This is a genomic window from Shewanella sp. cp20, from assembly GCF_000832025.1.
Lineage (GTDB): Bacteria > Pseudomonadota > Gammaproteobacteria > Enterobacterales > Shewanellaceae > Shewanella.
Genome location: NZ_JPII01000049.1, coordinates 1 through 230,686, shown reverse-complemented (window position 1 = coordinate 230,686; position 230,686 = coordinate 1). Strand labels below are relative to the sequence as shown.

Genomic DNA, 230,686 nt, shown 5'->3' with positions numbered 1-230,686 from the left:
GGCCATGGCGCCGGTTGCGCCGGAGATCATGCCTGGACGACCTCCGATAAGGGCGGTGACCAATCCCATGATGAAGGCGGCGTATAGGCCAACCATGGGCTCGACACCGGCGACGAAAGCAAAAGCAACGGCTTCGGGCACCAATGCCAGTGCAACCGTGAGTCCCGACAACAGGTCGGCTCTATGGCTGCTGGTTTTGTGACGAATAAGATCGAACATTTAGCCTCTGTTATTAATATGTTGGTTGATTGATTTTCGGCCGCGCATACTAGCAAAATAGCGGCGCTAATAAAATAAAAAGCCATGCATTGTTGCATGGCTTTTTTGACTTAAGGCTTAGTATACCTTAGGGACGGGCCATTTCCGAGTTTGCGCTGTTGGCGCGTTTCGCCGGCTCGGCCGAGGCTTCTTTTGCCGTAGGCTCATATTGACGTCCCGATGGGGTATCGACTAGCGCCCTGGCTTCTACCTCAGGCTTGGTCATGGTCGAGCTCACCATGGAACCAAAGCGGCTGGTAGCCTTAGCTGCAGGCTTGTCGGCCTTAATGCTAGCCGCCTCTTCTGACGACTCGGTCTCTACAGGCTTTTCCTGTACCTTAGCGGCAGGTTTTACCTGAGTGCTAGGTGCCTGTATGGCTGCTGGCTTTGCCATTGGCGCAGAGGCAGCGCTGCTCTCTTTCGCTGCAGGCTCCTGAGCCGCTGGCGCCTGTGTTTCAGCCTTGGCTTCTTGCGCTTCGACTTCAGAGGTTTCGACCTGTGCAGCCTCCACCACTTCGGCAGCGACAACTGACTCTTGCGCCTGCGCTGCATCGTCATTCGCCTGTGGCGCAGCTTCCTGGCTAGCCTTTACCTCTTCAGGTGTGCTGGTTAGATCCAGTTCCGCCTGAACTTCCTCTTTCAGACTGGCCTCTGCTTCACCCGCCAGTGGCAGACTTTGCTGAGTGTCTTCTACAGAGGTTTCCTCTTCAGCTACGACTTTGGCCTTCGGCGCACGACGCTTTGGCTTAGGCTTGCTCTCTTCTTGAGCGGCTTCTTCAGCCACTTCTTTAACAGGTGCTTCTTCTGCAGCGACACTGGCCGCTTCATTAGCTTCTGCCGAGGTCGTTTCAGCTTTGCTTTGGTCAGCGGCTTCTTGTTGACTAGCCGCTTGTTGAGTTGCTTCCGCCTGGGCTTCGCTAACCACTTCAGCACCGCTGTCGGTTTGCAGCTGCTCGTTTAGCAGAGGAGCGGTTTCCACCTCATTTGGGATAAAGGCGGGTTCGCCATTGCTCGCTTCGCCATTGCTTTCCTCATCGCGACGACGACGCTGACCGGCGGCGCGCAGATGACGTGGGCTACGACGACTACGACGCTGACCTTCTCTTGGCTCGCGCTGCCTTCTGTCTCACCTTCCTGGGCCTGAGCAGCTGTATCGTCGACTTGCGCTTCGTCTTGAGTCGCCTTGTCGGCATCAACTGGGGCCTGAGGCTCGCTCTTGGCCTGAGTCTCTGTCGCTGGTTGCTCGGCGGCCGTTTCTTCGGTGGCGCTTTGTGCGACTTGCTCGGCTTGAGTCTCTTCCTCTACCTTGTCGACTTTTTCCTGCTTAGGCTTGCTCTTACGAGGCTGACGCTTCTGGCGCTGCGGCTTGTCTTCTGCTTTGGCTTCAGCGGCGGGCACTTGTACCTGCTCGTCGTTGGCCTTTTCGGCAACGTCGACGGCCAGTGCAGCTTCATCGGCTAACTGCTGCTCAGACTGTACGCGCACCTTGCGGCGCATGTTACGGCGTTGACGACGCTCGCGTGCGGCCTCTTGCTTTGGCTGCTGTGCCTTGCTCTCAGTGTCTTTACTCTGGCTCTGAGGCTTGTCGTCACGGTCGCGCTTTTGGCGTTTCTCGTTACGGCTCTTAGCATTGCGGTTGTCCGTGTCGTCAGACTTGGCACTACGGCTGCGTTTGTTGTCAGTCTCTTTACCTTCTTCGCGACTCTTACGTGTATCGTTGCGACGATTGTTGCGACGGCTGTTACGGTTTTGCGCGTTGCGACGAGGCTGCTCTTTCTTAACCTCTTCCTTTGGCTGCTCTGGCTCACCGCCAAATAGCTTACCGATAGCGGCAAATAGCTTAGCAATCAGGCCTGGCTCTTGCGGCTTTTCGGCCTGCTTGGGCGCTGCGGGTGCCTTCTGGGTTGGGGCATCCTTAACCGGCGTCGAGAAACCTTTGAGGGCTGGCTCTGGTGCGGCGGCACGCTCTAGCTTGCGTGGCTCATAGAGTTTAGATTCAGGCTGCTCGAGCAACTTGTAGCTCGACTCGCTGATCTGGTCGTCTTTGCGATGGCGGGTCACGCGGTAGTCCGGTGTCGTCATGTTAGGATCTGGGATCACATAGACTTCTACGCCATGACGCTGCTCCGTGATACGAATGGCTTTACGCTTCTCGTTCAGTAGGAAGGCGGCGACATCGACCGGTACGACGGCCTCAATTTGAGAGGTGTTCTCTTTAATCGCTTCCTCTTCCATCAGACGCAGAATCGAGAGGGCCAGCGACTCAGTACCACGAATAGTGCCTTGACCATGACAGCGTGGACACAGGTGCGCGGCAGACTCTTCCAGAGACGGACGTAGACGCTGACGTGACATCTCCATCAGACCGAAACGCGAGATGCGTCCCAGTTGGACACGGGCTCTGTCGTGATGCACGGCGTCGCGCATTCTGTTTTCGACTTCGCGTTGGTGTCTGACCGGTGTCATGTCGATGAAATCGATAACAACCAGGCCGCCCAAGTCGCGCAGACGTAGCTGACGGGCAATCTCGTCGGCCGCTTCAAGGTTCGTATTGAGTGCGGTTTCTTCGATATCGCCGCCCTTAGTCGCACGGGCCGAGTTGATATCGATAGAGGTCAGGGCCTCGGTTGGATCGATAACGATAGAACCGCCAGAAGGCAGGCGTACTTCGCGTTGGAAGGCCGATTCGATCTGGGTTTCAATCTGGAAATGGGTAAACAGCGGGACTTCTGCTTCGTAGCGCTTGATGCGATCGACGAAGTCAGGACGAACCAGGGCCACGTGCTGTTTGGCTTGTTCATAGATACGCTGATGGTCGATAAGTACCTCGCCCACATCGCGGCGTAGGTAGTCACGAATGGCGCGTACGATAACGTTACTCTCCTGATGGATCAGGAAAGGTGCAGGGCGGTTTTGCGCCGCTTCTTCGATGGCTGCCCAGTGATGCTGGAGTACCTTAAGGTCCCATTTCAGCTCGGCAGCGTCTTTACCAACACCAGCGGTGCGTACGATAAGGCCCATGCCTTGCGGTACTTCCAGCTCAGACATGGCCGCTTTTAGCTCGGTACGCTCATCGCCTTCGATTCGGCGAGAGATACCACCGGCACGAGGGTTATTTGGCATGAGTACCAGGTAAGAGCCCGCCAGACTGATGAAGGTGGTCAGGGCCGCGCCCTTGTTGCCACGCTCTTCTTTGTCAATCTGTACTATGACTTCCTGACCCTCTTTAACCACCTCTTTGATGTTAGGTCGGCCCTGGAAAGAGTAACCTTTAGGGAAGTATTCGCGTGCAATTTCTTTGAGTGGGAGGAAGCCATGACGCTCGGCGCCATAGTCGACGAAAGCCGCTTCGAGAGAGGGTTCTACGCGGGTGATTTTACCCTTGTAGATGTTGGCTTTCTTCTGCTCGTGACCAGGGCTCTCGATATCGAGATCGTACAGTTGTTGCCCATCAACGAGGGCAACGCGCAACTCTTCAGACTGAGTCGCATTAATTAACATCCGTTTCATGATGACGTATTTCTTCTTAAAATAAGGTCATCAAACGACGCTTTTTCGATGCATTACGGGCCCAGAATTGGTAAGTGGAGCCTCACGGCTTGGGTCTGGGCTAGGGTGCGCAATCTCTGTAAGACGCAATCGCTGCGTGTCGCATCCTATTTATGGCTTATTTTTTAAAATCGCTAAAAACAAGGAATTCGTTGTTAAACGTCAACCAACCCCATAAATTCTAATGTACTTTCCGGTAATGCCAAAATCGATAAGTGCTCGTCTGACGACAAGTTAATAGTAAACTTCGAAATTGGGGGCGCTATTCTTAGAGAAACCACGTTGAAATGTGGCATTGATACTGTGTTTAGTCGTTTAAACTCGTTTTCTCGGTTTATTTTTATCCAACGACTTGTAAGTCAATGACTTACTACTCAGTAAAAATGGCTTTTAGTCTCCGCTCTTCGCGCCTGCATTGGGGGATTTGTGAACACTTTATTCAGTATTTATCCCCATTGGCGTGGCAAATATAGCAACAATCCTGAAAATCAGCAAATGGAAAGGCACAAAACTTGTTATCTGATGTACAATGTGCAGCTTGAAAGAGACAAGGCGTAGCATGAACAATCAACAAGCATTAAATAAAGTCGAACTGGTGACGATCGACGAAGATCACCTCGGCCAGCGAATCGATAACTTTCTGGTGACTAAATTGAAAGGTGTTCCCAAGAGTATGATCTATCGTATCGTGCGCAAGGGAGAGGTGCGGGTCAATAAGAAGCGGATCAAGCCCGAATATAAGCTGCAAGACGGTGACGTGGTGCGTATTCCGCCTGTTCGTGTCTCCAGCAATGACGATAAGCCAGGACCGAGTGCCAAGTTGACTAAGGTTTCCCAACTCGAGGGACGCATCCTGTTTGAAGACAAGGCCATCATAGTGCTCAACAAGCCGGCAGGCATCGCGGTGCACGGCGGCAGTGGCGTCGATTTTGGCGTGATCGAGGCGATGCGTTCACTCAGGCCGCAGCAAAAATTTCTCGAACTGGTTCACCGATTGGACAAGGAGACCTCGGGGGTCTTGTTGATTGCCAAGAAGCGTAGCGCCCTTAAACATCTCCACGATCAACTGCGTTACAAGAAGATGCAGAAGGATTATCTCGCTCTGGTACGCGGTGAATGGCAGCGTCATGACAAGGTGGTCAATGCACCGCTATTGAAACTCACCCTTAAATCGGGCGAGCGCATCGTGCGGGTCAACCAAGAGGGCAAGCCCTCGGAAACTCGTTTTAAGATTATGCAGCGCTACCAGGGGGCCACGCTGGTGCAGGCCAGTCCTGTTACCGGACGCACCCATCAGATCCGTGTGCATTGCCAGTATGCCGGTCACCCCATAGCTTGCGATGAGAAATACAGCGAGCAGAAGTTCGATGACTCCATGCGCGCATTGGGGCTTAACCGTCTCTTTCTCCATGCGGCCCAACTGAAATTTACCCATCCGGTCACCGAAGAGGTGATGCAGGTTAAGGCGCCACTGGATGCAGCACTACAAGACTTGTTGAATAAATTGGATAAGGCATGAAACGATACGATTTAGTGATCTTCGATTGGGATGGCACCCTGATGGACTCGGTCAGCAAGATAGTGGCCTGCATGCAGCAGACCGCCAGAGAGCTGAGTATGATGGTGCCGAGTGAGCAGGCGATACGTGACATCATAGGCCTGTCGATGGACGAGGCACTAAATGTCCTGCACCCCAGTGCCTGTGAGCAGACTCGCCAGAATATGGTTAATGTGTATCGCAAGCAGTATCTGCAGCTCAATCAAACGCCGAGCCCTCTGTTTGATGGCGCCGAGCAGTTACTCTTGTCCCTTAAGGCATCTGGGCATCAACTGGCGGTAGCTACCGGCAAGGCCCGCGCCGGGCTTGACAGAGTGCTCAATGAGACAGGTTTTCATCAGCATTTTGTGGCCAGTCGCTGCGCCGATGAGGCCATGAGTAAGCCTCACCCGCAGATGCTACACGAGCTGTTATCACTGCTCGACGTCGCGCCAGAGAAGGCGGTGATGATTGGCGATTCTGTGCACGATCTGAACATGGCGAGCAATGCGGGCATAGATGGCATTGGCGTGAGTTATGGCGCGCATTCGGCCGTTAAGCTTCAAGAGGCTAATCCTGTCGCCATCGCAGCGCATCCGTTGGCGCTGCTCCCCCTCATTACTGGGCAGGCCGGTTAAGCTGTTTCCGGCGCTTGATGCGGTACATGGCTTTGTCGGCCAGGCAGATCAGCGCCGAGACATCTTTTTGAGCAGGCTCGACCCAATGGTAACCGATACTGGCGGCGAGTCGCAGATGCTTCCCTTCGTGCCTAATGCCTTCATCGAGCATCTGATCTAGGTTGAGGCAGAGTCTGGTGAGCGCCCGTCGCTTGTCATCCTCATCTTGTGCGTCGAATCTATGCAGTATGATAAATTCGTCGCCGCCTATGCGCGCTACCATCTCCGCCTCGGCGCATGCCTCTCGTAAGATCTGCGCCACTCTTTGTAAAACCTGGTCGCCCACCAGATGGTTGTAGTTGTCGTTGATCTTCTTGAAATCATCTAGATCCAAATAGAGTACCGCCAGCTCAGCTTGGGTGTCAGACAAGTTAGGCAGTAAGTCGGCGAAGTGATTAAACAGGGCGAGTCTGTTAGGCAACTGAGTCAGAGAGTCATGAAATGCCAGATATTCGCTCTTCTCTTTTGCCTTGTGCAGCTCGGTGATGTTATGGGCCGAGACGATGACACCATTGATTCGACCATTCTCATCCTGGTGGGGATTGTGATGGACGTTGAGAAATTGCGGCTCATCCAGCGAAGGAGGGTGGATACGGGTCTGAGTGTTGACTGATTCCCCGGCAAAGGATTTGTCTAGCAGCGGCTTTAGATAGTTATCGAAAACCGCTTTCCCGTGGATTTCGCTGGCATGCTTGCCAACAATCTCACTTGCGTTGCAGTTGAGTAGGTGTTCGTAGCCTTTAGATACCACGTGGTAGCGATAGTCCAGATCGACGAAGGACATCATATGATGGGTCGATGCGATCATCTGCTTGTGCACTGATAGCTCCCTCGACAGCAACAGGCGCTTATATTCTACGCCGATTCGCTGAGCTAATAGGCGGAAAAACTCCCGTGACTTGGTGTTCTCCCTCTGGGGCAGGGGATCCATGACTAAGATGTGCCCAATTGGGTCGCCCTCATCGTCCAGGATCAACTCTCCCTGATAACTGACCGCCCCCAGATCTTTAATCAGCTTAAAGTCGGGGAAGCGTTGTTGTAGATCGCTTGCGTACAAGAGATGGGTATTGGGGTAACGCATCTGATAGATGGCTTCACAGGGGGAGCCTTTGAGATCAAACTCAAATCCGGGAATGGTTTGTTTCACATCGCAAAAAGCAACAACTTCTATCTTGCCCTCATGCTTAGCGGGTCTAGCGAAAGCCGCCCAGCGACACTGAGTGACAAGTGCTAGCGCCTTCAGTGCCCGCTGAAAAAAGCGCTCATCAATACAGGGCGCGGCAAGCAAGGCAAGGGCTTCTTCAAGATCGGTCATAGTATAACCACCCCAAGTAAACTGACCTCCTTGTCGCTAACATTGTTATTGGCATGTAACAACCAGTCATTTCAACATAGCGAGTTTTTGCTCGGTTGTGAAGTGGTTGTCTAGTGATTAGTCCTGAATTGGATTCATGTGGTGGTATTAACTGCTAGGCCTTTGGTGGCAGTTTTTAACTCGCTGCCGGGGCAAGGATGTCGACGCCTTGCTTGAGTAGCATCTCAGTGAGCGCGATCAGGGGTAAACCTACTAGTGTGTTAGGATCTCGTCCCTCCAGACGCTCGAACAGGGCGATGCCGAGACCTTCAGACTTAAAGCTACCGGCGCAGTAGAGCGGCTGCTCAGTATCAACATAGTATTGGATCTGCTTACTGGTCAGCGTCTTGAAGTGCACGACGAAGGGCTCGCAGATTACTTCATGGGTTTCGTCGGCCGCATTAAAGAGTGCGAGTCCGGTATAGAAGGTGATCGATTTGCCAGAGACACGCTCAAGCTGTGCGATGGCGTTGGCTCGCGTCAGCGGCTTACCTATGATGTCGCCATCGACCACCGCCACTTGATCTGAGCCGATAATCAGCCCGCTCTGGCGACCTTGGGTGCCCGCCCTGGCTTTGGCGAGTGCCAGACGTGTGACCAGTTCCTGAGCCGGTTCTCCGGCAATGGGCGTCTCGTCGACCTTTGGGGCGCAGGTATCAAACTTGATGGCCAGCTTCTGCAGTAATGACTGACGAAAGACCGAGGTGGAGGCGAGTATGATGCTTGGGGTCATGGTTTAACCTTGTTGTTTCTCTGGTATCCGTTGCGCCTGAAGCAATAGCCGATTCTTCTGCCTGTATATGCCTCTATGACATTTATGGCATCTACATCCATGGCATCTAGATTGAGGCGCGTCGTAAACGAGGGTCTGTGTGGTGACCATCATAATTGATCTGGCTTCAAAAGACAGAGCTAACCCTAGAGCATCTAAAGCGGCGCGTGAACATTAGCCGTGTGCGTTGAGAAAGAGGCAGAGTCGTTGCCTATGGCCGTTGTATTAGGGCGGTTTTATGAGAACTGTTATCTCGGGCTGTTTTCTTAGCGCAGTGGGCCGGGCGTGGTGAGCTAGGTGTTTTGCGTCATGACTCATTAGTTAAGATAGTTGGCTATGGGGTCAATAGTGGCTGAGGTTAGACAAAAATGAGGTTATAAATAAACCCTCAAATGCCCCAAGAAAGAGACCGATATACTTGCCGCGGGCTATATTTAGACAAGGGTAATGAAAAGAGCAGGCTAACCCCGTGCGAATGCTTTTATTTTAAGCGTGCGGGGCTTGAGTATCCATTGGCCCTTGGGTAAAATTTTCGCTCCAACAATTTTTGAATTATTGATGGGTTTTATCGCTTTCGTTAACGGGATCGATAAAGGAGATAAATTTTCCTTTGACTCAAGGTAATTCAAACTATAATATGCGCGCCTTATGCAAACAGTAAAGATACCGGTTTCAATTGATCCTATACGCGCAGCGGCCAGCAAGCTTTCTTATGAAGGCGTTGTGCCCGGTGTGCAGTTAAAGCGATTAAATGAGTTATGTGCCGGCGACTGTTCCGATGTGGCAGTGTCGATTGAATGTGGTGTAGATATACAGGGGATAGTCTACCTGAAAGGGAAGGCTGTGACGGAGCTCACTCTGATATGTCAACGTTGCATGACGCTATTTACCACTGAGGTTACGGTCGACTTTTGTTTTAGCCCTTGCGGGTCTGAGGCAGAAATCGATGAGCTCCCGGATGCGTATGACCCTATTGAGTGCAATGAGATAGGTGAGATTCGTCTGCATCAATTGATTGAAGATGAATTGATAGTAGCTATGCCTTTGATTCCGATGCATGCAGAAGAAAGCTGCAGCAAAGGCGATCAGGATGTAGTAGTAGGCGAGATTGAACCCGCTCAAGAGGAGCGTCCAAATCCGTTTGCAGTGTTAGAAAAACTGAAGAGCAAGTAATCTAGGAGACAGGTCAAATGGCTGTACAACAGAATAAAAAATCTCGTTCAAAGCGCGGTATGCGCCGTTCACACGACGCGTTGAGCACTGCTCAACTGTCAGTTGATGCAACGAGTGGTGAACTACACCGTCGTCACAACGTGACTGCAGACGGTTACTACCGTGGTCAAAAGGTTATCAACAAGTAATCTGTTGATTGCCGATGACTAATCTGACGCTTGCGTTAGATGCGATGGGGGGCGATTTTGGTCCCCGCATCACAGTGCCTGCAACCCTGCAGGCACTTCGCTTATATCCCTTCTTACACGTCATCATGGTGGGTGACAGGTCGCAAATCGAACCTCTGCTAAGGCACCTTGAGTCAGACATACTCTCGCGTATCGAACTCGTGCATACCACAGAAGTGGTGAAGATGTGCGACAGACCCGTGCATGCGCTGCGTAACTGCAAACAAAGCTCAATGCGTCTGGCAATCGAACTGGTACGGGATAAGAAGGCGCAGGCCTGTTTGAGCGCGGGTAATACCGGGGCCTTGATGGCCATCTCCAAGGTGTTACTCAAGACTCTGCCGGGCATAGACAGACCCGCCCTGGTCAGTTGCCTGCCGGCGGTCAATCATAAACCCGTGTATCTGCTGGATCTCGGTGCTAACGTCTCCTGCTGCAGTGAAACCCTGTTTCAGTTTGCGGTGATGGGTTCAGTGTTATGTGAGGCCGTGGATAAGAATCCTACCCCTAAGGTAGCTCTGCTCAATGTGGGCATCGAAGAGATAAAGGGCAACGATCAGGTACAACAGGCGGGGCAGTTACTGCAACAGAGCCCACAACTCAATTACGCCGGCTTTATCGAAGGCGATGCTATCTATTCGGGTAACGTCGATGTTATCGTCTGTGATGGTTTCGTCGGTAACATTACCCTGAAAACCTCAGAGGGGATCGCAAGGCTCCTCGTCCATCAGTTGAAGAAAGGCTTAACTCAAGGCTTTTTTGTACGATTACTGGCCAAGTTAATCGCACCGCGCATTAATAGTGTTTTAAATCAGATGAACCCCGACCACTATAACGGAGCAAGTCTGATAGGATTGCGCGGAATTGTAGTAAAAAGTCATGGAAGTGCGGATGAATCTGCCTATTTACAAGCAATTAGTTTGGCAGTGACCGAAGCACAACGTCGACTCCCCAAGATGATCGAAGAGCGTCTTGAGTCGATCCTTTTAGACATAAATAACTGATATCTCCTTATGCATACAAAAATTCTCGGAACTGGTAGTTATTTGCCAGCGCAAGTCCGTAGCAATCAAGATCTGGAAAAGATGGTGGACACCAGTGACCAGTGGATTGTTGAACGTACCGGTATTTCAGAGCGCAGAATAGCCGCCGAAGACGAATCAGTATCGACCATGGGTTATGCCGCCGCCGTACGCGCCCTGGAAATGGCAGGGGTAGACCCTAGCGAGCTGGATATGATCGTATGTGGCACCACCAGTGCCAATAACGCCTTTCCTGCTGCTGCCTGTGAAATTCAGGCGATGCTGGGCGTGCACACCATTCCGGCCTTCGATGTCGCCGCTGCCTGCTCAGGCTTTGTCTATGCCTTATCGGTTGCCGATCAGTTTGTGAAGACGGGCGCGGCCAAGAAAGTCTTGGTGATTGGCGCCGATGTCTTGTCGCGTCTGTGTGAGCCAGAAGATCGCACTACCATTATCTTATTTGGTGATGGCGCCGGCGCCGCCGTTGTTGGCGCTTCAGAAGAGCCTGGCATCATCTCGACCCATATTTACGCCGATGGCCGTCAAGGCGATCTGCTTAAGTGTTCCTTCCCGCCAAGGGCCGGTGAGTCGTCTCAAGCCGTTGGCTATATGACGATGAAGGGCAACGATGTCTTCAAGGTCGCCGTGACTCAGCTTTCCCATGTGGTCACTGAGACGCTACGCATCAACCAGATCGATAAATCAGAGATCGACTGGCTGGTGCCCCATCAGGCCAACTTCCGCATCATTAAGGCGACCGCCAAGAAACTCGACATGAGTCTGGATAAGGTGGTCTTGACCCTGGCCAAACATGGTAATACCTCGGCAGCCTCTGTGCCGATCGCCCTGGATGAGGCGGTGCGTGACGGACGTATTCAGCGTGGTCAACTCTTGCTCCTCGAGGCCTTTGGTGCCGGATTTGCCTGGGGCAGCGCGCTGGTTCGTTTTTAGTCGATTTTAGTACTAGAATACATTGATTTAGTAAAGGTATATAAAAATGGAAAAGATTGCTTATGTCTTCCCTGGGCAGGGTTCTCAGGCCGTAGGCATGTTGGCCGAATTGGCGGCGGAACATGAGGTCGTCGGACAAACCTTCGCTGAGGCCAGCGAGGTATTAGGCTATGACTTGTGGCAACTGGTACAAGAGGGACCTGCGGAGTCGTTGAATCAGACCGACAAGACCCAGCCAGCTTTACTTACTGCAAGTGTCGCCATTTGGCGTGCTATTCAGGCTACATCAGCGCCTCAGCCAGCCTTGCTTGCAGGCCACAGCCTGGGTGAATACTCGGCATTGGTATGCGCAGGCGTGATCGATTTTAAAGACGCGGTGAAATTGGTTGAGCTACGTGGCCAACTGATGCAGCAGGCTGTGCCTGCCGGCACTGGCGCCATGTTTGCGATTATCGGTCTGGACAACGATGGTATCGCTAAGGCTTGTGAAGAGGCGGCGCAAGGTGAAGTCGTCGCTCCGGTTAACTATAACAGCCCTGGCCAAGTGGTTATCGCCGGTGAGAAGGCGGCGGTAGAGCGTGCGGCAGATGCCTGTAAGGCGGCCGGTGCCAAGATGGCCGTTGCCTTGCCTGTGAGTGTGCCATCTCACTGCCAGTTGATGAAGCCTGCCGCGGATGAGTTGGCAAAGGCGTTGGACGCATTGAGCTTTAATGCTCCTAGCATTCCTGTGATTAACAACGTCGATGTGGCTATGCCTGAGGCGGTTGATGTCATTAAAGATGCGCTAGTACGTCAGCTTTACTGCCCTGTTAGATGGTCTGAGACCGTTGAGAAGATGGCCGCAGAGGGCATCAGTCAGCTGGTTGAAGTGGGCCCAGGCAAGGTGCTAACCGGGTTAGCGAAAAGAATCAATAAATCACTGAGTGCGAAAGTGGCGAATGATAGCGCCTCTGTTGCAGCGCTCGGTGAATAAGGAGTAATAGATGAGTTTCAATCTCGATTTAACAGGCAAGGTTGCCTTGGTCACCGGTGCTAGCCGTGGTATCGGCCGCGCGGTCGCTGAAACATTGGTTGAGGCCGGTGCCTTAGTGATCGGCACCGCGACCAGTGAGCGTGGCGCAGCCGCTATCCAGGAATACCTGGGTGATAAGGGTCATGGATTAGTATTAAATGTCACCGATGGCGAATCAGTTGACCAATTATTTGCCTCGATCAAAGAAAAAGTCGGTGAAGTTGATATTCTGGTAAACAATGCGGGTATCACGCGCGATAATCTCTTGATGCGTATGAAGGAAGATGAGTGGACGGATATCATAGATACCAACCTGAGCTCTCTCTATCGCACCTCTAAGCCGGTGTTACGTTCAATGATGAAGAAGCGCAGTGGCCGTATTATTAATATTGGCTCTGTTGTAGGCACAATGGGCAATGCAGGTCAGACAAACTATTGCGCAGCTAAAGCTGGTTTGATTGGATTTACAAAATCTCTTGCAAGAGAGGTTGCATCTCGTCAAATAACAGTGAATGCTATTGCTCCTGGGTTTATCCAGACCGATATGACGGATGAGCTGACGGAAGAGCAGCAAAAAGGTATTATGTCACAAGTTCCTATGGAAAGACTGGGACAGCCGCAAGAGATTGCAAATGCTGTACTGTTTTTAGCATCGGATTCAGCGGCTTACATCACAGGGGAAACTCTGCATGTAAACGGCGGCATGTACATGGTTTAAACGTCGGTTATAACAACTGACTGATTTTGATTGATTTTTGGCGTAGACTTACGTAGGTTTTGTGGTTAGACCACAAAAGTTAAGCTTGCATTGTGTGCCAAATTGAATAAACTACTCGCAATCTTACGCAAGTGCGTAATTTGAATAGGAAAGAAAACTAATGAGCAACATCGAAGAACGTGTAAAGAAAATCATTATCGAGCAACTGGGCGTTAAAGAAGAAGACGTAAAACCAGCAGCATCTTTCGTTGACGACCTAGGTGCAGATTCTCTGGACACCGTTGAGTTGGTAATGGCTCTAGAAGAAGAGTTTGACACTGAGATCCCTGATGAAGAAGCTGAAAAGATCACTACTGTTCAGGCAGCGATCGATTACGTTTCTAAGAATCAGTAATACTGAATTCTCTAAAACAGGCGGCAATTATGCCGCCTGTTTTTGTTTGAGGGCTAGGCGCAGGTGAGGGCGGATGCCCGTCTGAGTTTCCTGTGCTATAACCTAATAAGCCTTGTTTTCCGGCCTCCTTCGAGGCCTCCCATCTCATTCTAGTGAAAGGTGAAAACGTGTCTAAACGTCGTGTAGTCATCACAGGTATTGGTCTTGTCACACCAGTAGGCAATACCGTAGAGACCTCCTGGAAAGCCCTGCTTGCGGGACAGAGCGGTATTGCACCGATAACCAAATTTGATGCCAGCGAGTTCTCAACTCGTTTTAGCGGCTCGGTCAAAGATTTTGACGTAGAGCAGTACCTGCCTAAGAAAGAAGCCCGTAAGATGGATCTCTTTATCCAATACGGTATGGCGGCGGGTATCCAGGCGATTGAAGACGCCGGTTTGAATATGGAAGTGGAAGATCCCACTCGTGTCGGTACCGCCATCGGCGCCGGTATGGGCGGTATGCCGCTGATCGAGGCGGCACATTCGGCCCTGTTAAAGGGCGGTCCACGTAAGATCTCGCCATTTTTCGTACCCAGCACCATCATCAACATGATCGCCGGTCATCTGTCGATCAAGTATGGCATGACAGGTCCTAACTTTGCGGTCACCACCGCCTGTACCACAGGCGTGCACAACATCGGCTTTGCTGCACGCACCATCGCCTATGGCGATGCCGATGTGATGATTGCCGGCGGCGCAGAGGATGTGACCTGTCCGCTAGCCGTTGGCGGCTTCGGTTCGGCCAAGGCGCTCTCGACCCGCAATGACGATCCCGTTGCGGCCAGCCGTCCCTGGGATAAGGACAGAGATGGTTTCGTCATCGGTGACGGTGCCGGCATCATGGTGATGGAAGAGTATGAGCACGCTAAGGCGCGCGGTGCGACCATCTATGGTGAGCTGGTAGGCTTTGGTATGAGCGGTGATGCCTTCCATATGACCTCGCCACCGGCGGATGGTGCAGGCGCTGCATTGGCAATGGAAAATGCCATCAAGGATGCCGCTATCGACAAGCAACTAGTGGGTTACATTAATGCTCACGGCACCTCAACACCTGCAGGCGATAAGGCCGAGGCCTCTGCGGTGAAGAATGTGTTTGGCGATCATGCCTATAACTTGTTGGTGAGCTCGACTAAATCGATGACGGGCCATCTGCTTGGTGCGGCCGGTGCAGTCGAAGCCATTATTACCCTGCTGGCGCTGCGCGACCAGATGATCCCACCGACCATTAATCTGGATAATCCAGACGAAGGCTGCGATCTTGATTTCGTGCCGCACACGGCGCGTGCTCACGCGTTTGATTATGCTCTGTGTAACTCCTTCGGTTTCGGCGGTACTAACGGGTCATTGTTGTTTAAACGTGGCGAATAAGTATCAGTTTTAAAGCGAAAAAAGCACCTTAATGGTGCTTTTTTTATGTTTGAATTAAGGTGAAATGGCGCCTGAATTAAGCTTAGTTCATCTCTATTGGCAGCGACTAAAAGCAGGCAGATAATCTGGCTCTGTTAACTTCACTCTGATGGTGTCATCGTGTTAAATCCAGTCGTTGTTCCGTTAATGCCCATGGTTGGTCTGCTCACCGCTAACCTCAATGGACTCATTCGTGGTGAGCATTCTTTTCGTCTGCCTGTGGGGCTAAAGACCTTCATTCTCGCCTCGGCCGCGTTTGCCACCGTTTGGTTTGCCTTATTGGTCACCGCCATCTATAGCGGTGGTGATACCAATCTGGCGGCCGGTGTCGAGGTGCTCGTGCTCTTCCTGCTGGGGATTGGCCTCTCTCGATTTATCAAGATCCCGGCTATCTTGGGCCAACGCGCCCAGCTTTGGGTGTTTCGCCTGAGTCTGCCATTGATCCTCGCGGCCTGTCTTGCGGTAGTCCGCTGGGGATAACTGCGCTAAAAGCATGATTCTTAGTTACTATCTCGGACTTATTTGCAGTACACTTTAGTTTTATTATCTCTGATGAGGTGGCTGTGATGGCGGGACAAGATAGAGAAAGCACCCTGCGATTTTTGGCCGAGCCGGCCGATGTTAACTTTGGCGGTAAGGTGCATGGTGGTGCGGTCATGAAGTGGATCGATTTAGCCGCCTACGCCTGTGCGGCGGGGTGGAGCGGAAAGTACTGCATCACCGCCTATGCCGGGGGCATACGTTTCGTTAAACCCATTCATGTAGGCAATATAGTCGAGGTCGGGGCAAAGGTTATCTACACCGGCCGGACCTCGATGCATATCGGGATAGACGTGAAAGCGGGCGATCCTAAACATCCTGAGCGGCACCTTACCACGCATTGTATCGTGATCATGGTGGCCGTGGATGATTCCGGTCAGCCGTCATCCGTGCCTGAGTGGGTGCCTGTTACAGAGTCTGATAAGCTGATGCGTGACTCTGCCATTCGCCTGATGGAGATGCGTAAGAAGATTGGCGCCGAGATGGAAGCACACCTTAAACCTTAACTCCTAACTCTTAAATTTTAGGGCTTGGCTGCTCATTATCGTCTATGACTCTAACTTCAGTTGAATCTAGCGCCCGAGCCAGTGCCGCGGGCGATAATCCTTATTTCCTCGCCCTGGACTATGGAACCCAGAGCGTTAGAGCCTTAGTGTTCGACCGCCAGGGGCAGCTCATCGCAAAACGGCAGCACGCAGTGCAGCCCTATCGTGATGGTGCGCCCGGCGTGAGTGAGCAGTCGGCCGACTATTGTTATCGCCAGTTGGTGGATGTGGTGCGCGGCCTCTTCGAGCACACCCAGGTGTTACCTGGTCAGATCAAGGGAATGGCGCTGACGACCCAGAGAGCCTGCACTGTGCTGCTCGACCATGCAGGGGAGGCGATATCGCCTGTCTACATGTGGTCCGATAGACGGTTGGCGAGCAACGAGTTGCCACCTATGGCCTGGTACTACCGGCTGGGCTTTCTCTGCATCGGCCTTAGGCGGCGAATTCAATACCTGCGACGCGCTGCTAAGGTGAACTATCTGTTTGAGCATCATAAAGACAAGCTGGTTGCCGCCGACAAGGTGGCGCTGCTCAGCGGCTATCTCACCGGAAAGATCACCGGACGTCTCATCGACAGTGAGGCATCTCAGGTGGCTTATCTGCCCTTCGATTACCGCCGCAAAACCTGGGCGAATAGCCGCAGCTGGCGTTGGCAGGCGCTGGCATGCAGTCCATCACAGATGGTGCCTTTGGCCGCGCCGACTCAGGCCATGGGGAAGGTGAGTGAGCATTTTGCCAAGGATACCGGGTTAGCAACTGGCCTTGCCGTTTATGGCGCCGGAGCCGATAAGGCCTGTGAGGTGTACGCGGCCGGCTGCGGCGAGCAGGATATTGCCTGTATCAGTCTGGGCAGCGCGGCCATACTCGCCTGGGGCGGTCACAGATACCGCGAGGCCTATCGTTATCTTCCTGCCTTTCCTTCGATTGAGGCGACAGATTATATTACCGAGATCCAGCTAGAGAGAGGCTTTTGGCTGCTCAGTTGGCTCATCGAGCAGTTTGGCGCGCAGGAGGTTAAAGACTCCACGGCGCTCGGCATTAGCCCAGAGCAATATATCACCCAGGCCATCGCCAAGGTGCCCATAGGCGCGGAAGGTCTCCTGCTGAGCCCGCTGTGGGCGCAAGGCGTCATCTACCCAGGGCCAGAGGCGAGAGGCAGCATTATCGGTTTTACGCCAGAGCATGGCCGGCTGCACCTGTACCGCGCCGCCATCGAGGGGGTCTTGATGACCCTCAAGCAGGGTTTGCTTCGTTTGGAGCGGCTCAAGGGATCACCCTTTAAGCTGGTTCGGGTAACAGGCGGTGGCGCACAAAGCGATCTGGTGATGCAGATGTGCGCCGACATTTTTAACCGTCCGGTGGAGCGTTTATTATTGCATGAAGCCTCGGGGCTGGGCGCCGCCATGTGCTGCGCCGTAGGTGCGGGGATCTATCCTGATCTCGCCAGCGCCAGACGCCAGATGCGCCGTCTGGGTGAAAAGTTCGAACCCCAGGGCGAGCATGTGGCACAATATGCCAGCGTGTTTAAAGCCTATGAGGCCTTGTACCCCCAAATAAAACCTTTCTTTAAGAAGGTGAATAAGCAGTATTAATCAATAAAGAGATAGGACAGAAGATGGCAAAGGTAGCATTTTTAGGATTAGGCGTGATGGGATACCCAATGGCGGGGCATCTGGTGAAGCATGGTCATGAGGTAACTGTCTATAACCGTACGCAGGCCAAGGCACAGGCCTGGTGTGATGCCTATGGCGGGAACTGGTGTGCGACGCCTTTCGAGGCGGCTAAAGGACAAGATTTTGTGTTTGTCTGTGTCGGCAACGATGACGACTTGCGCTCTGTTGTGCTGGGAGATACCGGCGCGCTAGCCGCCATGGCTGAGGGCAGCATATTGGTTGACCACACTACGGCATCTGCGGATGTGGCGCGTGAGCTTGGCGGTGCGGCAAAAGCGAAAGGCATTGGCTTTATCGATGCGCCTGTCTCCGGCGGACAAGCCGGCGCCGAGAATGGCGTGCTGACCGTTATGGTGGGTGGCGAAGCCGCCGACTTTGAGGCTGCCAAGCCTGTGATGCAGGCTTATGCTCGCTGCTCAGAGCTGCTCGGTGAGGTGGGCAGTGGTCAACTTACTAAGATGGTAAACCAGATCTGTATCGCAGGTGTGGTGCAGGGCTTGGCCGAGGGCTTACACTTTGCCCGTAGCGCCGGACTCGATGGTGAGAGAGTGGTCGAGGTGATCAGTAAAGGCGCCGCGCAATCTTGGCAGATGGAGAACCGTTATCAGACCATGTGGCAGGGACAATATGACTTTGGTTTTGCCGTCGACTGGATGCGTAAAGATCTAGGCATCGCCCTGGATGAAGCGCGCCGTAATGGCTCGCACCTGCCGTTGACGGCATTGGTCGATCAATTCTATAGCGAGGTTCAGGCTCAGGGCGGTCAGCGCTGGGATACCTCAAGCCTGTTAGCGCGTCTGGAGAAGAGCCGCGGCTAATATCACATACCCTGGTTACTGCTAAAACCGCGGTTGCCAAATATTAAAAAAGGACTGCCAAGCAGTCCTTTTTTGATCCTTAATGCTATTACAAGTGTCTTTACACCGGATCGACCATGATGTGCTCAAGTTCGACCGCCGCTACCGCGTGTAGGGCATCCATGGTGGCTCCCACTAGTGAGATCTTACCCTGGCTCGACTCGATCAACACGGCGCGGTTGATCTCGCTAAAATCGCGATTATGTCTGGCCATTGCCGACAAGGCCATTTGCATTGGCAGCATGGACGGGTTAAACGCTGCATTTTCCGCATAGCGGCCGCAGAAGGTCGCGCCATCGCGTGTCTCTAACACCACGGCGGCATAGCCTTCACTGTATGGCGCGTAGCTCAGGCTCAGGTGATCAAGAGCTTCGATGATCATGGGATCGGCGCTTTCCAGGGCAAACTCGTGCTGCTGTTTGGACAGCAGTGGCGTCTTGATATTCAGATCGGCCGGACCGAAGGCGTAGGGCAGATAGTGAGACAAGGGCTGAGTCGCCTGCTCAGGCAGGTGGATGCGGATGGCTTGCCCCTCGACCAATTCATTCATAAATTGACGGCAGTGACCACAGGGAGAGGCGTTGACTATGATATCTTCGATGCCTGTCTCGCCGCTTAACCAGGCGTGGCTGATGGCGCTCTGCTCGGCGTGCACGCTATGGAAAAGTGCCTCGCCGTCGAGTTCCAGGTTGGCCCCCATGTAGATGTCGCCGCTGGCGCCCTTGGCAATAGCGCCTACATAAAACTCACTAATGGGAGGCTTGGCGAGTGCCGCAGCTATCGGCAGCATGGCGAGCAGTAACTCATCCTGGCTCATCTGGGTAGCCTGGGCGAGGTCGGCCACCTGCTGGGCGTCCATATGCCCGACAAAGTCCTGGTTCAATAAAGGGACTAATTGATCTGCCAAAGGTTGTGGCAGTTGAGCTATGCAGTGAACAAATCTATCTTGCATGAGCTTGATCCTTAATTGTTAAGCTATTGGAAAATCATTTTAGTAACTAAGTTACCATGAAAACGGGATCTGACGCCCATTTTGATGGCTGTTTCGACTAAATTACCGCTTTTCGGCTACAGGTTGCTAAGATAATGACACAATGCCGTCAATAACTTCTGCTTTTCTTCGTCTGCCTCGGTGTCATTGACCAAGGTTTCGAGCTTGATCATATAGTCTGGATCATTCAGACGAGCCTGGCAGAAGGTGCGCCAACGTTGCTGTTCTGTGTCATCCAGTGTCTCAGGATAGTTACGGGCGCGGTAGCGAAACAGCATCTCGGGTAGACGCTCGTCATCAAAGTCTAGCTCCAGTGCGGCCAAGTGCTGCGGCGCCGTATGACGTATGATCTCCATCTTGCTCTTGTCGGCGTGACTGAAGAAGCCGCCGCTGTAGAGTTGCAGATCCGGATCGCTCATCTCATTGCCATGCTCGGTATCGAATACCGCGACCAGCTTCTCTCTGATCTCCGGATGTTGCCGCAGGCGCTTGTATTGGGCGCGGGCAAACTCCTTGTCTATGTCTAAACGCTGGGCATTACCGTCGGTGAGTGTCTTGGCGGTCGCAATGAAGGGACACTTGTTGATGTGGAGCTGTTTTAGGCCGATAGGCAGTTCATCGCTGGCGAGATCAGCCCTTGGGGTATACATGCGCTCGCGGATCTCATCGCTACTCAGTTCAATCAGCGGGGTGACATCCATGGCCAGGTTGACACAGATGATGGCATTCTTATTGGTGCTATGGTGAGCCACAGGAGCGATCAGCGTGGTACAGCCATTAAGGGCGCTGATCTTAGAGCTGACATGCACCAGAGGTTGCATATTCAGCACATCTATTTGCTTGCTCACTTCGTTTTTCTTTCTCAGATTGAAGTAGTATTCGAACAGCTTAGGCTGGCGCTGTTTGATCAATTTGGCCATGGCGATGGTGGCGTACACGTCCGACATGGCATCGTGGGCCTTGTCATGGCTCAGGTTGTTGGCTTGAGTGAGGTGTTCGAGTTTAAAGCTGGGGCTGCCATCTTCTTTCTCGGGCCAGTTTATTCCCTCTGGTCTCAGGGCGTAACAGGCGCGCACCAGATCGATAATGTCCCAGCGGCTGTTACCGTTCTGCCATTCCCGTGCGTAGGGATCAAAGAAGTTGCGGTAGAAACCGTAACGGGTGACCTCATCGTCGAAGCGTAGCGAGTTATAGCCCGCCACACAGGTGTTGGGCTGAGAAAACTCGGAGTTGATCTTGGCCATGAATTCCGCTTCCGGCATGCCTTTGAGATTGGCGAGCTGCGGCGTGATCCCGGTAATGAGGATCGCCTCCGGTGAGGGCAGATAGTCGCTGGCCAATTTGCAGTAGAAGGTGACTGGCTCTGAGATGATGTTGAGATCCATGTCGGTTCGAATGCCGGCAAACTGAGACGGCCTGTCTTTGGCCGGGTTTGCACCGAAGGTCTCGTAGTCGTGCCAAAAAATGCTGGGAAGATTATTTGCAGCCATAGCGTAAGTTAGCCTGTGAATAGTGGCAGTTATCATAGCACCCTAGATTGCGCCTGCACTAATTTAACGGTTTATTTTCCCTATTTGATTGAAATCGCGCCATTTTGAAGTTGGCAGCCCCGCTATTGGCCAGTTACAATGTTCGGCTAACGAGGAATAGCTCTATGTTCGAACCTTTACTGACTCAACCACAATTTATCGAACTGACCCAAAGGTGTCAGTTGCATCTGCGTTTGCGTGAGTCGGTAAGTGATTTTAGCCTGCTGCAGACCATGGGCGGACACCTGCTCGAATGTGTGGTGACCCAGGCATCGAGTGACAATGGCTTGATCTTAAGACTCCATCCATATCTCATCTGTGAGTTGGTGCCTATAGCAGTGTCCAGTATCGATGCCAAAAGCTCCCAAACAGAGGTCTTACATCGCTCCCACGGTCAGGGGTGGCGGCTGTTTAGTGCGCTTGGGATCTCACCTGTGATGTGCGCCGAGCACTTACGAAAAGGCCTGGTGATTGACCTTGAGGTGCAGGGCAGTACTGTGAGTTTTACGCCACAGTTTGATCAGAAATGGTTGCTGGTGACTCTAGAGCGAGATCTGCGGCTCTTCGGCGGCCCCTTGGAGCTGCGCAGGGCCAAGGCGGTGCTGGCTCGGGCAGAAGATCTTAGCCAGAATGCCGAGGCGCTGCTACTTGAAATCGGTGAGATAGAGCTGGTCCGTCAAGAGTTGGCCCATTTTGCCAACCATGGCGATGTGAAGCAGCATGGGCTTATCTTAAGTGAGGTGACCAAGGTGGATGAGCAACTGTTGCGCAAGAAGCAGCTGTTGTCACATCATTATTATCAGCGAGTACAGCGACCTAACTGGCAGCATGCTGCCAATCAACATGAAGAACTCGAGGCACTGCAGCGTAAGCTGGAGTCCTATCAACTCCTGGCACCACCCGAACTTAACCTCATGGTTGAGCAGATGTTTTTAGACGACTAGTCGGGTCATAGCCCGACTGGGATTGGAATGTAGCAATGAATTACCTTTGTCCTATCTGTCAGCGCGCGCTGTCACTCATAGATCGTACCTGGTGCTGCGAGGCGAATCACAGGTTCGACTGCGCCAAAGAGGGTTACGTTAACCTGCTGCCGGTGCAGAAGAAACGCTCTAAAGATCCCGGCGATAATAAAGAGATGATGTTTGCCCGGCGGGAGTTTCTCAACAAGGGCTACTATGAGGTGATGAGTGATAGGGTGAACGCACTGGCATTGGAATATGCCAGTGAGGCTCGCAATGGGCTCGATATAGGCTGCGGCGAGGGGTATTACACCCATAGACTACAACAGGCGATGAACAAGGCGGAGGCCTTTAGCCTCAGTGGGCTGGATATCTCAAAATCGGCGCTGAAATATGCGGCGAAGCGTTATCCTGATATTCGATTTTGTGTGGCGAGCAGTTTCGAGATGCCTTTTGCCGAGCAGAGTTTCGATTTCATGTTGCGTATTTATGCGCCGTCACAAGATGCTGAGCTAAGACGTGTCGCTAAACCGGGCGCGATTCTGATCACCGTCTCGGCTGGCCCACAACATCACTTCGCGCTGAAGCAGGTGATCTATGACCAGCCGAGGCCTAATCCTGAGGTCGATAGTAAAATTGAAGGCTTCGAGCGCCTGCATAGCGAGCGACTGATGCAGACCATGACGATCAAAGATAGCGGGGATATCGCCCATTTTCTGGCGATGACACCCTATAACTGGAAATTTACCGATGCCCAGCGTCAAACGTTAACCTCCGCGCCCCTGACCTGTGAGCTGGATTTCAAGTTAGAGGTGTTTCGCGCCAGCTAGATGGTTAACCCTTGTTTAATTAGTGTTTTTTATTCGCTTAGAAAAATTTAGTGTTTTTATACGAGTTTTTAGAAGATATTTTTGTAACAACTGACAGAAATGTAAGTGAAAAATAGGATTTGCACCATTTAATGTTTGTTGACATACGGTCAGAATGATTTATAGTGAAGACAGCTTGAAGGTTGGGCTTAACTTTATGTGTTCAATACGACCAGTTCGTCCTGTTAACATAAGTAAAACCGGCATTTTCCAGCTCTACTGCCGTTTAAGGCTTTATTTTATTTAGTTACAGGATTTATATCATGTCTCAAGTTACTGGCGTTGTTAAGTGGTTCAACTCTGACAAAGGTTTTGGTTTTATCGAGCAAGAGTCTGGCCCAGACGTTTTCGTACACTTCCGTGCGATCAACGCTGATGGTTTCAAAACTCTAGACGAAGGCCAAAAAGTACAGTTCACTGTGACTCAAGGTCAAAAAGGTCCACAAGCTGAGAACGTAACTGTTCTTTAAGCTGACCTTTAGGTAACAGTCCGTTACCTAAAAAACAGAATTCCAAGAGCCGTGATGAGTATCACGGCTCTTTTTTTATCTGTAATTTCCCTTCAAGCCCCATCAGAGTTCTCTGTAAAATCGATCTATGCAGAGTTGCTTTATGCCACATCGCTTTATCCCACATCATGCTATGCCAAATTGTATTTGCTGAGTCGGCTCTTAAAAGGGCTTAGTAGAGGTTTTGTACATAGAAGAGGCTAAGCCTCTCTCCTTGATTTGTCGCTAGCCACAGGGCCGAGATGACGAGGTGCGAGGCATAGGAGTAGAAGACTAAAGAGAGTGTGGAGAGGGAAGCTTAAGGAAAGAGGCCAACAGATAAATTTGCGGGCACGGCGTAAGCGCCTTGCCCGCAATGGTATCTAATACCAATCACAGTAAGTATTTGAACAGAAATCGTGCAGGAGCAACGCTCGAGAACAAAGCAGGATTTTTAGATAAGTAGTTATTCTACATTTAAAAATAATATGGCCTGTTATCGAGCGTTTGAACAAGCTGGCATGAGCAATTATTAATTACGATTGTCATTAGGCTTAAGCCTGTGAAAACAGCTTGTCTTCCAAGGTGCGGCCTCGTTGAATCGCCTTGTAGCGCCAATTCTGGCGATTGAAGAGGGCAAACAGCTCGGTTTCCAGCCCAAAGCCAGCGGTGAGCTGATATTGGATCACAAACTCCTTGCTCTGACTGGATTTCACCGAAAGCACCTGAGGCAGTGCCTCAAGCTCAGCCATCAGCGCCTCATCGTCGCAAGCTTGCATGGTAAGGGTGAGATACTCATCGGCGAGATCGTCCTGAATCGAGATAGATTGATTCAACACGCCCTTGTCGAGGTAAAGTACCTTGTCACACAGCTTCTCAAGCTCGGCCAGGTTGTGTGAGCTGATGACGAAGGTGGTCTTACCCACCTGAGCGCGCACCAATTCGCGTATCGCCTTGGCATTGGCCGGATCCAGTCCCGCGGTCGGCTCATCTAATAATACCAGCTCGGGGGAGCCGATCAGGGCCTGAGCAATCGAGACGCGCTTGCTCATACCATGGCTCAGGGAAGAGGGCTTTTGCGGGGCGACATCGGCCAAATCCACTAAGGCCAATACCCGCAAGCATTCCTGACGCGCAGCGGCAGCGTTAAAGCCCTGCAGCTGGGCAAATAGCTCCAATTGGGCGGCAATGGTGAGGTTAGGATCGAGCCGTGCATCCTGGGGCAGGGCGGCCACCTTGCCTAACAGCGCCGAGCTGCCAGGCGCATGCCCTAAGATTTCGACTGCGCCCTGTGTCGGGCGAATATAGCCACACAGGAGTGAAAACAGCGTGGTCTTGCCCGCGCCGTTGGGGCCAACCAGGGCGATAGGCTGGCCAGCATCGAGTTCCAGGTTGATATCCGTGAGTGCATGTTTACTGCCGAACTGCTTGCTCAGCGACTTGCAGGTGATTAGCTTCATAGTGCGATCCTCGCCATATAACTTCTTCCTAATAGCAGGAGTACACCGGCCTGAAGCAGAGGAATCGCTGCCACGGCGAGGCTGCTCAGGCCTTTGGTATTAATCATCATATCGAGCTGGGCACCGGGCACTAGCCACTGCAAGATATTGCTGAGCCCAGGCAGGTAATAGGAGATGATGCCGTTGACTATGGTGCTGCCGGCTAAAATCAACACGGCATAGATGCTGGCCTGTCTGGCCGAATTGGCGTGCAGTGACAGGATAGCCATCATGGCGGTAAAGGGCGCCAGCACTATCATGATATTGATAAACACTAAGGCGCCTGAACCCATGGCGGTCCACACTAAAGCCGTGTCGCGATAGGCCACCAGAAGTATGGTCGCCATCAGGGTGAGGATGAGCAGTATCGCCTGGATCAACAGGTAACCCGTTACCCGACCGAAGAACAGGGTGTCGCGGCTGACTCTTAGGGTGAGGAAGCGGAAGCTGCCCCTGGCCTTGTCGGAGGCAAACTGATCGGCTCCGACAAACAGGCTAAAGATGGGGAACAAGTAAAGGGCGGCGACCCATAAAATGGCCATCTCGGCCACGTCCCATGAGAGCAACTCGCCCACATTGGCGGCACCAAATACGCCCTCGAGTAAGTTTTTAAAGTCTGGTGAAAACAGATAGATAGAAGCCTGCCTGATGGGGTACCAGAGGATGAGGAACCAGGTTAGCGCGAAGGTGGCCAGGCCTATCATGCCTCGGGTGCTAAAGAGAATTTTTTTCAGTTCGAACCTGGCCAATACCGAGGCTGCGTTCCATGAACTGCGTGGAGTAAGATTATCCAAAGATGATTCCTTTATCATATGGTTGAAGGCTCAGCCTAACACTCATCTGTTTGTCTAAATGTTTCAGATTGTTGTTAAATTTTACCTAAGAGTTCGGCAACTTGTTGTTTTAGCTCGGCGACTTCCTGCTCGAGTTGCGCGACGCGACCGACAAGCTCATCGTTTGGCGGCGGCATAATCCCTTGCCCTGGCGAGACTTGAGGCACAACTTGAGGGGCTGACTGAGTCGCTAGCTGCTCATCGACTTCGCTGAAGAGTTCGATGAAGCGTGATTCCCGCTTGCCCGGCTCTCTGGCGAGCTGGCGCACCAAGGGGGGCTCCATCTGAGACAGGCTAGTGAGGGCTTGCTCGACCTGACTGACATCACTAAAGGCGTGCAGCCGGTTGCTACGAGTTCTTAGCTCACCTGCGGTCTGCGGTCCTCTTAACAGGAGCAGACAGATTATCGCGACCTTATCTTCGCTGAGTTGGAGATCGCTAAACTCGGTATTGCAGAATCTATGCTTGTATTTGACGACTCGAGAGCCGAAACCACTCTGCTCGGCCACCAGGCGTTTCTTCGCCAATGAATCCAGTGCGGCCTGGGTATCAGACTCCGACAAATTCATCACAGGCTCACGGCTCGATTTCTGATTACAGGCCAGGGTGAGTCCGTTCAGGGAGAGGGGATATTGCTCTGGCGTGGTTTTTTCTTTTTCCAGCAGACAACCGATCACACGTGCTTCATGGGAGGTGAGTTTCATGATTTAGGTACTCGGATAAAAAAAAGCATAGCCCTGTTATAACAGAGCCATGCTTTTATGCAAAGACAATCAGAGGCTTGGTAACCTTTGCTGCTTAACTTCTATTCAGTCAGGCGGATACCGTCGGCTTCGATGGCGATCTGTTGGCGCTTGTAGAGGCCGCCGATACTCTTCTTGAAGGCCTTCTTGCTCATGGCGAGCTCGGCGTAGATCACCTCTGCATCCGTCTTGTCGGTTAGGGGCAGGAAGCCGCCGGCCTGGTTGAGTTTCATCAAGATAGCGGTGGCGTGCTTGTCCAACTCTTCTTTGGCGCCGCGCTGTAAAATCAGATCTATCTTGTCGTCACTTCTGACTCGCTTGATGAAGCCTTTGATACGCTGGCCAAATCTGAGAGGCTGATACACCTCATTCTTATAGAGCACGCCCCAGTGGGCGTTATCCACAATGGCCTTGTAGCCAAGATCTGTCGTGCCGGCGATGATGAGGCTCACCTCTTGGCCGTTCTTGTATGGTGGCGGCGTTTTATCGAGGAACTTGTCTATCTTGGATGAGGCGACGATACGGTCGTCGGCGCTGTTGACATAGACATAGACCAGATAGGAGCGTCCCACCTCTATCTCCCTGTGCTGCTCACCAAAGGGTAACATCAGATCTTTATCCAGGCCCCAGTCTAGGAAGGCACCGTAAGGACCGGTCGCGACCGCCTTAAGGTAGGCAAACTGGCCTACCTGCGCCTTGGGGCGTTTGGTGGTGGCGATCACCATATCTTCAGAGTCCAGATAGAGAAAAACCTCGACGCTGTCGCCTATCTCGCAGCCTTGTGGGGCAACCTTATTAGGCAGTAATACCTGGCCGAATTCATGGGCATTTAAGTACACACCAAAATCGACGCGTTTGACGATCTCTAAGGTGCAGCGTTTTCCTATCTCTATCATCTGGTTCTCTATAGCTAATGGCTTAGACGTTAAATGTGGCGATTATAGTGGAAATCTTGCCAAGATGCTTTAGCCTAAGTTGTTTATTCTGGCGTAAATGGCATTAATTTCGGCCAAGCGGTGGATGAAGACATTCGACTCGAATACCGGGCCGAGTGGATTCTCGTTAGGTGGTCCAGTCGATAAGCTGCATGTTAGAGGGCTGAAGACGGCATTTACTGTAAAAAACGCTGAACACCCGTAAGGGATAAAAGGCAGTCTGGCCGCGTGCTTGAATGCAAAAAACCTTGTAATAAATTAATGTGATAATGATACTTGCATTTAGTTAAATTCAGGGGTTTAATTGCGCGCCTTTTTTTACTTTAGACAAGTATAAATTGAGTTAACTAATATGGCGGGGACTCGAAGGATAACTTCGATATCTGACACCCAAAAACGGTGTTGATGTTGCGGCTTATTTACCTGATAGGTGCGATAGTAAGTAACATTAATGTGTTGGCAGACAAAGCAGCTGCCGAATATGAATGTAAATAGACAGGTTGAGAGAATATGAGTAATTGGTCTATTAAAGATGCTTATGTTGGTTATAACGTTAATTACTGGAGCTCTGGGCTCTACGGCATAAGCGAGGCCGGTGAGGTGACGGTGTCCCCGGATCCTAATCATCCTGAGCACACTATAGGGTTAAATGAACTCGCTAAGGATATGGTGAAATCCGGCGTGGCCTTGCCTGTATTGGTGCGCTTCCCGCAGATTCTGCATCACAGAGTCAATAGCCTGTGTAACGCCTTCAATCAGGCGATCACCCGTTATGACTATCAGTCAGATTATCTGCTTGTCTATCCCATCAAGGTGAACCAACAGCAAACTGTGGTCGAAGAGATCCTGGCGAGTCAGGTGTCTAAAGAGGTGCCACAGTTGGGTCTTGAGGCCGGCAGTAAGCCTGAGCTGATGGCGGTACTCGCCATGGCGCAGAAGGCCAGCTCGGTGATCATCTGTAACGGCTACAAAGATGTGGAATATATTCGCCTGGCGTTGATCGGCGAAAAGCTGGGTCATCAGGTCTATATCGTGCTGGAGAAGCTCTCAGAGCTAAAGGTCGTCCTCGAAGAAGCCAAGAAGCTGGGCGTGACTCCGCGTCTTGGTCTGCGTGTGCGTCTGGCCTTCCAGGGCAAGGGCAAGTGGCAAGCCAGCGGCGGCGAAAAGTCTAAATTTGGTCTGTCTGCGGCTCAGGTGCTGAACGTTATCGACTCGCTCAAAGCGCAGGACATGCTCGACAGCCTGCAGCTGCTGCACTTCCACCTGGGCTCGCAAATCGCCAACATTCGCGATATCCGTAGCGGTGTGAGTGAGGCGGGACGTTTCTACTGTGAACTGCAGAAGATGGGCGCTAACGTTAAGTGCTTCGACGTGGGCGGCGGCTTGGCGGTGGACTATGACGGTACCCGTAGCCAGAGCAGCAACTCGATGAACTATGGCCTGACCGAATACGCCAATAACATCGTCAGCGTGCTGAACGATATGTGCCGCGAGTACGATCAGCCTATGCCGCGTCTTATCTCTGAGTCTGGTCGCTATCTCACGGCGCACCACGCCGTGTTGATCACCGATGTGATTGGCACCGAGGCCTATAAGCCTGAAGAGCTGCAGGCGCCGGATGAAGAGGCGCCGCAGCAACTGAAGAACATGTGGGATTCATGGGGGGAGGTGAGTGGCCGCGCCGATCAACGCGCCCTGATCGAGATCTACCATGACGTACAGAGCGATCTGGCCGAGGTGCACTCACTGTTTGCGCTAGGACAGATGAGCCTGTCCGACAGGGCCTGGGCGGAGCAGATGAACCTGCGCGTCTGTTACGAGCTTAAGGGCGTGATGAGCGGCAAGTACCGTTTCCACCGTCCGGTGATCGATGAGCTCAACGAGAAGCTGGCGGACAAGTTCTTCGTGAACTTCTCACTGTTCCAGTCGCTGCCCGATGCCTGGGGTATCGATCAGGTGTTCCCTGTGATGCCACTAAGCGGTCTGGATAAGGCGCCCGAGCGCCGCGCCGTGATGCTGGACATCACCTGTGACTCAGACGGTACTGTGGACCAGTACGTCGATGGTCAGGGTATCGAAACCACGCTGCCGGTTCCGGCCTGGAGCGCAGAGAGCCCATACCTTATCGGTTTCTTCCTGGTGGGTGCCTACCAGGAGATCCTTGGGGATATGCACAACCTGTTCGGCGACACTAACTCGGCCGTGGTCAGGTTAGACGATGATGGCCTGGTGAATATCGAGTCGGTACTGGCCGGTGATACGGTTGCCGACGTGCTGCGCTACGTTAACCTGGACGCCGTCTCTTTCATGCGTACCTATGAGGAGTTGGTGAACCTGCACATTCAGGAAGATGAGCGGGCCAACATTCTTGAAGAGCTGCAGATTGGACTGAAGGGCTACACCTATCTGGAAGATTTTTCCTGATTGGCAGGCTAGCCTGTTTCGCCTGGGATCTCGCCTAGTTTATGCCGGGATCTTTTAAGACGAAGAGGAGCGGGTAGATGTATTTTGAAGGGGCGGAGAAGCGCTTATCGCTGACGCTGGCGCCGGGTTGTCCGTCGCTCAGGGCCTTGGGCGATGCCTATTGGCGCCGCGCCCTTTTAAAGAGTGATACAGAGATCCTCTCTAAGCTAAGCAGTGAGCAATGCGACGCATACCTGCTGAGTGAGTCCAGCCTGTTCGTCTGGCACGATAGCCTGGTGCTCATCACCTGTGGCAACACCCGGCTTATCGAGACGGTACTGTTTCTGGTCGATTCATTAGGTGGCAAGCAACTTGCCAGCCTGAGTTACCAGCGTAAGAGCGAGATCTTACCCGCCTTGCAGAGCAGTCGCTTCGAGGAAGATATCGCTAGGCTGAGTGACATGCTAAGCGGCAATGCCTATCGTATCGGCCATTTGGATGGTCATTATCATCAACTCTTCTTTTCGGGAAAAATTGCGCGGCTCAAACCTGCGCAAGTGGTGCAGATGTACCATATTCGCGGCGATGTGGCCGATTTTCTGCTGAGCGATAAGCAATCGACTCAAGCGATCGCCAGCAGACTGAATTTATCCCGGCTCTTGTCTGGGTTTGAATTAGATGCGCACCTGTTTTCGCCCCTTGGCTATTCGCTCAATGCCCTGCGCGGTGAGGACTATTTCACCCTGCACATTACCCCCCAAGAGACGAGCTCCTATGTGAGTCTTGAAACGAATTTGTCGCTCGGCGCCGGTCTTGACGGTATAGTAGCTGAGTTACTCAAATGCTTGAATCCGCTCAGCTGGGACATTGCAGGATTTGAGGCCGAGGAGCCAGGATATGGCCCCGAGCAGTATAGCCTGCAGGCTCGCGGCGAACTTGCCTTGGCAGATGGCCAAGGCTTATATATAAAACACTATAAACAGCGTGATTGTGAGCAGTTGTTGCCCGTTACGTTGTGATCTTTACTTCTATGATTTGGAGCATATATGACCACTATTGCAGATAAGCCTGATTACTCGCTTTACTCAAATGCATTTGGTTATTTAAGACAGCCACTAGACTTTAAACCGCTCGAGAGCGATGCCGATGTAGTGGTACTGGGCTTGCCGTTTGATATGGCGACTACGGGCCGATCCGGTGGTCGTATGGGCCCTGGCGCCATACGTCAGGCCTCGGTAAACCTGGCCTGGGAAGAGTGCCGTTGGCCTTGGGATTTTAAGTTGTCCGATCACCTTAAAATGGTCGATGCGGGGGATCTGGTATTCGATTGTGGTGATGCTGCCGATTTTACTCAGCGTGTCGAAGACTTTGCGACGGCCATTCTCGACTCTGGTAAGGCGCTACTCAGCTTCGGCGGTGATCACTTTGTGACCCTGCCGCTACTACGTGCCCACTACAAGAAGCATGGCAAGATGGCGCTGCTGCATTTCGATGCCCACACAGACACCTATAGCCAGGGTAGTAAGTACGACCATGGCACCATGTTCTTCCACGCGCCAAATGAAGGGATCATCGATGCCTCTCATTCTGTGCAGGTGGGGATCCGTACCGAGTATGATAAGCCAAGCCACCTGTTTAAGGTGATCGACGCCTCCGCGGCCAACGAGCTAAGCGCCGATGAGATTGTCGCCCAGATCAAAGATCGTGTCGGCGACATGCCTTTGTACGTCACCTTCGACATCGACTGTCTGGATCCAGCCTTCGCGCCGGGTACGGGCACGCCTGTATGTGGTGGCCTCACCAGCGACAAGGCGATGAAGATCATTCGCGGTCTGCGCGGCATGAACGTGGTGGGCATGGATGTGGTAGAGGTGGCGCCAGCCTATGACAGCGCCGAGATCACCGCATTGGCCGGCGCGACGTTAGGCCTGGAGATGCTACACGTTTGGGCTTGTGCCCATAAGAAGTAAACCAAACGGGACAGGGTAAGGAAGCAGATGTCGAACTTAAGTGATATTAGACGAGAATACACCCTGGGCGGGCTGCACCGAGAGGAGCTGCCCGACAATCCCATGGTGTTGTTTGAGAAGTGGATTGAGCAGATCCGAGATGCGGAGATCCTGCCGGATCCCACCGCGATGTCGGTGGCGACCGTCGATGCCGAAGGTCAGCCGTTCCAGCGCATCGTGCTGCTAAAACGCTTCGATGACGATGGCTTTGTGTTTTTCACTAACCTGGCCAGTCGCAAGGCGGAGCAGATAGCGCAAAACAACAAGGTGAGCCTGCTGTTTCCTTGGCATGCCCTAGAGCGTCAGGTGGCGGTAACGGGCGTGGCGGAGCAGCTCTCCACCACCGAGGTGCTTAAGTACTTCGTTACGCGTCCCAAGGAGAGTCAGATCGCAGCCTGGGTGTCCAAGCAATCCAGTAAGATCTCTGCGCGCCAGGCGCTTGAGAGCAAGTTTGCCGAGATGAAGGCCAAGTTCAGCCAGGGTGAGGTGCCACTGCCTAAGTTCTGGGGGGGGTATCGTGTGCGGCCCAGCAGCATAGAGTTTTGGCAGGGCGGCGAATACCGACTGCATGATCGCTTCCTCTATACGCGTCATGATGCTAGCCGCCTGGATAGTGGCTGGAATATCGACCGTCTGGCGCCTTAAGTGTTTCCGTTAAAGAGATGCTTCAATAACAAAAAACCACCGCTTGCGGTGGTTTTTTGTTTTAAGTGATGCCTGTGGTTACCATTTCTTCTTCGGCTGGAACAGCACATCGATATCGTCTTCTTCGCTCTTCTGCTGTGGGGCATTGGGCTGGGCCATCTTCTGCGCTCCCATGATCTCATCGAGGAGCAACTTGGCTTCATCCACCTTCTTGGTGATAAAAGGATCGTTTGGCGTCAGCGCCTTAATGGTGTGCAGAGTCGCCAATGCCTTGGTCACCATCTGCTTGGAGGAACCATATTGCTTCATGAAGCAGGCAGTGCGGGCGCGTGACAGCATAGAGTCAACATTGATCCTCAGCTGCAGGCTGTCTACACGAGCCTCTTCCTGGGCGAAGACGTTAGGGTCGACCTTGCCCTTGTTGTGTTCGGCGCGCAAGATGGCCTTGAGTTTCTTTAACACCTTAACCAGATCCAGGATCTGTTTGTCTGTGTCCGGCAGGCGAAAGCTCTCTATGGCTGGGGTCTGTTTCTGGGCATTGTGCAGGTTCTCTATCTGGCCAGTAAGATCGGTGAGGCGACGCTGGTAGTCGGCCGCCTGAGGGCCGCCTAAGGTGACAGACTGGCTTAAGGCATCTTGTACTCGCTTATAGAGGATGAGCACCAGATTGGTAGAGCAGGGAAACATTCCTGTGCATGAAAGCACGTTTTCGGTTTCATCGATGATGGCTCTTTGTCTGGCTAATTCTGTTCTTCGCTCGGCCTCGGCACGTTCTTTTTGTTGTTGGATGACATTGATGCCAATAACCAATAGCAACAATGCACCGATGAGGATCAGAACCAAAGTAAAAATCATAGATCTACCAATTTTTATGCAATTCCATTAATGCTACTATAAATCAACACGCTAGCATAGTTATCTTAGACTAGCTTTATCGTTATGTCGTGTGATTCATCTCACCTCTATGCTATATTCCCCTTTGATTTAATTTTTCGCCTGTACTATAACTAATTCTTATAGTAACTCTTATGATTAGGGTACCGATTTCAGGCCGTGGCGCTCACTAAGAGACCGACCTTTGCAAAGGAAAGACGATGAAGCTGCAACAACTCAGATACATTGCCGAAGTGGTGAATCACAACCTTAATGTGTCGGCGACCGCTGAGAACCTTTACACCTCACAGCCTGGGATCAGTAAACAGGTGCGAATGCTCGAAGATGAGCTGGGCATCCAGATCTTTGGCCGTAGCGGTAAGCATCTAACCCATGTGACACCGGCCGGTCAGCAGGTGATTAATATTGCCAACGACATACTGGGCAAGGTGGAGAGCATCAAGAAGGTTGCCGAAGAATATACCAAGCCGGATCAGGGTGAGCTTAACATAGCCACCACGGATACTCAGGCGCGATATGCCTTGCCGGGGATCATCCGCGCCTTTATCGACCGCTATCCCAAGGTGAACCTGCATATGCATCAGGGGACGCCTTCGCAGATAAGCGAGCTGGCGGCGCGGGGGATGCTGACTTTGCCATCGCAACAGAAGGGATGCATCTGTATACGGATCTCATCATGTTGCCATGTTACCACTGGAATCGCTCTATAGTGGTGACCAAAGATCATCCTCTGGCCTCACGCACTCAGATCAGCATCGAAGACTTGGGCCGCTTCCCGCTAGTCACCTATGTGTTTGGCTTCGATAGAGAATCAGAAATCGAGAAGGCCTTCAACCGCGCCGGTATCGACCCTAGGGTGGTGTTTACTGCCACCAGTGCCGATGTGCTCAAGACCTATGTCAGGTTGGGCTTAGGGGTTGGGGTGATCGCCTCTATGGCGATCGATCCTGTGATAGACAAAGATCTGGTGGCCATAGATGCCAGCCATCTGTTTGCCCACAGCACCACTAAGATTGGCTTTAGAAAGGGTAACTTCCTGCGTAATTATATGTATGAGTTTATCGAGCATTTCGCGCCGCATCTGACCAAGGATATTGTGGAGAAGGCGGTGGCGTTAAGAGACCCTCAGCTTATCGAGAATCTGTTTGCGGATGTGGAGCTGCCGATCCGTTAACGCCTCAGCGTGCTAGCGTGGCTTTTCAATCAAGCCGATTTAGGCATAAAAAAACTCGCCATAGGGCGAGTTTTTTTATGCTTCATACCTTGCCGATTAACATTCGACGATGTTAACGGCCAGGCCGCCCTTAGCGGTTTCCTTGTACTTGCTGCGCATATCTTTGCCGGTATCCATCATGGTCTTGATCACCTTATCCAGGGAGACCTTGTGGTTGCCGTCTCCGCGCATCGCCAGGCGTGAGGCGTTGATTGCCTTTACCGCGCCCATGGCATTACGCTCGATGCAAGGCACCTGTACCAGGCCGCCAACAGGGTCGCAGGTGAGGCCCAGGTTGTGCTCCATGCCGATCTCGGCGGCGTTTTCCACATGTTCTACCGTCCCACCCATGATCTCAGTGAGTGCGGCGGCGGCCATGGAGCAAGCCACGCCCACTTCGCCCTGGCAACCCACTTCGGCACCCGAGATGGAGGCGTTCTTCTTATAGAGGATGCCAATGGCGGCTGCGGTCAGCAGGTATTGGCAACAGATATCCAGATCCACCTCTTGAACGAAGGTATCGTAATAGCAGAGCACGGCCGGAATGATGCCCGCGGCGCCGTTGGTCGGTGCCGTCACCACGCGATCGCCGGCGGCGTTTTGTTCGTTAACCGCCAGGGCAAACAGATCGACCCAATCCATGGCGGTCAGCGGATCAACCACTGTCTTGCTCTCGGCCTTAAGGCGTCGATACAGGGCCGGTGCCCGGCGTCTGAGTTTCAGGCCGCCAGGGAGTATGCCCTCCTTCTGATAGCCTCGCTCGACACAGGTCTTCATGGTCTGCCAGATGGTCCACAGGCGCTCCTTGATGTCCTTCTCGCTGGCGATAGACAGCTCGTTCTCCATCATCAGCGCAGAGATGCTCAGGCCGTTCTCGACGCACATGTCCAGCAGCTCGGCCGCGCTGTTAAAGTCATAGGGCGCCGCTTCGATAGGAGAGGCTGGCGAGGCGTCCTGAGCCTGGATCTCATCCTCATCTAAGATGAAGCCACCACCAACTGAGTAGTAGGTGCGCTGGTAGATGCAGTTTCCCTTGGCATAGGCGTAAAGGGTCATGGCGTTGGCGTGGGCCGGCAGACTCTTGCGTCTGTGGTAGGTGATGCCATCTTCACGGCTGAAGCGCACCACCTTGTTGTTGGGCATGGTTAAGGTTTGTGTGTCGTGTACCTGCGCCAGGGTGGCGTCGATTTTGTCGGTATCCACGGTTTCAGGGGCTTCGCCCATCAGGCCTAAGATCACCGCCTTGCCTGTGCCGTGGCCCTTACCGGTTTGGCCGAGTGAGCCAAACAGCTCTGATCTCAGCTCATCTGTGTCTGCTAGATGACCATGTTTTTCTAAATCTTGAATGAAGACATTACCCGCTTTCATCGGGCCAACGGTATGGGAGCTTGAGGGCCCGATACCAATTTTAAACATGTCAAAAACGCTAATCATTATAAAACCCTGTTGTAATCATTATTTTCGTTATGCAATCTCAGTGATTTTAGGCCAATTTATTTATTCATGCCTGAGGGGGCGTTAATGTGGCCCCGTTGTGCTAATCTTGCGAGCACATTAAGATCGTCAATTATTAAGTATCCCATACTTTAGTCGCAGCTTTCGCATTAGTTTTTTTCAAGAAAAAGTTTCGCATTAGGCATACTATTGCTAACCGCGGAGACTTGAGGAAAGCTGCTCGATGATTTGTGGTTTTATCAATTGTATACAAAAACTTAGGTGACTTTGCCTTTCCGAGTGTTTGTTTAGCGTTAGCGTCAATTAAACTGATTTAACAGTTTTTCTAGGGGGAGTTGTGAGTTATTTAATGATGGATTTGTTATCCACCGAGATGAATGCGCAGGAGCAAGCGCAGTTGATGCATCCCATGGTCGGTGGGCTGATATTGTTTTCCCGCAACTACCAAGATCGCGACCAGCTCTGCGCCTTGGTGGCCTCAGTGCGTGCCCTAAGACCCGAACTGCTTATCGCAGTAGACCATGAGGGAGGCCGGGTACAAAGATTTATCGACGGTTTTAGTAAGATCCCCGCGATGGGCGACATATTGCCGGCGGCTAAGCAAGATCTTCCATTGGCCAAGCAGTGGGCGACCGAGCTTGGCTTCCTCATGGCCATCGAGCTACTGAGTTGTGATATCGATTTAAGTTTTGCGCCTGTGCTGGATCTGAACGGCATCAGTCAGGTGATTGGCACCCGGGCCTTTAGCGATAAGCCTGATGAGGTGATCGCCTTGGCCGACGCCTTCATTCAAGGGATGCAGGACGCCGGGATGGCGGCGGTGGGCAAACACTTCCCCGGCCATGGCAGCGTGGCGGCAGATTCCCACATCGCCAAGCCGGTCGATGAGCGCAGCGAAGCCGAGATCCGCGCCCTGGATATGGTGCCGTTTCAACATCTCATGGGGGCTAAGCGACTGCAGGGGGTGATGCCGGCTCACGTGATCTACCCTAAGGTGGATGCTAATCCGGCGGGCTTCTCATCCTATTGGCTCAAGCAGGTGCTGCGCGAAGAGTTGAAATTCGATGGGGTGATCTTCTCAGACGACCTTGGCATGAAGGGCGCTGGCGTGGTGGGCGGCTATCCCGAGCGGGCAAAGGCGGCCATAGAGGCTGGTTGTGACATGATATTGCTATGTAACGACAGCCAGGGAGTCAGCGAACTATTAACCTCGTTCGAGTGGCCTGAGCAGGGCCCACAGGTGCCGGCGCGCAAACTACTGGCTAACAGGCCTCAGGTCGCCAAGGCGCTAGAGGATGAATCTCGTTATTTGGCGGCAAGAAGCATAGCAGAGCAGATCTGTATGGGCTAAATTTGATATAGCGCAACAACAGGCAATGATGAGTTAGCTAAAGTTAATATTCACTTACAGTTAGCAGGTAACAGGATGATCCTCTATTTCCACGGTTTTGACGCCACCAGTCCGGGTAATCATGAAAAAATGCGCCAGCTGCAGTTTGTCGATCCTGACGTGCGTCTGGTGAGCTACAGCACGCTCCACCCCAAATATGATATGCAGTATCTATTGAACGAGGTGAGTCGTCAGCTGAACCAGAGTGATGATCCCGCGCCCCTGGCGATAGGCGTCGGTCTCGGTGGCTATTGGGCCGAGCGCATCGGTTTTCTCAATGGGCTTAAAACTGTGATGATCAATCCCAACCTGCATCCGGAAGACAATATGCTTGGCAAGATAGACAGGCCCGAGGAGTATGCCGATATCGCCAACAAGTGCGTCAGTCAGTTTAGGGAGAAACATAAGGGCCGTGGTATGTGTATCTTGTCCCGCCAGGATGAGGTGCATGATAACCAAACGGTGGCCAGTACCTTAGCGCCTTTCTATCCCATCGTTTGGGATGAGGAGCAGCGTCACAAGTTTCCATCGCTGGCGGCGCACCTTGGCGAGATAAAGGCCTTTAAAGAGCGGCAGTAACAATGTTTAATCCAAAAAGGAGCCTGCAGGCTCCTTTTTTTATGGGCGAACCTTACTGACAACTCAGAGGCAGGCGGAGTGATTAGGCGTCAAGCCGGTTATCTGTTGATGCTGGCTGAATCGGCTGAATCGGCTGAATCGGCTGAATCAGCTTATTTGGGCAAGTGAGCTTTGAGCGAGTGGCTTTGGGTTAAGTCGCCTTCCCTAAGCCTTGTCGGTATAAGAGGGAAAATACCGGTATTTTTCGAGTCACAGAGACAACCATTTTTCAGGGGCTTATGGCGATTAAATGATGAAAAATGGTTGAATATCCTGAATTTAACCCATTGCTGAGCGTAAGTGGTCAACAAATTTTGTTATTCAAATCTAGCATAGCTTATCCATTTTATGATACAAAGTGATACATATTGCTACATGATGGTCTTAACGACCTTTTCCCAGTTTGCGTATGTCGCCCGATGCAGCTAACCACTTTATTAGTTAGCTGTTTTTTTTGTCTATTTTTTGCCCATCCACCAAGTTTAGGTTATCTTCAAAGGGTTAGATCGATAAGAAGAACGAGGCGCAGATGAAGCGGGTATTATTGACAATATCGGGAAAGGTTCAGGGCGTATGTTTCAGGCGATACAGTCAGCTGAAGGCCAATGAATTGGGGCTGACGGGATATGCCAAAAACCTGGAAGATGGCAGGGTACTGATTTTATTGCAGGGAGGCGGCTTAGCTGTCGATCGTTTTATCGCCTGGAGTGAGCAGGGATCCCCCCAGTCTGTGGTGGACAATGTGCTGGTGGAGGAAGACGAGGCAGATGAGATCTACCTCGATTTTTCTGTCTATTGAGGTGAGTCGCCGCTGCGCTTGTCGTCTTGCCCACTCGGTGACTAATAGACCTAGGTAGAGGATGGGGTAGATGAGAGCTACTTCTTTCGCTCTACCTCTTCTCTAAAAAGTTAGTTTCTACTATTAGCTTATATCTGTTCGCTTCTGGGCTATTAAGCTAGTTTTGCGGAATGACGCTCGGTTGGCTCACTTCTGTGGGACGCTCACCTGGCTGTTCCATCTTTCTGATCTGTAAAATCATGCCCATGTTAGGGTGATCGAAATAATGGATTTCATCGCTCTTCACTCGCTTATTCTGCGTCATATAGATGTTGTGCAGATAAGGTATCTGGCTCACAAGGGTTTCATCCTCAGGTTGAGGCTGTATTTTACTGCCTGCTCTATGCAGGGTTAACGCCGTTTCCACATAGAGGTAGTGATTCAGGTAGATGTTGAGCGTGCCATCGAGTGCCCAGATAGGCTCCGCCTGCTTTTCCTCGAAATTCAAATCGAAATTAAACTGGGGAATGTCGCTGTTATCAAGCTGGGGCGCAGCATTCACCGCGTAGCCATCCTCATTGAAGCGGTCTGAATAATCTTCGCCGCCATAGAGGCGCACAGGCTTGGCCTGATGACGAGGTAGCATAGACTGTTGCCAGGTCATGTGTAGCAGACTCTTGTGTCCTGCCTCGCGCTTTAAGGTGTCGATCATCGCACCAAACTGCGACTGAGAGTCGGCCAATAAGACTGTTCCCGCGCCCAGGGGGGCGTATTGCGGCGTCGGCGCGCCTATGGTTGCCGGGATCTGGCTTGGGTGAGTCACCTGTGCCTGTTGAAGCTGCTTGTCGCATTCCTCGGGCGTTTCCAGCCACTGCTGGGCGTTGCAGCCCTCAAGGCCAAGGCTGGCGCCGGTAATATCTGTGGCAAATAGCGGCGAGATCATGTCTATCGGTTGACGCGTGTGGCGATTGCCTGGGCTTGCCAAGGTTTCTTCTAATTGACTTCCCTGACGCTCAAACAGGTAAACTTCCACCTCAAACCAGCGCTCATTATCTGCCCAAGCGGCGCCGGATAGTGAGGCGAGGGTGGTCACCAATAAAAGACTCTTTTTAAGCACGGGGTTCTCCAAGGCGATTTTGCATGAGTTGAGAGATGATCAGGGATAACAGGGCTAACCTATCCTTGTCTGTCTCTGTTGGCATCAAGAATTTTAACTTACTTGGGCCGTCCATACGATAATTTTGTGGCTGACTCTGTAATAGCCCTATGATAAAGCCAGGATCGACACAGTGATCGTTATTAAATTCCAGGCTGCCGCCCTTGGCATGCATCTCTATCTTGGCGATGCCGAGTGCCGTGGCCTGGTGTTTGAACAGGGAGACTTCCATCAGGTTCTTGGTTGCCTGTGGCAAGAGGCCGAAGCGGTCGATAAGCTCGACCTTTAATTCGTCCAGCGCCTGCGCCGTGGCGCAGTTGGCGATGCGCTTATAGAGTGACAGGCGGATGTTGACGTCGCCCACATAGTCTTCTGGCAGCAGGGCAGGGATGCGCAGGTCAATCTCGCACTGTCCTCTGAGCATCTGATCAAGTGACGGCTCCTTGCCCTCCTTGAGGGATTTCACCGCATCTTCGAGCATCTCCATGTAGAGGGTAAATCCTATCTTGGAGATGTGGCCGCTCTGTTCATCACCTAAGAGTTCCCCGGCGCCGCGGATCTCAAGATCTTGGGTCGCCAGCATGAAGCCTGCGCCGAGATCTTCCAGTACGCCGATAGCCTCCAGACGTTTAACGGCATCCTTGGTCATGCGCTTAGGATGGGGCGTCATCAAGTAGGCATAGGCCTGGTGATGGGAGCGTCCTACTCGGCCCCTCAGCTGATGTAGCTGCGCCAGGCCGAAGTTATCTGCCCGCTCTATGATGATGGTGTTGGCACTCGGTACGTCGATGCCGGTCTCTATGATGGTGGTACACACCAACACATTGTATTTCTGGTGATAGAAGTCCGACATCACCTTTTCCAGCTCGCGCTCGCGCATCTGGCCATGGGCAGTGACAACTCTCGCCTCGGGCAGCAGCGCCTCGATTTCACGGGCGCGCTTCTCTATGGTTTCGACGCTGTTGTGCAGAAAATAGACCTGGCCGCCCCTTAAGATCTCACGCAGCAGCGCCTCGCGTACCGTGGCATCGTCATATTCACGTACAAAGGTCTTCACCGCCAGGCGCTTGGCCGGCGGTGTGGCGATGATGGAGAGATCCCGCATGCCGGACATCGCCATGTTGAGGGTACGTGGAATCGGGGTCGCCGTCAGGGTGAGGATGTCGATATTGGCACGCAGCGCCTTGATCTTCTCCTTCTGACGCACGCCGAACCTGTGTTCCTCGTCGATAATGAGCAGGCCGAGGTTTTCAAATTTAGCCTCGGACTGGAGCAGCTTGTGGGTACCTATGACGATATCCACCTGGCCGAGTTCCAGCTGCTTGAGGACCGCCTGTTGTTCCTTGGCGGTCTTAAAGCGAGACATCACCTCTATCTTGATTGGCCAGTCGGCAAATCTGTCTTTGAAGTTTTCATAGTGCTGCTGGGCCAGCAGGGTGGTGGGTACCAAAATGGCCACCTGTTTGCCGTCGTTGACCGCCACGAAGGCGGCGCGCATGGCCACCTCGGTCTTACCAAAGCCCACATCGCCACACACTAGTCTGTCCATCGAGATGGGGCTGCACATGTCGGTGAGCACGGCATCGATGGCGGTTTCCTGATCTACGGTTTCTTCGAAGGGGAAGCTGCCGGCAAACTGGGCGTACTCTTCTCTATCAAGCTTGCAGGCCTCACCGGGACGAGCCTGACGGCGGGCGTAAACGTCTAACAGCTCGGCGGCCACATCGCGGATCTTCTCAATGGCCTTACGCTTGGCCTTGGTCCAATTCTCGTTGCCCAGCTTATTGAGCTGTGGCGAATCATCGGCGCCGACGCTGTATTGGCTGATGAGGTTGAGGGAGGCGACAGGCACATAGAGCTTGTCGCCGCCGGCGTATTCCAGTTTGAGATACTCCGCCACCAGGCCGCCGGTGTCTAGGGTCTCCAGACCCTGGTAGAGGGCGACGCCGTGATCAAGATGGACTATGGGCTGGCCAACCTTGAGTTCCGCCAGATCTTTAATCAGGGCATCCTGGCTGACCTGACGCTGTTTATCGCGCCTGCGTTGCTGGGCGATGCGCTGACCAAACAGCTCGGTTTCACACACCAGGGCCCAGCTTGGACCCTTCTTAGGGTGATAGATGGCGCCCTGAGCCAGCGGCGCGACAATCAAGCCAAAGGGTTGAGGCTTTTGGCTGAAGCTGTCCAGATGGTCCACCAGTGCTGGTTTTATCTCTATCTTGGCCAGCAGTTCTAGCAGCGCCTCGCGCCGGCCCTCTGATTCGACGCAGAACAGGATTGGCATGCCGCCATCGGCAAATGCTTTAAGGCTAATGAGCGGTTGCTTTAGCTTGTGGTTGGCGGTGATGTCAGGTAATGGCTCGACCTGTGCGGCGATGCTGGTGCCCGTAGCCTCATTGCCCTTGACTAGGAAGCGTGTCATCTGCTTAAAGGCTTCGAAGACTTGCTCGGTCAGCAGGTAGAGGTCTTTTGGCGGCAGCAGTGGCCTGAGGGGATCGACCCGGCGATTATCATAACGCTGGTGGATCTCCTGCAGGTGGTGCCTGGCCGCGCCCTCAAGATCGCCTACCTGTACCAGTTGACACTCACCCGGTAGATAGTCGAACAGGCTGGCCGTCTCATCGAAGAACAGCGGCAGGTAGCTCTCGATCCCGGCGGGCATCACCTTGCGGCTCACCATCTGATAGATGGACTCGGGCTCCTTGACCACAACCTCGAATTGGCGGCGGTAGCGCTGCCTAAAACCCTCGATGGCGGCGTCATGGGTGGGAAATTCTTTGGCCGGTAACAGGCGAATCGATTGGATCTCGCCGCTGGAGCGCTGAGTCTCAGGGTCAAATTCGCGGATGGATTCGACCTCATCATCGAACAGTTCTATGCGGTATGGACTCTGAGCCCCCATGGGAAAGAGATCTATGATAGAGCCGCGCACGGCAAACTCGCCATGCTCGTAAACCTGTTCCACATGATGATAGCCGGTGTTGACCAACTGGCTGCGCACCGCCTCTAATGGATAGTTGTCGCCCTTGCTGAGAAGCAGAACATTGCCGGTTAAGAAAGACTGTGGCGGCAACTTCACCATCAGGGTGCTCATGGGCACGATCACCAGGCTATGGCCTGCACTCGGGATCCGCGATAAAGTCTCTAGCCTCTGGGAAACCAAGTCCTGGTGAGGCGAGAAGCTGTCATAGGGCAAGGTCTCCCGGTCGGGGAAGAGCATGACAGGCACGTCTTGTGGCGCTAACAGGTAGCCTAGCTCGGCCTCTAGCCTGAGCGCGCTGGGCGTATCTGGCGTCACCACTAAGGTCAGGCCACTGTGCTGCTCGCACAATTTAGCCAGGCTAATCGCCTGGGCGGCACCCGTTAATTGGCTCAGGGTTTGCGGGGATTTGACCCCTTTGACTTTAGGTGGTGTGAGGATGGAGAAAGCATTCATGAAAACAGACTAAGGCCAACAATCGACAATGATGCGGTCATTGTAGAGACTTAGCCCCGTCAGTGCCAGTGAAAACTACCTTGGGGTTTGTTGCTGCTTTTTACGTTGTTGTAATTGTTTTTGTTGAATATTTAGGCTAGCTTTCACCAGTTGCTCGACGTCCTCATCGAGAATTTCGATAAAGCTGAGCTCACAATCGAAACCGCCCTCAGATGCTTCCTCTTCGCAGCGGGTACACTCACCAATACAGAGAATGGCGATAAGCGCCTCCCTGATATGCAGGGTGATGCGATAGGCCTCGCCGGGCACAAGCTTTGTCGGGCTTAAGATATGTATACCGCTGCCGCCAAAGTGCAGCCCACTGCACTTTTCACCCTCGTGGGTCTGTTGCTCCAGCACATGCTGCAGCACAAGATCGATTTTGCGCGACTGTAGCTTGAGGTAGTCGACGACGGTGCGCGCCTCATCATCCAGGTTTCGAAGTTGCAGCAGACAATCGGCTTCCATCGCCTTCACTTGGCTGATGAGTTGCATGCCGAGCGGCAGCATGGCTCTTAGCTCATAGTCGTTGGGCAGCGGCTGCTCCTTAGGCCAGGGCGATAGGTAAGCGGCGAACCCATGCGCGACGCTAAAATAGGAGTTTGATTGGCTGTTCAACGGATTGCCTCTTGTTTTTAGGGGGCTATTCCCCCTATTATCGTGCCCATCTTAATGATTTATCAAGGCTCTGATATAAAGAGACCCTGCCAAACATGAATTTAGCGTTATCTTGGACCATAGGTTACCGGTACTGGCGAGCACGTAAGGCCAATCCATTTGCCTCATTTATTACCCTGTTTGCCGTATCGGGGATCTTGCTTGGGGTGGCGGCGCTGATCATCGTCAGTTCTGTGATGAATGGCCTGGAGGGACAGCTCAAGCAGCGCATTTTGGGCGCGGTACCGCAACTGACGGTGCACAGTGAGCAGCATCTTGGTGACTGGCAGTCTGTCGCGTCCAGCCTTGTCGATAGCAAGCAGATCTTGGCCATGAGCCCGAGCGTGGCTACTCAGGCCATGTTGCAGGCACCGGGTAGTATCAGCGCGGTGAAGGTCTATGGCATCTATCCCGAACTTGAGCAAGACAATCTCGCGCGTCTCAATCGCCATTTCAATGGCTCCCTCGATAGTCTCGAGGCGGGTAAATACCGCATCATCATAGGCGCCGAGCTGGCGCGCCGCCTGGATGTGAAACCCGGCGACAGGCTTCGTGTGTTGAGCGGCGATGGCGTGGTCTATTCACCGCTGGGGCCGGTACCGAGTCAGCGTAAGTTTACCGTGGCTGGCGTCTTCGAGATGGGCTCCCAGGTCGATGCAAGCCTTGCCTATATACACCATGAAGATGCGCTGCGCCTGATGCGCAAATCCCCTAATGAGATCAAGTCGCTGCGTCTCTATCTGGCAGACCCCTTCAAGGCAAGTAAACTGGCGCCTAAGGTCAAGGCCGCGTTTGAGGCCGCGGGTGATAGCGTCACCACCAGCGATTGGCGTGAGAGCTATGGGCATCTGTTTTCGGCGGTGAAGATGGAGAAGAACATGATGTCGCTGATGCTGAGTCTCATCATCGCCGTGGCCGCCTTCAATATCGTCTCGGCCCTGGTGATGATGGTGGTGGATAAGACCACAGATGTTGCCGTGCTGAAAACTCAGGGCCTGACCACAGGAAGCATCATGGGGATCTTCATGATCCAGGGATCGCTCAACGCCGTCTTAGGCTTGGTGGGCGGCCTGGTTATTGGCGTGCTGGCAACTTTGAATATTAACACCCTCTTTTCGGCGCTCGGCATTCATGTGCTTGGGGCTGGTCAACGCCTGCCGGTGCAACTCGAGTGGGGGCAGTTGTCCCTTATCGTGGTCGGCACCCTGGCTATCACATTTTTGGCGACCGTTTATCCCGCGCTGCGGGCGGCAAGCGTGCAACCAGCCACAGCTTTAAGGTACGAATGATCTATGACCCAACAGGAAAAACCTTTGTTACTTCAAGTCAATAACGTTAGCAAGCGCTATCACGAAGGCAGCATAGATACCCAGGTGCTCAGTGGCGTTAACCTCAGTATCACCAAGGGCGAACAGGTGGCTATCGTTGGCAGTTCGGGATCGGGTAAGAGTACCTTGCTGCATATCATGGGTACCTTAGATAAACCGAGCAGTGGTGAGGTGATGTTTGATGGCGAAGATCTCTATCGACTGTCACCAGCACGTCAGGCGGCTATCCGCAATCAGGAGCTGGGGTTTATCTACCAGTTCCACCACCTTTTACCCGAGTTTACCGCGCTTGAAAATGTGGCCATGCCTGGACTTATCCAGAAGCGGCCGCGCCAAGAGGTTGAGCAGGAGGCGACAGAGCTGCTTAATCGCGTGGGCCTTGGGCACAGGCTGCATCATACACCGGCCGAGATGTCGGGTGGTGAACGCCAGCGTACGGCGATAGCCAGGGCGCTGATCAATCGTCCGAAACTGGTGTTGGCCGACGAGCCTACCGGAAACCTGGACGCCGCGAGCGGCGATACCGTCTATGAGCTTATCCGTGAGCTGGGCAGCCAGCTGGGTACCGCCTTTGTGGTGGTGACCCATGATCCTAAGCTGGCCGCGCGCATGGACAGACAACTTAAGATGCAAGATGGACAGTTAAGCGCCTGGGAGATGGCATGAGAGAGAGACTCGCCTTCTGGGTAGGCTGGCGCTTCTACATGGCGCGTCAGTCCAATCGTTTCATCAGTTTCATCTCCTTTGCCTCGACGGCGGGGATCGCCCTTGGGGTGGCAGTGCTGATCACTGTGCTGTCGGCCATGAACGGCTTCGAGCAGGAGCTTGAGCAGCGTCTGCTGGGGGTCGTGCCCCATGGTGAGCTGACCGGGGTGAATGAGCCGCTTCATGACTGGCCGCAGATAGCCGAGGATGCCAAGAAGATCCCTGGTATTTTGGCCAGTGCGCCCTTTGTACGCATTCAGGGGCTGATTCAGAAGCCCGGCGGCTTTCAAGGGCTTACGGTGATCGGCATCACGCCAGCGCTAGAAGCCAAGGTGTCAAACATCGACGACTTTATGCCAGAAGCTGCCTGGCAGGCTCTGGCCACTAAAGAGAACAACATAGTACTGGGTAAGGGGCTCGCCGATGCCCTGGGACTATCGCTTGGCAACACTCTGAGTCTCTACACGCCGAACCTCGCGGGCAAGTCTGCGGGTCGAGGTCTGGGCTCGGCCAAGAGTCATCAATTTAAGGTGGCGGGTGTCTTTGAGCTCGGCGGTGAGCTGGATCTGACGACGGCCTATATCTCGCTGGATTATGGCGCCGAATTATTGGGGCTGGGTGAGGGCGTGAGTGGGATCCGCATCAAGGTCGACGATGTCTTCGCCGCGCCGCAGCTGATCCGCACCTTGGGCTATAGTCAGTCGCAGTATATGTATCTGTCGGACTGGACACGCACCCAGGGGCATCTCTATCAGGATATTCAGTTGGTGCGCGCCGTGATGTACCTAGTGCTGGCGCTGGTGATTGCCGTGGCATGTTTCAATATCGTTTCTACCTTAGTGATGGCGGTGCGTGACAAGCAGTCTGAGATAGCAATCTTGCTGACCATGGGGATGGCCAAAGCCACTATCATGGGGATCTTTGTGGTGCAGGGGGCCTTGAATGGTTTGTTAGGCTGTTTAATCGGTGGGGCATTGGGGATCACCCTGGCCTTGAATCTTAGTGCCATTGCCAGCGGGATTGAGCAGCTATTTAGTGTGCAGCTATTGTCGGCCGACGTCTATTTCATCGATTTCTTGCCATCACAGCTGCATCTGTTGGATGTGGTGCTGGTGGTATCACTTGCTTTGGTGATGAGCCTGCTGGCTACCCTCTATCCGGCCTGGAAGGCGAGCCGCATCCATCCCGCTGAGGCACTGGCTGGACGCTAGCTCTCGCTGATACCCGGGAAGGCTGTTAACGACTTTCTCGGTAGGCGCGTTTTTGCAGATACATCCGCCTGTCGGCATCGGAGAGTAACTCTTTGATGTCGGCATTTTGCCCATCAAAAGTGGCGTAGCCTATGCTGAGCGAAGGCGTCAGTTGCTGTGATTGCCAGCAGAAAGGCTGGGATTCTATCGCCTGGGTGATGTGAGCCATGATGGCTTCAATCTCCTGACCGTCAATCACGTCATAGAGCAAGATCAGAAACTCATCGCCGCCAAATCGCGCGACCGACCCCTTAATCCCCACCTCTGTCACCAGACGATTGGCGACATATTTTAGCAACTCGTCGCCCGCTTCATGTCCCAGCTCGTCATTTACCCTTTTAAAGTCGTTCAGATCTATGTTGAGTAAGGTAAAAGATGGCTGATTATGCTTGTTCATCACGCGGTCGAGCTCATTGATGATGAAGCGTCGGTTGGGGAGATGGGTTAATTCATCGTGCAGGGCCGCCCTGTGGGTGTGCTGATAGTTACGAAATAGCAGCAGCATCAGCATATACAGAGTAAAGGCTGCGACCGTGCCCGTGCCAACTATGCCTAGGCGCAGGTGATTGATGCGGGCGAGATTTTCAACATGAAATTTGGCGGCCAGGTTCCAGGTCCCACTGGGCAACTTGATGGGATAGATCACATCGGCATCTTTAAAGACACTGGGGTCGCCATAGAAAACCTGTTCCGCTTCGTTAGCGTTTAGCTGTTTCTTGATGGCGATATCACCGCCCTTAAATTGCGTGATCCCGGTATCATGCAGTAACTGGTTATAGTTCATCACCACGCTCACCCCGCCCCAATATTGGGTGTTTTTGGGATAGTCTTTGAAGATAGGGTAGCGGGCGATAAGGCCCAGCCCGCCTTGCACCAGATTCACCGGCCCGGCAATAAACACCGACTGCTGCTCCTTTGCCAGTAGCACTGTCTTTAGCTGATTTGGCTGAGTGCGATAATCGAAGCCCACCGCCTTCTCGTTGCCCTTGAGGGGATAGACTAAGGAGATGATATTGTTTGGTGCGATGGCGACGTTGCGTACGTACTGCGCCTTGTCGAGCAGTTTGGCGGCGATCACATGCCAGTTCTTCATGGCAAAATCGGGATCTATGGTTACCACAGTGGCCAGACTATCGGCCAGATAGGTGTCTTTATAGATGGTGGCCTCAAAGTTGAAGCGAAGCAGCGCCAGGTTTTTGCGCAGGTTTTCCTCTTCTTGCTGGATCTCATTGTTAACAAAGTACTTTGTTAGCGCACTTATGGTGATCACGGCTGCGAGCAGAAACAAGCAGGAGAGCAATGCGAAGATCGCGACATGTTTTCTATTTGAATTTAAGTGCATGGCCTTCCTGCATTTATTGTGATTATTCTAACGGGCGACTTCATCTAGGGCATGTCATTCAGATAGATACAAAGCGTTAACCTTGTAATCAATTTGTTTATTCTATCTTAAGTTTCTATGAGATGCGAAGGGACAATTTCAGCAGCTTATGCTGTAGGTGATGGTTAACCCAGTGTGATCGTCGATATCGGCGGAATGATTTAGTTAAGTGAATGCTTAAGTGACTAACTGCATTCGTGGCTAGCTGCTTACCAGGCTACCTGCTTGTGTGATTAAGCGAGCTAAGCCCGAGTCACAGCCAAATGCAGTAGGTCGCGAGATTTAGGGGGGGCATAGGTATAGGTGCACTGTCCGGTGACTAATGCCCGGTGAGCAATGCAGTGTGAAACATCACTATTTGGCGCGATTCTTCCACTTAAATAAGATCGAGTACTTCCACAGGTTATGAACGACAAAGTAACCCGAGGCCGCAAAGATGATCCCAAACACGAGACAACCCAGTAGGAATGGTGGGCCTATGGTGAAGAGTGAGGCCTCTATCCATTGCCAGCTGGCTTCGAAGGCAAATTCTTGGGGAGGGTGGCCGAGTAGTTTGGCGCCAAAGAGGTAGGCGGCGTAGAACATAAAGGGCATGGTGACCGGATTGGTGACCCACACCAGCGCGACGGCGACAGGTAAGTTACAGTTAAACAGTATGGCTAACGCCGCGGCTAATACCATCTGAAACGGCATAGGGATCCAAGCGACAAACAGGCCGACCGCAAAGGCGAGGGGAGCGGAGCGTCGATTCAGTGCCCAGAGGTTAGGTTTGTGGAGCAACTTACCGAACATCTGCAGGTGTTTATGATTCTGCAGCGTCTCGGGTTTGGGCATATATCGTTGAATGAATTTTTTTGGCATAGCTTAGTGTTGCAGTCTTAAATTATTCATTATGAATCGATTCATGTTTGGCTATTGTGCCACCCTCATCTCCGCGCTGCTCTGGCCCGCCTTGCCGACCCTTTCACTTGCATGTGTGGTGTTAGTCATTGCCGTCATCATGCTGAAATGGTCAAAATTATTGGCTGGTTGCCTTCTGGCTATAGCTTGGATGAGTCTATTTTGCCACCAACTTTTGGTTTTTACGCCTGAAAATTCCAGCGAGTCGCCAACAGTAAGGGGCGAAATCATATCACTAGTTTATCGAAACGGCGACTGGATAAATGCCGATATTCGCATTTTGACCGACCACCCTCTTCAATTTCCTGATAAATATTTGCGCTTGCGCTGGCAAAGCGAACAAAAAGTCGCCATAGGTGAGGTGTGGCAATTCACGCTTGCCCCTAAGCCGATCACCAGTGTGCTTAATCAAGGGGGATTTAATCAGCAGGCCTATCTGTTGTCTAAGCACATCATAGGCAAGGGCAGGGTGATTGCGGCCAAGCGTCTATCGCCGCCGCGAGGGATGCGGGCTGGGCTGCTGGCACCATTGCGGCAGGCCGTGGCCATATTTTCCAATGGCGATCTGATGCTGGCGCTCATGCTGGGGGATAAGCAGCAGATAAGCGAGGCGCATTGGGAGGGGCTAAGGCAGAGTGGAACCGGCCATCTGGTGACCATCTCCGGGCTACATCTGTCGGTACTGGCGCTCTGGGTCATGGGGCTGGGAGGCTATCTTTTAGGGCGCTTGCGTCCTCGCTTGGGACTTGGCAATCGCCAAGCCATCGCCTTAGTGGCCTTGGTTTGCTGCGGGCTCTATGCCTTCCTTGCCGGACTGGGGTTGCCGACCCAACGAGCACTCATCATGTTGGTTATGGTAATTTGGCTTGGGCTTATCAGGCGCTACGCCTCGCCATTTGAGCGGCTGCTATGGGCGCTTTTCATCGTCTTGTTGCTGGACCCTTTAAGTATTCTCGGTGCCGGGCTCTGGCTCTCCTTCGGCGCGCTGGCGATCATTCTCTGGTTCGGCCAATCAGCGCCCGCGCCAGATGAGCACTTATCGTCTTGGCAGAGGCTGACATACCGCCTTGGCCAGTTGTGGCAGATTCAGTGGCGGCTAAGTTTATCCCTGGGCTTGTTGCAGGGGTTGCTGTTTGGCGGCTTTGCGCCCTACGCCCTGATATTTAACCTGATCTTCGTACCCTGGTTTAGTCTGGTGGTGATTCCGCTAAGCTTCTTGGCCTTGATAACATGGGCACCTAGCATCTATATGGCCATGCCCGTGAGCTTACCCCTCTATCTGCTAGATCTTGCCATTTCCCCCATGACCTTAGCTTTCGACTGGTTAGGCAAACTTCCTGTTCACTGGTTGCCTGCCTCGATGCAGCTTGTTTCGGCCCTACTGTTTAGCCTGCTTGCCGTTATCAGTTGGCGACTGGCCTCAGGCGCCTGGCGATGGATGCCCTTGGTGCTTCTCGTGCCGCTCTGTCTGTGGTGTTTACCTCAAGGGGTGACAGATCCTCGCCGTTGGCAGGTCCACCTGCTAGATGTGGGGCAGGGGCTGAGCCTGGTGGTCGAGAAGCAGGGGCATGGATTAATCTATGATACCGGCGCCGCCTTCGGTGAGCACTTTAGCTACGCAGAAAGGGTGATCCAGCCTTTCTTGCATTATCGTGGCATAGGCAAGCTCGACTATCTGGTGCTGAGCCACGGGGATAACGACCACGCCGGCGGCGCCGACTATTTGTTGTCCCAGCATCCCGAGGTCAAGCTTGTGACTGACCTCGACTATCCTGGTGCCATGAACTGTCGCCCCAAGAGCATGCACTGGCGGGGACTTACCCTAGAGCTACTGGGGCCGCGAGAGGCTGGCGTTGGCAACAATGCTTCCTGCATAGTTCGGATAAGTGACGGCAGTCGAAGCCTGCTTATCCCCGGGGATATCGAGCGTGAGGGTGAGCAGTCACTCCTGACGCAGACGCCAGAGGTGACCAGTACCGTGTTGATCGCGGCGCATCACGGCAGCAATACCTCGTCGAGCAGCGCCTTTATTCAGGCAAGTGCGCCGGATATCGTGCTCTACGCGGCCGGGTTTAACAATCGTTATGGCTTTCCCAAGGCCGAAGTGGTTAGGCGCTTCAACGAGACAAGGGCGCGCCAGTACAGCACGGGGGACAATGGTCAGCTCAGTTTAACATTGGACGAAGGGGGCGTTTTAGTCTCGGGTTATCGCCGGGATTTGGCGCCATTTTGGTATAATCAACGCTTTGAATTTGGTGAGTTTGGCAATCCAGAGTAGAATACGCTTTTTTGCATCTATTGATAGAATCCCGAATGACAAATGCTTCGAAAAGTGAAGTTAGCAGCGTATTTCTCAGACTGCTGACCTATCTTGTCCCGCTTAAAGGGGTGTTATTTCTGTCTGTGTTCGGCCTAGTGCTTTATGGCTTGGTGGACGCAACCTTTATTTATTCAATTAAACCCTTTATCGATCAGGGCTTTGCCAGCAATGTGCCGACCACCCCCGGTTTGGTGGAAGGCGTCGATCTCGGCATGAGTGGCGGCTTTAACTCCGACAGTGATGTGTTAAAAACCGCGCCCTTTGTGGTGATTGGTTTGTTTACCCTCAGGGGCCTGGCTAACTTTTTATCTACCTACGGCATCTCTTACATCAGCGCGCGTATGATCATGGATATGCGTCAGCAGGTGTTTGAACATTACCTTAAGCTGCCCGTGAGCTATATCGATGCCGAGAGCAGTGGTAATTTGATCTCCCGGGTCACCTTCGATACTGAGCAGATCGCCAGAGCGTCCGGCAGTGCGCTGATCACCATAGTGCGTGACGGTATTACTGTGATCGGCATGCTGGGGGTGATGTTTTACAACTCCTGGAAACTCTCGCTCTGTATCCTCATCGTCGGGCCCTTGATTGGCCTGGTGATTGCCGTGGTCAGCCGTAAATTCCGTAAGGTTTCTAAACAGATCCAGACCGCCATGGGTGGGGTGACCTCGGTCACCGAGCAGATGATTAAAGGCCATAAGAATGTGTTGGTCTTCGGTGGTCAGCAGGCCGAATCCCAGCGTTTTGCCAAGGTGAACGACGATAACCGCTCGCGCACCATGAAACTGGCCCTGGCCCAGGCAATCAGCCAGCCTTTGGTGATGGTGATTGGCTCCCTGGCGCTGGCCTTCGTGCTCTATGCGTCAAGCCTTGAGAGCATGCGTGCAGATCTTACCGCAGGTACCTTTGCGACCATCTTGGCGGCCATGCTCGCCATGTTGCAGCCAATTAAGAGCCTGACCCGTGTCAACGCCGAGTTTCAGCGGGGTATCGCCGCCTGTAGTACCATCTTTGCGGTGTTAGACACGCCGGCCGAGGTGGACAATGGCACCTACGAGACGCAAAGAGTGGCGGGACGCCTGAGCTTCGACAAGGTTAACTTCCGCTATGACAATCAGGAAGGCTTGGCATTGACAGATGTCGATTTTCAGGTCAATCCTGGCGAGACCCTGGCTCTGGTGGGGCGCAGCGGTTCTGGTAAGTCGACCATAGCCAGCCTCATCACCCGCTTCTACTCGGATCTTGAAAGCGGTGATATTCGCCTGGATGATGTGAGCCTGAGAGACTATAAGCTGGCGTCATTGCGTCGTCAGGTGGCCCTGGTGTCACAGCAAGTCACCCTGATCAACGATACCATTGCTGCTAACATCGCCTATGCCTACCCGGGTGAGGTGAGTGAGGAGCAGATCATAGATGCCGCCAAGCTCGCTAATGCCTGGGAGTTTATCAGTAACATGCCCGAGGGGATCTATACCCAGGTAGGGGAGAACGGCGTCATGCTCTCAGGCGGTCAGCGTCAGCGTATCGCCATTGCCAGGGCGATACTGCGCGATGCGCCCCTGTTGATACTCGATGAAGCGACCTCGGCGCTGGACACCGAATCGGAGAAGGCGATTCAGACGGGGCTGGATAACCTCAGGCAGAACCGTACATCAATCGTGATCGCTCACCGCTTGTCGACGGTTGAAAATGCCAATCAGATCTTGGTGGTCGATCAGGGCAAGGTGGTCGAACGCGGTACTCATAGCGAGCTGCTGGCGAAGCAGGGGATCTATTACAACCTGTACCAGATGCAGTTTGGTAGCTAATTACTATGCAGACGTTGGTTAATCGTCTCTGGTATGACAGGCAGCTGGGTGTTCACTGGCTGCTTGTTCTGCTGCTTTTGCCCCTCAGTGCTTTGTTTTATCTGCTGACGAGCCTCAGACGACAGCTGTTTCGTTTGAGGCTTAAGTCAAGTGTGCGCCTGGATGTGCCGGTTATCGTGGTGGGTAACATCACGGTAGGTGGCAGTGGCAAGACGCCCACGGTTATCTATCTCATCGAGTTGCTGCGTCGTCATGGTTATCGCCCAGGGGTGATCAGCCGTGGCTATGGCGTCGAGTTTACTGGCTGTAAGCGGGTTATCTCTGGCATGCCGGCGAGTGAAGTCGGTGATGAACCAGCCATGATAGTCGCGCGCACTCAGGTGCCTATGGTGATAGGCAGCGATCGTGTGGCCGCGGGTCAAGCCCTGCTCGAATGGCAAGCGGTAGACGTCATCATCAGCGATGACGGACTGCAGCATTATCGACTCGAGCGAGATGTGGAGATCTTAGTGCTCGATGGCAAGCGCCGTTTCGGTAATGGTCTGCTGTTACCTGCAGGGCCCCTGCGAGAAGGACGCTGGCGTCAGCGCACAGTCGATTTTACCTTAGTCAATGGTGAGCGCGTCCATCCGCAGGAGTTTGAGATGGCACTGGCTCCCGGCAGTTGGTGCAGAGTGGCCGACGGCGCGGTATTAGCCGATAATCCGCTTTCTGACAATGTGGCTATCGCCGGGATAGGCAATCCACAGCGATTTTTCGATACCCTTACCCATATTGGGGTTCATCCCGTTCACCAACATGCCTTTGACGATCATAAGGCCTACAGCCTAGAAGCCATAGAGATGGTCGCGGCGGGGCGAGGCGTGCTAATGACAGAGAAAGATGCGGTTAAATGTCGCGATTTTGCAAAGTCTAACTGGTGGTATCTGCCGGTAGATGCCAAGATAGCACCAGAATTTGAACAGCAATTGTTAACGCTGCTTGAGCGGCGCTAAAACGTACAACAAGGAAATTAACATGGCGTTTGATAAGAAACTTTTAGAGATAGTTGCCTGCCCTGTGTGTAAGGGGAAGCTTGAATACGACAAGGCTAATCAGCAGCTTATCTGTAAGGCAGACCGTTTGGTCTATGCGATTAACGAAGGGATCCCCGTATTGCTTGAAAACAAGGCGACCCCTTGGAACGAAGAAGCTTAAGCCGCTTGGTGTAATACCAACCGTAATAAATAATTGATCATTCTAGCTTGTTAAAACGCTCGATAACTGTATTAGTATTTTTAATTGTAGAATAACTACTTATCTAAAAATCCTGCTTTGTTCTCAAGCGTTTTTCCTGCGCTATTTCTGATCACATACTTATTGTGATTGGTATAAAAAGTGCCGTCGGTTATCGTGTGGTATTCTTGAGACGTGTCGGCCGATACGTCTCTCGCTTTCTCCCCGCAGGTGTCACCTATCAGTCAGTCTGGTGCCGCTCATAGTTTCCCCGCTTACGCCCCTGAAGATTGCATTTGCGCAAGCTTGCACACATAATCCCCTTTCACTTTTACCGGAGTATCTTGTGTGACTGTTTCTAGCCTTCAACATGTGATTGATAAACTGCTTGTCGAACATCAGGGCGAACGAATAGTTAGTTTCGAATACCAAGGTCGCAAGTATTGGCTTAAACAGGCAGAGCGTCTCACCGGCGCCATGCGCTGGCTAAAGTCCCAGCCCCAGGCGGCGCTGCAGCTTGAGATAACAACCCTTACTCAACTCGCCAAGAAAGGGGCTCCCGTGCCCGAACTGGTTGCCAGCGGTGAAGGGTTTCTGGTAGTGGCCGACGTAGGCATGCCGATTAATGCTTGGTTAAATGCTGAGATCGATGAGGCCGAGAAGCTCAAGATATTACAGGATAGTGCAACCGGTTTGGCTCAACTGCATCTAAAAGGTTTGGCTCACGGCAGGCCCGCCCTAAGGGATATCTGTTGGCAAGCGGGTAATGTTTCCTTTATCGATTTCGAGGCAAATCAGCAAGACAGCGATATGCATAGGCAGCAGATCAGAGATCTCCTCGTCTATATCCATAGTCTGTATCGCTACATCGGGCCCCATCCTGAGATTGTCGAACCTGTGATTGCTGCCTACCGTGCTGCGGGGGGAGAGTCGCTCTGGCAGGCTTCAAAGCAAGAGATGGAGAAGTGGCAGTGGCTTAACTATCTTATTGCGCCGCTTAAATCTATCGGTGGAAAGGATCTTCGTCCTGTCTATTGGCTTCTGCGTCACTTTAAACAGACCCATTAATTACTAGGGCCTGTTGATCTTTGCCTTTGTTTTTGCAGCAGTTTGAAGGTGATTAATACAAGGCAGAGTCTGTGTCGTGTAGTGGTTTTTATAAACCAGAGTGACACAAACTGGCGGTAACACCGTAGAAATGGCCTACAAACGCTGCCCAACGGGTTCATCTAAAAGTGCGCTGCACTTTATGAAAGGCTTCCTGCCTTTCACCGCAGGCGGTCAGCTACGCTGTTAGAAATCGTTCCAGACGATTTTTTTGTTGTCGCCATTCACATAGAGTAACTATCACCTAGAGCAACTATCACATAGAGTAACTATCACATAGAGCAACTATGCTTCATGGCTCTCGCCTCGCGCAAAACGCGTTTAGATTGAACAAAAATTAAATTTGAAAGATCAACCGGGCCTAAGCTTTCTGCCGCTTTTCATCCCTCCAGCAGTCAATTCTATGCCAGATCGACGCTATCGCTTATGCATGATGAGGTAAAACTTGTTTGCACGGATTTTAATTCTGAGTCCTCTTAAAAATTCAGTGCAATCGACTTTTTAGGTGATCCCGTATCGAGTTTTACACCAAGATTTATGGTTTTGACAACTTTTAGCTATTCGTTGCGCATTGATTTTCATGGGGTTTTAAAAATTGATTAAAAAATGATCAAACTTTTGGTTGAGATTGACTGAGATTAATTGCTAGAATGCCCGAATTCTCTGGGCTGAAGCGGCCTGGAGGTTTAGTTCGAAAGCACTCTCGAAACGGCAAACATTAAGAGATTAATGCACGCAAAGCCACAGACCCTAATTGCAATGCAAAAGGGTGGCTGGGCTACCGAATGAGCGTTGATAGAGCCTTGTACTTGTACTTGGAGCTTTCGAAGTGATGTTGACTTTGAGAGGTCCTAGCTATGAGTTCAGTTCATTGCGCTGTTGCGCGTACCGATTCTACATCTACTTTCCTGAAAACCCTCGGTTTTGGCTTAATGGGGGCTGGCTTACTGTCTGCGTCAGCTATTATGCCTGTTCATGCTGATACTCATTCATCTATATCAGTTGCTCAAAGCGAAGTCGGTGAACATCAACTAAAAGGTGTCTTGAGTGTTGCCTATACCGACTATCAGGATGGAAAACTCCCAGAATTACATCATAAGCTGACGTTGGACGACGGCAGTGTCGTGCCTTTCAATCTTGTTGGGAAAAACCTCGAGCTGAGAAATGGCCAGGAAGTCACGCTGCCAAATAGCGTGCTCAAAAATCCTAATCTCTATCCAGAACAGATCACTTTATTTGACGGCGGAGTCAGCTCTGCGACTTCGACGACTAGCAGTTTAGATGCCATCACAGTGACCGGTGACCGCAGCGTGCTAGTGATGCTGGTGAAATTTGAAAACTCTTCGAGTGAATATGCAAGTGTCGAACAAGCGAATGACTTGGTTTTTAATCAAGGTAATGAATTCTATTTAGAAAACTCAAACGGGAAAGTCAGTTTGAGTGGCGATACCATAGGCTATTTGACCCTTCCGCTTGATAAATTTGTATGTGATACCACAGCTATCGGTAACGAAGCCGATATATTAGCGCGTGGGCAAGGTTTTGAGCCAAATGACTATGATCACGTGATGTATGTGATCGAAGCAAATCTGGGTTGTCGTTGGTCTGGTCAGGGAACAGTGGCAGGTTACCCAGGGCGTACCTGGATTAAAAATTTCCAGATTAAGACAGTTGTGCACGAACTTGGCCATAACCTTGGGTTACATCACTCGCACAGCAAAGATTGTGGTGAGTCTGTTAGTGAAGGAACTTGTTCAACAACTGAGTACGGTGATATCTACGATGCAATGGGGGGAGCCGATGAGGGAGCCCATTTCAATGCATTCCAAAAGGAACGCCTGGGTTGGTTAAATAATCAAGTTACCACTGTGACTAGCGACCAAGTGATCACATTAGATTATTACGAATCTTTAGAAAGCAACAGCACCCTTGCTGCAAAAATTTATCTTGGTAACGACGCGAATGGTAATGCACGCTACTACTACTTGGAATATCGCACTCCAACGGGTTTTGATGCATTCTTATTCGACAAATATGCCAATCTGACAGATTCAATTATTCTGCGTGAGGGGACTGAAAACACGCCCGGTAGCAGCTACCTACTCGATAGCACACCTATGAGTGCGAGCAGTGATTGGTCAGATAGTACCATTGGTGTTGGCCAGACTTTTTATGATGCAGATACTGGTGTGACAATTGAGCTATTGGCTGCTGATGGCTATCAGGCAACCGTAGGTATTAGCCACTCAAGTGCAATCTCTTGTGTTGCTAAGGCGCCAAGTTTAACCGCTATGTCTTCGGGTAGTATGCAAACTTGGGAGCAGAAAAACCTAAGTTACAGCTTAACTAACAACGATTCTGCAGGTTGTCCAAGCACCAATGTATCGCTTGCCGCGACGCTGCCAACAGGATGGACTGGTCAATGGGATCAATCTGTCATGACGCTGGCACCACAGCAGACTGTTACCGTTAATTATACCCTGACAGTTAATGGTGACGTTGGTGCTAAGCAGCTTGCCTTGTTAGCAACGCCTAGTAATGGCAAGACGAATGCGGAGCTGTTACAAACCATTACCGTAGAAGCAACAAATACCAATACGGCGCCAGTTGCACTAGCGGATACACTGACACTCAGTAGTAAAGCAAGTGGCATAGTTAGCGTATTAAGCAATGACAGCGATGCCGATGGTGATCAACTTACTGTTGTCGCGGTATCAGCTCCAGCTAAGGGAAGTGTGGTGATTAATAGCGATAACACCATTACTTACCTACCGGGTAAAAGGTTTAAGTCGAGCGATAGCTTTACTTATACGATAAGCGATGGTGAGTTGCAGGCAACGGCAACCGTGAAAGTCAGCCTGACAGCGAGCTCTGGCGACGGTGGTGGAAAGCCTGGTGGAAAAGGCAAGAACAAATAGCTTTAGAGTGTATCTCTAATAAAAAGGGCCATAAGGCCCTTTTTTGTTGGCGTTGACAAGGTAGTCACAACAAGGCTTCCTGCAATTGTGCTGTGATTTCTTTCGGGGCTTTGTGGCTTGCCGCCGCTATTTGCTCTGTTTTTGAATATCCAGTACCCAAAGTGTTCATTTTTGAGATGATGGGAAACCGAAAGCGGTAGAGTGATATTTCGTCTATCTAGTGGATATTGGGCGAGAGACTATTTTGGCGAGGTGAATGGCAATAACTTAGGGAAACCAAGACTCGACTAAGTCTATGCTTTTACGATAGTCATCACCATTGCCAACACGTCTTTTATTAAGCGGGCTAAAAAAGCCACCTGTAATAAGTAGGTGGCTTTGTCATGTTTCAGAATCAAGCTCTATTCAGGTTGAGGTTCAGGTTGTATTGGGCATAATGGGCAGGTTGCCGTTACCTCGTCGGTTAATTCTTCAGTTTCATTTACATCAAACACTGAGTACGCTGAAACAGATACTGTATTTTGAGAATTCAGTCTGTTGCCTGTAGGTAGCGTGCTAGGTCTGTATGTGTCAGAGATTATTGCACAAACTGGATCACCATAGACTAGGCCCGGTGCTTCTAGACATAGACCATTATCACAGGTACCGACTGAACAGTCTGTATCGATTTCACAAGCTTGTGCGATGTCGAGGAGATAAGGCACATCGGTAAGACCTACAGTCGCATCACTAATCTCTGCATTTAGTGGTACATCACCTAAGTTACAAGAGACTATATCGTAATCGACACTCAATATTACCTCTCCGCCATCTTCGACTAGCTCAGATGTACAGACTTTGGTCAAATCAATCGCTGGATTGAGATCCAATGAGCTACATTCAATAGTAAAATCGTCTGAGGCTGTGGAGCTACCAAAGTCAACCGTTGCTTCAATAGTGTTCATTGGTGGATTGTCATCGGTAAAGAAAGTGCCAGAATATTGGAAACTCGCTCCACCAGCCAATCCCAGTCCGCCGTTGAAATAACCAACTGTTTCGTCAATGACAACATCATCGCTTGTGTCCATAGGTGTACCTGCATCATCCACTAGCATGAGTGGGAAATCAGCATCATAAGCACCTGAGCCGTCATTGGTAACGGTTGCTTCGAATGAAGCGACATAGGTTTTCGTTGTGTTGTCACTGGCTAGCGCTAGTCTTTCTACCTTACAGGTTTTAGTGACCATAATGCTACACAGTGGGAATTCACCGCCGATGAAGTCTTTAAGCTGAGCGGTTTCCGAACGTGAGGAACGCGTTTCAATTAAGAAGCTGCTAAAACATGGGATATTATCTCCCAAGATCTCACTAACGTTCACTCGACCCTCAAAGAATGATTCGTGGGGATAAGTAGCTGTTGAGCCATCTTTCGCCATGTAGTCCCACACTGTCATCTGTGAGTCGTCTTCGTTGGTAATCGCACAGGCTTCTTCTGCGACATCGATCGCATCACATTTAGCACTATGCATGGTATCGTTTTCAGAGTTGTAGAGCAGTTTCAGGTTGTCTGACACATCACCGCCGCCTTCTAGCCATTCCATGACTTGGACGAAAGGTTCCGCATTCGAGCCTTGCGGATATTCCATCACGATAAACAGATCGCCGTCTGTATGTTGTCCCGTGAATTGATTGCTACCGTTGGGGCCAACATCTGCCTGGAAGAACCAGAATCCGAAGATCGCGTCACCATTGTTGGCGTAACGATCGGCACCAAAGTAGAAAACCAGATCATCGTTACTGTCACGATAGGCTGCAGCAATACCGTTTCTAATGTCATCCTTATCGGGGACGGCACCGTCTTTGTACCACCACTCTGTCACGTCGTTGGTATCTTTCGAACCACCTTTCCAGAAAATTGTTTTGGGAGGAAGATCCGGTATTACGCCAGCCATGCCCGTTTCTCTATCGACTGAAATTGCGATAGCTCCAGCGCCGTCTATGAGGACTTGCTCCCAGTCATTCATACCGTTATTTTTTACGTTACCGTCGAGTTCGAGTTGATCGTCGGCGGCAAATGCGCTTGCAGCGGTAAAGCAGGCTGCACAACACATGATTGCAAGTTTATTGAATCTCATTGTCGTATCTCCTACAAATTTGATGACTTCTGTTCCTTGTTGCTATGGCTTAACTTCTGCCATCAAAACCAGGATCATTTTCTCAAAAGTGTTTACTTAGACTTACTTGTTCGGCGTATGCCGCTTTTTAGTCACTGCAGAGGATGTGGAAAAAAGGCTGTCCATATGCAGTATCCAAATTGATGTTCTATTAACAGCAAGCATTAGGCCAAAAGGCTAAGATGTTGATATTAAGTGATTTTTGTGGTTTTTGGTTTAGGCGGCGGAGCCAGTGTGTTACATATGTGTAACACAGTGCAAAGTTCAAACTTGAGGTGGACAAGAGCCTAGTGATGGGCGAAATGAGTTTCGGGTTCGCCAATTGTTGGCAAAGCTAAATGAGAGATGTTGTGCGAGCCTAATTGATGCGCCGCAAAGTTGAAAAGTGAGCAAATTAAAGGTGCTTCGCTCAAAAACACTTTGCGGCGATTTATTTGAGTTAGTTGGCTTGGGGAGACGGTTCCAGGGCATCTATGCTGGCTTTAAAGACGTCAAAACTTTGCGCCCCGGTAAGAAGCTTAGGTTTGAGCAGCCGATTGTTCTCCAGTCTTCCTATGAGGAAGCTTGGGGTGCCACGAACACCTACCGATGAGCCATAACTTATATCTTGCTTAATCTTATTCATGATGGCTTGATCTTCGAGGCAGGCAGTGAACTTAGTCATGTCCAGAGAAAGCTGTGTCGCCGTGTCTTGATAGAGTTTGTCACCTAGCTGTCGCATGTTTTTAAACAGCGCATCTCGCATGGGCCAATAGGCGTCTTGTTGCAGGCTACAGTTGGCGGCAATGGCAGCCCCTTTGGCCTTAGGGTGAAAACCTAAAGGGAAGTCCCTGGCGATATACTTCACCTTGCCGGTGTCGATATAGTCGCTCTTGATCTTGGTGAAGGTATTGTCCATGTATCGCTTGCAGTAGGGGCATTGAAAGTCTGAAAATTCAATGATGGCGATTCGAGCCGTGGCTTTTCCTATGGAGGGAAGTTTACCATCCTCATCTGGGTTGTTTTGTGTCGGTAGGTTGCGATGTTGCAGCTTCTGGCCTCTCATGACTACCGTATGTATCTCTTTGATCTGACTGCCCATGATGGCCACTTGTTGTTGAAGTTGGCCAACCTCTTGTTTCAGATAGGCAATCTCCTGTTTTTGTTTGTCATCATTTGTTTGCTGACAGGCTGCAGCAAAAAACAGTAAAGATAGGCAGACTATCACTGTCGAATGAGTTGATGGCATAAGTCGATCCTCGTTTGGTGCCACTGACTTGGCTATAGCTTAATCTTGCACTTCTTGATGAGGCGATAGAAAGTCGTTCGGGAGATGTTGAGTTCACGGGCCGCCGCCGAGATGTTGTGGTTATTGCGCTTAATGGCGGCCAATAGCAGTTCGGTATCAATTTCGGTTCTGTGTTGCGCCAGATCGACCACATCGGAATCATCGTTTGCCGAACACGCGAATTTAATGCCCAGGTTGGCTTCGGTGATGATGTCGCTCTCGGTCATGATGATGGCGCGCTGAATGCGATTTTTTAGCTCGCGCACATTGCCCGGCCATTGGTAGTTGCTCATGGCGAGTAATGCGTCCTGGTGAAACTGAAATTGACGATTGGGTGGAGCAAGTTTAGTTAAGTAGTCTTGAGCCAAGAGAGGAATATCTTGCTTATGTTCTCTCAGGCTGGGTAACTCAATTTGTATGATATTGATTCGGTAAAACAAATCCTCTCTGAATTTGCCCTCTTCGACGGCGTTCTCAAGGTTAACATGGGTCGCGAATATGATGCGGCAATCCACTTCTGTGGTCTTTTGACCACCGATTCGCTCGATGTAATGCTCTTCAAGAAACTGCAGCAGATTGATTTGCAATTCGAGGGACAGATCACCAATCTCATCTAAAAACAGGGTTCCCTTATTGGCGCGCTCTATTCGGCCTATGTATTGCCGGTCGGCGCCTGTGAAGGCGCCTTTCTCGTGACCAAACAGCTCTGAATGGATCAGCGTTGGGGGCAGGGCGCCACAGTTAACCGTGATAAAGGGGCCATTTTTACGAGACGAGAGAGAGTGGATTAAGTTGGCGCACAGGCCTTTTCCCGTACCGGTTTCGCCACCAATCAACACAGTTTCATCAGACTTGGCGATCTTATAGAGGTTGTCACGCAGGGTTTGCATGACCTTAGATTCACCAAAGAAGAAAGACTTTGATTGGTGTGTAGTCTGCTCTTTGCTCCAACGTTCATTTAACTGAGCCATGCCACACAGGTGGCCCAGGGTGTGATTGAGTCGTTGCCAATCTATAGGAAGGTGATGAAAATCCAGGAAGTAATCTGTAAAACAGAAACACAGATTATCCATCTTCTTAGGACTGTCTAAGGAGATCGCCAGCCAGAGTAAGCCGGGTTGGCGCGCTGAGAGAAGCTCTATTGCGCGCAGTACAACCTGCTGATGGGGGAGATCTATGATGGCGATGGCGATTTGGCAAGGGAACGACTCTAGCGCCTTGTAGGCCGCACTGAGGGTGCCAGCATGATTGAAATGCCACTGGGAAGCGTTAGTTTGATTATCGGTAAGACAGACTTCATCCGTGAGGTTTAATACCAATATGTTACGTTCCTTGTGAGTTAAATTCCTCTTGCGGTTACTCACGCTGAATCCTTAGCCGGGGCCCCAAGACAGCCAATGCATTTGCTAAATAGGATGCTTAAATTTTAGGAAAGCTTGGTGCGAACGCAAGTTGATAGTGTATCTAATTATGATTATTTCCATGTGCAGTCAATGCCACTGAAGATGCCTTATGTGGTCTAGCTTTGCGGGGGATTATCAGCCTGGTTTTATTGGCGCTTTGCCCCGAGTTCTCATCAAGCTCATGTGTGCTTGTTTTTGCGTGTTTTTTCCTAGATTGGGCGCAGTGTGTGTCTTGATAACTGCGCTGTCATTAAGGTGGCATTATGATGGCGCAAGAGGTGGTGGCAGGTTTAGCTATGAAAAAGCGCAGCCCTTACAGCTGCGCTTTAATTTATCAGGTTGGGGCTGGTATACAGCCTACCAGAGTCGCGACCTTTTATGGGTTAGTTCGCCTTAAGGCCGCTATAGAGGGTCTCTATCCAGGTTTCCTGAGAGATAAATCGCCACTCCCATTGCTTAAGCTTCTCGGGTAAGCCTTGTTGCTTTATCGCGTCGAGCGACTTGCCCGATTTCAGCTGGGTGTTCATCCAGTCGATAGAGGTGTCTAACATCTGCTTAAATTTGATGAGATCCTGCTTGTTGGCGAGACCGCCGTGGCCTGGGATGATTTTAGCATCGTCATCGATCTTGGCGAGGAGTGTGGCAACGTTGTCGCGAAAACCGACCACAGAGCCGCCGGCCTTGAGATCGATAAAGGGGAATCTGTCCTTAAAGAAGAGGTCACCCATATGCACCACTGGGGCATCATGCCAGAAGATCACGCTATCACCGTCTGTATGACCTGCTGGTAGGTACATCAGCGAGAGGGTGTCGCCATTGAAGTGGATCTTAATGCCCTGATCATAAGTGATGCTGGGTAAGGCCTGCTTGCTATAGTCCTCGTCGCTTGCTAGCCGTTTAAGCACATTGTCATGGGCGAAAATAATGCCCTGTTGGCCGAAGATGCGGTTACCGCCTGTATGATCCCCATGGTAGTGGGTATTGACGATATATTTGGGCTTGCCGGGCTGAATGTTAGCCAGTGCAGTGCTAATTTTATCTGCCAGTGGTGCAAACTGATCGTCGATGATTAGCAGGCCATCTTCTCCCGCCGATACGCCTATGTTACCGCCCGCGCCACTTAGCATGTAGACATGGTCTGTCAGTTTAGTTGCTGTGATTTCGACCTCGGCAAACTTATCTTCGGCGGCCAGGCAGCCTAGGCTTGTGCCGTAACTGCCGATGAGCACGCCTGCAAGGGCGAGACCTAAGATGTTGTTCATAAATGGACCTTTTTTTTCTTATCGGTTCAGTTTATATAGTTGCATAACAAAAAGGCTGCAAGATGCAGCCTTTGATTTGGGGAGTCTTTAGTGTGCCCAGGGCATGATGCGCCGGGTGAACCTGTCGGCGTTACCTAGCTTGATCGCAGCCTGATGTCGCATGCGATACAAGGCCTGATAGCAGAGTGGCACCAGGTATAGACTGGTAAGCGTCGAGAAGCTCAAGCCGCCAATGATGGCGATCGCCATAGGCGAATAGGGTGGGCCACCGCCACCAATCTGGGTGTCGCCCATGGCCAGTGGTATCAGGCCTAGTACCGTGGTACCCACAGTCATGAGCACGGGACGCAGACGTGTGATACACACGGCCTCTATGGTGGCCGACAGGCGATCCAGTTCGGGTGTCTTCTGGTTGATCTGGTCGACTAACACTATGCCGTTGTTCACCACGATACCCATCAAGATCAGAATCCCTATCATCGCCATGATCGACATATTGGTGCCCGTCAGCAGCAGCGCCCAGAACACCCCTGTGATGGAGAAGAGGATAGAGGTGATGATGGCCGTTGGCAGCAGCAGTGATTCGAACAGGGCGGCCATGACGATATAGATCATGGCGATGGCCAAGATCATGTTAGTTGCCATGATGGCCTGATCTTCATCCTGACGCTGGAATCCACCGCGTAGCGAGTAACCATAGCCTGCGGGGAACTGCACCGCATCCATCACCTGGGTGATAGCTTTTTGTGCCTCTTCCGTGGTCATCTCATCCAGGTTGGCACCGATAGAGAGCGCGGTCTGACGATCATAGTGACGGATAGTATCGAAGCGTGGACGAATCGAGATCTCGGCCAGACTCTGCAGGGTATAGACGCGATTGTCTTGACGCACTATGGGCAGCTCTTTCAGTCTTTCGAGTGACTCACGCCACTGTTTATCGTAGGCCAGCTCGATACGCAGCTCACCGCTGGGATCGTGTCTGAAGGAGCGCAGCGGCGATCCCCGCAGAGCCATGGACACGCTGCGGGCAAGCTCACTCAGGCTGAGATCCAGTCTCGCCGCCATGGTGCGGTCCAGCTCGATGATCACCTCCTGCTGTGTGCTGTTAAGCTCAGAGCGCACATCGATGAGGCCATCTATTTTAGAGAGTAGAGGTACAACTTGCTCACTGATGGTGATCAGTTCGCTGGTGGAGCGGCCCGTGAGGGTGACGCGTATGCCGTTGTTGTCGTTACCCCAGCCAAATTGTGGCTTGGCGATGGAGAATTTGGGGAAACCGTCGCGGATCTTGCGCTTAAGCGCCTTGATATCTATGTCGGCATCTTCCTGCAGCAGCAGGGTCGACTGACCTCTGTCGGCCGAGAAGTAGCTGTAGACAGAATCGATATAGAACTCCTCTTTATTGGCGTAGAGGTAATCTTCCATGCGGTTGATCATCGCCTCGGTGACGTCCAGGCTGTGACGCCCCTCAACCTGATAGTTGATGTAGAGACGGTTGTTGCCCTCGCCGTCGCTTTGATCTTGTTGGACCATGCTCAGCGGCAGCGCCGTTGAGGCCAGGATGATCACGGCAATCAGCCCTGAGCGTTTGGGTCTGTGTAAGATCCACGCCAGGCTGCGCTGTAGAAAGACTCGAGTTTGCTCTGCTTTGGGTTAGTGTCGATGTCGAAATGCAGCTTAGTTAACATCAAGGGGATCAATGTTTTCGCCACTAACAGCGATGCTGCCAGCGAGATACAGATGGCAATGGCCACATGCTCCAGGAAGATGGTCAGCTCTACCTTGACGCCGAAGATATTGGGCAGAAACACAATGGCCGTGGTGAGTGTGCCGGCCAGCACGGCCAGGGCAACCTTGTTCACCCCTGTGAGTACGGCTTCGGATGTCGAGGCCTTGCCTTGATGCTGTTTCTCCTGCAGCACACTCTCACTGACCACCACCGCATTGTCGATCAGCATACCCACCGCCAGCAGTAGCCCCATCATGGAGAGAATGTTCAGGCTGTAACCTAAGAAATACATGCCCGCCAGTGTCATACACAGGGAGATGGGCACAGAAGAGACCACAACCAGGGTCATCTTAAGGTTGCGCAAAAACAGATAGAGCACGGCAAAGGAAAGTAGTGCGCCGATAAGACCGGCCGCCAGCAGATCCGATAGCGAGGATTTCACCCCATAGGCCTGATCTTCCATGATGAACAGCTTGATGCCGTTGAACTGCTGATCTTGTTTGGCCGCCTCGATCACCTTGAGCACACGCTCAGAGACATCCACCAGGTTGGCACCAGACTCTTTGAACACATCCAGGCCAACGGCGTACTTTTGATCTAAGTGTCGACCGTCTAGGCGCTCGGGCAGGGCATAGCGAATACTGGCGATATCGCCTAGGGTGACGCCAGGGATCAGCACTAGGGCAGAGATATCGTCGAGATCGCGAAACTCACCCTTTGGCGATACCTGATACACTCGGGTGTTGGCCCTCAGTGTCCCCGCGCTGACGATAAAGTTCTCCTGCCCCAGTCTTTGTTGCAGCATGGCGCTGCTTATTCCTGTGGCACTGAGCTTATCGGCATCGATTCTGATCTCTATCTGCTTCTGCTCGACGCCATACAGAGTCACCTGAGAGACACCTTCGACTCGCTCTAACGGCTTCTTCAGCTGTTTATCCAGCAGATCGAAGGCGCCAGAGAGCTCTCGTTCACTTGAGATGCGTATGGTCAGCACCGGCATGTCGGCGGTCGAGAACTGACGGATAAAGACGCGTTCGACATCTTTAGGCAGCAGGTGGCGCACCGCATCCACCTTTTCCCTGGCCTCCAGGCTCTTGGTGGAGACATTCTCGCCCCACTTCATTCTGAGCTCGATCTCGGCGCCGTTTTGCGACGAGCGGGATCTCAACTCCTCGATCCCCCCCATGGTGGCGAGGGACTCTTCTAGGACGTTGGTGATCTCACGTTCGACTTCCGCAGGGGTAGAGCCCTTGTAGGGGACTTCAATCAACACCTGGGGCATCTCTATGCCGGGAAACATCTCCAGCGGCAGCAGGCGACTCGAGGCCAGACCAAAGAGCAGTATGGCCACGAAGAACATGCTGGTGGTCACGGGTCTGGCAAGGGCTAATCGGGTGATATTCATGCTGATTCTCCCTCTTGAGCCACTTTGGCCGGCGCGTCAAAGGCCTTGCGATCGAACAGGGCATATAGCGCCGGGATCACCACGAGTGTCAGCAGGGTGGCCAGTGACAGACCAAAGATAACGGTGATCGCCATGGGCGCGCGTACTTCGCTGCCATCGCCTAAGCCCAGTGCCATCGGCGCCAGACCTAGAGCCGTCGTCATAGTGGTCATGACGATAGGGCGCAGGCGTGACTTGGCGGCCTCTTCGATGGCGCTGAGTTTTTCGATGCCTTGCTGACGTAGCTGATTGATGCGATCGACCAATACGATGGCGTTGTTAACGACGATACCCGCCAGCATGATAAGCCCGATGAAGACCACCACACTCAGATGGGTCTGAGTAATGAACAGGCCAAAGATGCTACCACCTACCGCCATAGGTACGGCGATAAGAATAAGCAGCGGATGCACCAGGGACTCGAACTGACTCGCCATCACCAGATATACCAGGAAGACGGCCAAGATCAGGGCGATCTGTAGCGACTGGAACGAGTGCTCCATCTCTTCATTCTGGCCGCCGAAGCGCACCTGAATCGAGCTAGGCAGGTTTTGCTGATCTATGATGCTTCTTGCCTCCAGCACGGCGTCGTTAAGATCGCCATAGGCGAGGTTAGCCGACACGATAGCCACGCGTTGCTGGCTGATACGGTTGATCGCTGATGGTCCCAGGTTTAGCGAGACATCGGCTACCGCGCTCAGCGGGATAGGCTGATTGCTGTTGGGGTTGATGATCATCGAATCGATATCGCTTATCTGGTCGCGCTCCTCGAGTTCGCTGCGCACCAAGATGTCGATCTTTCTGTCGCGTACCGTGTATTGGCTGGCCACAGTGCCACCGATGCGCTGGGCGATGCGGTTAGCGACGGTTGGCGCGTCCATGCCCAACGCGGCGAGACGAGCATGATCGAAGCGGATGCTAAGCTCTGGCTGACCGTCACGCAGGCTGGTGTTGAGGTCGGCGAAACGATCTGAGTCCGACAGGGCGCTGATGAGGTTATCCGCGGTCTGTTTAAGCTGGGCCAGATCATAACCAATCACTTCAATCTCCAGCGGTGTTTTGAAGCTAAACAGCTCAGGATGTCGGATCTTAGCCTCCAGCTCAGGGATACGCATAGCCGTGCTGCGCAGCACACGGGTAACTGCATCGAAGGCTTGATGATCGGCAAGCACCACCTGCAGACGGCCCCAGTTTTCGCCGCCGCGCGAGGTATCTGAGGTCATCAGACCGCCGCTACCGGCTTGGCTGTAGGCATGTTTAACATCCTCTCTGTCCTTGATGGACAACGCCAGCTTCTGTAGGACTCTGTCGGTCTCTCTCACCTCTGTGCCCGGCGGCAACAAGACCTCCACATAAAACTCACCCTGGTTCATCGGCGGAATCAGCTCCATGCCCAGTTTTGGCACTAGGCTCATGGTGCCCACAGTGAGAGTGAGGGCGATGGCCATTGTTAGCCAGCTGAATTTCAGCGCCTGGCGCAGCAGCTTGTGATAAACACTCTCGAGCAACTTATAGAACCAGTTAAATGCCGCGCTGATAGGGCGCATCACCAGGCCTGCAAGCCAGGAGAATGCGCGGCTAAGCATCAATACCAGCGTCAGCAGTAGTGATGGCAAGTAGCTAAACAGCAGCACGAAGGGGAAAGAGCAGACGGTGGCGCCATAGTGTTTTACCTTGGCAAACTTAGTGTCGAGAACCGGCTTTTCGCGTTTCTGCACCAGATGCGGCAGAGCCTTAAAGCCTTCGCGCGATGCCAGCATAGGAATCGTGGTCAGCGCAACCAGCAGCGAGGCGAGTAGGGCAAAGGTCACTGTTAAGGCTTGGTCAGAGAAGAGGGCGCCGGCAACACCGTCGACAAATACCAGTGGCACAAATACCGCCAGCGTCGTCATGGTGGAGGCGAAGATAGCCCCAGCCACCTCTTTAGTGCCTGTCACCGCGGCGTCGAGCTTGTTCATGCCTAGCTTGCGGCAGCGGTCGATGTTTTCCAGCACCACGATGGCATTATCTACCAAGAGACCTACCGCCAACGCGATACCGCCCAGCGACATGATGTTGAGACTGATGTCGGCGAAATACATCATGTTAAAGGTGGCGATAACCGAAAACGGAATCGAGATGGAGATGATAAGGGTCGGCACTATGTCCCTGAGGAACAGGTAGATCACCAGCATAGACAGCAGACTACCTATCAGCGCCGCCGAGGTCACTTCGCTCACGGCGCTCTCGATAAACTCTGACTGGTCATAGATCACCTTAAGCTCCGCCTTCTCGTTGAGCTTCTTCAGGGCATCGAGCTTAGCGGTGACTTTGCGGGCCACGGCAACCGTGTTGGCATCACCCTCCTTATAGATGGCCAGCTCGATAGACTCGGCCGAGCCGATACGGGTGATGTCGTTGCGCTCCTTATGGGCGTCGATGATGTCCGCCACCTCGAACAGACGTACCAGGGTCTGGTTATCGCGATAGACGATGATCTGACCCAATTCATCTAAGGAGTTGAACTGGTTGAGGGTACGAACCAGGTACTCTTTCTCGCCCTGTACTACCTTGCCGGCAGAGAGGTTGATGTTTTCGGCGGCGATACGCTCGCGGATCTTGTCGGCGTTCAGATTAAGCTGGGTCAGCTTCTCCTGATTGAGCTGAATATGCACCTCTTGCTCCAGACCGCCCGAGAGTCTGACGGCGGCGACACCGCTGAGTGACTCCAGCTGACGCTTAAGCTCCTCCTCGGCAAAGGTGCGCATCTGCTTGAGTGACTGATCATCGGCGTCGGGCAGGGAGAGCGCCAGACGCACGATTGGATCTAAGTTAGGGTTAAAGCGCAGCAAGAGTGGCTTCTTCACATCCAGTGGCAGCTCTATGGTATCTAGCTTTTCCCTGACCTCCAGGCTGGCCATATCCATGTCTGTGCCCCATTCAAATTCGAGAACTACATCGGACATGCCTGAGCGGGAGATGGAGCTAATCTTGCGCAGCCCCTTAACGATACCGGCGGCTTCTTCGATAGGCTTAGAGACCAGCTGTTCTACCTCTACCGGCGCCGCGCCTTCATATTGGGTGCGTATGGTAATGGTGGGGTAGCTGAGATCCGGCAGGAGTTTCACCGCCAGGCGAGAGAAACCCACCATGCCAAACAGGATCACCGCCAGCATAAACATCCACACGGATACCGGCCGTTTAACGGAAGTATTAATAATCGACATAAGCTAAGTTCCCGTTATTGTTGTGCGCGAGCAACGTCTAGTTGGCTGATCACTTCAACTAACGACTGGTCTTTCAGGTTTTGTTGACCGCGGATCACTATCTGCTCGCCCGGCTCTAGCCCGGAGACCACCTCAACGGTATCGGCCTCGCGATAACCCAGGGCGACTTCGCGGCGCAGGGCATTCTCACCCTGCACGACATACAGGGCGTATTGGTTGTCCTGATTGACGACGGCGTTGTAGGGCACTGTGATCACATTGCTGTGGGTGTCGTATCGCAACTCTACGCGAGTAAACATACCCGCCTTGAGCTGTGCGTTTTGGTTGGGAACCGATAGAGTGACCTTAAAGGTACCGCTTTGGGGATCCACTATGGGGCTGATCCGCAGCACCTTGGCATGTATGGTTTCTTTGGTATGCTTGTTGGCATAAAGCTCGGCCTCCTGGCCTAAACGTAGGCTCTGAAGCTGTGCCTCTGGCAGGTGTACTATGCCGTATAGCTCGTCTTGATTGACTACATAGAATAGCTGCTCAAACTCTTTAGCCATGTTGCCAGCCTTCACGTAGCGCTTGGCGACAACACCGTCGATAGGGGAGCGCACCATGCTCTCCTGAACTTGCAGCGCGGCAAGGTCGCGCTTGGCAATCGCGGCTTGGAGGTTATATTCGAGTTTGGCCATGGAGTCGGCGCTGATGAACTCTTTATTGCTCATCTTCTTCAAACGGTTGAGCTCCTGCTCGATGATCTCCACTTCGGCCTGCGAACGGGCCAGATCGTAACGTTGGCGCTTGGCATCGATAACCGCTAACAGCTGTCCCTTGGTGACGCGATCGCCTTCTTCTACCTTAATGGATTCGATAAGCCCTGCAATGCGGCTGACCACGTCTGCTTCCTGAGGGGCTTCCAGGGTAGCTGTAGTGCTATAAAAAGAGGAGACATCACCTTGTATGACGGTCGTGGTTTCGACGGGGACGGCGTACTTTTCTTCTTCTTTCTTTGTTTCCTCATTACCACATGCACTGAGTACGGCAACAAAAAGTAGGGGGAGTGCCAACTTAAACTTTGAAAAAGATTCCATGTGAAGATACCTATGTTATTTATCCAATTAGCCTTAGTAAGCACAAGGTGTGCCAAAATGTTAAACCTATTTATATCAGTTGCTTACTTCAAAACCTGTCCGGGCGCGGTGAATTTGTTAACTGGTTTGTAGCGAAAATGTTTAACATGTGATGCTTTTGACTAATCTACAGTTAAGACCTATTGCCAAGGTCAGTGCAAATTGGATTTGATACAAAATGTATCTCAAGTGTTAACCCTATCTTGCATGGCGACGATGACACAAACCAAAGGGCTCACTGGAGTCGGTCGTTGATAAAAACTCAAGGCACCAAACTTTACTCATATAACTCTAGTCATATAACTTTAGTCATATAAAGTAGGGGGTTAACCCTCGCCATATAAGCTTCGGGGTTTAATACCAATCACAGTAAACATGTGATCAGAAATAGCGCAGGAAAAACGCATGAGAACAAAGCAGGATTTTTAGATAAGTAGTTATTCTACAATTAAAAATACTAATACAGTTATCGAGCGTTTTAACAAGCTAGAATGATCAATTGTTTATTACGATTGGTATAAGGCTGGATATAAAAGGTCAGCGATAGAAGGGCCGGTATCAGAAGGCGTGGAAGTCAGGGCGATGTGGGATGAAAGGGGAGAATAAGGAGGGTTGAAGGTGCCGAGCGGGATGAGTGGGATACGGGACGAGTGGGATACGGGACGAAAGAGAGGCATAAAAAAAGCACCCTAGGGGTGCTTTTTAAGATTAGGCCGCAGTGATTAACGCTGGTCCAGTTTGACGAAGTCGCGTTCTGCCGAACCTGTGTAGAGCTGGCGTGGACGGCTGATCTTGTGACCAGGCTGATCCAGCATCTCTTTCCAGTGAGCAATCCAACCAACGGTACGCGCAAGGGCGAACAGTACGGTGAACATGCTTGTTGGAATGCCGATAGCCTTCATGATGATGCCTGAGTAGAAATCGACGTTTGGATAGAGCTTCTTCGATACGAAGTACTCATCTTCCAGTGCGATACGCTCAAGTTCCATCGCCACATCCAGTAGTGGGTCATTAACCTTAAGCTCTGCAAGTACTTCATGACAGGTTTCGCGCATAACCTTGGCGCGAGGGTCGAAGTTCTTGTAGACGCGGTGACCGAAGCCCATCAGACGGAAAGGATCTTCCTTATCTTTAGCACGAGCGATGAACTCAGGAATACGATCGACAGTACCGATCTCTTCCAACATGTTCAGGCAAGCTTCGTTAGCGCCGCCGTGTGCAGGGCCCCATAGTGAAGCGATACCCGCTGCGATACATGCAAATGGGTTGGCACCCGATGAACCGGCTAGTCGCACGGTAGAAGTCGAGGCGTTTTGCTCGTGATCCGCGTGCAGAATAAAGATACGGTCCATGGCGCGCTCGATGATTGGGTTAACCTTGTACTCTTCACAAGGTACCGCAAACATCATGCTTAGGAAGTTGCCCGCATAGCTTAGGTCGTTACGTGGGTAAACAAATGGCTGACCAATTGAATACTTGTAACACATGGCGGCGATAGTCGGCATCTTAGAGACTAAACGGAACGCCGCAATTTCGCGGTGATGTTCGTCGTTAACGTCAAGAGAGTCTTGGTAGAATGCAGACAATGCGCCTGTCACACCACATAGCATGGCCATTGGGTGTGCGTCACGGCGGAAACCACGGAAGAACGAAGCCAGTTGCTCGTTAACCATAGTGTGAGTCTTAACCGTGTAAACAAATTTGTCGTATTGAGCCTTGTTAGGTAACTCACCGTAAAGCAGTAGATAACAAAGATCTAAATAGTCTGAATCGACGGCAAGTTCGTCGATCGCGTAACCACGGTGTAAAAGTATACCTTGGGCGCCATCAATGTAAGTGATAGCTGATTCGCAGGATGCTGTCGCTAGGAATCCTGGGTCAAATGTAAAATGACCTTTGCTACCGAGTTTGCTGATGTCGATAACATCAAATCCCGCCGTTCCTTTCTTGATAGGCAGGTCAATCGAATCGTTCCCTGGTAGTTCCAATTTGGCTATATTATCAGCCATACCCCGTTCTCCTTACTTCATTCTTATGTGAGTGCGGCTTTGTCAAACGCCAATACTTTACAGTGAATCTAGATCACATTTCAATTTAAATAAGCGTTTAAATTCGTTAGACCATGGTCTTAATTTGACGTAAGTGCCCGCCAATACAGCGACTTGGCAGATTTTTTTACCAAAAAAACAAAATTTGCATAATGTGATGTTTGTATTTGACATTTGTGGGGCGTATACTTGCTTCGGCTCGAAAGAGCTGCAAACAAACCAATTCGAAGACCATTATTTACATACTTATTTAGTGATTTTTGAATTAGTTAACTGTTTGTTTCAACTTTCCTTTTGAGGCGAGAGGAGGTGGTAAGTTTGCTTGCTGGTCAAATTTCGTTCGAAAGAGGTTCAATAACAAAAATAATGCTCAATGGAGCAGAGTGAGCAGAACGTGAAAAAGCAAAGACCTGTCCATCTAGATCTGCAGACCATTCGCTTTCCTGCAACAGCGATTGCGTCAATCCTACACCGTGTCTCCGGTGTCATCATGCTGTTTGCCGTCGGCATTCTTATCTGGATGTTGAGTGAATCACTCGCATCTGCTGAGAGTTTCGCAGGCATTCAATCTCTATTTGATACCTTTATCGTTAAGTTCGTTGTCTGGGGAATTCTGACCGCACTGGGTTACCACCTGATTGTTGGCGTACGCCATCTGATCATGGATACCGGTCGTTGGGAAGAGTTGGAATCGGGTAACGCTTCAGCGAAAGCCGCCTTCGTTATTGCTGCGGCATGGTCAATCATTGCGGGGATTTGGGTATGGTAACAAATGCAGCGAGTCTTGGACGCAGTGGCGTTCATGATTTTATTCTTCTTCGTGCTAGTGCCGTGATCCTTACTTGTTACACCATTTTCTTAGTAGGATTCATCGCAGCTAGTTCGCCTCTCACTTATGACGTATGGCACGGTTTGTTCAGTGCTTTGCCGATGAAAGTGTTTACGCTTCTTGCCCTGGTGGCCATCCTGGTTCACGCCTGGATCGGTATCTGGCAGGTGCTTACCGACTATGTTAAGCCGGTAGCCCTTCGTGGCGTACTCCAATTCGTCTTCGTCGTAGCAGCACTTTCTTACCTGGCTGCTGGCATTGTTATTGTGTGGGGTGTTTAAGTGAGTATTCCAGTACGTGAGTTTGATGCAGTCGTCATTGGCGCCGGTGGCGCGGGTATGCGAGCTGCACTACAGATTTCTAAAGAAGGTAAGAGCTGCGCGCTGTTATCTAAAGTATTCCCAACCCGTTCTCATACGGTTTCGGCCCAGGGTGGTATTACCGTCGCCCTAGGCAACGCCCATGAAGACCATTGGGAACAACACATGTACGATACCGTTAAGGGTTCCGATTTCATCGGCGACCAAGACGCGATCGAATTTATGTGTCAAACCGGTCCTGAAGCCATTATCGAGCTAGAGCATATGGGTCTGCCATTCTCTCGTTTCGAAAACGGTAAAATTTATCAGCGTCCTTTCGGCGGCCAATCGAAAAACTTCGGTGGCGAGCAGGCGGCACGTACCGCAGCGGCGGCTGACCGTACCGGTCACGCCTTGCTGCACTGCCTATACCAGCAGAACGTTAAGCATAAGACCGAAGTCTTCTCTGAGTGGTATGCACTGGATCTAGTGAAGAACGAAGACGGCGCCATCGTAGGTTGTACTGCAATTGAAATCGAAACCGGCGAGATCGTTTACTTCAAGTCTAAGGCCACTATTCTGGCTACTGGTGGTGCGGGTCGTATCTACGCCTCAACTACCAACGCCCACATCAATACCGGTGACGGTGTTGGTATGGCGATGCGCGCTGGCGTGCAGATGCAAGACATGGAGATGTGGCAGTTCCACCCAACCGGTATCGCCGGCGCGGGTGTACTGGTTACCGAAGGTTGTCGTGGTGAAGGCGGATACCTGCTGAACAAAGATGGCGAGCGCTTCATGGAGCGTTATGCGCCAAACGCGAAAGACCTGGCATCACGTGACGTGGTAGCACGTTCTATGATGACCGAGATCCGTGAAGGTCGCGGCCTTGATGGCCCACTAGGCCCTCACTGTCTACTTAAGCTAGATCACTTAGGTAAAGAGACCCTGGAAGCACGTCTACCAGGCGTTTGCGAACTGTCTCGTACCTTCGCGCACATCGATCCGGCTGATGGTCCAATCCCTGTACTGCCAACCTGTCACTACATGATGGGTGGTCTACCTGCTAAGGTCAGCGGTCAGGTGATCCGTAAGAACGAAGATGGCAGCGAAAGCGATGTGGTTGGTCTGTTTGCCGTGGGTGAGATTGCCTGTGTATCGGTACACGGTGCGAACCGCCTGGGTGGTAACTCACTACTCGACCTCGTGGTCTTCGGCCGCGCAGCTGGTCAGCACCTGGGTAAGGCGCTGGATGAGACTGCAACACCGAAAGATGCGAGCGATGCAGATATTGCTAAGTCACTTGAGCGTCTTAATCGTTGGGAAAGCAACAAAGACGGTGAAGACCCTGCGCAGATCCGTAAAGATCTTCAGCTTTGTATGCAGCTTAACTTCTCGGTATTCCGTACCGGTGAGGCGATGGCAGAAGGCCTCGAAGAGCTTAAGGCGATTCGTGAGCGTCTGGCCAATGCCAAGCTGTCTGACAACTCGAAAGAGTTCAATACTCAGCGTATCGAGTGTCTAGAGCTAGACAACCTGATGGCGACAGCGATTGCAACGGCCTACGCGGCGAACTTCCGTCAAGAGAGTCGTGGTGCGCATTCACGTGAAGACTTCCTCGAGCGTGATGATGAGAACTGGTTGTGTCACAGTCTGTTCAATCCTGAGACTGAGCAGATGACCAAGCGTGCGGTGAACATGGAGCCTAAGCTTCGTGAAGCCTTCCCGCCGATCAAGCGTACCTACTAAGGAAGATAAGATGAATTTGAAGATTGCTATTTATCGCTATAATCCTGAAGTAGACGCTAAGCCTTACATGAAGGATTACACGCTGGAAGTGGCAGAAGGTACCGATATGATGGTGCTGGATGTCCTGATGCAGCTAAAGATACAAGACCCAACGTTGGCGTTCCGTCGCTCATGCCGTGAAGGTGTATGTGGTAGTGATGGCGTTAACATGAACGGTAAGAACGGTCTGGCCTGTATCACGCCTATTTCTACCTTCAAGGGTAAGAAGCTGGAGATACGTCCACTACCTGGTATGCCTGTGGTTCGCGACCTGATTGTTGACCTGACTCAGTTCTACAAGCAGTACGAGAAGATCAAGCCTTACCTGATCAACGATGACAAGACACCAGCCCGTGAACACCTGCAATCGCCAGAAGAGCGTGCGCACCTGGACGGTCTGTATGAATGTATCATGTGTGCTTGTTGTTCGACGGCTTGTCCATCATTCTGGTGGAACCCAGACAAGTTCGTCGGTCCAAGCGGCCTGTTGCATGCCTATCGTTTCCTTATCGATAGCCGTGACACCGCGACCGAAGAGCGTCTGTCTGAGCTCGATGATGCTTACAGCGTATTCCGTTGCCATGGCATCATGAACTGTGTTGACGTTTGTCCAAAAGGACTCAACCCGACTAAAGCAATTGGACACATCAAGTCTATGTTGCTTAAGCGAGCTGTATAAATGCAACACACTGAGCTGATTTTAATAATTATATAGCTCATTGAGAGTCACTTCTCCCATGTGAGAAGTGGCTCTTTTATGTAATGGAACTACACATGCCGTGAAATCTGGACTCTAGGGGCGGCAGATATTTTGCAATTGCAGTACATTTGACTGAATTGCATTTTCAATACTTTGGCTAAAAACACGTGTATAAAGTTTGAAAGGAATAGAAATGCACCAAGGCATCATGAAAGCCTGGCTCGAATCGTCTCATTTAAACGGGGCTAATTCGACCTATGTAGAAGAGATGTATGAAGCCTATCAAGAGGACCCTCAGTCAGTATCAGACGACTGGCGAGCGGTGTTTGATAACCTCCCATATGCCAACGGTGCAACAGCAGATGTGCCCGAAGCTGCCCACTCTAAAGTACGTGAATATTTCCGTAGTTTGGCGCTAGACGGTCGTCACAAGAGCGCTGCTCGTGTGACCGATCCCGAAGTCGATGCCAAACAGGTTAAAGTTCTTCAGCTGATCAACGCCTACCGTTTCCGCGGCCACCAGAATGCGAATCTGGATCCCCTCGGGCTATGGAAGCGCGATACCGTCTCTGAATTGGACCCGGCCTTCCACGGCCTAACCAGCGAAGATATGGAGCGTGAATTCAACACAGGTTCATTCGCTCACGGTGGTGACACCATGAAGCTAGGTGATCTGGTTAAAGCACTGAAAGCGACCTATGGTGGTGCTATCGGTGCTGAATACATGCACATCACAGATACCGATGAGAAGCGTTGGATCCAACAACGCTTGGAGCCATCATTAGGTAGAGCGAATTACGATAAGAATACCAAGACTCGCATCCTCGAGGGCCTCAACGCCGCCGAAGGTATGGAGAAGTATCTCGGCGCCAAGTTCCCCGGCGCAAAACGTTTCTCACTGGAAGGTGGTGACGCGCTGGTCCCTATGATGCGTGAAATCATCTACCGTGGTGGTGAAGCCGGTACCAAAGAGATCGTCGTGGGCATGGCTCACCGTGGTCGTCTTAACCTGCTGGTTAACATCCTAGGTAAGAAGCCATCTGAGCTGTTCGACGAGTTCGCCGGTAAGCACAGCGATGAGCTCAACGGTTCGGGTGACGTTAAGTATCACCAAGGTTTCTCTTCAGATTTCGAAACCCCCGGTGGCAACGTGCACCTGGCACTGGCCTTCAACCCGTCTCACCTTGAGATCGTTAACCCTGTGGTCATGGGCTCGGTAAGAGCACGTCTGGACCGCCGCGGTTGTAAGACGGGCCTTCAGGTCATGCCGATCACCATTCACGGTGACAGCGCCATCGCAGGCCAGGGCATAGTACAAGAGACATTTAACATGTCTCAGACCCGTGCCTTTAAGGTAGGCGGCAGTATCCGCATCGTGGTCAACAACCAGGTGGGCTTTACCACTAACCTGACCGAAGATACCCGTTCTACAGAATACTGTACCGATATCGCTAAGATGGTACAGGCGCCTATCTTCCACGTGAATGCAGATGACCCTGAGTCGGTCGCCTTCGTTGCTCAGTTGGCGGTTGATTACCGTAACGAGTTTAAGCGTGACGTAGTGATCGATCTGGTGTGTTACCGTCGTCACGGCCACAACGAGGCCGATGAGCCGAGTGCAACTCAGCCGTTGATGTATGCCAAGATCAAGAAGCATCCTACGCCACGTAAGATCTATGCCGACCGTCTGATTGAAGAGAAGGCGCTAGGTGCCGATGACGTGACCGCGATGATCAACGACTACCGTGACGCCTTGGATAAAGGCGATTGCGTGGTGAAAGAGTGGCGCCCAATGACGCTGCATACCGTTGACTGGACGCCTTATCTCAACCGCGAGTGGGACGAGGCTTATCCTGCCGAGTTACCGCTAGCGCGTGTGAAGGCGTTGGCTGAGAAGATCAGCTATGTGCCTGAGAGTCATAAGCTACAGTCGCGCGTTGCTAAGATCTACAAAGACCGTGTGGCCATGGCCGCCGGTGATAAGCTAGTGGACTGGGGCTTTGCCGAGACCTTGGCTTACGCCTCTATTTTGGATGACAACAAGCGCGTGCGTATCACGGGTCAAGACTCTGGCCGTGGTACCTTCTTCCACCGTCACGCCGTGTTGCACAACCAAAATGACGCTACCGCTTATCTGCCACTGCGTCACCTGTCTGACATGCAAGGCCCTATCGATATCTCTGACTCGGTATTGTCTGAAGCCTCAGTATTGGCGTTCGAATACGGCTATGCGACCGCTGAGCCGGGCGGCCTGACCATTTGGGAAGCTCAGTTCGGTGACTTCGCTAACTGTGCCCAGGTGGTGATCGACCAGTTCCTCTCATCTGGCGAGCAGAAGTGGGGCCGTCTGTGTGGCTTGACTATGCTACTGCCACATGGCTATGAAGGTCAGGGACCAGAGCACTCGAGTGCACGTCTGGAGCGTTTCCTGCAGCTATGTGCTAACCACAACATGCAGGTGTGTGTCCCATCGACGCCGGCGCAGGTTTACCACATGCTACGCCGTCAGGTGGTGCGTCCTATGCGTCGTCCTCTGGTGGTGATGTCACCTAAGTCATTGCTGCGTCATCCGCTGGCCGTGTCTAGCCTGGATGAGCTTGCCGAAGGCACCTTCCAAAATGTGATTGGTGAAATCGATGAACTCGATAGCAGCAAGGTAGATCGCGTAGTCTTCTGTAGTGGTAAGGTTTACTTCGAACTGCTTGAGAAGCGTCGTAAAGAGAAGCTGGATAATGTTGCTCTGATCCGTGTCGAACAACTGTACCCGTTCCCACACGAAGATATGGCAAAAATCCTCGCTCAGTATCAGCACGTTAAAGATTTCGTTTGGTGTCAGGAAGAGCCTCAGAACCAGGGCGCTTGGTATTGCAGCCAGCACCACTTCTGGGCAGCCATTCCTGCCGGTGCTCAATTAACCTATGCGGGTCGTGAAGCCTCGGCTGCACCAGCATGTGGTTATCCGGCCCTGCACGCCCAGCAGCAAGAATCTTTAATCAATAGCGCATTAAAACTGTAGTAATAGACAATTTATAAAAAGGATAGCTTTCCATGAGTATCGAAATTAAGGTACCCGTACTGCCAGAATCCGTTGCTGATGCAACCATCGCCACATGGCATGTTAAAGCTGGCGAGCAAGTGTCTCGTGATCAAAACCTGGTCGATATCGAAACCGACAAGGTCGTTTTAGAAGTGGTTGCGCCAGAAGATGGTTCAATCGTTGAGTTCCTGGCGGAAGAAGGCGACACAGTGTTGGCCGAAGCCGTTATCGCGAAGTTTGTTGCTGGTGCGGTTGCCGGTCAGGAAGTTTCTAAGGAACAAGCCGAAGCGGCAGCGCCTCAGGCAGCTGAGAGCGAAGAGACTAACGATGCCCTAAGCCCATCTGTTCGTCGTCTGATTGCCGAGCACAACCTGGACGCTGCTAAGATCAAGGGCACAGGTGTTGGCGGTCGTATCACTAAGGAAGATGTGGAAGCCTTCATCAAGTCGGCACCTGCGGCTAAGCCTGCTGACGCGCCTGCCGTTGTTGCGCCACTGGGTGAGCGTAGCCAGAAGCGTGTACCTATGACGCGTCTGCGTAAGACCATTGCTAACCGTCTGCTGGAAGCGAAGAACTCAACGGCTATGTTGACGACCTTCAACGAAGTGAACATGAAGCCTATCATGGACATTCGTAAGCAGTATCAAGAGCTGTTCGAGAAGAAGCACGGCATTCGCCTTGGTTTCATGTCTTTCTACGTGAAAGCCGTGACCGAAGCCCTGAAGCGTTTCCCTGAAGTGAACGCCTCTATCGACGGTGATGATATCGTTTACCACAACTACTTCGACGTAAGCATCGCGGTATCGACTCCTCGCGGCCTGGTAACTCCAGTACTGCGTGACACTGATACCATGAGCCTGGCCGACATCGAGCGTAACGTACGCGAGCTGGCTATCAAGGGCCGCGATGGTAAGCTGACCGTTGACGACATGACTGGCGGTAACTTCACCGTGACTAACGGCGGTGTATTTGGCTCGCTGATGTCTACCCCTATCCTTAACCTGCCACAAAGTGCGATCCTGGGCATGCATGCCATCAAAGATCGCCCAATGGCGGTTAATGGTCAGGTAGAAATTCTACCTATGATGTACCTAGCACTCTCTTATGACCACCGTATCATCGATGGTCGTGAGTCTGTTGGCTTCCTGGTTGCCATTAAGGACTTCCTGGAAGACCCAACTCGTCTACTATTAGACCTGTAAGACGATGTTGTTTCGATGCCTGTCGGTAACGGTAGGCATCACCCCTCGCTACCGACTCAACTGAGCCGGTTGGATTAGATTAGAAGTATACGGATAGATCATCATGAATTTGCATGAGTATCAGGCAAAAGCCCTATTTGCCGAATATGGTTTACCAGTGTCAGAAGGTTATGCTTGTGATACCCCTCAAGAGGCGGTAGAAGCGGCTGGCCATATTGGCGGAGATATGTGGGTTGTTAAGTGTCAAGTACACGCAGGCGGCCGTGGTAAAGCAGGTGGCGTAAAAGTTACCGGCGATAAAGAAGAGATCAGAGCATTTGCTGAGCATTGGTTAGGCAAGAACCTGGTGACTTATCAGACTGACGAAAAAGGTCAGCCAGTTGCTAAGATCCTAGTCGAAAGCTGCACTGATATCGCAAACGAACTGTACCTTGGGGCCGTTGTTGACCGTGCGACCCGTCGCGTTGTCTTCATGGCGTCTACCGAAGGTGGCGTTGAGATTGAAACTGTTGCCGAAGAGACACCTGAGCTGATCCACAAGGCGATTATCGATCCTTTGACTGGTCCTCAGCCATACCAGGCACGTGATCTTGGCTTCAAGTTGGGTCTAAACCCAACTCAGATGAAGCAGTTCACTAAAGTCTTCATGGGTCTGGCGACTATGTTCACCGACCATGATTTCGCACTGCTTGAGATCAACCCTCTGGTTATCACTACCGAAGGTAACATCCACTGTCTAGACGGTAAGATTGGTATCGATGGCAACGCACTGTTCCGTCAACCAAAGATCCGTGACATGCACGATCCATCACAGGATGACGCTCGTGAAGCACACGCGGCGAAATTCGAGCTGAACTATGTTGCCCTAGACGGTAACGTAGGTTGCATGGTAAACGGTGCCGGCCTAGCAATGGGTACTATGGACATCGTTAACCTGCATGGCGGCAAGCCAGCTAACTTCCTTGACGTTGGTGGCGGCGCGACTAAAGAGCGTGTTGCTGAAGCATTCAAGATCATCTTGTCTGACGCAAACGTTAAAGCAGTGCTAGTAAACATCTTCGGCGGTATCGTACGTTGTGACATGATCGCAGAAGGTATCATCGGCGCTGTTAAAGAAGTGGGTGTTGAAGTGCCAGTGGTTGTTCGTCTAGAAGGTACAAACGCAGATCTAGGTCGCGAAGTATTGGCTAACTCTGGTCTTGACATTATTGCAGCCGAGTCGCTAACTGACGCTGCTGTTAAAGTTGTTGCTGCTGCGGAGGGCAAATAATGTCTGTATTAATTAACAAAGATACCAAGGTTATCTGTCAGGGTTTCACTGGCGGTCAAGGTACTTTCCACTCTGAGCAAGCGATCGCATACGGCACGCAAATGGTTGGCGGTGTTTCGCCAGGCAAGGGCGGTCAGGTTCACCTGGGTCTGCCAGTGTTCAACACTGTTAAAGACGCTGTGGCTGAAACCGGAGCAACTGCTACCGTTATCTACGTACCAGCGCCTTTCTGTAAGGATGCAATCCTAGAAGCTATCGACGGCGGCATCGAGCTAATCGTTTGTATTACTGAAGGCATTCCTACTCTGGATATGCTGGAAGTTAAGGTTAAGCTGGAAGAGACTGGCGTTCGTATGATCGGTCCTAACTGCCCAGGTGTTATCACTCCAGGCGAATGTAAGATCGGTATCATGCCAGGTCACATCCACAAGCCAGGTAAAGTGGGCATCGTTTCTCGCTCTGGTACGCTGACCTATGAAGCGGTTAAGCAAACTACCGATGAAGGTTTCGGCCAATCAACTTGTGTTGGTATCGGTGGTGACCCAATTCCAGGCACTAACTTCATCGACGTATTGGAAATGTTCCAAAACGATCCACAGACCGAAGCCATCGTGATGATCGGCGAGATCGGTGGTACTGCTGAAGAAGAAGCGGCGGCCTACATCAAGGCTAACGTGACTAAGCCTGTCGTCTCTTACATTGCCGGTGTGACTGCACCTGCTGGTAAGCGTATGGGCCACGCTGGCGCTATCATCGCTGGCGGTAAAGGTACGGCTGAAGACAAGTTTGCTGCACTAGAAGCGGCAGGCGTGACTACCGTACGTTCACTGGCCGACATCGGCAGTGCACTGCGTGCTAAGACCGGTTGGTAATCAAGCGAGTCGGTAAGCATTAAAAAAAGGCGCCCTAGGGCGCCTTTTTTGATCGCCGTAAAAATATCGCTCAAGCCCTGTCTTTGAGTGTGTTGTCTCTGCGGCGAGAGAGGCCGAACTCGGCCGGGGTCAGGATATAGGTGTCCTCGCAGTAGAAGTCTTCGGCGGTGCACTGCTGCCACCATGACGCCCAGGCGGTGCCTTGCAGCTTCTCTTCTATGATGGCGTTGTGGGTGAGGGGAGCCACCAGGCTGCCGGTGGAGATGAGCAGTCCATAGGGAGAGCGGCGTTTGATCATCCTCGGCTTTAGCTTGTTGGGGTTATCCAGTCCCATGCTGCCCACCAGTTCATAGAAGGCTTTTAGAGTGTTGTGGTGGAAGTTCTTTACCCGCTCACTCTTCACCTTGACATCCAGTGCCTTGGAGCGGGCCGGATCTTGGGTGGCGATGCCCGTGGGGCACATGTTGGTGTTGCAATGTCTCGACTGAATACAGCCCAGAGACAGCATCATGGTGCGGGCGGCGTTGACTAAGTCTGCGCCCATGGCAATCTTGGTCAGCAGATCGAAGCTGGAGGCCGTCTTGCCCGAGGCGATAAGGGCTATCTTGTGTCTCAGCCCCACGCCAACCAGGGCATTATTGGCAAAGTAGACCCCTTCGAGGCACATCATGCCCAGACGGTTGCTGAACTCTACCGGCGCCGCCCCGGTGCCACCCTCGGCGCCATCTATGGTGATGAAATCTGGCGTGATGCCTGTCTTTAGCATCGCCTTACAGATGGCGAGAAACTCCGCCGGATTACCGATACAGAGCTTGAAGCCCACAGGCTTGCCGCCACTGAGTTCCCGCAGGCGTTTGACGAAGTTAAGCAGGGCGATGGGCGTGGTGCACTCAGGGTTAACCGCCGGGGAGACACAGTCTCTGTCCATGGGGATATGGCGGATCATGGCGATCTCCGGGGTGATCTTCGCCTTGGGTAGCACGCCGCCATGGCCGGGTTTAGCCCCCTGGCTGAGTTTTATCTCTATCATCTTGACCTGGGGACGCTTGGCCATCTTCTCGAAGCTGTCCGGATTAAAGTTACCCTCATCATCACGACAGCCAAACAGGCCAGAGCCTATCTGCCATACCAGATCGCCGCCATGTTTGAGGTGATAGGGACTGGCCCCGCCTTCGCCCGTGTTGTGATAGCAACCCGCCTTCTTGGCGCCCAGGTTGAGTGCCTCGATGGCATTGGCGCTGAGGGAGCCAAAGCTCATGGCCGAGATATTAAAGTAGGAGGCGTCATAGGGCTGGGTGCAATCTGGCCCGCCGATACGCACCCGCTTGGCTTGCTCGTCGATATGTTTCGGTGACAGCGAGTGCCATAGGCTGAGGTAGTTCTCCTCTAACAGATCCCTTTGGGTACCGAAGGCGATGGTATCGCGGACATTCTTGGCTCGCTGATAGACGAGTGATCGCTGCTCGCGGTTAAAGGGAGCCTCCTCAGTATCACTGGCGATAAAATACTGCTGTATCTCAACCCGGTAAGACTCGAGAAAATAGCGCAGATAGGCAACCACAGGGTAGAGGCGGTTAAGCGTGTGCGAGCTATAAAACAGATCATAGGCGCCGACTAAGGTGTAGAGCAGGGTAAAGCCCAGAAAAATGGCCGCGCCCATGCCGCCGTCATTGAGATAGAAATAGAGCCCGGCGCCATTGCCTAGGGTGGCGATAAGCCAAAAGACCTTTTGCATGATTGTCATAACGCATTCCTGTATTGCAGACACTTATCATTTATCCATCTATTGAACGTTATTGCGGCGGCTTTGGCAATCGGCCATGACGTAGGTGATTGATGAATTTTGCTTATTTTAAGCGGGCTTAGTGTAAAGCTGTGTCGACAAAAGCTTAGATTAATACTTTCTAATCTACCCTGTAGTGGGTATATTGGTGAGCTGGATGGGAGAAAAAAGGAGTAAGTTGTGTTCATCGCGGAAACAGAGAGGCTGATATTACGTCGATTCGAGGCCAAGGATGTGGAGAGCCTATTCTTGCTCAATAGCATTCCTGAGGTGCTGACCTATATTCCTGGCGCGCCCATGACCTGTCGCTCGCAGGCAGAGGATATTCTTGAAAACGTGTTGCTCAAAAATTATCGTGAGCGTGGCTTTGGCCGCTGGGCGGTGGAGCATAAGGCCGATAACAAGGTAATAGGTTTCTGTGGCCCGACTTACATTAAAGAATTTGATGAGGTGGAGCTGGGTTATCGCTACTTGCCTGAATATTGGGGCAAGGGGATAGGTAGCGAGGCCGGGCAGGCGGCGCTGTCACGTTTTAAGGAGCACGGCATCGATGAGGCGATAGCGCTTATTCTACTTGGCAACAAAGGCTCCGAAGGGGTGGCGCGAAAGCTGGGTATGACTGAGCGTGAACGCAGTAAGTTCATGGGCCATAAGGTGAACGTGTTTCATAAGGTGTTATAAAACGGATTTATCAGGCATTTGCCCGAGCCTGATAACAGTTTCAAAAACCAGCGTCAGCAACAAAAAAACCAGCATAACGCTGGTTTTTTAGTGTTTAATCGCTAGGGCCTGTTGACCTTTTGAGAACAATTTTTGTTCTAATTGAGCACGTTCAAATCGCGGCATGAGGCTTGAAGTATAGTGATTCTATATAAAAGCCGAGTAACAAAGCGTTGAACGTGCTCAAGACGAACCCTGCGGGCAGCGTCTGTATCATTTTTCTACTGCGTTATCGCTCATTGATGTAGCACACTACATTACAATCGCTCTGCCTTGTATAAAATCGATACAGAATGCTGCAAAAAATGAACGCGAAAGATAAACAGGCCCTAGCGGATTATTCGTCGCCGTGGTCGCACTCATCGTTGGTGCAGACACCGTAGAGGTACAGGCTGTGATTGGTCAGCTTGATGTTGTGCTTCATGGCGATCTCGTCTTGGCGTCTCTCGATCACTTCATCAGAAAACTCAATTACTTTACCGCAAGAGAGGCACACAAGGTGATCATGATGATGGGTAGAGGAGAGTTCAAACACCGCCTTGCCGCTTTCGAAGTGGTGACGGGTAACGATACCCGCGTCGTCGAACTGGTTCAGTACACGGTAAACCGTTGCCAGCCCAATCTCTTCGCCAATATCGAGCAGTTTCTTATATAGTTCTTCTGCACTGATATGCTGGTTTTCGGGCTCCTGCATCAGCTCGAGGATCTTGACTCGTGGTAAGGTGACCTTTAATCCCGCTTTCTTTAGCGCTTGATTTCCATCTGTCATCATTAATCTCTGGATTGAAGAACCATTAGCAATGCCAATAGTGGTTCAGTAGTTGATGTTGAGAACCATTATAGGGGGTGAAATTGAAAACTTAAACCTTTGATCTTGCATATTGTTCGCATCGGCAGAAATTTGTTCTAAATTGGCCCTACCTGTGTGATTTAGGCTGAATTTAACGCGTACTTTTTGTAATGTTATTGAGACTAATGCCTAATAGCCCAACGGCGACTTATCAGGCAGGATGAAATCTGGTTAACCTGTATCCTGTGGGTGCCAGCCGCCCGCATAAGCATAAAAATAAGGAAGAGGGATGTATCGGCAGATCGTAGTGTTAACTGGGGCAGGGATCTCAGCAGAATCTGGTTTGAGAACCTTTAGGGATCAAGATGGGCTCTGGGAAGAGCACAAAATTGAAGACGTGGCGACGCCTGAAGGCTATGCCCGCGATCCCGAAATGGTGGAGCGATTCTATAACGAGCGCTGGCAGCAGCTCCATAATGGTGAAATTGAACCCAACGCCGCCCATAAGGCGCTGGCGAGGCTAGAGCAGGAGTTCGACGGTCAGCTGTTGGTGGTGACGCAAAATATCGACGATCTCCATGAACGCGCCGGCTCGCGTCGCCTGCTGCACATGCATGGTGAGTTGACTAAGGGGCGTTGCCCACGTTCTCACCAAACCTTTCTGTTGACCGATCACTTTGGCGTCAACCACACCTGTACTTGTTGTATACCCGCCCAGCGCCTGCGCCCCCACGTGGTCTGGTTTGGCGAGATGCCTATCGGCTTAGATCGGATACAGCATGCGCTGGATACCTGCGATCTCTTTATCGCCATCGGCACCTCGGGCACCGTCTATCCCGCCGCCGGCTTTGTCGATACCGCCAATCATCATGGTGCCCAGACGGTTGAGGTTAACCTGATGCCAGCCGATCGCCACAGCCAGTTTCAGTATCATCTGCAGGGTAAGGCCAGCGAGATAGTGCCACAACTGGTGGAGCAGATCCTCGCAGGCGAGGTGATAAGCGATCAGCCCTTACCGGGCATCTCCAAGGCGTGAGTCATCGCGTGATCACAGAGGCGAGTCCAGCTGGGGAGATGTCGCAGATAGGAGCTGCGCAAACACCTGAAGATAAGGCTCCTGAAGAGAAGGCACCAAAAGCTCAGACACAAGAAGTGCAGACACAAGAAGTGCAGACACAAGAAGCGATAAGGGGCGAAGAGGGTCCTGACCGCCCACTGGCCATCATCATGCGGGGACTGCCGGGCAGCGGCAAGAGCCATTGGGTCAACGCCTTCCTTGCCAGCCATAGCGATGGCGAGGCGATTCGCCGTCGCGGCTACTTCTCTACCGACGATCGTTTTATCTGCGAGGGTGAGTACCGTTTCGACGCCAGTAAGCTGTCTGAATATCATCAGCTTAATCTCAGCGGATTCATTCAGGCATTGTCTCGCCGTGAACCTGTGGTGATCTGCGATAACACCAACATGGCCCATTGGGAGTTTATGGCCTACGATGCCGCCGCCAAGGCGATGGGTTACCAGGTGCGCATCTTGTTGATTGGTGATCCTCTCGATAAGGCTCATCAAGCACTGTGCGCCGAGCGTAATCAACATGGTCTGGGGCTCAGGCAGATCCAGACGATGGCGAGTCAATTCCAACAGCTGTGATGGCTGCAATCTTCTATTTTTAATCCATTGAGGGAGCAAGATGTTCGCCGTGATATTTCGGGCCAAGGTGGCCAAGTTAGATGCCAGATATTCAGAGATGGCCGCCAAGATGCGTCAGTTGGCGATGGATAAATATCATTGCGTCGATTTTGTCGCCGTGACCGAAGGGGAGCAGGAGATCGCCATCTCCTATTGGCAAAATGAGGCCGACATTTTGGCCTGGAAACAAGACAGCGAACATCAAATCGCCCAACAACTCGGCCGCAGCACCTGGTATGAGCGTTATCAGGTCGAGGTGGTCGAGATAAAGCGTCAATATCGGGGCTAACCTAGAAGTCGCGCTGGGAAGGCAAACAACTTACAAGGAGAAGTCAGGTGACACTGGTATTGATCAGCGATCTTAGCGGCGCAGCAAGTCAGGCCGCGATAACAGAAGTGCTCGGCGAAGGCGCCAGTCTGGGCTATTTGGCCTCAGGCCATGAACCAGAGCTAAGTTACTACGGTGCGACTCAGAAACAATACGCCGAATTGGGGATGAGCCTGCGTCACTATCTGGATCTGGAGCAGGGCTATACGCCGGCGGGGCTGGTTACACTGCTGAGTTGCCAGGCTATCCACCTCGCCGGTGGCGATACCTTTCAATTTTTAGCTCAGCTGCAGGCGCGCGGCCTGATGGAGTCGTTTAAGGCCTATCTTAATCGCGGCGGGATCTTAATTGGTCTTAGCGCCGGGGCCATGCTGATGACGCCGACTATCGCCTGTGCGTCCCTGTGCGGTGATGTGAATCATCTGGGGCTGAGCGACTTGCGGGCTTTAGCCTTGCTTCCTTATCAATTCCTGCCCCATAGCGACCTCAGCGATGGCGGGGTAGCGCTTAGCGTGCAGGCCGCCAGCCTACTGGAGGCATCGACGCTGGCCGAGTATCCCTTGATTCTGTGTAGCGATGAGGATGCCGTCATCGCCACCAAGACAGGGCTGCGCGGTTTCGGGCAGCCACTGCTGTTCGACGGTGTGAGCTTAATGGCACTCGCCTAGCAAAAGCTAGGCTATCGGCGGATCGGCGCGCTACTGCAGCTCCCAAAGTTCCCAGGTGTTGAGCCGATACTCCTCGGCGAGTGCTAAGGCTTTGTCCTGATGGCGCTTGGCATTCGCCTCGTCCCCCATGCCTTGATAGTAGAGGCTCATCTCTCTGTGCCAGTAGGGCGAGGCCTCTCCCTGTTTGGCCACGCTATCGAGCGTGGCCTTGGCCTTTTCGGCTTGCCCCTTGATGTTAAAGCCCTTGGCCACCTGAACCGTCACCATGGTGAGCGAGTCGGGAAACTCGGCCTTTACCGCCTGTAAAACCTCATCGAGTCTATCGAGCTGCTTGGACCAGAATAGATACTTGGCAAATTGGTAGGCCTGTAGCCATTCGATATGAAAGCCGGCCCAGTTAGCCTTGCGCTTGGCAAAATCATCCAGTACTGCGCGGTAGTCGCCAAGAGCCAGCATCTCACCGCCATCCAACCCATAGTCGGGGGATAAGAATAGCAGGCCGTCATAGAGAGCCGGCAGGGCGGTGGTGAAATGGTTCTCGTCGGGGTAGTGCTTAAATTGCCAGTGGATCTTTTGCTCGTCATAGCCTTTGAGTGCGCTTACCAGTTCATCCACGCCCATCTCTTGCTCGTTGGCTAAGGTCAGAAAGAGTGGCGCCGTTATCGCACCTTGCTTGAGCCGCTCATCGAGTCGCTCGATATAACTCATCTTGTCATACCAAACGCTCGGGCTCATGGCCAGATAGGCATCGAAGGGGCTGTTTGCTTGTGTCATGGCATAGAGAGTAAATAGGCCGCCCATGGAGTAGCCCGCCAGCGCCTTATGGGGGTTGGTGCGGAACTGACCGTCTATGGTGGGCACCAGCTCTGTGGTCAGATAACGGTAGAAGATGTCTGCGCCGCCGAAGGCCTCGCCTTCGTCACTCTTCCAGGTGGTGCTGTAGAGGTAGTCTCCCTGGCCTTGATTGGCGATACCCACCACTATCATGGGGGCTAGCTTGCCCATGCGTGCCAGATGCAGTGCTAATGCCGAGACATGCTGAAACTGAAAATCGGCATCCACCACATAGAGCACAGGGTAGCGCCGCGCGTTGCCATAATAGCCCTCGGGCAGAGAGACCATGTAGCGTCTCGGCGCCTTAAACTGACTCGAGTCATGGCTGAACTCATGTCCCGCGATGATGGGCTTGGCGCCGCTATGCGCATCTGCAGATGATGGTGATTTCTTTACAGGCGACGCGGCCCATGCCTGGTTCAAGCTTAGTAATAGGGTGATGCTAAGTGAGAGGCAAAGGGAGAAGCAAAGGGAGAGGCAAAGAGAGAAACATCTCCCAGGGGCAGAAGCGGTATTGTGTGTCATTGTGTGTCTCGTCCATGTAAAACTGCTAGGGCCTTATATTTTTAACCCTATTTCTACCAAAATTTGGTCGGATATGTCTTGCTAAAAAATGATCCACCCCTGCCTTAATCTTAGTTAATCATTGTTTTTATTTGTTTTAGTCCTGTTTTCTTATTATTCGCATCGGCGAGTTCGTGACGGCAGGGCTGGCGAAAAACAGCATCTTGTCTCCACGCTGTAAATACAGCCTGACAAGACATTAGACTAAAGTTAGTGAAATTCGACCAGTTAATGCTTGCTTTACGTTCGCGTAAACGTCAGAGTGATATTATTTGAACATGACCACGCTTCCCTGGGGGAGTCGTGTGATGTGAGCGCATAAGTACCTTGAATGGAGCGGAAGATGAGTACAGAGCAAACTAACCAAGAAATCGTGATTGTCGCGGCAAAACGCACCCCTATGGGCGGATTCCAGGGAGCCCTTTCCAGCGTGCCGTCACCGACACTCGCCGCCACGGCGATCAAGGGATTGATGACTCAAGCGGGTGTTCAGGGCGATGAGGTTAATGAAGTCTTGATGGGCTGCGTATTGCCGGCAGGCCTGGGTCAGGCCCCTGCGCGTCAGGCAACCTTAGGTGCGGATCTTCCTTTGTCTGTTGGCGCCACAACGGTCAACAAGGTGTGCGGTTCAGGCATGAAGACCGTCATGATGGCCCATGATTTGATTAAGGCCGGCAGCGCCGAGATAGTGATTGCCGGTGGCATGGAGAGCATGAGCCAGGCGCCTTACCTGCTGGATAAGGCTCGCGGCGGCATGCGTATGGGTCACGGCAAGGTGCTGGATCACATGTTCTTAGATGGCCTCGAAGATGCCTACACGGGCGGCGCCATGGGCACCTTCGCCCAGAAGACGGCCGATGATTTCGGTATTACCCGAGAGGCGATGGATAACTTTGCCCTCGGCTCGCTGCAAAAAGCCAACGCGGCCATCGAATCTGGCGCCTTTAAGGACGAGATAGTGCCTGTTACCGTGGCAAGCCGCAAAGGCGATCTCGTGGTGGATACCGACGAACAGCCTGGCAACGCCAGACCCGAGAAGATCCCCAGCCTGCGTCCCGCTTTTGCCAAAGATGGCACCATCACGGCCGCTAACTCTAGCTCTATCTCAGATGGCGCGGCGGTATTGATGCTGATGAGCGCCAAAGAGGCCAGCAAGCGTGGCCTGGAGGTGCTGGCCACCATCAAGGGGCACACCACACATTCACAAGAGCCTTCGATGTTCACCACAGCCCCGGTCGGCGCCATGAACAAGCTACTGGATAAGGTGAACTGGTCGAAAGACGAGGTGGATCTGTTTGAGATCAACGAAGCCTTCGCCATGGTCACCATGCTGGCTATCTCTGAGCTGGGCCTAGACGAGACCAAGGTCAACGTCAACGGCGGCGCCTGCGCCCTGGGTCACCCCATCGGCTGCTCAGGTGCCCGTGTGCTGGTCACCCTCATCCATGCCCTGAAGGCCAGAGGCCTTAAACGCGGCGTGGCCTCGCTCTGTATCGGTGGCGGCGAAGCCACTGCCATGGCAATCGAAGTTTAATCCCGTTTTTTGGGCTCGCTACCGCGAGCCCATGCATTCACCCATGATTATGTGAGTTTTTTGCTGTCACTTACATAGCAGATCATCAGGCAGCGGCATTCGCCCAGGCCTGTTAGACGTATTTAGGAAAGCGATATGACAACTCAAGTAAAACATTACATCGACGGTCAGTTTATCTTAGGTAGCGGCCAGCAACAGATCTCTGTCACCAACCCGGCAAACAACGAGGTGATTGCCACCATCAACGCCGCCACGGTCGAAGAGGTTGAAACCGCCATCGCCAGCGCCAAGCAAGCCTTTGCTACCTGGAAAGAGGTGCCTGTGTCTGAGCGTGCGCGTGTGATGTTCCGCTACCAGCACCTGCTCAAGGCGTATCATGATGAGATCGCCACCATCCTGGCTCAGGAAACCGGTAAGACGTTCGAAGATGCCAAGGGCGATGTATGGCGCGGTATCGAGGTGGCCGAGCATGCCTGTAATATCGCCAGCCTGATCATGGGTGAAACTGTTGAAAACGTTGCCCGCAGCATAGATACCTATAGCTACACTCAGCCCCTGGGTGTATGCGCCGGTATTACCCCTTTTAACTTCCCTGCGATGATCCCGCTGTGGATGTTCCCGCTGGCTATCGCCTGTGGTAACACCTTCGTACTTAAGCCGTCTGAGCAAGATCCTATGACGCCGCAGCGTCTGGTTGAGCTGTTCGAAGAGGCTGGCGCGCCTAAGGGCGTGTTGCAGCTGGTGCATGGTGACAAGACGGCGGTAGACGTGCTGCTGAGCCATCAGGATATCAAGGCGATCTCTTTCGTCGGCTCTGTGGGTGTGGGTCAGTACATCTATAAGACAGGTACCGACAACCTCAAGCGGGTACAGGCCTTCGCCGGTGCCAAGAACCACTGTGTCATCATGCCTGACGCCAACAAGCAGCAGGTGATCAACAACCTAGTAGGCGCCTCTGTGGGTGCGGCCGGTCAGCGCTGTATGGCGCTGTCGGTAGCGGTATTTGTCGGTGAAGCCAAGAAGTGGATCCCAGAGCTGCGTGATGCCATCGCCAAGGTTAGACCCGGCGTGTGGGACGATAAAGATGCGGCCTATGGTCCGGTTATTAGCCCGGCGGCCAAGGAGCGCGTGCTTAAGCTGATCGCCCAGGGTAAGGAAGAGGGCGCCGAGTGTCTGCTAGACGGTAGCGATTTTACCGTCGAAGGCTTTGAAAACGGCAACTGGGTTGGCCCAACCATGTTTACCAATGTGACTACCGACATGAGCATCTACAAGGAAGAGATCTTCGGCCCTGTACTGTGCTGTATGGAAGCCGAGACGCTTGAGGAGGCTATCGAGGTCGTCAATGCCAGCCCATACGGTAACGGCACCTCAATCTTTACCGCTTGCGGCGCCGCGGCCCGTAAGTACCAACACAACATCGAAGTGGGTCAGGTGGGGATCAACGTGCCTATTCCTGTGCCACTGCCTTTCTTCTCGTTCACCGGTTGGAAGGGCAGCTTCTATGGCGATCAACACGCCTACGGTAAGCAGGCGGTGCGTTTCTATACAGAAACCAAGACGATCACCGCTCGTTGGTTCGAGACAGATATCGTCGAGGCGGAGCACCATGCGCCTAACATGACCATTGCCCTGAAATAAGGGATAGCAAGAGACCTTGCAAGGTAAAAGCGATAAGGCCGGGGCCGAATCGCTTTTATCATTACTAGCCTACAACAAGTTAACGCGCCGCCATAAATAAGCCGACTAAGGCAAATACAAAGGCGCGAAAGGAGAGATCAGATGGATTTTAATCTGAATGACGACCAACGTCAGTTTGCCGAACTGGCTACCCAATTTGCCCAGGAAGAGCTGGCACCCTTTGCCGCCAAGTGGGACGAAGAACATCATTTTCCCAAAGACGTGATTCAAAAGGCCGGTGAGCTGGGCTTCTGCTCACTCTACTCGCCCGAGTCGGAAGGGGGCATGGGCCTGTCGCGTCTGGACTCTTCCATTATTTTCGAGCAGCTCGCCATGGGCTGTACCGCCACCACCGCCATGCTGACGATTCACAACATGGCCACCTGGATGGTGACCAGCTTTGGTTCTCAGACACTGCGCGATGAGTGGTCTGAGGCGCTGACCACAGGTAACAAGCTGGCCTCATACTGCTTGACCGAGGCGGGTGCGGGTAGCGATGCGGCATCACTCAAGACCAAGGCGATACGCGAAGGCGACGAATATGTGATCTCAGGCGCCAAGATGTTTATCTCGGGTGCAGGCTCTACCGAGCTATTGGTCGTCATGTGCCGCACAGGCGACGCCGGCCCTAAGGGGATCTCGGCGATTGCTATTCCAGCCGATGCCGAGGGCATCAGCTACGGTAAGGCGGAAGACAAGATGGGCTGGAACGCCCAGCCGACTCGCGAGATCACCTTCGACAAGGTGCGCGTGCCAGTGACTAACCTTTTGGGTGAAGAGGGCCAGGGCTTTACCTTCGCCATGAAGGGGCTAGATGGCGGTCGTATCAACATCGCGACCTGCTCGGTCGGTACCGCCCAGGCGGCGTTGGAGCGTGCCCAGCAATATATGAACGAGCGTCAGCAGTTTGGTAAGCCGATTGCCGCCTTCCAGGCGCTGCAATTTAAGCTGGCCGATATGGCAACCGAGCTGGTGGCCGCCCGTCAGATGGTGCGTCTGGCCGCCTTCAAACTTGACTCTGGCGATCCAGAGGCGACCGCTTACTGCGCCATGGCGAAACGCTTTGCCACCGACGTGGGCTTTAACGTGTGTGACAGCGCGCTGCAGCTACACGGTGGCTATGGCTATATCCGCGAATACCCGCTTGAGCGTCACTTCCGCGACGTGCGCGTCCACCAGATCCTAGAGGGCACCAATGAGATCATGCGTCTCATCATCGCCCGCCGTCTACTCGACGAAAACGCCAGCCCAATCTTATAGTCAGGGAGAACAAAGATGACAGCGATAGTTGAACAGATCATCGGCCATACCGCCGTACTGACCATGAACAACCCACCGGCCAATACTTGGACGGCCGATAGCCTGGCGCTACTCAAGCAGAAGGTGACCGAGCTTAACGCCAACAAGGAGATCTATGCCCTGGTACTGACAGGGGAAGGCGAGAAGTTTTTCAGCGCCGGCGCCGATCTCAAGCTGTTTGCCGACGGTGACAAGGGTAACGCGGCCACCATGGCAAAACATTTTGGCGAGGCCTTCGAGGCGCTGAGCGCATTTCGCGGCGTCTCTATCGCGGCTATTAATGGTTATGCCATGGGCGGTGGCCTGGAAGTCGCACTGGCCTGTGATATCCGCATCGCCGAGGCGCAGGCCGTGATGGCGCTGCCTGAAGCCACTGTTGGCCTGCTGCCTTGTGCCGGCGGCACCCAAAACCTCACCGCCATGGTCGGTGAGGGCTGGGCCAAGCGCATGATCTTGTGCGGCGAGCGGGTGAACGCCGACAAGGCGCTCAGCATAGGGCTTATCGAAGAGGTGGTCGAAAAGGGTCAAGCCTTAGATGCCGCCATGGCGCTGGCCGAGAAGGTGGCTAATCAGAGCCCAAGCAGCGTGACAGTATGTAAGCAGCTGATCCAATCTGGCCGCGCCATGCCGCGCACCCAGGCCTTGCCACTGGAGCGTGAGCTGTTTGTCGGTCTGTTCGACACAGAAGATCAAGCCGAAGGGGTTAACGCCTTCCTGGAGAAGCGCAAAGCAAACTGGAAGAATCGCTAATGACTGAACAGACAAATTGTGTGGTCTTTCAGACCTTAGGTACCCTCTCGGGCAAGCTGGTGGGCGTTGCGACCCTCAACATGGAGAAGGCGCTCAACGCCCTCAACATGGATATGGTCCGTGCGCTGACTACTCAGCTGACCGCCTGGGCCGACGATGACGCCATCGCCATGGTGGTGCTGGACGGTGCGGGCGAGAAGGCCTTCTGCGCCGGTGGTGATGTACGCGCCCTCTATCAGGCGGCCCGTGAGTTGCCGGGCGAGATCCCTGAGGTGACCCAGGACTTCTTTACTCGAGAGTATTTCCTCGATCATCTGCTGCATACCTTCGACAAGCCAGTCTTGGTATGGGGCGACGGCATCGTCATGGGTGGCGGTCTGGGCCTGATGGCTGGTGCCAGCCACCGCGTAGTGACCGAGCGTTCTCGTATCGCCATGCCAGAGGTAACCATAGGCCTCTATCCCGACGTGGGTGGTAGCTATTTCCTCAACCGTATGCCGGGCCATATGGGGCGTTTCTTGGGCATGACCGCCTACAACATGGATGGCGCCGACGCCTTCTACGTGGGCCTGGGCAATCATTACCTCAACTCGGCCGACAAGCAGCCCCTGTTTGACGCGCTGTCCAGCGTCGACTGGGAGAGCGATGTCTGCGCCAACCACGGCAAGCTAAACGCCCTGCTGGAGGCGATGTCGAGCCGCTGCGCCGAGCCTATGGGCGAGAGTATTCTCGAGCAGCATCAAGGCGAGATCGATGCCCTGATGGCGGGTGAGCTTAACGATATCATGACCAGAGTGAAGGCGGTAGAAGATGCCGAGCCTTGGCTGGCGCGCGCCCTCAGCACCATGCTGGCCGGCAGCCCGCTGAGTCTGCACCTGGTGTATCAGCAGTCGCTGCTGGCGACTGAGCTGAGTCTGAGCCAGGTGTTCCAACTGGAGTTGGGATTAAGCTGTAACTGCTGCGCTATTGGCGATTTCGCCGAAGGGGTTAGAGCGCTGCTTATCGACAAAGACCGTCAGCCAAACTGGTTATATGAGACCGTCGAGGCGGTGCCTCAAGAGATGGTCAAGTCACTGATGACCTCGCCATGGGATCCGCAAAACGATCCACTGCGCACCTTAGGCCAATAATTTTTCAGGCAAAGCCTGAGGAAAAGGAGCAAAACATGAATACAGTTGCATTTATCGGATTAGGTAACATGGGTGGCCCTATGGCGGTCAACCTGGTGAAGGCTGGCTATACGGTCAAGGCCTTCGATCTTTCTCAGGCGGCCCTGAACCATGTGGTCGAGCAGGGCGCCATGCAGGCACCCAGCGCCTGCGCAGCAGCGGCTGCGGCCGATGTGGTGATCACCATGTTGCCTGCGGGCAAGCATGTGCGCAGTCTCTATCTGGGAGACGAGCAGAATAAGGGGATCATCGACGTAGTGGCCGATGGCACCCTGCTTATCGATTGTTCTACCATAGACGCCGAGAGTGCACGTTTCGTCGCCGAGCAGGCCAAGGCCAAGGGACTCGAATTTATCGATGCGCCGGTATCGGGCGGCACTGCGGGTGCGGCGGCCGGCACCCTGACCTTTATCTGTGGCGGCAGCGATGCCGCCTTCGAGCAGGCCCAGGGCGTGCTTAACGTGATGGGCGCCAATATCTTCCATGCCGGCGGCCCGGGTGCCGGTCAGGTGGCCAAGATCTGTAACAACATGCTGCTGTCTGTACTCATGGTAGGCACCAGCGAGTCAATCCAGATGGGGATAGACCATGGACTGGACCCTAAGGTGCTTTCTGAGATCATGAAGGTCAGTAGTGGTGGTAATTGGACGCTAGATAAATATAATCCTTGTCCAGATGTGATGGAAAACGTGCCATCATCAAATGGTTACCAGGGTGGATTCATGGTTGATCTCATGGTGAAAGACTTAGGTCTGTCTCAGGAGGCGGCCCTGCTTTCTAATTCGAGCACCCCGATGGGCGCCTTGGCCCGTAGCCTGTACGTGAATCATGCCCGTCAGGGAAATGGTAAGCGTGATTTCTCCAGTATTTTTGAGCAGTTTAATAAAAAAGGGTAAGTTGATGGATTTAAAAGATAAGGTTGTAGTCATCACAGGTGGTGCCGGTGGTTTAGGTTTTGCGATGGCACAAGAACTTGCCGCTGCGGGTGCCAAGTTGGCGCTTATCGATGTGGATCAGGAGAAGTTAGAGCGCGCTGTGCCGATATCGGCGATACCACCGAGGTACAAGGCTACGCCTTCGATATCACAGATGAAGAAGATGTGGTAGCGGGGTTCGGTTACATCCTCGAAGATTTCGGCCAGGTCAACGTGCTGGTTAACAACGCGGGTATCCTGCTCGACGGCATGTTGGTGAAGGCCAAAGAGGGTGAGGTAACAGATCGTATGTCGCTGGCGCAGTTCCAGGCGGTGATCAATGTTAACCTGACGGGTTCATTCCTCTGCGGTCGTGAAGCGGCGGCGGCCATGATCACCTCGAAGCAGCAAGGTGTGATCGTCAACATCTCTAGCCTGGCGAAGGCGGGCAATATCGGCCAGACCAACTACGCGGCCTCTAAGGCGGGCGTTGCAGCCATGTCTGTGGGCTGGGCGAAGGAGCTGGCGCGCTACAACATTCGTAGTGCAGCGGTTGCGCCGGGTGTGATCGAGACAGAGATGACGGCGGCCATGAAGCCTGAGGCGCTAGAGCGTCTTGAGAAGATGGTACCGGTTGGACGTCTGGGCCAGGCAAGCGAAATCGCCTCTACCGTTAAGTTCATCATCGAAAACGACTATGTCAACGGTCGTGTGTTCGAGATCGACGGCGGTATCCGCATCTAATCGCTGGCTTATCCCAGTGCAAAACGGGCCCAGTGCCCGTTTTTTTATGGTGGCGCCTATCCCTAATCATTGTGGGAAAGTGCAATGTGCGAAGGTGCGCCACTTGATGTAATCTAACCTTATGAGTAAGAAAAGAAAGATGATATGGTTTGAACAAGCAACCAAGACGCTGATGTTGATTGTGGGTGTCCTTGGGGTGATGGTGATCTACGCGGGCTTCTTCTTTCTGCTGGTTACTCAGTCTTCGGCCAGTTTCTTACCCTGGTATATTCTGATCTCCCCCTGGCTGTGCATCTACTTTGGCCTGAGCACAGAGAAGCAGAGGCTCACGCTTTTGTGGTTGCGACGTAAGTTATTCTTTTGGCGTAAATTCAAGTGAACTAAGTTTATGACGCGGCGGTTCAAATACCTGATTCTGGTGCTGGTAATGGTGGCGGTGGCCGTCATGCTTGCTATGCATCTTTTTCGGGTGGAGACTCCCGAGCTGCCTCGTGATAAGCGTAGCGGCAGGCTTATCGCCGACTACGGCAGCTGGCATTCAGTGCTCTCGGCCAAACAGGTCTACGCCCCCTCAGACAGCTTTGGCGTGCTGCGACCCATAGAGGGCGGCCTCTATTTCACCCAGACCGACGCCAGTCACGGCGGTAAGGTGGGGGTCAATAAGCTTACTCCAGAGGGGGAAGTGACGCGCATCATCAATCCCGAATTCGATGTAAAGAGCCGGGTGCATGAGTATGGTGGCGCGCCTATGCTGGCCATCGGCAGCACGCTGTTTGCGGTGAAACGCGACGATCAGCGCCTATACCGTATCGCCCCCAACCAGGCGCCTGTGGTCTTAACCCCTATTAATACTCGCCACGCCGATTGTGTCTCTTACCCTAAGGGCTCACGGATTATCTGTGTGCGCGAAGATCACCGCAAGACGGGCGAGCCCACCGCCAGCATAGTGGCCTTAAACCTCAATTTTGAAAATGAAGGCGAGACACTGGTCAGCGGCAGCGACTTTTACGCCGCGCCGCGGGTCTCACCGGATAATCGTCAGCTGGCCTGGATCAGCTGGCAGCAGCCCAATATGCCTTGGGACAATACCGAGCTTTGGGTGGCCGATCTCGACCCCAAGGGTGGCATCACGCAGCCGAGACGACTGCTGAACGATTTGCAAGGCGCGATCACTCAGCCTGTTTACAGCCCAAGTGGCGAGCTCTTTGTGGTGGCCGATTTCAATAACTGGTGGAACCTCTATCGGATAACGCCCGAGGGCAAGGCCGAAGCAGTGCTCGAGCTGGCGGGGGAGTTTGCCAAGCCTGACTGGCAGCTGGGTAATCACAGCTATGCATTTGAGACAGAGGATCAACTGATCGTCAGCGTACAGCATGAAGGTAAGACTGATTTGCTGCGCTTCTATATGAAACTTGGGGTCACAGAGTCGATCGCCGCCGAGTTTGCCGAGGTGAAACAGCTGGTCAAGGGGCCGGACGGCATCTATTTCATCGGCAGTAAGACAACGCCGGAGAAGGGGATCTATCGCATTCGCGGCCGGGGCGTCGAGCTGGTGTATGCGCCTAAAGTCACGGCGCTGGATCCCCGCTATATCTCCCGCGCCGAGCCGATTCAGTTTATCTCCGACATCAGTGGGCTGCCCGTCTATGGCTACTTTTATGGTCCCATGAATCCAGAGTATATTGCGCCAAACGACCAGCGTCCGCCCTTGATCGTCATGCTGCACGGCGGCCCGACCTGGCAGGCCAGCCTGAGTTTTCGCCGCGACATTCAATTTTGGACCAGTCGTGGCTTTGCCGTGCTGGATGTCAATTATCGCGGCAGCTCGGGTTTTGGCCGGGCCTATCGTCAGAGTCTCTATGGTTTGTGGGGCCGGGCAGAGGTGGAAGATGCCATCGAGTCGGCCGAATATTTGACCGACAGGGGCTGGGTCGATGCCGACAAGGTGGCCATTCGCGGCATGAGCGCCGGCGGTTTCAGCGTGCTGTCGGCACTGGCCTTCTACCAGACCTTTAAGGCCGGCGTGGTCTATTCGGGGATCAGCGATCTCGAGGCGCTGGAGAGAGAAACCCATAAGTTTGAGCAGGGTTACTTGCATCATCTGGTGGGCGAGCTAACGCCCAACTCTCCTCTGTATCGCCAGCGCTCGCCCCTATATCACCTGGACGACCTCAAGGCGCCGCTGCTACTGGTGCAGGGCGCGAAAGACCCTATCGTGCCGGCGAGTCAGTCAGAGGCCATCTACACCTCCCTCAAGGGGCGCGGCGTGCCTGTGGCCTATCTGGAGTTTGACGATGAGGGCCATGGGGTGAAGAAACCCTTGAATCGTATCGCCGCGCTCAACGCAGAATTATCGTTCTACAGTCAGGTGTTTGGCTTTATGCCCGCCGATGAACAGACCCGATTAGCCATAGACAACGCATCTGCCCTGGCGCAATAAGAGCACCGCCGTTTTTACCCATGTTAGCGGCGGAAAATCGCCCGCTTAAGTTGATAAAATGCCCCAAAGTGGCTATAGTAGCGCGCTTTAAAATATCCCTTTAGCGCAGTTTTTCATCAGCTTGTCATCGGCAGCCGATAGGGTGTTTGTTGAGGCTGGGTACTAGACTCAAACAGGCGTCACTTCGCTTAACTACTATTTTCGGAATTTCACATTGATCACGACAGCTAACATCACCATGCAGTTTGGCTCTAAGCCGCTGTTTGAAAACATCTCAGTAAAATTTGGTGGCGGTAACCGCTACGGCCTCATCGGTGCCAACGGTTGTGGTAAATCAACCTTCATGAAGATCCTTGGCGGCGAACTCGAGCCAACATCGGGCAACGTCTCTCTGGATGTGAACGAGCGCCTGGGTAAGCTGAGTCAGAACCAGTTTGGTTACGAAGAGTTTAACGTGGTCGATACCGTGATCATGGGTCATACCGAGCTGTGGAAGGTGAAGCAAGAGCGTGACCGCATCTATTCGCTACCTGAGATGAGCGAAGAAGATGGTATCAAGGTGGCCGAGCTTGAGATGGAGTTCGCCGAGATGGACGGTTACACCGCCGAAAGCCGCGCCGGTGAACTGCTACTGGGTGTGGGTATTCCACTTGAGCAACACTTCGGCCTGATGAGCGAAATTGCCCCTGGTTTCAAGCTGCGTGTGCTGCTGGCTCAGGCGCTGTTTAGCGATCCCGATGTGCTGCTGCTCGACGAACCGACCAACAACCTGGATATCGACACCATCCGCTGGCTGCAAGAGATGCTTAACCAGCGTAACAGCACAATGATCATCATCTCGCACGACAGATACTTCCTCAACTCTGTGTGTACCCATATGGCGGATCTCGACTATGGTGAGCTGCGCATCTATCCGGGTAACTATGATGAATATATGACGGCGGCGACCCAGGCCCGTGAGCGTCTGTTGTCTGACAACGCCAAGAAGAAGGCGCAGATCGCCGAGCTACAGGGCTTCGTGGCGCGCTTCTCGGCTAACGCCTCTAAGGCGAAACAGGCGACCTCTCGTGCCAAGCAGATTGAGAAGATCAAGCTTGATGAGGTTAAGGCCTCTAGCCGTGTTAACCCCTTCATCCGTTTCGAGCAAGAGAAGAAACTCTTCCGTAACGCCTTGGTGGTTGAGGATCTCTCTAAGGGATATGACGAAGGCCCGCTGTTTAAAGATTTTAACCTGATCGCCGAAGTGGGCGAGCGTATCGCCGTGCTGGGTGAAAACGGTGTGGGTAAGACCACCATGCTGCGTACCCTGATCCACGATATCCCTCAGGACACAGGTACCATTCAATGGTCTGAAAACTCGTCCATTGGTTACTATGCTCAGGATCACGAAGCCGATTTCGAAAACGACATGACACTGTTTGAGTGGATGAGTCAGTGGCGTAAACCGGAAGATGACGATCAGAGCGTGCGTGGCTACCTCGGTCGTATGCTGTTTAGCGCCGACGACATCAAGAAGTCGGTACGCGTGCTCTCGGGTGGTGAGAAGGGTCGTATGCTGTTTGGTAAGCTGATCATGCAAAAGCCAAACATTCTGGTGATGGACGAGCCAACCAACCACTTGGATATGGAGTCGATCGAGTCACTGAACAATGCGCTCGAGATGTACCAGGGTACGCTGATCTTTGTCAGTCATGACCGCGCCTTCGTGTCTTCACTGGCGACTCGTATCATAGAGATCACCCCTCAGGGCGTGAACGACTTCAAGGGAAGCTATGATGAGTTCCTGCGCAGCAAGGGCGTCGAAGAGTAATAACGCCGTTAGATGTTTCTAAATAAAAAGCCCGAGTCATAGCTCGGGCTTTTTTGATCTCACTCTAGTCACTGAGAGTGCGACTAGAGCGCGACTAGAGTGGACGTTACTTGCCGAAGCGCTCTGCCAGGTAGTCGAACACGGCGCGGATGCCGAAGGCCTCACCGCCGATAGGGCGACCCGGTAGCTTGCGGGTGTTCCAGGCCATGACGTCGAAATGGGTCCAGCTGATCTCCTCATCGACGAAGGCTTCCAGATAAAGCGCCGCCGTGATGGCACCGCCAAAAGGCACCTTGCCGCAGTTGGCTAGATCGGCGATATCGCTGCCGGTCAGCTCGAAATAGGGCTTGTGCAGCGGCATGCGCCATACAGGATCTTCAACGTTCAGGCCTGAGGCGGTGATGCCTGCGGCGACTTCGTCGTCGTTGCTGAAGAAGCCAGGCAGTTCAGTGCCCAGGGCGATACGCATGGCACCTGTCAGGGTGGCAAAATCGATCAGCAGCTCTGGCTTGTCGCTGTTGGCCTCGGCCAGGGCATCACACAGCACCAGACGGCCTTCGGCGTCAGTATTGTCGATCTCAACCGTGAGGCCCTTGCGGGTGGTGATCACATCGCCAGGACGGAAGGCGTTCGCCGAGACGGCGTTTTCTACCGCAGGCACCAATACACGCAGACGTACCGGCAGCTTGGCGGCCATGATCTGATGGGCCAGACCGATAACATGTGCGGCGCCGCCCATATCTTTCTTCATCAGGCGCATGCCGGCACCTGGTTTAAGGTCCAGGCCGCCCGAGTCGAAACAGACCCCTTTACCGACCAGAGTCACCTTAGGGGCATCTTCATCACCCCAGGTAAGGTCGATGAGGCGCGGCGCGTTATGGCTGGCGCGGCCAACCATGTGGATAGTGGGGTAGTTGTGGGTCAGCAGGTCGTCGCCGACGATTTGGGTGACCTTGGCGCCAAACTCGGCCGCCAGTGACTCCATGGTTTCGCCCAGGTGCTGGGGCATCATGTCGGCGGCAGGGGTGTTGACCAGATCGCGCACGATAGCGACCGAGCGCACCATCTTAAGTGTCTGCTCAACCAGCTCGGCATCGCGCAGCACCAGTTGAGGGTAAACCTTTTCGTTAGCCTTGTAGCGATCGAACTTGTAGGCGCCCATGGCCCAGCTAAAGGCCGCCAGCTTACAGGTCTGGCCGTCGCTGTCGAGCAGGTACTGGCCCGCAGGTAGCTCGTTGACCAGGTCGCCGCACATCCAGTGGGAGTCTTTGTTCTCGGTGACAAATAGCACCTGACTGAGGGCGCCGTCACTGCCTGGGATCAGGCTCAGGCCTTTGCCTTGATATTGGGTGCTTGAAAGCCAGTTTTGTACCGGTTTTTCCTGGCTGTTTAGCCAGTCGTTGTAGTCACTTGCCGCCAGCAGCGTCAGTGGGATCCCTTCGGAACCAGAGAGGAGTAATTGAGTCATTGGGCATCATCTTGTTGAGGTCAAAATTCAACTTAGACTAGCATGTTAGCCCCTGTCGGTGAAAGCGGCGCCTTATTCGTTGCTGGCTTTTTCGACAGCCTCCAGGGCACGCTTGTTGGCCTGGGCTTCGCGGCTCAGCTGGGCCTTGCGCTCGGAGAGATTGTTAAAGGAGCTGGGGAGTACCTCGACGCCGACCAGCTTACCCAGTTTGACGACCACGGGGATGGTGATGGGGGCAAAGGGCAGCACGGCAAACACCCCAAGGCCCAGGCCCTTGATGAGGTCTGCCAGTTGCTGGTTGGCCAGTCGCAGCTCTTCCTTGCTGGCCTGCTTGCGGGTGTAGCGGCCATAGGCGACCAGCATATCCTTGGTCTCCTGTTTCTCCTGGGCCAGGGCATCTTTAAGCACCAACATGTCACGTTTTAAACGCAGACCGAAGCGGCGGCGACTGATGCGCAGCACCCTGAAGGGGGCCTTGTGTAATTTACGATAAATTTTCATGGCGCGATTGTCTCACAAGCCCAGCTTAAGACCTATCTTTTCCTGACGCACTTTTACGCTTAAATAAGGGAGGGCACCAGTCGTTTCAAGAGGGCCTGGCTGCGAAGGGCGGCGGCCTTGTCCTGGCTCACCATGGCAGAGACGATGGCGCCTTCTTTCATCAGGCAGATCAGATCCACCAGGGACTCATTTGGCTGGCTAAGACGTTGCTCAATCAACTCTCTGACGGCCTGTTTGTGAAACTTGGCGAAGCGTGACACCTGGCAGCGACAGTCGCCACATTCGATGGCCGAGTTGATAAACAGGCAGCCGTGAAACTGGCTCAGTTCCGGCACCCGGTCGTTGAACCAGTCATCCAGTGCGCTAAACAGCGCGTCGATCAGGCTAAGATCGTCCTGCGCCTGTGCCAATCGCTCCTCCAGCCAGTGGATGAAGATCTGGTGGCGTGTCTCCAGTACCGCCACGATCAAGGCTTCCTTACTGCTGAAGTGATGGTACAGGGTCTTCTTGGCGACCCCGGATACCTTAAGCACCTCGTTGATCCCCACCAGATTGATGCCCCGCTCGGTAAAGAGGCTGAGGGCGGTGTCGATTAGCAGTTGTCTCTTATCTGTCATTTTTTCCTCGCTTTTTTATATCTTGACATTGGTAGACCAAGTTGTCTACTCTTGCGGGTAGACAGACTTGTCTACATCAGGGAGTAAAGAGATCAAGATGAATAAACTGGCATTTGCGTTAATCTCCGGCCTGGGCGCCGCCTTAGCCATAGGGCTATTATCCTTCGCGGAAACCTTGCAGTCGGAGATTGTGTTGCTCATGGTGCCCTTCGGCGCCACCGCGGTATTGGTGTTTGGGGTGCCGGACAGCCCCCTGGCTCAGCCGAAGAATGTGATTTTCGGTCACCTGTTGACCTGCGCCATCGGCCTCTATTTCGTCCATTTCGTCGGCGTGACCCCGCTGACCCTGGCGCTGGCGGCAGGGCTGGCGGTCAGTGGCATGCTGCTGACCAAGACGACTCATCCTCCGGCAGGTGCCACGCCGCTGCTAGTGATGTTAACGGGTCAGGACTGGGATTTTCTGATCTCGCCCGTGTTATCCGGCGCCTTGATTATCGTGGCTGTGGGTAAGCTCATCGCCCTGATGCACAAGCGTCTCGAACGGCAACAGCGTGCGGCACTGGACTAGTTTTTTCCTACGAATCCTACTTGTTACAACTTTTGTGCGTAATTTCAGTAGGCTAGATTGGTATAGACTATACTTTTCATTCGTGAGCAGTGAGTGGTTCGGGCCTGACGTCGAGCTTGGGTGGGGCTGAGTGTACCCAGGCTCGTTAGGGATGAGCGTGTCAGCGCGGGTTGCTTGGCAAAAAGGATGAAGAGTGAATGCGTCACCCATTTAAGCCGTTCAAAATCTTTAGTCTGGCCATCTTGTATGTCGTCTTTCTTGTGGCGGCCTTCTATATTCTGATGGCCAGCATCAATCAGTCTCAGCAGGATTGGAAACGCCATACCTATGAGGCCCTGGAAAAGACCGCCTATTTCAATGACGCCATGGTGGCCTTGGGTTATGGCGGCTTTATTCATGACTTTAAGAATGCGGTGATCCGCCGGGACTTAAGTTACCTGAGAAGGGCCGAAACCGAGATTGAAGTCGGGTTAGACTCGCTGCAAAAGTACCTGCAACACTCGCCTGAGCATGAGGCCGAGGTAAGAGCCATACAGTCTGTGGTGAGCCAGTACCGTAACAACCTGGCGCGTCTGAGGCATATGCTGGAGGAAAAGCAGTCGGCGGAGGCGATCGACGCCGTGGTCAGGGTCGACGATGCCCCGGCGATAGCGGCGATAGAGACCATACTCGCCAGCCATGCCCAGCGCCCGAATCAGCTTTTTGCCCATGCCGACAGCGCCCACCAGAGGGTGAATCAGATGCTGCTGGTGATCCTCTGTGCCTTAGTGTTGGTGAGCATCCTGGTGTTCAGTTTTATTCGTTATGTCAACAAACGACTGGCGATCAAGCTTAAGGATCTCGAGGTGATCTTTAGCTGCGCGCCTAACGCCATCTTTTCGGTCGATGAGCACGGCACCATCATCTCAGCCAATCGCGAGACCATGCGCCTATTTGGTTTCTCCAAGCGGGCGCTGAACAGGATTAATGTGGATGACTTGGTGCCTAGCGGCACTAAGGAGAAACATAAGAAGCTGCGCCTGGAGTTTCAAAAGTCCGACAGGGTACAGCCCATGTCTCAGCGCAACACCATCTTCTACGGCAAGAAGCTCAATGGCGACGTGTTTCCCGCCAGCATCTCCATCGCCACCTATGGGGTGGGGGATGAGAAGCACAGCATAGTAGTGATCAAAGATCTCAGCGACGAGATGCAATATAAGTCCCAGGCCAATACCGACCCACTCACTAAGGTCGCCAATCGGCGTGCCATCAACCGCCAGCTGTCGGCGGCCGTCAGTCGCAGCAATCGTCAGCAGACCCCGCTCGCCGTGTGTATCTTCGATATCGATCACTTCAAATCGGTCAATGATAAACATGGTCACCTGGTGGGGGACGATGTGTTGCAGCGAGTGGCCAAGATCTTCAGCGACGCCGTGCGTAAGACGGACTTTGTCGGCCGCTGGGGCGGCGAGGAGTTTGTGATCATCCTGGAAGACACAGACAGAGACGGCGCCTTGCACTTTGCCGATAAGCTCAGAGAAGAGGTGAAACGTCGCAGCCTAGAGAGCGACTTCCCCGTTGCCATTACCTTAAGCGCCGGGGTGTCTGTCTATTGCCGCGACGATAACAAGGAGTGCCTGTTTAATCACGCCGATCAGGCACTCTATCGCGCCAAGGAGAGTGGCCGTGACTGTGTGGTCGTGATTTAAAACGACCACTTAGAGCAAGGTGTCTACCCGGCGCGCAGTGCCAGCAGGGCTGGGATATCCAGCGGCTCCTGGTAGCGACAGAATTGGGCTTGCTTGGTTTCTAGGGTGTAGATAGACATGCGATCGGCCAGCTCATTCCCCTCTATGCCTACATGGGCCGCCACATGACTGAGTTTCAGCTTGGCCTTTAAGCTATCGTAAAGCGCGTGGGCCTCCTGGATCACGCTTAAGTTGGCGATCTCCCCCGTCTTGCGACGCCAGCCGTTGGCCTTCCAGCCATAGGCCCACACAGAGATACACTTGATGGCATATTGGGAGTCGCTGTGAATATGCACGTCGAGCCCTTGTTGCAGATAATGTTTGGCCATCAACAGCGCCTGATGCAGGGCGTTGAGTTCGGCGGTGTTGTTGGTGCCCATGGGGTGATAGAGTCCATACCAGAGCTCGGCCAACTCGCCTTGGCGATAGAGTGCCAGACCAGAACCGGCCTCACCGGGGTTGGGCTCACAGCCGCCGTCGGTATAGATATCGATATCGCTGTCGGGATGTTCGCTCGTGCTTTTCTGACTGCTCGCGCCCGATGTTGGCTTACTTCTTGTTGAACTGGCTTTGTAGGAGGCAGATTTTGCAATGCCGGCCTTACTCTGTCCGCCCTTAAAGGCGGCCTCGGCTTCGGCCTGTGTCTTAAAGGATTTGTAGCGCGCGCCGGCAAAGCCGTCGACCAAGGCCTTGGTCTGGGGCCAACTGGTGAATATGCCTGTCTCGCGTCCCGCCCACACCACATAATATTTGCTTGCCATCGGATGCTCTTCCCTTGAATTAATCGACCTGTTTACAGCTTTGCAGCAGCTTGACGAAGAAGGCCTCGCCCTTACGTTCGGCGAAGGCGATGTTGCGCTCGGGGATCGACTCGGGATCGTCATAGTCGGCTAGCGCACGCTCCATACTGGCCTCACGTATGATATGCAAGGTGGGATAGGGCGCGCGGTTGGTGTAGTTGGCGGCGCTGGATGACTCTTCGCCCTCGAAGCAGTAGTCGGGGTGGAAGCTGGCCAGCTGGAATACCCCTTCGAAACCCTGATCGATCAGCAGGGCATCGGCGATATCCACGAGATCCAGGTACTGATAAAACCCCTCGAAGCCACGCGGCAGAATAAACAGCGTGGTCTCGGTTTGCGGATGCTCCTCGAGGTAGTGGCATTCGTCGACCAGCTCGTTTAACACGGCCTCCAGCTGATGCTGCTCTGCCACCTTGTAGCGTATGGTGTTGCGCTCCACTTCTCGGCGGGCGAAGGGGCAAATATTGTATTTCATGATCACCTTCTCGACCCAATTCTGGGTGGCTAAGGCGACGCCTCTATCTTCGGCGTTGTGATTGCACTCTGTCGCTGCCACGGCTGCTCCGTATGATCTGGTTCTTCTGTGTGTTATTGAGGAGCGATCATAGGGATGATAGAGGCCACAAGCAAGAGCGCCATGGTGATGTTAAAGGCTTTTTGCTGGCGTTGATGCTTAAGTAGTCGCTTGAGCGCTACGCCAAAGCCCAGCCATACCAAGGCGCAGGGTAGGGCCACACTCAGGAAGACGCTGGCGATGGTGAGCACCTGGGGGGTGAGAGGCTTGTCCATCACCGTATAGGTGGCGATGGCGCCGACGGCCATGATCCAGCCCTTAGGGTTGACCCATTGAAAGGCTGCGGCCTGCAGAAAAGAGAGCGGTTTTGCCGTCTGTTTCCCCTCCATACGACTGCTGCTGTTGGCGATCAGCCACGCCAGATAAAGCAGATAAGCGATGCCGACATACTTGATGACCAGGTGCAGCAGGGGATAGGTCTGAAACACGGCGCTTAGCCCAAGTCCAATTGCCAGCACCATACAGGGAAAGCCGATGCAGATCCCCGCCAGGTGGGGCAGGCTCAGGCGGATGCCAAAGTTTACCCCAGAGGTCATCAACATGATGTTGTTGGGGCCTGGGGTGATGCCAGAGGAGAAGGCAAATAGGGCGATGGCGAAAACCAGTTCCATTAACGGCGTGTCTCTCGGGTGATGAGTCGAATCGCTATGATCTCAGGCGGCGTCTCTGCTGACCAGCAAATTTTTTTCATTATCTCAATTTCGTTATAACTCACTGTAAAAATTGATTTTCTCAGATTACCTCCTAAGTAATTTGCACTTTGCTAAAGTAAATCTCCTGCCGATCACTTGCAATAATATATTGTATAAAATATAACAGTGTTGCCATAAATTGTTAACACTAGGTTAACAAGGATGTGCTAATCGCTCGGCAGGACGCCTCGAAGAAGGTGAGTCGAGTCTCATCAACCTGAGTAATGTCAGGCCTTAATGGCCTGTCGGTCTGGAGACCACCTACTATGACAACCACTATGACAATCAACAAATTAGCCCGCGGCGTGCATGCACGCCGCTTCACGCCCACGGCGCTCGCCCTGGCCTGTTCACTGCTGGCCACACCCTGGGCGCTTCAAGCCCAAGACTCGCACTCGGCAAAGGTCGCGCCGCCGACTCAAGCCGCTCCGCTTAAGGCGCAGCAGTCGTCAAGCAACCAAGGTCAGAATAGGGCTCGCGCCATTCATGCCGCTGACAAGGCGGCGCCTCAGCCCGCTGGCGCACGGGATATTGTCGTCGGCGAGCAAGCGCCCTCTGTACTTAAGAAAGCCAGCCCTCATAATGCCGATAAGAACAGCGAGCACGGAGTGGAGGGCGGCTCGGGGCCAATGGGTATGCAGGGCAGCTTGGGGCTAATGGGTATGCAAGGCAACCAGGGAGCCAAGGGGCCAGCGGCCGAGGCTGATCCCTGTAACGGTTACAGTCAGTTCGAGAACCTAAGCGGCCAGGCGCTGTATGACTTTGTGCGTCAGGCGGAGTTTTCCTGCATCTCCGAACTCTATTCCCGTAACGATGCCACCGCAGTCAAGGTCTATCAGGCTGACAATGTGGTGGCCGTGGCGAACTTGGCCAAGGCAGACGCGGCCAGCTATGACAGCAGCACGGGCAGTGAATTTCTTAACCTGTTCTATTTTCTGCGCGGCGCCTTCTACATAGAGTATTACAACGACAGCCTTAACTATGGCGACAGTCGTGCCAGCAATGCCATGCGCGACCTGTTGCTGGAATATGCCAAGAACCCGGCCTTTAATAGCCTGAGCGACATGCAGGGCAACACGCTGCAGGAGTATTTTATCGCCTGGGACAGCTCCTATAACTATTATGATTCGGCGGCGGTGATCACCGACTACCTCAATCGGTTCAGCGAGCAGCACCTGGCCTCCTGGTATCACAGGACGGCGCTGACCAAGGCGCTGACCACCCTCTATCGTGGCAGCTGGAACGAGACCTATACCAAGGCCGCCATGGAGTTTGACGACCTGCGTCAGGCGCTGCTTAAGGTGGCGACCTCAGACTATATCATCAACTCAAGCTATGCCTTCGAGTCGACCGATGCCTTCCACGAGTTTGGCCGATTCTATGAGTATCAGTCCTACTGGCAGCTTCCCGAAAGCCTTAAAACCAGCCTTAACACGGGTGTGCAGCAATATATGGCTAAGTTCCCCCGTCTGTCGAAGCAGTGGGCCGATGGCGCCGGCTACCTGGATGACTACAACCCGGGTCAGTGTGACAGCTTCGGGATCTGTGGCTGGCAGGATGAGCTAGAGAGCAGCGTACTGGCCATTCACTACAGCTGCTCGGATACCATCAAGATCCGCGCCCAGCAGCTGACCGACCCTGAGCTGCAAGCCTCTTGCGATCTCATGGGTGAGGAAGAGGGCCTGTTTCATCAGATCCTGGCGACCGGTGGCGTGCCCGTGGCCGATGACTATAACGAAGACCTTCAGGTCAACATCTTCGACAGCTATGACGACTATGATGCCTATGCGGGGATCATCTTCGGCATCAATACCGATAACGGCGGCATGTATCTGGAGGGGACACCGTCGGATTCCAACAACCAGGCCCGTTTCATCGCCCATGAGGCGACCTGGACAGACGATATTTTGGTATGGAACCTGAGACACGAATATGTGCACTACCTAGATGGTCGCTTCAACCTCTATGGCGCGTTTAACTACTTCGATATCGATACCGGCAAGTCAGTTTGGTGGGCCGAGGGCCTGGCCGAATATATCTCTCATCAGAATCGCTACGATGAGGCGATCGATATAGGCCGTAGCCAGGCCTTCAGCCTGAGTGAGATCCTGGCCAACACCTATGACAGCGGCACCGACAGAGTCTATCGCTGGGGTTACCTGGCCGTGCGCTTCCTGTTTGAGCAGCACAGAAGCGATGTCGATGCGCTGCTGGTGCATGCCCGCGCCGGTGATGCCGCTGGCTGGCTCAACTATATCGATAACACCATAGGCACAAACTATGACGCCCAGTGGAACAGCTGGCTGCTGACGGTGACCAGCAACGATACGCCGCTCGAAGGGGGCGTGGTGCCGCCGGTCGACAGCGATGGTGATGGCGTCATAGACAGTGAAGATGCCTTCCCGAACGATCCGACCGAGTGGGCCGATGAAAATGGCAATGGTATAGGCGACAACGCCGATGCGGCCAATGGCGGCGGAGAGGTGAGCCATTGCGGCGCGGCGACCATCAGCGACGGTAACCTTACTCAGGAGCAGGCCGAGTGCGTGGCGGGCACTGGGGTGAATTACTACTACACCTATGTTGAGCAGGACAATACCCAGCTCTACATCAGCACCTCGGGTGGCGAGGGGGATCTGGATATCTACTTTAACCAGCAGACCTGGGCGAGCCCGAGCGACTATGAGGTGAAGTCACAAAACAGCGGCAATGAGGAGCTGATCAGTGTGGTAGCCAATCGTGGCTGGGTGTATCTCTCCACAGTAGCAGTCACCCCGTTCGACGGCGTTAGCCTCAAGATAAGCCAGAGTGCGGGCGGCGCGCCGGATAACGGTTTGCCCCAGGTAGCCGATGCCTGCCTAACTCAAAGCCCATACAGCTATGGTGGGGTAGAGTTTGGTGAGGCGGTGTGTGTGGCCGACGGGCATTCGAGTTATTACTTCTATGTGCCGGCCAATACCTCGGCTATCGAGATCGACACGGCCCATGGTAGCGGCGATCTGAATCTCTATGCTAATGCCACCACATGGGCAAGCCCGACGGCCTATCAGGTTAAGTCGGAAAATGTCGGCAACGATGAGCATATTCGTGTCGAATCACCCGCCGAAGGTTGGTTCTATGTCAGTGCCGATGGCGCGCCTTCTAGCAGCGGTGCCAGCCTGGTGGTGACCATCGAGGCTAAATAATCCCCAGGGTAGATTTAAAGCCAAAACGTCGGCCCGGTGCCGGCGTTTTTTTATCTGCTGGTTATCGCCATTTTCGGTCTGTTTATTGCCCGCCGACTATCTTCTAGGGAGCGTTTAGGGATTGTCCATTGAGCGCCTAAGGAGCGCCCAAGGAGCGTCTAGAGAGATGATTGTTAACACTTTGTCAGCTTAGGTTCATGATCTTTGGCCTATACTTTGCCATGCCGATTAACGCTGCCGCTAATCGAACATTCACCAAGGACTGCCCATCAAGGATTGCCCACTAAGGACGAGGAGCCGAAATGAAATCTATCTTGCTGAATCTGAGCCTGAGTCTGATGCTGATAACGGGGATGACCGCCTGCAGCGTGAGTCAGGAGGAGCCACTGCAACTGCCCATGGCACCCGAGGATCGTCTGACCATGGTGGCCAGTGGCGACTTGAGTTTTATCGCGAGTCATCATCAGGCCTTTGCCCTGCATCCCGATGTCGAGCTGCTCAATGTGGGTGGAGAGGTGGAGCCAGATCTGCTTAAATCGCGCATGCGCAGCGCCATCAATGCCGTGATGCAGGCCAAGGGTTATCGGCAGGTGGCCGAGGACGAGTCGCCTAATCTCTTGATCGGCTATGGTGTGGCCCTCGGCGAGACCATGAGCGACGGTGAGATCTTACAAAAAGCAGGTCTGGTGCCGGGGGTCTCTGAGCAAGGCGTGGATATGGGCCGCTTCGAGAAGGGCTCTGTGCTGCTCTTGGTGTTCGACCCCAGGCAGGCATCGCCAAGCTGGCGGGTATTGGCCCAAGGTTTTACGCCATTAAATTCAGACAATACCTTGGCCAGCGAAGAGGCCGATGAAAGGCTTGCCCGGGTGATCAATAAGATGCTGGGTGCACTGCCTCGGCAGCCTTGATCTCGCCTGAAGTGAAAGCTTGATAAGAGTTAGATAGAGAAAAGCGCCGCTCAATATTTGGGCGGCGCTGTTGTATCGGTTAGAAACGTGTCTTCACGCCAAGGTTGATGGTGGTGCCAAGGCCCTTGGTGTTGTAGCCCGAATAGGTAAAGGCCTGAGAGCGCGCCGAATAGTAGTCTTCATTCAACAGGTTCTCTATCCCCAGGCTGAACTGCCAGTTGTTGAGCCGATAGCTGCTGCTGAGGTTGACCAGATGGTAGTTGCTGATTGGTCCCTGAGCGCCAACGTACTGGCCGTCGACCGGGTCGAATCGCTTGCGATCGCCCACATACAGGTAGTTGATGGCGATGCTGGCATCGTCAATCGGCTGCCAGTTGAGGGAGGCGGTAAATTTAGGTGCCGAGATCACCTGGCCGTCTAAGTAGGTATCCTTTTCCGTGTCCTTACCTTCGACCCAGCTGTAGCTCATGTCTGTGCTCAGGTTATCCAGCCACTGGTAGGCCAGCTGCGCCTCATAGCCCCAGATCTTCTGCGGTGCGCGCACCGGCATGTAAACCCCGGTCGCCGCGTCATAGGCGTTGCTGGTGCCAAGCTCTGAGGTGCTGCGATAAGCCGCCAGTTCATAGCTGAGCTTGTCATAATGACCAGAGAAGCCCACCTCATAGTTATCGACGATAGAGGCCTCAGTCTGGATAAGCGAGATATCGTTTACCGTGGCGGTACGCAGCAGGCGGCCAAGATCTGAGATATCCGCGCCCTGCGAGAAGCTGACAAACGGGCTGAAGGCATCGTCTAGCTGGTAGCGCAGGCCCAGGTTATAGGTGGTCGAGGTAAAGTCTAACTCGCCGCCCTTAACATCGAAGGGCACGGAGCAGGTCGCTGCGGTGCGGCACACCTTGAGGGTCTTATAGTCATCGACATTGATGTCGACCCTGTCGTGACGCACGCCCGCCTTGAGGATCCAGTCATCAAACAGGGTCAACTTGGTTTGCAGGTAGCCCGCCAGGTTGCTCATGTCCATCTCGGGTACCCAGATGCGGCCATCATGCAGTGGCTGTGAGCTGACGTCGTTCAGGGCATCGATACCATAGATGAAGCTGGCCGAGACATTGTCCCAGTCGGCGTAGCTGTTGAGGTTGATTCGCAGGCCGCGCTTCTCCGAGCGAATTAGCGATTGGCCGCCATCGTAGCCTTCGCTGGGGTTGGCCAGTGCGGCAGAGTAGAAGAACATGTTCTCTATCTTCTGATAGTAGGCGTCGAGGGTGAGTTGCGTCTGGTTAAAGATCTCCTGATCTGTGTATTTCAGCATCAGGTTATGGTTGCCTCGTGGTCCCTGTGGCACGCCGGGCTTAGGCTGGTTGGTCTTGATGGCGTAAGTTTTCTCACCGGTGTTGACGCTGCCGGTGACGTCCATGAGTTCGGCGTTTTGCTGCGCCTCATAGTAGTTGTAGGTCAGCTGTACCTGTTTTTCGCTGTCAAATTCATAGGCCAGCTTGGTAAACAGGTTTTGCGATTTGGTTTCCGACAGGCCGTAGATCAGGCCTATGATGTCGCCCTCGGCGTCATATTCGAGCCCGGTTTCCTCCTCGGAGGCGCTGACCACGTAGCTGAACTTATCCAGGGTACCGTCCACGCTTGCGTGGTAGCGATAACCTGCGCTGTCTTCAAACTTGACCGCGCTGAATTTGCTCGAGGCGCCCAGCTCTACGCTGGCCTTGGCATCGCTGCTGGGGGTCTTGGTGATGTAGTTGATGATGCCGCCCGAGGCGCCGTTGCCATAGATGGAGGTGGCGCCCTTGATCACTTCGATGCGCTCAATGGCGCTAGGGTCGATGGAGCGAATGCCCAGGCTGCCGTTGCGTAGCGGGGTAGACTGGGGCACACCGTCGATCATCACCAGTGCCTTACGGCCACGGAGTGTCTGGCCTGCATTACTTGAGGTGCCTGTGCTGGGCGCCATGCCTGGTACGCGAAACGCCAGCATGTTTTGTAGCTCGGAGGTGATCAACATATCCTTGGCCAGGGTCTTGTTGTCGATCAGGGTCACCGAAGAGGGTACCTCTTCGATGCTCTCGGCGCTGCGGCTCCCCGTGACTATGATACGTTCTATGCTGTCATCGGCGGCGACCGCCTGCTGGCTCATCAGCCCGAGGCAGAAGAGGCTGGTATAGAGGGTCAAAGGTGATTTTTTTAAAGCAAGGTGAGCGGGCATCAAATTATCCTTGGTTTATGTAGGAAAAAAGGTTGAACAATAATTTGATGCGAATGATATAGATTATCATTTGTGTTTGCTCAAGATTTACATATGTTACATTTTTGTGTCGAACTGATTAAGCCTTTAGCCTCGGCACCGCTTGTAAAAGCAAGCGTGATGGGCGAGGGGCTAACCATTCTCGAAGTAACACAGCCGCGCTGTTTTCCTCTGATTTGGCACAGGATGCTGCCTAAGAATGCGCCTAAGCATTGGCAGAAGAGGAGGGGGGATTAGCATTTACATCAGCACTTGTATAAGCACTTGTATAAGTCTTTACACTCTAACTTGCATTAAAAAGGCCTGCACACTTTCGTATGCAGGCGCTTTCTGCTGTTTATTTGAGTGAGGCTCATTCTAGCCAAGTCCTATGCTAGTCGAGCTTTATCTAGTAAAACTGTGACCCGACTCACTCGGCTTCGAAGCTGACCTCGTAGGCGGTGAACTTACGCAGGTTAATCACGCCGGTATCGAAGATCAGGTACTGACCCTTGATCCCCATCAGCTTGCCGCTCACCACAGGCTCCTTGTCGAAGTTGTGGGAGGCTATCTTGGTGGGGAACTCGCTCACAGGATAGTCGATGGCGACTATCTCTTGATTCAGGCGTTCGATGGCATACTCGCCGTGGGTCATCATCAGGCTATGCAGGTGTTGCTCGATCTGCGGCAGCAGCTCCTCGGCGTGCTCCTTGAGCGGTAAGGGGTCGGCATTGCCCTTTAACATGGCGCGCCAGTTAGTCTTGTCGGCAATCATCTTGGCCAGCTCGACTTCGATAAGGCCTGAGAGTTGACGGCTGGAGACCTTGAGGATGGGCAGGCCCTGGGTGGCGCCCTGATCTATCCAGCGGGTCGGCAGCTGGGTATGGCGGGTGATCCCCACCTTGAGTCCCGAGGTATTTGACAGATAGACATAGTGCGGCACGAAACAGTTTGCCTCGCCCCATTCGGGTTCGCGGCAGGTCCCCTCGGCAAAGTGGCAGGTTTCGGGCTTCATGATGCACATGTCACAGCTCGCCAGCTTCTTCATACAGACGAAGCAGTGGCCCTGGGAGTAACTCTTCTTGGTCTTCTTGCCGCAATTACAGCAAAAAATATTACCGGTATGGACAAGTTTGATATTGCTACCGATAAAGGGGTTCAGTTCGACTTCATTGTCGCCCACAAGCAGCTGATAATTGGCCAGGCCCTGCTCATCGAGCCTGGTGCGCATTTTCTTCAAAGTTCCTTGCATTGCACTCTCAATTGCGTTGGAGTCGTTCGCCGCGGCGCCGACTCTTCGTTAATTTGTGATGAGTGTAACAGTTAAAGGGGGGAAGGTGAAAATGGTGTTGGCTGCATCTAGGTGTTGCCATGGGGATGAGGGGATTCTTCAATGGCTGGTAGGGGAAGGTTTGGGATGTTGGAGTTTGGGTGAATAACGTCTAGCGGCGTGTTGATCTGTCGAGTACGCTTGAAAGTCGTACCTTCATGGCAACCTATCACCTGCGGTGGGCTTATGTGCAGATACGCCTGTGACACGCTGTGCGTCTTCTGACCTAAATGGATGTTGGGGAGGCAATTGAAGGCCGTATCTTCATGGCAATCTATCGCCTGCCCGGCGGGTGCAGTACATGGAAGTACCAATGTCGTGATCACATGGATGTGAAAGAACGACGTATGTGCAGATACATCTGCTACACGCCGACTTTTTGTCAAAGAGAGCTATCCCTGGAGGCTTCACGGCGGCACTGACCTACATGGATGTAGGGAATGTCAAAAGATGTAGGGAACATATTTGGCCATGGCGCCGAGAGCCAAAAGCGTGCATACACCTGTATCTATACGCCTCTTCGATTTGGCTTCATTTGATGTGAGTAGGAGGGCTAGATGAGTGTTCGGTAGGTTGCCAAACTTTACTCGCTATACTGCGGATCTATACAGGTATAATGGGATTTTGCAAAAAAGGGCCTCTTTCGCTTCCTACTATGTAATCTTGCAGCTCTCGCTTTGTTTTTACATTAATGTTTAACATATTGATTAATTTGAATTAATGACTTAGAACTTTCTATTTAATAGGAAGAGGTGAGGGTCTCTTTAAATCCGGTCTCGTTTTGTTTTGGGGCTGTTCACTTTCTACTTGTTATGCAATGTTATTATTGATATAAATTTCAGATGGTTAAAAAATTTTGCCGCGATGTACATTAGGTTGTAGTGATATACATAGGCGGCATTCTCGCTAATAAGCGTTAAATGCAAAGGAAGCTAAGCTCCATGGAGCAAATAGATTTTCATGCCCTCGATGATGCTCATAAGAAATTTATGTTAGAGATTGCTTTGGGTAACAAAGGGACGTGTGTTTCAGTTTCTGGAGGTATGTGTGGAGAGATTTATGTTTTTGATCAAGGTGAAAATGTATCACCTCGATATGTATGTGCAAAAATACCGAAACCTCTCAAAAACGCCTCCATTCAGGAAACAAATCAAAGATTTGTTAATGAACTAAAGAATCAGCTTTCATATAACCACCAGATGTTTGTTCATTGGGCATTTGATTTCACTGAGGTACTTGGAAACCCTGTGGCACTATTTCGTTATTGGGGAGGAGACCTTGAGAAGGTGATACGAAAGCCTGAACTTTCTAGCGTGACCGAAAAGCTTTCAATAATGGTTTATGTTTGCAGTGGCTTGAGCCACTGCTATAAGCGTGGCCTAATAGCGCATCAAGATTTGAAGCCAGCCAATATTTTTCTGAGGGACGTAAAAAGCGAATATCGTGGTTTACCGGATCTGGATATCTATAACTTGGCTCTAATCGCTGATTTCGGTCTAGCAAATGCTTTTCGAGACTCTTCCGTCTTTGGTGGTTCACGGCCTTATATGGCTCCAGAACAGTGGAGTGAATCTGAGCTTTCACCTAAAACGGATATATTTGCGCTGGGGGTCATTCTCTATGAGCTTATGAGTGATGGTTTCCACCCGGTTGGCATAAAGCTAAATGATTATTGGCCTCGACCGGCTGATGGTAATAGTAAAAAGTGGACTAAGGCTGATGCTTGGAAAAAATGGGCAACGACTGCAAGTATAACTTTTGAGGGTATTCCTCCGATAGTGCCTGAGGTCCAATCTCTTATTCATGACATGCTCTCAGTTGACGCCGCTGATAGACCATCTATTGAGGAGGTCAAGATATCATTGCTTGATATTATTAAACGTGAATCACAAGAAAGCTTTGCTCAGCTAGAATTCCTTATAAATCACTTTGAAAAACAGGCGTCTACAGAACCTTTAAAAGGCGGGTGGCCATATTTGTGGAAAAGATGGGAGCAATTTCAAACAAAGTTTGGAAAGTGCATTTAACAAGTTGCTGCACGCGGATAAATTACTCGCTGCGCTCGCAATTTACCGGTGAGCAAGGCGTTAAGTCATAAGGAATCAGACATTGTTCGAGAAAATTACATTTGCAACTCAAAACAAGTTCGATGGAAATAACCCCATTGATATAGGGCATCTTGTTGAGTGCATGATTTTCTATAAATCGACATGTGTTATAGCTTCACAAGGAATACTCAAGCAACTCATTAAATACTTTGGGGTAGATGGGTTAATAGATCTGATTGACTCTAATGCGCTCAGTGTAATCTACACAGAGTCAATGGTTGGAGTGCACACAAATACAGAGGGCTTAAAACAGTATCATGATGTTGTAGAAATAACCTCTCCCCAATATTTATATCAAGATGTACTCAGAAAGCAAATTGTTGAGGTAACAGGAAAAGCAGGAAAAGGCCGACGTCTAGCAAATAAAATACAAGATAAGATAAAGGTCACTAATCATGATCATTCAATATTGGAAGGGACTCGCCATTCGATTTTGGACCAACAATATATTCAATCAGCTGCAAGTTTAGTTCTAAAGTCAAAACTAAATAGCTCGGTAGATCTATCAGGCCTACGTTTTCATACTGAGAAACAAGAAAAAGGCATAGTCGTATCCACTAATGCTAATTTTCTAACTCTCAACAAGGTTTATCATCAATTCGTGCCGCCATCTCACTCTTCATTAACACCAGCGTCTATTCTAGCCGAGGTGTTAGAGCTAGAAAAAGAGCTGTACTTTGCGTCAAATAATGTATCTGAAATTGCAGCAAGTAAAATAAGCTCTGATTTGGCTAAAAATAAATTCGATTACATATTTGAGAAAAGTTTTAAAACAGAACAGAAGATTGGTAATTTCAATGAATTTATTTTAGATGATGCACAAAAATTACGTGATGCTGTAAACAATAGAGTAATCACATCTAAAGAAGCCATAGAAATCATCCACAAATCAAATGAATTCAAAGATTGGCTGTCAAATCGACAACCTGATGGCGACCTAATTAAAGAATATTATTCGGAAGTAACAAAAGAAACCATAGCGGATAAACTGCCTGGTAAAACCGCTAGATTTAGCGTCTTTACTGGCTTAGGTTTAGCTGCAGATGCTGCTTTAACTGGTGGATTGGGAACAATAGCAGGAGTTTCACTGGGAGCGCTTGATACATTCTATTTGGATAAGCTGCTTTCGGGGTGGAAGCCGAATCAATTTGTTGATGATGATTTATTGCCAATAATTGGAAAGAAGACTTAACAAGGTGCTGCTACGGAAAATTTACTCGCTAGCGCTCCTAAATTTCCGCAGAGCACGGCGTTAGGTGTCATTAAGAATGAGCGAGTTTAAATTTCAGCCACGATGGAAAGAAGAGCTAGTTGTAACAGGCTCTGGAGGCTCTTTTATTCTTGAGCTTCCAATGGGTATTCTTTCTGCCTACTTGCCAACGGAAAAGGTCTGGGTTCAAAAGGCACCGTCATGGGCAAAGGATTTGTACCCTGAACTCAAAAACGAGCTTGAAGTATGGTGCAAAGAAAACAAAGCGAAGTTCGTAATCGATGAAACAGCGGGCGTTTACTAAATTCATTAGCTATCGTGCGGCAACACCTAACAAGTTGCTCAAGTTCACTCCGGCCGCAAAAAGCCCGGCCTCCGCGGGACAACCTACACTGCGTTTCGGTTGCCCCTTAGCAAGGCGTTAGCATTCAATATGAAATATCGAGTAATCGTAAAAAGTGTCGCACCATGCAGTTGCGAAAATGAAGGTGAAGCTGAGGTTTACTTCCCTGATTTTGATCTAACTATTGTCTGCTATTTCATTGGAAGTATTGATTGGTTTAAAAGTTGTTTTCCTCTCAACAAATTGAAAGATGCCGATCTAAGATATTGGCACGCTAACTGGCAGTTAACGGATAAACAAACTAAATCTATAGCGAAAAGCGTTGTAGGTACATACGGCGGATTCGAGTTAGATGAAGATAACGAAAAATTGTTTAAGGTTAATTCGTTGCTTCCAATCTTATCTGACAATGAATTAGGTAACTATAAATTAGATGTTCCAGAAGGTAGTTGGGTTGAGTCAACAGGGCAATTTGTTATCGAGGACGTTGAATGCTAACAAGTGACTCAAAAGGACGCAAAACGCTTGGCTTGCGCTCCTTCGTCGCTAATTTTAGCCAAGCCTTTTACGCCCATTAGTAAGGCGTTATGCAAACAAGTTCAGTCACAAGTAAGGAATTTCGTATGAGGAAAATTGGAGCGTTATTACTATTAGTTTTCATTGGAGGTTGTGCTAGCCTAGATGAGAAAAAAGAAGAAAATAATTATGTAAAAAACAAAGAGGTTAGTCACCAGGTTGGTGCTAATACGACTGGTGGCTACATTGTATTTAATATACTAAGGCAGAATGACGTAAAGCGAACAGTTAGAGTCAATATAGATACTCTGCCTTACCTTGGTAAATTTGATTTGTGTAAAGAAACCGGAGTGTTTCAAGACCTCAAGTCAGTAACACCAAAAAAAGATGGCTCAAAATCACCCAACTACAAAACTGAGAAAGTTGATTGCGAATCGTGGGTAAGCATTAGCCCCTCTGGCAATGGTTATTATATGCTTTCCTATGAAGTTAAACTGTTGAAGGGGTTTAATGTCACGAACCTTGGAGGTTTTGATAAGCTCTGGCCAGAGACGATTATTTTATCTGAAATGAATGCTGTTTACATGCCAACCATTGGCTTTCAGCCAAAGACAAAAACGTTAAATGGGATATTGGTAGAGTCAACCTCAGTAGAAGTATCGATATAAGTAATGCATAACAAACGCAACCATACGGCTCAATTTTTCGCTGCGCTACAAATTGTCCGGTGTTGCGGGCGTTAGGTTAAATGGAGGCTTCACAAGGTATGAATATTTTTCTGATTATTGCGGGTACATTAAGTGCTTTAGTTGCCATTCTTCATTTAGGTTGTATTTATTTTGGTGCGTCATGGTATCGCTTCTTTGGTGCGGGAGAGAAAATGGCATCACTTTCTGAACAAGGGAGTATAAAACCTACTTTGATAACAGCTGGGATTACCTTGGTACTCTCAATTTGGTCAATGTATGCGTTTTCAGCTGCTGGGGTTATTTTCAAACTCCCTTTAATTCGGTTAGTTCTTATATTAATAACGTTAATCTATTTTGTTCGTGGGATAGTAGGCTTCTTCTTTATAAACTCACCTATGGGACGCTCGCCTGAGTTTTGGGTTTGGAGTTCAGTGATTTGCCTATCTTTTGGTGTCGTGCATTTGATAGGGTTAAAGGAGCAATGGTCTAGTTTGTGATTCAAGTTTAACCATACAAGGCCATTATGGTAGGGACGAAAAACGCTTGGCTTGTGCTCCTTCGTCGCTGGTTTTAGCCAAGCATTTATGCGCCCATTAGTAAGGCGTTCGAGGCTTTAAGGGATTAAATGGAATTTTGTCTTCTTGCGGATGATCCATCCGCTGCCGATACGGTTGCTCGGTGGTATTACGACCAGTGGTGTCGTGCGTCTGGCCGTCACTCCTTCCAGTTTGTTCGTGAGAATGTCTCATCTGCTACCTGTCGTCTTGGTGCGCCTATGATAGTGCTCGCCAAGCAAAAAGGTGAGCTGGTGGGAGCGGCAGAGTTGAAAATCCGTGAAATGGAGATGTTTCCTGAGTATGAGTTCTGGCTCGGTGGTGTCTACGTCCGCGAGCAGGCTCGTGGTCAGGGAGTGGCATCGGCGCTCGTGAAAGAAGTACTTAGGCAAGCGCGCAGGGCGGGTATCGCTATGCTGTACCTGCAAACCGAAGACTTGTCTGGCGGCTTATATACCCAATTCGGCTTTAGGCATCTGGAGCAGGTTGACTCAAAAGGTGTGCTTGTCACTGTCATGGTGGCAGAGACAGGTGTATAACAGTGGGGGTACTCGTTCGTTGCGGCGTTAGTCGCGGTGCTTGTTGAAAAGGACTGACACCTGCACTTTGTTAGCATGGATTTTCGAGCATCGAACAAAATACACAGTCACGAGTTTGCCTATGTTGCTGGCCTAATGGTAGGGGGTAATAATGAAAGTAAAGTTTACATTTTTGTGTGTTTTTCTGTTTCCTTTGTCTGCTATTGGCGCTGCTGACTCAGAAATCGAGCAGTTAGAAAATCGAGTTCATGAGCTAAAAATAAAAGCAGAGCGTGCCCAGGCTGAGTATTTAAATGCTAAATCTGAACTTGAGAGGCTGCAAAAATCAAAGGCAACAAACAAGAAGACTGATTATGAAAAGTCAGATACGCCGCCCACCTCTGTTTTCAACAACAAGCGTATGTGGAATCCGGAAAGAATATTGTGGGAGAACAAATTTTTCAAATGTGGCAATTATTTAGCCGATGGGCGTTGTGAATACGTCGTTGAAATGAAAAATGTCAGAATAACCCTAGATAAAGACTAATGAGAAACTTGATGGGTACAATCAGTCGTCAAGTCGTCAAGTCGTCAAGTCGTCAAGTCGTCAAGTCGTCAAGTCGTCAGTTGTACTAGTGCCTTGCGTTCAAGAGTAATACTTAGATAGTGTTATTTCTCCTGCGAAAATGCCGGATAAATTTTTATATCTATAGGTTTGGCTGGCTTGATGCTGTAAAAATGGTGCGAAGGAATGCTGATTTTCCCCTGAAGGTAACAGGCATCTTTCCGTTAATTGCCGCTATTTTGGTGTGCAGACTCTGCATCGCTTCCCGCTTCCCGCTTCCCGCTTCCCCCTTTCCGCTGAGACTTTCGCTTTTCTTTAAATAAAAAAAGGCCGCGGTGGGGACCGCGGCAAAAGACCTTATCCTTGTCTATGACCTAAAGGGTTTACATCGTTGTGTGTTGTTTTGGAGCCTACCCTAACATGCAGGGTAGGCTCCGTTGTTGCATTAGCTTAGAAGCTGTAACGTGCGCCAATGGCGTAACGGGCAGCGTTTTGCTGAGCCAGCAGCATCTGCTCCTCGTAGCGGCCGTAGACACGTTTTTCCTGCTCAAGCACGTTGATGCCTTCGGCGAAGATGGACAGGTTGTCGGTGAGCTGGTAGCTCACGCTGATGTCCAGCTGACCATAGGCCTCGGTGAACTGAGGGGCTGGTCCACCGGCTTCCGCCTGACCCATGCCCGACAGGAAGGTGTCGCGCCAGTTGTAGGCCATACGAGCCTGCAGGCCGTAGTTCTCATAGAAAACTGAGAAGTTGGCTGAATCTGACAGGCCGGGCAGGGCAAACTGCTCGTCGACACGCTCAACATCGTACTCGGTATCGCCATCCACTAGGGTGTAGTTGGCGGCAAAACCAAAGCCGGTATCCCAGAACCAGTGCTGCCACGCAAACTCGAAGCCGTTGATATTGAGATCTTCGACGTTGTTGGGCTTGCTGATGTTCCATTCGGCCACAGGGTCACCACCCGCCTGAGGGACACGGCCCTCGGCATTGCCATAACCGTTGTCGATAAGCCACTGGAACACGGCTTCATCGCTTGGGGTCTCATTGTTGGCAATCAGCTCGGCGCGGGCCTGCTCGGCGGCGGCACCTAGGTATGGGTCGCGCAGATGGTCATACTCGACCGTGTCAATGGTGTTCATCAGGAAGTTTTCCACTTCCTTGTTGAAGTAACCCACCGACACATAGCTGGCACTGTCGTAGTAGTATTCCACTGACAGATCAATGTTGTGCGAGCTAAATGGCTTCAGGGCAGGGTTACCGGCAAAACCTGTGCGTGAGCCTACCTTAGGAATCGGCGTCAGTGCCGTCGTGGCGCGCATCGACCCTAGGGTTGGACGGCTGATGGTGCGGCTATAACTGAAGCGTGCAATCACGTCCTCGACCACTTCCAGGTTGATATCCAGATTTGGCAGGAACTCCTTGTAGTCATGGGTTTCATGGCTGTAACTGAAGTCATCGGCATAGACGGTTTGCCACTCTGTGGGGTTGAGCCACACCAGCTGCTGGGCTTCCTGTTGCATAGAGCTTGCGGTCACATCGGTTTGCTCGTAGCGCAGGCCGGCCACGATACTCAGCGGCATACTGTTGAACTCACTCTCGATGTTGATCTGGATATAGGCGGCTGTAGTGTCTTCTTTGATCAGGTGATCATCTTGCCAAGGCGCCGATACGTACTCTACGTCATAAAGTGCCTCGGCCTTTTCCATGGCGGCCTGCTGATCATAGGTGTAGTAGTAAGGGATCAGCATGTCGCTGCCACCACCCGAGAAGTCAGACAGGAAGTCAGAGCCCAAGCCTACGTAGCTCACGTCGTCTTTCCACAGCCCCATGTTGCCGTACCAGCCTGCGCTGATAGGGCCGGTGTAAGAGCCTTGTGCACGGGTTTCCATCGAGGTGAACGAGAGTCCGAAATCGATAGAGGAGAGGGCGTCGTTGTTCTCGTTTATCCAGCGGCCGTCAAACTGATACTGGTTAACGTCGGTTTCGTTGCGACCGGCGCGTACCCCGGCAAATAGCGAGGCGTAGTGCTCGGGGAGCAGGTGCGGCTCGCCGTTTGGATTGAGCGTGCCATAGTTAGCATCAAGCAGCGGGATCTCAGTGCCAGTTGCATCATAGGTCTTGTCGGCGATGTTAAGCGCGCCCAGGATGAAGAACTTGTTATCGGCGCTATTGCCTAGGGTGCCCTCGGCGGTGGCGCTTGAATCGTGGGCATCGAATCTCAGTTCAAGGTTATCGCTCGCCTGCCACTTGAGGTTAAAGCCCAGCGACTTATTGATGTTGTCCGAGGCATTTTGTTGCATGGTGCTCGAGTAGTCGCCGCCCACCTCGGTCACATAGTCGAAGGTGCCGTGCTCGTTGATATGGGCGTTAGTGGCGTTACCCGGGCCTGAGAACCATAAGCCCCAGGTATCGGCATTAGAGACATCCGACAGCTTGGAGTAGGTGTAGTCCAGGGTCATCTCCAGATCGTCGTTAGGCGCATATTGGAACACCGCCTGGGCGTTGGTACGCTCGCGCTCTGTGTCCTGGCTGGCAAAGCCTATGTTACGGGCGTAGAAGGTGTTGCCATAGGGGTTTTGGTTTTCGTTAACTACCACGGCATTAGGGTTGAGCTCGCCATCGATATTCTGGCGCCAACCGTCTATGGTAGCGCGCTTGGTGTTGCTGTCACGCTTCTGGTAAGAGGCGGATACACCAAAGCCCAGTGAATCGTCCATGAAGGTGTTGCTGAAGATCCCTGAGATCTCTGGGGTGACCGAGCTGCCATCTTCTACACTGCTGTCGTGGTGGGCCTTAACCCCCACAGTGGCGACCAGGTCGCGGGTGTCGAAGGGGCGGGCAGTACGGATGTTGATGGTGGAGCCTATGCCACCCGAGCTGATATCGGCCTTGCCTGTCTTGTATACCTCGACGCCGCTGATCGCGTCGGAGGCCAGGTTGGCAAACTCAAATGAGCGGGTAGACTCGCCGGCCACCTGGGCGGTCGGCATGGTGCGGTTGTTGAGCAGCACCAGGTTAAAATCGGGGCCAAAGCCACGTACCGTCACCTTGCTGCCTTCGCCGTTGACACGGTCGATAGACACACCAGAGATACGTTGCAGCGATTCGGCCAGGTTAGTATCGGGGAATTTACCGATATCTTCGGCAGAGATCGCATCGACCACCCCGGCAGACTGACGTTTGAGGTCCATGGCCTTAGCCTGTGAACCGCGCACGCCGGTGACTTGGATAACTTCGATATCGCCATCGACCACAGGGGCCTCTTCGGCAACGGCGGGTAGGGCAGACAGCAGACCCAGCACCAGTGAGATCTTGGTGGCTAGCTTTGTTCTTTTAAATTCTAATTGTCGCATCAGGTTCCTCTCCCAGAGACCCTTGGCTGCCAAGGGACGCTATTGATGTAAAGCTTACCGCTTTGCATACAACTTTTCCTGCAATCGCAAAATGTAAGCGCTTACATAAATTAAGACCTGGATACTTTTATGTCAACCGCTGGTCGTAAAAATGTTGTCAAAATGTTGAATTGTGATGGCGAGCGTCATGCAAGGAGTCTTGTGTAAATAATTGAATTTTCTCTGGATAATCGACTTACCCTCTACCGGATTAATTCTAAATATTTTTTGAAAGCGCTTACATTTGTGGTGGCGACTTTTGCCAGAAACGGGTCAAGCGGGGGAATGGATCTAGGCCAAATTAGTTATCGAGAGGCTAAGTGGTGACGGACTCGGCTGGGGACAGGCTTAGCTGGGGACTGGCTCAGGAACTTACAGACCCAGCTGCGCACAGACACTGGCGCAGACAGGCTTGGCTTTAAACGGGCGCGGCTTAGCTTTAATCGAGGGCGGCTTAGACGGACAGAGGTGCGGAGAGAGGTGCGGTCAGCTTCACAGGACAAGCTAGCTGCGCCCCAAAAGCGCTATTGAGAATAGCGCTTTTGGGGCGAGCGCCGTGCAGGCTAGGCCTGTGCCTGTTAGTCCAGTACCTGTTAGCCCTGGGGCCGCTGCACCGACTCACGCACCACCAGTTGGGGTTCGAATTTGTGGTTGAATTCGATATCGCTCTGGCCGTACACCTCTTTGAGTACCCAGTTGGCGGCCATGTGGCCCATATCCTGGATAGGGTTAGACACAGTGGTTAGCTTAGGCGAAATGTAGCGCGGGAAGGGGATATCATCGAAGCCCACGAAGGAGATCTCCTCTGGTACCCGTAGGCCTCGCTCGAGACACAGGGCGATGGCACCCGAGGCCATCTGATCGTTGGCGCACACCACGGCGCTAAATGGCTCACCGCTATCGAGCAGTGTCGCCATGCCTTCGTAGCCACCTTCTTCACGAAAGTCGCCCTCGAAGAACAGCGCCTCATCGAAGGCTAGGCCGTGCTCGGCCAGCGCCTGCTTGTGGCCCAGTAGGCGTTCTCTGGCATCGAGCTTAAACAGGGGACCCGAGATATAGGCGATGCGGCTGTGGCCGAACTCCAGCACATGCCTGCTGGCAAGCAGGCCGCCCTTGAGGTTGTCCAGATGCACGCAGCGATCCGCTATCCCCTCAACGTGCCGGTTGATCAGTACCACAGGGGTCTTGCCCTGGCACAGCTCTCTTAGGTAGTCGTTGGTAACAATTTCGGCATCCACAATCAGCGCATCGCAGCCGCGGGAGAGTAGAAACTCCACCGCCTCTTTCTCCTGGGCGGCATCGCTGTGACCGGCGGCGATGATCACGTGCTTATTGGCCGAGCGCAGTACAGATTCGATCTCCCGCATCAGGGGGCCGTAGAAGGGACCATCGAGCTGGGAGACCAGGACGCCTACACTGTTGGAGCGATTAGAGGCCAGCGACTGCGCTATGGTGTTGGGCCGATAGTCCAACTGCGCCATGGCATCGTGGACCTTCTGGCGGGTCTTGTCGCTGACTTTGCCGGTATTATTCACCACCCGGGAGACGGTCGCCAGGGACACGCCTGCCAGTAGTGATACGTCATAAATTGTGGCCATATATGCTTGGCTTTCCTTGCTATGTGCCTGAATGTTTTTGTTTCAGCGCGGTATTGATTTGGGTAACCATTTGAGTGTCCAGTGTATAGCGTCGCATGACAAAGGCAACCGCAATCGAAGCCAGCGCCGGGTAAAGGGTAAAACAGAGCAAGATCCCATCCAGGGTATGCTGGCTTTGCACCGTATCGGCCTCATAGCCGTAGGCGGCCAGCAACCAGCCGGCGAGGGCGCCGCCGATGGCCAGCCCCAGTTTGATGAAGAAGATCACCGAGGAGTACACCAGGCCTGTGGTGCGAACGCCTGTCTTGAATTGGCCATAATCGACTGTGTCGGCCATCTTGGCCCACAACAGCGGAGTGCCCATGTTGATGGTGAAGTTCCAGGCGATATAGAGCACCAGGGCCTGCAGGTATTGTTCGCCCGGGACAAACCAGGCCAGCAGGCACAGGACGGCGGCGATCAGCTGCAGGCCGATATAGGCCTTTACCTTGCAGATCTTGTCGGCGAGTTTCTTTGCCAGCGCCACCCCGACTATGTTGCCTATGACACCGCTGGTGACAAACAGGCTGATCATATCCTCGCGGCCGAGGAAGTATTTGACGTAATAGATGGCCAGGGTGGACTTAAGCACCAGGCCGGTTAACAGGAAGATGGCCGCCAGCGACAGCACGCGCCACTGATCGTTCGCCCAAAGCGCCTTGGCGGCGGCTTTCATGTTGTCGCTGCCTTCGTCCTTGCTAAAATCCCGCTCCTTGGTGCCGGCAAAGCAGAGCAAGAACATGATGGTGCCCAGTATGCTCATGGCCAGTATGGTGAGTTGGTAACCCTTGGCCTTGTCGCCATTGCCGAAAAAATCCACCAGGGGCAGGGTGAGGGAGCTCACCATCAGGCCGCCTAACATGGCAAACACGAAGCGGTAGGACTGCACAGATACCCGCTCGGCCGGATTGGTGGTGAGCGCCGCGCCCAAGGCGCAGTAGGGGATGTTGATTGCCGTATAGGCCAGCATCAGCAGGGCATAGGTGACCAGGGCGTAGATCTCCTTGCCGCTCTCGTTGAAATCAGGTGTGGTAAAGGCCAGTACGCTGATGGCGGCGAAGGGCAGGGCGCACCACAAGAGGTAGGGGCGATATCGCCCCCAACGGGTATGGGTGCGATCGGCCAGATAACCCATCAGCGGGTCGGTCACCGCATCCATGATACGCACCGCCAGAAACATGGTGCCGACGAAGGCGGCGGAGATACCGAAGATGTCGGTATAAAAAAACGTCAGAAATAGCATGACGGTTTGAAATACGATATTGCTGGCGGTATCGCCAAGCCCGTAGGCGACTTTCTCTCTAATGCTTAACATGGCGACCTCCTATTATTATTCTTGTTGGTCCAGTGTTTGCCTTTGTGCAAGCAGGCCTTGGTAGGCTTTGGCGCTTGATTTAAGGGTACGCTGCTGGGTGAGGTAGTCTACATATACCAGACCGAAGCGTTTACGGTAACCCTCCGCCCATTCGAAATTATCCATCAGGCTCCAGGCAAAATAGCCCTGAACATCCACACCGGCCTCGATAGCCTGGTGTACGGCCAGCAGGTGAGATTGTAGATAGGCCAGCCGCATGGGGTCGTGGACCTCACCGTCTTGCATCACATCCTCTTCGGCGGCGCCGTTTTCCGTGATGTAGATGGGCGGTAAGGCGAATTCGCTCGACAGATCTTTGAGTAGCTCGGTAAAGGCGCCCGGGCAGATCTCCCAGTCCATGGCGGTGCGGGGCACGTTGTCGATGCGTACATCCTCAAGCCTAGTTCACCACCGGCGCGATAGACGTTGCGGGTGTAATAGTTGATGCCCAGATAATCCATCTCGGCGGTGATGATATCCATGTCGCCGGGTAGGATCTCGGGTCTCTCCTGCGGGGCGAGCCGATCGACGATCTCTGGATAACGGCCCTGCATCAGGGGCATCAGATACCAGAGGTTATGGTATTCGTGCGCCTGACGGGCGGCGTAGGCATCCTCTGCTGAATCGCTATGGGGATAGGCCGGGCTGAAGTTGAGCACTATGCCCGCCTTGGCATGGGGCGCGAAGCGTCTAAGTTCGGCCATGGCCAGGCCGTGGGCCAGCAGCAGGTTATGGGCCGCGGTGCGACCTTGGCTGCGGCTCTGGTGACCTGGTGCATGCACGCCGACCTCATATCCTAGGTAGGCGCTGCAGAAGGGCTCGTTGAGGGTCGAGTAGGCGTAGACCCGGTTGCCCAGCTCCTGTGCCACCACGCGGCTGTAGTGGGCGAAGGCATGTGCCGTGTCTCGGTTGAGCCAGCCGCCGTTATCTTCCAGATGTTGGGGCAGATCCCAGTGGTACAGGGTGACAAATACCTTGATATTGCGCACCCGCAATGCGTCCAGCAGGGCGATGTAGAAGTCCATGCCTTGGCGGTTGATGCTGCCATCCTGATAAAGCACCCGTCCCCATGAGATCGACAGACGATAGACGTCGACCCCCAGTGAGGCTATCAGTTGTACATCCTCACGCCAGCGATTGATATGGTCGCAGGCGACCTTGCCATCGGAGCCATCGGCGATTTTGCCTGGCGTGGCACAGAAGGTGTCCCAGATGTTGGGTAAACGATGCTGATAATCACCCTCGATCTGAAATGAAGCGGTGGCGACACCAAACAGAAAGTCCTTGTTCATCAGGCGCGAATCTCTTGGCAGGGTAAAAGGTGTTACGTGTGTCATGGTGATCCCGTTCCCAAAATCGTTCCCTGTTGTCGGCCTGTTTTGCCACGCTGTCGAGGTGCTGCTGCGGTCTCTTGCGGTCAAAACAGGTTGACAAAGGTTAACTCAGTGTTAAAAATGAAAGCGCTTACATTAATCTAGTGGCAGAAGTCACAAAGGTCAATCACCAATGCGAATTACCTTGTCGCAAGCATAAAAATTAAAGGAGACAAGATGGCTACTGCACCCAGTCCGAGTGTCGTCACATCACAAGCCGGTAACAAAGACCACTTTGGCTTTGCCCTGGCATCGTTAACGACGCTGTTCTTCATGTGGGGCTTTATTACCTGCCTCAACGATATTCTGATCCCGCATCTCAAGGCGGTGTTTAACCTCAACTACGCCCAGGCGATGTTGATCCAATTCTGTTTCTTCGGCGCCTACTTCCTGGTGTCGGTTCCCGCGGGGGCGCTGGTGAAGCGCCTGGGTTATCAAAAGGGCATAGTGGTGGGGCTGCTGACCGCCGCCCTGGGCTGTGGTCTCTTCTATCCCGCAGCCGTGTCGGCAACCTACGGCCTGTTCTTGGCGGCGCTGTTTGTGTTGGCGAGCGGCATTACCGTGTTGCAGGTGGCCGCCAACCCCTATGTGACGGCGCTAGGTCCGGTGGAGACGGCATCGAGTCGACTCACCCTGACCCAGGCCTTTAACTCCCTGGGCACCACCATAGCGCCGGCCTTCGGCTCCTTGCTCATACTGTCTGTGGCCGCCGGCGCCTCTGCCGAGGCAGAAGCCGAAGCGGTGAAGCTTCCTTACTTGCTGCTGTGCGCCATGCTGGTGGCCCTGGCCCTGGTATTTGCCCTGCTGAAGCTGCCCCATATCGACAGCCAGGAGGAGTCGCAACCGGGGGAAGAAGTTGTGAGTGCCCTAAGCCATCGGCATCTGGTGCTGGGGGCGGTGGGCATCTTCGTCTATGTGGGTGGTGAGGTCGCTATCGGTAGTTTTCTGGTTAACTTCCTTGGTCAGGCGAGTGTGGCAGCCATGGAGGAAGCCGAGGCGGCCCATTACATCGCCTTCTACTGGGGCGGTGCCATGGTGGGACGTTTCATCGGGGCGGCCGTGATGCAGCGAGTGCCTGCGGGTAAGGTCTTGGGCTTCAATGCGGCCATGGCGGCATTGCTGGTGGTGATCGCCATGATGAGCCAGGGCATGTTGGCCATGTGGGCGATTCTGGCCGTCGGCCTGTTTAACTCCATCATGTTCCCGACCATCTTCAGCCTGGCGCTGAAAAACTTAGGCCCGGCCACGGCTCAGGGCAGTGGCATCTTGTGTCTTGCCATCGTCGGTGGCGCCGTGGTGCCCCTGGCTCAGGGATTGATCGCCGACGCCGCTGGACTGTCGATCTCGTTCCTGCTGCCTGTGCTCTGTTATGCCTATATCCTCTTCTATGGCCTTAAGGGATCTGAGCCTGTGGAGGTGAAACAATGAAGCTGCCCGTTTTAGCCCAGCCGGTAAGGGCCTTGTCCTATGCGGCGCTGGCGTTGACCTGGTTGTCGGCGGGCGCCCAGGCGAGCGAACGAGAACTTGCTCGAGAAGTGACTCGCTGGCCTGCCAGTGTCTATAAGGTTAGCGCCGATCCCGCGCTGGAGGCCAGGGTCGACAGTTTGCTTGCCGGGATGACCCTTGAGCAGAAGGTGGCGCAAGTTATTCAGCCCGAGATCCGCGACTTTAGCGTGGAAGATATGCGCCGTATCGGCTTTGGCTCCTACCTCAACGGTGGTGGCTCGTTTCCCGGCAATAACAGCCGGGCGAGCGCCAGCGACTGGGTGGCCCTGGCCGATGCCATGTATCAAGCGGCCATGGATACCAGCCAAGACGGCGTAGCCATTCCGCCCCTGTGGGGCACAGATGCCGTGCATGGTCACGGCAATGTCTTCGGCGCGACCCTGTTCCCCCACAACATGAGTCTGGGGGCGACTCGCAACCCAGAGCTGATTAAGGCGATAGCCGCCGCAACCGCCAAGGAGGTTCGCGCGACGGGCATAGATTGGGTGTTTGCACCGACTGTGGCCAATGTCGAGAACCTGCGTTGGGGGCGCAGCTATGAAGGCTATGCCAGAGATCCTGCTCTCATCGAGTCCTATGCCGAGGCCTTCGTTGAGGGGATGCAGGGACAGGGCGATACCTGGCTCAAGGGCGCCCACACGATCGCCACCGCCAAGCATTTCATCGCCGATGGCGGCACCCAAGGGGGTGACGATCGCGGCGATGCCCAGTTCGATGAGCAGACCCTGATCGACCGCCATGGACAGGGGTATGTCGGCGCGCTGGCCCAAGGGGTTCAGACTGTGATGGCTTCTTTTAACAGCTGGAACGGTGAAAAGCTGCACGGCAGCGAATACCTGCTCACCCAAGTGTTAAAAAAACGCATGGGGTTTGATGGCGTGGTGGTCGGCGACTGGTTGGGGCACGCCTTCGTGCCAGGTTGCAGCGGCGAGCGCTGTGCCGCTGCCATCAATGCCGGGGTAGACATATTGATGGCACCGGGGGATAGCTGGCGTAGCCTGTATCCCAACACCATCGCCGATGTGCGCGAAGGCGCGCTGCCCATGGCTCGTCTGGACGATGCCGTCAGGCGTATCTTGCGGGTGAAGCTGAGAGCCGGTCTGTTTGATGGCAAGGCGCCATCGGCAAGACCCTTTGCGGCGCAGCAGGCCCTGATCGGTCATCCAGCGCACAGGGCGCTGGCGCGCCGGGCCGTTGCCGAGTCCTTGGTGCTGCTGAAAAACAACAAGGTCGGCGAGTCGCCCATCTTGCCCATCTCATCCCAGGGTAAGGTGCTGGTGATAGGCCAGGGCGCCGACAACATTGGCCAGCAGGCCGGTGGCTGGAGCATGACCTGGCAGGGCACGGAAGTGACTAATGCCGACTTCCCCGGTGCGACCAGCATCTTTGCCGGTATCGCCGCGGCCATGCAGGCCGGTGGCGGTGAGGCGCGGCTGAGTGTCGATGGCAGCATTCCCGATGGTTTCAAGCCAGATCTGGTGGTGGCCGTGTATGGCGAGACGCCTTACGCCGAGGGCAACGGCGATCTGGATAATCTCGAATTTCAGCGCGGCGATAAGCAGGCGCTGGCCATGTTGGCCAGTATCAAGGCGCAAGGCTTGCCTCTGGTGTCAGTGCTACTGTCTGGCAGACCTTTATGGGTCAATCCCGAGCTTAATCTTTCTGACGCCTTCGTGGCCGCCTGGTTACCGGGTAGCGAGGGGGCTGGGGTGAGCGATGTGCTGATTGGCGATGCCCAGGGCAAGCCAAGACAGGACTTTGTCGGTCGTCTGCCATTTCCTTGGCCGGCCAAGCCAGATGGTGATGGTTTGCCTGATCAAGCGCGCGACGCAACACTGTTCGCCCTGTGGCAGGGGTTCGATTACCGGCAGGATGCTCGCCTTGCGCAACTGGATGAGTCCAGCGGCGATAGTGGCTTAGCCTCACGCCTGAGCATATTCGACAAGGCGGTGAAGGCCCCTTGGCATCTGGCCGTGGGTGATGATGGTGCCATGCACAGGGTAGGCGCAGGCATATGGCAGCATGAGGGCTGGGCGGTGAGAAGCATCAATCGCGAGGTGCAGGAAGATGCGCGCCAGTTCAGCTTCAGCGCCGCCGGTCATCTGGCCTTCAGAGACGACTTTCCCATGGATCTGAGGCGCTTCGCCAACCAAGACGCGGTACTGAGCTTCGACATGGCACTGGAGCACAAGCCAAGCGTTGCCAAGCTTTCTATGGTCTGTGAGGGGCATTGTGGCCGCAGTCTAGATCTTAGCAAGGCGCTTATGGCCGATGGAAAATGGCATAGCTATCGGGTGCCGCTGGCCTGCTTCGGCTTAGGGGTCAAAGAGCTGTCCAGGGTGTTTAGCCCCATGACGCTGGCGCTGGGTGCCGGAGACAGCATCAAGCTGGCGAATGTGGCGATTGACGAGCAGCAAGGTCTGATACAGCAAGAGGGCCAGCAGCAAAGCCGTATTATCTCATGCCAGCGCGACTAGGCCTTAACGACAACAAATTAGAGATATTGGAGAGCAGTATGTTTCGTATCGGGATAGATTTGGGCGGCACCAAGATCGAGCTGGTCACCCTTAACAGCAGTGGTGAAGAGGAGTTTCGCCGCCGGGTACCGACCCCTAGAGGCTACAAGGCAACCCTGGATGCCATCGCCGACTTAGTGCGCGAGTCTGAGCGCCATACGGGTCAGGTCGCCAGCATAGGCATAGGTATTCCAGGCGTGGTGTCATCTGTGAGTGGCCGGGTTAAAAATTCGAATGCCATCTGGCTCAACGGCCAGCCTATGGACAAGGATCTCTCGGCCATGCTGGATCGCGAGGTGCGCATCGCCAATGATGCCAACTGTTTCGCCCTGTCAGAGGCGGTCGATGGTGCGGCGGCGGGCAAGGCCGTGGTGTTTGGAGCCATCCTGGGCACGGGCTGCGGTGCCGGAATCGCCATCGCCCAGAAGGTACATGGTGGCGGCAACGGCATCGGCGGCGAGTGGGGCCATAACCCCTTGCCTTGGATGACGGCCGAGGAATTTAATTCCACCCGCTGCTTCTGCGGTAATGCCGACTGCATCGAGACCTTTGTCTCTGGCACCGGGTTTGTGCGGGATTTTCGCGCCCATGGTGGCGAGGCGGCCAGCGGCATAGAGATAGTCCAGCTGATGGAGCAGGGGGATAATCTGGCCGAGGCGGCGTTCGGTCGCTTCATCGATCGCTTGGCCCGGGCGCTGGCCCATGTGATCAATCTACTGGATCCAGATGTGATTGTGCTGGGCGGCGGCGTATCGAATATCGATCTGATTTACGAGTTTCTGCCGGCGCTTCTGCCTAAATATGTGCTTGGCGGCGAGTGTGCCACGGCCGTGGTCAAGAATCACCATGGCGCCTCATCGGGTGTGCGCGGCGCGGCCTGGCTCTGGGCGCCCGGCGAGCATGCTGCTCTGCCTGCGCTGACGGAGGTGTGATAGGTCCTATTTTTCTGTCTGTATTGCCTCATGGATGAGGCCCTTTTGTACTTGTGTTTTTGGCGCCCGTTCGGTTCGATTGAGGCGTCTTTTTTTATTTTGCATGGCTTAAATGTGAATCAGACGTTGTAAGTTTTTCGGCCGCTGGGCAGAATGGCGCTTTGCCTTTGGCGCATGATGATTTGGGGGAGTGAGTGGCCAATTTAATGTTACTGCTGGCGGCGGCCATCTGGGGTTTTGGTTTTGTGGCGCAGCGCCTGGGAATGGAGAGCCTGGAGCCCTTTGCCTTTAACGGCCTGCGCTTCATGATTGGCGCCCTGAGTCTGTTGCCGCTCATCTGGTTCCTGCAGCGTCGGGGCAGGCTAAAGGGGGTGAAGGATAGCGGTTTTTTACCTAGGGCGCTGCTCGGCTCATCGGTATGTGGCGGCATCCTCTTCATCGCCGCCTCCTTTCAACAGGTGGGCCTGCTTTACACCACGGCGGCGAATGCCGGGTTTATCACCGGGCTCTACATAGTGCTGGTGCCCGTGTTGGGCTTGCTGCTGAAACACAGTACTGGCAGTAATACCTGGATTGGCTGCGCCGTGGCCGCGGTGGGCCTCTACTTCTTAAGCGTGGGCGAGAATTTTTCAGTCACCTATGGCGACGGTCTGCAACTCATCGGCGCGCTCTTTTGGGCCATGCATATTCTGGCGGTGGACCATTTTACCTCCCGGGTTGCCCCTGTGGTATTGGCCTGCGGCCAGTTTTTGGTCTGTGCCTTGGCAAGCTTTGCGGTCTCGCTGGTGCTGGAAACCACCACTATGGCAGGTGTTCAGCAGGCCTGGGCGACGCTGGCCTATGCCGGACTGGTGTCTGTGGGGGTGGCCTATACCCTGCAGGTGCTGGCGCAGAAACATGCACATCCCGCCCATGCGGCGATCATTCTGAGCCTGGAGACGGTATTTGCCGCCATCGGCGGTATCCTGTTTCTGGGAGAGAGCCTGTCGGGGAGGGCGCTGTTTGGCTGCGCTTTGATGTTGCTGGGGATGTTAATAAGTCAGTTGCCGCTGCGCTATCTGGTAAAGTCTCGTCACGAGAAGGCGGCATAAAAAATCTGTATAAAAAAATCAGTATCAAAAAGTGGCATGAAAAAGCGGCATAAACTGCCGCTTTTTCATGCCTACCTAGTCTTGCCTAGAGGTTAATCGACGATATCCAGCACCACGTCATCGCCTATGGTGTAGAGGGCCTGGGTGAGTCGCTGCTCGGCGGCCTCATCTTTCACGCTCAGGCTAAAGTTGGCGCGAAACAGGGCGACCCCCGTGTGGCTGGCGGTCTCATAGTGGGTGGAGAGACGCTCGATATTGGCGCCCAGCTCATTGATCTTATTTGAGATATCATGCACCAGGCCGGGTCTGTCATAGGCGACCAGGGAGTAACGGCGAATGGTCTGTGGTGCCTGCGCCTTGCGCGTCTTGGCGTAGGTGAGGGTGAGGCCTTCGATGCATTCCAGGTTTTCAAGCAGGGTGTCCCAGTTGGCGGCGGGGACTTCCAGCAGCAAGATGGCGGCGAAGATGCCGTCGATATGGCGCAGCTCAGAGTCGAGCCAGTTGCCACCGTGGCGGCTAACGCTGTGGGCTATCTGTTCGACTAATCCCGGTTTATCGGCGACTTGCAGGGTAACTAAATATCGTAACATTTCGCATAGGCTCCATCAGTTGGTTTTGTGCGGTTTCGCCGCGCGCCCAGCTCCAGGCACGCTTGATTCAATTTCCTGTAATAACAATATGAAAAGCGGCTGAAAAAGCTTAACAAGCTCCTATAATGATGACATTTTCTGGCTGTAACATTAGTGTCATCTTTGCGTCATATAATCCCGACTGTCAGAAAAAGGGCTTGCCTCGATTCACTATAGTTAACATAGCAGAAACGACAATCCCAGCGAAAACTCTACTGAACAAAAATTAACGAGGTTCTTAATGGAAACTCAGGTCATTCAACCTGGTTCTACTGCAACAGATTTGTTGATGGGCAAGGGCTCCAGCAAGCGAGCATTTAAGGATAAGCTCACCCAGTTTGGGGTGACGATGGGCGGCACCATGGTCTTCGTGGCGCTCTTGCTGATCTTTTTCTACCTTCTCTATGTTGTAAAGCCGATTTTCGATGGGGCAGATGTCACGCCTGTGATAAATGTCGAATTGCAGGATGCTAAGGCGCCTGCGCTCATGGTGGGTAGCGACGAGCAGAACGAGATCCTCTATCGCGTGTCGCAAGATGGCGGGGTCAGCTTCTATAGCGCACTGGGCGCCAATCTGGTCGAGCAGGCGCACATCAATGTGCCCCAAGACGCCGAGATCGTCAGCAGCGTGGCATCGGTTCCAAGCGAGCAGCGCTTTGCCTTCGGCCTCTCTAACGGTCAGGTGATCATCGGTGGCGTTAACTTTGCCGTGACCTACCCAGATAACAAGCGTCTCATCACCCCAAGCCTGCGTTATCCGCTGGGCGAAACGCCGCTGCAGGTGTCTGAGGCAGGCACGCCGCTCTATCAACTGGCTTTTGCATCGGCCTCTGACAAGCTTAGCTTTGCCTACCATGACGCCAATGGTCGTTGGTTCCTGACCCGTCATAACGGCGAAGAGAACATGATGACCGAAGAGGTGGAGTGGGAAGCGACCACCAGTCAGATCAACGAGGCGCCTGCCCAGGTGGATCAACAGCTGATGACCCCTGACCAGCGCCAGCTACTGCTGCGCTCGGGCAATCGTCTGTATGTTTACGATATTCGCTATGTGGATGAGATAGCCCTGAGTCAGGTGATCGAGCTTGAGCGCGCCAAGACCAAGGTCACCGACGTGGCTCTGCTGGCCGGTGCCAGCTCACTCTTGGTGAGCTATGACAATGGTCAAATCTTCCAGTATTTCCAGGTTAACGGCGAGAAGGGCCGTCAGTACCAGGCGATCCGCGACTTTAAGAACAAGGCGGGCGTTAAGCGCATCGCAGGTGAGTTCTACCGTAAGAGCTTCGCCACAGTGAGCGAGTCTGGCGAGCTGGATCTGCTCTATACCACGAGTCAGCGTAAACTCCTCACCGAAACCTTCGATCTGGCTAACGCCACACAGATGGGCTTTAGCCCGCGTGCCAACGCCCTGGTGGTCGAGGCGGGCAACAAGCTGCACCTGTTTGCGGTCGAAAACAGCCACCCCGAGGTGTCTTGGAGTGCCATGTGGAGCAAGGTGTGGTACGAAGGTTACCCCGAGCCGCAATATGTGTGGCAGTCGACCTCTGGCTCTGACGACTTCGAAGCCAAGCTCAGCCTGATGCCGCTGGCATTCGGCACCATGAAGGCTGCGCTGTACGCCATGCTGTTTGCCACGCCGCTGGCAATTGCCGGCGCCGTATATACCGCTTATTTCATGTCGCCAAAAGTGCGCGCCGTGGTTAAGCCGACCATCGAGATCATGGAAGCTTTGCCAACGGTTATTCTCGGCTTCCTGGCCGGCCTCTGGCTGGCACCGCTTATCGAGGATCACCTGCCGGGGATCATCATGTTGCTGGTGCTACTGCCTATCAGTATCTTGCTGACGGCACTGGCCTGGTACAAGCTGCCGGGTCGCTGGAAGCAGCGTCTGCCTGAGACCTATCAGGAGCTGATGCTGGTGCCGGTGATCTGTTTCGTGGGCTGGTTTGCCTTCTACATCAGCCCGAGTATCGAAGTGGCCTTCTTCGGCGGCGATACCCGTCTGTTTATCACCAACGAGCTGGGGATCACCTTCGACCAACGTAACGCGCTGGTGGTGGGTATTGCCATGGGCTTTGCGGTGATCCCAACCATCTTCTCTATCGCCGAAGACGCCGTGTTCTCTGTGCCGCGTCACCTGTCTAACGGCAGCCTGGCGTTGGGTGCCACCAACTGGCAGACCCTGACCCGCGTGGTACTGCTTACCGCGAGCCCGGGGATCTTCTCGGCGGTCATGATGGGCCTCGGCCGCGCCGTGGGTGAAACCATGATCGTGCTGATGGCCACGGGTAACACCGCCATCATGGAGTGGAGTGTATTCGAGGGGATGCGTACCCTGGCGGCCAACATCGCCGTGGAGATGCCTGAATCGGCTATCGGCAGCTCGCACTATCGCGTGTTGTTCCTGGCGGCCTTCGTACTGTTTATCTTCACCTTCCTGTTCAACACCATCGCCGAGGTGGTGAGACAGCGTCTGCGTGAACGCTACAGTTCACTCTAAGGGAGGCTGGCATGTTATCGATTTTTAATTTTTCGCCTGTGACGTCAAGAGGCCAATGTAATGGGTAAGTGGTTTAAGTCGGGCTCCCCCTGGATCTGGATGACAGGTGGCGCCGTGAGTATCAGTTTGATTGCCGTGTTGGGCTTGTTGCTGTTGATCGCCTGGCGAGGTTTGAGCTACTTCTGGCCGGCGGATATCTACCAGTGGGAAGTGGTGGATCAGCAGGGCAAGCGCTCAACCATTATCGGTGAGATCTACGATAAGGAAGAGGTGCCTGCCGAGCGCCTGATCGCCGCCGGACACAAGTTTAGTGAAGATCCCGGTGAGCTGGTGACCCGCTATCTGATCAAGACGGGTAACCGCGAGTTTGTCGGCCTGGACTTTCGCTGGGTGCTGGAGACAGATATTGTGTCGCGCACCACGCCAAAAGATGTCGCCAAGCTCGAGCGAACCAAGAACGGTGACTTCTTCGGTTATCCCATTGCCATCATAGAAGAGGGCAAGCGTCTGGCACTGGACGATGTGGAAGCCTCGTTTGAGGAACATATCGAGCGTGCAGTCGCCTTGAGCGACAAAGCCACCACGCTGCAGAAACGTGAAATTGGCGCCGTTAACTATGCGCTGGAAAACCTGCGTCTTAAGGAGCGTCGCTATGAGCTGGATAACGCCCTGACCGACAGCCGCAAGCTGGAGCTGCAGGCCGAGCGTGACAAGCTACAGGCCGATTACAAGATATTGGAGAAAGCCTTCTTCGACCTCCGAGCAGAGGCGGGCCGTGATGCGGTGATCGTCCGTGACATGCGCGGCGAAGAGGTGACCCTCAAGCTAGATAGCATTCTAGGTGTGACTTACTCTAACCGTTTGGGCGTCGTGGGTAAGCTAGGTCACTGGTTTAGCGGCGTGGGTAACTTCGTCAGCGCCGATCCCCGCGAAGCCAACACCGAGGGTGGTGTGTTCCCGGCTATTTTCGGTACCGTTTTCATGGTACTGCTGATGGCGGTGATTGTGACCCCGTTTGGCGTGGTCGCGGCTATCTATCTGCATGAATACGCAAAGAAAGGCCCAATCACTAAGATGATCCGCATCGCGGTGATCAACCTGGCGGGTGTCCCCTCGATCGTGTACGGCGTATTCGGCCTGGGCTTCTTCGTCTACATGCTGGGTGGCTCTATCGACCAACTCTTCTACCCTGAAGCCCTGCCGGCACCTACCTATGGCTCGCCAGGGGTGATCTGGTCGGCGTTGACCCTGGCTATCCTGACGTTGCCCGTGGTGATCGTCTCGACCGAAGAGGGTCTGAGCCGTATTCCTAGTTCTGTGCGTCAGGGCAGTCTGGCGCTGGGGGCGACAAAGGCCGAGACGCTTTGGCGCATCATCATCCCGATGGCGAGCCCGGCGATTATGACGGGTCTTATCCTGGCGGTGGCCCGTGCGGCCGGTGAGGTAGCACCTCTGATGCTGGTGGGGGTGGTAAAACTGGCACCGACCCTGCCGATCGATATGAACTTCCCCTTTGTGCACCTTGAGCGCAAGTTCATGCACCTTGGCTTCCATATTTATGATGTGGGCTTCCAGAGCCCCAACGTTGAGGCGGCGCGTCCCTTGGTTTACGCGACCTCCTTCCTGTTAGTGTCTGTGATCGTGAGCCTTAACCTGACCGCCATCGCGGTACGTAATCACCTGCGTGAGAAATATCGCTCGCTGGAACACTAACCTAAAACCCGAATTAATCGCGCCTGGGCTAGGCTAGGGCGCGAATAACCTTTATCCTGAAGTGATTAGGAACAGATATGATTTCGATAGATCAGTCGGTAATGAAAACAGAGACTTTAGACTTAAATAATTTAAGCAGCGAGCAGACCGCACTTGAGATCCGTAACTTAGATCTAAAATATGGCGACAAGCAGGCCCTGTTTGACGTGTCGATGAAGATCCCCAAGAAGAAGGTGACCGCCTTCATCGGCCCCAGTGGTTGTGGTAAGTCAACCTTGCTGCGCTGCATCAACCGCATGAACGATCTGGTGGATAACTGTAATATTGACGGCGAGATCCTGCTGCACGGCCAAAACATCTACGACAAGAAGGTAGATGTGGCATCCTTGCGCCGCAACGTGGGCATGGTGTTCCAGCGTCCAAACCCTTTCCCTAAGTCTATCTATGAGAACGTGGTCTATGGCCTGCGTCTGCAGGGGATCAACAACCGTCGTCAGCTGGATGAAGCCGCCGAGCGTTCACTGCGCGGCGCCGCGATTTGGGACGAGGTGAAAGATCGTCTGCACGACAACGCCTTCGGCCTGTCGGGTGGTCAGCAGCAGCGTCTGGTGATTGCCCGCGCCATCGCCATCGAGCCTGAAGTCTTGCTGCTCGATGAGCCGACCTCGGCGCTGGATCCTATCTCGACCCTGACCATCGAAGAGCTAATCACTGAGCTGAAGGCGAAATATACCGTGGTGATCGTGACCCACAACATGCAGCAGGCTGCCCGTGTATCGGATCAGACAGCCTTCATGTACATGGGCGAGCTGGTGGAATATGCCGATACCAACACCATCTTTACCACGCCGAAGAAGAAAAAGACCGAAGATTACATCACAGGTCGTTACGGATAATTGGGCCTGCGCCAGATTTGAATTGCAAAGAATTGATAAGGTTGAATGTCAATGGAAAACATGAACTTAAATAAACATATCTCGGGTCAGTTCAATGCCGAGCTCGACGATATTCGTAATCGCGTACTGGCGATGGGTGGCCTGGTTGAGCGTCAGCTGGAACAGGCGCTGGATGCCCTGGGTAACTTAGATGCCGAGCTGGCGCAGAAGGTGATCGATGGCGACCATAGCGTCAATGGTATGGAGGTCTCCATCGATGAGGAGTGTACCCGTATCATCGCCAAGCGTCAGCCCGCCGCCAGCGACTTGCGTCTGATCATCGCCATCTCCAAGACGATTGCCGACCTTGAACGCATCGGCGATGCCTGCGTGAAGATTGCCGCGGCGGCGCTGGATAAGCGCCTGAAGAACCAACAGCCACTGCTGGTGAGCATAGAGCACATGGGCCGTCACGCGACCCGCACCTTGCACTCGACCCTGGATGCGCTGGCGCGTATGGACGCCGAGGTGGCCGTCGAGCTGCATAAGGAAGATAGCAAGCTAGATAGCGAGTACGAGGGCATTATCCGTCAGCTGATGACTTACATGATGGAAGATCCCCGCTCTATCCCCGAGGTACTCGATGTGCTTTGGGCGGCGCGCGCGGTCGAGCGTGTAGGCGACAGATGTCAAAACATCTGCGAATACATCATCTACTACGTCAAGGGTAAAGATGTGCGCCACACCTCCTATGAAGAGATGAAGCAGATCTAAGCTCAGCATTGAGTCTTAACCTAACAAGAAGCAGCCCCTGGCTGCTTTTTTATGTATTGGCCTGCTTTTTTATGTTTAGGCCTGTTTTTTAGGGAACGGCTGGGTATCGCGCGCGACTATGCTAAGGTGTCAGCCTGCTCGCCTGTATCTGATTTTTTCTCGGGGTGGTAAGATTCATCTTGCAAAAGTAAGCCTGGCATTGTTATAAAATTCATCAGCTTATGCCTTATGGTGGGCCCAAGAGATGTTGCTGGTTATACTGCCCGCTAATTTCACTGCTCGCCAGTTTCACACGTCGGCGGCGTACATACAGGGAATTTAGTGACCAGGAGGTAAAACGCAAACATGACCAAGCCTAAACTATTCATATTAAAGATGCCGTTTGAAGACGGGCCTGGCAAGTTATGGATTTGCTCTCACTGCGCGCTCATAGAGGGAGCCTTGGCGGTTAACGCCCATTGGTGTGATCAGATAGATGTTCGCCGTATCGATTTCCCTAAGCCTCGCAAAGAGGTGGTCGACCTTTTAGGCGAAGAGAATCAATGGCTGCCCGTATTGGTGTTAGAGGATGGGCAATTGATTAAGGAGCCAAATGAAGTCATCAACTATCTGGCCGAACGTTTGGGTGGCGCGGCGGTACACCCTTAAGCAGTCTGGTGAATCGTCCGTGCTAGTCTTCCTATGATGACATTTACTGGGCGTTTACTGGGAACCTACGGGCTTTAGCAATTTAGATGCAGGCTTTATCACTTTAGATGGCAGTTATGACACTCGCAGATAAAAATTTAGCCTTTACAACAGCAAGACTCACTGTCATAGAAATAGCTGAAACGCTTGCTTCGTCTGAGCGTTCGGCCTTGCTTGCGCAGATTCCGCAGATCCTCACCACGCCGGTTGTCGAACACCTTCCGCCTTATTTTCATGGCATTGACTCGGTCGAATTAGCCGACACCTGGCTAACACGGATGTTGTCGGAGAGTCGCTTCTTTCAGGCGAAATTAACGACCGGCGAGACGATAGGCTTCCTGTTTGCCTATGTCGAAGATGAAACCCAGGCTCATATAGGTTATCTGCTTGCCAAAGAGGCGTGGGGCAAAGGCTTAGCCAGCGAATTGCTGCAAGGATTTATTCATGAGGCCTCTCGGTCAACCCCTTGGGTTAAGCTTATTGGCGGCGTCGAACGCGCTAATCTGGCATCGGCTCACTTACTTAAAAAGTTGGGCTTTGTTGAGCGAAACCGGGGTGAGAACCCCGTCATCTTTTTCGAGTATGACATTCGCTAAGTGCCGGCGGCGTTTAAATTGGATGTGGGAACCGAGAGTTGAGTCAGCGAGAATGGAAAGATGAACGGAAAGATGAATGGAAAGATGACAGAAAAAACGAATGGAAGATGCCTGTGTGGCGAAGTTGAATTTAAGATAAGTGGACGCCTGCCTCACTTATATCAGTGTCACTGCTCCCTGTGCCGAAAATTATCCGGCTCCTCATCAGATACGGCCACCTTTCTCGATAGCGCCCAGTTTGCCTGGGTAAAGGGGGAGGCATTGGTGAACTCCTTTGTGACCGAAACCGGTTATCGTTCTGACTTTTGCAGCAAGTGTGGCAGTACAGTTCCTCATCTGATGACTAATCAAAAGCAGTATTGGATCCCCGCCGGATTGCTCGACCAAGTGAAAGACAGCGAGGTGGTTGCTCACCTCTTCGTCGGCTCGAAAGCAAGTTGGGATAGTGTCTGCGATAGTGGAGCGCAATATGACACAATGCCGGACATGGATACCCTTAACCAAGCGTTGCAGCGCAGCAGGCGTTGAAGTCATCACAATTGGCCAATTTTACCATGACGCAATTTGCAGTCTTCAATGGCGAAATTCGATGGCCGGGTTCGCTATCGCGCCGCAAATCTTTCGTTTCAACATGAACTCATTAGCGGCGAATAGATTTAGCTTGCAGAGTTAGCTTTAATGCTTTGCTAAGGTACTGATTTAAAGCTTCTTGTCTATTTTGCGTATTTTTATTTAACAAAAAAACTTAACAGGGAAACGTTATGGATCTATATGATTTCTTTCAAAACTTTAGGATAAGCGAAGTATCGAGGGATGCCGGGCAGGCTAAATCCCATGCTAGAGCCAACGAGGTCAGTTTGCGTGGACTGCAAGATCAGATAGATCACCTCTCAATGGTGTGTCTGGCCATGTCTGAGTTACTCGAAGAGATTGGCTTTAACAAGGAGATGCTGCTTGCCAAGATCCAGGAGATCGATTTGCGTGATGGCAAGCTAGATGGAAAATATACGCCGTCAATTGATTGCTCCGGCTGTGGCAGAACCCTGGCGCCTCGCCATGTGACCTGCCTCTACTGTGGCACACGAGTGAAGAGTCAATCGCTGGTGCAGTCACAGCAAGGTCGATAAGGGCAGTGAGCTAGCGTTTAATGTAATTACAACAGAGTTTTTTTGCATGAAATGGATAGGTGATACTGAGATTCAGGCCGTACACAAGGCGACTTGCCACTGCGGCGCGGTTGAGCTTGCGTTAAGTTTGCCAAGCGGCATAGAGAAGCCCAGGCGCTGCGATTGCTCTATCTGTCGCCGTAAGGGGGCGATAGTGATCTCGGTAGCCCTAGATAGACTGAGGGTGGTCAAGGGGCAAGAGCAGCTTAAGCTGTATCAGTTTAATACCCATAGCGCCAAACACTATTTTTGCGGTGTGTGTGGCATCTATACCCATCATCAGCGGCGCTCCAATCCTCATGAGTATGGCGTTAATCTCGGCTGTCTCGAAGGGGTCAACCCCTATGATATCGGAGAGGTGGCCGTGAGTGATGGGATGAATCATCCTTCTGACAGCTAGCCGACTCTGAAAGTTAGCCGGCGCTGTCGAGGTGTCCTTATCCTGCAGTGGCCTCGCCCCGATTATCTAGGCTGTTCCCAGAGTGGGGGCCTGGTTTGTTGAATAGTCCCATTATTTTTCAGTTAGTTAGCTTTCAATACCTCTAGGGGAGATCTACACTAGGGCGTCTCTAATTTGGCAGGCAATGTTTAGCGGGCGATGTCTAGCGGGCTATGTTTAGCGGGTAATGTCTGGCTGGCTCAGTTAGGACTGTGGGGCTTCGGGCCTGTAACCGAATATCGATTTATAAGAGGGATTTTGAGTGCTTGGGATATTTAATAACAGCGAAGCCAATAAGATGAGGGCGGGCCTTGGCCTATTGTTTGTGTTGCTCTTGGGGTTAAGCCTTGCCAAGGGGGGCTATCTGTATCTCAAGGATATTGCCCTGACCAAACCGTTTTTTGCTTTTACCAACCCAGCGTGGGGGCTCTGGTTGATACTGCTCTTTGGTGTCCGCCCCAGTGTGAATCTGCTGGTGAGTGTGATAATGCTCTTTTCCCTGCCACTCTATGCGGCGTGTTTGCTCTTTGTTGGTTACTGGCCGATCGTCACCTATCTCATAGGGGGTCAGGTGCCCAGCCTGTTAGAGCAGAGTAATTGGTTGCTAAGCATAGCTTATGGCCCCCTCGCGGCGCAGATGGACTATTTCACCATAGCCAACCGCTTGGCTCAGTTTGCCGATCTGCGTTATTTCATTATGCTGGTTACTCTCTCTGGTGGTCTGGCGATGGCGGTCATATTACCCATGGCGCATCTTCCACTTGCCGAGGGGCTCGCTAATCGGCGGGGGCTGGATCTCAATGCTGGAGCTGAAACGCCCATTTGGCTTAGCCTGCTCGGGCGACTCCTGTTGGGGATTCTTTTTTATAATGTCGCCTATCCCTTGCTGGCGTTTGCCAGCATCTTGCCTCTTGGGCTCAACTATCTGGCGGTATGGACAGTGCTTTTGACGCCTATACTGGGTTTTGGGCTGGCGCTGATTAATTGGCATCGGCCACATGATGAGAAGCTGGGCGCCGGGTTAATTCGCTATTTTTCCCTCGCGCTGTTGGCGTTGCTGGCAGGTTATATCTGGCATAATTTTGACGATCTATTTGGGGCGCTTCTTAAGGTTACACAAGGTGATCTGACCCAGGCGCTGGTATTCCTGTTTCTGTTAACCGGCTTATTTGTTCTATTTATGCTGGCGAGCCTGGTAAGAGCAGGCGAGGGGAGCAAGCGCTAATCTGAGGCTAACCTTGCAAGGTTAGCGCGAGACTATCTTGTGATGCATTAGTCGATTTGTCCCTCTTGCATTTGTTTATTCGCCCCTTAACCCATCAGCCCAATCAAAGAGGAGAGAAGAGATGGCGCGCAGCATAGTGGTGATCGACCATCAGATGAGTTGGCACCAGGCGTTTAAGGTAGAGAAGGCGCAGCTGCTGACGGCGTTAGGGGAGTGTGTCGTCAGCCTAGAGCATATCGGCAGTACCTCTGTGCCTGGGCTGGCGGCCAAGCCGATTATCGATATGCTACTAGAGGTCGATAGCTTGGCGGCGCTGGATGCACAGGCCGAGCAACTAAGGGCCTTAGGCTATGTCGCCCGTGGTGAAAATGGCATTAGCGGACGGCGCTACTTTTGCAAAAGCGAAGAAACTAAAAGCGAAGAAACTAAAAGCGAAGAAGATAAGAGTGATGAAGGGAAAAGGGATGAATACAAAGCTGGCCCGCAACGCACCCATCATCTGCATGCCTTTCAACGCGGCAGCCAGCAGCTGATCGCCCACCGCGTCTTTCGTGATTATCTTATCGCCCACCCAGAGTTAGTAAATCAATATGGGCAGTTAAAGCGACAGGCTGCTTCCGAGTGTGAGCATGATAGCCGGCGTTATATGGCGCTGAAGGAAGATTTTATACGCCAGAATCTGGTGCTGGCCATGAAGTGGTATGCTCAAATCTAACAAAGTTGCGAATATGTCCTCGTGGCACTCTCTTTTGTAAGCCGATGCAGAGCACACAAGGGACTTGTTGGTGCCTTGCTCGTTAAAGGACCATCTTGATTCCCTTTTGCGGCGACTATGGGTATATTGCCTGTGAATAGAGTCGCCCAATAGGGGCAAGAACAGAGACGAGCTTATGTCTACCCATCAAGGTCAAAGTAAATTAGATAGAGTGCTGGCCGAGGCCCGCGAGTATAAGGCCAAACGCGAATCGGGCTACCGTGAACAGGCCCTGAAGTTATATCCCTGGATCTGCGGCCGCTGTACCCGCGAATTCACCCATTCCAATCTCAGGGAGTTGACGGTGCATCACAGGGACCACAATCATGACAACAACCCGAGCGATGGCTCCAACTGGGAGTTACTCTGCCTCTATTGTCATGATAACGAACATGCCAAGTATGAAGAGTTGATCCAATACGGGCCGACCAGTGAGACCCAGGTAGAAGCGGCGACCTACAATCCCTTCGCCGATCTTAAGGCTATGATGAATAAGAAGTAAGTCTTAGAACTTACTAATTATTGGCGTCTTGCGCTGCGAGACGCCGCTCCGCCTCTAGCCACTTCTGACGGCTGATGATCTGCTGGTTTTCCCCGGTTTTTCCTTGCTGCTTTCGACGCTTCACATTGGCCCAAATTTCGGCCTGACGTGACTCGTCCGCCTGTCCCCAACCGACTATTTCGTCGATATGGCGATAACAGCCCATACAGATATCTTCATCATTTAGGCCACAACGGGCCACGCAGGGGGATTGCATCTTAGCTTTGTATACTCATGTGAAGTGGTGGCGGCATTCTAAAATAGCTAGGGTGAGGGTTCAACCTGACTATGATGCTGGTGCACGCTGGTTATTGGTGCTAGCATCTTGTTATTAGTCATTTAAATTCAATTGGTTGTGAATTTTTGCGGGGTGTTGTTATGGGGCTGAAATACAGATCTGTCCTCTTGGTGATCGGCATGTTGAGTTTATCGGCCTGTTCGTTACTGGAAGTTAAACTCGAGAGTGGTATCGAACCCTTGCCACAGGCACAGCTTAACATGCGGGTTTTCAGCCGCGACTTTAGCCATACCTTCTACGCCAAGGTGGAGCAGGGGGCGGATCAGATAGTGCTGGAGAAAGGGGATGATCTGTCTACTAAATCCAATGCCTTGATGTGGAAGATCAATAGCGAACAGGCGTTGCAGCGGGCGATCTTTCAAGCGTCTCCCGTCGCGGCCATGGTGGATACCTGGACACTAACGGCGCAGATGAGCGCGTTTTTCGACGGCGGTGCGGGCGTATCCCTGTTTGGCGATCAACAAGGGGTCGCCATCGAGGTCAGCAAGGTGCTGCAGGCGGATTTTGAACGGTCCATAAAGGGCTTTGTTGAGCCAGGCGAGTTTAAAAAATATCAGGCGTTTATCTTAGATTATGTGGCCAAGAATCCCATCACGGATCTCAGCTTTGCTCGGCATTCCGCCTTCAACGACTGGCTGGCCTATCGTAACATCAGCGAATTTGAGGCGGTGACAACCTTTGGCACTGTGCCCGAGGTGATGAGTGACGTATCGGATCGCATGGCGATGATCGCCGAGCAGATGCCCAAGATCTTAGGCTGGAAGGCGGAGCTCTACGCCCTGCATGCCAACATCAATCCTGAGACTGTGCAGCAGACACTGCAGAGCATCAGCGATACCTCGGCTAAGTTTCAACAGTTGATGGCACAGAGCCCAGAGATGATGCAGACCCTGGCGGTGGATCTGCGCCGTGAGCTGATGCCACTGCTTGCGCAGCTTAGTGAGACCACTGACGATAAGCTGGCTCAGCTCTCTGTTGAGCGTGAGGCGTTAACCCAGATGGTTAAACAGGAGCGTCTGGCGCTGGAGGAGATGGTCAATCGTCAGCGCGTGGCGGCTGCTGCGGATCTCGATGCTATCAGTCAGCACGCGGTCGAGCGCGCGTTTGCCGAGCTGACCAAGACCCTCAAGAGCCTGATCCTCTATCTGGTGCTCTTCTTCGTGGTCTGTTTCTTTGCCCCCTTGGGGCTTGGCGTCTGGCTGGGTAAGCGCATGGCCCTAAAACAGCAGCCGTCTTCGACATGAGCTGGCTGACCAGACCGGCGGTCAGGCTGTGATTGCAGAGCAAGCTGGTTTACAATTGGCGTGCGCCGGCGGGGGTTCGCCGGCGTTTCTATTTTGGCCCTATTGGTTAGGGTGAGTGAGCCGGGGAGCCTTAATGTCGTATGCCAAGCAGTTTACAGCCTTAGATAGTTTGCTAACGGGCAGTCGCGCGCTGTGGCAGGTGAAGGCCTTCGAGGCGCAGACCTTGCCCTGGCAAGACGCGTTTCCAAGGCTTGCCGAGCTGCTCTGGCAGATCCATGACGATGAAATTGACGGTCTCGATAGCGACAGTGCGGCGCTGCACGCGCGCCTGGCGCCCGCCCTCGAGGCGGATCTGGCCGCTAAAGGATTGAGCTGGCCGCTCTCCTTGCTGGCCGAACTGGCACAAGGGATCAGGCCGACAGACAAAGCTTCCCACGACGCCGGTCTGTCAGAGAGTGAACAAAGTCATTTCAGCGCCCATATCAAGGGGCGCAAGTGGCAGCAAATTGTTGATTTTGCCGCGCGAGTCACCCCGAGGAATGATGAGATCTTGGAGTGGTGTGCTGGCAAGGGACATCTGGGCCGCTTGCTGGCCAAGGCTCAAGCGCGAACCGTGGTGAGCCTGGAGTGGCAGCAGTCGTTGTGTGAGGCTGGCGAGCAGTTTGCCCACCAGTGGCAGTTGCCCCAACGCTTCGTCTGCGGCGATGCCCTGGCTGAGTCTGCCCAAAAACTGCTTATGCGTGAGCAGCAGGCGGTGGCCCTGCATGCCTGCGGCGAGCTGCATATGAGTCTGCTGCGCGGCGCCGCCAAGGCCAGAACCCGTGATCTGGCAATTGCCCCCTGTTGCTATCATCTGATCCCCTGCAGCCATTATCAGCCGCTGTCAGTGCTCGCTCAGGCGAGTGAGCTCTCGCTCAGCAAACACGATCTTCAGCTTCCCTTGCAGCGATCTGTGATTGCTAATGCCAAGGCAAGGGAACTTCGCCTTAAAGAGGTGGCCTGGCGATTGGGTTTCGATAGCCTGCAGCGTGATGCCAGCGGCCGAGCTAAGTACCTGCCAATACCCGCAGTGAAACAAAGTCAGTTAAGCGGCAGTTTTCGCGACTTCTGCCACTGGGCGGCGGTGCAAAAACGGGTGGACTTGCCCGATCTTTGGGATGATGAGACCTATCTTGCCAGGGGGCTTGAGCGTCAGCGACTGACACGGCGCATCGATCTGGTGGCGCACCTGTTTCGTGAGGCCTTGGAGCTTTGGCTGCTGCTCGATAGAGTCTGTTTCCTAGAGGAGCAGGGCTATGAGGTGAGTCTCAGCGCCTTTTGCGATCTCGAGGTGACCCCGAGAAACGCATTGATCCAGGCCCATCTGCCTGAGCCCTGTTAGGCGCTCTCCGGCTTCCCTGAGCGTTGCATACCAGAGTCGCTTTTTTGACCACTTAGCGGCGCCTTAAGGCGCTTAACTGGTTTTTTACTCGTTTGCTCTAGGGAAGAAACCCGGCGTGCGCTGTCATAAATTTGCCAACTCGCGCCTAAAAAAAGCCGCCCTATGGCGGTTTTTTATTGAATCATTCGCCGTTTCTTGCTCAAATGGCGGGTTAACACAGAAAGATAAAAATTGGCCGAATAAGTGCCGATATAATGAGCGAAACAGAACGGTTTCATGAAATATTCTCGCGTTTTTATAAATAGTCTGGCCTATGAGCTGGCACCTGAAGTGGTTTCGACTTCAGAGTTAGAGTCTCGATTAGCTCCCCTGTACCAAAAATTCCGGATCCCCATGGGGCAGCTTGCCGCATTAACCGGGATCCACGAGCGTCGTTGGTGGCCTAAGGGACATAGATTGTCCGACGGCGCATTGGCGGCCGCCCACAAGTCTATCGAGGAGACGGGGATTGATGTGGCCGATCTCGGCGCCGTGGTCTATACCGGCGTCTGCCGTGATCAGCACGAGCCGGCGACCGCATGTCGTATCGCCGCCGAGCTGGGGGTCTCCAAGGATACCGCCATCTATGACATCAGCAACGCCTGTCTGGGCGTGTTGTCGGGTATTTTAGATATCGCCAACCGTATCGAGCTGGGTCAGATCAAGGCCGGCCTGGTGGTCTCCTGTGAATCGGCGCGTCATATCGTGGACATTACCATAGACAACATGCTGGCCGAGCCGACCATGCAGAACTATGCCCAGTCGCTGGCGACCCTGACCGGCGGCTCCGGCGCCGTGGCCGTGCTGCTCACTGATGGTAGCCTGCCGCTGAAGAGTGAGCGTCAGCATCAGCTGCTTGGCGCGAGTCACCTTTCGGCGCCCGAACATCATAATCTCTGTCAATGGGGATTACAGGAAGCCGGCACCCAGCTGTACCGCGAGTTTATGCGTACCGACGGCGTCGCCCTGCTTAAAGAAGGGGTCGAGCTGGCTCGTCATACCTGGGCGCATTTCCTCGAGCAGCGTAACTGGCTGGTGGAGCAGGTCGACAAGGTGATCTGCCATCAGGTCGGCGCCTCCAACCGCAAACAGGTGTTGAGCGCGCTTAATATCCCTCAGGAGAAAGAGTTCCCCACCTATCAGCTCCTTGGCAACATGGGCACAGTCTCGTTGCCCGTGACGGCCGCCATGGCCCACGATCAAGGTTTTCTGCGTAAGGGCGATCAGGTGAGTTTTCTCGGCATAGGCAGTGGACTCAACTGCATGATGCTCGGGCTCAAGTGGTAAGCGACCCGTCTACTCATTCTGGATAGCACAGCATAGGGGCGACGCCGAGCGGCGTCGCCCACTCAAGGCATAATCATAACAGGTACCCCCATGCTCGATTCGTTATTTCCTTTTAAACGCAATTACTTAGACCGTAATGGTCACAAGTTGCAATATGTGAATGAGGGCCAGGGTGAGCCCGTGGTCATGGTGCATGGCAACCCGAGTTGGTCTTTCTATTATCGTAATCTGGTGAAGGCGCTAAGCCCGAATCATCAGTGTATCGTGCCGGATCATATCGGCTGTGGCCTGTCGGATAAGCCAGACGATGGCGGTTATGACTACACCCTGAAGAATCGCATCGACGATCTCGAAGCCTTGCTCGACCACCTCGAGGTGAAAGAGAAGATCACCCTGATCGTTCACGACTGGGGCGGCATGATTGGCATGGGCTATGCGGCCCGTCATCCTGAGCGGATCAAGAAGATCGTGGTGCTTAATACCGGCGCCTTTCATCTGCCGGAGGCCAAGCCGTTTCCCTGGGCGCTGTGGATCTGCCGCAATACGCTTTTGGGCACGGTACTGGTGCGTGGCTTTAATGCTTTTTCCTCTATCGCTTCCTATGTGGGCGTCAAGCGCGCGCCTATGCCTAAGGCGATTCGTGAGGCTTATGTGGCGCCATTTAACTCCTGGGCTAACCGCATCTCGACCCTGCGTTTCGTACAAGACATTCCCCTTAAGCCGGGCGATCGCAACTATGAGTTGGTGAGCGAGATCAGTGAAAAGCTGAACCAATTTAACCAGCTGCCAATGATGATCTGCTGGGGTCTCAAGGATTTTGTGTTCGATAAACACTTCCTCGATGAGTGGAAACGTCGTTTCCCACAGGCCGAGGTGCATGAGTTTGCCGACTGTGGTCACTATATCCTGGAAGATGCCAGCGATGAGGTAGTGACTCATGTTCAGCAGTTTATGGCGCGCTAACGCACTAAAGCACTAAAGCACTAAAGCACTAACGCACTAACGCATTAAAGCACTATCGCATTAAGGGGTGAGGCGAATGTCTGAGACAGAGCAAGTTGGCGCTAATTTGTGTCGTCATCTCAACCGGGCGGCCAAAGAAGCCCCTGAAGAGCTGGCGGTGGCGGTGCAGAAGGCCAGAGGCGTTTTCAGTAAACAACTTGACTATCAAGAGCTGAATTTTGCCGAGCTCGACACCATGAGCGACATGCTGGTCCACGGCCTTTATGCCTATGGCATCAAACGCGGTGCCAAGGCGGTGTTGATGGTCACCCCGAGTCTTGAGTTTTTTGCCTTAACCTTTGCCCTGTTTAAGGCGGGGATAGTGCCTATCCTGGTCGATCCCGGCATGGGAGTGAAAAACCTCAAGCAGTGTTTTGAAGAAGCGGCGCCCGATGCCTTTATCGGCATTCCCAAGGCGCATCTGGCCCGTCGTCTGTTTGGCTGGGGAAAGTCCAGCCTGACCCATCTGGTAACCGTCGGTGGCAGCAAGCTGTGGGGCGGTGCGAGTCTTGAGCAGCTTAAGCAGCTGGGTCGCGACAAGGGACCTTTCGCCATGGCTAGGCTCGATGATGACGAGATGTGCGCCATCTTGTTCACCAGTGGCAGCACGGGCACGCCCAAGGGCGTAGTCTATTCTCATCGCATGTTCGAGGCGCAGATAACTGCCCTCAAGCACGATTATCAAATTACTCCTGGCGAGCGCGATCTGGCAACCTTCCCGCTGTTTTCCCTGTTCGGCCCGGCACTTGGCATGGCCTCGATTGTGCCTGAGATGGACGCCAGCAAGCCGATCACCGCCAATCCCGACTATATTTTCGCGGCCATCGAGCGCTATCAATGCACTAACATGTTCGTCAATCCGGCGCTTATCGAGCGCTTGGGGCAGGCGGGCACAAGCAGACAGCCTAAGGTGCAGCTTAGCAGCCTTAAGCGGGTGATCTCGGCGGGCGCCCCGGCAACTATAGCGTCCATCAAGCGTTTCAGTGAGATGCTCAAGCGTGACGTGCCCGTGCTTAACTCCTACGGGGCCACCGAGTCGCTGCCGCTGAGTAAGATAGGCAGCCATGAGTTGTTTGATACCACAGATATCACGGATAACGGCGGCGGGATCTGTGTCGGTAAGCCGATAGCGGGTGTCGAGATACAGATGATCGCTATTGATGAGGCCGAGATCCCTAACTGGTCGGCGGATCTCTGTCTGCCAAACGAGCAGATAGGCGAGATAGTGGTTAAAGGCCCCATGGTCAGCCCGAGTTATTATCACCGCGATAAGGCCACGGCCCAGGCAAAGATTTTTGATGCCCAGGGCCAGCATTATCACCGCATGGGAGATCTTGGGTATCTCGATAATCAAGGAAGGCTGTGGATGTGTGGCCGCAAGGCCCACAGGGTGGATTGCTTAGTCGATGGCCAGCTGCGCCGCTATTTCTCCATCCCCTGCGAGCGTATCTATAACACCCACAGCGATATCAAGCGTTCCGCTCTGGTGGGAATAGACGTTAAAGGTGAGATGCAACCGCTTATCTGCCTCGAACTCAAGCAGGGTCTGAGCTGCAGCAACGCCGCGGCGCTCTACAACGAGCTTAGGCTGCTGGGTGAGACCCACAGTCAGACCCAGGGGATCACGCGCTTTCTGATCCATCCGGGGTTCCCCGTCGATATCCGTCACAACGCCAAGATCTTCAGAGAGAAGCTGGCGGTGTGGGCACAGTCCACCTACAAGGAGTGATAGGGCGTGAGCATCACTAAGTTTGCCAATAACAAGGATAACCTCAAGCTGCACCCCGAGGAGGTTGAGGCGCTGGCTCAACTGGCCAGGGTAAGCCGTCATGCCTTTGTGACCGGCGCCGGTGGATTTCTGGGCAAGGCGATTTGCCAACGTCTATGCGCAGCCGGTATCAAGGTGACAGGTTTCGCCCGGGGGCATTATCCCGAGCTAGAGGCCATGGGCGTCGAGATGATCAGCGGCGATATCTGCGATCTTGAGGCGGTAACCCGTGCCATGGCGGGATGCGATCTGGTGTTCCATGTGGCCTCCAAGGCGGGAGTGTGGGGCAGCAGGGAAAGCTATTTTGCGCCGAACGTACAGGGCTGCGATAACCTGCTCAAGGCCAGTATCGTCCAGGGCGTCGACAGTTTCGTCTATACCAGCACGCCGAGTGTGACCTTTGCCGGCGAAGATGAGTCGGGTATCGATGAGCGCGCGCCCTATGCCAGCCGTTTCCTAAACTATTACGGCGAGTCTAAGGCGATCGCCGAGCAGAGGGTGACGGCGGCCAACGCCACACCACTTGCGAGCGGAAAATTGTCTCGCCGAGACAAGCTTAATACTGTGTCACTCAGGCCACACCTTATCTGGGGGCCGGAAGATCCCCATCTGGTGCCCAGGGTGATCGCCCGCGCCTGTGCCGGCAAGCTCAAGCTGGTGGGTAAGGCGGACAAGCTGGTGGATACCATCTATGTGGGCAACGCCGCCTATGCTCATATTCTGGCGGCCTTGACCCTCAAGCTCCGCCCGCAGCAGTGCGCCGGCAGGTGTTACTTCTTGAGTAACGATGAGCCGATCACCATGGCGGCCATGCTCAACAAGATCTTGGCCTGCGCCGATCTTGCACCTGTCTATAAGCGGGTGCCCGCCAGCGTTGCCTATCTCGCTGGGGCACTGTTAGAGGGAGTCTATGGTCTGCTGGGTAAGCGGGAAGAACCTATCATGACCCGCTTCGTGGCCAGACAACTCTCGACCAGCCACTATTTCGATATTTCGGCGGCCAAGTCGGATTTAGGTTACCGACCACTGGTGTCTATCGATGAGGGGATGGTTTCTCTGCGTCATTGGCTATCTTCGACTGATAATAGTCACTAGTGCCGCCACTGGGGCTAAGTCTGCTTGGGCCTGGCTTGTGTCTGGCTTGTGTCTGGGATTGTGTCTGATTTTGTATCAGATCTTGTATCAGATCTTGTATCTGTGCTGCTTAAGGGGCTGGGGCCTCTTCCATGGCGGCGATCATTACCTTGGCAATTTCATCGTAATAGCATGACCAGGCCTGCTCGATGGCCGGGTTGCACGTATCTCTCAGGCAATCTTGAATCGATAGCATCAGGGCCGAGCGCACCACATCAAACTGCGCCGGTGTGACGCCGTAACCCCTATGTTTTTGCCCCAGCACCACCAAACGGGGTTTTATCTCCTCGAACTCAAATACCTTGGTTGCTGCGGTGGAGATCAATTCATTGAAGTGATATTCAAATACCGGTCGTTCGCTCTTGAACATGGGACGGATCAAGGGGGCCATGGCAAACAGGCAATCGTAGAAGATGGCGGCAAAGTTACTGTTTTGCCGATCGATCTCCGCATAGGATTTTTGAATCAATCGTTTTTGCTCATCGGTGAGAGGCATAGCTTACCCTGTCGACTCAGATCATCTTTTACACTGCAACTTGTCCCCGCTTGAATGAGGACAGTGCAGGCAAACTAACTATAGCCTATGCAGGTGCTCAGGCTGTAGTTGAGGGTCATTAACTTGGGCTCACACCTATGGGCTTACACCTATGGGCTTACACCTATGGGCTTACACCGGCATACATCTATGGGCTTAGGGCTATCCGTTATGGGCTTAGGGCTATCCGTGGCTGATAAAGCCTGAGTTCGTGTCTGAGTCTTCAGTTTTTTGCCCACCGGCAATGGCGGCGACTTCTAGCATCGCCTGGGTGAGTCGACTGAGCTGCGCCGCGCTGATGGTGTAGGGCGGCATGATGTAGATGTAGTTTGAGAAGGGACGAACCCATACGCCGCGATCCACAAACGCCTGTTGTAGCGCCGCGGTATTCACGCTTTGCTGCATCTCAATCACACCGACGGCGCCTAAACAGCGTACCGCCTTTACCCCTGCTATTGTACTGGCCGGGGCTAACTCTTGTTTCATCTGTTGCTCGATGGCGGCGACCTGCTCGGGCCATTGGTTTTGATTGATCAGATCCATACTGGCACTGGCGGCCGCGCAGGCCAGCGGGTTCCCCATGAAGGTGGGGCCATGCATGAAGACGCCAGAGGGGGAGTCGCTGATCCCTAGTGCCACCTCGTCGCTACATAATGTGGCGGCCAGGGAGATATAGCCGCCGGTGAGCGCCTTACCCAGGCAGAGAATATCGGCTTCTATGCCTGCGTGTTGGTAGGCAAACAGTTTACCTGTGCGGCCAAAGCCGGTGGCTATCTCATCTAAGATCAACAACACCTTGAAACGATCGCACAGTGCTCGCAGCCCTTTCAGGTAGTCGGCGCTGTAGAAATGCATGGCGCCTGCGCCTTGCATGATGGGCTCGATAATTACCGCCGCTATCGTCTGATGATTTGCCTCCAGTAATGCCTCCATCGCCTCGAGATCGCCCTCGATTAACGCCTCACCGAAAGGGGTCTTGGGGGCCGGGGCAAACAGCTGCTGGGTCACCGCCTCACCAAACATGGTGTGCATGCCGCCTTCGGGATCACACACGCTCATGGCGGCGAAGGTGTCGCCGTGATAACCATGCTTTACCGTGAGTATCCGTTGTTTACTTGGATTGCCGCGTCCCTGCCAATACTGCAGCGCCATCTTCATCGCCACCTCGACGGCGATCGAGCCTGAATCGGCTAGAAACACCTTGGTGAGATTGTTGCTGGTCATGGCAATCAGTTTCTTGCTGAGCGCGACGGCGGCGGGGTGGGTAATACCACCGAACATGACATGGCTGAGGGTGGAGAGCTGCTTCTGCATCGCCTCCAGGATATAGGGGTGGCCGTAACCGTGTACGCAGGCCCACCAGGAACTGGTGCCATCGATTAAGCGTCTGCCGTCTTCCAGGATCAACTCACAGCCCTCGGCCGCCACCACCCCATAGGCCGGAAGGGCCTGGGTCATCGAGGTGTAGGGATGCCAGATATGTTGTCGGTCGAATTGAAAGTCGATCTGTGGACTTACAGACATAGAAACTCCTGGTTGATTTTTAACCGATAGTAAACCGGTTTAACTGGTTGGCGTTGACAGATTAAGGCCTCAGGGTATGCTAAGCAAGATAAATGTCGCCGGAAATCAAGCATTCCGGCTAAAAATAGAAACTTGAAGGTTGGTAATCAATGTCCGAATTAGCCTTACGTCACGATTGGCAACGTGATGAAATTGAAGCGCTTTTTGCGCTACCTATGAATGACCTGCTGTTTAAGGCCCATAGCATTCATCGCCAGCATTTCGACCCTAATGAGGTGCAGATCTCGCGTCTTTTGTCGATCAAGACGGGTGCCTGCCCAGAGGATTGTAAGTATTGTCCTCAGAGCGCCCGCTACGATACCGGCCTTGAAAAAGAGCGGCTGATCGAGATTGAGAAGGTGCTCACCGAGGCGCGTGCCGCCAAGGCCGCCGGTGCTTCACGCTTCTGCATGGGCGCCGCCTGGCGTAATCCCCATGAGCGCGACATGCCTTATCTGAAAGACATGGTCAGTGAAGTCAAAGCCATGGGCATGGAGACCTGCATGACCCTGGGGATGCTCAGCGAGTCTCAGGCTCAGGAGCTGGCAGAAGCCGGACTCGACTATTACAACCATAATCTGGATACCTCGCCGGAATACTATGGCGACATCATTACCACGCGTACCTATCAGGACAGACTCAATACCCTGGATAACGTGCGCGCCGCCGGCATGAAGGTGTGCTCGGGTGGTATCGTCGGCATGGGTGAGCAGGCCAGCGATCGTGCCGGATTGTTACAGCAGCTAGCCAACATGGCCAAGCATCCCGAATCTGTGCCCATCAATATGTTGGTGAAGGTAGCCGGTACCCCATTTGAAAACCTGGACGATCTCGATCCGCTGGAGTTTGTGCGCACCATCGCCGTGGCGCGTATCCTGATGCCGCTATCCCGGGTTCGCCTGTCGGCGGGACGCGAGAAGATGACAGACGAGCTGCAGGCCATGTGTTTCTTTGCCGGCGCCAACTCCATCTTCTATGGCTGTAAGTTGTTGACCACGAGTAACCCGGAAGAGAATGAAGACATGACGCTGTTTAAGCGCCTGGGCCTTCATCCCGAGCAGGGGCAGGCGGGCACGGTAGAAGAGGAAAAGGCGGTATTTGCCAAGGCGCAGGCCGCGAAAGACAAGGCCTCTAAGCCATTTTACGATGCGGCGGCGCTCTAATTTAAGGTGAGTAAGCCCATGACCCGGCCGCAGCAGACGCTAGCGCAGAAAATTGAGCAGAAGATGCAGCGCGCGGCGCAAAGCGGGCTGCTCAGGCGTCGTCAGCAGCTGGCGCAGAGTCCGGGTTGCGCCAATCGTCTGATGCATCAAGGGAGCATCAAGCATAACTTTGCCAGTAACGATTATTTAGGCCTGAGTCAATCGGGTGAGTTAATTGAGGCATTAGCCGAGGGAGCGAAGCGCTATGGCGTCGGCAGCGGCGCATCCCCCTTGGTGACAGGCTATAGCGAGGCTCACGCCAAGCTTGAGCAGGCACTGTGTGATGCAACAGGCCATGAGGCCGCCTTGCTCTTTAGTAGCGGTTTTAGCGCCAACAGCGCCCTGATGAAAACGCTGCTGGACAAAGAGAGCGTGGTGGTGGCCGATAAGCTGATCCATGCCTCCCTTATCGACGGCTTACGAGAGAGCGGCGCGCTGCTCAAGCGTTTTGTTCATAACGATATTGCTGGCGCGAAGCGGCTGACAGAAAAGCACCAGCCTCAGGCGATAGTCACCGAGAGCATCTTCAGTATGGATGGCGACCTGGCGCCCATAGATGAGCTTTATGGGGTGTCGAAAGACAATGGCGCCTGGTTAGTTGTCGATGATGCCCACGGTTTCGGTGTCTTACCACTGGGCGGGCACAAGAGGTGCGATGCCAGTTGCTGCGATATTCAAATCGTCACCTTTGGTAAGGCGCTGGGCTGCCAAGGCGCGGCGATTCTCGGCTCGCGAGCTTGTATCGATTTTCTGGTGGCTCATGCCAGGGACTATATCTATTCCACCGCCTTGTCACCGGCCAGTGCCTATGTGGCGCTAAAAGCCGTTAATTTGGTGACTCGAGACGGTCAGCGCAGAGACAAGCTGGCACAGGTGATCCTGGCATTTCAACAGGCCGCCAAGGCGAGGGGAATTGAGCTGCTCGGCAGCCAGACGCCCATTCAACCTTTGGTGGTGGGGGATATCGACAAGCTCGCCAAGATCGATTTAGCGTTAAAGGCCGCCGGGTTCTGGGTGGGGGCTATCAGGCCGCCGACCGTGCCGCAAGGCAGTGCCAGGCTGAGGCTCACCCTGAACGTGAATCATACCCAGGCCGACATCGACGCCCTGGCCGAGCAGTTGCAGCGAGTCTTGCAGGGCTAAGCCCGCAGAGGCGTATAATTTTTTCAGAGGAAGTCTGATTCTGTGTGTAGTGAATTAGCCAAAGATATGCCTACGAATATGCCAAGCCAAGTGTCTAAGGCGCCGGAGAAAGAGGGGACCAGCGTGGTTAGCCCTGTATCGACGGCCGACGTTGACAAGATAGCGAGGCAGTTCTCTCAGGCGGCCCGGCACTATCAGGAACATGACAAGGTACAGCGCATCAGCGCGCAGCGACTCAGGGCAAGCATGTCTCCTGTTGGCCGCCTATTAGATATCGGCTGCGGGCCAGGTACCGAGTTTTCAACATCGCCTCAATTGAACCAGGTAATAGGGCTGGATATTGCACCGGGGATGTTGTCGCAGATGCAATCTAGTTTTCCCGCCTATCAAGCGCTGTGCGGCGATGCTCAGGCGCTGCCGCTGGTCGACGCCAGCCTAGATACTATCTATTCAAACCTTGCCCTGCAGTGGTGTGGCGATATTAAGACGGCCATAAGCGAACTTGCCAGGGTGCTCAAGCCTGGTGGTCAGTGTCACCTCGCCATCGTCGTCGATGGCAGCCTGGCGGAGCTCGATGCCCTTGGCCTGCGGGTCAATGCCTTCGAGGCCGCCCAGACCGTGCTCGATGGCTTCAGTGATGCCCATTGGCAGATAGACCACCAAACGGTGCAGGCGCTACAGGTGCATTTCGATAGCCTCAGGACGCTGCTTTATTCCATCAAAGGGGTCGGGGCCTCTGCGGCGATGGGGGCTAATGACCAGCCATCAGCCAGGCTGCGCGGTCGCCGGGATTGGCAGGCACTGTGTGAGCGGGTTGAGGCTAAGCGTCAGCCAGAGGGGCTGGCCTTGACCTATCAAATCTTATTTATTCATGCCAGCCGTAAGGCGAGTTAAGGAAAGGGTTTATGGTGTATTTCATCGCTGGCACAGATACCGACAGCGGTAAGACGCTGGTGGCCTCATCACTCCTGCATCTGGCGAGCAAGCAGGGCACGACCCTAGGGGTGAAACCCATCGCCTCGGGCTGTGAGCAGACGCCGGCTGGGCTAAGAAACAGCGATGCATTGGCTCTGATGGCCGAATCTAACCTGAATCTTAATTATGACAGGGTGAACCCTTTCGCCTTCGCCCCCGCCATCGCCCCTCATATAGCCGCCAAGCAGGTGGGTATTAGTCTCAACGCCGATCTGGTGTCGGCCCATTTAAAAACGCTGCCCTTGAATGAAGTGGATTTTGCTTTGGTCAAGGCGCCGGTGGCTGGCGACTGCCGTTAAATTGCGCCTTGAGAGTAGCGGGGCAATTAAATGAGCAGGCGTTTCTCTCAACCGTAGTGAGGGATCTACAACTGCCGGTGATCTTGGTGGTTGGGGTTAAACTGGGATGTCTCAACCATGCCTTGCTGACCCAAGAAGCGATACAGGCAGACGGCGTGAAGATAGCCGGCTGGGTAGCAAACTGCGTCGACCCCGAGATGGAAGTGACCCAAGATAACCTGTCTGCCCTTACGGAATTAATGGATGCGCCATGTCTCGGCGTCATCCCACACCTGTTTGAATGTTCGAGCCAAACTGCCGCACAGTACCTTGATTTAGATAAGCTTGCGCCGAGTAAACTTTAGCGCCGTAAGGTGCAGTTAAATGAGCACTTGCTGATTAATAATGCGCCGGGCCTTGGCGGTGCAAGTGATTATTAATAAAGATTAACGGCTTATCTCATTAAAGCCGATAAATTTAAGATTGGCTTAATATAGGGCTTCTAGACTCCACGCCAAGGTCTACACTTTTTGGCGTGGGTGCGCACGAACTCGCATCGACTGAAAAAATTTTTGGGGTACCCCTTGAACTCTGACTTTTAGGACATATTATGTCGTTAAGAGAGGCAGATGACACATAGGGTGTCTTATATCTGAGCTTATAGGAGCTTACATGAAGCGTATTTTCTTGTTGATCGCGACAAACATGGCAATCTTGCTGGTCGCTTCAATCGTGATGTCTATTTTAGGGGTTAACACCTCGACCATGAGCGGACTCCTGGTCTTTGCGGCAATCTTCGGTTTTGGTGGTGCCTTTATCAGCCTGGCTATCTCAAAGTGGATGGCAAAGAAGACCATGGGCTGTGAAGTGATCACTACGCCAAGGGACAACATGGAGCGTTGGTTGGTCGATACCGTTGCTCGTCAGGCTGAGCAGGCGGGCATCAAGATGCCAGAGGTGGCCATTTATCAGTCACCCGAGCTAAACGCCTTTGCCACGGGCCCGAGTAAAGATAACTCTTTGGTTGCCGTGAGTAGCGGACTGCTGTACGGCATGACCCAGGACGAGATTGAGGGCGTGCTGGCTCACGAGGTGAGCCACGTAGCCAACGGTGACATGGTGACCCTGACCCTGATCCAAGGCGTGGTCAATACCTTTGTTATCTTCGCCGCGCGTGTGGTTGCGAGCATTATCGACAACTTCGTTGCCAGCAATGACGAAGAGGGTGAAGGCTTGGGGATGTTTGCCTACATGGCCGTGGTCTTCGTGATGGATATGCTGTTTGGTATCCTGGCCTCAATGATCGTCGCGTACTTCTCACGTGTGCGTGAGTTCAAGGCCGATGCCGGTGGGGCGCAGCTTGCTGGTAAGCACAAGATGATTGCGGCGCTGGACAGATTGCGCCAAGGTCCTGAAACCGGTGCCATGCCGGCACAGATGGCCGCCTTCGGTATCAATGGTAAGAAGTCGATGGCCGAGCTGATGATGAGCCATCCACCACTGGAAAAGCGTATCGAAGCATTACGCGCACAGTAATCAAGTTTTAATGACGAAAACGGGAGCCCAGGCTCCCGTTTTTTTGTCTCATTTTTGCAGCCAGCTCTTGGGGTGAGTCGGGGGCTGGGAAAAATGTCCATATGCATAGCCTGAGTGTGACGCAGATCATACTTATATGTGAGTATGAGGCTTGCGGCATAGATATTTGATTAAGTGCACATTTTTGGCAAGAGGCTACTGTTAGTATGCCCGCAAGAGAAATTTGCCTATTTGCAAAACCTTAGCTATTTTAAGCTGAGTTGTGCAATCTAGGAACAAGGCAGGATGGGACATAATAACTAACCCCACAACGCCAAACATAAGAGAGGAAATTATCGTGAGCAATAAAATTCTAAGTGCGTTATTCGGTGCTGGTTTAGCGGCGCTTGCCTTGTCACCAGCGGCAATGGCAGAGCCACAAGAACTTGCAGAGATGCATGCTGAGATGGAAGGCTGTGAAGCGTGTCACGCAGACGGTGAACCATCAGCCGATGGTGCTCACGAGTTTGAGCAGTGTCAGAGCTGTCACGGTACACTGGCCGAGATGGACAAAGTGCACCAGCCACATGACGGTAACCTGATGTGTGCCGACTGTCACGCCCCGCACGATTCTAACGTGGGTGATAAGCCTGCATGTGACAGCTGCCATGACGATGGCCGCACAGCAGATTCAGTGCTGAATAAATAAGATTGTTGTAAGATAATCGACAAACACCGGCAGCTGCCGGTGTTTTTGTATGTGTCGCTGCCAGGGCCTGTCTGCCTTTCTTCCGTCTATACGAATGCCAACTCGGTAAGATAAAACTCGTCACTCCCTCACCAAACTTTAGTAGAAAAGTATTACTTCGCTTCATTGAATAGATACTTTGTCTAGCCTGACTTAATACTCTTTGTGGACGTAAGTCCTTCGTCTTAGCTAGATAATCTTGGCCAGAAAAACAGATAGGTGCGCCAAGGAAGGAAACAAATTTGATGCAAGCAGTCTTTAAGGTCGGGCAATTTGCCTGGCGTCAGGCAATCTGCCTGTTGTTCTTGTTAGGGGCGCTTTTTGGCGGTCAGCCTGTATGGGCCGATGATCTCAGTAGCCTAGATGAGTTAGCCCATGGTGATAACGCCAGTATCATGCAGCTTGGGGATGCACTGCAGGCCGATATTACCCAGAGCGGCGGTGCGAACCGCGCGCTCATCACGCAAGCGGGCGTGGCGAACAGCGCAGGCGTACAACAGCAGGGGATTCACAACCAGGCTTATTTGCTGCAACAAGGAGAGGCGATAGAAGCCAGCCTGTTGCAGGTGGGGGTGAACAATAGCCTGATAGCCAGTCAGCTTGGGTCGAGCCTATCTTTGGTAGTGGAGCAGCGAGGCAGTGATAACCAGGCCTATGTGCAACAGAGTGGTTATGACAATGAGGTCAGCATTTACCAAAACGGCTCGGGTCATGGGGTGATAGTGACACAGTGGGGCAATGCACAAAGGGCCAGCGTTACTCAGGGATATCGCCAACAGTAGGCTGATGAAAGATAGGGGCAAGGGATCTCGCCTAGAACAGATAATCTGGTAGAGCTTGATAAAAATGGCGCAATTAAGATGTTATTTTTAATTCTATAGTTGTTATTATATGTGTCGGTTTAATGGAATACGCTTATAACTAGCGACATGGAGTGAGCAGGATGTTCAAAGTGATAAATTGGGTAGTGGTATCGCGATCGCAGTTGTTGATTGATCTGTTGGAGACGCGTTGGCCCCAGGAGTTTCTGGTTAAACTGGCTAAGGTCACCCCAGAGAGTGTTGAAGCGATCATGAGTGAAGGGAATTACTCTTTGGTTGTTATCGATCTGGCCACCATAGATGTGCAGCGCGCCTACCAGGTGCAAAAGCAGATCGAGAAGCGCCACAGCGCCCGGGTGGTATTCTTACACTATCCGAAACAGATAGACGCAAGATTTCTAATTTCCCCCATTACCGCCGCCGTCTTTTATGGTGATGCATCCTTAGAGCAGATAGGCAAGGCCTTAGCCAATGTGCTGCGTGGCCAGACGGTGATCCCCCATACTTTGCTATCGGCTTCTGCGGATCAGGAGCAGCTGGACGGCGCCGACAACCTGACTATTCGCGAGCGCGAGGTACTGCAGGCCTTGCTGACAGGCAGCACTAACGTGGATATCGCCAATCAGTTGTTTGTCAGCGAGAGCACCATCAAGACACATCTTTATCGGGTGTTTAGAAAAATTGGTGTCTCAAGCCGTGGGCAGGCGATTGCCTGGGCACAGACTCATCTGCATGAGGTGCAGCAGTGAAATATGTTGGCCGCTTACTCTTGTTAGCGGCCTTCTCGGCCCCTGTTTATTGTCAGGGGCCTGATGTCGACGAGGGCAGTAAACTGGCCGCGCAGAGCACCAGTGACACGCCGCCGAGGTTAGAGTCTGATCTCATCGATGGCTTGATCCTCAACCGGGCGATGACTCGTGTCGGTCACAGATTTTATCGTGAGTTTGTTGCCGCCTATCGCGATATCGGCGGCATGACTGAGCACGGTGGACTGAGTATCGTCGAGTTGGCTACTGCGCGCAGTGGCAGCAAGATCAGCGTGTTACACAATCGCAAACCTATCTTTGTGACTGTGGTGTCACCGGCGAGTCGGCAGTTGGATAAGCTGGCGGAGCAGGTGGCCAGGCGCGTCGACAGTATATTGAAGCAAAACAAGAAACAGGCTAGCTGGGCTCAGTGGTTGGACCCCGATTTAGCGCCTGATGAATTTTAATAGGGACATTAAACCATGAATCGAGCTAAGTCTTGTCTGTCGATGGCTATGCTATTGGCGGCCGGGTTCAGCCTGAGCAGTCAGGCGACACAACTTATCTATACCCCAGTTAACCCCAACTTCGGTGGCAGCTATCTTAACGGCTCCTACCTGCTGGCTAACGCCTCGGCGCAAAACGATCACAAGGGGGGCTCAGGGTATACGCCTCCCAGTGCACTCGAGCGTATGGCGAGTTCACTGGAGTCTCGCCTGATGAGCCAACTCTTTAATGATGCGGCCAATGGCGGCGAGGGGTACCTCAAGACAACCGACTTTGAGATCCAGGTGGTCAACGAAGATGGCATGCTGCTGGTGCATATCACAGACCTATTAACCGGTGAGACCACGGTTATCGAGGTGGGTGGGCTGAGCGATAGTTCGAGTGTAGGTGGCTAACGATGAAACCTTTGTTGATTGCCGCTGGCTTGCTACTACTCTCTGCCTGTTCCACCACCAGTGACCTCGAACAGGTGCAAGCCTCTTCGAGTCTGATGCCGAAGGGCGAGAGCTACTATGATCTCATTAACCTGCCTGCGCCCCAGGGGGTAATGCTGGCTGCCGTGTATGACTTTCGAGATCAGACCGGTCAATATAAGCCCATCCCTTCCAGTAACTTCTCTACCGCCGTGCCCCAGAGTGGCACAGCCTTTCTGGCCCAGGCCTTGAATGATTCCAGCTGGTTTATTCCCGTCGAGCGTGAAGGGTTACAGAATCTACTGACCGAGCGCAAAATCGTCAGGGCTGGTCTAAATGGTGAGGCCAATAAGTTGCCACAGCTTAATTCGGCGCAGATATTGATGGAAGGCGGTATCGTTGCCTATGACACTAACGTCAGGACCGGCGGCGCCGGCGCCCGCTATTTAGGCATAGGTGCGGCAACCCAGTTTCGTGTCGATACCGTAACGGTAAACCTCAGGGCGGTGGATATCCGCACCGGACGCTTGCTCAGTAGCGTGACGACGACAAAGTCAATCCTATCGAAAGAGATCACCGCCGGTGTGTTTAAGTTTATCGATGCACAAGAGCTATTGGAGTCTGAGCTTGGCTATACCTCTAACGAGCCGGTGAGTCTGTGTGTGGCATCGGCCATAGAGAGCGCGGTGGTACATATGATCGCCGACGGTATCTGGAAGGGTGCATGGAATTTAGCCGATCAATCCAGTGGCCTAAGCAGTCCCGTGTTACAAAAATATTGGTTGGAGGCTCATTCCGAAGCCAGAGTACGCGCAAAGATTAATCAGGGATAAGGCGGGTCACCTAGATAGCTAATACTTTTGTATTGTCATCAAAATGCCGTACAGCACTTTAGTATTAGCAGTCTGGCTCGGTAGTAACCATTTTGCTACTTTAGCTCAACATTCCGTAACTATATATTTTTATTGTTTATTTGACTCATTTCGGTTTCACATTGATTCCCACTGAGGTAGAATTCGTCAAGTTTTTGACTTGCTGAATAGGTACGATGAAGAAGTTAGCATTGCTGTTAGTGTTAGCGCCACTTTACGCACATGGATTGGCGCCTTTTGGGCTTGATTGGGGAGAGGATGTCAGCCGGTATGGCGAGGTGAAACGCCAGGGCGATGAACTCAGGGTAGAAACCCATGCTTTACCTAAATCTTTATCTTTAGCCAATGGCTATGTGCTCTATGCCGACAAGCAACACGGGCTACTAAAAGTCACCATGACAAGCAAAATATATGGCTTGTACGATGATGATTATAATCAGGATTTCAATTTTATTAAGCAATCTCTGATGGATAGTGGTTATCAAACCACTGAGTTTATTTCTAGTGAGATGAGTTCCTACCGATGTGTTTTGCAGGGCTCCTGCTCGGGTAAGCGCTGGTATGGCTTTGTGGGCGATGGCACTAATGTGGCGCTGGAACAGCTGGCTAAGACGCGCCAAGATGCCTTCATCAAGTTAACATTTAAGGCGCCTAAGTTGCTACAGATAGAGGCCGAGCGTGAGGAGCTTAAGCAACTTAAACAGCAAGATCAGATGGACAGCGATAGATTAGCATTCGATTAAATCACCGTTAACATTAAATCTTGGCCAGTGTCGCAGCTATGAGTAATAAGGCCCACCTGTTCATCAGGTGGGCTTTTTTGATCTCTGCGCTAAAAATCATCACTCGTTAACCGAGTTAACTCCTTTATTTATATGAAGGATCACAAATTGGTCATTTGTGAGTATACTGACAGGAATAACGTCACATCGAGGATAGTGCAATGGCCGAAGAGACCATTTTCAGTAAAATTATTAGACGCGAAATTCCCGCCGATATCCTATATCAAGATGAGTTGGTCACGGCCTTTCGTGACATTCAACCTAAGGCGCCAACCCATATTCTCATCATTCCTAACCATCTTATTCCGACGGTTAACGATGTAAAGGCATCTGACGAGAAGGCATTAGGGCGCATGATGACGGTGGCGGCCAAACTGGCTGATGAGGCGGGGATCGCCGAAGACGGTTATCGTCTCATCATGAACTGTAATAAGCATGGCGGCCAGGAAGTCTTCCATATTCATATGCACCTATTAGGCGGCGATTTTATGGGACCGCTGGTGTCGCGTTAATCCCGACTTACTTCTGGACTGTGTTGAGCAATGAAGACAAATCCTGATTTTTTCCCGCTGACGGACTTGGCCACACGCTTTGTCGGCCAGCTAGTGCAGTGCCGCCGACTAGGACTCAGTGTGCTTGAAGCCAGCGAGCAGCACGTGTTGATCGAGCTTCCCTATAGCAGCGAGCTGATCGGTTACCCCGATACCGGTGTGATACACGGCGGGGTGATCACCACCTTGATGGACACCGCCTGTGGTACGGCGGTGGTGTGCAATATCTTCGATAAGTACAAGTCACTTGAGTTATCGCCGACGCTGGATCTGAGAGTCGATTACATGAAACCGGCCGAGCCGAATAAGAGCGTTTACGGTTTTGCCGAGTGTTATAGGCTCTCATCGAGTGTGGCCTTTACCCGCGCCATCGCCTATCAGGATTCTATCGATGATCCTATCGCTCATGCGGTGGGCTCTTTCATGCGCATCAGCCCAGAGATGGTGGGTGATGCCTTCAGACAGGCCTTGATGGGAGAAGGGGAATGACCATGGTTTCGCCAGAGGCTAATCAGGCACTAAACGTTAAAGATATCGTTAAGAAGGCCACCGAGCTCAACGATTTCGGTCACCTATTGGCACACGTACCTTATGCTAAGTTTATCGGCATGCAGGTGGCACGCTTCGGCGACGAGCTGGTGTTTCAGCTGCCCAAGAAAGATGAAAATATCGGTAATCCAACCCTGCCAGCCATTCATGGTGGGGTGATCGCCGGTTTCATGGAGATGTCGGCCATCGTACAGTTGATGGTGTTTATGCAGACCACTAAGGTGCCCAAAATTGTCGACTTCTCTATCGATTACCTGCGAGCCGGCCATCATAGAGACAGTTTTGCCGAGTGCAAGATCACTCGCCAAGGGCGACGGGTGGCCAACGTAAACATCAACTGCTGGCAAACCAACCGTAAGGCGTTGATCGCCACGGCACGTGCCCATTTTCTGATAGAGTAACCGAGTCAATGGCTGGCGTTAGGAGGGTAAAGATGAACAAGGGATTAGTGTTAGGCTGCATGTTATTGGGACTGGCAGCCTGTGCGCCGCATACCGGCGGCATCATGACCAGCTCTACCGGCGAGGTGAGGGTGGATAACGGCTCCTTCCACTCGGATGTGGATGTCAGTGGGGTGACGACCCAGGCCGAGGCCGGTTTCTTGCGGGCCCGCGCTACTGTTATCAGCAAGGCGGCCACAGATCTCCATCTGCAATATAAGTTCACCTGGTACGATATCAATGGTGCGACGGTGGAAGATGAGGGCGTGAGCTGGAAGGCGCTTAAGCTCCATGGTAAGCAGCAGATGCAGGTGACGGCGCTGTCGCCTAATGCCACTGCGGTGCGTTGCGAACTCTATGTGCGCGAGGCCATTTCCAATTAAAAATCGCTTTCATGGATGAGTCGAGCGAATGATTTGATGAAAACGTCAGCAATGCTGGCGTTTTTTTATGGGTCAGGCGCAAATTTTGCGTTAAATATGTCAACTCTTTGTATGAGTCATGTATAATCGGCCTCGCCAAGGGGTGTTAACGCCAAGCCATAGGCTTTGCGATTGACTGAGATGTCCGCTGGACGAACCCTTAGAACCTGATCCGGCTAATACCGGCGTAGGAATGGGCCACATCACTAGATTCAACGCGATCTGTCTGTGCATTCTTTCTCGCTTTCTTAAGTGCCGGATCTCAATATTAATTTGAGGTCCCATGTTTACATTAAAATCTTATTCACCCATCGCCCTTGCCGTTGCTGCGGCGTTAACTCACACCAGCCTGATGGCGAGCGATACGCCGCCGACTAATGACGAGATGGAAGTGATCGTCGTCACCTCTGATTTTCGTCAATCCAGCCTGGACAAGGTGCCATCGAGCATCAGCGTTATCGACCAACAGCAGATAGAAGACGAGGGCGCTCAGCACTTCGAAGACGTACTCAACGGTATTGCCAACTTTAACTGGTCTGGCGGCAGCTCACGGGCAAAATACTTCCAGATCCGCGGTGTCGGCGAGCAGGAGGAGTATCAGGGGGCGCCTAACTCTTCCGTGGGCTATATCATAGACGACATAGATCTGTCTGGTATTGGGATGATCTCCAGCATGTACGATCTGCAGCAGGTCGAGGTGTTGCGTGGTCCTCAGGGGACTCGCTATGGCGCCAACGCGCTGGCGGGACTCATCTATCTTAAGAGTAACGATCCCACCTCGGTATTCGAACATGGCGCCGAGGTGCAACTGGGTGACGATAACCTGCGCACCTTTAGCGGTTTCAGCTCAGGGCCGGTAACCGACTCGGGCAAGCTGCTGTACCGCGTTTCATTGCAGCAGCACGATCAGAACGGTTATCGCGACAATCTGTATCTGGGGCGTGACGACACCAATGGCCGTGACGAGTTTACAGGCCGCATCAAGCTGCGCTGGTATGCCACAGACGATCTGGTGGCGGATCTCAGCCTGATGCACGCCGATTTTAACAATGGCTATGATGCCTGGACACTGGACAACAACGGTTTCGATACCCTTACCGATGAGCCTGGCGTCGATAAGCAGCGCACCACGGGTGGCTCACTGAAGCTGACCTACTCGGGCGCCGACAGTTTTGAACTGGTGTCGCTTAGCTCCATGGCCCAGAGTGATACTCACCACGGCTACGACGGTGACTGGGCAAATCCGGCATATTGGGCGGCCCGCAGCTGTGAGGGTGAGCCCTGCCAATATGACTATACCTGGAACAAGCTGGGCGACAGAACCACGCTGTCTCAGGAGTTTCGTCTAAGCTCCACCGAGGCGGGACGTATCTTAGGCGGGAGCACCGACTGGTTGCTGGGTGTCTATGGCCTGAGACTCACAGAAGACAACGACACCACAGAGGTCTACAACGGCTGGGAAGACAATCTCATGGCCGAGTATGAGGCGACTAATTTGGCCGTTTTCGCCCAGTTAGACAGCGACCTGGGCCATGGCTATGCGCTTTCTGTCGGTGCGCGCCTCGAGCGCCGCGAGAGTGACTACAGCGACTCTGCAAACGATGCCTTCGCGCCGTCTGAGAACATGTGGGGTGGCCATATTGCCCTGAGCAAGACGCTGAGCCCAGATCATCAGGCCTATGCGCGTATCGCCCGCGGCTATAAGGCGGGTGGTTTCAACATGTCGCTGCCGACCTCATTGAGTGATAAGAAAGAGTTCCAGGCCGAGACCCTGTACAACTATGAGCTTGGCCTCAAGTCTGAGTGGCTCGATGGCGACGCCACCACCCATTTCTCGCTGTTTTACATGGATAGACGCGATCAGCAGGTCTCTGCCTCCCAGCAAAACCCGGATGAACCACAGAAGTTTATCCTCTATATCGAAAACGCCGGTAGCTCCCACAACTATGGTGCCGAGCTGGAAGCCAACTGGTACGCCACCGATAACCTTAAGTTATACGCTACCCTCGGCTGGCTAGAGACCGCCTATGGCGATTACGCCTACCAGGATAAGTACGGTGGATTGGTGGATCTCAGTGGCCGCGAACTGGCTCACTCGCCTAATCTTACCTATAGCGCGGGGGCGACCTATCGCAGCGATCTTGGTTGGTTCGCCAACCTGACCACAAGTGGCAAGAGTGAGTTCTACTACTCAGACAGTAACGATTCCAAGTCAGAGCCCTATACTATCTTCAATGCCCGTGTTGGTTATGAGACAGAAACCTGGTCGGCTTACCTTTGGGGTCGCAACCTGTTTGACGAGCAGTATGGCGTGCGCGGCTTCTATTTCGGTAACGAGCCAGATAACGGCTGGGCCGACAAGCAATATATCCGCTACGGCGATCCTCGCCAGCTGGGCGTTACGCTTAACGTCAAGTTTATGTAATTGGCCTGATGTTTTTTGATTTTAGATAGTTGCTTATTACGACAGGGGCGGGCAGGGCTCGCCCCATTAAGGAGTTAAGATGAAATTAACCGCTGAAATCAGCATGTATCCCCTCAAGGATAACTATATCGATCCCATCAAGTGGTTTATCGGCAGGGTAGATGGCTACCCCAACATAGAGCGCCGTACCAATGCCATGGCCACTCAGGTGTGTGGTGAGTATGGCGAGGTGATGCAGATGTTGGCCACCGAGATGGAGGCCGCCCACCAGAAGTGGGGCAAGGCGGTGTTCGTAGTCAAGTTTATCGGCGGCGAGCTGGACCTGTCCCATCAGGAATAAGGCCAAAAGGCGAATAAGTTAACGGGAGCGACACTCATCCTATGATAGATTTCTGGTCCGCTTTGGTCAGCACCCTGACCCAGGCTTTCGAGCAGGCCAACGCCATGACGGCCTGGGAGGCCGTTGCCGTGGTCTTGGCACTGGCCTACCTGGCGCTGGCGATGCGCGGCAACATCTGGTGCTGGGCGGCGGCGTTTGTCAGCACCGCCATCTACACCTTGCTGTTTTGGGAGGTCTCCCTGCTGATGGAGTCGCTGCTCAACGTCTACTACATGGCAATGGCCGGCTACGGCTTCTGGCTGTGGCGCTATGGCGGCGGTGAAGACCATGGTGTCGAGGTGGTGAGCTGGTCGCTGGGAAGGCATATCTCTCTGATTGTGGCGACCAGCGTGGTTTCCCTGGTGGTCGGCCATTTGATGGCGAGCTACACTCAGGCCTCTTACCCATATCTGGACGCCGCAACCAGCTGCTTTGCCGTGATGACCACCTATCTGGTGGCCCGCAAGGTGCTTGAGAACTGGCTCTACTGGGTGGTCATCGATCTGGTCTCCATCTATCTCTATCTCAACAAGGGCTTGATGCTCACCTCTATGCTGTTCATCTTGTATGTGGGCATGGCGATAGGTGGCTACTTTCTGTGGCGCACCAGCATGCAGCAGCCAAGCGAGGCGGATTACTCCTATGACTAATGCGTGCCGTGCTGTGACTCCTGTCGAGGCTAGCGGCTGATGTCTGGCGATAGTCGGCGTGATGGTTTGCATGAAAGCCTGCCTGAGGCGGTTAAGACGCAGCTGGCGAGCCTGGGCTGCCCACTCGATGCGACCACACATATACAGGCGCTCTCGCGGGGGCTGAGCAACCAAAACTATCATCTGAGCAATGCAGGCAAGCAGCTGGTGCTGCGGGTCAACAGCCAGGCAAGTAGCCAGATCAGTGCCCGGGATCATGAGGTGGCGAACTGGCGTCTGGCACAGCGGCAAGGCATAGCTCCAGAGCTGATATATGTGGCGCCTGATAACCGTTTCTATCTGAGTCGTTTCATCGACACAGAGGAAGATTGGAGCCGCCTGATGACGGCCAATCCCGCTCATCCGCTGCAGGATGAAGTCGTTACCCGACCCGATGCCGAGGTGTTGCTGCTGGAGCTGCTTCGCGGCCTGAGTCGTCTGCCCGTGCCTGAGAACCCAATCTCTGTGAGCGAGCAGTGGCGGCGCTACTTTCACCGGTTAGATAGCATAGCCGAAGGTTGTCGAACTCCCGCGTCATACAGCGATCGATGGCAGCAGAGATGGCTTGAGCTTAAGGCACATCGAGCGCGCGTCGATGCCGTCCTTGCAGAGCTCGATGCCTGTGAGCTGGCACCGCAATACAGCCACCGCGATCTCAACCCCCATAATCTCTTGATGAGTCAGGGGCGGCTCTGGTGTATCGATTACGAATATGCCTGTAGCTCGCATCCCCTGGTGGATCTCGCCAGTGTGCTGGCGACCCATAGGCTCTCTACCGAGCAGCGCCATAAGCTGATCCTGGGCTACCTCGAGGGGCATCCCAAGCTAAACCACAAGGCGCAGGCGGCTATTCCGGCGGCGCTGGCACTCTATTGGTATTTTGCCGCCTGTTGGGCGCTGTTGATGGCGAGTCAGGGCGAGACAGAGGCGGGTGAGAGTGCGCCAGATACGAGTCTGCCTCACAGCGTGAGCGACTACCTGCAATGCTTCGACGACTTCATGGTGCTCGTCGCCTGACTCCTCTATCTACTATCTCGCCATCTCACCATCTCACCATCTCCCCATCTTCCTAAATCCTCTTACGCTTGTCTTTATGCAGTCTTGCTGAAATTAAATTGTTCAGCTAAGGGTCTATTAGATAATGACAAAATAATGAGAGAGTGAGGTTATGCAGAAACTGTACGCTAAATTTACCCAGGGGATCGCCCAGCTTGATGGTGTGGCGGCCCTGGCATTGAGGCTCTATCTGGCCCCTGTGCTGATGCAGGCGGGTTACAACAAGTTGTCCCACTTTAGCGATACGGCAGCCTGGTTTGGCAACGCCGAGTGGGGGCTAGGTCTGCCCATGCCCGAGGTGATGGTGGCACTGGCGGCTGGCAGCGAGTTTGTTGGCGGGATCTTGTTGATCCTGGGCCTAGCCACCCGCTTAATCTCCATTCCCTTGATGGTCACCATGGCGGTGGCGGCCTTTAGCGTGCATTGGAAAAATGGCTGGTTGGCCATCGCCGATCCCAGCTCCTGGCTGGCCAATGAGCAGGTGATGGCGTCCGCCGAAAAACTAGCGGCGGCCAAGTCGCTGTTGCAGGAGTATGGAAATTATGACTGGCTGACCTCCTCGGGTAACTTTGTGATCCTCAATAACGGCATCGAGTTTGCCGTGACCTATCTGCTGATGCTGTTTGCCTTGTTGATCATAGGTGGTGGACGTTATACCAGCCTGGACTATTGGATTGCCCGCAAATATCAGCCCAAGGCTTAAGCAAGCGCGTAGAGTGTAAATCCCACTGTTTTGGTGGGATTTTTTTTACCAATTTGTTACCCTCGGGGTCGGTATTAATGACAGGATAATCTTTGTGGATGCGATCGAACTTCTGTTGACTCGGCAGTCTTGCCCCAGGTTAGTCGCCCCGGCTCCCGATGAGGCGCAATTAACTCAGATCTTAAACGCCGCGGTGCGGGTGCCGGATCACGCAGGCCTTACCCCGTGGGAATTTATTATCGCCGAGGGTGACGGTTTAACCCGCCTGGCGGATCATTTTGTGAAGGCCATGGAGCAAGATGGCGGTGACGAGGCGGCGATCGCTAAGGCCGGCAACATGCCGATGCGCGCCCCCATGGTGGTGACTGTGGTGGCTAAGGTCAGCGAGCATCCTAAGGTGCCGGCGCTCGAGCAACATATTGCCGCAGGCTGCGCCTGTATGGCGATGCAGCAAGCGGCCTTCGCCCTGGGATTAGGTGGCATCTGGCGCACCGGGCCCTTGGCCTTTAATCGTCATCTGCACCGGGAACTCGACCTGGGTGAGCAGGATCAGATAGTGGGCTTCCTCTATCTAGGTACGCCTGCGGTGAAGGCGCCGTTAAAGCCACAAAAATCTGCAGGCTCGGCGGTGCGTTACCTCTGACAGAGGTGATAGCAGCCAATATTGTGAAGCCTGGCCAGGGAGTTTCGACTTTGGTCGGGTTTACAGGGCGGTAAAAACTGGCAAAGTGGCAATGACCCACCCTATTAGGTTTTCACCCTAAGTGATTGTGTTGCCCGCTGGTTGCGGGCATTTTTTTGCCTGTCGCAACAGGCCCTAGACACCAACACCCACGTTGAGGTTTTCGAACCAGTCGAGGAACTGCCTTACCTGCTCACCACGGAAGATCCTGCCGTGCTGGGGGCAGAGATACTGAACATCGAGTCTACGCACCCGTTTTATCCAATCGTTTTTGGCACGATTCGATGGCATCCACCGCTGATGAAAGTAGGCCATCTTGGCGCAGTGTTGCTCGAAATCATCCACATAGATATCTGCCTGGGGATCCTCCAGCGCCGCTCCTATATCGCCGGTCATCAGCACCTTGGTTACCGGGTCATACACATGAAAATTCCCCGAGGCGTGCAGGTAGTGGGCCGGTATAAACTGCAGCTCCACCTGATCCAGGCTTAAACTACCACCGTTGTCGGCAATGGGCTCATAGCTGATGTTATGCATGCCGAAGTGGCGGATGAATCCCTCCCACAACCAAGGGGAGTAAAGCTTGGCCTTGGGCAGGGTTTGGTCCCATAGCCCGAGAGAGGAGATGATGTCCGGGTCCTGGTGTGAAGCAAACAGGTGGGTTAGCTGACTCAGGGGAATGTGTTTGACTATGTTAGCCAGCATGGCCGCGAACAGCTCTATGCCGCCCGGATCCATCAGCAAGGCATGGTGGCTGCTGACGACCATGTATTGGTTGGTGTCGATGATCTTATCGGGTTTATCGGGGTCGCGACCAAAGTAGAGCCATTTGTGGGTGGGGGTTTCGATGATTAGCTCACTCTTCATGGTTGTGACTCCTTGTCTGTAAAAAAGGTCTGCAAAAAATGTTCAGGGGGCTGTGTTGCCAAAGAGGGTAATGGCGTGGTCGACGCGCCGGCGGATCAGCTGGGCGACATCATCCACCCGGTTAGCCACATCGTTGAATATGGCCTGGTTGGCGGTGTCGACCCGACACGCCTCTATGCGGCAGATGGAGGCCAGAATATTCGCGGTGCGTAGATTACGTTTAAGCTCAAAGAGCTGGTTTTCCATCCTGTCGATGAGGCGATCAAATTCCTGTTGTAACTTGCTGTGATTGGCCTGGGTGGCGGCGACGGCAGGATTGATGGTATCGCCATAGGGCGCGCCATTGGCCTTGAGTTTGGCTCGTTGAAAATGTTTAAGGGCCACCGCGGCGCGGGCGGTCTCTGTGGCGAGGCGACTGGCCTGGTGAGCCAGCTGATTGATGTCGGTTGCCGCCTTCATGGTGTAGGAGGCGAGATCGTCGATAAAACCGGTTAACGCCTTAAAACCAAGCGCTGCGTTCCCCACCCGTGCCGAGGCGGCCTGGGCATTGCTGGCGGTGAGATTAATCTGTTTACAGTAGCTGAGCGTCTGATTGAGTTCGGCGGCGACCACTGCCGCAATGACATGATATTGACTGATTTTTGGCGCGTGTTGTGTCATTAGAACCACTTCCTATGTAGAACCAATCAAAGTATAGTCGAGTTCAAAGGATGTGGAGGAGAATGAATTGCTTACCTTAGAAACTGAGCGTCTTATCCTGCGTGAGATGACGGTAAAAGATGCCCCCTTTATGTTGGCATTACTCAATAGTCAGGGCTTTCTCGACAACATAGGCGATCGGGGTGTGCGCACCCTGGCACAGGCGGAAAACCACCTTATCGAAGGGCCGATCAATAGCTATCAGGAACATGGCTATGGCATGTACTGTATCGAACTCAGGCAAAGTGGCGAGCCAGTTGGTGTGGCTGGCCTAGTGAATCGTGAGCAGCTGCCGGGTATTGACCTTGGTTATGCGCTGTTGCCCGAGTTTCTGGGCAAGGGCTACGCGGTTGAGGCCTGCCGCGCCGTGCTTGCTCACGCCAAGGCGCTACGGTTCAGCAGCCTGCTTGCCATAGTTAAAGAACGCAATGATCCGTCGCGGGCACTGCTTGAGAAGTTGGGCTTCGAATGTCAGGAGCTTATCGTCTGGGGCGAGGGTGACGAAGTATTACTTTACAATATAACACTTTAATTAAATTGGATATTTTGTTAGCGTGTGTATTAGCAATGTCGCAATCTAGTCCGCTTTTGGCTTAGTCCTCTTTGGCTTAGTCCGCTTTTTGCTTAGGGCAGACCTGCGAAGGTAAGGGGCTAGCCCCTCGCCGGGCACAAACTACTAGCAGGGCATTTCATCTATCGGTCATATGGTTTTGCTATTACTAGGGCCAGTTGATCTTTCCTGTTTGTGTTGCAGCAGATTGCAGGTGATTTATACAAGGCAGAGCCAGTGAGCTGTAGTGATGCTACACAAGCTTAAGGCATGGAGTTTCAACATGAGTCAGGATGCATTGAGAGGCTGTTTAAGTGGTGAGCGCGTGGTGCTGGAGCCGCTGCAGGAGGAACATATTCCCGCCTTGTCTATCGCGGTGAGTGATGGCGAGCTGTGGAACCTCTGGTATACCTCGGCGCCCCATCCCGATGAGATGAAGGCCTATGTCGAGCAGGCCCTAGCCAGCGAGCAGCGTGGTGAGGCGCTGGCGTTTGCCGTCAGAGACAGACGCTCGGGCGAGATAGTCGGCTGTACCCGATTGATGTCATGGGATCAGACCCACAGGCGTATCGAGATTGGCCATACCTGGTATGCCAAGGGGGCGCAGCGCACCGGGGTAAACAGCGAGTGTAAACTCCTGCTACTCACCTACGCCTTCGAGACCTTAGACGTGATTGCGGTGGAGTTTCGCACCCACTGGCATAATCAGCGCTCCCGTGAGGCGATCACTCGTTTGGGGGCTAAGCAAGATGGCGTGCTGCGAAATCATCGCATTTTGAAAGACGGCACCATACGCGATACCGTGGTTTACTCTATCATCGCCTCAGAGTGGCCGACCGTGAAGCAGAACCTTAAGTTTCGAATGCGTCAGTATCAAGAACACCAATAATACCAATCACAGTAAATATGTGATCAGAAATAGCGCAGGAAAAACGCTTGAGAGCAAAGCAGGATTTTTAGATAAGTAGTTATTCTACAATTAAAAATACTAATACAGTTATCGAGCGTTTTAACAAGCTAGAATGATCAATTGTTTATTACGATTGGTATAAGTTAACTTTACATATCAGGGAGGATAAATGTCGGGAGAATTACGCAGGGCAAGCTTGGAAGATGCCGCCGTAGTCGCGAGTCTGTTTGACGAATATCGCCAGTTTTATGGCCAGACGAGCGATATCGACCTGGCCAGCAAGTTTATCAACGCCAGATTGGCTCGCAAGGATGCGGTGATCTTCTTGATGTTGGATGCCCAGGGCAATGGACTGGGTTTTTGTCAGCTCTATCCCAGTTTCAGTTCTATCCATGCCCGCGCCAATCTTATCTTGAGCGACCTCTATGTCACCCAGCATGCCCGCTGTGTCGGGGTCGGGCGGCGATTGATGAACACCGCCATCGATTATGCCAAGGCCAAGGGCATCGCCTCTATTTTCTTAGAAACCCATAAAGACAACCATCAGGCTCAGGCGCTGTATGAGTCACTGGGCTTTAAGGTCGAGCAAGAATTTTTAAGCTATAACCTTGATATTCAGTGACATCTAAAGTAGAAATGATTCAAACTCATTGCTCAAGGACAGTATTGATGCGCAAGACTCTCACACTTTCGCTGTTAGCCCTCATGGCCAATAGCGCAGCCGCCGCTCCCTCAGAAGCCGAATTGGCCTTCAACAAAGAGGTGCTGGAGTGCGCCGCCTATTATCAAATCGCTTCAGAGACCATCGCCGGCATGAATGCGCCGCAGATGAAGCCAGTGGGTGAAAGGCTTAAGCAATCTGGCCAGGACGCCGTCACCCTGGCGAAAAAGTATCAGGATGCCGACAAGGTCGAGCAGCAGCTTGCGGCGACCATCGCCGATCAAAGAGCCAGCCTGCCGAGCAATAACAATCTGGGCAGTCTCATGGGTCGCTACAAAGGGCCTTGCCAGAAACTGATGGCCAATCCGCAGCAGCGTCTGGATTATTGGATCATGGCAACCATGTAAACTCGTCTGAGTGGCCGATTAATTTTTCGAAAAAGAGTGCGCTGGTGCACTCTTTTTTGATCGGGCATGAAACAAGGATTCGACTAGACTGGTCTAGGTAAGAGTGATCTTTACTCGCTCGTTTTCATGGAGACTCGATGAACATCTATTTTCTCATCGCCGGCATCATCGCCATCCTAACCTGTATCGGCCATTTTACCTTAGGTAAGACCCGTTTCTTAACCCCTATGCTTGAGGCCGATTTCGACCCCATTGCCAAATCTGTCATGCACTGCGTGTTTCACTATATCTCGGTCTTTCTAGTGCTATCGGCGCTGGTACTGCTGGCCTGTTCCTTTGCCATGGTGTCTAGCATGCAAAGCTATGGCTTGCTGCTCTTTATCGCGCTGAACTTTGTATTGTTTGCCACCTGGCAGATCTACATAGGGTATTTTGCGGAGATGAAGGGGGCGTTTCGTTCTATGTTTCAGTGGATCTTCTTCGCCCTAGTGAGCGCCTTTACCCTGGCGGGTATCTTGCTTAATTAATCAAAGGGCTTATCTTGCGCTAAACCTAACGTTAAACCTAGCGCTAAATCTAACGCTAGGCCAGGGGCGAATCTAGGGTGATACAAGGGTGAATCAAGGGGGAAGCAAGGATAGCGCTAGGATGCTAGGGAAGGGGATAACAGGCTTAGTGTTATGTAAATCTAACTCTCGCGATAAAGCTGAATCTCACGATAAATCTAAATTCACGATAATAAAGCTCACGATTATAAAGCTCTCGAAGCTAAAGCTCTCAAAGCTAAAGCGAGTAAATCGAAATCTCGTGAATCTAAAGCTAATGAATCTAAAGCTCGTGAACCTAAAGCTCATACTAATAACTTATCGACTCAAGTTAGGCCTGAAGGTTATTCGCCCAGTGGCGCACTCGCTTCGTAGCAGCTGTTGGTGGCCTGGCAATCATTGTCCTGGCTGCTGAGGTAAGTGGTGTTCAGTGCTGGCTCATCATCTTTAAAGTTGGCCCACTCGCTCTTGATGGTCGACAGCCAGCCATCTTCCTCGGCGCCCAAGTAATTGGAGACGTCGACAAAGGTCAGCCAGAAGGCATAGGCCACAATTGAATAAATTGTAAAACGAAACATGATTTTCACCCTAGCGTCACTAAATTAGAAACGCACTATACGCCGCTTTTTTGAAGAAATAAACTGTCAATGTTTTGCCGCGAAAACCGCTCGTCATAATTGCATCAAGTCGATGTTTATAAAGAAATAAATTTTATTTAGCTTTGTCTGATGTTGGTAAAAATGACGCCGTCATTTTATTAGCAAAAAGCCTGTTTTTTGACTCTTTGTGGGGAAAGTTTGGAGAGTTGGCATTGTTTTTGATGAGTGGTTTGGTGGCAGAGATGGGATTTACAGCTGGTTATTTAGTGAGCGATTTAGGCGCTGGTTTTGTTAATTGTCAGTCCAGCGTATGCCTGTATAGGTATCTACATAGTGCAGTTGAAGCTCGCACCTTCATGGCTATCTACGCCTGTTTGGCGGGTGCAGTACATGGAAGCAGCAGTGTACTGATCATAGGGATGTGAACATACGGATGTGAACATACGGGGAGGTGAACATTAGGGATGTAAATATTAGGGATGTGAACATAGGAATGCGAAACAACAGAGGTGTACATATGTTGCTATTTTGTTTTCATTGGCGGTGAATTCGTGGTATTCAATTTGCCTGTGCACCAAGGTTACGCGGTCGTCCTTGATGAAATCTGAGGGAAACTCTATATTTCGCACATTTATTTTCAATAATATTATTAGCTTACACTGGGGCTTTTTAGTAAGTCGCACAAAAAGGAACTTGGATTGACTCATTTTTTGGCAAAAAAAGGCCATTTGTGGAAATGAAATGAGCAATTCAATCCTTCCTTGCCGATGCAGTATCTTTACAACGCTCGGCAAAAAATAAAGGGAAGAACAAGGAGGAAACCGAATGTCTTTATCACCAGCTTTTTTAAGCCGGATCCATCGTCTGTATACAGGATTGACCAATTTCGCCCATTCATCGAAACCGGCAGGCGCGGGGCTCTTCATCGTGCTGGCCTGTTTCATGGGAGCACTGCAGGGCTGTGACGGAAGTGAAAGCGCGCCGACTGCGCGACTTACGGCAATGGAATCGTCTAACGTGCCGGGCCGAATGGAACTCGATGGTAGTTTTTCCGTTGCAGGCGGTGAGAGAAAACTGGTTTCTCATACTTACACAGTAAAAAACCTGGATACGGGCGAAACCATCTATGGGCCGGTTACCATTCAGGGCGGGCCGAACCGGGGGCCGTTGAAAGTCCATCCCTACGCCGATACCGCCTCAAGCAATGGCGTCAAAGACGTTTCGGGGAACTACCAGGCGACGCTTACCGTCATGGACGATGTGGGCCAGACGCACACCGCAGTGACAAATTTCGCCCTGGGTGGAGCGGTTTCTTACGCTATCGAGGACTGCGATGCAACCTGTTCTCTTGCCAGCGGCAATTCAAACCAGGTGGTGTGCACCCTAAACACCAGCTGTAATCAAGCGGTTTTCTGGACCAACATTGCCACCCAGGCAAGCCCCCTCAACAGCGCCGTAGACGAGAATACAACTTTATGGATACAGGCTATCGGCGCCGGAGGAGGTAATGGCACTAACGCGACTTTCGGCGGAGGATCGGGAGCAGGCGGAAAAGGAGGCTTTGCCCAGGTGGTAACCACAGGCAACGATTATGGAATGCTGTTCGGAAACGCGATTTTCTACTACTACCTAGGGCAAGCGGGAAGTCACGATGACAGCGGCGGGGCCGGAGGCGCCGCCACGATCGTGGCGAGCTTTGAGCCGAACGGCTCCCTGCCACACAGCGATATTGTTCTAATCGCCGGCGGCGGTGGTGGTGGCGGCGAGGGCAGCGCCTTCTACAGCGGTTCCATGCAAGGCGGCGGCGGTGGCAACGGCGGCTTCGCGTATTCAAGCCAGGTCGGCAAATCGGCAACGGGCGCAGGCGCAAACGCGTTTTACGATGGTCTGCCTTCTTTGGGGGGCTCTTGGTTCACCAATACCAATGGCATGGGCGGAGGCGGAACCGATTGCTCGGAAGGCGTGGCCTGCGGAGGCGATGGCCATAACGGCGGGTATCAGGGGTTCGGCGGAGCGTCGGGCGGTTCGGGTTCCGAAGGATCAAAGGGCTGGATAAACGGTGGCCCCGCTCTGGCGGTCAATGCCGGGAAAGGTGGTGAGGGCGGTAACCCAGCCTCCTGCGGCGGGGGCGGAGGTGGCGGCGGCTACGGTGGCGGTGGCAGCGGTACCATATATGGCACGTATGCTTCTGGTGGTGACCATTACCGGTGTTATGGCGGTGGCGGGGGCGGTAGTTATGCGATGCCTTCAACCAAGACGGACAGCAAGGCCCCGACGTCCTATGGCGGAAACTCCGGAAACGGAGAAGTCCTTTTCATCTTCAACACAGATCCCTCATAGAAGGTGTCTGATACGTGCTGGGTTGAAAAACATCAAGACTAGCAAGTCGACAAAAGTCATTTGCGTCTTTTGTTGAAGAGCAACTCACAAATATGAATAAGTGTCGCGTAGCCGACACTTTATTTGGCTGTTGAACAAGCCCGTCGCTTTATTAAGTCAATTGCTCTGATGCGCACAGGAAGGAGCTGCGCCCGTCATTGCTTGGCAGGCGAGCGCCGCCATAACCATTTATGCCCCAAAGCGTGTTGGCCTTGGAATGAAGGTTTGCCATTTCTATGGTTTGCTTGATTTGTATTTAGCGACATGCTCGTTAATTAAATGGGTTGAAGGTCGTACCTTCTTGGTTATTTAACGCCTGCCCGGCGGGGGATGTGCAAGCACTCTTTTGGCACGCTGTGAATACATCCTTATACGCTTCACGGCGGCGTCCATGCCGCCGAGAGCCAAAATTGTGCTTACACTGGGGTTTAACAGTTTCTTCGATTTGGCTTTATCTGTTACTCGCTGATACAAGCCATTATTTTTAAGGAGGAAAGCACTAGAATGTGACTATACGTGTTGAATGCCAACTACAAAATAGATTAAAGTATGACCAATTAAGGACAGAGCTAGGTCAACTCGAAACTAACATCGACTGCGCCATTCAGGGAATGAAAAAGCCAAACACATGCGCCAATCACCTCCTTTAGAAGATTACTCTGAACCTACTTATTTACATGCTTGGTCTCCTACCTTACAAGGTCTCACTAAAAGTTGTTATAGGGCATTCAGACCCAGCTACCTAATTTTTAGAATTTATGTCCATACAGAGGGATTATGGGAAGTCAAAACCAAATAAAATCTAAGTTGCTTGAAATGGAAGGCGGAAAATTTCAAAGACTCTGTGATGATTGGCTGCATCGAAAGGGGTATGAAAATATAAACCCAATCGGAATGATGGATATTACCGATAGGGTGGTTAAAGGCACACCCGACTGTTTGTTAATGCAGGCAAATGGAAAATATATTTTTTCAGAATATACCGTTCAACAGGAACGTCTAGCCAACAAACTAAAAGATGACATTGAAAAGTGCTTTGACGAAAATAAAACAAGCATTCCAGTAGATAAAATCAGTGAAATAATCATATGCTATCTGGGTAAACTATCAACGGAAGAAATCAACCAACTCAGGACTCTTTGCTACGATAGAGGAGTAATGTTAACTCTTAATGGACTTGATTCAATTTCATTAAGTATTAAAAATTCCTATCCCGTCTTGTCGGAAACTTATTTAGATTTACCTTTAGATACTGGCCAATTGTTGAGCGTTGATGATTTTGTCGAGAGGTACTGTAGGAGTAACTTTACAACGTCTATAGACAATGAATTGCTGTTCTGTGACGACTTGTTGAGTAATGCGGTTCGAACACTGGAATCATCAAACTTCTTGCTTGTATCAGGTGCAGCCGGATTAGGGAAAACACTATTTTCAGTCACTTTGGCAAAACGAATTCAGAAAGAGAATGAAAATATCAATGTTATTTGTCTTTTTGATAAAGGCGCAGACCTAATAAGGGATGTTACAGCGTACTTTAGTGAGCCTGGTGATTATTTGATTTTTGTTGATGATGCTAACAGATTGGATAACAGGCTTGACTATATTCTTCATTATCTAACAGAGAAAGATGGAAGCCGAAGTTTTCGCATCGTTGCCACGGTGAGAGATTATGCGCGAACTTCTGTAATCGAAAAAGTTAGCAAATACACTGAACTTCATGAGCAGGTTATTACGCCGTTAACCGACGAACAAATTAAAGAACTGGCTGAATCAATATTTGGAATTAAGAATGGGGAGTATAAAAAACGGATACAAGAAATATCCTGCGGCAATCCGCGATTGGCTGTGATGGCATCAAAAGTTGCCATAGAGACAAATCAAATACAATCCATTCAAAATGTCACTTCCTTGTATAGCGATTACTTTGGCGAAAATGAAAACGTAAAACTTGTTCTTGAAGATGAAAGGCTAGTTCTCGCGGCTTGTGCCATTTCGTTTTTTAGAAAGATTGACAAACTTAATGAACAACAAATGGGGATGGTAGAGAACTCTTTCGGCATACAGGCTGAGGAGTTTTGGGAACTTGTTGATATCTTGCATAAAAGTGAGTTGGTGGATTTGTATGAAAATGAAGTGGTAAAAATATCCGACCAAGTTTTATCTACCTATCTTTTTTATATAGCCGTCTTTGAAAAAAAGACAATACCATTTTCATCAATTGTTAAGGACTTCTATCCAGACTATACCGGGACTATTGTTGATTCACTTAATCCTATCATTAGTGCATTTGACCAAAGGAAAGTTGTTGCTGGCATCAGAAGTGAGGTTAAAGACATATTTGAAAAGTATTCTGAAAATGAGAATGTCGATAAATCAATAGAGTTTTTAAGCACTTTTTGGTTTGCTTTACCAACAGAGGCTTTGGTTTTTTCATCAAAGGTTATTAACGGAATGCCTGACGTTGATATTGATTGGAAAGGTGAAAGTTATGAAGAGGCTAATAACGAGGCAGATAAATCATCTTTAATCAGTTTGCTGACAAGTTTTAGGTTTTATGATGATCAAGAATTTAAAATGTCTTTTGAATTGCTGCTTCTATATCTTGCTAAAAGTAAGGTGTCCCTTGGCTTTGTAATACGAGCACTGTCAGAACGTTACAATTTTAAGCCTAATGATTGTCGATACGGCTATTATGTACAATCGTTCATTGTTGATAAGTTGATAGAGCAAATGGACAAAGGGGAGAACTACTTATTTAGTCGGCTTTTTATTTTAACGGCTAGCTACCTGCTAAAAATTGAGCACAGCGAGCATCAGTGGTCTAGCGGTGATGCAATAAACATTATAAATTTTAGGCTATCTCCTGATGAATACCTACTCGCTTTAAGAGATAAGATTATCTCAAATTTATCTTTTTTAATGGATAAGGATGAGTTTCAACCTTTCGTTGTTGACGTAATTAAAGAGTACATAGGTAGAGCAAGATATGAAGGCGCGAATATGGCTAAGGCTGATCTTCTTTTTTTTGAACGATATTTTGTTAAAAAGTTAGACAAAGATAATTTGTCTCACTGCATGATGATGAAAGACTATTGTGAGCACCTTGAATCTTTGGAATTGAACTATCCAATAGAATGGAAAGAAGAGTTCTTTAATGAAACGCTAGAACTTTCAAACTTACTTCTTGAAGATAGGCATGAACGGCGCATGCTTGAAATGGGTTATGAGGAATACAATCAATACCGCCATCAGTGTTTAGTTAAGCATTTCAAGGGTATTTCAATAGCAAATTTCATTGATTTCATTGATAGGTGTAAAGAATTGAATAGTGCTTTGTCAGGTAGAGATAGGAACTACTCCTTAAAAAATGGAATTGAAATGAGTCTTCGTGCAATCGCTGATTCAGTACCAGAACTCTTTCCTGATATTGTATCTAGTTACATGGATTATGATGACTCTTTTGAAGTAAACCCTCATTTCATAGTAACCGACCTGTTTAAGTCTCAATCGAGCGAAGATGTTTTCTTATTGTTAAACAGCAAAGAATATCGATGGAAGAAACTATGGTTATCTACTTATTTTGCATTATTACCAGAGGAGTCCATTGTTGATAATGACGCGAACTTATTAATAGAGCATATCAGTACCACTCCAAGCAATGAATTGCGAGGTTGGCTAGATTATTTGGATAAGTATAAGCATGTTGACGATGCTATATATTGCAAAATTGTCAGAATTCTAACGGATAAATCCAGTGAAGATGCTAACTATGCAAGATCACTAGAGTACCTATTTAGCAGTCAATGCAGTATATTTGGTAATTGGTTTGAAGTATTTGAGCCAGACGAGGAATTGGTTTTTGATGCGTACTTAGCCGCCTGCAGTCTAGGGTGCTACTGGGATTATTCTGGCGACGCTTTAAAGCATCTTTTGGATAGACGGTTCGAGTTTTTATATAAATTGATCGATAAAATATATGAAAAGGAAAGATGGCCTGGTTTGCACACAGATATGCCAGAGTTAAATTTTTTGTGGGAAAGAGAGGGCTACCTCGAAGAAATTGAAGAATACGCGAAATACCTTCAGAGTAAAGATGAACATTCTTTCAGGTATAGAGAAAATATATTCACTAAGTTATTCACTAAAGAAAAAGGGAAAGCTGAATCGGAAGAAGTGGTTCAGAAAAAACATGGTTTTTTCCGTAATGCCGTCAAGAAAAATGCAACGGATATTAAATTTATGTGCTTTTTATTTAATTCTGCAAAATACCTTGGTGAAGAATTTAGGCGGGAAATATTAGGTTTGTTTCTTAGTAAAAATGATAACTTTCAGGACTTTCAAGCGTTAGACTATGAACTAACTACTTGGTCGTGGTCAGGAAGTCGAGTTCCCATCTTGGAGCGAGAAAGGAATTTTCTTGAAAGTTTGCTGCCGCTTTTTAATTCCATTAAGTTTCTTGAGCATAAATCCTATGTAGAGATACAAATTGAGGATAAATTAAAATCTATTGAATATGAAAAGAAGAGAGATTATCTGGAAAGCAGATAGCTTGATATGTAGTGAAAGAACGCTGCCCTATAACAAGTTGCTGCACGCGGATGAATTACTCGCCGCGCTCCTAATTTACCGGTGAGCAAGGCATTGTCCCATAGAAATTTCTATCCGAAACTGACAAGTTAGAGTTAAGGCTTTAACTCAAAAATGTCCAAAAATGAGTTGAGTAGTAGCAAGCTTTTAAGGTTTTCGGATGCAGCGCTAAAAAAGTGTCTGTTCGAGTCGTTTAAAACGGATTTAAGTTTATTGAGGGGAGAGGGCACGGGCTGCTAGCTCGTGGGTGAGTGAGCAGTGGATGATTTGCTGAAGCCTGTTTGCCAACTCACAGTGTTGGCCGTCAAAGCCTGCTTATGTAAAACAAGTTTTGGCTGGGCGACGCAAGACAGCGCCAGACTCGGTTTGGAGTCTGTCGCTGTCGGTGGATTTTACGCTAAGGCTTGGCTTATGAGCGCTTCTTCCACAGCATGACGCCGGCGACGATGATCACCAGGGCGATGATGGGGAGTAGGTCGTTAAGGTGGTGGAACAGACCTATGCCATTGTGTCCTGGGTGTGCCCAAGCCGCTGCAGGAAGAAGGCTAGCGAGTAGTAGTGAGGCTTTTTTCATTGTAATACTCCATATATGTTTGGTTTTATTCATCGGTTTCTAGCTCTAGTTGCATCAGCAGCAATTCTTCCCCTTCGATGATGCGGGTCTCATAGCTGTGACAACTAGGACAAATGACACTTCGTTCTTTAATGGTATGAGTGCTTTGGCAAGCCTGGCACTCGAGCACCAATTCTTGATGTAGAATCTCCAGCTCCGCCTCTCTGGCGCGTCCCTCCAGCTTGAAGGTTTCAAACGCCGTCGCCAGTAGGGCGGGTTCGACGCCGCTCAGGACGCCGATTTTAATCACCACCTTAGTGATCTTGCTCGCCTGATTGGCGATGGCGTGCTGTTCACACTGTTCCAGCAGGGCGGTGACAATCGAATACTCGTGCATTAACAGATCCTTGGCAGCAGTTCACCCTGGGGCAGGTCGAGGTAGCGGCTGCTGCCCCATGGGGTCTTGAGGACCACTTTACCCGGATGAGTCTCTTCCACATGACCTATGATGGCCGCCTCTTGGCAGTGGCCGTAACGCTTGATGATCTCCAGTGCACCTTCGGCAATCTCACCCGGTACCGCCAGGATGAAGGTGCCTTCGTTGGCTAGGTCATGAGGCTCGAAGCCATAGAGCTCGCATAGCCCTTTAACCTCGTCGCACACGGGGATCTTGCTCTCTTCGACACTGATCCCCACCTCGGAGGCGCTGGCCCATTCGTTGAGCACCGCCGCCAGGCCGCCACGAGTGGCGTCGCGCATGGCATGCACCTCTATGTTGCAGGCGATCAGCTGCTCGACCACGGGCCAGAGGTTGGCGCAGTCACTGACCAGCTCTGATTCCAGCGAGAGCCCCTCACGGGCCATCAGGATGGCGGCGCCGTGGCGGCCGATGTCGCCGGAGACCAGGATGGCATCGCCGGGACGCAGGTTTTTCACCGAGATCTGTGGCTTCAACACGCGGCCTACGCCAGAGGTGTTGATAAACAGGCCATCGGCGCAGCCCTTAGGCACTACCTTGGTATCGCCGCAGACGATGCGGGTACCGCTCTTGTGCAGCTCCTCGGCCATGCTATCGACGATGGTTTTCAGATCCTTGATGGCAAAGCCTTCTTCTATGATGAAGCTGCAGCTCAGATACTGAGGTTCGGCGCCCATCATGGCGAGATCGTTGACCGTCCCCGCAATGGCGAGCTTGCCTATGTTGCCACCTGCAAAAAACAGCGGCGACACAGTGAAGGAGTCTGTGGTAAAGGCGGCCTGACCCTCGAAGTGGAGCAGGGCGGCGTCTTCTTCGCTCGCCAAGATAGGGTTGTTGAAGGCCTTGAAGAAGATCGACTTGATCAGACGATTCATCTCCTTGCCGCCACCGCCGTGACTGAGTTGTACGGTTTTTTCATTATCGGCCATGATTAGACTCCGTTATAGCGGTAATAGGCGTTGCAGGCGCCTTCGGAGCTGACCATGCAGCTACCGAGCGGCGTTTCCGGGGTGCAGCCGCGGCCGAAGACCTTACAGTCTTTCGGCTTGGCGATACCCCTGAGGATGTCGCCACACTGGCAGGCCTTGTGATCGTCGATATCGGGAACGTTCAGCTTCTCACGGTAGATCACCTCGGCGTCGCGGTGGGCAAACTCAGGCTTTAGCATCAGGGCGGACTCGCCCAGCGGCCCCAGACCGCGCCAGCGGAAATGCGGCCTGATGGTGAGGTATTGATCCACCTTCTGCTGGGCGTGGACGTTGCCTTCCTCGCTGACGGCGCGGCTATATTGCACGTCTAACTCGGCGACGCCATCGACCTTCTGCTTGACGATGCGCAGGATAGATTCCATCACATCCACAGGCTCAAACCCAGATACCACTACGGGGGTGCCGTATTGGGTCACGGCCGGGCGGTATAGCTTGGCACCCGAGATCACGCTCACGTGAGCCGGGCCGATAAAGGCATTCACCTTGGCCTGGGGATCGGCCATCACGGCGTCGATGGCTGGTGGCACCAGCACGTGGTTGATATGAAACAGCAGGTTATCTATCCCTTGCTGCTCGGCTTGTTCGATCAGCACCGCCGTCATGGGCGTCGAGGTCTCGAAACCTATGGCGAAGAAGATCACCTGCTTGCCAGGGTTTTCCTTGGCGATGGTCAGGGCATCCAGCGGGTCGTAGAGGGGGCGGATATCGCAGCCCTTGGCGCGAAACTCCGCCAGGCTACCGTTGGAGCCGGGCACGCGGATCATATCCCCAAGGGTCACCAAAATTACGTCTGGCTGTGAGGCCAGGATGGCGGCGTGGTCGATGCGCTCTTTGGGCATGACACACACGGGGCAGCCGGGGCCATGCACAAATTCGATATTGTCTGGCAGTAGCTGGTTGAGGCCATATTTCATGATGGTGTGGGTATGACCGCCGCACACCTCCATGATGTAGATGTTGCCGTCATGCTTGGCGGCGTGCAGGGCGATCTCCTTGGCCAGATTGTGTATGGTCTCGGGATCTCTAAAGCCCTGATATAGCTGCTTGAGCGCTATCATGACTGGGCCTCCTGCTCATTCATCTTTTCGACGATCTCCTGATACAGGGCCAGGCTCTTTTCGGCGTCGGCCTTATCTATCTTGTTCATCACGAAGCCGATATGGATAAGCACATAGTCGTCGAGCGCCAGCGGCTCATTCATCAGGTGGCTGCTGACCTTACGCTTGACCCCCAGGGTCTCGACGGTGACCGCCTGCTCGTCGGGATGCAGCGCCACAATTCTCGATGGTATAGACAAACACATGATTAAACGCTCCTGTGGCTATTGAGCCATTCCACTACGGCGCGCATGCTGTCGCCATCTTTGATGGAGGTGGTGATCACCTGGGCGTCGGGGTTGAGACGTTTGACCTGGGCCCTGGCTTCTTCGACGCTAAAGTCGAAGTGTTGCAGCAGATCCGCCTTAGTGATCAGTACCAGATCGGCCTTGCGGAACATTACCGGGTATTTCTCAATCTTGTCGTCGCCCTCGGGGACGGAGACCAGCACTATGTTGTAATGGGTGCCCACGTCGTAGGAGGCGGGGCAGACCAGGTTGCCGACGTTTTCCACGAAGCAGATATCCAGCGGGGCCAGATCCACGTGATGCAGGGCGTCGTGCACCATGAAGGCGTCGAGGTGACAGGCGGAGCCGGTCTGGATCTGAAAGGCGGGGATCCCCTTGGCGGTGAGTCGGTCGGCGTCGCGGGAGGTCTCTAAGTCGCCTTCGACCACGCCATAGTTTAAGTCTGTGTACTCTTTGAGATGTTCAAGCAGTGTGGTCTTGCCGCTGCCTGGGCTGCTCATCAGGTTGAAGGCGGTGATATTGTGGGCCTCGAAATGGGCACGGTTATGGGCCGCTTCGTGGTCGTTCTTGTCGAGGATCTTATGGATGACAGACAGGGTCTTCTTGTCATTGAGCTGAGGATTGCTACGAACCGTACCGTGGTCGTGATGATGGGAATGACCGTGTGCGTGGCTATGATCATGCTCATGGCTGTGATCGTGGCTGTGATCATGCTCATGGCTGTGATCTCGGGTAATAGAGCAGCCGCAGTCTTTACACATAATGAACTCCATAAATCTAAGGCGTTTATGCCATTTTGCGCTAGGGACCCGGTGACTTCATTGACCCGGGTCAGTTTTAGGCAAAGTCCTGTTAATCAAATTGGCTCAAACCGTTAGCGGAACGCGTTTTCCGTCGACGTTTGCGCCTCGTTATCTTGGTGAATGGCGTACCAGAGTTGCCCCAGGGCAATGCCGCCATCGTTAACCGGTACCTGATGTGAATCCAGCACCTTAATCTTAGCCATGCTCAATCGTTTACGTGTCTCGCCGAGCAGATAGCGGTTTTGAAATACGCCGCCGCAAAGCGCCACGCTCAGGGCGCTATGTTTACGCGCGCAGTCGGTAACCGCCTGTGCCAGGGCGTTCATGAAGGCGCGGGCGATAAGGCTTATGCCATCGGGCTTGTCCTGCCAATGCAGCAGGGCATCCACCATCTGCTCCCACAGGGATGCGAGCTGCCAGACTCCATCCTCTTCGGTCAGGCAAAAGACAATGCCTGATTCGCTATGCTGCGCCGCGCTGATCTCGTTGGCCTTGGCTTCGATCAACATGCCGGCCTGACCTTCAAACTGGGTGGTTTGCATCAGGTTCAGCAGGCAGGCGGTGGCGTCGAACAAACGGCCGATGGAGCTGGTCATCTGGGTGGCGACGCCTTTGTGCCACAGGGTATGCAGGTTGCCGATAAGGCTCGTGGGTAACTCGTTGAGCGCCTTGAGTGGCAGTTTTTTAAGCGTTTCAGGCGAGTAGCGCTCAAACAGCAACGCCAGCATGATACGGCGAGGATCTTTAATGGCCTGCTCGCCGCCGATCAGCGCCATGGGGCTAAGATGGGCGACGCGCTGGTAACCGGACACATCGGCGATCAAGGCTTCGCCGCCCCAGAGCTGGCGCCCATCGCCGAGGCCCGTGCCGTCGAAACTAAAGCCCAGCACCTTGTCGCTAGTCTGGTTGACGGCCATGACGCTCAGGATGTGGGCATAGTGGTGCTGCACCTGAGTGCAGGGGATGCCTAGTGCGTCCTTCTGCGCTAGCGCCCAGACTGTCGAGGCGTAGTCGGGATGTTTGTCGCTTACCAGATGTTTGGCACTGAACTGGTAGAGACGCTTAAAGGTCGCCAGGGTGTCGATAAAATATTGCTCCGCCTCCAGGCTGAAGAGATCGCCGATGTGAGGGCTGAGAACCAGGTTATGATCAAACCCGAAGGCGATGCTGTTTTTCTGCTGGGCGCCCACCGCCAAGGTTTCCTGAGGCACGGCCTGTGGCAGCGCCAGGGTCAGCGGCGCATAGCCGCGCGCCAGACGAATGACCTGCAGCTTGTCATCCACCATCTGCACCACGCTGTCGTCACAGCCGTTGAGGATCTCGCGGTTGTGATCCAGCACGGCGTCGACCACCTCGCCAAGCAGTGCGAAGATATCCTCGGCATGTGTGATGATGGGCTCACCGCTGCGGTTGGCACTGGTGGCCACCAAGGGACGGTTTAGCCTAGTGAGTAGCAGCTGGTGTAAGGGCGTATAAGGCAGAAACAGCCCGAGTCGGTCGATGCCGGGGGCCACTGCCGGGCTGAGTAGATCGCAGCTGGGCGATTTTTGCAGCAGGGTGATGGGCCGCTCGGCGCTTTGCAGCAGTTGCCACTCGGCGTCACTGCCTGTCGCTAGCTTCTGGGCCATCTCTACTGAGGCGCACATCACGGCGAAGGGCTTGGCCGGGCGCTGTTTGCGTCTGCGTAGTCGCTGCACCGCTTCATCATTGGTGGCATCGCACACCAGATGAAAACCGCCCAGTCCCTTGATAGCCAGGGTCTTGCCCTGGGCAAGTAGTTCTACCGCCAGATCCAGTGCGTGGTTTCTTTCTGCCAGCGGCATTTGCCCTGCGTCTAACAAACTCAGCTGCGGGCCGCAATCTGGGCAGCTTACCGGCTGGGCGTGGTAGCGCCTGTCCAGCGGGTCTTGATAGGCCGCGGCGCAGGCATCGCACATGGCAAATTCGGCCATGGCGGTGTTGGGTCTGTCGTAGGGCAGGGCGCGGATCAGCGTATATCTGGGGCCGCAGTTAGTGCAGTTGGTAAAGGGGTACTGGTAGTGGCGGTTGCTGGGGTCCATGATCTCATCGAGACATTCTGACAACTGCTCTTGTCGCTCGATACCGCCACCACAGCCTTGGCGTCGGCCTGGCTGTGGGTGATTTCGAAGCTGTCACAGGCCTGTAGCGGGATCTCTACCTGGCTCAGGCTGTCGATGCGCGCCAAAGGTGGTGGTGTTTCGTTAAGCGCCTCGACAAAAGCGTCTATGGCCTGGGCTGTGCCCTGCAGCTCCACGGTGACGCCCTTGCTGTGGTTGAAGGTCAGGCCCAGCAGGCCAAGCTCGGTGGCCCAGCGGTAAACGAAGGGGCGAAAACCAACCCCCTGGACGATACCTGTGATGTCCAGCCTGACTCGCTTAATCGTCTCGATGGACGCTTGCAGCTTGGCAGACATGCTATAGCCTACGTTTCTTCAGCATTAGGGCACCGATAGCATGGTTGTTGCCATCAATTTCCAACTGCTGGTTGTGCTTGAGAGGAAAGTTTTTGCCCACACGTAGCGCGACACGCTGACACAATACTGGGTTAGCCCATTCGCTACCGGCCAGTGCCACCGACTTGACCCCCAGGTTAAGATCCAGATGTTCAATCCAGTTTGCCAGGTAGTCGGCGAAGGAGTCGTGCATGCCAAAGGCGAGTTTTTGGCTGTCCCTGTCGTCGGCCAGTCGGAAGCTGATCAGCGTCCCCAGCGTCTTACACCAGTTGAGGCTGCGATAGGCCTCGCCGCGGGTGAGCGGATAGTCGATGCGCGGCGAGTTGCTGCCTCTATGGGCCTGGGCGGCGGCCATCAGGGCGTCGTTGAGATCGCCTACACTCAGGGAGCGGCTCTCGAGGCCCAAGATCACCGCGCCAACGGCCCAGAGGGCGCTCAGGCTATGGCGCTCGGCGGGAAGTTTCAGATCCAGCAGCCTGAGGTAGTCTTCGGGATAACGCTGCTTAAACTTCTCCAGCACCTTGCGCTGTGGGCTCTGCTCCAGCTGATGATAGATGTCGTAACCAGTCTCGGGTAGCTCGGGCAGGGCGAAGAAACGCTCGGCCTCGCATTTACCATCCAGGGTGTAGATGTGCCCGCCATGATCGCGGCTAAGATAGATGATGGCGCTGTGCTTACCTAAGCCATGCTCGAGATTGACGCTGTGCAGGGCGCACAGTGCCAGCTCGTCATCACTCAGGGTACTTGTCGTCATTGCGCCGCGGCGCGACTTCACATCGCTGCCTTGCTCAAGTAGGTAATGGCCACCCTGTTTGTCGCTGTGGCTGGCGTAGTAACTCGTGTCTTTGCCGTTGAGTAGCACTTCTTCATGTAGCGGCTGCTTGGGCGAGTCTATGCGCAGGCTTTTTGGCGCTTTCGTGTAGATCTCGGCCCATTGGCCGTCGATATAGGCTAGCGCCTCACACTGGGCGGGATCATTCAGGTAGATCCAATCTGTGCCATGCTGGCGTAGGTGCTCGGCCAGGATCACCAGCAGGCGGTTGTAGGCAAAGCAGAGATCGTACAAGGGCTGCTTGAGTTTTGGATGATCTTTGATGGGCCGTACGCAGATGAGGGGTTTCTCTATGCTCGACAGTGCCAGCACCTGAGGATCGCTGAGGTGGAACTGGGCATTTAAGGTGTTGGGATTACAGATCAGCAGGCGAGGGCGCGCCGGGCCGTCAATTGGGCTAAGGCTCAGATGAATGTCGCCCGCCAGTTTGAGTTCGCCCTGGGTGAGCAGACGCTGATACATGGCCTGAATATCGCCTGCGGTGAGGCCGCGATACGCCTCATGGATGCGCTGCTCGCCGTGGCAGCAGTCGCAGCCGAGATCCAGTTGGCCAAATGCGGCTGCCTGATTGTCGCCAAAGTGGGGCGCGCACTGCTGACAAAATTCCTGGGTCAATGGCTGGGTTGCCAAGGGCTCGGTACTGCCGCTTGGCGCGTCGACCAGGGCGATGCGCGAATCTTTGAGCCAGACTGAGATGAGAAAGTCCTGGGCTATCTCATCGGCCAGGGTTTCCAGCTCGCTCTGTTTGCCCTCGGCCTCGATAAAATAGGCGCCGCCCTGGTAGCCGATATGGATATTTAGTTCACCATAATTTAGGTATCGGTTACATAAGTGCGCGTAAAGCGGCACCTGCCGTGAGCAGGTAAATTCAAATTTGATTGTCTTCATCTAGGGTTACACCGCGCTTATAAGAATCTGGAATGAGCGTTTCTATTGCCAAGTCGTTGATGCGTTCGATCTCGAATCCGAGGGACTTGAAATGGGTGAGTATTGTCGTTTCCATCAGGGGAACGGCGGCGGCGACACTCGGGGTGAGTCCCAGTGTCATAGGTTCGAGTACGGTTGGCGTACAGCCAAGTACGAAGGTTTTCGGTCTGTCTCCGACCATCTCCATCATGGTCAATGTTTGTAACATCTCCACCTCATGTGCGCTTCCTTGCCAATCGATTTCACTGGGAGCCTTGTCGAAATCGAAAAAATAGACCTCTCCTGGGCCGACGCCGTGGGCGTTGACCGTATCTACCACCACAAGATAGTCGTATTTACAGATAATGGGAATTAGCCCTTGGGCTAAGGTGCCACCATCCATCACATCGAGTCGATGCGACGGATGGCTAAAGCGATAGTTTTCTTGCAGGTAATTGACAAAATGTACGCCGATCCCTTCATCGGCGTACAGCACATTACCAATACCGAGTAACAGTATTTTCATGGCGCCCTTATTTAGTGTTTCTTAGGATGGTAGTCATAGCCAGAGACGATGGAATCTACCGAATTATGTTTAAATCTGATGCCGGTCCAGACCGCCATATAGACGTGGATCACCACAAAGATAATAAACACCCAAGTAAAGTAATGGTGCCAGATCCGTACCTGGGCTAGGCCACCCATGGCGCCGGTTACCCAGGCCGCCATGTCAGCTAACATGCCGCCAAGGCCGAGATGATAGACGTTGGCGTACAGTGCCAGACCAGTGATGCAGATCAGCACTGCAATCACAGACACGGCAAAGTAGGTGACAAACTGCAAGGGGCCATACACGCCTTTCTTGTCCAGGTGTCCCATCCAGAGGTAGGACTTGAGCTGCACTATCCAGCTGTTGACGCTGGTGACGTCCTTGAAGGAGCGCCGCTCAATGTCACTCTTGCTGAAGAAGAACAGGTAGGCCCTGGCAATTGTGATGGCACACAGCACGAAGCCGAAGATCAGGTGGGCAAATCTTACCCACCCCTGTACCAACACATCCGTGCTGCTTGGCGCCACCAAAAACGGCCAGGCAATATAGAAGCCGGTTATGACAAGAACCAGTATGGAGAGCGCTCGCAACCAGTGAAAAATCCTGATCGCGGCGCTGAAGATAAAGGCTCTCTCATAGGGTACATTGGTTGTAGCCATGAGTTGCTCCTTAGTTATTGCCGTTTGGGTCGATACGGAACTCACCCAGATCTTGGCCCTTATAGTCCATCACATGTACCGAACAGGCCATACAAGGGTCGAACGAGTGAATGATACGTATCACTTCCAGTGGTTTAGTCGGGTCTTCCAGCTTGAGGCCTAACAGCGATGCCTCATAGGGACCTACCTTGCCGGCAGCATCCACTGGGCCCGCGTTCCAGGTGGTGGGCACCACAGCCTGATAGTTCTCCACCAGACCGTTCTTGATGCGGATCCAGTGGCTGAGCATGCCGCGCGGCGCCTCGATCATGGCGTGGCCCACATACTCCTTGCTTGGATCTATCTCCGGCTGCACATAGGTGGCTTCGTCTACCAGCAGGTTGTCGATCAGCGCATCGAAGGTTTTGAGGCCCTCTTCGGCGACGATCACCGTCTGTAACATACGCGCCGCGGTGCGACCGAGCGTAGTGAACAGGGCTTCAACCGGCAGGCCAGTGGCTTCCAGCAGGCCATTGACCGCATCGACCACCACCTTGTTACCACGGGCGTAGCTGACCAGCAGGCTTGAGAGCGGACCCACTTCCACCGGCTCACCTTGGTAGCGAGGCGACTTCACCCAGCTGTACTTGCCGTCACCATCTAGGGTCGGCAGCTTGCCGTAGACGGTGTCGCGCTCCACAAAACCTGTGTAGTTCGGCACTGTGGTGCCGTCATAAGGATGTTGTGGCTCGTTGGCGTCGTACCAGGCGTGGCTCACGTCTTCTTTAATCAGATCTGGGTTGATGTCGGTGACATTGGCCAGATCGCCATTCATGATCACGCCTTGGTCGAACATGTACTGACCATCGGCAAGCACGAAGTCGTTGGTGGCCAGAAAGTTCTTCACGTTGACGCCGCCCAGTACGCTAGGTTCGCCGCCGAAGGCTTCGGCCGCCATGACGATATCCGCCTTATAGGCACGATGAATAAAGTCGGTCACTATGGCGTGTTTCTGTTTCCACTCCTGCAGGCGGGCAGGGCTGAGCATATCGCGCACCGAGGTGACACCACCGACGACCAGTGATTGTGGATGCGGCTGCTTACCCCCGAAGATGGCCAGCATCTCGGCGGCAACGCGCTGTACTTCCAATGCCTTGAGGTAGTGTGACAGGGCGATCAGGTTCTGCTCTGGGGTGAACTTATATGTGCCGTTGCCCCAGTAGGCGTTGGCGAAGGGGCCGAGCTTACCGGTTTCCACAAAGCCTTTGACCCGTTCCTGTACGGCGCGCAGTTCACCTTCGCCGGCGGCGATGGGGTTATGGGTGTATTTCAGGGCAACCTGGGCGGCAGCGGCTGGATCGGCGCTCAGGGCCGAGACCACATCTACCCAGTCCAGACCATGGAGGTGGTAGAAGTGCACTATGTGGTCATGCATATAGAGCGAGGTCTGCATGAGCGAGCGCAGGTACTTGGCGTTCAGCGGGATCTTCACCCCTAAGGCGTTCTCGACGGCTTCGGTACCGCAGCGATAGTGTGAATAGGTACAGACACCACAGATACGCTGCACGATAAGGCCCACATCCATCGGCGTACGGCCCTTGAGGATCACCTCGATGCCGCGCCACAGAGTGGAGGAGGACCAGGCTTTTTGAACAACATTATTTTCGTCGACTTCGACCTCGATACGCAGATGGCCTTCGATACGAGTGATAGGGTCGATAACTACACGTTTGCTCATTGAATTAGTCCTCCTTCGAATTGGCAAATACGCTGGCAACAGCGTGAGCGCCGATACCTACAGCTGTGGCACCCAAGATCACTGCGCCGACGGTATCGGCCGTTGCGTCCAGCCCATGAAGGAGCTGTCTGCCAAGGGGTTTTTCAAAGTCGGCCATGTCGTCCCAGAAGTTAGGCTCGGAGCAGCCCATACATCCGTGACCCGCAAGTACCGGCCAACTGGTGTGGTGATTGAATCTTTCTGTGGGGCAGTTGTTATAGGTATAAGGCCCTTTACATCCCACTTTATAGAGGCAGTAGCCCTCTTTCGCGCCTTCATCGCCGAACTGCTCGACAAATTCACCGGCATCGAAGCGACCACGACGCTCACAGTTATCGTGAACCCGTGCGCCGTAGGCCCACTTAGGACGGTTGAACATATCCAGTGCAGGCAGTTTGCCGAACATGATGAAATACATCAGGGTGCCGACAATGTTCTTCTCGCTAGGTGGACAGCCACCTAAGTTAACCACTGTCTTGTTGACCACCTTATCGACACCTTTAGCGCCAGTTGGGTTCGGGGCGGCGGCCTGTACACCACCGAAGGAGGCGCAGGTACCGACAGAGATGATCGCCGCGGCGCCTTCGGCGGCGTGGTGGATGATCTCAAGGCCAGTATGACCCTTACAGCCAACGGTGAGGAAGGCACCGTTGTTGGCCGTCGGGATAGCGCCCTCTACGGCCAGCAGGTAGTTACCCTTGTAGGCTTCCAGTGCGTGTTCCAGGTTCTCTTCGGCTTGCCAACCGGCGGCGGCCATCAGGGTTTCATGGTATTCCAATGAAACGTGGTCGAAGATCAGCGAGTCGAGGTTAGGGGTATCGGCACGAACCAGAGATTCTGAGCAGCCGGTACATTCGGCCATGTGTAACCAGATCAGTGGCACCCGGTCGGCCAGCTCGGCGGCTTCGGCGACTAAGGTGCTAAAGGGGAGCGGTAACGCCAACATGGCGGTGACGGCGGCGCTCCATTTCATAAAGTCTCGGCGGGTGATGCCATGCTCTTCCATCTTGTCTTGCAATGTCTGAGCATGACGAGGCGCCAAGCGACGTAACTCTTCGAGGCGTGCTTGGCCTTGTTGATATAAGGCGGCATGTGTGTCCATGGTTAACCCTTTGTTTTCATTTTGATGCGAAAATGTAGTGGCACGATTCAGTAACTTAGTTTAGGCCTCAAATTCGGCGCGATTGTTGATGTATGTCAACATTTAGAAACCTTGTGATTCGCAAGGGCTTTTAAGCTTGCATAGGTATGAGCTGGATCAAGTTTATTTAAAAACATGGGACAAAATGTCCTATTTGCTAACAATATTGGGAGTCAGCTCAAATTCTTATGCTGTTACGCAAATGTTTGTTTTCTTTGCTTATAAATAAAATTGGTTAAAACTTCGGCTTTTTAGACCAACCTTAATTACACTTAAGGTGCGGACACGATTAAGGAGTCAGAATATGGAATCGATGAAAGTCGTTGATTATATGGATCGCCAGCCGGTGTTATTAGAGGCAGACATGACACTGGCGGCCGCGGTCGAAAAGCTGCTCTCACAAAAAAAATTAGGCGCAGCCGTGGTCGATGCACAGGGTCATTTGGTGGGGTTTTTGTCGCAACAAGATTGTTTAGCCGTGATGTTAAAGAGTACCTATCACTGCGATCTCACCGCCAATGTGAGTGATTGCATGCGCACCGACGTGCTGACCGTCTCTAAGGACGAGCCCATCATTAGCCTGGCCGAGCAGATGCTGCTGCCAAAGCCCAAGATCTATCCGGTGATCGACCAGGGCAGGGTGGTCGGCATCATAGATAGAAATGCCGTGCTCCGGGCGATAAACACCTCGATGCAGGAGTGTTATCTCAAGCCTGCCTAAGTTAATGCTTATGTTCACCTTTTTATCTTTCGCCCTCATGCGGTAAGCCAGATAATTGGATGAACAATTTCGCCCCTCTGGGGCGATTTTTCATATCAAAATGGCGCGTTCCTTGGTAGGATCCCGGCTTTGTGTTTTGCTATATGGGTCTTTCCTTTGAATTCGCCACGTCACCCGCTGTCTCATGCCTTCCTCAACCAGTGTTTCCAGGCCGATGCCTCTCGCATCAAGCGCCGTCTTCATCGACTGAAAAAACAAGCCGACGGCGAGCAAAAATCAGCTGTGCTGGCCGAGCTGGAGGAGCAGGCCATCGCCGCCGCGGCCAAGGTCGAGACGCGTAGGCAGAATAGCCCCGAGATTAGCTATCCCGATGCACTGCCGGTATCGCAGAAACGCGATGAAATCGCCGAGGCGATAGCGGGCAATCAGGTGGTGATCGTGGCGGGCGAGACGGGATCGGGTAAAACGACTCAGCTGCCTAAGATCTGTCTCGAACTGGGCCTGGGGACGCGCGGGCTTATCGGCCATACCCAACCAAGACGTCTGGCTGCCCGTAGCGTGGCGACCCGCGTGGCCGAAGAATTAAACAGCCCCTTGGGCGAGGTGGTGGGCTTTAAGGTGCGCTTCGCCGATGCCATCAAGCCAACCTCTTATATCAAGCTGATGACGGACGGTATCTTGCTGGCGGAGCTGAGCTCGGACAAATACCTGGATCAATACGACACCATCATTATCGATGAGGCCCACGAGCGCAGCCTGAATATCGACTTTATCCTGGGTTACCTCAAGAGCGTGCTCAAGCGCCGCCCGGATCTCAAGGTGATCATCACCTCGGCCACCATAGACGTGGAGAGATTCTCCAAGCATTTCAATAATGCGCCCGTGATAGAGGTGTCGGGCCGAACCTATCCGGTGGAGACCCGCTATCGGCCTCTGGTTCGCGAACAGGATGAGGATCTGGATCTCACCGATGGCATCTTCGGTGCGGTAGAGGAGTTGATGGCCGAAGGGCCGGGGGATATTCTGATCTTCCTCAATGGTGAGCGAGAGATCCGTGACCTGGCCGATCAGCTCAACAGGCAGCAGTACCGCGATACCGAGATCTTGCCCCTCTATGCCCGCCTTTCCTATGGTGAGCAGTCCAAGGTGTTCAAGAGCCATCGCGGCCGGCGTATCGTGCTGGCTACCAACGTGGCGGAAACCTCATTAACCGTCCCTGGCATCAAGTATGTGATCGATCCGGGTACGGCGCGCATCAGTCGTTACAGCTATCGCACTAAGGTGCAGCGCCTGCCGATTGAGCCTATCTCTCAGGCCAGTGCCAACCAGCGTCAGGGCCGTTGTGGCCGTGTGGCGCCGGGGATCTGTATTCGCCTCTACGATGAGACCGATTTTAATAGTCGCCCCGAGTTTACCGATCCTGAGATCCTAAGGACCAACCTGGCGTCTGTCATATTACAGATGCTCTCTATCGGACTTGGCGATATCGAAGGCTTCCCCTTTATTCAGCCGCCCGATGCCAGATACATTCGCGACGGCTTCCTGCTGCTCGAAGAGCTGCAGTCGGTGCGCAAACACAAGGGGCAGCTGCAACTCACGTCTCTGGGGCGTCAACTGGCGAGTATCCCGGTGGATCCACGCCTGGCGCGCATGGTGGTGCAGGCCAAGGAGTATGGCTGTCTGCATGAAACCTTGGTGATCACCGCAGGTCTATCGATTCAAGACCCCCGCGAGCGTCCTATGGACAAGAAACAGGCCGCCGATGAGGCTCACCGACGCTTCAGCGATAAGGACTCTGACTTTATCGCCTGGGTAAAGCTGTGGGATCACGTCAAGGAGCAACAAAAGGCGCTGTCTGCCAGCCAGTTCCGCAAGCTGTGTAAGCAGGAGTTTTTGGCCTACTTGCGGGTACGTGAATGGCAGGATCTCTATACCCAGTTACGTCATGCGGTGCACGACCTCAAGTGGAAGCTCAACAGCGAGCCCGCCGACTATGAGCTGCTGCACAAATCTTTGTTGACCGGTCTGCTGAGTCATATCGGCTTCAAGGATAAGGACAACGAATACCTGGGGGCGCGCAACCGTAAGTTCTTCGTCTTCCCCGGCTCGCCGCTGGCGAAGAAGGGGCCTAAGTGGATCATGGCCGCCGAAATGACCGAGACCTCGCGTCTGTTTGCGCGCTGCTGCGCCAAGATCCAGCCGGAATGGGTCGAGCCCCTGGGCGGTCATCTGGTGAAGAAGAGCTATGTGGAGCCCCATTTCGAGGCCAAGCAGGGCAGTGTGTTGGCGCTGGAGAATCAGCAGCTCTACGGCCTGACCATAGTCAATCGTCGCCGGGTGCAATATGGCCCCATCGAGCCTGTCGAGGCCCGGGAGATCTTTATTCGCAGCGCGCTGGCCGAAGGGGAGCTGCGCACCAAGGAAGCCTTCTTCGTCAACAACCGCGCGCTTATCGACGATATCGAGGCGCTGGAGCACAAGTCTCGCCGCCGCGACATCCTGGTAGACGAGCAGGCGCTGGTGGACTTCTATGATGCCCGTATTCCGCAAGGGATCTACAACGCGCCTAAGCTATTGACCTGGTGGAAGCAGGAGAAGAAACGTCAGCCTCATCTGTTGGATTTCGAGCGTGACGCGCTGATGAAGCGCAGCGACGATCATGTCTCGGCGCTGGACTTCCCCGACAGCTGGCATCAGGGCAACTTTAATCTGCCGCTGAGCTATCACTTCGAACCGGCCGACGTGGATGATGGCGTCTCTGTGCATCTGCCGATTGCGCTGCTGAATCAAATCGAGGCCCAGGGTTTCGACTGGCTGGTGCCTGGCCTGCGTGAGGAGAAGATCACCGCGCTGATCAAGTCTCTGCCTAAGACGCTGAGGCGCAACTTTGTGCCAGCGCCCGATTATGCCAGGGCCTGTCTGCAGGCAATGACCAATAGTGAGATGAGCCTGCTTGACGCCATGTGTAAGCAACTGCTGCGCATGAGCGGCGTGCGTATCTCAGCCGATGATTTCGATCTCACTCAGCTCGCGCCCCACCTGCTGATCAACTTCAAGGTAGAAGATGATAAGGGCAAGTTGCTGGCCCAGGGCCGCGACCTTGAGCAGTTGAAGGCGCAGCTGCAGGGCAAGGTGACCCAGGCAATACGCAACGTGGCCGAGAGCGGCATAGAGCAGAACGAGCTGACTCAGTGGAGCTTTGGCGACCTGCCTAAGCAGTATGAGAAGAAGCGTGGTAACTTCCAGGTGAAGGCGTTTCCTGCGTTGGTGGACAACAAGACGAGCGTGGCGATCAAGCTGTTCGATGACGAGCACGAGGCCGGTCGTTGCCACAAGGCGGGTTTACAGCGCCTGTTGCTGCTTAACATGCCATCGCCGGTGAAACATCTGCAAAACACCTTGCCCAACAAGGCAAAACTGGCTATGTATTTCAATCCCTTTGGCCAGGTGCAGTATCTGATCGACGATATCTTATCGGCGGCGGTGCAGCAGCTGCTCGATGAGAAGGGGCTGGATGTACGCAGCGCCGAGCAGTTCGAGCAGGCTAAAGATGTCGTGCGTCAGGATCTTAACCCTACGGCGGCCAAGATAGCCTTGCAGGTGGAGGAGATCCTGACCCTGTATCAGAAGGTGAAGAAGCGCCTCAAGGGCAAGATTAGCCTAGATATCGCCTTTGCCATGAGTGATATTCAGACCCAACTGGATAACCTGGTATTCAAGGGCTTTGTCGAGCAGTGCGGCTGGCAGCGGCTGGCGGATTTAATCCGTTATATCAAGGCGATAGATAATCGTTTAGACAAACTGCCTGTGGATCCAAACCGTGACCGCCTGCACCTGCACAGCATTAACAATGTGCAGCAGACCTTAGCGGCGCAACTGGCCAAGGTGCCTAAGAGTGCTGCCGTGCCCGAGGCACTGCAGGAGGCGCGCTGGATGATAGAGGAGTACCGTGTCTCCTGTTTCGCCCAGGTGTTAGGCACCGCCTATCCGATTTCGGAGAAGCGCATCCTCAATCGCATCGCCGAAGCCTGAGCGTTGTCATAAAGACTAAAGAAGCACCCGTAACGGGTGCTTTTTTTATGCCCGCGAAAACTACGTCTACCCCCATCGATATATTTTTACGATTTAGATCACACTTTGACTTACGAAATCGCCGTTTTATGACTATGTTTTAGATGTTTATGAATAGCTAATTTATTCATTTTGTTGCTTTCTCAATCGAAATTGCTGCGTAGGAGAAGTGATCTGGGTTATATCTGCAACAAAAGGATGATCCAGATCAAACCTGCATAGAATTTACCGATTTAGGGGTATACAGAATGTTAAGAAGTTATTGATACCATGAATAACAGGAAGAAAAGTATGGTTTTTGATGTTTGATTGACACAATCCAACCAGAAATAAACCAACTTTATCTGCTATGAAAACCGGCATGACCCGTTGGAGGATGCATGAGTTCCACATCTAATGAAGAGAAAAGTTTAGAGCTAAAAATATTTGTGTTTCTAACCGTTTTTCTTGCTCCCCTGCTGTCAGTGTTACTCGTTTCTGGTTTGGGCTTTGCTATCTGGTTTAGCCAGATATTCACCGGCCCACCAGGTGCAGGTTAATCCACTGTATTCGAACAATTATTAAGAGTGAAAATGTCAATGAGCAATGAACTTCACGTCACCAGTTTAGTGGTTCAGGTTAAGCCTGAATTTATGTCCAGTGTCAGACAGACAATCATGAAGATGGAAAACGCAGAGTTGTCTGTTAACGATGAGGTCAAGTTGGTGGTTGTGCTGGAAGGCATGACCCAGAAGGGCCTGATGGCTGATATTGAGGCGATCAACAAGATTGAGGGCGTGCTGTCCGCAGCCATGGTGTATCACCAGAGTGAAGTGCTTGAAGAGGTTGAAAAATGAAGATGAATCGACGCGAATTTATGAAGGCAAATGCGGCCATGGCCGCTGCCTCGGTGGCTGGTTTGGCCTTGCCCGCAACGGCAAGCAACCTAATTACCAGTTCAGAGCAGACTAAACTTGAGTGGAACAAGGCACCTTGTCGTTTCTGCGGTACAGGTTGTTCGGTGATCGTTGCCACCCGCGATGGCAAGGTGGTGGCCACCCATGGTGACGCCGAGAGTGAAGTGAACCGTGGTCTTAACTGTATCAAGGGTTACTTCCTGTCTAAGATCATGTACGGCAAAGACAGACTGCAGACCCCTATGCTGCGTATGACCAATGGTAAATACGACAAGCACGGCGAATTTACACCGGTAAGCTGGGATACTGCCTTCGACACCATGGCAGAGAAGTGGAAAGCCACCATCAAGAAGAAGGGCCCAACCGCTATCGGTATGTTCGGCTCAGGCCAGTGGACCGTTTGGGAAGGTTATGCCGCCTCTAAGCTGATGAAGGCGGGTTTTGGCTCTAACAACATCGACCCTAACGCCCGTCACTGTATGGCGTCTGCGGTAGGTGGTTTCATGCGTACCTTCGGTATCGATGAGCCTATGGGTTGTTACGATGACATGGAAAACGCCGATGCCTTCGTGCTTTGGGGTTCTAACATGGCCGAGATGCATCCTATCCTCTGGAGCCGTGTCACCGACCGCCGTTTGAGCGCGCCTCATGTTAAGGTGTCTGTGCTGTCTACCTTCACCCACAGAAGCTTTGACCTTGCCGATCTGGGTATCGTCTTCACGCCGCAGACGGATCTGGCCATCCTAAACTTCATTGCCAACTATATCATTCAGAACGATGCGGTAAATTGGGATTTCGTTAACAAGCACGTCAACTTCCGCAAGGGTGAGACCGACATAGGTTACGGCCTGCGCCCGAGTCATCCGCTGCAGCAGAAAGCCAAGAACGTTAAGACTGCCGGTAAGTCTACCCCAATCGAGTTTGACGCCTTCAAGGCCTTCGTTGCCGATTACGACGTCGCCTCTGTCAGCAAGCTTTCTGGCGTGCCGGAAGACAAGCTGATCGAACTGGCGAAACTCTATGCCGATCCAAATACCAAGGTGACATCATTCTGGACCATGGGCTTCAACCAACATACCCGTGGCGTGTGGTGTAACAACCTGATGTATAACATTCACCTGCTAACAGGTAAGATTTCGACTCCGGGTAACAGCCCATTCTCGCTGACTGGTCAGCCTTCGGCTTGTGGTACCGCCCGTGAAGTGGGTACCTTCTCGCATCGCTTACCGGCAGACCTGGTAGTGAACAACCCAGAGCACAGAAAGATTGCCGAGAAGATCTGGAAGATCCCGGATGGCATCATTCCACCTAAGCCTGGTTATCACGCGGTTGAGCAGAACCGTCGCCTCAAAGATGGTGACATCAATGCTTACTGGGTGCAGGTGAACAACAACATGCAGGCCGGTCCGAACATTAATGAAGAGGGTCTACCTGGCTACCGTAACCCTGAAAACTTCATTGTGGTATCAGATGCTTACCCAACGGTAACCACTCAGGCTGCCGACCTTATTCTGCCAACCGCCATGTGGGTTGAGAAAGAGGGGGCCTATGGTAACGCCGAGCGTCGTACCCAGTTCTGGCACCAGATGGTGAAGGCACCTGGCGAGTCTCGCTCGGATCTGTGGCAGTTGATGGAGTTCTCTAAGCGCTTCACCACAGATGAAGTTTGGCCAAAAGAAGTACTGGCGGCGAACCCTCAGTACAAGGGCAAGACACTGTTCCAGGTGCTTTACCAAAACGGTAACGTGGATAAGTTCCCGCTCGAGCAGGCCGATCCTAAGTACATGAACGATGAAGCCAAGCACTTTGGTTACTATGTACAAAAAGGTCTGTTTGAAGAGTACGCCGCCTTCGGTCGCGGCCATGGTCACGATTTGGCAGACTTCGATACCTACCATGAGGTGCACGGCCTGCGCTGGCCTGTGGTTAACGGTAAAGAGACCAAGTGGCGCTTCCGCGAAGGTAGTGACCCTTATGTGAAACCTGGTACTGGCTTCCAGTTCTACGGTAAGCCTGATGGCAAGGCGGTTATCTACGCACTGCCATACGAGCCTGCCGCCGAGTCGCCAGATGAAGAGTTCAACCTCTGGCTCTCTACCGGTCGTGTACTGGAGCACTGGCACTCAGGTTCTATGACACAGCGTGTACCTGAGCTGTACCGCGCCTTCCCGGATGCCGTCTGCTTCATGCATCCAGATGACGCCAAGAAACGTGGCCTGCGTCGTGGCGACGAGGTGAAGGTAGTTTCTCGCCGCGGTGAGATCAAGACACGTGTCGAGACCCGTGGCCGTAACAAGCCGCCTGTCGGTCTGGTCTTTGTGCCTTGGTTCGATGCCAGCCAGCTGATTAACAAGGTGACGCTAGATGCGACGGATCCTTTGTCTAAACAGACTGACTTTAAGAAGTGCGCAGTTAAAGTAGTTAAGGCATAAGGAGAATCACCATGAAATCATTGAAACTTGTAACCTTGGCGACTCTGGTGACTCTCTCTGTCGGCGCGACCTTTAGCAGCGTGGCTGCCAGCGTGCCCGAAGAGAAGGTTGCCACCCTTAGGCAGGCGCCATTGAATACTAACCCGACACCACCTGTGATGCAGAAGGTGCGTAACACAGACGTTAAGCAGGTGCGTAACTATCCTATGCAGCCGCCCGTTATCCCTCACAAGATCGACGGCTACCAGATAGACCTTAAGGTGAATAAGTGTATGTCTTGCCACGCTCGCAAGCGTGTCGGGGATTCACAGGCACCTATGGTGAGTGTCACTCACTACATGGACAGGGAAAACAACTTCTTAGCGGATCTGTCTCCACGTCGCTATTTCTGTACTCAGTGCCATGTGCCACAGCTGGATGCGAAAACCATGGTCGATAATGAATTTATCGATATCGACCACCTGATTAAAGCTGAAACTGTTAAGCACTAGGAGCGGCCCTATGTTAGATAAGTTGAAAAAGATCTGGCAGGTATTAAGAAAACCCAGCGTGCACTTTAGCTTAGGTTTTCTCACCTTGGGTGGCTTCGTCGCTGGGGTGATCTTCTGGGGGGGATTTAACACCGCCCTGGAAGCCACCAACCAGGAAGCCTTCTGTATCGGCTGTCACGAGATGGAAAATAACGTGTATCAGGAACTTAAGTCGACGATACACTTTACCAACCGTAGTGGTGTGCGTGCGACCTGTCCGGATTGTCACGTCCCCCATAACTGGACAGATAAGATCGCCCGTAAGATGCAGGCCTCTAAAGAAGTTTGGGGCAAGATATTCGGCACCATCAATACTCGTGACAAGTTTGAGGCCAAGCGTCGCGAATTGGCAGAGCATGAATGGGCACGACTGAAGGCCAACGATTCGCTGGAATGTCGTAACTGCCACAATTTCGACTACATGGACTTTACTCGTCAATCGACACGTGCGGCCAATATGCACTCCACGTCATTGGCCAGTGGCGAGAAGACCTGTATCGATTGTCATAAGGGTATTGCTCACCACTTACCTGATATGAAAGGGGTCGAAGGCTTCTAGTTAAGGCTGCTAGTTGGGCATTAGCGCTTAAGACACCATCTCCAAGTAAAAACGCCAGCATTCATCTCGCTGGCGTTTTTTTATTTGTATATGGGGTCATGCTTGCACTGCGTCGATGATCTGCTCTCTGAGCCAACGGTGGCTGGGATCGAGATCGAAATGTTTGTGCCAGAGCAGCACATAGGTGCCGGGCACCATCTCGGTGGGGATCGGCAGGGTGACCAGCTTAAACTGGCCCATCATCTCTTTGGCGTACTTAGCCGGTGAACAGAGGATAAGGTCGCTCTGCTCACACAGCTGCATGGCGCTGTTGAAGTCGGTGAGGTTAACGGCGATGTCCCGCTTGAGGTGCTTTATCTTTAGCACGTCGTCTAATAGCCAGTGGGAGATCCCGCCGAAGGTCACCTGCAGGTGACGATACTTGAGGAAGGTACTCAGGTTCCATTCTTCGTTGAGTAGCGGATGACCTTCGCGCACCATGGCGAGCGAGTGATCCCTGGTCAGCTCGACGAAACGTAGGGCGTCGGGGAGGTTGTTGACGTGCTGCAGTGAGCGCTCGTCCCATTCGCGGCAGGCGATACCAAGGTCGGTGTCACATCTTAGCAGGCGCTCCATGCTCTCGCTGTGCCAGGTGTGGCTGTCTAGGGTGATCTTAGGTGCCTGCTTGAGCAGCTTAGGCATGAAACGCGGGTAGGTCAGCGAGTAGGCGGTCTCGACTAACTCGAGGCGAAATCGCCTGTGGCTCTTGGAGGGATCGAAGTCGCTTGGCCGGGTGAGAGAGGAGACCTGACTCAAGATCTTACGGATCTCAGGCCCCAGTTGTTTGGCCTTGGGCGTCGGGCGCAGGCCATGTGCTGTGCGCTCGAACAACTGGTCGTCGAAGGTTTCTCTGAGCTTGTTGAGCTGCTTGCTGACCGCCGACTGGCTAAGATGCAGGCGCTCTGCGGCGGCGGTGACGCTCTGCTCCTCGAGCAACACCTCGAGTAGGGGAAGCAGGTTAAAGTCGAATGTTTTCAATGGGAATTCCGTTAGGGGATGGCTTTAACTGCTGCCATGATAGCCAGCCGATAGGTTTTTAGGTAGCCCATTCTCAAAGTTTGCCCATTTATCTGTTTATCTACCTATTTACCTATTTACCTATTTACCTAGGGCCATGGAGTTGGGTATGCTCGGCGACTCGCGTTGTGCTAGCCTGGGTTATTCATCCTTGCGGCCCGCGCGATTTAAGTTGGACGCTGACAGGATTGTCGGCCTGGTAATGTTAATGGACGCGCTAGTGATATCAATTCTAGTCGCTAACCGATCATCCTAGCCTGTTGTTAAAGGTTTTTTCTCCGCTATGTTTGATCACCTAGTGACTGCAATGGGTATTAGCCAGTGCGTGGCGTGACTGTGTGTACGCGCCGAGTCAATGGAATTAGTCATGATGAAAAAGATACTGCTTGTAGGTTTGACCTCTATCTCCCTGTGTTCGCCGCTGGCCTTTGCCAGAGACGATGTCGGCAACTATAACATCGCTTCTGTGCTGAATTCAGATATGGCCAAGTCAAAGCTGGGCAGCGATGTCAGCTTCTACTTTGGTGAGCAGGCCTATGGCGAGCCACTACAGAAACTGGGTGAGCTGAAGACCAATAAGAAGACCAATGCGTTTAATAAATCTGACCAGGAAGCCTGTGAATGGGTGTTTCTGTCGGCGATGATCGCACTTAAAAACAGTGCCGTGAAGCAGGGCGGCAACGCAGTGGTGAATATCAAGTCAAACTATAAGAACAACCTGACCTCGAGCGAAGAGACCTTCCAGTGTGGCGCCGGCGCCCTGATGGCCGGGGTTGCGCTCACAGGTGAGGTGGTCAAGCTGCCCGAGAGTGCTAACTAGGCCAATACCGCCAATTTGGGGGCAGACAATAAAAACGCCAGCAAATGCTGGCGTTTTTTGTGCCTATTTTTAAAGGCGAGTACCTTAGTTGTCTAGGCGCTAGTTTTTTATGGCTAGGTTGTTAGTCGCTAGCTGGTTTAGCCGTGAGCACTCAGGCGCGCATCGCCTTCTCGCCGCGACATAAGCCGACGACGCCGGAGCGTGACACCTCGATCACCTTAGTCACCTCGCCGATGGCGGCGATGAAGGCGTCGAGCTTGTCCGAGGTACCAGCCATCTGAATGGTGTAGAGCTCGGAGGTGACATCCACTATCTGACCGCGGAAGATATCGGCGGTGCGTTTCACCTCTTCGCGACCCGCGCCCTTGGCTTTCACCTTGACCAGCGCCAGCTCTCGCTCGATATGGCTCGACTCGGTAATGTTAGATACCTTGAGAATGTCGATGAGCTTATGCAGCTGCTTCTCAATCTGCTCCAGCACCGCCTCGTCGGCCACCAAGGTGATGTTAAGTCTGGACAGGGTGACATCGTCCGTGGGCGCCACGGTCAGACTCTCGATGTTATAACCGCGCTGAGAGAAAAGGCCTACCACACGGGATAGGGCGCCGGGCTGGTTTTCGAGTAATACAGAAATAATTCGACGCATTAGCTTTTCTCCGTCTTGCTTAGCCACATTTCATTCATCCCGCCACCGCGGATCTGCATTGGGTAGACATGCTCTGTCTCATCGACGCTGATGTCGACAAAGACCAGCTTGTCTTTCATGGCAAGGGCCTTCTCTAGTCCGGCTTCCAGCTCGGCTGGGTCGCTGATGGTCATGCCCACGTGGCCGTAGGCCTCGGCGATCTTGGCGAAGTTAGGCACTGAGTCCATGTAGGAGTGGGAGTGACGACCCGAGTAGATCATATCCTGCCACTGCTTCACCATACCGAGGAAACGGTTGTTTAAGTTGATGATTTTGACTGGCGTATCGTATTGCAGGGCGGTGGATAGCTCCTGAATATTCATCTGGATCGAGCCATCGCCCGTGACACAGATAACCGTCTCGTCCGGCTTGGCCATCTTTACCCCCATGGCGGCCGGCAGGCCAAAGCCCATGGTGCCCAGGCCGCCTGAGTTGATCCAGCGTCTTGGCTTGTTGAAGGGGTAGTAGAGGGCGGCAAACATCTGGTGCTGGCCCACGTCAGAGGCCACATAGGCGTCGCCCTGGGTTAGCTTGTGCAGGGTCTCGATCACCTGCTGTGGCTTGATCCGCTCGCTGCTCTTGTCATAGGCCAGGCTGTTGCGGCTGCGCCATTGGTTGATCTCGCTCCACCAATAGTCGATGGCCCCTTCATCGTTTTTCATCGATGGCTCATCGTCCAACAGGGCCAGCATATCATCGAGCACGCTGTCGGCCGAGCCGACGATGGGGATATCCACCCTGACCGTCTTCGAGATGGAAGAGGGGTCGATGTCGATATGCAGTATGGTGGCGTTGGGGCAATATTTTTCAACATTATTAGTGGTGCGATCGTCGAACCTCACGCCTATGCCGAAGATAAGGTCGGCGTTGTGCATCGCCATGTTGGCCTCATAACAGCCATGCATGCCGAGCATGCCGACGCTGTTGGCGTGGGTGCCGGGAAAGGCGCCCAGTCCCATGAGGGTGCTGACCACCGGCAGGCCGAGTCTATCCGATAGCTTAAGTATTTGTTGGTCTGCGCCCGAGATCACCGCGCCGCCGCCCACATAGAGCACGGGTTTCTTGGCCTTTAGCAGGGCCTGCAGGCCGCGGCGGATCTGTCCCTTATGGCCCGAGGTGGTCGGGTTGTAAGAGCGCATGTTGATCGCCTCTGGATACTGGTATTCGTGTAATATTTGCGGGTTGAGACAATCCTTGGGAATGTCTACCACCACAGGGCCGGGACGACCCGTGGAGGCGATATAAAACGCCTTCTTGATGATGGCCGGAATATCCTTGGCGTCTGTCACCAGGAAGCTGTGTTTCACCACGGGGCGGGAGATACCTATCATGTCGCATTCCTGGAAGGCATCATTACCAATTAAGTTGCTGGGTACCTGACCCGAGAGAACAACTAAAGGGATGGAGTCCATGTAGGCGGTGGCGATGCCCGTAATGGCATTGGTCGCGCCTGGGCCCGAGGTGACCAGTACCACGCCCACCTTGCCAGTGGCGCGGGCATAGCCGTCGGCCATGTGTACGGCCGCCTGTTCGTGGCGCACGAGAATATGTTCTATGCCGGATTTTTGGTGCAGGGCATCGTAAATATCGAGCACCGAGCCACCTGGGTAGCCGAAAATGTGTTTAACGCCTTCATCGATTAATGATCGGACGATCATGCTGGCGCCGGAAAGTTTTTCCATTGGTGATCCCTCTTAAGTTACCGCGACGGTATGCAGTATCTTGATACAGCGACGGTAATCGCTCTAAACATAGAGTCTGGAGGGTAATCCAGACTCGCGCTTCACCCTAAAGCGGTCGGCCTGGGGTGACTGTTGCCAATGAACAGAATTTCATCATATTCAATAGATGAATGAATTCAAGCCTTTTATGAGCAATCTTTGCCAAGTTGAGTAAAACTCAACATCGACTCGCTCTGGAAGCAGTATAGAGTGACGGTTTGATGGGCTTTGGACTGCTTGATTGCGTCAAGAGGGGCGAATTAGACTTTAGTCTCAGAGGGCGAGTCTCAGAGGTCTAGGTTCAAAGGTTTAGGCTCTGAGGGGAAGTTTTAGAGTTTTAGTCTATGTGATCGCCGCCCTTGAAGAGGGCGGCGATCACACAGAGTTTTCTGGTTATAACGATTTTTGCTGGGAATGCGCCAGAAACTGGCAAAGACCGACCAATAGCACGGCACCTAGCATCAGCGCCGAGAAGGGCACGGCGGTGCCCGTGTAGAAGAGCGCCAGCAGCGGCCCGGCCAGGGCGCCACAGCCAAATCTCAATGTGCCGATCACCGCGGTTGCCGTGCCGGTTTCCTGTTGAAACTTCATCAGCACTATGGCGTCGGCATTGACCGACATCACCCCAAGGAAACCCATGAAGGGGATAAGCGCCGCGACGGTAAAATGATAGCTGAGGCCGAGCAGGTTAACGCTCAGCAGGCACAGACCTGCGACGGTCGCCAGCAGAGTCGATACCTTGAGCATACGCCGCGAGCCATATTTGACTACTATGCGACTGTTGATCACATTGGCCAGCATCAGGGCACCGACATTGGTGCTGAAGAGGATGGCAAACAGGCTCTTATCCAGCCCAAACACCTCCATATAGACAAATGGCGAGGCGGTGAGGTAGCAGAAAAACGCAAACGAGGTCATCACGCCGCTGGCGATATGCAGCTTGACCCCTGGCTTGGTAAAAACCACCGCATAGGCGCCGAAGAAGGAGCGCTGGCTACGAGCGCCCGAATGAGTATCGCTGGGCATCCGCAGCTTGGTCAGTACTAGAACCAGCAGCAAGCTGGCATAGAAGGCCAAAATGAAGAAGATCAGGTGCCAATCACCCAGCTCGAGGATCAGACTGCCCATGGTGGGCGCAATAAGCGGTGCCAGCATCATGATCAGGCTGACATAAGACATCCCCTTGGCGGTATTCTTGCCATAGACCTCTTTGATGTAGCCGGGGACCACTACCGTGGCGGCGGCGCCGATAAACGCCTGAATGAATCTCAGGCCCAGGAACACCTCGACGCTGGTGACGAAGGCCAGTGCCAGACTGATCAAGCCAAAGCCGGTTAAGCCGAGCAGCACTAAGGGACGGCGGCCGATGCGGTCGGCAATGGGGCCGAAGGTAAGCATACCCATGGCATAGCCGGCCAGATAGAGACTCAAAGATTGCTGCACTGTGGTGACACTGGAATGAAAGCTGCTGGCCAGGGTAGACATGGCCGGCAGGTACATGTCTATCGCTAGCGGCGTGATGGCCACTATGGCCGATAACATGGGGATCAACAGGGCGAGATTAGGGATGCCCTGGGGTTGGATAGGCTCAGATGACGGGATCGACGCTTTGTTCACTCATACCTCTTGTGACCGATTTAAGACAATTTGTGGGGGTGATAACAGGTGATGGGGATGTTATCTGGGAGAAGATCGATTGTACGGGATCTCACGGGACAAAGGCCAATGCTTTATTGTGCTTTGGCCTCTGGCTGAGCTGGCGATTTGTAACAAAACCTTGCTGCAGGCATTGGCGGTGTTGATCGCCTGATTGGCTAAAAGCTCAGCTTATAGCGCGGTTTAGATGTTGGCTTAGATATCGGCTCAGATGTCGGCCTGAAAGGGTAAATCCATCCGACGCTGACTGACCTGCTCGTTAGCGACAGCGCTGACCATGTGATTGCGCTCGACCTTGACCCAGTGATCGCTCTCATCTGTGGGGGGCTCAGAGCAGATGATGATACAGGCATCGTCATTATCATGGGGCACAAAGTCGATACCCTCTTGGCAAAGGCGGATTTCTCCCCGGCCAAAGAAGAGCGAGGCGGGTTTGACCCCTTCGAGGGTAGCGAAGCGGGTCACGACCGTGTGCCTGCCGTCGGTGACCGCAAAGTTGATGAAGGCGTTGGTATCTGCGCCGGCAGCCTTACGCAGGGTCATGATAGTGGCTATGGTCGCCTCCATCGCCTGTTCCAGCTGACTCAGACTGGCCTGCTCGGCAAATCCCAGCTTATCCATGAAGAGCGCGAAGGCATATTCCGAATCTGTGTTGCCCTTGATAAGGCTAAAGGCGCGATCCGAGAGCTGATTGAGCAGTTGACGACGAAACTTATCGAACTGATCCAGGCGGCCGTTGTGCATCCACAGGTAATGCATGCAAGAGAAGGGGTGGCAGTTGGCCTGACTAACCGGCATCCCCTTGGAGGCATCGCGCACGTGGGCAAAGTAGTGTTGCGTCTCCACCTTCTCGGCAATCATCTTGAGGTTGCGATTACTCCAGGCGGGGTCCACATTCACAAACGTCGCCGGGATGGGGTCATTCTGGGTGGGATACCAGCCCAGGCCAAAGCCATCGGCGTTGGTGGGCACCTTACGCTTCTGAGCATATTTGCTCTGCATCACCAGGGAGTTGGAGGCCTGAAAGATCAGGGGAGACATCAAGGCCTTCGGGCCGCTATAGGTTAAAAATCTGCACATGGACTCTTTATCCGAAATCATACCGAGTCAAAATTTAGCGCGAATCATGCAAGTGACAAAGATAAATTTACACCAGAGCCAAATTTTCTATCTGTCTGTCGTTAAACTGTTATCTTGACGTCATACATTCGTCTTATCCCCGCCTTAGCTTGGCGCCATTTATAGCCTGTTTGTCCTCCCTTGGGAGGAGCCTACTTGGGCGTACTCAGGGCAAGATTCGCGAATGAAAAACAACATGAAGAAAACGGCAATAGCATTGGTAGGAAGACAATCGGGACGATAATGGAGCTGACAGCCCGACCGGCAAGCCGCTGCTGATCATAGGCAATGAGGTGAGCACCAGCACCAGCGTGTATCAGCTGTCATTGCAGTGATAGTGCACAGCAATGACAGCAGCTTATCTAAGCAACTTATACAAGAACTTATACAAGAACTTATACAAGAACTGATATAGGAACTCATGTAATCGACTTAGGTTGAAGCTGATTTATAGATGAGTAAAGGCGCCGAAGGGCGCCTTTTTTTGTCGGTTATTGCTGGAGCAGGGAGAAGCTCTCACCACTGTCTAGCCAGGTGGGATATTTTTTCATGACCGCGTTAAAGGCTGTGCTTTGTAGATGAGCGTTTAACCAGGCGCGCACCTTTGGGTAGGGAGCCTGTTGCCACCAGTGATTATCGACATGGGCAAACTGGCGCACGAAGGGGAAGATGGCATAGTCAGCTATGCTAGCAGCGTCTGACACGAGCTGGTCATGTTCGCTCAGCCTGGCTTCTAACAGGGCAATGAATCGCTCACCCTGGGCGCGATAATCTTCTTGGCTCTGCTCTGGGTGGCGATCGGCGTATTTATACTTGTCCAGCCAGGGCTTAAAGCCATTATCGTTTGCATCGATCAGCGCCATGGCGGCTTGTTGCAGGCCTGGCTCATGGGTGAGAAGTAGGGGGTCTTTTCCCTGCTTGGCGAGCGCCCATTGCATGATGGCCAGGCTTTCGTCGACTACCCGGCCATCTTCTAAGATCAATACAGGTACTGTGCCCTTGGGGCTGGCCGCTAACATAGGCTCAGGCTTATGTTTGAGTACTATCTCTCTTAATTCCACCTCTTGCCCGGCCAGATAGAGGCCCAGGCGGGCTCGCATGGCGTAGGGACAGCGACGAAACGAATATAAAATGGGGTAGGCCATGGGGTCTCCTTGATTGCTGGCGCTATTCTTCATGGCTTTGCCCTAAATCGCAAGTCTGTTTGCTATTACACTCTTTGGCTGAAAATACCCTTACTTTTTCTGCCTGTTTGTTTAAGTGTGATTTAGGTAGAATTCGCCTCCATTTTGCGCTCTGGGTCACTTTGGCTAACCCTTTAAGTGTGAGAGCGTCTATTCATGCACTGGGGATTAAGCCTCAGCGAGCAGTTAAGAGGTTGATATGTCTCAGTTTGTAGTGTGTGCGTTATATAAGTTTGTCTCTCTGCCGGATTTTGAAGCCCTGCAGCAGCCTTTGCTTAAGCAGATGGAAGCCTTAGGGATTAAGGGCACCTTGTTGCTGGCCAGCGAAGGGATCAACGGCACGGTCGCCGGTAGCCAGGCGGGTATCGACAGTCTACTGGCCTGGTTAGATGGCCAACCAGGGCTGGATAACATAGTCCATAAACTCTCCTTCGATGATGAGATGCCTTTCTATCGCACGAAAGTGAAGCTGAAGAAAGAGATAGTTACCATGGGGGTCGAAGGCATAGATCCCCGTAAGGTAGTCGGCACCTATGTTAAGCCTAAGGACTGGAACAAGTTGATCTCAGATCCCGAGGTGTTGCTTATCGACACCCGCAACGACTATGAAGTCAACATAGGCACCTTCAAGAATGCGGTCGATCCTAAGACAGCAACCTTCAGAGAGTTTCCCGAATACGTGAAGCAGAATCTGGACCCTAAGCAGCATAAGAAGGTGGCCATGTTCTGTACTGGCGGCATCCGCTGTGAGAAATCAACGGCCTACCTGAAAGAGCAGGGGTTCGATGAGGTCTATCACCTTGAGGGTGGCGTACTCAAGTATCTGGAAGAGGTGCAGCCCGAGGAGAGTCTCTGGGAAGGCGAATGTTTCGTGTTCGACAATCGTGTAGCGGTCAACCATCAGCTGGAGAAGGGCCAGTACGATCAGTGTAATGCCTGCCGTCTGCCGATCACAGAGGAAGATAAGCAGAGCGAGCATTATGTGCAGGGGGTGAGTTGCCCGCATTGCATCGACAAGCTATCCGATAAGCAGCGTAAGCGTTTCGTCGAGCGTGAGCGTCAGGTGCAACTCGCCAAGTCGCGCGGCGAGAGCCATATCGGCAGCGACGTGAAGCAGGTGATCGAGCAGCGCCGTCAGCACAAGGTTGAGCGCAAACAGCGTCAGCAGCCGGAAGGCTAATAGTCAGCGCCGCTGCGCGACGAGCACTGAACCTGAGTTAAGATCGGCACGACAATGCCCGTGAATACAGCGCCCGTGAATATAATGCCCGTAAATATTTGTGCGCGAATATTTGTGATTAATGGCGAACAGCTTCTATACTTAAAGGGCTGCTAGAGATGAGTTGCATCGGGCGACCTGTCTGCTTGATGAGCAGTATTGGTGAAGATGTAGATAGCCTTTCAGTTTTTAGAGAGTCTGAGCCAATGTATTCAGAGTAAGAAGCAAAGGCGAGTGTTGTGTTATGCAATGCTCGCTTTTTTATTGGCCGCTTTTTACTCGCTAGTTAATTTTATTGGCCCATAGCGAGTCGTGCGGTTTATTTTCCGCCATGTCATTTGCGCCCTAAGCTCTAAGTCCTGAGCTCTAAGCCCTAAGCCCTAAGCTCTAAGCTCTGAGCTCTAAGGCTTGAGCTCTGAGCCAGCCCTACTTTGTGAAAGCGAGTCTTTGTCTGCTTGTCTGCTAGAGCTCGGCGAGCTCGTCGGCTATTAGCCTCTTTACCATTCGACAAAATATCGCATCCAATAGACTTGTCTCGCCAATTTGCAACTGGTTATAAGCTGACTGACGACTATTTCACTTTTTTGCTTCGCCGCCTAACTGCTTGCCCGCTTGCTGATCCCACCTCTCTCTTATTAGGCTTCGGCCAATGCCCATCTAAGTTGTTATTTCTAAGCGCCTTAAAGGGGTGAGGGGGCTAAGGCTCCGCCCCCCCAAATGTAATTTATTTTCATCTTGTCATTTACTTAGCCTGCTAAATAAATATAATGCTTAGCTTGCTAAGTAATGTGCCAGATATCACAAGCCTAACGAGGAGGGGCAAGATGACAGAGGAAAATCGAGACAGGGCCGAGTCATCCAACGCGGAGCGTGTGGCCAGGCTGGCGCGTTTATGGCGCATGGTCGCCGATGCAGAGCTTGCGCCCCTAGGTCTGACCCATAGCCGTTGGGTCGTGCTTTGGAAACTCTATCGCATGGGGCAGGAATCCAGCCAGAAGGCGCTGGCCGAGGCGCTTGAGATAGAGCTTGCCTCCCTGATGCGCACCCTGAGCCAGTTGGAGCAGCAGTCCCTTGTCGAGCGTCATAGCTGCGAGCATGACAAGCGGGTGAGACGCGTGTCGCTCACTCAGTCCGGACAGGAAATGCTGGCCTTCATTCGACAGCGCATTATCGACCTGCGCGCCGAGCTCTATGCCGGAATCGGCGCCGAAGAGTTAAAGGTGTTCGAGTCGGTACTCAATCGCATCACAGATAACGCCTTCAATAAGTTACATCCAACAGCCACAGATAAAGAGGAAAAGTAGTCAGCATGACACCGGATCAGCAATTTGCCCGTTTAGTTAAGTTTGCCAGTATTGGCTTCATCCTGTTGTTTGGTTATTTCCTGGTGGCCGATCTTAAGATGCCCCTGACCACCCAGGCGATGGCGACCCGCACCATTACCCAGGTTGCCCCTCAGGTGAGTGGCCGGGTCGTGTCGGTAGAGGTCAGCAACAACCAGAAGGTGAAGCAAGGCGATCTGCTGTTTAGTCTGGATGCCACCCCCTTTCTGCTGGCCCAGGAACAGGCCGAGCTGGCCCTGGAGCAGGCGAGACAAAATAACGCCGAGTTGGATGCGGCCATTGCCGCCGCCAGTGCGGAGGTGAATGCCAAGGAGATTGCCTATGCGCTTAAGCAGCGAGAGGCTAAGCGTATTCAGTCCCTCTATGCTAACCAGAGTGTGTCTCAGCAGATGATCGATCAGGCGCAGACAGAGGTGAAGGCAAGCCGCTCTCAGCTCTTGGCCGCCAAGGCACAGCTTACCAAGGTGCAAACACTCAGAGGCCTGCCAGGTGAAGACAATCTCAAGTTGCGTCAGGCCAAGAACCGTCTGTCTCAGGCGAGACTGGCGCTGAGCTATACCCAGATCCGTGCGCAGCATGACGGTGTGGTGACCAATGTGCAGCTGGCCTCGGGCAACATGGTTAATCAGTCGACACCTGTCATGGCGCTGCTGCTGGACAATGTCGATGTGATTGCCGACTTTCGCGAGAAGAACCTGCGTCATATCACCCCAGGGGCCACCGCACTGGTGGCCTTCGATGGTCGTCCCGGTGAGCTGTTCAGCGCCAGCGTAAGCAGTGTCGATGCCGGTGTGAGTCAGGCCCAGTTCGATGCCAACGGGCGTCTGGCCACGCCAGCCCAGTCAAATCGTTGGGTGCGTGATGCCCAGCGTTTTCGTCTCCACCTCGAGTTAGCGCCCGATGTGCAAATCACCCTGCCGGCAGGGGCTAAGGCCACCGTGCAGCTACAGTCTAACAATGCTGTTTATGAGTTGCTGGCGAAGATCCAGATCAAGTTCATCAGCCTGCTGCACTACATCTACTAGGGGCGCCTTGTGTTAGTTCGTCATCACGCGCTTAGCCGTAACGACCTGCGCCAGTGTTTGCGTATTGCCACCGGTGCCACCCTGGGCTTTCTTAGCTGTAAGGTGCTGGAGTTCAACTACGGGGTCTTCTTTACCGTGCTGCCCATGTTGTTACTTGGCATTCTGCCCAAGATGTCGATGCATGTGGTACGTCAGGTAATGGCCTCCTCTGTCATCGCCATCTTGGAGGTGGCGCTGCTGGCCGAGTATCTGGAGTCTTACCCCTTGTTGATGGCCATGGTGGCCTTCTTACTGTTTCTCTATCGTTTCGCCTGCATGTCACGCGGCAGCCTGTTTCTGTTCGGCGCCACTGGGGTGATCAGCCTGAGTATCATGCTGCATTTTGCCAGTTATCCGGATACGGATGTGGTTGAGCTGGCAAACAATAACTTTATGGGCTGTGCGTTTTCGATTTTGATCGCCTACCTGATGATGTATCTGTTTCCCGACGTCGATGCACGGGCGCCTATGGCTGCCATGCCTAAGGCGCCCCATCGCATGCGTCACGAGGCGCTGATGGGCGCAACCATCGCCACCATCTCCTTTGTGGTGTTTCAGGTGTTTGATCTGCGTGATTCTCTGGCGGCTCAGGCGACGACCCTGTTGCTGCTCTTTCCCATGCACTGGAACGGCGCCCTGGGGTATGCCAGACGCCGCGCCATTGGGACTGTGCTGGGGGTGAGTTGTGGTGTCTTGATGCAGTTGCTGCTCTATACCTGGGCCCATGAGCTGGTGCTCTTGCTGCCGCTGTTCTGGTTGGTGACTCTGTTGTTTAGTCAGGCTCACGTGACCGAGGCGATGGGTTCCGGTGTCGGATTTGGCGCCATGACCACCTTGGGCACCCTCTATGGGCAAAATTTGACACCGAATAACGATCTGATCTATAGCAGCTTCTATCGCGCCTCGAGTATCTTAGGCGCCATCGTCTTGACCCTGATGGCCTGTTATCTGGTGCACCTGCTGCTTAACCGATTCGAGGCGACCCGGTTCGGCCATTAATCCTCGGCCATTAATTCTCGGCCACTTGTCTTCGGCCATTAATCTTCGGCTTTCTTAGCCGATGACTGCTCCTGTTCGCTAGCCCGGCCGAGTACCCCTTTGAGCAGATCCATCGGCAGCGGGAAGAGGATGGTCGAGTTCTTCTCGCCGGCGATCTCCGTGAGGGTCTGCAGGTAACGCAGTAAGATGGCGTTGGGGGATTTTTTCAGGTTCTGCGCCGCTTCCACTAGCTTGGTTGAGGCTTCCATTTCCCCCGAGGCATGGATCACCTTAGCGCGTCTGATCCGCTCGGCTTCGGCTTGTTTGGCGATGGCGCGCACCATGGTCTCGTTGAGATCCACATGTTTTATCTCGACATTAGAGACCTTGATCCCCCAGCCGTCGGTGCGGCTATCTAGGATAGACTGAATGTCGGTGTTGAGCATGTCTCGATTGGCCAGCATCTCATCGAGCTCATGTTGCCCCAGCACAGAGCGCAATGTGGTCTGCGCCAGCTGCGAAGTGGCCTGCAGATAATCTTCCACGTTGATGATCGCCTTCTGGGCATCGATCACCCGAAAGTAGATCACCGCATTGACCTGTACCGAGACGTTGTCGCGACTGATCACATCCTGAGTCGGCACATCCATCACCACGGTGCGCAGATCCACGCGCACCATCTGTTGTATCAGGGGGATCACTATGATGAGGCCAGGGCCCTTGACCCGGTAGAAGCGTCCCAACATGAAGATCACCCCGCGCTCATATTCGCGCAATATCTTGAAGGTGCTGATCAGCAGTGACACCAGCAGGAAGATAAGGGCGACGAAGAAGAGCTGGGTATTGTAGGCTAAGGCTTCCATGGTTACCTCCTAAGGATTGTCTGAATCGGGCTGGGTCGCCTTTGGTGTGACGATCAGGGTGAGCTTGTCGCGCCCAAGCACCCGCACCGTATCTCCGGTCTGGGTCTGGGTGTCGGATCTGGCCTGCCAACATTCGCCGCCCAGGGTAACCAGGCCGTACTTCTCAAAGCCCTTGACGACCCGGGCACTGGCGCCGATGAGCAGATCGTCACCGCTGACGTTAGCGGCCTTGCGGGCCTTCCACAGGCTGGAGAGAACCCAGAGGGAGAAGCCCGAGGCGGTGACGGTCACCGCAGCGATGAGCGGCAGCGAGATGGCGAGATCGCTTGCCTGTGCATCGATAAGAAACAGTGAGCCCAGGGCGAAGGCCGCGATGCCGCCAAGGCCCAGAATACCGAAGCTGGGCACCATGGACTCGGCAATGATAAGCGCTATGCCCAGCAGGATGAGCCCGAGTCCGGCATAGTTAACCGGCAGCAGCTGAAAGGCATAGAGGGCGACTAAGAGGGCGATACCGCCGGTGACGCCAGCAACGCCTATGCCCGGGCTGTAAAACTCCAGCAGCAGGCCATAGATGCCGATTAGCATCAGGATATAGGCGATGTTGGGATCGGTAATGGTCGCTATGACACGGTTGCGCCAGCTCTGCTGGTGGGGCACTAATTTGGCGCCGGCCAGCGACAGGGATTGAGTCTCGCCGTCTATCACCAGGTTAAAGCCGTCGAGTTTCGCCACGAGTTCTTCGGGATCGGCGGCGATCAGCTCTATCACATTCTGGGCGAGCGCCTCATCTGAGGTGAGGGTGGCGGCGTCGATGACGGCTTTCTCGGCAAACTCGACGTTGCGGTTTCTGAGTTTCGCGAGTGAGCGAATATAGGCCACGGCATCGTTGAGCACCTTTTGGGCCATGGCATCTTGGTTGTCTCTGGGGGTTGCCTGTGGCGTGGACTCGCCGGTGTCATCCTCTTGCGCGCCTTGCTTTTGGCTGGCTTTTTCTGATGAGCCGCGCTCCTTAGCACCTGAGCCTGACCCTGAACCTGAATCTGGGCCAGAGTCTTGAGGCGAGGAGGGCATACCCAGCTGCACGGGTGTGGCGGCGCCAAGTGTGGTGGCCGGTGCCATGGCGGCGATATGGCAGGCGTAGAGCATGTAGGTGCCGGCGCTCATCGCCCTGGCACCCGGCGGCGCCACCAGACAGGCGATAGGGATCTCGGATGCAAGGATCGCCTGATTGATACTTCTCAGACTGGTGACCAGCCCCCCCGGGGTGTCTAATACTATCATGATCAGCGGCGGTCTCTGGTCTCTTGGCAGACGGTTGGCCTGGTCAATTTCGTTGCTGAGATACTCGCCTATGGCCGGGCCTATGGCGCCGCTAAATTGCAGCAGGGGGATCGCCTCAGGCGTAATTTCCGTAGCGGGCGCGTCATTTTGCTCTGCGGCAGTTTCTGCCTTAGACGCAGCCGTTCCCAGGCTCAGCAGGATCAGCAAGAGCAGGGGGATAAAACTTAGTAGACGCAAGTTTAAATACTGCATAACGACTCCCAATATCCCTTTAAGTTTAGACGATTTCCCATTGGCGATAATTCTTGGTGATATTTGATTTGGCGGCTTGTCTTTTATGCTGAGTGTGTTATTTTTCTCGGCTTTTTTCATGGGCGGGAGCGCTTAGCATGTTTGTTGGATTCGATTATGGCAGCGCCAACTGCGCCGTCGGCATTATGGAAGGGGACAAGGTACGCCTCTTGCCTCTCGCGGGAGATTCTCACTACTTGGTATCGACCCTGTATGCCTTCGATCGAGAGCTTATCGCCGAGGCCGTCTATCAACAGCTACATAGCGACTTAAAGGCCGAGTATGGCAAGCTGCGCTCGGCCCAGCTAAGCCGTGCCCGTCATGCCCGTCAGGCACTGGATCTGGACAGCGATGAACAGGCGGTATTCGTCGGCGAGCAGGCGGTGCAGCACTATCTGGAGATGCCGGAAGAGGGTTTCTATGTTCGCTCGCCCAAATCTTTCCTCGGCGCGACTGGTTTGCGAGCGGATCAAATAGCCCTGTTCGAAGATATCGTTACCCTGATGATGATGCATATCAAGGCCTTAGCGGATAAACAACTGGGGGCCAAGGGCTACGCCACCCACGCGGTGATCGGCCGCCCGGTGAACTTCCAGGGGATAGGCGGTGAGGAGAGCAATCGCCAGGCCGAAGCCATCCTGGCACTGGCCGCCAGACGCGCCGGTTTCAATGAGGTGAGTTTCCTGTTTGAGCCCCTGGCGGCGGGAATGGATTTCGAGGCCAGCCTGACCCAGGATAAGACGGTACTTGTGGTGGATGTGGGCGGCGGTACCACTGACTGCTCTGTGGTGAAGATGGGGCCGTCCCATATGGCAAAGGCCGATCGCAGCGCGGATTTTCTCGGCCACAGCGGGCAACGCATAGGCGGTAACGACTTGGATATCGCCCTGGCCATGAAGGCCTTTATGCCCTATTTGGGACTGGGCTCTCAGATGGTTAATGGCCTGCCGGTGCCCAGTCAGCCCTTTTGGAACGCGGTGGCGGTCAACGACATCAGTGCCCAGCGCGACTTTGCCAGCCTGACGACCCGCAAGATGCTCGAGGATCTGATTAAAGATGCCGAGCGCTCGGATCTGCTGTCGCGTCTGCTCAAGGTGCAGCGCGACCAGCTCGGCTATCGCTTGGTGCGCAGCGCAGAGGGCGCCAAAATTGCCCTGTCGGACAGTGCGGCCACCCACACGAGCCTGGAGTATGTTGATGCGACGTTGAGCGCTGAGGTAGACCAGCAAGGTTTCGTTGATGCGATCGCCCAGCCTGTGAGCCTGATTCAGTCCTTGATGGCCGAGGCGATGGCGCAGGCCCAAGGCGAATTAACCCAGTCACAAGCGGACATCATCTATGTGACCGGTGGTACGGCTAAGAGCCCGGCGATTTACCAGAAGATTGCGCAGATGTATCCTGATACCGAGATAGTGGTCGGCGACCACTTTGGTAGTGTGACGGCTGGACTGACGCGCTGGGCGCAGAAGGTGTTTGGCTAAGGCGTGAAGCCGTGAAAGTGTTAAGGCGTTAAGGCAAAAAGGAGTGAAGATGAAAGCTTGGATTGGAATGATGGGTGTTGCGGCAATGACCCTGCTTACAGGCTGCGGCGATGACGTGGGCAAGGTGAGTCTAGGGGTCTTTACCACTAAAGATGTGATCATCGAAGCTAGACAAGATCCTAAGATCCCCGGGGTGACCTGTCATATCAGCCGTATCGAGGCAAACCTGGATTTTGCCGACCCGTCGGATATGGGCATCGCCTGTCGCCAGACAGGGCCTATTCTGCCAGCGGATCTCGCCAACATAGACAAGAGTCACGGCGGTGAGGTGGTGTTTAAGGCCTCCCTGAGTATCTTATTTAAGTCGCTTAAGGTGAGACGTATCTATGATGCCGACAATCAGACGCTGATTTATCTCTCCTATTCCACCAAGGAGACAGATGGCAGCCATAAGCACAGCCTGTCGACCGTGCCGCTCTATGGCACCCAGGCCTGGCAGGCACCCGCAGCAAGTCCTGCGGCGCAAGCGCCTAACTAATAACAATCT

Annotated in this window: 196 protein-coding genes, 7 pseudogenes and 2 riboswitches (1 of these 205 cut by a window edge); of the genes and pseudogenes, 135 read left to right on the top strand and 68 right to left on the bottom strand. The window is 53.0% G+C overall.

Annotation, left to right across the window (positions count from 1 at the left end):
- The 3 genes and pseudogenes from DB48_RS18220 to rne all read right to left on the bottom strand — a co-directional run.
- Positions 1–219: the beginning of a SulP family inorganic anion transporter gene (locus DB48_RS18220; protein ID WP_041511600.1), read on the bottom strand. The gene continues 1,341 nt to the left of window position 1, outside the view; the window shows 219 of its 1,560 coding nt (coding positions 1–219); it begins with the start codon at positions 217–219; its stop codon lies beyond the left edge, outside the window.
- Positions 220–346: 127 nt separating this feature from the next.
- Complete coding sequence (locus DB48_RS20645; RefSeq protein ID WP_443018693.1) at positions 347–1,237, bottom strand: hypothetical protein; 891 nt, start codon at positions 1,235–1,237, stop codon at positions 347–349.
- A 9-nt stretch (positions 1,238–1,246) separates the two neighbouring features.
- Positions 1,247–3,768, bottom strand: a pseudogene (gene rne, locus DB48_RS18215) (ribonuclease E); the annotation flags it as partial.
- Between the two features lie 598 nt (positions 3,769–4,366).
- Between rne and rluC the strand changes: the two are divergent.
- Together rluC and DB48_RS18205 are read left to right on the top strand one after the other, a co-directional pair.
- The gene (gene rluC / locus DB48_RS18210; protein ID WP_041511599.1) at positions 4,367–5,326 is read left to right on the top strand and encodes a 23S rRNA pseudouridine(955/2504/2580) synthase RluC; all 960 of its coding nucleotides are present in this window, start codon (positions 4,367–4,369) and stop codon (positions 5,324–5,326) included.
- Entirely contained in the window at positions 5,323–5,982 is a 660-nt protein-coding gene (locus tag DB48_RS18205) for an HAD-IA family hydrolase (protein WP_041511598.1), read from the top strand. Before rluC ends, DB48_RS18205 begins: the two co-directional genes overlap by 4 nt.
- On the opposite strand, the gene DB48_RS18200 is transcribed toward DB48_RS18205, so the two are convergent.
- Both DB48_RS18200 and DB48_RS18195 read right to left on the bottom strand, forming a co-directional pair.
- Complete coding sequence (locus tag DB48_RS18200) at positions 5,963–7,336, bottom strand: sensor domain-containing diguanylate cyclase (RefSeq protein ID WP_041511597.1); 1,374 nt, start codon at positions 7,334–7,336, stop codon at positions 5,963–5,965. The two genes, DB48_RS18205 and DB48_RS18200, sit on opposite strands and share 20 nt — an antisense overlap.
- Positions 7,337–7,511: 175 nt before the next feature.
- Positions 7,512–8,108, bottom strand: coding sequence for a Maf family protein (locus tag DB48_RS18195; protein WP_041511596.1), 597 nt, complete (start codon positions 8,106–8,108; stop codon positions 7,512–7,514).
- Between the two features lie 687 nt (positions 8,109–8,795).
- Here DB48_RS18195 and yceD point away from each other — a divergent pair.
- The 12 genes from yceD (at position 8,796) to DB48_RS18140 (ending at position 18,671) form a co-directional block, all read left to right on the top strand.
- The gene (gene yceD, locus DB48_RS18190) at positions 8,796–9,320 is read left to right on the top strand and encodes a 23S rRNA accumulation protein YceD (RefSeq protein ID WP_041511595.1); all 525 of its coding nucleotides are present in this window, start codon (positions 8,796–8,798) and stop codon (positions 9,318–9,320) included.
- Between the two features lie 17 nt (positions 9,321–9,337).
- Complete coding sequence (gene rpmF, locus DB48_RS19980) at positions 9,338–9,508, top strand: 50S ribosomal protein L32 (RefSeq protein WP_011865398.1); 171 nt, start codon at positions 9,338–9,340, stop codon at positions 9,506–9,508.
- A gap of 14 nt (positions 9,509–9,522) precedes the next feature.
- Complete coding sequence (gene plsX, locus DB48_RS18185) at positions 9,523–10,551, top strand: phosphate acyltransferase PlsX (RefSeq protein WP_041511594.1); 1,029 nt, start codon at positions 9,523–9,525, stop codon at positions 10,549–10,551.
- Positions 10,552–10,560: 9 nt separating this feature from the next.
- Complete coding sequence (locus tag DB48_RS18180; RefSeq protein WP_041511593.1) at positions 10,561–11,520, top strand: beta-ketoacyl-ACP synthase III; 960 nt, start codon at positions 10,561–10,563, stop codon at positions 11,518–11,520.
- 46 nt (positions 11,521–11,566) lie between these two features.
- Positions 11,567–12,493, top strand: coding sequence for an ACP S-malonyltransferase (fabD, locus tag DB48_RS18175; protein ID WP_041511592.1), 927 nt, complete (start codon positions 11,567–11,569; stop codon positions 12,491–12,493).
- A gap of 10 nt (positions 12,494–12,503) precedes the next feature.
- The gene (gene fabG, locus DB48_RS18170) at positions 12,504–13,250 is read left to right on the top strand and encodes a 3-oxoacyl-ACP reductase FabG (protein ID WP_041511591.1); all 747 of its coding nucleotides are present in this window, start codon (positions 12,504–12,506) and stop codon (positions 13,248–13,250) included.
- Between the two features lie 160 nt (positions 13,251–13,410).
- Positions 13,411–13,644: an acyl carrier protein gene (gene acpP, locus DB48_RS18165; protein ID WP_011865403.1), complete on the top strand. Its 234-nt coding sequence runs from the start codon at positions 13,411–13,413 to the stop codon at positions 13,642–13,644.
- Positions 13,645–13,811: 167 nt separating this feature from the next.
- On the top strand, positions 13,812–15,053 hold the full coding sequence (gene fabF, locus DB48_RS18160) for a beta-ketoacyl-ACP synthase II (protein WP_041511590.1): 1,242 nt from the start codon (positions 13,812–13,814) through the stop codon (positions 15,051–15,053).
- Between the two features lie 159 nt (positions 15,054–15,212).
- On the top strand, positions 15,213–15,572 hold the full coding sequence (locus tag DB48_RS18155) for a hypothetical protein (protein ID WP_041511589.1): 360 nt from the start codon (positions 15,213–15,215) through the stop codon (positions 15,570–15,572).
- A gap of 86 nt (positions 15,573–15,658) precedes the next feature.
- Entirely contained in the window at positions 15,659–16,138 is a 480-nt protein-coding gene (locus tag DB48_RS18150; RefSeq protein ID WP_041511588.1) for an acyl-CoA thioesterase, read from the top strand.
- Between the two features lie 44 nt (positions 16,139–16,182).
- Positions 16,183–17,772, top strand: coding sequence for an FGGY-family carbohydrate kinase (locus DB48_RS18145; RefSeq protein ID WP_052813860.1), 1,590 nt, complete (start codon positions 16,183–16,185; stop codon positions 17,770–17,772).
- Positions 17,773–17,795: 23 nt separating this feature from the next.
- Positions 17,796–18,671, top strand: coding sequence for an NAD(P)-dependent oxidoreductase (locus DB48_RS18140; RefSeq protein ID WP_041511587.1), 876 nt, complete (start codon positions 17,796–17,798; stop codon positions 18,669–18,671).
- A gap of 100 nt (positions 18,672–18,771) precedes the next feature.
- On the opposite strand, the gene cdd is transcribed toward DB48_RS18140, so the two are convergent.
- A complete protein-coding gene (gene cdd / locus DB48_RS18135) occupies positions 18,772–19,662 on the bottom strand; it encodes a cytidine deaminase (RefSeq protein WP_041511586.1) in 891 nt (296 codons plus the stop codon).
- 116 nt (positions 19,663–19,778) lie between these two features.
- Positions 19,779–21,191: an exodeoxyribonuclease I gene (gene sbcB, locus DB48_RS18130; RefSeq protein ID WP_041511585.1), complete on the bottom strand. Its 1,413-nt coding sequence runs from the start codon at positions 21,189–21,191 to the stop codon at positions 19,779–19,781.
- A gap of 164 nt (positions 21,192–21,355) precedes the next feature.
- Here sbcB and DB48_RS18125 point away from each other — a divergent pair, with 164 nt between their 5' ends.
- The 3 genes from DB48_RS18125 (at position 21,356) to DB48_RS18115 (ending at position 23,531) form a co-directional block, all read left to right on the top strand.
- On the top strand, positions 21,356–22,174 hold the full coding sequence (locus DB48_RS18125; RefSeq protein ID WP_041511584.1) for a hypothetical protein: 819 nt from the start codon (positions 21,356–21,358) through the stop codon (positions 22,172–22,174).
- Between the two features lie 35 nt (positions 22,175–22,209).
- The gene (gene rlmA / locus DB48_RS18120) at positions 22,210–23,022 is read left to right on the top strand and encodes a 23S rRNA (guanine(745)-N(1))-methyltransferase (protein ID WP_041511583.1); all 813 of its coding nucleotides are present in this window, start codon (positions 22,210–22,212) and stop codon (positions 23,020–23,022) included.
- A gap of 302 nt (positions 23,023–23,324) precedes the next feature.
- Positions 23,325–23,531 (top strand): cold-shock protein, encoded by a 207-nt coding sequence (locus DB48_RS18115; RefSeq protein WP_041511582.1) that lies wholly within the window; start codon positions 23,325–23,327, stop codon positions 23,529–23,531.
- A gap of 572 nt (positions 23,532–24,103) precedes the next feature.
- Here DB48_RS18115 and DB48_RS18110 read toward each other — a convergent pair.
- The 4 genes from DB48_RS18110 to DB48_RS18095 form a co-directional block, all read right to left on the bottom strand.
- Positions 24,104–25,009, bottom strand: a complete 906-nt coding sequence (locus tag DB48_RS18110; RefSeq protein WP_041511581.1) for an ABC transporter ATP-binding protein — start codon at positions 25,007–25,009, stop codon at positions 24,104–24,106.
- Positions 25,006–25,842, bottom strand: a complete 837-nt coding sequence (locus DB48_RS18105; RefSeq protein WP_443018691.1) for an ABC transporter permease subunit — start codon at positions 25,840–25,842, stop codon at positions 25,006–25,008. The genes DB48_RS18110 and DB48_RS18105 overlap by 4 nt, the downstream gene beginning before the upstream one ends.
- A gap of 74 nt (positions 25,843–25,916) precedes the next feature.
- Positions 25,917–26,585, bottom strand: coding sequence for a YceH family protein (locus tag DB48_RS18100; protein WP_041511579.1), 669 nt, complete (start codon positions 26,583–26,585; stop codon positions 25,917–25,919).
- A 101-nt stretch (positions 26,586–26,686) separates the two neighbouring features.
- The gene (locus DB48_RS18095; protein ID WP_041511578.1) at positions 26,687–27,520 is read right to left on the bottom strand and encodes a CvfB family protein; all 834 of its coding nucleotides are present in this window, start codon (positions 27,518–27,520) and stop codon (positions 26,687–26,689) included.
- A 549-nt stretch (positions 27,521–28,069) separates the two neighbouring features.
- On the opposite strand from DB48_RS18095, the gene speA reads away from it, so the two are divergent.
- The 4 genes from speA to pdxH all read left to right on the top strand — a co-directional run bounded on the left by speA (position 28,070) and on the right by pdxH (position 32,616).
- Positions 28,070–29,983 carry a biosynthetic arginine decarboxylase gene (gene speA / locus DB48_RS18090; protein WP_041511577.1) on the top strand — a complete coding sequence of 638 codons (1,914 nt, stop codon included), beginning with the start codon at positions 28,070–28,072 and terminating at the stop codon, positions 29,981–29,983.
- 77 nt (positions 29,984–30,060) lie between these two features.
- The gene (locus DB48_RS18085; protein WP_041511576.1) at positions 30,061–30,981 is read left to right on the top strand and encodes a hypothetical protein; all 921 of its coding nucleotides are present in this window, start codon (positions 30,061–30,063) and stop codon (positions 30,979–30,981) included.
- Between the two features lie 27 nt (positions 30,982–31,008).
- Entirely contained in the window at positions 31,009–31,932 is a 924-nt protein-coding gene (gene speB, locus DB48_RS18080; RefSeq protein ID WP_041511575.1) for an agmatinase, read from the top strand.
- A gap of 27 nt (positions 31,933–31,959) precedes the next feature.
- Positions 31,960–32,616 carry a pyridoxamine 5'-phosphate oxidase gene (gene pdxH, locus DB48_RS18075; RefSeq protein WP_041511574.1) on the top strand — a complete coding sequence of 219 codons (657 nt, stop codon included), beginning with the start codon at positions 31,960–31,962 and terminating at the stop codon, positions 32,614–32,616.
- A 78-nt stretch (positions 32,617–32,694) separates the two neighbouring features.
- Here pdxH and DB48_RS18070 read toward each other — a convergent pair whose 3' ends face one another.
- The gene (locus DB48_RS18070) at positions 32,695–33,471 is read right to left on the bottom strand and encodes a hypothetical protein (RefSeq protein ID WP_041511573.1); all 777 of its coding nucleotides are present in this window, start codon (positions 33,469–33,471) and stop codon (positions 32,695–32,697) included.
- Positions 33,472–33,710: 239 nt separating this feature from the next.
- On the opposite strand from DB48_RS18070, the pseudogene cysB reads away from it, so the two are divergent.
- A pseudogene (gene cysB / locus DB48_RS18065) lies at positions 33,711–34,684 on the top strand (HTH-type transcriptional regulator CysB).
- 96 nt (positions 34,685–34,780) lie between these two features.
- Here cysB and DB48_RS18060 read toward each other — a convergent pair.
- Positions 34,781–36,157, bottom strand: a complete 1,377-nt coding sequence (locus tag DB48_RS18060) for an L-serine ammonia-lyase (RefSeq protein ID WP_041511572.1) — start codon at positions 36,155–36,157, stop codon at positions 34,781–34,783.
- A gap of 358 nt (positions 36,158–36,515) precedes the next feature.
- On the opposite strand from DB48_RS18060, the gene nagZ reads away from it, so the two are divergent.
- From nagZ to DB48_RS18045, 3 genes are all read left to right on the top strand, one after another.
- Positions 36,516–37,529, top strand: coding sequence for a beta-N-acetylhexosaminidase (nagZ, locus tag DB48_RS18055; RefSeq protein ID WP_041511571.1), 1,014 nt, complete (start codon positions 36,516–36,518; stop codon positions 37,527–37,529).
- A 75-nt stretch (positions 37,530–37,604) separates the two neighbouring features.
- Positions 37,605–38,147: an alpha/beta hydrolase YcfP gene (gene ycfP / locus DB48_RS18050; RefSeq protein WP_041511570.1), complete on the top strand. Its 543-nt coding sequence runs from the start codon at positions 37,605–37,607 to the stop codon at positions 38,145–38,147.
- Between the two features lie 568 nt (positions 38,148–38,715).
- Complete coding sequence (locus DB48_RS18045) at positions 38,716–38,985, top strand: acylphosphatase (protein ID WP_011865427.1); 270 nt, start codon at positions 38,716–38,718, stop codon at positions 38,983–38,985.
- 157 nt (positions 38,986–39,142) lie between these two features.
- Here DB48_RS18045 and DB48_RS18040 read toward each other — a convergent pair whose 3' ends face one another.
- The 3 genes from DB48_RS18040 to DB48_RS18030 form a co-directional block, all read right to left on the bottom strand.
- On the bottom strand, positions 39,143–40,081 hold the full coding sequence (locus DB48_RS18040; RefSeq protein WP_041511569.1) for a peptidoglycan binding protein CsiV: 939 nt from the start codon (positions 40,079–40,081) through the stop codon (positions 39,143–39,145).
- The gene (gene mfd, locus DB48_RS18035) at positions 40,074–43,556 is read right to left on the bottom strand and encodes a transcription-repair coupling factor (RefSeq protein ID WP_041511568.1); all 3,483 of its coding nucleotides are present in this window, start codon (positions 43,554–43,556) and stop codon (positions 40,074–40,076) included. Before mfd ends, DB48_RS18040 begins: the two co-directional genes overlap by 8 nt.
- 75 nt (positions 43,557–43,631) lie before the next feature.
- Positions 43,632–44,213, bottom strand: coding sequence for a hypothetical protein (locus DB48_RS18030; protein ID WP_041511567.1), 582 nt, complete (start codon positions 44,211–44,213; stop codon positions 43,632–43,634).
- Positions 44,214–44,308: 95 nt separating this feature from the next.
- Here DB48_RS18030 and DB48_RS18025 point away from each other — a divergent pair, with 95 nt between their 5' ends.
- The 3 genes from DB48_RS18025 to lolE are packed head-to-tail and all read left to right on the top strand — an operon-like array spanning position 44,309 to position 47,496.
- Positions 44,309–45,541, top strand: coding sequence for a lipoprotein-releasing ABC transporter permease subunit (locus DB48_RS18025; protein ID WP_041511566.1), 1,233 nt, complete (start codon positions 44,309–44,311; stop codon positions 45,539–45,541).
- A 3-nt stretch (positions 45,542–45,544) separates the two neighbouring features.
- Positions 45,545–46,246 carry a lipoprotein-releasing ABC transporter ATP-binding protein LolD gene (gene lolD / locus DB48_RS18020; protein WP_041511565.1) on the top strand — a complete coding sequence of 234 codons (702 nt, stop codon included), beginning with the start codon at positions 45,545–45,547 and terminating at the stop codon, positions 46,244–46,246.
- Positions 46,243–47,496 carry a lipoprotein-releasing ABC transporter permease subunit LolE gene (gene lolE / locus DB48_RS18015; protein WP_041511564.1) on the top strand — a complete coding sequence of 418 codons (1,254 nt, stop codon included), beginning with the start codon at positions 46,243–46,245 and terminating at the stop codon, positions 47,494–47,496. The genes lolD and lolE overlap by 4 nt, the downstream gene beginning before the upstream one ends.
- Positions 47,497–47,521: 25 nt before the next feature.
- Here lolE and DB48_RS18010 read toward each other — a convergent pair whose 3' ends face one another.
- A complete protein-coding gene (locus DB48_RS18010) occupies positions 47,522–48,877 on the bottom strand; it encodes a diguanylate cyclase domain-containing protein (RefSeq protein WP_082035677.1) in 1,356 nt (451 codons plus the stop codon).
- Positions 48,878–49,270: 393 nt separating this feature from the next.
- A complete protein-coding gene (locus tag DB48_RS18005) occupies positions 49,271–49,777 on the bottom strand; it encodes a DUF2062 domain-containing protein (protein ID WP_041511563.1) in 507 nt (168 codons plus the stop codon).
- Between the two features lie 31 nt (positions 49,778–49,808).
- On the opposite strand from DB48_RS18005, the gene DB48_RS18000 reads away from it, so the two are divergent.
- The 6 genes from DB48_RS18000 (at position 49,809) to DB48_RS17975 (ending at position 59,184) form a co-directional block, all read left to right on the top strand.
- On the top strand, positions 49,809–52,094 hold the full coding sequence (locus tag DB48_RS18000) for a DNA internalization-related competence protein ComEC/Rec2 (protein WP_041511562.1): 2,286 nt from the start codon (positions 49,809–49,811) through the stop codon (positions 52,092–52,094).
- A gap of 35 nt (positions 52,095–52,129) precedes the next feature.
- A complete protein-coding gene (gene msbA, locus DB48_RS17995) occupies positions 52,130–53,944 on the top strand; it encodes a lipid A export permease/ATP-binding protein MsbA (protein WP_041511561.1) in 1,815 nt (604 codons plus the stop codon).
- Between the two features lie 5 nt (positions 53,945–53,949).
- Complete coding sequence (lpxK, locus tag DB48_RS17990) at positions 53,950–54,939, top strand: tetraacyldisaccharide 4'-kinase (protein ID WP_041511560.1); 990 nt, start codon at positions 53,950–53,952, stop codon at positions 54,937–54,939.
- Positions 54,940–54,961: 22 nt separating this feature from the next.
- Complete coding sequence (locus DB48_RS17985; protein ID WP_041511559.1) at positions 54,962–55,141, top strand: Trm112 family protein; 180 nt, start codon at positions 54,962–54,964, stop codon at positions 55,139–55,141.
- 366 nt (positions 55,142–55,507) lie between these two features.
- Positions 55,508–56,227, top strand: a complete 720-nt coding sequence (locus tag DB48_RS17980; RefSeq protein ID WP_041511558.1) for a lipopolysaccharide kinase InaA family protein — start codon at positions 55,508–55,510, stop codon at positions 56,225–56,227.
- Positions 56,228–56,966: 739 nt separating this feature from the next.
- Positions 56,967–57,052: riboswitch (cyclic di-GMP riboswitch) on the top strand.
- 71 nt (positions 57,053–57,123) lie between these two features.
- The gene (locus DB48_RS17975; protein WP_082035676.1) at positions 57,124–59,184 is read left to right on the top strand and encodes an Ig-like domain-containing protein; all 2,061 of its coding nucleotides are present in this window, start codon (positions 57,124–57,126) and stop codon (positions 59,182–59,184) included.
- A gap of 401 nt (positions 59,185–59,585) precedes the next feature.
- Here the strand turns inward: DB48_RS17975 and DB48_RS17970 are convergent, their stop codons facing one another.
- From DB48_RS17970 to DB48_RS17935, 8 genes and pseudogenes are all read right to left on the bottom strand, one after another.
- Positions 59,586–61,298: a hypothetical protein gene (locus DB48_RS17970; protein ID WP_041511557.1), complete on the bottom strand. Its 1,713-nt coding sequence runs from the start codon at positions 61,296–61,298 to the stop codon at positions 59,586–59,588.
- Positions 61,299–61,776: 478 nt separating this feature from the next.
- On the bottom strand, positions 61,777–62,565 hold the full coding sequence (locus DB48_RS17965; RefSeq protein WP_041511556.1) for a DsbA family protein: 789 nt from the start codon (positions 62,563–62,565) through the stop codon (positions 61,777–61,779).
- A gap of 32 nt (positions 62,566–62,597) precedes the next feature.
- Positions 62,598–63,968, bottom strand: coding sequence for a sigma-54 dependent transcriptional regulator (locus tag DB48_RS17960; RefSeq protein ID WP_041511555.1), 1,371 nt, complete (start codon positions 63,966–63,968; stop codon positions 62,598–62,600).
- A gap of 422 nt (positions 63,969–64,390) precedes the next feature.
- Positions 64,391–65,269, bottom strand: a complete 879-nt coding sequence (locus DB48_RS17955) for an MBL fold metallo-hydrolase (RefSeq protein WP_041511554.1) — start codon at positions 65,267–65,269, stop codon at positions 64,391–64,393.
- 87 nt (positions 65,270–65,356) lie between these two features.
- Positions 65,357–68,403 (bottom strand): annotated as a pseudogene (locus tag DB48_RS17950) (efflux RND transporter permease subunit).
- Positions 68,400–71,648, bottom strand: a complete 3,249-nt coding sequence (locus DB48_RS17945; RefSeq protein WP_041511553.1) for an efflux RND transporter permease subunit — start codon at positions 71,646–71,648, stop codon at positions 68,400–68,402. Before DB48_RS17945 ends, DB48_RS17950 begins: the two are co-directional and overlap by 4 nt.
- Before the next feature lie 14 nt (positions 71,649–71,662).
- A complete protein-coding gene (locus DB48_RS17940; protein ID WP_041511552.1) occupies positions 71,663–72,727 on the bottom strand; it encodes an efflux RND transporter periplasmic adaptor subunit in 1,065 nt (354 codons plus the stop codon).
- Positions 72,728–73,488: 761 nt separating this feature from the next.
- The gene (locus DB48_RS17935; protein ID WP_041511551.1) at positions 73,489–74,775 is read right to left on the bottom strand and encodes a citrate synthase; all 1,287 of its coding nucleotides are present in this window, start codon (positions 74,773–74,775) and stop codon (positions 73,489–73,491) included.
- A 412-nt stretch (positions 74,776–75,187) separates the two neighbouring features.
- Here DB48_RS17935 and sdhC point away from each other — a divergent pair, with 412 nt between their 5' ends.
- From sdhC to sucD, 8 genes are all read left to right on the top strand, one after another.
- Positions 75,188–75,583, top strand: a complete 396-nt coding sequence (gene sdhC, locus DB48_RS17930; RefSeq protein WP_041511550.1) for a succinate dehydrogenase cytochrome b556 subunit — start codon at positions 75,188–75,190, stop codon at positions 75,581–75,583.
- Positions 75,577–75,924, top strand: a complete 348-nt coding sequence (gene sdhD, locus DB48_RS17925) for a succinate dehydrogenase, hydrophobic membrane anchor protein (RefSeq protein ID WP_041511549.1) — start codon at positions 75,577–75,579, stop codon at positions 75,922–75,924. Before sdhC ends, sdhD begins: the two co-directional genes overlap by 7 nt.
- Complete coding sequence (sdhA, locus tag DB48_RS17920; protein ID WP_041511548.1) at positions 75,925–77,691, top strand: succinate dehydrogenase flavoprotein subunit; 1,767 nt, start codon at positions 75,925–75,927, stop codon at positions 77,689–77,691. It begins immediately after the preceding gene.
- Positions 77,692–77,701: 10 nt separating this feature from the next.
- The gene (locus DB48_RS17915; RefSeq protein WP_041511547.1) at positions 77,702–78,409 is read left to right on the top strand and encodes a succinate dehydrogenase iron-sulfur subunit; all 708 of its coding nucleotides are present in this window, start codon (positions 77,702–77,704) and stop codon (positions 78,407–78,409) included.
- A gap of 214 nt (positions 78,410–78,623) precedes the next feature.
- Positions 78,624–81,446, top strand: coding sequence for a 2-oxoglutarate dehydrogenase E1 component (sucA, locus tag DB48_RS17910; protein WP_041511546.1), 2,823 nt, complete (start codon positions 78,624–78,626; stop codon positions 81,444–81,446).
- 32 nt (positions 81,447–81,478) lie between these two features.
- Complete coding sequence (odhB, locus tag DB48_RS17905; RefSeq protein ID WP_041511545.1) at positions 81,479–82,669, top strand: 2-oxoglutarate dehydrogenase complex dihydrolipoyllysine-residue succinyltransferase; 1,191 nt, start codon at positions 81,479–81,481, stop codon at positions 82,667–82,669.
- Between the two features lie 103 nt (positions 82,670–82,772).
- The gene (gene sucC / locus DB48_RS17900) at positions 82,773–83,939 is read left to right on the top strand and encodes an ADP-forming succinate--CoA ligase subunit beta (protein ID WP_011865456.1); all 1,167 of its coding nucleotides are present in this window, start codon (positions 82,773–82,775) and stop codon (positions 83,937–83,939) included.
- Positions 83,939–84,811 (top strand): succinate--CoA ligase subunit alpha, encoded by an 873-nt coding sequence (gene sucD, locus DB48_RS17895; protein ID WP_011865457.1) that lies wholly within the window; start codon positions 83,939–83,941, stop codon positions 84,809–84,811. Before sucC ends, sucD begins: the two co-directional genes overlap by 1 nt.
- Before the next feature lie 70 nt (positions 84,812–84,881).
- On the opposite strand, the gene DB48_RS17890 is transcribed toward sucD, so the two are convergent.
- Positions 84,882–86,555, bottom strand: coding sequence for an FMN-binding glutamate synthase family protein (locus DB48_RS17890; protein ID WP_041511544.1), 1,674 nt, complete (start codon positions 86,553–86,555; stop codon positions 84,882–84,884).
- Positions 86,556–86,774: 219 nt separating this feature from the next.
- Between DB48_RS17890 and DB48_RS17885 the strand changes: the two genes are divergently transcribed.
- Entirely contained in the window at positions 86,775–87,275 is a 501-nt protein-coding gene (locus tag DB48_RS17885; RefSeq protein ID WP_041511543.1) for a GNAT family N-acetyltransferase, read from the top strand.
- 376 nt (positions 87,276–87,651) lie between these two features.
- On the opposite strand, the gene fur is transcribed toward DB48_RS17885, so the two are convergent.
- Positions 87,652–88,083: a ferric iron uptake transcriptional regulator gene (fur, locus tag DB48_RS17880; protein WP_041511619.1), complete on the bottom strand. Its 432-nt coding sequence runs from the start codon at positions 88,081–88,083 to the stop codon at positions 87,652–87,654.
- Positions 88,084–88,393: 310 nt separating this feature from the next.
- Between fur and cobB the strand changes: the two genes are divergently transcribed.
- The 4 genes from cobB (at position 88,394) to DB48_RS19750 (ending at position 90,786) form a co-directional block, all read left to right on the top strand.
- Positions 88,394–89,140, top strand: a complete 747-nt coding sequence (gene cobB / locus DB48_RS17875; RefSeq protein WP_041511542.1) for a Sir2 family NAD+-dependent deacetylase — start codon at positions 88,394–88,396, stop codon at positions 89,138–89,140.
- A gap of 191 nt (positions 89,141–89,331) precedes the next feature.
- Positions 89,332–89,751 carry an ATP-binding protein gene (locus DB48_RS17870; RefSeq protein WP_041511618.1) on the top strand — a complete coding sequence of 140 codons (420 nt, stop codon included), beginning with the start codon at positions 89,332–89,334 and terminating at the stop codon, positions 89,749–89,751.
- A 40-nt stretch (positions 89,752–89,791) separates the two neighbouring features.
- A complete protein-coding gene (locus DB48_RS17865; protein WP_041511541.1) occupies positions 89,792–90,079 on the top strand; it encodes an antibiotic biosynthesis monooxygenase family protein in 288 nt (95 codons plus the stop codon).
- 47 nt (positions 90,080–90,126) lie between these two features.
- Entirely contained in the window at positions 90,127–90,786 is a 660-nt protein-coding gene (locus tag DB48_RS19750; RefSeq protein WP_052813855.1) for a Type 1 glutamine amidotransferase-like domain-containing protein, read from the top strand.
- 30 nt (positions 90,787–90,816) lie between these two features.
- On the opposite strand, the gene DB48_RS17855 is transcribed toward DB48_RS19750, so the two are convergent.
- On the bottom strand, positions 90,817–92,043 hold the full coding sequence (locus tag DB48_RS17855) for an alpha/beta hydrolase (RefSeq protein ID WP_235375440.1): 1,227 nt from the start codon (positions 92,041–92,043) through the stop codon (positions 90,817–90,819).
- Positions 92,044–92,527: 484 nt separating this feature from the next.
- Between DB48_RS17855 and DB48_RS17850 the strand changes: the two genes are divergently transcribed.
- The 10 genes and pseudogenes from DB48_RS17850 (at position 92,528) to DB48_RS17805 (ending at position 104,524) form a co-directional block, all read left to right on the top strand.
- A complete protein-coding gene (locus DB48_RS17850; protein ID WP_041511540.1) occupies positions 92,528–93,718 on the top strand; it encodes a thiolase family protein in 1,191 nt (396 codons plus the stop codon).
- Between the two features lie 135 nt (positions 93,719–93,853).
- Positions 93,854–95,359: a CoA-acylating methylmalonate-semialdehyde dehydrogenase gene (locus DB48_RS17845; protein ID WP_041511539.1), complete on the top strand. Its 1,506-nt coding sequence runs from the start codon at positions 93,854–93,856 to the stop codon at positions 95,357–95,359.
- 141 nt (positions 95,360–95,500) lie between these two features.
- Positions 95,501–96,658 carry an acyl-CoA dehydrogenase family protein gene (locus DB48_RS17840; RefSeq protein ID WP_041511538.1) on the top strand — a complete coding sequence of 386 codons (1,158 nt, stop codon included), beginning with the start codon at positions 95,501–95,503 and terminating at the stop codon, positions 96,656–96,658.
- A 15-nt stretch (positions 96,659–96,673) separates the two neighbouring features.
- A complete protein-coding gene (locus DB48_RS17835; RefSeq protein ID WP_041511537.1) occupies positions 96,674–97,447 on the top strand; it encodes an enoyl-CoA hydratase in 774 nt (257 codons plus the stop codon).
- Entirely contained in the window at positions 97,447–98,577 is a 1,131-nt protein-coding gene (locus DB48_RS17830; RefSeq protein ID WP_041511536.1) for an enoyl-CoA hydratase/isomerase family protein, read from the top strand. Before DB48_RS17835 ends, DB48_RS17830 begins: the two co-directional genes overlap by 1 nt.
- Before the next feature lie 35 nt (positions 98,578–98,612).
- Complete coding sequence (gene mmsB, locus DB48_RS17825) at positions 98,613–99,512, top strand: 3-hydroxyisobutyrate dehydrogenase (RefSeq protein ID WP_041511535.1); 900 nt, start codon at positions 98,613–98,615, stop codon at positions 99,510–99,512.
- A gap of 4 nt (positions 99,513–99,516) precedes the next feature.
- Positions 99,517–100,274: pseudogene (locus DB48_RS17820) on the top strand (SDR family oxidoreductase).
- A 121-nt stretch (positions 100,275–100,395) separates the two neighbouring features.
- Entirely contained in the window at positions 100,396–100,653 is a 258-nt protein-coding gene (locus tag DB48_RS17815) for a hypothetical protein (RefSeq protein WP_041511534.1), read from the top strand.
- Between the two features lie 9 nt (positions 100,654–100,662).
- The gene (locus DB48_RS17810) at positions 100,663–102,714 is read left to right on the top strand and encodes a S9 family peptidase (protein ID WP_041511533.1); all 2,052 of its coding nucleotides are present in this window, start codon (positions 100,663–100,665) and stop codon (positions 102,712–102,714) included.
- A gap of 214 nt (positions 102,715–102,928) precedes the next feature.
- Complete coding sequence (locus tag DB48_RS17805) at positions 102,929–104,524, top strand: ABC-F family ATPase (protein WP_041511532.1); 1,596 nt, start codon at positions 102,929–102,931, stop codon at positions 104,522–104,524.
- 106 nt (positions 104,525–104,630) lie between these two features.
- Here the strand turns inward: DB48_RS17805 and DB48_RS17800 are convergent, their stop codons facing one another.
- The 3 genes from DB48_RS17800 to DB48_RS17790 form a co-directional block, all read right to left on the bottom strand.
- Entirely contained in the window at positions 104,631–105,992 is a 1,362-nt protein-coding gene (locus tag DB48_RS17800; protein ID WP_041511531.1) for a leucyl aminopeptidase family protein, read from the bottom strand.
- 72 nt (positions 105,993–106,064) lie between these two features.
- Positions 106,065–106,493 (bottom strand): LETM1 domain-containing protein, encoded by a 429-nt coding sequence (locus DB48_RS17795; RefSeq protein ID WP_041511530.1) that lies wholly within the window; start codon positions 106,491–106,493, stop codon positions 106,065–106,067.
- Positions 106,494–106,552: 59 nt separating this feature from the next.
- Positions 106,553–107,110: a TetR/AcrR family transcriptional regulator gene (locus DB48_RS17790; protein ID WP_041511529.1), complete on the bottom strand. Its 558-nt coding sequence runs from the start codon at positions 107,108–107,110 to the stop codon at positions 106,553–106,555.
- 97 nt (positions 107,111–107,207) lie between these two features.
- Here DB48_RS17790 and DB48_RS17785 point away from each other — a divergent pair, with 97 nt between their 5' ends.
- Positions 107,208–107,678 (top strand): HPP family protein, encoded by a 471-nt coding sequence (locus DB48_RS17785; RefSeq protein WP_041511528.1) that lies wholly within the window; start codon positions 107,208–107,210, stop codon positions 107,676–107,678.
- 197 nt (positions 107,679–107,875) lie between these two features.
- On the top strand, positions 107,876–109,366 hold the full coding sequence (locus DB48_RS17780) for a GGDEF domain-containing protein (protein ID WP_041511527.1): 1,491 nt from the start codon (positions 107,876–107,878) through the stop codon (positions 109,364–109,366).
- 23 nt (positions 109,367–109,389) lie between these two features.
- Here DB48_RS17780 and DB48_RS17775 read toward each other — a convergent pair whose 3' ends face one another.
- From DB48_RS17775 to DB48_RS17765, 3 genes are read right to left on the bottom strand one after another with little or no spacing between them, the layout of a single operon-like run.
- The gene (locus DB48_RS17775; RefSeq protein WP_041511526.1) at positions 109,390–110,166 is read right to left on the bottom strand and encodes a ribonuclease H1 domain-containing protein; all 777 of its coding nucleotides are present in this window, start codon (positions 110,164–110,166) and stop codon (positions 109,390–109,392) included.
- Positions 110,167–110,185: 19 nt separating this feature from the next.
- Entirely contained in the window at positions 110,186–110,761 is a 576-nt protein-coding gene (locus DB48_RS17770; RefSeq protein WP_041511525.1) for a DUF1415 domain-containing protein, read from the bottom strand.
- Between the two features lie 32 nt (positions 110,762–110,793).
- Positions 110,794–111,390 (bottom strand): LysE family translocator, encoded by a 597-nt coding sequence (locus DB48_RS17765; protein WP_041511524.1) that lies wholly within the window; start codon positions 111,388–111,390, stop codon positions 110,794–110,796.
- A gap of 359 nt (positions 111,391–111,749) precedes the next feature.
- On the opposite strand from DB48_RS17765, the gene DB48_RS17760 reads away from it, so the two are divergent.
- Together DB48_RS17760 and DB48_RS17755 are read left to right on the top strand one after the other, a co-directional pair.
- The gene (locus DB48_RS17760) at positions 111,750–114,656 is read left to right on the top strand and encodes a M9 family metallopeptidase (protein ID WP_235375439.1); all 2,907 of its coding nucleotides are present in this window, start codon (positions 111,750–111,752) and stop codon (positions 114,654–114,656) included.
- A gap of 302 nt (positions 114,657–114,958) precedes the next feature.
- Positions 114,959–115,564, top strand: coding sequence for a DUF4136 domain-containing protein (locus DB48_RS17755; RefSeq protein WP_041511522.1), 606 nt, complete (start codon positions 114,959–114,961; stop codon positions 115,562–115,564).
- Between the two features lie 79 nt (positions 115,565–115,643).
- Here DB48_RS17755 and DB48_RS17750 read toward each other — a convergent pair whose 3' ends face one another.
- Positions 115,644–117,776, bottom strand: a complete 2,133-nt coding sequence (locus tag DB48_RS17750; RefSeq protein ID WP_041511521.1) for a TonB-dependent receptor — start codon at positions 117,774–117,776, stop codon at positions 115,644–115,646.
- 448 nt (positions 117,777–118,224) lie between these two features.
- A complete protein-coding gene (locus DB48_RS17740; RefSeq protein WP_041511519.1) occupies positions 118,225–119,046 on the bottom strand; it encodes a DUF2797 domain-containing protein in 822 nt (273 codons plus the stop codon).
- 1,019 nt (positions 119,047–120,065) lie between these two features.
- Between DB48_RS17740 and DB48_RS17735 the strand changes: the two genes are divergently transcribed.
- From DB48_RS17735 to DB48_RS17700, 8 genes are all read left to right on the top strand, one after another.
- Positions 120,066–121,151: a protein kinase domain-containing protein gene (locus DB48_RS17735; protein ID WP_041511518.1), complete on the top strand. Its 1,086-nt coding sequence runs from the start codon at positions 120,066–120,068 to the stop codon at positions 121,149–121,151.
- An 82-nt stretch (positions 121,152–121,233) separates the two neighbouring features.
- Positions 121,234–122,424: a hypothetical protein gene (locus DB48_RS17730; RefSeq protein WP_041511517.1), complete on the top strand. Its 1,191-nt coding sequence runs from the start codon at positions 121,234–121,236 to the stop codon at positions 122,422–122,424.
- Positions 122,425–122,500: 76 nt separating this feature from the next.
- Entirely contained in the window at positions 122,501–122,746 is a 246-nt protein-coding gene (locus tag DB48_RS17725) for a hypothetical protein (RefSeq protein ID WP_041511516.1), read from the top strand.
- A 129-nt stretch (positions 122,747–122,875) separates the two neighbouring features.
- Complete coding sequence (locus tag DB48_RS17720; protein WP_041511515.1) at positions 122,876–123,283, top strand: hypothetical protein; 408 nt, start codon at positions 122,876–122,878, stop codon at positions 123,281–123,283.
- A gap of 125 nt (positions 123,284–123,408) precedes the next feature.
- Positions 123,409–123,969, top strand: a complete 561-nt coding sequence (locus DB48_RS17715) for a hypothetical protein (protein WP_041511514.1) — start codon at positions 123,409–123,411, stop codon at positions 123,967–123,969.
- Positions 123,970–124,067: 98 nt separating this feature from the next.
- Positions 124,068–124,487: a hypothetical protein gene (locus DB48_RS17710; RefSeq protein ID WP_041511513.1), complete on the top strand. Its 420-nt coding sequence runs from the start codon at positions 124,068–124,070 to the stop codon at positions 124,485–124,487.
- Between the two features lie 128 nt (positions 124,488–124,615).
- Entirely contained in the window at positions 124,616–125,083 is a 468-nt protein-coding gene (locus DB48_RS17705) for a GNAT family N-acetyltransferase (protein ID WP_041511512.1), read from the top strand.
- 151 nt (positions 125,084–125,234) lie between these two features.
- On the top strand, positions 125,235–125,609 hold the full coding sequence (locus DB48_RS17700; protein ID WP_041511511.1) for a hypothetical protein: 375 nt from the start codon (positions 125,235–125,237) through the stop codon (positions 125,607–125,609).
- Between the two features lie 468 nt (positions 125,610–126,077).
- On the opposite strand, the gene DB48_RS17695 is transcribed toward DB48_RS17700, so the two are convergent.
- The 4 genes and pseudogenes from DB48_RS17695 to DB48_RS17680 all read right to left on the bottom strand — a co-directional run bounded on the left by DB48_RS17695 (position 126,078) and on the right by DB48_RS17680 (position 133,348).
- Entirely contained in the window at positions 126,078–128,981 is a 2,904-nt protein-coding gene (locus tag DB48_RS17695) for a TonB-dependent receptor (protein WP_041511615.1), read from the bottom strand.
- A gap of 632 nt (positions 128,982–129,613) precedes the next feature.
- Positions 129,614–130,618, bottom strand: coding sequence for a LacI family DNA-binding transcriptional regulator (locus DB48_RS17690; RefSeq protein WP_041511510.1), 1,005 nt, complete (start codon positions 130,616–130,618; stop codon positions 129,614–129,616).
- A gap of 19 nt (positions 130,619–130,637) precedes the next feature.
- Positions 130,638–131,972, bottom strand: a complete 1,335-nt coding sequence (locus DB48_RS17685; RefSeq protein ID WP_041511509.1) for a glycoside-pentoside-hexuronide (GPH):cation symporter — start codon at positions 131,970–131,972, stop codon at positions 130,638–130,640.
- A 15-nt stretch (positions 131,973–131,987) separates the two neighbouring features.
- A pseudogene (locus DB48_RS17680) lies at positions 131,988–133,348 on the bottom strand (GH1 family beta-glucosidase).
- A 213-nt stretch (positions 133,349–133,561) separates the two neighbouring features.
- Between DB48_RS17680 and DB48_RS17675 the strand changes: the two are divergent.
- From DB48_RS17675 to DB48_RS17660, 4 genes are all read left to right on the top strand, one after another.
- Positions 133,562–134,812, top strand: a complete 1,251-nt coding sequence (locus DB48_RS17675) for a sugar MFS transporter (protein WP_041511508.1) — start codon at positions 133,562–133,564, stop codon at positions 134,810–134,812.
- On the top strand, positions 134,809–137,367 hold the full coding sequence (locus DB48_RS17670; protein WP_082035674.1) for a glycoside hydrolase family 3 protein: 2,559 nt from the start codon (positions 134,809–134,811) through the stop codon (positions 137,365–137,367). The genes DB48_RS17675 and DB48_RS17670 overlap by 4 nt, the downstream gene beginning before the upstream one ends.
- Positions 137,368–137,405: 38 nt before the next feature.
- Positions 137,406–138,338, top strand: coding sequence for a fructokinase (gene mak / locus DB48_RS17665; protein ID WP_041511613.1), 933 nt, complete (start codon positions 137,406–137,408; stop codon positions 138,336–138,338).
- A 206-nt stretch (positions 138,339–138,544) separates the two neighbouring features.
- Positions 138,545–139,429 (top strand): DMT family transporter, encoded by an 885-nt coding sequence (locus DB48_RS17660; RefSeq protein ID WP_041511507.1) that lies wholly within the window; start codon positions 138,545–138,547, stop codon positions 139,427–139,429.
- Between the two features lie 92 nt (positions 139,430–139,521).
- On the opposite strand, the gene DB48_RS17655 is transcribed toward DB48_RS17660, so the two are convergent.
- Positions 139,522–140,019, bottom strand: a complete 498-nt coding sequence (locus DB48_RS17655) for a glycine cleavage system protein R (protein WP_041511506.1) — start codon at positions 140,017–140,019, stop codon at positions 139,522–139,524.
- Between the two features lie 280 nt (positions 140,020–140,299).
- Here DB48_RS17655 and DB48_RS17650 point away from each other — a divergent pair, with 280 nt between their 5' ends.
- From DB48_RS17650 to DB48_RS17595, 12 genes are all read left to right on the top strand, one after another.
- A complete protein-coding gene (locus tag DB48_RS17650; RefSeq protein WP_041511505.1) occupies positions 140,300–142,558 on the top strand; it encodes an ABC transporter permease subunit in 2,259 nt (752 codons plus the stop codon).
- Between the two features lie 60 nt (positions 142,559–142,618).
- Positions 142,619–144,271: a phosphate ABC transporter permease PstA gene (gene pstA, locus DB48_RS17645; protein ID WP_041511504.1), complete on the top strand. Its 1,653-nt coding sequence runs from the start codon at positions 142,619–142,621 to the stop codon at positions 144,269–144,271.
- A gap of 77 nt (positions 144,272–144,348) precedes the next feature.
- Positions 144,349–145,167, top strand: a complete 819-nt coding sequence (gene pstB, locus DB48_RS17640) for a phosphate ABC transporter ATP-binding protein PstB (RefSeq protein ID WP_011865499.1) — start codon at positions 144,349–144,351, stop codon at positions 145,165–145,167.
- 51 nt (positions 145,168–145,218) lie between these two features.
- Positions 145,219–145,920 (top strand): phosphate signaling complex protein PhoU, encoded by a 702-nt coding sequence (gene phoU, locus DB48_RS17635; RefSeq protein WP_041511503.1) that lies wholly within the window; start codon positions 145,219–145,221, stop codon positions 145,918–145,920.
- 345 nt (positions 145,921–146,265) lie between these two features.
- Positions 146,266–146,568 (top strand): DUF3088 family protein, encoded by a 303-nt coding sequence (locus DB48_RS17630; protein ID WP_041511502.1) that lies wholly within the window; start codon positions 146,266–146,268, stop codon positions 146,566–146,568.
- 116 nt (positions 146,569–146,684) lie between these two features.
- The gene (locus tag DB48_RS17625; RefSeq protein ID WP_041511501.1) at positions 146,685–147,203 is read left to right on the top strand and encodes a GNAT family N-acetyltransferase; all 519 of its coding nucleotides are present in this window, start codon (positions 146,685–146,687) and stop codon (positions 147,201–147,203) included.
- Positions 147,204–147,287: 84 nt separating this feature from the next.
- Entirely contained in the window at positions 147,288–147,731 is a 444-nt protein-coding gene (locus DB48_RS17620; RefSeq protein ID WP_041511612.1) for a GFA family protein, read from the top strand.
- Positions 147,732–147,964: 233 nt separating this feature from the next.
- The gene (locus tag DB48_RS17615) at positions 147,965–148,330 is read left to right on the top strand and encodes a hypothetical protein (RefSeq protein WP_041511500.1); all 366 of its coding nucleotides are present in this window, start codon (positions 147,965–147,967) and stop codon (positions 148,328–148,330) included.
- 46 nt (positions 148,331–148,376) lie between these two features.
- Positions 148,377–148,769, top strand: coding sequence for a GFA family protein (locus DB48_RS17610; RefSeq protein ID WP_041511499.1), 393 nt, complete (start codon positions 148,377–148,379; stop codon positions 148,767–148,769).
- Positions 148,770–149,070: 301 nt separating this feature from the next.
- Entirely contained in the window at positions 149,071–150,033 is a 963-nt protein-coding gene (locus DB48_RS17605) for a hypothetical protein (protein WP_041511498.1), read from the top strand.
- A gap of 121 nt (positions 150,034–150,154) precedes the next feature.
- The gene (locus tag DB48_RS17600) at positions 150,155–150,748 is read left to right on the top strand and encodes a GrpB family protein (protein WP_041511497.1); all 594 of its coding nucleotides are present in this window, start codon (positions 150,155–150,157) and stop codon (positions 150,746–150,748) included.
- Positions 150,749–150,923: 175 nt separating this feature from the next.
- On the top strand, positions 150,924–151,289 hold the full coding sequence (locus DB48_RS17595) for a YajD family HNH nuclease (protein ID WP_041511496.1): 366 nt from the start codon (positions 150,924–150,926) through the stop codon (positions 151,287–151,289).
- A gap of 13 nt (positions 151,290–151,302) precedes the next feature.
- Here the strand turns inward: DB48_RS17595 and DB48_RS17590 are convergent, their stop codons facing one another.
- Complete coding sequence (locus DB48_RS17590) at positions 151,303–151,545, bottom strand: DUF1289 domain-containing protein (protein ID WP_041511495.1); 243 nt, start codon at positions 151,543–151,545, stop codon at positions 151,303–151,305.
- Between the two features lie 161 nt (positions 151,546–151,706).
- On the opposite strand from DB48_RS17590, the gene DB48_RS17585 reads away from it, so the two are divergent.
- The 6 genes from DB48_RS17585 to oleD all read left to right on the top strand — a co-directional run bounded on the left by DB48_RS17585 (position 151,707) and on the right by oleD (position 159,442).
- Entirely contained in the window at positions 151,707–152,870 is a 1,164-nt protein-coding gene (locus DB48_RS17585; protein WP_041511494.1) for a hypothetical protein, read from the top strand.
- Positions 152,871–153,003: 133 nt separating this feature from the next.
- Entirely contained in the window at positions 153,004–154,251 is a 1,248-nt protein-coding gene (locus DB48_RS17580; RefSeq protein WP_082035673.1) for a methyltransferase, read from the top strand.
- 276 nt (positions 154,252–154,527) lie between these two features.
- Entirely contained in the window at positions 154,528–155,577 is a 1,050-nt protein-coding gene (locus DB48_RS17575; protein WP_041511492.1) for a 3-oxoacyl-ACP synthase III, read from the top strand.
- Positions 155,578–155,667: 90 nt separating this feature from the next.
- A complete protein-coding gene (locus DB48_RS17570; RefSeq protein ID WP_041511491.1) occupies positions 155,668–156,540 on the top strand; it encodes an alpha/beta fold hydrolase in 873 nt (290 codons plus the stop codon).
- 76 nt (positions 156,541–156,616) lie between these two features.
- Positions 156,617–158,308: an olefin beta-lactone synthetase gene (oleC, locus tag DB48_RS17565; protein WP_041511490.1), complete on the top strand. Its 1,692-nt coding sequence runs from the start codon at positions 156,617–156,619 to the stop codon at positions 158,306–158,308.
- Between the two features lie 6 nt (positions 158,309–158,314).
- Entirely contained in the window at positions 158,315–159,442 is a 1,128-nt protein-coding gene (gene oleD / locus DB48_RS17560) for a 2-alkyl-3-oxoalkanoate reductase (RefSeq protein ID WP_052813853.1), read from the top strand.
- 109 nt (positions 159,443–159,551) lie between these two features.
- Here the strand turns inward: oleD and DB48_RS17555 are convergent, their stop codons facing one another.
- Both DB48_RS17555 and bioA read right to left on the bottom strand, forming a co-directional pair.
- Entirely contained in the window at positions 159,552–159,977 is a 426-nt protein-coding gene (locus DB48_RS17555) for a globin domain-containing protein (RefSeq protein WP_041511489.1), read from the bottom strand.
- 222 nt (positions 159,978–160,199) lie between these two features.
- Positions 160,200–161,540 (bottom strand): adenosylmethionine--8-amino-7-oxononanoate transaminase, encoded by a 1,341-nt coding sequence (gene bioA / locus DB48_RS17550; RefSeq protein WP_041511488.1) that lies wholly within the window; start codon positions 161,538–161,540, stop codon positions 160,200–160,202.
- 149 nt (positions 161,541–161,689) lie between these two features.
- Here bioA and bioB point away from each other — a divergent pair, with 149 nt between their 5' ends.
- From bioB to DB48_RS17440, 22 genes and pseudogenes are all read left to right on the top strand, one after another.
- Positions 161,690–162,742, top strand: a complete 1,053-nt coding sequence (gene bioB, locus DB48_RS17545) for a biotin synthase BioB (RefSeq protein WP_041511487.1) — start codon at positions 161,690–161,692, stop codon at positions 162,740–162,742.
- Positions 162,743–162,760: 18 nt separating this feature from the next.
- The gene (locus tag DB48_RS17540) at positions 162,761–163,924 is read left to right on the top strand and encodes an 8-amino-7-oxononanoate synthase (RefSeq protein WP_041511486.1); all 1,164 of its coding nucleotides are present in this window, start codon (positions 162,761–162,763) and stop codon (positions 163,922–163,924) included.
- Positions 163,925–164,002: 78 nt separating this feature from the next.
- Positions 164,003–164,818 (top strand): methyltransferase domain-containing protein, encoded by an 816-nt coding sequence (locus DB48_RS17535; protein ID WP_082035672.1) that lies wholly within the window; start codon positions 164,003–164,005, stop codon positions 164,816–164,818.
- Positions 164,819–164,832: 14 nt separating this feature from the next.
- Positions 164,833–165,542: pseudogene (bioD, locus tag DB48_RS20640) on the top strand (dethiobiotin synthase).
- A gap of 307 nt (positions 165,543–165,849) precedes the next feature.
- Positions 165,850–166,713 carry a protease HtpX gene (gene htpX / locus DB48_RS17525; RefSeq protein WP_041511485.1) on the top strand — a complete coding sequence of 288 codons (864 nt, stop codon included), beginning with the start codon at positions 165,850–165,852 and terminating at the stop codon, positions 166,711–166,713.
- Positions 166,714–167,050: 337 nt separating this feature from the next.
- Entirely contained in the window at positions 167,051–167,401 is a 351-nt protein-coding gene (gene cctA, locus DB48_RS17520; protein ID WP_041511609.1) for a tetraheme c-type cytochrome CctA, read from the top strand.
- Positions 167,402–167,685: 284 nt separating this feature from the next.
- On the top strand, positions 167,686–168,222 hold the full coding sequence (locus DB48_RS19745) for a hypothetical protein (protein WP_082035671.1): 537 nt from the start codon (positions 167,686–167,688) through the stop codon (positions 168,220–168,222).
- A 161-nt stretch (positions 168,223–168,383) separates the two neighbouring features.
- Positions 168,384–169,010, top strand: coding sequence for a LuxR C-terminal-related transcriptional regulator (locus tag DB48_RS17510; RefSeq protein WP_041511484.1), 627 nt, complete (start codon positions 168,384–168,386; stop codon positions 169,008–169,010).
- The gene (locus DB48_RS17505; RefSeq protein ID WP_041511483.1) at positions 169,007–169,474 is read left to right on the top strand and encodes a curli production assembly/transport protein CsgE; all 468 of its coding nucleotides are present in this window, start codon (positions 169,007–169,009) and stop codon (positions 169,472–169,474) included. The genes DB48_RS17510 and DB48_RS17505 overlap by 4 nt, the downstream gene beginning before the upstream one ends.
- Before the next feature lie 15 nt (positions 169,475–169,489).
- Positions 169,490–169,909, top strand: a complete 420-nt coding sequence (locus DB48_RS17500; RefSeq protein WP_200890562.1) for a curli assembly protein CsgF — start codon at positions 169,490–169,492, stop codon at positions 169,907–169,909.
- 2 nt (positions 169,910–169,911) lie between these two features.
- Positions 169,912–170,760, top strand: a complete 849-nt coding sequence (locus DB48_RS17495) for a CsgG/HfaB family protein (RefSeq protein WP_041511482.1) — start codon at positions 169,912–169,914, stop codon at positions 170,758–170,760.
- 215 nt (positions 170,761–170,975) lie between these two features.
- Positions 170,976–171,542: a hypothetical protein gene (locus tag DB48_RS17490; RefSeq protein WP_152619195.1), complete on the top strand. Its 567-nt coding sequence runs from the start codon at positions 170,976–170,978 to the stop codon at positions 171,540–171,542.
- A 200-nt stretch (positions 171,543–171,742) separates the two neighbouring features.
- Positions 171,743–172,093 (top strand): purine nucleoside phosphoramidase, encoded by a 351-nt coding sequence (gene hinT, locus DB48_RS17485; protein ID WP_041511480.1) that lies wholly within the window; start codon positions 171,743–171,745, stop codon positions 172,091–172,093.
- 30 nt (positions 172,094–172,123) lie between these two features.
- Complete coding sequence (locus tag DB48_RS17480) at positions 172,124–172,621, top strand: PaaI family thioesterase (RefSeq protein ID WP_041511479.1); 498 nt, start codon at positions 172,124–172,126, stop codon at positions 172,619–172,621.
- A complete protein-coding gene (locus DB48_RS17475; protein WP_041511478.1) occupies positions 172,618–173,082 on the top strand; it encodes a PaaI family thioesterase in 465 nt (154 codons plus the stop codon). Before DB48_RS17480 ends, DB48_RS17475 begins: the two co-directional genes overlap by 4 nt.
- 32 nt (positions 173,083–173,114) lie before the next feature.
- The gene (locus tag DB48_RS17470; RefSeq protein WP_041511477.1) at positions 173,115–173,504 is read left to right on the top strand and encodes a YcfL family protein; all 390 of its coding nucleotides are present in this window, start codon (positions 173,115–173,117) and stop codon (positions 173,502–173,504) included.
- Between the two features lie 128 nt (positions 173,505–173,632).
- Positions 173,633–173,754: riboswitch (TPP riboswitch) on the top strand.
- Between the two features lie 72 nt (positions 173,755–173,826).
- The gene (locus tag DB48_RS17465) at positions 173,827–175,968 is read left to right on the top strand and encodes a TonB-dependent receptor (protein ID WP_041511476.1); all 2,142 of its coding nucleotides are present in this window, start codon (positions 173,827–173,829) and stop codon (positions 175,966–175,968) included.
- A gap of 79 nt (positions 175,969–176,047) precedes the next feature.
- On the top strand, positions 176,048–176,308 hold the full coding sequence (locus DB48_RS17460; RefSeq protein WP_041511475.1) for a hypothetical protein: 261 nt from the start codon (positions 176,048–176,050) through the stop codon (positions 176,306–176,308).
- Between the two features lie 41 nt (positions 176,309–176,349).
- The gene (pnuC, locus tag DB48_RS17455; RefSeq protein WP_041511474.1) at positions 176,350–176,997 is read left to right on the top strand and encodes a nicotinamide riboside transporter PnuC; all 648 of its coding nucleotides are present in this window, start codon (positions 176,350–176,352) and stop codon (positions 176,995–176,997) included.
- Between the two features lie 39 nt (positions 176,998–177,036).
- A complete protein-coding gene (locus DB48_RS17450) occupies positions 177,037–178,053 on the top strand; it encodes a phosphotransferase (RefSeq protein ID WP_041511473.1) in 1,017 nt (338 codons plus the stop codon).
- A gap of 151 nt (positions 178,054–178,204) precedes the next feature.
- Positions 178,205–178,795, top strand: a complete 591-nt coding sequence (locus DB48_RS17445) for an HvfX family Cu-binding RiPP maturation protein (protein WP_041511472.1) — start codon at positions 178,205–178,207, stop codon at positions 178,793–178,795.
- Positions 178,796–178,889: 94 nt separating this feature from the next.
- Positions 178,890–179,438: an NAD(P)H nitroreductase gene (locus DB48_RS17440; RefSeq protein ID WP_041511471.1), complete on the top strand. Its 549-nt coding sequence runs from the start codon at positions 178,890–178,892 to the stop codon at positions 179,436–179,438.
- A 174-nt stretch (positions 179,439–179,612) separates the two neighbouring features.
- On the opposite strand, the gene DB48_RS17435 is transcribed toward DB48_RS17440, so the two are convergent.
- Together DB48_RS17435 and DB48_RS17430 are read right to left on the bottom strand one after the other, a co-directional pair.
- The gene (locus DB48_RS17435) at positions 179,613–180,344 is read right to left on the bottom strand and encodes an MBL fold metallo-hydrolase (protein WP_041511470.1); all 732 of its coding nucleotides are present in this window, start codon (positions 180,342–180,344) and stop codon (positions 179,613–179,615) included.
- 42 nt (positions 180,345–180,386) lie between these two features.
- A complete protein-coding gene (locus DB48_RS17430; protein WP_041511469.1) occupies positions 180,387–181,004 on the bottom strand; it encodes a hypothetical protein in 618 nt (205 codons plus the stop codon).
- A gap of 67 nt (positions 181,005–181,071) precedes the next feature.
- Between DB48_RS17430 and DB48_RS17425 the strand changes: the two genes are divergently transcribed.
- The 5 genes from DB48_RS17425 to DB48_RS17405 all read left to right on the top strand — a co-directional run bounded on the left by DB48_RS17425 (position 181,072) and on the right by DB48_RS17405 (position 184,098).
- Positions 181,072–181,575, top strand: coding sequence for a GNAT family N-acetyltransferase (locus DB48_RS17425; protein WP_041511606.1), 504 nt, complete (start codon positions 181,072–181,074; stop codon positions 181,573–181,575).
- A 301-nt stretch (positions 181,576–181,876) separates the two neighbouring features.
- On the top strand, positions 181,877–182,482 hold the full coding sequence (locus DB48_RS17420; protein ID WP_041511468.1) for a GNAT family N-acetyltransferase: 606 nt from the start codon (positions 181,877–181,879) through the stop codon (positions 182,480–182,482).
- A gap of 190 nt (positions 182,483–182,672) precedes the next feature.
- Positions 182,673–183,125 (top strand): GNAT family N-acetyltransferase, encoded by a 453-nt coding sequence (locus tag DB48_RS17415; protein ID WP_041511467.1) that lies wholly within the window; start codon positions 182,673–182,675, stop codon positions 183,123–183,125.
- A gap of 47 nt (positions 183,126–183,172) precedes the next feature.
- Positions 183,173–183,571 carry a hypothetical protein gene (locus DB48_RS17410; protein ID WP_041511466.1) on the top strand — a complete coding sequence of 133 codons (399 nt, stop codon included), beginning with the start codon at positions 183,173–183,175 and terminating at the stop codon, positions 183,569–183,571.
- A 137-nt stretch (positions 183,572–183,708) separates the two neighbouring features.
- Positions 183,709–184,098 carry a hypothetical protein gene (locus DB48_RS17405; protein WP_041511465.1) on the top strand — a complete coding sequence of 130 codons (390 nt, stop codon included), beginning with the start codon at positions 183,709–183,711 and terminating at the stop codon, positions 184,096–184,098.
- 362 nt (positions 184,099–184,460) lie between these two features.
- Here the strand turns inward: DB48_RS17405 and DB48_RS17400 are convergent, their stop codons facing one another.
- Complete coding sequence (locus DB48_RS17400) at positions 184,461–184,694, bottom strand: hypothetical protein (protein ID WP_041511464.1); 234 nt, start codon at positions 184,692–184,694, stop codon at positions 184,461–184,463.
- Positions 184,695–184,837: 143 nt separating this feature from the next.
- On the opposite strand from DB48_RS17400, the gene DB48_RS17395 reads away from it, so the two are divergent.
- The 3 genes from DB48_RS17395 (at position 184,838) to DB48_RS17380 (ending at position 191,642) form a co-directional block, all read left to right on the top strand.
- Positions 184,838–185,140 carry a hypothetical protein gene (locus tag DB48_RS17395; RefSeq protein WP_041511463.1) on the top strand — a complete coding sequence of 101 codons (303 nt, stop codon included), beginning with the start codon at positions 184,838–184,840 and terminating at the stop codon, positions 185,138–185,140.
- A gap of 400 nt (positions 185,141–185,540) precedes the next feature.
- A complete protein-coding gene (locus tag DB48_RS20165; protein ID WP_152619194.1) occupies positions 185,541–187,055 on the top strand; it encodes a hypothetical protein in 1,515 nt (504 codons plus the stop codon).
- Between the two features lie 816 nt (positions 187,056–187,871).
- Entirely contained in the window at positions 187,872–191,642 is a 3,771-nt protein-coding gene (locus DB48_RS17380) for a DNA replication protein (RefSeq protein ID WP_041511460.1), read from the top strand.
- A 448-nt stretch (positions 191,643–192,090) separates the two neighbouring features.
- Here the strand turns inward: DB48_RS17380 and DB48_RS20315 are convergent, their stop codons facing one another.
- The 12 genes and pseudogenes from DB48_RS20315 to hyaA all read right to left on the bottom strand — a co-directional run bounded on the left by DB48_RS20315 (position 192,091) and on the right by hyaA (position 204,127).
- On the bottom strand, positions 192,091–192,255 hold the full coding sequence (locus DB48_RS20315) for a hypothetical protein (RefSeq protein WP_181006099.1): 165 nt from the start codon (positions 192,253–192,255) through the stop codon (positions 192,091–192,093).
- A gap of 25 nt (positions 192,256–192,280) precedes the next feature.
- On the bottom strand, positions 192,281–192,631 hold the full coding sequence (hypA, locus tag DB48_RS17375; protein WP_011865553.1) for a hydrogenase/urease nickel incorporation protein HypA: 351 nt from the start codon (positions 192,629–192,631) through the stop codon (positions 192,281–192,283).
- Positions 192,631–193,641, bottom strand: coding sequence for a hydrogenase expression/formation protein HypE (hypE, locus tag DB48_RS17370; RefSeq protein WP_041511459.1), 1,011 nt, complete (start codon positions 193,639–193,641; stop codon positions 192,631–192,633). The genes hypA and hypE overlap by 1 nt, the downstream gene beginning before the upstream one ends.
- A 2-nt stretch (positions 193,642–193,643) precedes the next feature.
- Positions 193,644–194,759, bottom strand: a complete 1,116-nt coding sequence (hypD, locus tag DB48_RS17365; protein ID WP_041511458.1) for a hydrogenase formation protein HypD — start codon at positions 194,757–194,759, stop codon at positions 193,644–193,646.
- Positions 194,756–195,004: a HypC/HybG/HupF family hydrogenase formation chaperone gene (locus DB48_RS17360; RefSeq protein ID WP_041511457.1), complete on the bottom strand. Its 249-nt coding sequence runs from the start codon at positions 195,002–195,004 to the stop codon at positions 194,756–194,758. Before DB48_RS17360 ends, hypD begins: the two co-directional genes overlap by 4 nt.
- Positions 195,005–195,006: 2 nt before the next feature.
- Positions 195,007–195,807, bottom strand: a complete 801-nt coding sequence (hypB, locus tag DB48_RS17355) for a hydrogenase nickel incorporation protein HypB (protein ID WP_041511456.1) — start codon at positions 195,805–195,807, stop codon at positions 195,007–195,009.
- A 113-nt stretch (positions 195,808–195,920) separates the two neighbouring features.
- Positions 195,921–198,283: pseudogene (gene hypF, locus DB48_RS17350) on the bottom strand (carbamoyltransferase HypF).
- Between the two features lies 1 nt (position 198,284).
- Positions 198,285–200,042, bottom strand: coding sequence for a hypothetical protein (locus tag DB48_RS17345; protein WP_041511455.1), 1,758 nt, complete (start codon positions 200,040–200,042; stop codon positions 198,285–198,287).
- Positions 200,023–200,586 (bottom strand): HyaD/HybD family hydrogenase maturation endopeptidase, encoded by a 564-nt coding sequence (locus tag DB48_RS17340; protein WP_041511454.1) that lies wholly within the window; start codon positions 200,584–200,586, stop codon positions 200,023–200,025. The genes DB48_RS17345 and DB48_RS17340 overlap by 20 nt, the downstream gene beginning before the upstream one ends.
- Before the next feature lie 11 nt (positions 200,587–200,597).
- Complete coding sequence (gene cybH / locus DB48_RS17335) at positions 200,598–201,269, bottom strand: Ni/Fe-hydrogenase, b-type cytochrome subunit (RefSeq protein WP_041511453.1); 672 nt, start codon at positions 201,267–201,269, stop codon at positions 200,598–200,600.
- A 10-nt stretch (positions 201,270–201,279) separates the two neighbouring features.
- Positions 201,280–202,986, bottom strand: a complete 1,707-nt coding sequence (gene hyaB / locus DB48_RS17330) for a nickel-dependent hydrogenase large subunit (RefSeq protein ID WP_041511452.1) — start codon at positions 202,984–202,986, stop codon at positions 201,280–201,282.
- 4 nt (positions 202,987–202,990) lie between these two features.
- Positions 202,991–204,127, bottom strand: a complete 1,137-nt coding sequence (gene hyaA / locus DB48_RS17325) for a nickel-dependent hydrogenase small subunit (protein ID WP_041511451.1) — start codon at positions 204,125–204,127, stop codon at positions 202,991–202,993.
- 343 nt (positions 204,128–204,470) lie between these two features.
- Between hyaA and DB48_RS17320 the strand changes: the two genes are divergently transcribed.
- From DB48_RS17320 to DB48_RS17295, 7 genes are all read left to right on the top strand, one after another.
- Positions 204,471–204,887 (top strand): CBS domain-containing protein, encoded by a 417-nt coding sequence (locus DB48_RS17320; protein ID WP_041511450.1) that lies wholly within the window; start codon positions 204,471–204,473, stop codon positions 204,885–204,887.
- 156 nt (positions 204,888–205,043) lie between these two features.
- Positions 205,044–208,919: an ATP-dependent RNA helicase HrpA gene (gene hrpA, locus DB48_RS17315; protein ID WP_041511449.1), complete on the top strand. Its 3,876-nt coding sequence runs from the start codon at positions 205,044–205,046 to the stop codon at positions 208,917–208,919.
- 419 nt (positions 208,920–209,338) lie between these two features.
- The gene (locus tag DB48_RS19975) at positions 209,339–209,497 is read left to right on the top strand and encodes a periplasmic nitrate reductase, NapE protein (protein WP_082035670.1); all 159 of its coding nucleotides are present in this window, start codon (positions 209,339–209,341) and stop codon (positions 209,495–209,497) included.
- 39 nt (positions 209,498–209,536) lie between these two features.
- Positions 209,537–209,794: a chaperone NapD gene (locus tag DB48_RS17310; RefSeq protein ID WP_041406610.1), complete on the top strand. Its 258-nt coding sequence runs from the start codon at positions 209,537–209,539 to the stop codon at positions 209,792–209,794.
- Between the two features lie 2 nt (positions 209,795–209,796).
- Positions 209,797–212,286 carry a nitrate reductase catalytic subunit NapA gene (gene napA, locus DB48_RS17305; RefSeq protein ID WP_041511605.1) on the top strand — a complete coding sequence of 830 codons (2,490 nt, stop codon included), beginning with the start codon at positions 209,797–209,799 and terminating at the stop codon, positions 212,284–212,286.
- A gap of 11 nt (positions 212,287–212,297) precedes the next feature.
- Positions 212,298–212,777, top strand: coding sequence for a nitrate reductase cytochrome c-type subunit (locus tag DB48_RS17300; protein ID WP_041511448.1), 480 nt, complete (start codon positions 212,298–212,300; stop codon positions 212,775–212,777).
- A 10-nt stretch (positions 212,778–212,787) separates the two neighbouring features.
- Positions 212,788–213,375 carry a cytochrome c3 family protein gene (locus DB48_RS17295; RefSeq protein WP_041511447.1) on the top strand — a complete coding sequence of 196 codons (588 nt, stop codon included), beginning with the start codon at positions 212,788–212,790 and terminating at the stop codon, positions 213,373–213,375.
- Positions 213,376–213,471: 96 nt separating this feature from the next.
- On the opposite strand, the gene DB48_RS17290 is transcribed toward DB48_RS17295, so the two are convergent.
- Positions 213,472–214,392 (bottom strand): LysR family transcriptional regulator, encoded by a 921-nt coding sequence (locus DB48_RS17290; RefSeq protein ID WP_041511446.1) that lies wholly within the window; start codon positions 214,390–214,392, stop codon positions 213,472–213,474.
- Between the two features lie 406 nt (positions 214,393–214,798).
- Here DB48_RS17290 and DB48_RS17285 point away from each other — a divergent pair, with 406 nt between their 5' ends.
- On the top strand, positions 214,799–215,251 hold the full coding sequence (locus DB48_RS17285; protein ID WP_443018683.1) for an excinuclease: 453 nt from the start codon (positions 214,799–214,801) through the stop codon (positions 215,249–215,251).
- A 151-nt stretch (positions 215,252–215,402) separates the two neighbouring features.
- Here the strand turns inward: DB48_RS17285 and ilvN are convergent, their stop codons facing one another.
- The 5 genes from ilvN to DB48_RS17260 all read right to left on the bottom strand — a co-directional run bounded on the left by ilvN (position 215,403) and on the right by DB48_RS17260 (position 221,610).
- Positions 215,403–215,897: an acetolactate synthase small subunit gene (gene ilvN, locus DB48_RS17280; protein WP_041511445.1), complete on the bottom strand. Its 495-nt coding sequence runs from the start codon at positions 215,895–215,897 to the stop codon at positions 215,403–215,405.
- Complete coding sequence (locus DB48_RS17275) at positions 215,897–217,618, bottom strand: acetolactate synthase 3 large subunit (protein ID WP_041511444.1); 1,722 nt, start codon at positions 217,616–217,618, stop codon at positions 215,897–215,899. The genes ilvN and DB48_RS17275 overlap by 1 nt, the downstream gene beginning before the upstream one ends.
- Before the next feature lie 432 nt (positions 217,619–218,050).
- Positions 218,051–219,274, bottom strand: a complete 1,224-nt coding sequence (locus tag DB48_RS17270; RefSeq protein ID WP_052813851.1) for a multidrug effflux MFS transporter — start codon at positions 219,272–219,274, stop codon at positions 218,051–218,053.
- Positions 219,275–219,520: 246 nt separating this feature from the next.
- The gene (locus DB48_RS17265) at positions 219,521–220,393 is read right to left on the bottom strand and encodes a class II glutamine amidotransferase (RefSeq protein WP_041511443.1); all 873 of its coding nucleotides are present in this window, start codon (positions 220,391–220,393) and stop codon (positions 219,521–219,523) included.
- Positions 220,394–220,923: 530 nt separating this feature from the next.
- Positions 220,924–221,610 carry a glutathione S-transferase gene (locus tag DB48_RS17260; RefSeq protein WP_443018682.1) on the bottom strand — a complete coding sequence of 229 codons (687 nt, stop codon included), beginning with the start codon at positions 221,608–221,610 and terminating at the stop codon, positions 220,924–220,926.
- 205 nt (positions 221,611–221,815) lie between these two features.
- On the opposite strand from DB48_RS17260, the gene trhO reads away from it, so the two are divergent.
- The 4 genes from trhO (at position 221,816) to DB48_RS17240 (ending at position 226,241) form a co-directional block, all read left to right on the top strand.
- Positions 221,816–222,796: an oxygen-dependent tRNA uridine(34) hydroxylase TrhO gene (trhO, locus tag DB48_RS17255; protein ID WP_041511441.1), complete on the top strand. Its 981-nt coding sequence runs from the start codon at positions 221,816–221,818 to the stop codon at positions 222,794–222,796.
- 863 nt (positions 222,797–223,659) lie between these two features.
- Positions 223,660–224,139, top strand: coding sequence for a transcriptional regulator SlyA (gene slyA / locus DB48_RS17250; RefSeq protein WP_041511440.1), 480 nt, complete (start codon positions 223,660–223,662; stop codon positions 224,137–224,139).
- 5 nt (positions 224,140–224,144) lie between these two features.
- Entirely contained in the window at positions 224,145–225,203 is a 1,059-nt protein-coding gene (locus DB48_RS17245; RefSeq protein ID WP_041511439.1) for an HlyD family secretion protein, read from the top strand.
- A gap of 9 nt (positions 225,204–225,212) precedes the next feature.
- The gene (locus DB48_RS17240) at positions 225,213–226,241 is read left to right on the top strand and encodes a DUF2955 domain-containing protein (RefSeq protein ID WP_041511438.1); all 1,029 of its coding nucleotides are present in this window, start codon (positions 225,213–225,215) and stop codon (positions 226,239–226,241) included.
- A gap of 38 nt (positions 226,242–226,279) precedes the next feature.
- Here DB48_RS17240 and DB48_RS17235 read toward each other — a convergent pair whose 3' ends face one another.
- Both DB48_RS17235 and DB48_RS17230 read right to left on the bottom strand, forming a co-directional pair.
- Positions 226,280–227,083, bottom strand: a complete 804-nt coding sequence (locus tag DB48_RS17235) for a slipin family protein (protein ID WP_041511437.1) — start codon at positions 227,081–227,083, stop codon at positions 226,280–226,282.
- A 9-nt stretch (positions 227,084–227,092) separates the two neighbouring features.
- A complete protein-coding gene (locus DB48_RS17230; RefSeq protein WP_041511436.1) occupies positions 227,093–228,619 on the bottom strand; it encodes an NfeD family protein in 1,527 nt (508 codons plus the stop codon).
- 137 nt (positions 228,620–228,756) lie between these two features.
- On the opposite strand from DB48_RS17230, the gene yegD reads away from it, so the two are divergent.
- Together yegD and DB48_RS17220 are read left to right on the top strand one after the other, a co-directional pair.
- A complete protein-coding gene (yegD, locus tag DB48_RS17225; RefSeq protein ID WP_041511435.1) occupies positions 228,757–230,139 on the top strand; it encodes a molecular chaperone in 1,383 nt (460 codons plus the stop codon).
- Positions 230,140–230,188: 49 nt separating this feature from the next.
- Positions 230,189–230,677 (top strand): CreA family protein, encoded by a 489-nt coding sequence (locus DB48_RS17220; protein WP_041511434.1) that lies wholly within the window; start codon positions 230,189–230,191, stop codon positions 230,675–230,677.
- The last annotated feature ends 9 nt before the right edge of the window (positions 230,678–230,686 follow it).

Coding starts and splice junctions, on each gene's coding strand:
- DB48_RS17830 (WP_041511536.1), top strand. CDS start 97,447: ATGACTGAACAGACAAATTGTGTGGTCTTTCAGACCTTAGGTACCCTC.
- DB48_RS20315 (WP_181006099.1), bottom strand. CDS start 192,255: ATGAAAAAAGCCTCACTACTACTCGCTAGCCTTCTTCCTGCAGCGGCT.
- DB48_RS17220 (WP_041511434.1), top strand. CDS start 230,189: ATGAAAGCTTGGATTGGAATGATGGGTGTTGCGGCAATGACCCTGCTT.
- DB48_RS17490 (WP_152619195.1), top strand. CDS start 170,976: ATGAAGAAGTTAGCATTGCTGTTAGTGTTAGCGCCACTTTACGCACAT.
- DB48_RS18140 (WP_041511587.1), top strand. CDS start 17,796: ATGGCAAAGGTAGCATTTTTAGGATTAGGCGTGATGGGATACCCAATG.
- DB48_RS17620 (WP_041511612.1), top strand. CDS start 147,288: ATGACAGAAAAAACGAATGGAAGATGCCTGTGTGGCGAAGTTGAATTT.
- DB48_RS17700 (WP_041511511.1), top strand. CDS start 125,235: ATGAAAGTAAAGTTTACATTTTTGTGTGTTTTTCTGTTTCCTTTGTCT.
- DB48_RS17685 (WP_041511509.1), bottom strand. CDS start 131,972: ATGTTAAGCATTAGAGAGAAAGTCGCCTACGGGCTTGGCGATACCGCC.
- DB48_RS18195 (WP_041511596.1), bottom strand. CDS start 8,108: ATGACCCCAAGCATCATACTCGCCTCCACCTCGGTCTTTCGTCAGTCA.
- ilvN (WP_041511445.1), bottom strand. CDS start 215,897: ATGCGTCGAATTATTTCTGTATTACTCGAAAACCAGCCCGGCGCCCTA.
- DB48_RS17300 (WP_041511448.1), top strand. CDS start 212,298: ATGAAATCATTGAAACTTGTAACCTTGGCGACTCTGGTGACTCTCTCT.
- DB48_RS18045 (WP_011865427.1), top strand. CDS start 38,716: ATGAAGCGGGTATTATTGACAATATCGGGAAAGGTTCAGGGCGTATGT.
- DB48_RS17265 (WP_041511443.1), bottom strand. CDS start 220,393: ATGTGCAGATTTTTAACCTATAGCGGCCCGAAGGCCTTGATGTCTCCC.
- DB48_RS17775 (WP_041511526.1), bottom strand. CDS start 110,166: ATGGCAAGCAAATATTATGTGGTGTGGGCGGGACGCGAGACAGGCATA.
- DB48_RS17585 (WP_041511494.1), top strand. CDS start 151,707: ATGGGGCTGAAATACAGATCTGTCCTCTTGGTGATCGGCATGTTGAGT.
- DB48_RS18095 (WP_041511578.1), bottom strand. CDS start 27,520: ATGATAGAGATAGGAAAACGCTGCACCTTAGAGATCGTCAAACGCGTC.
- DB48_RS17480 (WP_041511479.1), top strand. CDS start 172,124: ATGAAGACAAATCCTGATTTTTTCCCGCTGACGGACTTGGCCACACGC.
- DB48_RS18145 (WP_052813860.1), top strand. CDS start 16,183: ATGACTCTAACTTCAGTTGAATCTAGCGCCCGAGCCAGTGCCGCGGGC.
- hypE (WP_041511459.1), bottom strand. CDS start 193,641: ATGGCCGATAATGAAAAAACCGTACAACTCAGTCACGGCGGTGGCGGC.
- cdd (WP_041511586.1), bottom strand. CDS start 19,662: ATGCAAGATAGATTTGTTCACTGCATAGCTCAACTGCCACAACCTTTG.
- DB48_RS17235 (WP_041511437.1), bottom strand. CDS start 227,083: ATGGAAGCCTTAGCCTACAATACCCAGCTCTTCTTCGTCGCCCTTATC.
- DB48_RS17310 (WP_041406610.1), top strand. CDS start 209,537: ATGAGCAATGAACTTCACGTCACCAGTTTAGTGGTTCAGGTTAAGCCT.
- DB48_RS17735 (WP_041511518.1), top strand. CDS start 120,066: ATGGAGCAAATAGATTTTCATGCCCTCGATGATGCTCATAAGAAATTT.
- DB48_RS17755 (WP_041511522.1), top strand. CDS start 114,959: ATGAAATCTATCTTGCTGAATCTGAGCCTGAGTCTGATGCTGATAACG.
- lpxK (WP_041511560.1), top strand. CDS start 53,950: ATGCAGACGTTGGTTAATCGTCTCTGGTATGACAGGCAGCTGGGTGTT.
- DB48_RS17760 (WP_235375439.1), top strand. CDS start 111,750: ATGACAATCAACAAATTAGCCCGCGGCGTGCATGCACGCCGCTTCACG.
- sdhD (WP_041511549.1), top strand. CDS start 75,577: ATGGTAACAAATGCAGCGAGTCTTGGACGCAGTGGCGTTCATGATTTT.
- hinT (WP_041511480.1), top strand. CDS start 171,743: ATGGCCGAAGAGACCATTTTCAGTAAAATTATTAGACGCGAAATTCCC.
- DB48_RS17540 (WP_041511486.1), top strand. CDS start 162,761: ATGACCCGGCCGCAGCAGACGCTAGCGCAGAAAATTGAGCAGAAGATG.
- ycfP (WP_041511570.1), top strand. CDS start 37,605: ATGATCCTCTATTTCCACGGTTTTGACGCCACCAGTCCGGGTAATCAT.
- DB48_RS17510 (WP_041511484.1), top strand. CDS start 168,384: ATGTTCAAAGTGATAAATTGGGTAGTGGTATCGCGATCGCAGTTGTTG.
- sucA (WP_041511546.1), top strand. CDS start 78,624: ATGCACCAAGGCATCATGAAAGCCTGGCTCGAATCGTCTCATTTAAAC.
- mfd (WP_041511568.1), bottom strand. CDS start 43,556: ATGAATGCTTTCTCCATCCTCACACCACCTAAAGTCAAAGGGGTCAAA.
- DB48_RS18100 (WP_041511579.1), bottom strand. CDS start 26,585: ATGAAACTCACCTCCCATGAAGCACGTGTGATCGGTTGTCTGCTGGAA.
- DB48_RS17495 (WP_041511482.1), top strand. CDS start 169,912: ATGAAACCTTTGTTGATTGCCGCTGGCTTGCTACTACTCTCTGCCTGT.
- rluC (WP_041511599.1), top strand. CDS start 4,367: ATGAACAATCAACAAGCATTAAATAAAGTCGAACTGGTGACGATCGAC.
- DB48_RS17965 (WP_041511556.1), bottom strand. CDS start 62,565: ATGCCATCAACTCATTCGACAGTGATAGTCTGCCTATCTTTACTGTTT.
- DB48_RS17970 (WP_041511557.1), bottom strand. CDS start 61,298: ATGAGATTCAATAAACTTGCAATCATGTGTTGTGCAGCCTGCTTTACC.
- yegD (WP_041511435.1), top strand. CDS start 228,757: ATGTTTGTTGGATTCGATTATGGCAGCGCCAACTGCGCCGTCGGCATT.
- pdxH (WP_041511574.1), top strand. CDS start 31,960: ATGTCGAACTTAAGTGATATTAGACGAGAATACACCCTGGGCGGGCTG.
- DB48_RS17675 (WP_041511508.1), top strand. CDS start 133,562: ATGGCTACTGCACCCAGTCCGAGTGTCGTCACATCACAAGCCGGTAAC.
- DB48_RS17660 (WP_041511507.1), top strand. CDS start 138,545: ATGTTACTGCTGGCGGCGGCCATCTGGGGTTTTGGTTTTGTGGCGCAG.
- oleC (WP_041511490.1), top strand. CDS start 156,617: ATGTCTGAGACAGAGCAAGTTGGCGCTAATTTGTGTCGTCATCTCAAC.
- bioA (WP_041511488.1), bottom strand. CDS start 161,540: ATGTCTGTAAGTCCACAGATCGACTTTCAATTCGACCGACAACATATC.
- DB48_RS17600 (WP_041511497.1), top strand. CDS start 150,155: ATGGCGCGCAGCATAGTGGTGATCGACCATCAGATGAGTTGGCACCAG.
- DB48_RS18060 (WP_041511572.1), bottom strand. CDS start 36,157: ATGATTAGCGTTTTTGACATGTTTAAAATTGGTATCGGGCCCTCAAGC.
- napA (WP_041511605.1), top strand. CDS start 209,797: ATGAATCGACGCGAATTTATGAAGGCAAATGCGGCCATGGCCGCTGCC.
- DB48_RS17975 (WP_082035676.1), top strand. CDS start 57,124: ATGAGTTCAGTTCATTGCGCTGTTGCGCGTACCGATTCTACATCTACT.
- DB48_RS17710 (WP_041511513.1), top strand. CDS start 124,068: ATGAATATTTTTCTGATTATTGCGGGTACATTAAGTGCTTTAGTTGCC.
- plsX (WP_041511594.1), top strand. CDS start 9,523: ATGACTAATCTGACGCTTGCGTTAGATGCGATGGGGGGCGATTTTGGT.
- bioB (WP_041511487.1), top strand. CDS start 161,690: ATGTCCGAATTAGCCTTACGTCACGATTGGCAACGTGATGAAATTGAA.
- DB48_RS17915 (WP_041511547.1), top strand. CDS start 77,702: ATGAATTTGAAGATTGCTATTTATCGCTATAATCCTGAAGTAGACGCT.
- pstA (WP_041511504.1), top strand. CDS start 142,619: ATGGGTAAGTGGTTTAAGTCGGGCTCCCCCTGGATCTGGATGACAGGT.
- fabD (WP_041511592.1), top strand. CDS start 11,567: ATGGAAAAGATTGCTTATGTCTTCCCTGGGCAGGGTTCTCAGGCCGTA.
- DB48_RS17275 (WP_041511444.1), bottom strand. CDS start 217,618: ATGGAAAAACTTTCCGGCGCCAGCATGATCGTCCGATCATTAATCGAT.
- DB48_RS17840 (WP_041511538.1), top strand. CDS start 95,501: ATGGATTTTAATCTGAATGACGACCAACGTCAGTTTGCCGAACTGGCT.
- DB48_RS17445 (WP_041511472.1), top strand. CDS start 178,205: ATGCAGAAACTGTACGCTAAATTTACCCAGGGGATCGCCCAGCTTGAT.
- DB48_RS17955 (WP_041511554.1), bottom strand. CDS start 65,269: ATGAACAACATCTTAGGTCTCGCCCTTGCAGGCGTGCTCATCGGCAGT.
- odhB (WP_041511545.1), top strand. CDS start 81,479: ATGAGTATCGAAATTAAGGTACCCGTACTGCCAGAATCCGTTGCTGAT.
- DB48_RS17845 (WP_041511539.1), top strand. CDS start 93,854: ATGACAACTCAAGTAAAACATTACATCGACGGTCAGTTTATCTTAGGT.
- DB48_RS17780 (WP_041511527.1), top strand. CDS start 107,876: ATGCGTCACCCATTTAAGCCGTTCAAAATCTTTAGTCTGGCCATCTTG.
- htpX (WP_041511485.1), top strand. CDS start 165,850: ATGAAGCGTATTTTCTTGTTGATCGCGACAAACATGGCAATCTTGCTG.
- DB48_RS17850 (WP_041511540.1), top strand. CDS start 92,528: ATGAGTACAGAGCAAACTAACCAAGAAATCGTGATTGTCGCGGCAAAA.
- DB48_RS17460 (WP_041511475.1), top strand. CDS start 176,048: ATGAAATTAACCGCTGAAATCAGCATGTATCCCCTCAAGGATAACTAT.
- rpmF (WP_011865398.1), top strand. CDS start 9,338: ATGGCTGTACAACAGAATAAAAAATCTCGTTCAAAGCGCGGTATGCGC.
- DB48_RS18070 (WP_041511573.1), bottom strand. CDS start 33,471: ATGATTTTTACTTTGGTTCTGATCCTCATCGGTGCATTGTTGCTATTG.
- mmsB (WP_041511535.1), top strand. CDS start 98,613: ATGAATACAGTTGCATTTATCGGATTAGGTAACATGGGTGGCCCTATG.
- DB48_RS19745 (WP_082035671.1), top strand. CDS start 167,686: ATGCAAGCAGTCTTTAAGGTCGGGCAATTTGCCTGGCGTCAGGCAATC.
- DB48_RS17940 (WP_041511552.1), bottom strand. CDS start 72,727: ATGGAATCTTTTTCAAAGTTTAAGTTGGCACTCCCCCTACTTTTTGTT.
- speA (WP_041511577.1), top strand. CDS start 28,070: ATGAGTAATTGGTCTATTAAAGATGCTTATGTTGGTTATAACGTTAAT.
- DB48_RS18180 (WP_041511593.1), top strand. CDS start 10,561: ATGCATACAAAAATTCTCGGAACTGGTAGTTATTTGCCAGCGCAAGTC.
- DB48_RS17740 (WP_041511519.1), bottom strand. CDS start 119,046: ATGCAAGGAACTTTGAAGAAAATGCGCACCAGGCTCGATGAGCAGGGC.
- sdhC (WP_041511550.1), top strand. CDS start 75,188: ATGGAGCAGAGTGAGCAGAACGTGAAAAAGCAAAGACCTGTCCATCTA.
- DB48_RS17705 (WP_041511512.1), top strand. CDS start 124,616: ATGGAATTTTGTCTTCTTGCGGATGATCCATCCGCTGCCGATACGGTT.
- DB48_RS17865 (WP_041511541.1), top strand. CDS start 89,792: ATGTTCGCCGTGATATTTCGGGCCAAGGTGGCCAAGTTAGATGCCAGA.
- hyaA (WP_041511451.1), bottom strand. CDS start 204,127: ATGGACACACATGCCGCCTTATATCAACAAGGCCAAGCACGCCTCGAA.
- pstB (WP_011865499.1), top strand. CDS start 144,349: ATGATTTCGATAGATCAGTCGGTAATGAAAACAGAGACTTTAGACTTA.
- lolE (WP_041511564.1), top strand. CDS start 46,243: ATGAGAGAGAGACTCGCCTTCTGGGTAGGCTGGCGCTTCTACATGGCG.
- DB48_RS18010 (WP_082035677.1), bottom strand. CDS start 48,877: ATGCACTTAAATTCAAATAGAAAACATGTCGCGATCTTCGCATTGCTC.
- DB48_RS17285 (WP_443018683.1), top strand. CDS start 214,799: ATGATGAAAAAGATACTGCTTGTAGGTTTGACCTCTATCTCCCTGTGT.
- slyA (WP_041511440.1), top strand. CDS start 223,660: ATGACAGAGGAAAATCGAGACAGGGCCGAGTCATCCAACGCGGAGCGT.
- DB48_RS17610 (WP_041511499.1), top strand. CDS start 148,377: ATGAAATGGATAGGTGATACTGAGATTCAGGCCGTACACAAGGCGACT.
- DB48_RS17795 (WP_041511530.1), bottom strand. CDS start 106,493: ATGAAAATTTATCGTAAATTACACAAGGCCCCCTTCAGGGTGCTGCGC.
- DB48_RS17690 (WP_041511510.1), bottom strand. CDS start 130,618: ATGGCCACAATTTATGACGTATCACTACTGGCAGGCGTGTCCCTGGCG.
- DB48_RS17985 (WP_041511559.1), top strand. CDS start 54,962: ATGGCGTTTGATAAGAAACTTTTAGAGATAGTTGCCTGCCCTGTGTGT.
- DB48_RS17410 (WP_041511466.1), top strand. CDS start 183,173: ATGCGCAAGACTCTCACACTTTCGCTGTTAGCCCTCATGGCCAATAGC.
- DB48_RS17590 (WP_041511495.1), bottom strand. CDS start 151,545: ATGCAATCCCCCTGCGTGGCCCGTTGTGGCCTAAATGATGAAGATATC.
- DB48_RS17245 (WP_041511439.1), top strand. CDS start 224,145: ATGACACCGGATCAGCAATTTGCCCGTTTAGTTAAGTTTGCCAGTATT.
- DB48_RS17935 (WP_041511551.1), bottom strand. CDS start 74,775: ATGGCTGATAATATAGCCAAATTGGAACTACCAGGGAACGATTCGATT.
- DB48_RS18200 (WP_041511597.1), bottom strand. CDS start 7,336: ATGACCGATCTTGAAGAAGCCCTTGCCTTGCTTGCCGCGCCCTGTATT.
- speB (WP_041511575.1), top strand. CDS start 31,009: ATGACCACTATTGCAGATAAGCCTGATTACTCGCTTTACTCAAATGCA.
- DB48_RS17575 (WP_041511492.1), top strand. CDS start 154,528: ATGAAATATTCTCGCGTTTTTATAAATAGTCTGGCCTATGAGCTGGCA.
- DB48_RS17295 (WP_041511447.1), top strand. CDS start 212,788: ATGTTAGATAAGTTGAAAAAGATCTGGCAGGTATTAAGAAAACCCAGC.
- trhO (WP_041511441.1), top strand. CDS start 221,816: ATGTCTCAGTTTGTAGTGTGTGCGTTATATAAGTTTGTCTCTCTGCCG.
- DB48_RS17420 (WP_041511468.1), top strand. CDS start 181,877: ATGAGTCAGGATGCATTGAGAGGCTGTTTAAGTGGTGAGCGCGTGGTG.
- DB48_RS17715 (WP_041511514.1), top strand. CDS start 123,409: ATGAGGAAAATTGGAGCGTTATTACTATTAGTTTTCATTGGAGGTTGT.
- phoU (WP_041511503.1), top strand. CDS start 145,219: ATGGAAAACATGAACTTAAATAAACATATCTCGGGTCAGTTCAATGCC.
- DB48_RS17670 (WP_082035674.1), top strand. CDS start 134,809: ATGAAGCTGCCCGTTTTAGCCCAGCCGGTAAGGGCCTTGTCCTATGCG.
- sbcB (WP_041511585.1), bottom strand. CDS start 21,191: ATGGCTGCAAATAATCTTCCCAGCATTTTTTGGCACGACTACGAGACC.
- DB48_RS17260 (WP_443018682.1), bottom strand. CDS start 221,610: ATGAAGAATAGCGCCAGCAATCAAGGAGACCCCATGGCCTACCCCATT.
- DB48_RS18150 (WP_041511588.1), top strand. CDS start 15,659: ATGGCGGGACAAGATAGAGAAAGCACCCTGCGATTTTTGGCCGAGCCG.
- DB48_RS17405 (WP_041511465.1), top strand. CDS start 183,709: ATGAACATCTATTTTCTCATCGCCGGCATCATCGCCATCCTAACCTGT.
- msbA (WP_041511561.1), top strand. CDS start 52,130: ATGACAAATGCTTCGAAAAGTGAAGTTAGCAGCGTATTTCTCAGACTG.
- DB48_RS18125 (WP_041511584.1), top strand. CDS start 21,356: ATGTTCGAACCTTTACTGACTCAACCACAATTTATCGAACTGACCCAA.
- DB48_RS17430 (WP_041511469.1), bottom strand. CDS start 181,004: ATGACACAACACGCGCCAAAAATCAGTCAATATCATGTCATTGCGGCA.
- DB48_RS17535 (WP_082035672.1), top strand. CDS start 164,003: ATGCCAAGCCAAGTGTCTAAGGCGCCGGAGAAAGAGGGGACCAGCGTG.
- cybH (WP_041511453.1), bottom strand. CDS start 201,269: ATGGCTACAACCAATGTACCCTATGAGAGAGCCTTTATCTTCAGCGCC.
- hypA (WP_011865553.1), bottom strand. CDS start 192,631: ATGCACGAGTATTCGATTGTCACCGCCCTGCTGGAACAGTGTGAACAG.
- DB48_RS19975 (WP_082035670.1), top strand. CDS start 209,339: ATGAGTTCCACATCTAATGAAGAGAAAAGTTTAGAGCTAAAAATATTT.
- yceD (WP_041511595.1), top strand. CDS start 8,796: ATGCAAACAGTAAAGATACCGGTTTCAATTGATCCTATACGCGCAGCG.
- DB48_RS17890 (WP_041511544.1), bottom strand. CDS start 86,555: ATGACAATCATGCAAAAGGTCTTTTGGCTTATCGCCACCCTAGGCAAT.
- lolD (WP_041511565.1), top strand. CDS start 45,545: ATGACCCAACAGGAAAAACCTTTGTTACTTCAAGTCAATAACGTTAGC.
- DB48_RS17765 (WP_041511524.1), bottom strand. CDS start 111,390: ATGGAACTGGTTTTCGCCATCGCCCTATTTGCCTTCTCCTCTGGCATC.
- acpP (WP_011865403.1), top strand. CDS start 13,411: ATGAGCAACATCGAAGAACGTGTAAAGAAAATCATTATCGAGCAACTG.
- DB48_RS17785 (WP_041511528.1), top strand. CDS start 107,208: ATGAATAAACTGGCATTTGCGTTAATCTCCGGCCTGGGCGCCGCCTTA.
- fur (WP_041511619.1), bottom strand. CDS start 88,083: ATGACAGATGGAAATCAAGCGCTAAAGAAAGCGGGATTAAAGGTCACC.
- DB48_RS20165 (WP_152619194.1), top strand. CDS start 185,541: ATGTCTTTATCACCAGCTTTTTTAAGCCGGATCCATCGTCTGTATACA.
- DB48_RS17720 (WP_041511515.1), top strand. CDS start 122,876: ATGAAATATCGAGTAATCGTAAAAAGTGTCGCACCATGCAGTTGCGAA.
- DB48_RS17400 (WP_041511464.1), bottom strand. CDS start 184,694: ATGTTTCGTTTTACAATTTATTCAATTGTGGCCTATGCCTTCTGGCTG.
- DB48_RS17345 (WP_041511455.1), bottom strand. CDS start 200,042: ATGAAGACAATCAAATTTGAATTTACCTGCTCACGGCAGGTGCCGCTT.
- DB48_RS17450 (WP_041511473.1), top strand. CDS start 177,037: ATGTCTGGCGATAGTCGGCGTGATGGTTTGCATGAAAGCCTGCCTGAG.
- DB48_RS17810 (WP_041511533.1), top strand. CDS start 100,663: ATGACGCGGCGGTTCAAATACCTGATTCTGGTGCTGGTAATGGTGGCG.
- DB48_RS17500 (WP_200890562.1), top strand. CDS start 169,490: ATGAATCGAGCTAAGTCTTGTCTGTCGATGGCTATGCTATTGGCGGCC.
- cobB (WP_041511542.1), top strand. CDS start 88,394: ATGTATCGGCAGATCGTAGTGTTAACTGGGGCAGGGATCTCAGCAGAA.
- DB48_RS18085 (WP_041511576.1), top strand. CDS start 30,061: ATGTATTTTGAAGGGGCGGAGAAGCGCTTATCGCTGACGCTGGCGCCG.
- sucD (WP_011865457.1), top strand. CDS start 83,939: ATGTCTGTATTAATTAACAAAGATACCAAGGTTATCTGTCAGGGTTTC.
- DB48_RS17870 (WP_041511618.1), top strand. CDS start 89,332: ATGCGGGGACTGCCGGGCAGCGGCAAGAGCCATTGGGTCAACGCCTTC.
- mak (WP_041511613.1), top strand. CDS start 137,406: ATGTTTCGTATCGGGATAGATTTGGGCGGCACCAAGATCGAGCTGGTC.
- fabG (WP_041511591.1), top strand. CDS start 12,504: ATGAGTTTCAATCTCGATTTAACAGGCAAGGTTGCCTTGGTCACCGGT.
- DB48_RS17800 (WP_041511531.1), bottom strand. CDS start 105,992: ATGACTCAATTACTCCTCTCTGGTTCCGAAGGGATCCCACTGACGCTG.
- DB48_RS17725 (WP_041511516.1), top strand. CDS start 122,501: ATGAGCGAGTTTAAATTTCAGCCACGATGGAAAGAAGAGCTAGTTGTA.
- DB48_RS17475 (WP_041511478.1), top strand. CDS start 172,618: ATGACCATGGTTTCGCCAGAGGCTAATCAGGCACTAAACGTTAAAGAT.
- hyaB (WP_041511452.1), bottom strand. CDS start 202,986: ATGAGCAAACGTGTAGTTATCGACCCTATCACTCGTATCGAAGGCCAT.
- DB48_RS17835 (WP_041511537.1), top strand. CDS start 96,674: ATGACAGCGATAGTTGAACAGATCATCGGCCATACCGCCGTACTGACC.
- pnuC (WP_041511474.1), top strand. CDS start 176,350: ATGATAGATTTCTGGTCCGCTTTGGTCAGCACCCTGACCCAGGCTTTC.
- DB48_RS17695 (WP_041511615.1), bottom strand. CDS start 128,981: ATGCGACAATTAGAATTTAAAAGAACAAAGCTAGCCACCAAGATCTCA.
- DB48_RS17750 (WP_041511521.1), bottom strand. CDS start 117,776: ATGCCCGCTCACCTTGCTTTAAAAAAATCACCTTTGACCCTCTATACC.
- DB48_RS17470 (WP_041511477.1), top strand. CDS start 173,115: ATGAACAAGGGATTAGTGTTAGGCTGCATGTTATTGGGACTGGCAGCC.
- rlmA (WP_041511583.1), top strand. CDS start 22,210: ATGAATTACCTTTGTCCTATCTGTCAGCGCGCGCTGTCACTCATAGAT.
- DB48_RS17595 (WP_041511496.1), top strand. CDS start 150,924: ATGTCTACCCATCAAGGTCAAAGTAAATTAGATAGAGTGCTGGCCGAG.
- DB48_RS17580 (WP_082035673.1), top strand. CDS start 153,004: ATGTCGTATGCCAAGCAGTTTACAGCCTTAGATAGTTTGCTAACGGGC.
- DB48_RS17650 (WP_041511505.1), top strand. CDS start 140,300: ATGGAAACTCAGGTCATTCAACCTGGTTCTACTGCAACAGATTTGTTG.
- DB48_RS17230 (WP_041511436.1), bottom strand. CDS start 228,619: ATGCAGTATTTAAACTTGCGTCTACTAAGTTTTATCCCCCTGCTCTTG.
- DB48_RS17360 (WP_041511457.1), bottom strand. CDS start 195,004: ATGTGTTTGTCTATACCATCGAGAATTGTGGCGCTGCATCCCGACGAG.
- DB48_RS17945 (WP_041511553.1), bottom strand. CDS start 71,648: ATGTCGATTATTAATACTTCCGTTAAACGGCCGGTATCCGTGTGGATG.
- DB48_RS17415 (WP_041511467.1), top strand. CDS start 182,673: ATGTCGGGAGAATTACGCAGGGCAAGCTTGGAAGATGCCGCCGTAGTC.
- DB48_RS18025 (WP_041511566.1), top strand. CDS start 44,309: ATGAATTTAGCGTTATCTTGGACCATAGGTTACCGGTACTGGCGAGCA.
- DB48_RS17630 (WP_041511502.1), top strand. CDS start 146,266: ATGACCAAGCCTAAACTATTCATATTAAAGATGCCGTTTGAAGACGGG.
- DB48_RS18115 (WP_041511582.1), top strand. CDS start 23,325: ATGTCTCAAGTTACTGGCGTTGTTAAGTGGTTCAACTCTGACAAAGGT.
- DB48_RS17815 (WP_041511534.1), top strand. CDS start 100,396: ATGAGTAAGAAAAGAAAGATGATATGGTTTGAACAAGCAACCAAGACG.
- DB48_RS18005 (WP_041511563.1), bottom strand. CDS start 49,777: ATGCCAAAAAAATTCATTCAACGATATATGCCCAAACCCGAGACGCTG.
- sucC (WP_011865456.1), top strand. CDS start 82,773: ATGAATTTGCATGAGTATCAGGCAAAAGCCCTATTTGCCGAATATGGT.
- DB48_RS18000 (WP_041511562.1), top strand. CDS start 49,809: ATGAATCGATTCATGTTTGGCTATTGTGCCACCCTCATCTCCGCGCTG.
- DB48_RS17790 (WP_041511529.1), bottom strand. CDS start 107,110: ATGACAGATAAGAGACAACTGCTAATCGACACCGCCCTCAGCCTCTTT.
- DB48_RS17465 (WP_041511476.1), top strand. CDS start 173,827: ATGTTTACATTAAAATCTTATTCACCCATCGCCCTTGCCGTTGCTGCG.
- DB48_RS17555 (WP_041511489.1), bottom strand. CDS start 159,977: ATGCCTCTCACCGATGAGCAAAAACGATTGATTCAAAAATCCTATGCG.
- hypB (WP_041511456.1), bottom strand. CDS start 195,807: ATGTGTAAAGACTGCGGCTGCTCTATTACCCGAGATCACAGCCATGAG.
- DB48_RS17340 (WP_041511454.1), bottom strand. CDS start 200,586: ATGAAAATACTGTTACTCGGTATTGGTAATGTGCTGTACGCCGATGAA.
- DB48_RS17435 (WP_041511470.1), bottom strand. CDS start 180,344: ATGAAGAGTGAGCTAATCATCGAAACCCCCACCCACAAATGGCTCTAC.
- DB48_RS17570 (WP_041511491.1), top strand. CDS start 155,668: ATGCTCGATTCGTTATTTCCTTTTAAACGCAATTACTTAGACCGTAAT.
- DB48_RS17380 (WP_041511460.1), top strand. CDS start 187,872: ATGGGAAGTCAAAACCAAATAAAATCTAAGTTGCTTGAAATGGAAGGC.
- DB48_RS18205 (WP_041511598.1), top strand. CDS start 5,323: ATGAAACGATACGATTTAGTGATCTTCGATTGGGATGGCACCCTGATG.
- DB48_RS17615 (WP_041511500.1), top strand. CDS start 147,965: ATGGATCTATATGATTTCTTTCAAAACTTTAGGATAAGCGAAGTATCG.
- DB48_RS17320 (WP_041511450.1), top strand. CDS start 204,471: ATGGAATCGATGAAAGTCGTTGATTATATGGATCGCCAGCCGGTGTTA.
- DB48_RS18110 (WP_041511581.1), bottom strand. CDS start 25,009: ATGAAGCTAATCACCTGCAAGTCGCTGAGCAAGCAGTTCGGCAGTAAA.
- hypD (WP_041511458.1), bottom strand. CDS start 194,759: ATGATAGCGCTCAAGCAGCTATATCAGGGCTTTAGAGATCCCGAGACC.
- DB48_RS17625 (WP_041511501.1), top strand. CDS start 146,685: ATGACACTCGCAGATAAAAATTTAGCCTTTACAACAGCAAGACTCACT.
- DB48_RS17655 (WP_041511506.1), bottom strand. CDS start 140,019: ATGTTACGATATTTAGTTACCCTGCAAGTCGCCGATAAACCGGGATTA.